Genomic DNA, 230686 nt, shown 5'->3' on the forward strand with positions numbered 1-230686 from the left:
TCGAGGTCCGCCCCGGCGTGCAGTGGCGCGTCGTGCGCGTCGGCCTGCCGGCATCCCTCGCCCCGCTCGTCGTCGACAAGGGCTCGATCGCGGTGGACGGCGTCTCGCTGACGGTCAGCGCCGTGAGCGCCGCCGACGCCGCCGGCCACTGGTTCGAGGTCTCGCTCATCCCCGAGACGCTCGAGGCCACCACCCTCGGCGCCCGCGCCGTCGGCGACCGCGTGAACCTCGAGACCGACATCCTGGCGCGCCACGTGCAGCGTCTGCTCGCCTTCCCCCCGACGGCCGTCGCCGTCCCGACCGAAGGAGGCTCGCGGTGAGCCTGTCCCCCATTCCCGAGGCCCTCGAGGCGCTGCGCGCCGGACGCCCCGTCATCGTCGCCGACGATGAGAACCGCGAGAACGAGGGCGACGTCGTCCTCTCGGCCGCCCTCGCGACCCCCGAGTGGGTGGCGTGGACCGTGCGCTGGTCGAGCGGCTTCATCTGCGCCCCCATGCCCGCCGAGTGGGCGGACCGCCTCGACCTTCCGCCGATGGTCGAGGTGAACGAGGACGCGCGCGGCACCGCCTACACCGTGAGCGTCGACGCCGCCGACCGCGTGAGCACCGGCATCAGCGCGTCCGATCGCGCCCACACCCTGAACGTGCTGGCCGACCCCGCGTCGGTGCCCACGAGCGTCATCCGCCCGGGGCACATCCTGCCGCTGCGGGCGGTCGACGGCGGCGTGCGCGAACGCGGTGGCCACACCGAGGCGGCCGTCGAGCTGATGCGTCTGGCGGGGCTCGAGCCCGTGGGCGCGATCGCCGAGGTGGTCGCCGAGGACGGCTCGATGATGCGCCTGCCCGGGCTCATGGAGCTGGGCGAGCGCGACGGCGTGCCCGTCATCACGATCGAGCAGCTCATCGCGTACCTGCAGGAGCACCATCCGATCGACGGCGACAGCGCGCGTCCCGCGCACCGCCGCCGCGTGAGCCTGCGCGCCGAGTCACTGGTCCCCACCTCGCACGGCGCCTTCCGCTTCCTGGCGTACAAGGACCGTGTGACCGGGACCGACCAGCTCGCCGTGGTCTCGGGCGATCTCTCGGATGCAGCCCCCCTGGTGCGCGTGCACTCCGAGTGCCTCACCGGAGAAGCCTTCGGCTCGCTCAAATGCGAGTGCGGGCCGCAGCTGGACGCCGCTCTCGACACGATCGCCCGCGAGGGCGGTGTGGTCATCTACATGCGCGGCCACGAGGGCCGCGGCATCGGCCTCATCAACAAGCTGCGCGCGTACAGCCTGCAGGAGCGCGGGCTCGACACGGTCGACGCCAACCTCGCCTTGGGGCTCCCCGCCGACGCGCGCGAGTACGCCGCCGCCGCCGGGATCCTCGCCGACCTCGGCATCGAGAAGGTGCGACTGCTCACCAACAACACCGACAAGGTCGTGCAGCTGACGGCGCTCGGCCTCGAGATCGTCGAGCAGGTGCCGCTCCTGGTGGGGGTCGGCCCGAACAACCACCAGTACCTGGCGACAAAGCGCGACCGCATGGGGCACGTCCTGCCCGACGCGGACTTCGCCGACGCGGTCGCCCAGATGCATGACAGCAGCGCCCATGACAGCACCGCGCACGGCGGCAGCGCGCACGACGACACCCCCGGCGAAGGAGCACACCGATGAGCGGCAAGGGCGTCCCCCAGTCCACCGAGACCGTCGACGGCACGGGCCTCGACGTCGTGGTGGTGGCCGGCACCTGGCACGAGGTCATCACCGACGGCCTCATCGAGGGTGCCCGCCGTGCGCTCGAGCAGTCGGGGGCGACGTGGCGCCTGGTGCGGGTGCCGGGCTCGTTCGAGCTGCCCGTCGTCGCGAAGGCGCTGCTGGAGGCCGGCGCGGACGCCGTCGTCGCACTCGGGGTCATCATCCGCGGCGGCACGCCCCACTTCGAGTTCGTGTCGTCGGCGGCCACCGACGGACTCACACGCGTGGCGCTCGACACCGGCAAGCCCGTCGGCTTCGGCGTGCTGACACTCGACGACGAGGCGCAGGGCATCGCGCGTGCGGGCCTTGAGGGCTCCGAGGAGGACAAGGGCTTCGAAGCCGCGGATGCCGCACTGCGCACCGCCGTGCTGCTGAGGTCCCTGCGTCCCTGAGTCGTGGCGGGTAGTCTCTGCACCATGGAGACCCTTCGCCACATCGTCGTGTTCATCCACCTCATCGGCTTCGCGCTGCTCTTCGGCGCGTGGGCGGTCGAGGCCGTCGCCCGCCGGGTGGAGATCACGCGGCTGATGAACTGGGGCCTGCTGATCGCGGGCATCGCCGGCCTGGCCCTCGCCGCCCCGTGGGGCATCGAGTACGACCTCAACTACGCCAAGATCGGCGTCAAGCTCGTGATCCTGCTCGTCATCGGCGCCCTGCTCGGGATCGGCGCGGCACGACAGCGTCGGAAGGCAGGCGTCCCTGCGGGGATGTTCTGGGGGATCGGCATCCTCACCGCCCTCAACGCCGCCCTCGCCGTCATCTGGCGCTGACCTCCCGCGTAAGATGGGCGGGTTCTCCGCCCGCCTCCTGCAAGGTCAGCCATGTCTTCCCCCACCACGGCACCCACTCCGGTCTCCGCACCGGCCGCGCCGGCCAATCCCCGCTCGCGCGTCATCACCGCGAGCCTGGTCGGCACCACGATCGAGTTCTACGACTTCTACGTCTACGCGACGGCCGCCGTCCTCGTCTTCCCGATCCTCTTCTTCCCGACCGGCAACGACACCACCGCCCTGCTGGCCTCGTTCGGGGTCTTCGGCGCGGCCATGATCGCCCGCCCGCTGGGAGCGATCATCTTCGGGCACTTCGGCGACCGCTTCGGCCGCAAGGCGACCCTCGTCGGCTCGCTCCTGACGATGGGCGTCGCGACGTTCCTCATCGGCTGCCTGCCCACCTACAACGACATCGGCTGGTGGGCGGCGCTGCTGCTCCTCGTGCTCCGGCTCGCGCAGGGCTTCGCCCTGGGCGGCGAGTGGTCGGGCGCCGCGCTGGTGGCGACCGAGAACGCCCCGGCCGGCAAGCGCGCCTGGTACGGCACGTTCCCGCAGCTGGGCGCACCGCTGGGGTTCATCATCGCGAACTCGGTGTTCCTCGCGATCAACTTCCTGCTCCCCCACCCGGACGGCGCCGGCCAGCGCTCGGCGGACTTCCTCGCGTGGGGGTGGCGCGTGCCGTTCCTCTTCTCGGCGGTCATGGTGATCATCGGCCTGTGGGTGCGACTGCGCCTGGTCGAGTCGGAGTCGTTCACCAAGGCCGAGCAGAAGGGCGCGATCCGCAGGTTCCCGCTCGGCACGGTCGTCCGCCGCCACTGGTGGCACCTGATCCTCGGCACGTTCATCATGCTGGCCACCTACGTGCTGTTCTACCTGATGACGAACTTCACGCTGTCGTACGGCACGAAGGCCGCCGACCTCGAGACCGCCTCCGCTGCCGCGCAGGCGGCCGCCGAGGCTGCCGGCAAGACCTTCGACGCCGCGGCATTCGCTGCCCAGTTCTATCCCGGACTCGGCTTCGCCTACACCGACTTCGTGCTGATGCAGATCATCGGCGTGGTCTTCTTCGGCATCTTCACGATGCTCTCGGGCCCCATCGCCGATGCGATCGGGCGCCGCCGGCTGCTGCTGTGGGTGACCGCCCTCATCATCGTCTTCGGCCTGACCTTCAACCTGTTCCTGCTGCCGCAGGCCGACCCGAGATTCACCGGGGCGCTGGCGCAGGCCTTCCTCATCTTCGGCTTCATGCTGATGGGAGCGACGTTCGGGCCGATGGGAGCCGTGCTTCCGGAGCTGTTCCCGACGAACGTCCGCTACACCGGCTCGGCGGTGGCCTACAACCTGTCGTCGATCCTCGGCGCCGCCCTCGCGCCGATCGTCGCGGTGGCCCTGTGGGCCGCGGCCGGCGGCAGCCCGTGGCTGGTCGGCGTGTACCTCTCGGCGATGGGCGTGCTGACCTTCATCGCGGTGATCCTGGCCCCCGAGACCAAGGACGTCGACTACGACGCCGACCTGGGCGTCGGGGTGACCGGCTCGCTCTGATCGGGGCCCGATCCCGCCCCGATCGTCTCAGTCGAGAAAGAGAGCCCGGAGGCGCTTGGTGGTGAACACCAGGCCCACGGCGATCATCACGACGTAGTAGAGGACGTGCCACAGCATGTCGGTGCTGAGGACGCCGGTGGTCAGTCCCCGGACGAGCTCGACCCCGTGCCACAGCGGGAAGGCCATGACGATCGACTGCACCCACTCCGGGTAGACGGTGATGGGGTACAGCGTCGCCGAGAAGAGGAACATCGGCAGCAGGACGAAGTTGATCCAGTCCATGTGCTGGAAGGTCTTCATGTAGCTGGTGATCGCCATGCCCACGCTGGCGAACCCGAACGCGATGAGCAGGACGGCGGGCAGGGCGAGGATCGCCGTCCAGGCGAGGTTCAGCCCGAGGATCTGCATGATCAGCATGAAGCCGGTCGCGTAGAGCAGACCTCGCAGCAGGGCGTAGAGGATCTCGCCGAGGGCCACGTCCAGCGGCCCGAGCGACGTCGCGAGCATGCCCTCGTAGAGCTTGCCGTAGTTGAGCTTGAAGAAGACGTTCCAGGTCGAGTCGTAGATCGCCCCGTTCATCGCCGACACCGCCAGGAGCGCCGGTGCGATGAAGGCCGCGTACGACACCTCGACGCCCTGCGAGGTCTGGACGGTGCCGATGAGGCTGCCGAGCCCGATGCCCATCGAGGCGAGGTAGAACACCGGCTCGAAGAAGCCCGACAGTACGACGATCCAGCTCGACGAGCGGGCCGCGAGAACGCCGCGCTGGACGACGGCCTGGGGGTTTCCGGCCCAGAGCGCGCGGACGCCTCCGGAGCGCACCGGCGCGGTCGCGGTGGTGGTGGTCACTTCGCCAGCCTCCTCGTGAACAGACGCCGGCCGATGACGAGCCCGCCGACCGCGAGCAGCAGCAGATAGCCGACGTGCACGGCGAGCATGGCCGGCTCGATCGGCTTGCCGTACGTCGCCCAGCGGCCGAGCTCGGTGGCGTGCCACAGCGGCGAGACCCAGCCGATCCACTGCAGCCACAGCGGCAGGTTGACCAGCGGGTAGAACGTGCCGGAGAACAGGAACATCGGCATGAACAGGAACCGCTGGACCAGGGCGAACTGCCCCTTGTCGTCCTCGATGGTCGCTGCGTAGGCCATGAGGGGGATGCCGAACGCGCAGCCGCCGGCGATGCCGATGAGGATCGACACCCATCCCGTCTCGGGGTTCGGCACCGCGCCGAACAGCCAGATGAACAGGTAGTAGAGCACGACGGTGACGAGCATGCGGGCGGTGGCGCCCGCGACCACGCCGTTCGCGATCTGCCCGGCCGACAGCGGCGAGGCGCTGAAGCCGTAGAAGTAGCGGCGCCACTTGAAGCCCGACATGACCGGGTAGGTGAACTCCTCGCTCGCGACCGAGATCGCCGAGGTCATGAGCAGGGCGGGAGCCACGAACACGAGGTAGGACACCTCGACGCCGCCGTCGACGACGTCCTGGTCGATGAGGGCGGCCAGGCCCACCGCGAGCCCCAGCAGGTAGAGGACCGGCTGCCCGAAGGCGCCGACGATGATCGTCCAGCCGTAGGCCCGCATGGCGCGGACCATGTGCTCGGTGACGTACCAGGTGCCGCTGCGGCGCGGCCGGCGCCCCCACTCCAGCGCTTCGGCGCGCAGTTCGTCGAGACCGGGCTGCGTCGTCGCGGTGGAGGTCGGGTGCGGCATCCGCTCGTCGTGGTCGCTCATTCGATCAGCGACCTTCCCGTGAGGCGCAGGAAGACGTCCTCGAGGCTCGATCGGCGCACGAGGCTCGTCACCGGGTGCAGGCCCCGCTCGGCGACCTGCTCGAGCGCGTGCTCGCCGTTGTGGGCGTAGACGAGCACACGGTCGGGGAGCACTTCGACGCGCTCGCCGATGCCCTCGAGCTGCGGGGCGACCTGCTCGTTGCGGTCGGACCCGAATCTCACCTCGAGCACCTCGCGGCTGGAGTGCTCGCGGATGAGCGACGCAGGCGTGCCCTCGGCCATGATGCGGCCCTTGTCGACGACGATGAGGCGGTCGCACAGCTGCTCGGCCTCGTCCATGTAGTGCGTGGTCAGGACGAGGGTCGTGCCGCGCTCCTTCAGCCGGAACAGACGGTCCCACAGCACGTGGCGCGCCTGGGGGTCGAGCCCGGTGGTCGGCTCGTCGAGCAGCAGGATGCGCGGGTCGTTGATGAGGCCGCGCGCGATGGTGAGGCGCCGCTTCATGCCGCCCGAGAGCGCGTCGACCTTGCTCTTGGCCTTCTCTTCCAGCTGCGCGAACGCCAGCAGCTCGTCGGCCTTCTCGTGGCAGACCTTCGCCGGCAGGCCGAAGTACCGGCCGTAGATGAAGAGGTTCTCGCGCGCGTTGAGCTCGCCGTCGAGATTGTCCTGCTGGGGCACGACGCCGAGCCGCGAGCGGATCTCGGGGCCGTGGCGGTCGGGATCGAGGCCGAGGATCGACAGCTCGCCGCCGGTGCGGGACGACACGGCGCCGATCATCTTCATCGTCGTGGACTTGCCGGCGCCGTTGGGGCCGAGGAGGCCGAACGACTCACCCGGCGCGACCTCGAACGACAGCCCGTCCACGGCGAGGAAGTCGGGCTTGCCCTTGACCTTGTAGGCCTTGACGAGATTGTGGGCGGCGATCACTGCTTCTGGCACCGGACAACTGTACTGGCCGTCGGCGACATCGCCCCCGTCTCCCGAAGGAGCACCGGGCGGGTCGGGTTAGGGTCGATTGTGACCGATCCGACCCCCGCCCGGCGCGGGCGCGGCCGCAGGCCCTCCGACGGGCCGCGCGCGAGCTTCCGCCAGCTGATCCCGTTCCTCCTCGAGCACACGCGCGTGCTTGTCGTCGTCGCCGTGCTCAGCATCGTCGGCGCGGTGCTGACCCTGGCCCAGCCGGTCGTCGTCGGCCAGGTGATCGCACGGGTGCAGGACGGCGACGGGCTCGGGCTGCTGGTGTGGGCGATCATCGGACTCGTCGTCGCGGCATCCGTCATCTCGGGCTATCAGCACTACCTGCTGCAGCGCACCGGCACAGCGGTCGTCTTCTCGAGCAGGCGCCAGCTGATCCGCCGCATCCTCCACCTGCCCATCAGCGAGTTCGACGCCCGCCGCACCGGCGACCTGGTCTCGCGCGTAGGGACCGACACGACCCTCCTGTACGCCGTGCTGACGCAGGGGCTCGCGGATGCCGTCGGCAACAGTCTCATCTTCCTCGGCGCGATCATCGCGATGGCCGTCATCGACCCGATCCTGCTGGTGTCGATCGTGGGGGTGCTCGGGGTGTCGATCGCGGTCGTGGCCGTGCTGAGCGGCCGGATCCGCAAGGCCACGACCGCCCAGCAGGAGAAGGTGGGAGAGCTGGCCTCGGGAGTCGAGCGGGCGGTGGGCTCGATCCGCACCATCCGCGCCGCCGGCGCCGGCGAGCGCGAGGAGCAGTCCGTGACCGCGATCGCGCGCGAGGCGTACGGGATCGGCGTGCGGATCGCGAAGGTCTCGGCCCTCGTCGTTCCGATCGCGGGCATCGCGCTGCAGGTGTCGCTGCTCGTGGTGCTCGGCTTCGGCGGCTACCGCGTCGCCTCGGGGGCGATCGGGATCGCGTCGCTGGTGACCTTCGTGATGTTCCTGTTCCTGCTCATCGGCCCCCTCACCACGTTCTTCGGCGCCATCACCTCGGTCAATCAGGCGCTCGGCGCGCTGGGGCGCATCCAGGAGGTCCTGGACCTGCCCACCGAGACCGCCACGGACCGGGTCCCGCCGGAGGCCGGGAGGCGTTTCGTCTCGGTCGCTGCGCTCCCTCGCTCAACGTCCGGTTCCTCGCTCCCCGCAACCCCGGACGCTGAGCGAGCGCAGCGAGACGAAGCGCGCCCCGCCGTCGAGTTCCGCGACGTCCGCTTCGCGTATCCCGAGAACGTCGTCGAAGCCCGTCGGCGGGCGGCCACCGAGGCCCGCGCCGTGCTCGAGAGCGCACACGTCGAGCGTCCCGGCGAGCCGGCCGAGGCGGCATCCGATCTCGACGGCGACGTCCTCCGGGGCGTCTCGTTCACGGTTCCGCGCGGCGCCCGGGTGGCCCTGGTCGGGCCGTCCGGGGCCGGCAAGAGCACCGCGCTGTCGCTCATCGAGCGCTTCTACGACCCCACCGGGGGCGCGATCCTGCTGGGCGGCGTCGACATCCGCGATCTCGACCGCACCGCTCTGCGCGCCCAGCTGGGCTACGTCGAGCAGGACGCGCCGACACTGGCCGGCACGCTCGGCGAGAACCTGCGGCTCGCCTCACCGGACGCCGACGACGCGGCGTGCGAGGCGGTGCTGCGCGCGGTCAACCTGGGAGAAGTGCTCGACCGCTCTCCGCTGGGCCTGGCCGCACCCGTCGGCGAGAGCGGCGTCATGCTCTCGGGCGGCGAGCGCCAGCGTCTCGCGATCGCCCGCGCACTCCTGGCGGCCCCGCCGATCCTGCTGATGGACGAGTCGACATCGTCGCTGGACGGGCTGAACGAGCAGCGGATGCGCGAGGCGATCGACGCCGTCGCCGAGGGACGCACGCTCATCGTGATCGCGCACCGGCTCTCGACGGTCGTCGACAGCGACCTCATCGTGGTGCTCGATCACGGTCACGTGGTCGGTCAGGGCACGCACTCCGAACTGGTCTCGTCGACGCCGCTGTACCGGGACCTGGCCAAGCACCAGCTGCTGGTGTGATCGGGCCGTCCGGCGAGGACGGGCCCGATCACGCGCGCTGCAGGCGGTAGCGCAGAGCGGCGAGCTCGGCCCACAGGGGCGCCGGCACGCGGCCGTCGAACGTGCGGTAGAACTCCTCGGTGAGCTCGGCCTCGCGCAGCCACGACGCGGGGTCGATGGCGAAGAGCGCGTCGAGGTCGGCTTCGGGGACCTCGATGCCGCCGAGGTCGAGGTCAGACGTGCGCGGCAGCCGGCCGATGGGACTGTCGACGGCGGGCACGGCTCCCTCGACGCGGCGGATGATCCAGTCGATGACACGGGAGTTGTCGCCGAAACCCGGCCACAGGAACCGGCCGTCCGCGCTCTTGCGGAACCAGTTGACCTGGAAGATCCGCGGCGCACGATCGAAGCGCAGCTTCTGACCGACCTTCAGCCAGTGCCCGAAGTAGTCGGCCATGTTGTAGCCGCAGAAGGGCAGCATCGCGAACGGGTCGCGGCGGAGTTCGCCCACCGTCCCCTCAGCGGCGGCGGTGCGCTCGGACGAGATGTTCGATCCCATGAAGACGCCGTGCGTCCAGTCCGTGGCCTCGACCACCAGCGGCACGTTGGTGGCGCGGCGGCCGCCGAAGAGGATGGCGTCCAGCGGCACCCCGTCGGGCGCGTCCCAGTCCTCGGCGATCTGGGGGCACTGAGCGGCGGCGACGGTGAAGCGCGAGTTCGGGTGGGCGGCGGGGCGACCGGATGCCGGGGTCCACGGCTTTCCCTCCCAGTCGGTGAGCTGCGGCGGGGCCTCGTCGGTGAGCCCCTCCCACCAGACGTCCCCGTCGGGTCGCAGCGCCACGTTGGTGAAGATCGTGTTGCCCCACAGCGTCTCGACCGCGGTGACGTTCGTCGACTCCCCGGTGCCCGGCGCGACGCCGAAGAATCCGGCCTCGGGGTTGATCGCCCAGAGGCGCCCGTCCTCGCCTGGACGCAGCCAGGCGATGTCGTCCCCGAGGGTCTCGACGCGCCACCCCGGGATCGTCGGGCGGAGCATGGCGAGGTTCGTCTTGCCGCACGCCGAGGGGAACGCCGCGGCGACGTGGTACGCCTTGCCCTCGGGCGAGATCACCCGGATGAGGAGCATGTGCTCTGCGAGCCAGCCCTCGTCGCGACCGATCACCGAGGCGATGCGCAGGGCGAAGCACTTCTTGGCGAGGATCGCGTTGCCGCCGTAGCCGGAGCCGAAGGACCACACCTCGAGGGTGTCGGGGAAGTGGACGATGTACTTCTCGTCGTTGCACGGCCACGCGTCGTCCTGCTGACCGGGCTCCAGCGGCGCGCCGACCGAGTGCACGGTCTTCACCCACGGCGCGCCACCGGCGATCTCGCGGAGCACCTCCGTGCCCACGCGGGTCATGATGCCGATCGACGTCACGGCGTAGGCGCTGTCGGTGACCTGGACGCCGATGTGCGACAGCGGCCCGCCCACCGCGCCCATCGAGAACGGCACGACGTACATGGTGCGCCCGCGCATCGACCCTTCGAACAGCGGAGTGATCGTCCGACGGATCTCGTCGGGGGCGACCCAGTTGTTCGTCGGGCCCGCATCGGACTCGCGCTCCGAGGCGATGAACGTGCGGGCCTCGGTGCGGGCGACGTCGCTCGGGTGCGACCGGGCCAGGTACGAGCCCGGACGCCACTCGGGGTTGAGCTTGATGAGCTTGCCCTCGTCCACCATCTCGTGCAGCAGCGCGTCGTTCTCGGCACGGGAGCCGTCGACCCAGTGGATGCGATCGGGCTGGGTGAGCGCCGCGATCTGGTCGACCCACGCGACGAGGGCGACCATGCCCTCGCCCGCGATCGCCGGTGCGGTACCGAAGGTGCGCACGCTCTTGGCGTTGGTGCGGGGATGCGCGCCGCCGCCGGCACCGGCGGAATCGGCGGGGCGGGTGAAGATGTCGGCAAGCGCCATGGCTCGTGCTCCTTGTCTGCGACGATCAGATCGAGGGTCTACAGCCACTTTCGCGCCATCTCACCCCGTCTTCCGGAGGAGAGTGTCGTCAAGAAGCAGGATTCTTTCGCTATGCTCAAGGAATGCCCCCCACCGCCCTCGAACTGTCGACCCTGGGCCATCGCATCCGCCACCAGCGCCTGGCCCACGGCTTCACCCTCGATGAGCTCGGAGAGCGGGTCGGCGTGGCCGGCAGCCAGCTGAGCCTCATCGAGAACGGCAAACGCGAGCCCAAGCTGTCGCTCCTGCAGGCGATCGCCGCGGCCACCGATGTCGAGGTGACCGACCTGCTGTCGACCGAGCCCCCCAACCGCCGTGCGGCGCTCGAGATCGAACTCGCCCGCGCGCAGTCGAGCTCGGTGTTCCGGCAGCTCGGGGTCGCCCCGATCAAGGTCACCAAGGGCATGTCGGACGACACGATCGAATCGATCCTCGGTCTGCACCGCGAGCTGCAGCGCCGCGAGCGCGAGGCGATCGCCACCCCCGAGGAGGCACGCCGGGCCAACACCGAGCTGCGCCTGAAGATGCGCGAGATCGACAACTACCTGCCCGATATCGAGAAGCTCGCCGAGAAGCAGCTGCGCGCGGCGGGACACGTCTCGGGAGCCCTGACGCACCGCACCGTGAGCATCATGGCCGAGCAGCTCGGCTTCGAGCTGCTGTACGTCAACGACCTGCCGCCGTCGACGAGGTCGATCACCGACCTCGAGCACGGCCGCATCTACCTTCCCCCGGCCTCGATCCCCGGCGGGCACGGACTCCGCTCGATGGCGCTGCAGGCGATGGCCCACCGGCTGCTCGGCCACCAGCGCCCCACCGACTACGCCGACTTCCTGCAGCAGCGGCTCGAGATCAACTACTACGCCGCGTGCTGCCTCATGCCCGAGACGGCATCCGTGGCGTTCCTCCAGCAGGCCAAGAAGGACCGCAACCTCGCCATCGAGGACTTCCGCGACGCCTTCGGCGTCACCCACGAGGCCGCGGCGATGCGGCTGACGAATCTCGCGACGCGGCATCTCGGCATCCGGGTGCACTTCCTGCGCGTCGACGGAGCGGGCGCCATCAACCGCGTGTACGAGAACGACGACCTGCCGCTGCCGATGGATGTCACCGGCGCCGTCGACGGCCAGATCGCCTGCAAGCGCTTCTCGGCGCGGGCGGCCTTCTCGGAGCACAACCGCACGACCGAGCACTACCAGTACACCGACACCCCCGCCGGCACGTTCTGGTGCTCCACGCAGACCGGCACCACGTCGGCCGGCGAGTTCTCGATCACCGTCGGCGTGCCCTTCGACGACGCGCGGTGGTTCCGAGGTCGCGAGACGCAGAAGCGCGCGGTCTCGACGTGCCCCGACGAGGCGTGCTGCCGTCGCGCCCCCGCCGAGGTCACGTCGCGCTGGCAGGGGAAGGCGTGGCCGAGCGCGCGCGTGCACATGCAGATGTTCTCGCCCCTCCCCCGCGGCGCATTCCCCGGCGTCGACGACAACGAGGTCTACGACTTCCTCGACAGGCACGTGTGATGGCCGGGACAACCGCGCGGGTGCGCGTCGTCACCACCGTCGCCGAGCTGCGCGCCGCGCTCGACCCGGTGCGTCGCGCCGGGGGTCGGATCGGGCTCGTCCCGACGATGGGCGCTCTGCACGACGGTCATCGCCGGCTCATCGCCTCGGCCGCGGCCGAGAGCGACGCGGTCGTGGTCTCGGTGTTCGTCAATCCCGCCCAGTTCGACGAGCCCGCAGACCTCGCCGCCTATCCGCGGACTCTCGAGTCCGACTCCGCGGCGGCGTCGGATGCCGGTGCGACGCTGCTGTTCGCGCCGACCCCGGACGAGGTCTACCCGGACGGGTTCGCCACCGCCGTCCACGTCGGCGGCGTGAGCGAGCGGTGGGAGGGGGCGTCGCGCGGAGCCGCGCACTTCGACGGGGTCGCGCTCGTGGTCGCCAAGCTCTTCGGCATGGTCGGCGCCGACACCGCCTGGTTCGGACGCAAGGACGCCCAGCAGCTCGCCGTCGTCCGGCGGCTGGCGAGGGATCTGAACCTCGCCACCGAGGTGCGGGCGGTCGACACGGTCAGGGACGCCGACGGCCTCGCGCTGTCGAGCCGCAACGCCCGGCTGTCGCCGGACGAGCGCACCCGCGCGCTGGCGCTGTCGAGCAGTCTGTTCGCCGCGCGCGAGGCCGTGCGCAGCGGCGAGCGATCCGCCGCGGCACTCGTCGCGCGTGCCCTCGATGCGCTCGCGGACGCCGACGTCGCGACGGAGTACTGGGCGGTGGTCGACCCGATCACCTTCGCCCCGGTCGAAACCCCCGCGGCGGGCTCGCTCGCCATCGTCGCGGCGCGGGTGGGCGCGGTGCGTCTCATCGACAACCTCCCGCTCGACGGGTGATCCACGGGTGATCGACGCGCTGCGGATGACGCTCAGAGCTTGCGCAGCAGCATCCGGCGCGCGGCATGATCGGCGCGCTTGTCGATGATCAGACGCGCGCGGTGCTGGGTGGGCAGGATGTTCTCGCGCAGGTTCGGCAGATTGATCCCCCGCCACAGCTCGCGCGCCCGCTCGACCGCCTGGGCGTCGGTGAGCCCGGCGTAGCGGTGGAAGTACGACGACGGATCCGCGAACGCGGTGTCGCGCAGCGTGAGCCAGCGCTCGATGTACCACCGCTCGAGGTCGTCGGGGTCCGCGTGGACGTAGATCGAGAAGTCGAAGAGGTCGCTGACCGCCCGCTCATCGGCCCGCGATGAGGGCTGCAGGACGTTCAGGCCCTCGACGATCACCATGTCGGGGCGGCGGATGATGCGCTCCTGGTCGGGCACGCGGTCGTAGACGAGGTGCGAGTACACGGGCGCCCGCACCTCGGGCGCCCCGGCTTTCAGATCGGAGACGAACTCGAGCAGCGCGCGCCGGTCGTACGACTCCGGGAAGCCCTTGCGGTGCATGATCCCCCGCCGCTCCAGCTCGGCGTTCGGCAGCAGGAACCCGTCGGTGGAGACCAGTTCGACCGACGGCAGGCCGGGCCAGCGGCGGACGAGCTCGGTCAGCACCCGCGCGACGGTGGACTTGCCCGCCGCCACCGAGCCGGCGATGCCGACGACGAACGGCGTCGGCGGCTCGGCCCGCTGCAGGAACGCGTTGGCACGGTCGCCCAGCGACCGTGCGGCGGCGGCATGGATGCTGAGCAGCCGGCTGAGGGGCAGGTACACCTCGGCCACCTCGCGCAGGTCGAGCCGGTCGCCGAGGCTGCGCACCCGCGCGATCTCGTCCGCCGTCAGCGGCATGGGGATCCGGGGGGCCCGCGCTGCCCAGTCCTCCCGCTCGAAGCAGGCGTACAGCGACGGCGCGAGTCCGGTCGGGACGGCGTCGGAGGTCACCGCCAGAGCGTAGCGCGCGCGTGCCGCCCTCACCGGCGCGGCGATAGGCTGGCCACCGTCCGACGCGCGACATGGAGGTGCCTGTGGCCGGAACGCACACCGTGGTCGTGGGGGTCAGCGGGGGGATCGCCGCCTACAAGGCGGTGCAGGTCGTGCGCTCGCTCGTGCTGGCCGGTCACGACGTCCATGTGCTGCCGACGGCGGCGGCGCTGCGCTTCGTCGGCCTCGCCACGTGGGAGGCGATCAGCCGCAATCCGGTGCGCACGGATGTGTGGGACGACGTCTCGACGGTGGCGCACGTCGATCTCGGCCGCCGCGCCGATGCGATCGTCGTCGCCCCCGCCACCGCCCACACGCTCTCGCGCCTGGCCGCCGGCGCCGCCGACGATCCGCTGACGGTCACCGCGCTGGCCTCGACCGCGCCGCTGGTGGTGGCGCCGGCGATGCACCCGGCCATGTGGCGGCATCCCGCCACGCAGCACAGCATGACGCTGCTGCGCGAGCGCGGCGCGACCGTCGTGGGCCCCGCCGACGGCCCCCTCACCGGCGACGACAGCGGCCCCGGGCGCATGAGCGAGCCGGCCGAGATCGTCGCCGCAGTCCTCGACGCGGCCGCTCCCCGTCCACACGACCTGGCGGGTCTGTCGGTGCTCGTGACCGCCGGGGGCACGCGCGAGCCGCTGGACCCGGTGCGCTTCCTGGGCAACCGGTCGAGCGGCCGCCAGGGCATCGCGATCGCCGAGGCCGCACGCGCGCGAGGTGCGGACGCCACCCTGGTGGCCGGCCACGTCGAGGTGCCGCTGCCGACGGGAGAGCGTCTCGAGGTCGTGCGGGTCTCCACGGCGGACGAGCTCGCCACGGCGGCCGTCGACGCAGCCGCGACCGCCGATGTCGCGGTGATGGCCGCCGCGGTGGCCGACTTCCGCCTGGCGCAGCCGCTCGAGCAGAAGATCAAGAAGGATGCCGCGGGCGACGGCCTCACGCTGCAGCTGGTCCCCGCCCGCGACACCCTCGCCGAGGTGCTGGCGGCGCCGGTCGCGGGGCGCGTGGTGGTCGGATTCGCCGCCGAGACCGCGACGGGCGAGGAGCTGCTCGCCGCCGGTCGCGCCAAGCTCGCCCGCAAGCCCGTGGACCTCCTCGCCGTGAACCGCGTGGGCTGGACCGAGACCTTCGGGGCGGCGACCAATGCCGTCTCTCTCCTCGCCGCCGACGGGACCCTCGCCGCGGAGCTCGCGGGCACCAAGCGCGAGGTGGCGGACGGTCTGTGGGACGCGGTGGTGCGGCTCCGAGACCACCGCGCCGTCTAGGCCGGCGGGCTCGAGAACAGCAGGCGTCAGAACAGCAGGCGTCAGAAGAGCGTGGACAGGCCGCCGTCGACCGCGATCGTCTGCCCCGTGATGTACGACGATTCGTCGGCGCACAGGAACGCCACGAGCGCGGCGACCTCGTCCGGTGTCCCCCACCGCCCGAGGGCCGTGCGGGTGCGGACGACCTCGGTCATGCGCTCGTCGCCACGCAGGTCCGCGTTGGAGTCGGTGTCGATCGTGCCCGGGGCGACGGAGTTGACCCGGTAGCCGTGCGGGCCGAGCTCCGCCGCGAGCGATCTCGTCATCCCGTCGACGCCGGCCTTGGCCGCCGGGTAGGCGACGTCGCCCGCGCGTCCGCGGAGCGAGGCGAGGGAGGACACGCTGACGATCACCCCGCCGCGCGCGCCCGTGGCGTCCGCCGCGGCGTGCCCGGCGAGGAATCCGCGGATGACGTCGTAGACGGCGACGAGGTCCGCCTGCACGAGGGCGCCGAAGGCCGCCGTGTCCATGTCGCGCACGCCGCGACGGTCGCGCACGCCGACATTGCCGACGAGGATGCGGGGTGTGAGCCCCGCGGCCGCCGCCGTCGCGAAGGCGGCCGCGACGGCATCCGGATCGGTCACATCCGCGACGAACGGATCGGCATCGTGGCCGCTCGAGCGGAACTCCGCGACCACCGGTGCGAGCGTCGCGGCATCACGGCCGCCGAGGAGGACGTGGGCGCCCTCCGCCGCGAGCCTCCGCGCGACGGCGAGGCCGATGCCGGTGCGGGCCCCGGTGATCAGCGCCGTGCGCCCGGCGAAGCGGGCGCCCGTCACGCCGGGTCTTCCAGTGCCCGGGCGAGGTCGTCGGCCGACATCGTCGCCGCGTGCTCGGCCGCGGGGAAAGAGCCGTCGCGGACGGCCGCGGCGTACTCGTCGAGAGCGCCGCGGACCTCGGCGCCGAGGTCGCGGAACCGGCGTGCGTGCCGGGGCCGGAAGTCCTCGTACAGCCCCAGCAGGTCGTGCCACACCTGCACCTGCCCGCTGCAGCCGGCGCCTGCGCCGATGCCGATCGTGGGGATGCGCAGGCGCGCGGTGACGGCGGCGGCGAGCTCGGCCGGGACGAGTTCGAGCACGACCGCCCACGCACCGGCGGCCTGCACGGCCAGCGCATCGTGGATCACGCGGCGCGCCTGCTCGACCGTGCGACCCTGCACGCGCGTGCCGGTCACGTGGACCGACTGGGGCGTGAACCCCACGTGGCCCATGACCGGGATGCCGGCATCGACGATGCGGCGGATGGTGGGCGCGACGGGCACGCCGCCCTCGATCTTGACCGACTGGCAGCCGCCCTCGGCCATGATGCGCACCGCCGCGCGCACGGTGTCGTCGGCCGTCGCGGTGGCCCCGAAGGGCACGTCGGCGACGATCAGCGGACGCGCGGCACCGCGGACGACGCTGCGGGTGTGCGAGACGATGTCGTCGACCGTGACGGGCAGGGTCGTGTCGTGACCCTGCATCACCATCCCCAGCGAGTCGCCCACGAGGATGAGGGGCACCTCGGTGCGCTCGATCAGGCGGGCACTGGTGTAGTCGTACGCGGTCACCATGGTGAACCGCTCCCCCGCCTCGCGCCAGGCCGCGACGGCGTCGATCGTGATGCGCACGGCTCTAGCCTGGCAGATGCCCGCCCGAGCCGGGTGTGCTCACGCGAAGGGGCTGGCGGTGAGGGTGTACTTCGTCTGCAGGTACTCGTGGATGCCCTCGGCTCCGCCCTCGCGGCCCAGGCCCGACATCTTCCACCCGCCGAACGGCGCCGCCGCGTTGGAGACCACACCGACGTTGAGGCCCATCATGCCGGTCTCGAGCCGCTCGATCATCCGCTGACCGCGCGAGAGACTCTCGGTGAAGACGTACGAGACCAGGCCGTACTCGGTGTCGTTGGCGATGCGGACGGCGTCCTCCTCGCCCTCGAAGGGCACGATCGCGAGCACCGGTCCGAAGATCTCCTCGCGCAGGATGTCGCTTCCCGGCTGCACGTCGGTCACCACGGTCGGCTCGTAGAAGGTCCCCGGTCCGTCGACGGCGCTTCCGCCGGTGCGGACGCTCGCGCCCCGCGAGACGGCGTCGCCCACGAGCGAGGCGGCCTTGTCGACGGCGGCGGCGTTGATGAGCGGTCCGATCGCGACCCCGTCCTCGGTGCCGCGGCCGATCTTCATGGCCTGCACGCGCTCGGTGACCCGCCGGGCGAACTCGTCGGCGACCGATCGCTGCACGATGAAGCGGTTGGCGGCAGTGCACGCCTGACCGATGTTGCGGAACTTCGCCAGCATCGCGCCGTCGACCGCCTTGTCGAGGTCGGCGTCCTCGAACACGACGAACGGGGCGTTGCCGCCGAGCTCCATCGAGGTGCGCAGCACCCCCTGAGCGGCCTGCTCGAGAAGGCGCTGCCCCACCCCGGTCGAGCCGGTGAACGACAGCTTCCGCAGGCGCGGGTCGCGGATGATCGGCTCCGACACGGCGCCCGAGGTCGAGGTGGTGAAGACGTTCACCACACCGGCCGGGAGCCCCGCATCCTCGAGGAGCTTTGCGAAGTAGAGGGTGGTCAGCGGCGTGAGCTCGGCCGGCTTGATCACGACGGTGCACCCGGCGGCGAGCGCCGGGGCGATCTTGCGGGTCGCCATGGCGAGGGGGAAGTTCCACGGCGTGATGAGGAAGCAGGGCCCGACCGGGTGCTGCGAGACGATCATGCGGCCGGTGCCCTCGGGGTTCGGGCCGTAGCGTCCATGGACGCGCGCGGTCTCTTCACTGAACCACCGCAGGAACTCGCCGCCGTAGGCGACCTCGCCGCGCGCTTCGGCGAGGGGCTTGCCCATCTCGATCGTCATCAGCAGCGCGAAGTCCTCTTTGCGCTCCTGCAGCAGGTCGAAGGCCCGGCGGAGGATCTCGGCGCGTTCGCGGGCCGGCGTCGCCGCCCACGCCGGGAACGCCTCGGTCGCCGCATCCAGCGCCGCGGTGCCGTCATCGGCGGACGCGTCGGCGATCGTCTTCACGACCGCGCCGGTGGCCGGGTCGGACACCGTCAGCGTTCTCCCCCCGGATGCCGGCCGCCACTGGCCGCCGATGTACAGTCCGTCGGGAACCCGTGCCAGCAGTTCGGTCTCACGGTTGTCGGTCACGGGGTTCTCCTCGTCCACCGGATGCCGCGGCATCCGCTCTCGATTGACTCTCGGGGCCATTGTGCCCCGCGGCCGCCGGGGCAGCCGCTATACGCGGTGTACATCGCGTGCGGCGGCATCGCCCGAACGGCGGACCTGTCGCAGGGCTCCCGCGAAGAAGTCCGCTAGCTCGTCGGTGGCCTCCAGCGGCAGCACCGCCGCGACGTACTGGTCGGGGCGGACCACCACCACAGCGCCGTCGCGCGATATGCCGCGCTCGGCGAAGATGTCCACGTCACGCCACCCGTCTGCGCCGGCGGCGAAGACCTTCTCCCAGTCGGTGAGTCCGAGAGGGCCCGATCGCGGGCGGAAGACGTCCGGGACGCGCGAGATGTCGACCTCGTCGAAGGTCTGCTGGTAGACGGCCTTCACGTCGAACACCGCGTCGGCGTCGGCGCCGGCCGGGGTGTGGCGCGCAAGGGGGGATGCTGAAGAAGCCCACCACTGCGCCCACGCGGTCAGAGCGGAATCCTCCCCCGCGGCGGGAGCGTCGGCGAAGGCGTAGATCCGCCAGCGGCCGTCGGCGCGCGCGTGATGGCCGAGGTGGATCACGTTGCCGTCGCACACGCGCGTGACCTCGACCGACGCGAACCGCTTGCCGAGCGGGAAGCCCGTCGCGCGTGCGGCGTGCTGGTCGCCCGAGACGATGGCCGAGGCACCGTATTCGGTCATGAAGCCCGAGGGGAACTCCGCGGTCCCCAGGTAGTAGTTGGCCAGCTCGGTGGGGTCGGAGATCTCCTCGGGCTTGCGCGCCATCAGAGACGACCACTCGCGGTCGAAGTCGATGAGCTGCTGCGCGACCGGCTGGCGCTCCGCCGAGTAGGTCTCCAGAAGCGCCTCGGGAGCGAGCCCCGTGAGGACGTGGCCGAGTTTCCAGCCGAGGTTGAAGCCGTCCTGCATCGAGACGTTCATCCCCTGCCCGGCCTTCGCGCTGTGCGTGTGGCAGGCATCGCCGGTGAGGAAGACGCGCGGCGTCCGGTCGACGCCCTCGGGGACGTCGTCGAACTTGTCGGTGACGCGGTGGCCGACCTCGTACACGCTGTGCCAGGCGACCTGCTTGACGTCGATCGAGTACGGGTGCAGGATCTCGTTCGCCTTCTCGATGATCCGCTCGATCGGCGTCTGCCGAACGCGATGATGGTCGTCCTCGGGCACCTCTCCGAGGTCGATGTACATGCGGCTGAGATAGCCGCCCTCGCGCGGGATGTGGAGGATGTTGCCGGCCACGGAGTTGATGGCGCACTTGGTCCGCCAGTCCGGGAAGTCGGTGTTGACGAGGACGTCCATGACGCCCCACGCGTGGGCGGCGAACGCGCCGACGTGGGTGCGACCGATCGCTTCTCGCACACCGCTGCGGGCGCCGTCGCAGCCGACGACGTACTTCGCGCGGATGGTGCGCTCCTGGCCTTCGCGCTCGCCGGCGGTGTGCCGCACCCGCACCTCCACCGGGTGCTCCCCCGAGTCCGCGACGGTGAGCCCGACGAACTCCACGCCGTAGTCGGGCACGATCCGGCCGGGGCCGTGCGCGGCCGCTTCGGCGAAGTAGTCCAGCACGCGCGCCTGGTTCACGATCAGGTGTGGGAACTCGCTGATCTTGAACGCGTAGTCCTCGGTGCGCGCCGTGCGGACGATGCCACGGGGGTCCTCGGGGTCGGGGCCCCAGAAGTTCATGTACGCGATGTTGTAGGCCTCGGCGATGATCCGCTCCGCGAACCCGAAGGCCTGGAACGTCTCGACGCTGCGCGGCTGGATGCCGTCGGCCTGCCCGAGCACCAGGCGTCCGTCCCGCTTCTCGATGACGCGGGTGGTGACGTCGGGGAACTGCGACATCTGCGCGGCCAGGAGCATGCCGGCCGGGCCCGACCCGACGATGAGCACGTCGGTGGTGTCCGGCAGGTCCTCGGGCCGGTCGACCCCTGTCCCCGCCGCGGGCAGGACCGTGGGATCGCCCGAGACGTAGCCGTGGTGATGGAACTGCATGGGGTTCCCCTCAGGCCTTCGACAGGCCGTAGACGGGGCTCTTCGCCTGCTCGGCCTCGTGGTCGGGCCCGAGCGGGATGCCGCTGCGGTCGCGCAGCAGCAGCGTTCCGATGAGTCCCAGCACCGTCATCCCGGCCAGGTACCACGTGACGGCGTCGGTCGATCCGGTCGCTTGCACGAGGGCCTGTGCGATCGTGGGGGCGAAGGCCCCGCCGAGGATGGCGCCGATCGCGTACGAGATCGAGACCCCCGAGAAGCGGATCGAAGCGGGGAAGAGCTCGGTGTACAGCGCGGCCTGGGGGCCGTAGGTGAATCCCAGACCGACGGTGAGGATCACCAGGCCGACGGTGAGCATACCGATGCTGCCGCTGTTGACCAGGGGGAAGAGCAGGAACACGCCCACCAGCTGCAGGCCCCACCCGATGAGGTAGGTGGTGCGACGGCCGATGCGGTCCGACAGCCATCCGGCGACCCAGGTGAAGACCAGCCACGACACCGCCGACAGAGTGACGGCACCCAGGACATCCGCGGTCGCGAAGCCGAGCGATCCGTTGGGATCGGTGGCGTAGCGCTGGATGTAGCCGCCGGTGGTCATGTAGCCGACGGCGTTGTTGCCCGCGAAGACGAGCGCGGCGACGACCACCAGCAGTGCGTGGCGGCGGAACAGCTGCACGATCGGCATCCGGGTCTTCTCCTTGCGCTCGCTCAGCTCGGCGAACACCGGGCTCTCCTCGACGCGTCGGCGGACGTAGTAGCCGACGAGGATCAGCACGACGCTCAGCAGGAACGGCACACGCCAGCCCCACTCGAGGAACGCTTCGCCCGGGGCGAGGAGGGCCATCAGCCCCATGACGCCCGAAGCGAGCAGGAGACCCAGCGGCACGCCGATCTGGGGCGAGGCGCCGAACAGCCCGCGCTTGGCGTTCGGGGCGTGCTCGACGGCCATGAGGACCGCGCCGCCCCACTCGCCGCCCGCGGAGATCCCCTGGAGGATCCGCAGCACGATCAGCAGGATGGGAGCCGCGATGCCGATGGCGGCGTAGGTCGGAAGCAGGCCGACGAGGGTCGTCGCGACGCCCATCAGGATCAGTGTCAGCATGAGGACGATGCGACGGCCGTAACGGTCGCCGAGGTGGCCCGCCAGGAAGGCGCCGAGCGGGCGGAACAGGAAGCTGAGGCCGACCGTGAGGAACGCGAGGATCTGCGCGAAGCCCTCGCCCGCCGGTGCGAAGAACAGCTGGCCGAACACGAGCCCGGCCGCCGAAGAGTAGATGAAGAAGTCGTACCACTCGACCGTGGTGCCCACCACCGTGGCGAAGACGACGCGACGCTGATCCTTGCTGGCGGCGATCGTGCCGGTGGGGGTGAAGCCCGCTTTCGCGGTGGGGGGTGTGCTCATCGTCGTGCTCCCGTATGTGTGACGTCGGTGTCTCGACAGCTCATCCGCCCCTGCTCGGAGCGGTGGTTGCCGTCTGGTGCACGATCATATACGATTTCGGATACGACGCAAGAGCGAGGGAGCTCATGACCACCGAATCCGCTTCGCAGGACGCCGCCGACCCGAGGTTCGCGATCCTCCCCTGCCGCCCGGGCAAGATCATCGCGGTCCATCTGAGCTACGCATCGCGCGCCGATCAGCGGGATCGCCGGCCGGCGAATCCGTCGTACTTCCTCAAGCCCTCCAGCTCCGTCGCACCCTCCGGTGCGACCATCGAGCGCCCGGCGGGCACCGAGCTGCTCGCGTTCGAGGGCGAGATCGCGCTCGTGATCGGCACACCCGCCCACCGAGTCGCGGCAGCGGCGGCGTGGGACCACGTCGGCTGGGTCACCGCCGCGAACGACTTCGGCGTGTACGACCTGCGGCAGAACGACAAGGGCTCGAACGTGCGGTCGAAGGGCCGCGACGGCTACACGCCGCTCGGCCCCGCACTCCTGGAGGCCGCGGGACTGGACCCCGCCGCACTGCGGGTGCGGACGTGGGTCAACGGTGAGCTCGCCCAGGACGCCTCCACCTCGGGTCTCATCTTCCCGCTCGCGCAGCTGGTCGCCGACCTGTCCCAGCACGCCACGCTCGAACGCGGCGACGTCATCCTCGCCGGCACGCCCGCGGGCTCATCCGTCGTCGTCCCCGGCGATGTCGTCGAGGTCGAAGTCGACGCCCCGGGCAAGGCATCGACCGGTCGCCTGATCACCCGCGTCGTCCAGGGGGATGCCGCCTTCGATCCGTCGCTGGGGTCGCTGCCCGCCGTCGACGACATCCAGCGCGCGGAGGCGTGGGGCTCCCGCGAGGCGGCGGGACTGCCCGCGCCGGGTCTGTCGGCGCAGCTGCGCGAGAAGCTCGAGCGCACGCCGGTCGCGGGGCTCTCGCAGCAGCTGCGCAAGCGCGGACTCGACAACGTCACCATCGACGGCGTGCGCCCGCTGCATCCCGAGCTCAAGCTCGTCGGAACCGCGCGCACACTGCGCTTCGTACCCAACCGCGAGGACCTCTTCGCCTCGCACGGCGGCGGCTACAACGCGCAGAAGCGCACCTTCGATGCCGTCGGCGAGGGCGAGGTCATCGTGATCGAAGCCCGCGGCGAGGCGGGTTCCGGCACCCTCGGCGACGTCCTCGCGATCCGCGCCCGCGCGCGCGGGGCCGCCGGCGTGGTCACCGACGGCGGCGTCCGCGATCACGACGCCGTCGCGGCCGTCGGGATGCCGGTCTACACCGTGGGCGCGCATCCCGCCGTCCTCGGTCGCAAGCACGTGCCGTGGGACGCCGACATCACCATCGCCTGCGGCGGAACGACGGTGCAGCCCGGCGATGTCATCGTCGGCGACGCGGACGGGGTCATCGTGATCCCGCCGGCGCTGGCCGAAGACGTCGCCGACGCCGCCCTGGCGCAGGAGGACGAGGACGCCTGGATCGCCGCCCGGGTGGCCGAGGGGCACCCGGTGGACGGGCTCTTCCCCCTGAACGCGGAGTGGCGCGCCCGGTACGAGGAGTCGAGGAGCGATCGATGACCGAGACGCAGAGCAAGTCGCAGGTCGCCTACCACTGGGTCAAGGAGCGCATCGCGGGGCAGCAGTTCACGCCCGGGTATCGCCTGGTGCTCGGCGCGATCGCCGGAGAACTGGACATGAGCGTCGTTCCCGTGCGCGAGGCGATCCGGCAGCTCGAGGCCGAGGGACTCGTCACGTTCGAACGCAACGTCGGCGCGCGGGTGTCGATGGTCGACGACTCGCAGTACCGGCACTCGATGCAGGCCCTGTCGATCCTCGAGGGCGCCGCCACGGCACTCTCGGCGCGGCGGCTCACGGCCGACGACATCCGCCGGGCACGGTCGATCAACGAGCTCATGATCGAGACGCTCCAGCACTTCGACCCGCCCTCGTTCACCAGGCTCAACCACGAGTTCCACGCCGCGCTGTTCGAGAAGTGCGCCAACCCGAGGATGCTCGAGCTCGTCGAGGCCGAGTGGGCGCGCCTGGGGAACCTGCGGGATTCGACGTTCAGCTTCGTTCCCGGCCGCGCTCAGGAGTCGGTGCACGAGCACGAGAACATCCTCGCGCTCATCGAGCGCGGCGCTCCTCTCGGCGAGATCGAGAAGGCCGCCCGCCGGCACCGCTCGGCCACTCTCGACGCCTACATGATCCACGAGCACCCCGACGAGGCCCTCGGCCTCCCGGCCTTCTGACGCCCTTTCGAAGGAGAGAAATGACCGACACGACCACGCTCGCGACGCAGCGGCACGTTCCCGCCGATCTTCCCGAGCACATCCAGCACTACATCGACGGCGCGTTCGTCGATTCCGTCGACGGCGACACCTTCGAGGTGCTCGACCCGGTGTCGAACGAGACCTACCTGCGCGCAGCCGCCGGCAAGAAGGCCGATGTCGACCGGGCCGTCGCCGCCGCCCGCCGCGCCTTCGTCGATGGGCCGTGGCCCCGGATGCTGCCGCGGGACCGTTCGCGCGTCCTGAACCGCATCGCCGACATCGTGGAGTCGCGGGACGCGCGTCTGGCGGAGCTGGAGTCGTTCGACTCGGGCCTGCCGATCACCCAGGCGCTCGGTCAGGCGCGACGCGCGGCCGAGAACTTCCGGTTCTTCGCCGACCTGATCGTCGCGCAGGCCGACGACACCTACAAGGTGCCCGGTCGCCAGATCAACTACGTCAACCGCAAGCCGATCGGGGTCGCCGGGCTCATCACCCCCTGGAACACCCCGTTCATGCTGGAGTCGTGGAAGCTCGCTCCAGCGCTGGCCACCGGCAACACCGTGGTCCTCAAGCCCGCGGAGTTCACTCCCCTGTCGGCGTCGCTGTGGGCGGGCATCTTCGAGGAGGCCGGGCTGCCGCAGGGTGTGTTCAACCTCGTCAACGGGCTCGGTGAGGATGCCGGCGACTCGCTCGTCAAGCATCCGGATGTGCCCTTGATCTCGTTCACCGGCGAGAGCCGCACGGGACAGATCATCTTCGGCAACGCCGCCCCGTTCCTCAAGGGCCTGTCGATGGAGCTCGGCGGCAAGAGCCCCGCCGTCGTCTTCGCCGACGCCGACCTGGAAGCCGCTATCGATGCGACCATCTTCGGCGTCTTCTCGCTCAACGGCGAGCGCTGCACCGCGGGCTCGCGGATCCTCGTGGAGCGCTCGGTGTACGACGAGTTCGTGGAGCGCTACGCCGCACAGGCCGAGCGCGTCGTGGTCGGCTACCCGCACGAGCCGGCGACCGAGGTGGGCGCGCTCGTGCACCCCGAGCACTACGACAAGGTGATGAGCTACATCGAGATCGGAAAGACCGAGGGGCGGCTGGTGGCCGGCGGCGGTCGTCCGGAGGGGTTCGAGACCGGCAACTTCGTGCGGCCCACCGTGTTCGCCGATGTGAAGCCGGACGCCCGGATCTTCCAGGAGGAGATCTTCGGCCCGGTGGTGGCGATCACGCCGTTCGACACCGACGACGAGGCCCTCGAGCTGGCCAACGGGGTCACCTACGGACTCGCCGCGTACATCTGGACGAACGACCTCACGCGCGCGCACAACTTCTCGCAGGCCGTCGAAGCCGGCATGGTCTGGCTGAACTCCAACAACGTCCGCGACCTGCGCACACCGTTCGGTGGCGTCAAGGCCTCGGGGCTCGGGCACGAGGGCGGCTACCGCTCGATCGACTTCTACACCGACCAGCAGGCCGTGCACATCACGCTCGGCGAGGTCCACAACCCCACGTTCGGCAAGGGAGCCTGACATGACCCACGACAAGACCCTCACCTCCTCCGGCTTCTTCGTCAGCCAGGAGGCGCCCATCCACACCGACAACCCGATCCCGACCCCCTCATCCCCCGCGCCCGACATCCTGCGCTGCGCGTACATGGAGCTCGTCGTCACGGACCTCGCCGCGTCGCGGGAGTTCTACGTCGACGTGCTGGGGCTGTACGTCACCGAGGAGGACGACCAGGCGGTGTACCTGCGCTCCACCGAGGAGTTCATCCACCACAACCTGGTGCTGCGCCAGGGTGAGGTGGCCGCCGTCGCCGCGTTCTCATATCGGGTGCGCACCCCCGACGACCTCGACAGGGCTGTGGCGTTCTACGACGAGCTCGGATGCCGCGTCGAGCGCCGCCCCGAAGGGTTCACGAAGGGCATCGGAGACTCGGTGCGGGTCGAGGATCCGCTCGGGTTCCCGTACGAGTTCTTCTTCCAGACCGAGCACGTCGAGCGCCTGTCGTGGCGCTACGACCTGCACACTCCGGGCGAACTGGTGCGGCTGGACCACTTCAACCAGGTGACCCCGGACGTCCCCCGCGCTGTGGCGTTCATGCAGGACCTGGGGTTCCGCGTCACCGAGGACATCCAGGACGACGCCGGCACGGTGTACGCCGCGTGGATGCGTCGCAAGCCCACCGTGCACGACACCGCCATGACCGGCGGCGACGGCCCGCGCATGCACCACGTCGCGTTCGCCACGCACGAGAAGCACAACATCCTCGCCATCTGCGACAAGCTCGGGGCGCTCCGACGCTCCGACGCCATCGAACGGGGCCCTGGACGCCACGGCGTGAGCAACGCGTTCTACCTCTATCTGCGCGACCCCGACGGTCACCGCGTCGAGATCTACACGCAGGACTACTACACCGGCGACCCCGACAACCCGGTCATCACGTGGGACGTCCACGACAATCAGCGCCGGGACTGGTGGGGGAACCCCGTCGTGCCGTCCTGGTACACCGAGGCCTCGCTCGTGCTGGACCTCGACGGCAACCCGAGGCCGGTCGTCGCCCGCACCGACGACTCCGAGATGGCGGTCACGATCGGCGCCGACGGCTTCTCGTACACCCGCCCCGGCGAGGACTCGATGCCCGAGTACAAGCAGGGCGAGTACAAGCTCGGCCATCAGCTGTGAGCGGACGTCTGACGCCCGGGCAGATCGAGCAGATCGCCGCCGAGCTCGCCGAGGCCGATCGCGCGCACGGCGTGATCGCGAGGATCACGGCCCGCTACCCCGACGCCACCGTCGAGGACTCGTATGCGATCCAGGGCGTGTGGCGCGACAAGAACCTGGCCGCCGGCCGACGCCTGGTCGGCCGCAAGATCGGGTTGACCTCCAAGGCGATGCAGCAGGCGACGGGGATCACCGAACCCGACTACGGGGTGATGTTCGACGACACCGTCTATCAGGACGGCGACGAGATCCCCGTGGATCACTTCTCGAACGTCCGGATCGAGGTCGAACTCGCCTTCGTGCTGAAGGAGCCGCTCGAGGGACCGGACTGCACGGTGGAGGACGCCCTCGCCGCGATCGACTACGCCGTCCCCGCACTCGAGGTGCTCAATTCGCACATCGAGCTCGAGGGCAGGACCATCGTCGACACCATCAGCGACAACGCCGCGTACGGCGCCATGGTCCTCGGGTCCGAGCGCCGTCGTCCCGACGAGATCGACCTGCGGTGGGTTCCCGGGGTGCTTTCGCGCAATGGCGAGATCGAGGAGACCGGCGTGGCCGCCGGAGTGCTCGGACACCCCGCGACCGGTGTGGCGTGGCTGGCGAACAAGATCTCGCAGCACGGTGCCAGACTCGAGGCGGGCGAGATCATCCTCGCCGGCTCGTTCACCCGGCCCATGTGGGTCGAGCGGGGCGACACCGTCCACTGCGATTACGGACCGATGGGGACCATCACATGCCGCTTCGTCTGACCCCGACCTTCCGCGACGCGCTCGCGTCGACGCGACGTCCCCTCGCGGGCATGTGGGTGTGCTCCGGCTCGGCTCTCGTCGCCGAGATCGCGGCCGGCGCGGGTCTGGACTGGGTGCTCATCGACATGGAGCACGCCCCCAACGGGCTGGAGTCGGTGCTCGCCCAGCTGCAGGCGGTCGCGGCCTACCCGGTGACTCCCGTGGTGCGCGTGCCGAGCCTCGATCAGGTGCTCATCAAGCAGGTTCTCGACCTCGGCGCCCAGAACGTCCTCGTTCCGATGGTCAACAGCGCAGCGGATGCCGCAACCGCCGTCGCCGCCGTCCGCTACCCGCCGCGCGGCAGACGCGGCGTCGGTTCGGCCCTCGGGCGTTCGGCCCGCTGGAATCGGGTCGACGACTACCTCGCTGAGGCGGACGGTCATGTGTCGCTGTTCGTCCAGGTCGAGACGGCCGAGGCTGTGGCCGCGGCATCCGCGATCGCCGCTGTCGACGGAGTCGACGGGGTGTTCGTCGGACCGAGCGACCTCGCCGCCTCGATGGGACTGCTCGGCGCCCAGACCCACCCCGATGTCGTGGCCGCCGTGCGGTCGACGTTCGAGGCGGTGCGCCAGGCGGGCAAGCCCGTCGGCGTGAACGCGTTCGATCCCGCGGTCGCGCAGGGTTACCTCGACGCGGGGGCGTCGTTCATCCTCGTCGGAGCGGACGTCGCCCTCCTCGCCCGCGGCTCCGAGGCTCTCGCCGCACGCTTCATCGGCGACGGCGGCACGGTCGCAGATATGGCCGCCGACAGGGCGGGCGGCACGGCGGGCGACGCGCCCCCGAGCGCGTCGTACTGAAACACGTCGCGAGACCGCGCGATCCCGCGTCTCGCGAGGTGTCAGGCGACGACGTCGCGCACGAAGCGGATGTTGTACTCCGCGACACGCTGCGGCACGCCCGCGAACGCCTCGGCGCGCGCGTCCGAGACCATGTACTCCTTCTCGCGGGCGAGGAAAGCGTCCTCGTCGCCCTCTGCCGAGACGGCCCAGACGAACTCGTTCGTCTCGGGCAGGCCGTAGGCGAACTCGATGGGGAACCCGGCGGCGGGCCGCACGCGCGGCATCCACTCGTTCCACCAGGCGACGAAGGCGTCGTATTCTCCCTCGACGAGCGTGTAGCGGCGCAGCTGAACGGTTCTCATGCCGCCATCATGCCGCTCCGCGGCCGGGCCGTATAATCGACGGGTCCGGTGCGACGAGTGCGCCGGTGCTCGAAAAATGGGCACGCAGCCGTGCGGCGAAGCACGCGCGAGACATATACGGCCTCTCTGTCGTCCCGTCTCGAAAGCTGTGCCATGCCCACCGTCTCCGCGCACGTCGCCCTCACCCTCGCTCACCACATCGACCACGTGTTCGGGGTGATGGGGAACGGCAACGCCTACGTCCTCGACGCCCTCGAGCGCTCCACGGCGGTGTCCTTCACCGCCGTCCGGCACGAAGCCGGAGGCGTGGTCGCCGCGGACGCCTATCACCGCGCCTCGGGTCGACTGGCCGCGGCCACCGCCACGTACGGCGCCGGTTTCACCAACACCCTCACGGCCCTCGCCGAAGCGGTGCAGGCGCACGTGCCGCTCGTGCTCGTGGTGGGCGATGAGCCCACGTCGGGCCCGCGGCCGTGGGACGTCGACCAGATCGCGCTGGCCTCGGCGGTCGGTGCCCGCACCTATACCGTCGGTCGCACGGATGCCGCCGCGACGACGATCATCGCCATCGAGCACGCTCTCACCTACCGGGTCCCCACCGTCCTCGCGGTGCCGTACGACGTGGCCGCCGTCGAGGCGGGCGAGGTTCCCCAAGCGCCGTCGCTGCGGCTGCCGGGACCGGTTCCGGTGCGCGGCGAGTTCGCCGCGGGAGCGCTCGAGCGCGTGGCCGCGACCCTCGCGAGCGCGACGCGGCCCTTCCTCCTGGCCGGTCGCGGAGCATGGATCGCCGGAGCGGGCGAGGCGCTCGGCGAGCTGGCCGACGCGACAGGCGCCGTCACCGCATCGACAGCGCTCGGCCGGGGTGTGTTCCCCCGCACGGAGTTCGATCTCGGGGTGACCGGCGGCTTCGGCGCGGCCGGCGCGATGGACCTCGTGCGCGAGGCGGACGTCGCCGTGGTCTTCGGCGCGTCCCTGAACCAGTTCACGATGCGCTTCGGCGAGCTCTTCGCCCCCGGAACGCAGGTCTTCCAGGTCGACGTCGCCGCGACGGCCACTCACCCGCATGTCGGCGGATACGTGCGGGGTGACGCCGCGGTCGTCGCGCGCGAGCTGGTGGAGCGCCTGCGCGCGGGCGGCGCGCGCCCGTCCGGCTGGCGCGAGCAGCTGGACCTGGCACCGCTGCGCCGCCACGACGCCGGCGACGTGGCGGCCCCCGACGGGCGGCTCGACCCCCGGTCGGTGGCCGCGCGCATCGGCGAGCTGCTGCCCGAGGACCGCGTGGTCGTCTCGGACGGCGGCCACTTCATCGGCTGGGCGAACATGTACTGGCCGGTCGCCTCACCCGACCGCATGCTGATGATCGGCACGGCCTTCCAGTCGATCGGCCTGGGCTGGCCGTCCGTGCCCGGCGCGGCGCTGGCCAAGCCCGACGCGACGGTGGTCCTCACCACCGGCGACGGCGGGGGGCTGATGGCCCTCGCCGACCTCGAGTCCGCCGTCCGCGTCGCGGGAGGCCGTGGCATGGCGGTGGTGTGGAACGACGCCGCCTACGGCGCCGAGGTCAACCTCTACGGCCTGAAGGGACTCGCCCGCGAGCCGATGCTCATCCCCGAGGTCGACTTCGCCTCGCTCGGCGAGGGCGTCGGCGCGGAGGGCGTCGTGGTGCGCAGTCTGGACGACCTCGACCGGCTGGCCGCGTGGACGTCCGAGCCTGCGGCATCCCGTCGCTTCCTCGTGCTCGACTGCCGTATCTCGGGGTCTGTGATCGCGCCGTACCAGCACGAGATCATCCGCGTGAACTCCTAGCCCCGCGGCGGGGGGCGCGTGCGCACGCGCCCCCGGGGGTGGCGCGTGAGGCGCCGCGGGAGCCTCACCAGCAACCGTGACACGTGCGCACGCGCCCCCGGCGTGCGGGATTCTCACGCACGCGCGTGACACGTGCGCACGCACCCCCGGGGGTTGGGCGCGTGAGGCACCGCGGGACGGGCGCGTTAGGCGCCGCGGGAGCCTCACCAGCGCCCGTGACACGTGCGCACGCGCCCCCGGCGTGCGGGATTCTCACGCACGCGCGTGACACGTGCGCACGCGTCCCCGGGGCGCACGCACCCAGGGGCGCGTCAGGCGCCGCGGAAGTCGGGTGCGCGCTTGGCGCGGAACGCCGCGAAACCGTCGCGGTAGTCGGCGGTGGCAGCCAGGTCCGCCTGGGCGGCCGTCTCGGCATCCACGGCGCGCCACAGCCGCTCGCCACGAAGGTCGGCGATGATCCGCTTCGACGCCGCGAACGCCAGCGTCGGGCCGGATGCCGCGCGCGCCGCTCTCTCGCGGGTGAACTCCACGAGCTCGTCCGCGGGCATCGCGCGGCTGAACAGTCCGGCGGCGACGGCCTCGCTGCCCGTGAGGAGGTCGCCCGTGAAGATGAGGTCCAGCGCCCGGTGGGCGCCGAGTCGCTCGTAGAACAGCGCGTGTCCGCCGGAGTCGAGCGTGGCGCCGAGATTCACGAACGGCGAGCCGACTTTGGCGTCGTCGGCGACGTAGACGACGTCGGCGGCGATCGCGAGTCCTAACCCGACGCCCAGGCACGCACCATGTACAGCGGCGAACGTGGGGACCGGGAACTCCGACATCCGCCGCATCAGCCGCTCGACGGCGGCGAGGTAGCCGTGGACGTCGTCGGTCGCGGGGTCGACATCGGCGATGTCGCGTCCGGCGCAGAACGCACGCCCCTCACCCCGCAGCACGAGCGCCCGCGCTCCGGCGCGCTCGGCGGCGAGGTAGGCGGCATCGAGTTCGGCGATGTCGCCGAGGTCGACGGCGTTCCGCTTGTGCGGGGCGTCGAGGACGACCTCGGCGACGCCGTCGGCAATGGTCCAGACGATCATGCCGTGCTCCTTCGGCTCCGGGGATGCCGCATCAGGCGTCCCAGTCGACCTCGACGGCGTCGCTCGTCGGCACCGCCTGACAGGTGAGGATCATCCCGCGCGCGAGCTCCTCGGGTTCGAGCGCGTAGTTCTGCGCCATCTCGACCGTCCCGCATCGCAGCACCGCCCGACACGTTCCGCACACGCCGTCGGCGCACGCGAACGGCACGTCGCCGCGCGTACGGAGCGTGGCCGCGAGCACCGTCTCTCCCGCACCCACCGGGGTGGTGACCGTTCCGGTCGTGCCGTCCAGGCGGAACGCGATCTTGCGCATCGGCTCATCGGGCGTGGATGCCGGGGGTGGGGCAGCCGCCGCGCCGTGCGGGCGACCGGTCGAGAAGAGCTCGACGCGGATCGCCGAGATGTCGACACCGAGACGCAGCAGCACCGCGCGCGCACGATCGACGAGCTCGAGGGGTCCGCACAGGAACCACTCGTCGATGTACTCGAACCCGATGACCCGGGTGAGCAGCGCCTCCAGACGCGCCTCGTCGAGGCGGCCGGACAGCAGCTCGGCGGGCCGGCTCTCGCGGGTCAGGACGTGGTGGAGCCCGAGCCGGGCCGGGAAGCGGTCTTTCAGGTCGGCGAGGTCGTCGAGGAACATCGCGTCGGCCGCGGTCCGGTTGGAGTAGACCAGGTCGAATGTGTCGCCCGGCCTCTCGCGCAGCCGGTGCTCGATGAGGGCCACCATCGGGGTGATGCCCGAGCCGGCCGCGATCGCGGCGAACCGCGCGGGGCGGTCGTAGGTGCCGTGCGGGGTGAAGTGCCCGTCGGGACTCATCACCTCGAGCACGTCACCGGGCGCCAGGTGCCGCACCGCCCAGGTCGAGAACGCCCCGCCCTCTTCGCGCTTGACGGCGACGGTCAGTCGCCCCGGCGCGGGTGCGCGGCAGATGGAGTAGCTGCGCCGCAACTCCTCCCCGTCGATGCGCGCGCGAATGGCGACGTGCTGACCGGGTTCGTACGCGAAGGCGTCCGCGAGCTCCGGCGGGACATCCAGGCCGATCTCGATCGCATCGGCGGTCAGCGGGCGGACGGCGGTCACGGTCAGCGCGTGGAAGGCAGCGCGGCGGCGGGGGGCGGCATCCGCTCGGGCGACGACATCGGGCGGAACCGGACCCGTCACCGGAGCGACCGATGCAGCGGAGGCGCGCGAGGCCATCACAGCTCCTTGAACCGGTCGAAGGGCTCGCCGCACGCCTGGCACTGCCACAGCGCCTTGCACGAGGTCGAGCCGAAGCGCGACAGCTCGCGCGTGTGCAGCGACCGGCAGCGGGGGCACCGCACCCCGAGCCCGAGGGCGACGGGACCGTCGCTCGCCCGTGGTCGCGGGGGCGCGATGCCGTAGGCCTCGAGTTTGGCGCGGCCGGCGTCGCTCATCCAGTCCGTGGTCCAGGCGGGCGCGAGGACGACCTCGACCCGGGCGGGGCGGCCGACCGCGGCGAGCGCCGCGACGATGTCGGCCCGCAGGGCCTCGACGGCCGGGCACCCCGAGTACGTCGGGGTGAGCTGGACGACCGCGGTGCCGTCGTCCTCGATCCGCACACCACGGAGCATCCCGAGGTCGGCGATCGTCAGGACGGGCAGCTCGGGGTCGGTGACGGCCGCGGCGGCATCCCACAGCGCGCCGAGCTCGGGCTCGGCAGGTCTCGGGCGCGCGACGCGGTCGGGCGAGGTCGTGGTCACCATGTCGCCCCCGGATGTGCGCGCGCGAGCACCTGCATCTCGCCGATCAGTCGCCCAAAGGATTCCGAGTGCACGCCCTCGCGACCGCCGCCGCGCAGGAACGGCGAGGCGGGCACCATGAGTCCCGCGTCCTCGATGACGGCGACGAGCGTGCTCATCACCTCGTCGCGGAGATCCTCGGGCCGCACCGCGACGCCCTCCGCCGCCGCGTCGGCGGCGGGATCGGGCGCGAAGAGCTCGCCGACGTACGGCCACAGGTCATCGACCGCGCCCGCGAGGCGCCGGTGCGACTCATCGGTGCCGAGACCGAGCCGCAGCATCCACAGCGTCGCATGCTCGGCGTGATACGCCACCTCTTTCACGGCCTTGGCCGCGATCGCCGCCAGCGTCTCGTCCCGCGACGTGGCGAGGCGACGGTACAGAGCGCCGAACCACACGGATGCGACAGTCAGCCGCGCGATGGTGAATGCGAAGTCGCGTCCGCCGGTGGCGGCGTTCGGAAGCTCGAACAGCCAGCGGCTTCGGAACTGCGGCTCGTCCCGGAAGAACGCCAGATCGTCCTCGCTCCTGCCCCACGCCGACCCGGCGTAGCTCAGCAGCGCGCGGGCGTGCCCGAGCAGATCGAGGCCGATGTTGCCGAGGGCGACGTCCTCTTCGAGCTCGGGGGCGTGGGCGATCCACTCCCCCAGTCGCTGGGCCAGCATGAGCGCGTCGTCGCCCAGCCCGAGCGCGTAGGCGGCCACCTCGGCGGATGCGACACCCGAGGCGGGGCCGGATGCCGCGGCATCCGGTCGCAGCATCGTCAGACGGTCGGTGGTCATCGCAGCCTCACAGGTGCGGCACGTCGGCGGACGCGCGGTAGGCGGTGGGATAGCGGTAGTCCTTGCCCTGCGGGGACTCGAACCACGCCCCCCGGGCGTCGGGATCGCTGGCCGCGATGGCCGCCGACGGGACGACCCACACCGAGACCCCCTCGCCGCGGCGCGTATAGAGGTCGCGGGCGTTGTGGAGGGCCAGCTGCGCGTCGGGAGCGTGGAGAGAGCCGGCATGGACGTGTGAGAGGCCGCGCGCCGAGCGCACGAACACCTCCCACAGGGGCCACGTCTCGCCGTTCCCGCTCGCCGCCTCGTCTCGCTGGGCTCGCTCGGGGTCCGGGGTGTTCGCCGCGCTCACGACGCCACCGCCTCGATCGTCTCGGCCGCGACGCGCTCAGCCGCGACGCGGTCGGCGTAGGCTCGGGCCGCCTCGCGCACCCAGGCGCCGTCGTCATGCGCCTGCCGACGCGTGGCCAGCCTCGTGGCGTTGGCCTGGCCGTTCCCTGCCAGCACCGCCCGGAACTCGTCCCAGTCGAGGTCTCCGTAGTCCCAGTGCCCGCGCTCGTCGTTCCAGCGCAGGTCGGGGTCGGGGAGCGTCACGCCGAGGATCTCGGCCTGCGGGACGATCATGTCGACGAACCGCTGCCGAAGCTCGTCGTTGCTGAAGCGCTTGATGTTCCACGCCATCGACTGCGCGGAGTTGGGCGAGGCGTCGTCGGGCGGGCCGAACATCATGAGGGCGGGGGCGTACCAGCGGTTCACCGACTCCTGCGCCATCTCGCGCTGCGCCTCGGTCCCGCGCATGAGGGTCAGCAGGATCTCGAAGCCCTGCCGCTGGTGGAACGACTCCTCTTTGCAGATGCGCACCATCGCGCGCGCGTACGGCCCGTACGACGCCCGGCACAGCGGCACCTGGTTGCAGATCGCGGCACCGTCGACGAGCCAGCCGATGGAGCCCATGTCGGCCCACGACGGGGTGAGGTAGTTGAAGATCGAGGAGTACTTCGCCCGCCCGGTCAGGAGCTGGTCGTACATCTCCTCGCGCGGGGTTCCGAGCGTCTGCGCCGCCGAGTACAGGTACAGACCGTGACCCGCCTCGTCCTGCACCTTCGCCATCAGAATGGCCTTCCGCTGCAGGCTCGGCGCGCGGGTGATCCAGTTGCCCTCGGGCTGCATGCCGATGATCTCGGAGTGCGCGTGCTGCGAGATCTGCCGCACCAGCGTGCGCCGGTAGGCCTCGGGCATCCAGTCAGCCGGCTCGATCTTGTCGTCGGCGGCGATGATCGCGTCGAAGCGGGCCTGGCCGGCCGCGACGGCATCCGCGTCGACGACGCGCTCGGCGTCGGTCTCGGTCAGCCGCTTCATCGGCGCCTCCTCGCGCTACTTACCGGTCGTTCAGTAATGATACTCTCTGGTGCCATGGGCGACAACCCGACGACATCAGACGTGCGGCCCGCGGCATCCTTCCGCCGGGGGAACGGACGCCTCGACCGACCCGCCTACGACCTCGACGCCGTCCTCGACGTTGCCGTCGCCCTCTTCAACGAGCGCGGATACGAGGCGACCTCGATCAGCGCGCTGGCCGAGCGCCTCGGCACCAGCAAGTCCGCGCTGTACTACCACGTCAGCGGCAAGGAGGAGCTGCTCGCCCGAGCGCTCGATCGCGCCCTCGACCGGCTGGAATCGGTGCTCGAGCAGGCGACGGATGCCGGAGGCACGGCCGCGGACCGGCTGGCGTTCGTGCTGCGCGGCGCCGTCGGCGTCCTCGTGGACGAGCTCCCCTCGGTGACGCTGCTGCTGCGGGTGCGGGGGAACACCGACATCGAGCGCACGGCGCTGCGCCGCCGGCACGACATCGACCGCGCGGTGACGGCGCTCGTCGAAGCCGCGCAGGCCGAGGGGTCGCTGCGGGCCGATCTCGATCCGGGGACCACGTCGCGCCTGCTGTTCGGCATGATCAACTCGATCGTGGAGTGGTATCGCCCGGGAGGCCCGCTCGACGCCCGCGCGCTCGCCGACGCGACGGTCTCGGTCGCGCTCGACGGCCTGCGCTCCCGCTGACCGCCCCCGCCGGCCGCCCCGCCGGCGCCGTCTCCGCCCCGCCGCGCCGCCTCCGCCCGCGAGAGTACGTCTGGCGGACGAGGGGTCGGGTGGCCCCCGCGCGCTCGGCCGTCAGTTGTACTCTCGCGGACCCACGCCGGCGGGGTCAGGACTTCGCGACCAGCGTCAGGACGTCGTAGGTCGCGACCGTCTCGTCGCGCTGGTTCAGCAGCACGGCGTCCCACCGCACTTCGCCGTACTCCTCGCTCTCGCGCGGCGAGATCGCCTTGGCCGTGAGGGTCACCCGCACCTCGTCGCCGGGCGAAACGGGCGTGACGAACCGCAGGTTCTCGAGGCCGTAGTTGGCCAGCACCGGACCCGGGTCGGGGTCGACGAACAGGCCCGCCGCGAACGACACCAGCAGGTATCCGTGCGCCACGCGCCCCGGGAAGAAGGGGTTGGCGGCCGCGGCGTCCTCGTCCATATGCGCATAGAAGGTGTCGCCGGTGAACGACGCGAAGTGCTCGATGTCGTCCAGCGTCACCTGCCGCGGCGCGGAAGCGAACCGGTCGCCGACCCGCAGCTGCGAGAGCGGCTTGCGGAAGGGGTGGACGCCGTCGGTCGCCGTCGCGCCGGCGTGCCACTCCCCCGTGGCGCGCGTGAGGGTGTCGGGCGATCCCTGCAGCGCCGTCCGCCTCATGAAGTGGAGGACCGATCGGATGCCGCCGAGCTCGGTGCCGCCGCCGGCGCGCCCGGGGCCGCCGTGCACGAGGTGCGGCACCGGCGAACCGTGACCGGTGGACGAACGGGCGACCGAGCCGTCGAGCACGAGGACCCGGCCGTGCCACGGGGAGATCCCCTTGACCGCCTCAGCCACGAAGGCCGGGTCGGCCGAGCACACCGTCGCTACGAGCGACCCGCCGCCCAGGTTGGCCAGGCGCACCGCGTCCGCGACGTCGCGGTACCCGAGGATCGAGGCGACCGGCCCGAACGCCTCCACCTCGTGGACAGCGGGCGTGTCGGCATCGGCGAAGCGCAGCAGCACCGGGGCCAGGAACGCCCCCTCCGCCTTCACACGGCGCACGCCGTCCACGCCCAGGACCTCCGGGTCGTCGAGCGAGCCGACGACGATCTCGCCGCCGGCGGCGACGAGCTCGCCGACGCGCGCGCGCACCTCGTCGCGCTGGGCGACCGAGACGAGCGGACCCATCGTGACCCCCTCGGCGCGCGGGTCGCCGAGGACGACCTTCGCCTCGATGCGCGCGCGCACCGCCTCGACGACGTCGTCCAGAACGGATGCCGGCACGATCACCCGCCGGATCGCGGTGCACTTCTGGCCCGCCTTGGCCGTCATCTCGGTCACGACGGACGCCACGAACGCGTCGAACTCGGCGGTGCCGCCGACCGCGTCGGGCCCGAGGACTGCGGCGTTGACCGAGTCCGCCTCGCAGGTCAGCTCCACGCCGCGCACGATGACGGCGTCGTCGCGTCGCAGCATCCGTCCCGTATCGGCCGAACCGGTGAAGCCGACGGCGTCTCGCAGGTCGAGGTGCTGGAGGAACCCCCGCGCCGATCCCACGATCAGCTGCAGCGCGCCATCGGGAAGGAGGCCGGAGCCGATCATGACCCGCACCGCGGCCTCGGTGAGCTCGGCGGTCGGGGTCGCGGGCTTGACGATCGAGGGCACGCCGGCGAGGAAGGCGGGGGCGAACTTCTCGAGCATGCCCCACACCGGGAAGTTGAAGGCGTTGACCTGGAACGCCACTCCCGGCAGCGACCGCCACAGGTGGCGCCCGCCGAAGGAGCCGTCCCGCGAGAGGTTCTCGTGGGCGCCGTCGATGAGGGTCGTCGTGTTCGGCAGCTCGCGTCGGCCCTTGGACCCGTAGGTGAACAGCACGCCGATGCCGCCGTCGATGTCGATCATCGAGTCGCGCGGGGTGGCGCCGGTCGCCGCGCTCAGGGAGTAGAGGTCGTCCTTGGCCGCTGTCAGCGCTTGCGCCAGTCCCTTGAGGATGAGCGCCCGGCGATGGAAGGGCAGGCCCGCAAGGGCGGCGTGGCCGGTCGATCGAGCGTGATCGACCGCGGCGGCGACGTCGGGCGCCGCGCCGACCCGGGCCACCGGCGCGCCGGTCGCAGCGTCGGCGAGCACCGTCCCGCCCCCGCGCCCGCTGCCATCGGTCGCGGCCTGGTCGTCCGGCGTCCACCATCGCCCCGCGACATAGCTCGCGACGAGGGGGGCGTCGGCTGTCTGCATGGGTCGATCGGTGTCCTGGAAGAGCGTCATCGCGGGGTTCCCTCCGGCGCGACGGCGACCGTGCCGGCGCACTTCGACTAACTGAACGTTGACTTACTGAACGTTCGTTCGGCACCATGTTCGCATAGCGCGACGCCGCACTCAACGCCGCGCTCGACGCCGCGCGATGCCGCCGAGGAGGGCCATGGACGACGCCTTCGCCACCGAGCACACCCGTCGGATGATCGCCGGCGACGCGGCCTCGAACGCCCTGGGCATGCGGGTGGTCAGCGCCGAGCCCGGCCGCGCGGTCGTGCGCATGCGCGTGCGGCCCGACATGCTCAACGGCTTCGCCGTCGCCCACGGCGGCATGGTGTTCGCCCTCGCCGACACCGCCTTCGCCCTGGCGTGCAACGAGACGGATGCCGTGACCCTGGCCGCCGGCGCCGACATCGCGTTCCTCTCCCCCGCCCGCGAGGGCGACGAGCTCGAAGCCGTCGCCGAGCGCCGGGCCCGGGGTGGCCGCTCGGGACTGTACGACGTGCGGGTGAGCGCCGAGGACGGACGCGTCGTGGCCGAGCTGCGCGGCCGCAGCCGTACGACCCGGGGGGTACTGCCCCCGGAGTGAACCGGGCGGTGACGGGGCGGTCACGACGCCGACACACGGGTCTGTCATGCTTGCCCGATGCACAGGGACGTCTCGAGCCGCATCGCACTGACCGTCACCGAGCCGGCCGACCTCGCGTTCGCCATCGCGGTGTCGTCGCACCACGCTCCGGCGTCGGAGTCGCTCACCGCGACGCTCGACGGGGCACCGGTCGAGGTGGTCGAGCTGCGCGACGCGCACGGCACCCGCGTGCACCGGATGCGCCCCGGCGTCGGCGAGTTCGTCGTCGAGTACTCCGCCGCGATCGCCGGAACGGGACAGGAGGCCACCGCCGACGACATCGAGCGGCTCGTCTACACCCGGCCCAGCCGATACGCGGAATCCGACGCACTGGCACCCACGGCATCCGCCGAGTTCGCCGGCATCGACGACCCGTCGCAGCTGCTGACCGCGGTCTCGAGCTGGGTCGGCACGCGGCTGGCCTACGTCCCCGGCTCATCCCTGCCCACCGACGGGGCCGCGCGCACGCTGCTGGCGCGACGGGGCGTGTGCCGGGACTACGCGCACCTGTGCGTCGCGCTGCTGCGGGGACTCAACGTCCCCGCGCGGCTCGTGTCGGTCTATGCGCCGGGCCTGCACCCGATGGACTTCCACGCCGTCGCCGAGGCGTGGGTCGACGGCGGCTGGCACGTCGTGGACGCCACCACGCTCGCCCCGCGCTCGACGCTCGTGCGCATCGCGACGGGACGGGATGCCGCGGACACGGCGTTCCTGACGATCTCGGCCGGCCGCGCCGATCTCGTCGACATGACCGTGTCGGCCACCGCGGACGTGCTGCCGGGCGACGACCTGGACCACCTCGTCCGCCTGCGGTGACCGTCGCACGGGCGTAACAGTCCGACTCCGGGCCGCCTTCCCGCCCCGCCGGGCAGGGAGAATGGAACGCGTGCCGCCGCCCGCACCCCGGGGCAGGGCACCCCACCCCAGGAGGATCACATGTCGCGCCGTCCCGCGCTCCGCGCCGCTCTCGTCGGCATCGCCGTCACCGCCCTCGCGCTCACCGGCTGCGCTTCGGGCGACACCGCCCCCGCCGACGGCGGCGAGGCCGACGACACCGAGATCTCCGAGGACGCCTACGTCACCCCCGGCAAGCTGACGATCGCCACCGGCGAGACCGCCTACTTCCCGTACGTGATCGACGACGACCCCGCCAGCGGCGAGGGGTTCGAAGCTGCCGTGGCCTACGCCGTCGCCGAGGAGCTCGGGTTCGCCGCCGAGGACGTCGAGTGGGTGCGCACCAGCTTCGAGGCCGCCATCGCGCCGGGCCCGAAGAACTTCGACATCAACATCCAGCAGTACACCATCACGGACGAGCGCAAGCAGGCGGTCGACTTCTCATCGCCGTACTACTCCGCCAGCCAGGCGGTCGTCGCGATCGAAGGCGGCGCGGCCGACGACGTCGACGACATCGCGGGGCTGAAGGATCTGGTCCTGGGCGCCATGGCCGGATCGACCAGCGCGACCACGATCGACGAGGCCGTGCAGCCGACCACCGCGCCGCAGCTGTACAACTCCAACGAGGATGCCGTCGCGGCCCTGATCGCCGACCAGATCGACGCGATCGTGCTCGACCTGCCGACCGCCTACTACGCCACCGGGGTCTACATCGAGGACTCCTTCATCGTCGGCGAGCTGCCCGCCGCGGGCGTGCCCGACGAGTGGGGCCTGCTGCTGCCGAAGGACTCCCCCCTCACCGAGGACGTCACCGCCGCCGTCGACGCGCTGCGCGAGGACGGCACGCTCGAGGAGATCACCGACGAGTGGCTCGGCTCCGGCCAGGGCGTGACGCTGCTTCAGTGAGCCGCGTCCGTGCCGATGGCGGCGCCGAGCTCGCGTAACGTCGTTCCGTGACCTCGCATCAGCCCAGCGCGCTCGAACTCGAGCGGCGCGCGTTCCGGCGCCGCCAGGAGCTGCGCTCGGTGCTCATCGCGGTCGCATCCACCCTCGCGTTCGCGGTGGTGGTGTGGGTGACGGTGCTCAGCACGCCCGGCTGGGCAGCGGTGCAGCAGTCCTTCTTCGACCCGCAGGTGGCGTGGGAATCCCTGCCGCGCGTGTGGGAGGGATTCCTGCTGAACCTCCAGGTGCTCGCCCTCTCCGTGATCACGGTGGGGGTGACGGCGACGGCCGTGGCACTGGCGCGAACCCTCCGCGGGCCGGTGTTCTTCCCCCTGCGGATGCTCGCCGCGGCATACACCGACCTGTTCCGCGGTGTGCCGTTCATCATCGTGCTCTTCCTCATCGGCTTCGGCCTGCCGACCATCCTCGGCGAGCGCATCCTGCCGATCGTGCTCGGCGTGATCGCGGTGACGCTGACCTACTCGGCGTACGTGGCGGAGGTGATCCGCGCGGGGATCGAGTCGGTGCACCCGTCGCAGCGTCTCGCCGCCCGGGCCCTGGGCCTCGGCTACGCGCAGTCGCTGCGCCGCGTCGTGCTACCCCAGGCGCTGCGCAAGATGACACCGCCCCTGATGAACGACTTCATCTCGATGCAGAAGGACGTCGGCCTCATCTCGATCCTCGGCGCGGTCGACGCCGTGCGGGGCGCCCAGATCGAGGCGTCGCAGTCCTACAACTTCACGCCGTACGTGGTCGCCGGCATCCTCTTCGTGCTGCTGGCCATCCCCACCATCCGCCTGACCGATTGGTACACCGCGCGGCTGCGAGAGCGCGAGCAGACGGGATCGGTGCTGTGACGACGCTGCTGCGGGCCACGGGACTGTGGAAGTCGTTCGGCGAGCGCGAAGTGCTGCGCGGCGTCGACGTCGACCTCGCGGCGCACGACGTGGTCGCCCTGATCGGTGCGAGCGGATCGGGCAAATCGACGCTGCTGCGCTGCCTGGGCCTGCTCGAGCCGATCGACGACGGCCTCATCGAGCTCGGCGGCGAAGACATCTCCGACCCGCGCGTGAACGCCAACCGCGTGCGGGCCCGCTTCGGCGCGGTGTTCCAGCATTTCAACCTGTTCCCGCACCTGTCGGTGCTCGACAACGTCACCCTCGCCTCGCGCGTGGTGCATCGCGTGCCGCGGGCCGCCGCCGAAGATCGCGGGCGGGAACTGCTGCAGCGCGTCGGCCTCGCCGACAAGGCACGGGAGCACCCCGACCGCCTCTCCGGGGGGCAGCAGCAGCGCGTCGCGATCGCCCGAGCCATCGCCACCGACCCCGAGGTGCTGCTGCTCGATGAGATCACCTCGGCCCTGGACCCCGAGCTGGTCACCGAGGTGCTCGAGCTCGTGCGTCAGCTGGCGGCGGACGGCACCACGATCCTCATGGCCACGCACGAGATGGCCTTCGCCCGTGACGTGGCCGATCGGGTGGTCTTCCTCGACGGCGGGCGCATCGTCGAGCAGGGACCCCCCGCGCAGATCTTCGGCGCCGCCCGCGAGGCGCGGACGCGCGAGTTCCTGGCGCGGTTCACCGCGTGAGCCGAGCGGATGCCGGACGGTGACGCCGCGGCATCCGCTCGCTCGCTGCGGGGCTCAGCCGGCCTGGCGCTCGGCGGCCTGGCGCTCGGCGGCCTCGACGACGTTGGTCATCAGCAGCGCCACCGTCATCGGTCCCACCCCGCCGGGGTTGGGCGACAGGTAGCCGGCCACTGCGGCGACGTCGGGATGGACGTCGCCGAAGACCCGCGAGACGCCCTCGGCGTCGGCCTCGCGGGTCACGCCGACATCCAGCACGGCGGCGCCGGGCTTGACGTCCTCGGCGCGCACGATGTGCTTGACGCCCGCGGCCGCGACGATCACGTCCGCCTGCCGCAGATGCTGCGACAGGTCGGCCGTGCCGGTGTGGGTCAGGGTCACGGTGGCGTTGTACTCGCGCCGCGTCAGCAGCAGCCCGATCGAGCGGCCGATCGTGACACCGCGGCCGACGACCACGACGTGCTTTCCGGCGAGGTCGTAGCCGTTGCGCAGCAGCAGCTCGATGACCCCCCGCGGGGTGCACGGCAGCGGCGTGGCGATCGGGGTGTTGACGTTCAGCACGAGACGGCCGAGGTTCGTCGGATGCAGTCCGTCGGCGTCCTTGGCCGGGTCGATGCGCTCGAGCACCGCGTCGGTGTCGATGTGCTTGGGCAGCGGCAGCTGGACGATGTACCCATGGCACGCGGGATCGGCGTTGAGCTCGTCGATCAGCGCGTCGACCTCGGCCTGCGTGGCATCGGCCGGGAGCTCGCGCTGGATCGAGTTCATCCCGATCGCCACCGACTGCTTGTGCTTCATGCCCACGTAGAGCTGCGAGGCCGGGTCGGCCCCCACGAGCACGGTCGCGATGCCGGGCGTGATCCCGCGCTCGGTCAGCGCGGCGACCCGCTCGCGCAGCTCGTCCTTGATCGCGGCGGCCGCCGCCTTGCCGTCGAGGACGGTGGCGGTCACTGCTGCAGGCCGGGGTAGAGCGGGAAGGCCTCGGTGAGCGCCTCGACGCGGGCGCGGAGCGCGGCCACGTCGGCGCCGGGCTGCAGCGCGAGGGCGATCACGTCGGCGACCTCGGTGAACTCGGCGTCGCCGAATCCGCGTGTGGCCAGCGCCGGGGTGCCGATGCGCAGGCCCGACGTCACCATCGGGGGACGGGGGTCGTTCGGGACGGCGTTGCGGTTCACCGTGATGCGGATCTCGTGCAGCAGATCCTCGGCCTGCTTGCCGTCGATCGCGGCATCCCGCAGGTCCACGAGCACGAGGTGCACATCGGTGCCGCCCGAGCGGACCGTGATCCCGGCATCCGTCACGTCCTGCTGCGACAGGCGCTCGGCGATGATCGACGCACCGCGCAGCACCCGCTCCTGACGCTCGCGGAACTCCGGCGTCGCGGCCAGCTTGAACGCGGTCGCCTTCGCGGCGATGACGTGCATGAGCGGGCCGCCCTGCTGGCCCGGGAACACCGCGGAGTTGATCTTCTTGGCGATGTCGGCGTCGTTGGTGAGGATGATGCCCGAGCGGGGTCCGCCGATGGTCTTGTGCACCGTGGACGACACGACGTGCGCGTGCGGGATCGGCGACGGGTGCAGGCCCGCGGCGACGAGCCCGGCGAAGTGGGCCATGTCGACCCACAGCAGTGCGCCGACCTCATCGGCGATCGCCCGGAAGGCGGCGAAGTCGAGCTGACGCGGGTAGGCCGACCAGCCGGCGATGATGACCTTCGGCTTGTGCTCGACGGCGAGACGGCGCACCTCGGCCATGTCGATGATGCTCGTCTCGGGGTCGACGCCGTAGGCGACGATGTTGTAGAGCCGGCCCGAGAAGTTGATCTTCATGCCGTGCGTGAGGTGGCCGCCCTGGTCGAGCGAGAGACCGAGCAGCGTGTCGCCGGGGCGGGCGATCGCGTGCAGCACGGCGGCGTTGGCCGACGCACCGGAGTGGGGCTGCACATTGGCGAACTCCGAGCCGAACAGCGCCTTGGCGCGACTGATCGCGAGCTCCTCGGCGACGTCGACCTCTTCGCAGCCGCCGTAGTAGCGGCGGCCGGGGTAGCCCTCGGCGTACTTGTTGGTGAGCACGGACCCCTGCGACTGCAGGATCGAGACCGGCACGAAGTTCTCGGAGGCGATCATCTCGAGGTAGCCGCGCTGGCGGTTCAGCTCGCGCTCGAGCACCTCGGCGATCTCGGGGTCGACCTCGCTGAGCGGGGCGTTGAAGTACGGGTCGGTCATGACGCTGCTTTCCTTCCGGTGGGTCGGGTGCCGTCGCGATGCGACGCTACCCGGTGGTCGAGTGCCGTTGCGAAGCAACGGTGTATCGAGACCCCGGCCCAGGCGTGCGGTCGATGCCGTATCGGTCGCTCCCCGGTGGTGGCCCACCTCAACGCCAGTCGCGACTCCGTCGAGCATAACGGATGCCGCCCCCACCGCTCCTCGTCGGGCACCCCTTGTACCCTCGACGGCGTGAGCCTCGTCATCCACTCGGTGCGTCTCGTCGATGACGGGCGCGAGACGGCGGATGCGTGGGTGCGCTTCGACGAGGGCCGGGTGTCCCACGTGGGTGCCGGCGATGCGTGGCCGCCGGCCGACGCCGTCGTCGACGGCGCCGTGCTGGCCGGCGACGGTGCCGTCCTCACGCCGGGCTTCGTCGACCTGCACGGGCACGGCGGCGGCGGCTTCTCGTACGACGACGGCCCGGCGGCGATACGCGCGGCCCGTGCCGTCCACCTCGCGCACGGCACGACGCGTGCCGTGCTGTCGCTCGTCACGGCGGGCCTTCCGGCGCTGGTCGAGCGGGTGGCGGCGGTGGCGGTTGCCGCGGCCGCCGACCCCGGCATCCTGGGCTCGCATCTGGAGGGGCCCTTCCTCGATCCCGGCCACCGCGGCGCGCACACCGCGTCCCTCCTCCGGGCCCCCGACGCGGCCGCCGTCGAGCAGCTGATTACCGCGGCGCGCGGGACGATGCGACAGGTCACCCTCGCGCCCGAGCTGCCCGGAGCGTTCGCCGCCATCGGCCGCTTCGCCGCCGCGGGGATCACGGTGGGCATCGGGCACACCGACGCCGATGCGGCCCTCACCCGCCGCGCCTTCGACGCGGGCGCGCGCCTGCTGACCCACTCCTTCAACGCGATGCGCGGCATCCATCACCGCGACCCCGGGCCGGTGGTCGCGGCCCTGCGGGACCGTCGCGTCGTCCTCGAGGTCATCGCCGACGGCACCCACGTGGACCTCGACCTGGTTGCCACGCTGTTCGCCGCCGCCCCGGGGCGCATCGCCCTGGTCACCGACGCGATGGCCGCCGCGGGAGTGGGCGACGGCGCGTACGAGCTCGGCGGAGTTCCGGTCACGGTCGCGTCCGGGGTCGCCCGGCTGGCCGACGGCGGTGCGATCGCCGGCTCGACGCTCACGCACGACGCCGCGCTTCGCGGCGTTGTCCGCGCCGGGGTTCCCCTCGCCGCCGCCGTCGCCGCCCTCACTCGCACGCCCGCCGAAGCGATCGGCCGCGCCGACATCGGCCGCCTCGAGGCGGGAGCGCCCGCCGACGCGGTGCTCCTGGATGCCGGGCTGCGCGTGGTGGGCGTGTGGCTGGCGGGGGCACGGGTCTCGGGCGCTCCGGCCGCGGGTGCACCGGCGGCAGCGGCACGGCGCGACGGCGCCGGGACCTGACTCCGGAGCCGATACGCGGATTCACTCTGGTGGAACCGGGTTCCAGGCCCCACAATGGGACGGTCGCACGATGGATGGGGACATCGCGCGACCGGAGTCGTCGGCACCGCTGTGGAGGCGCTGACTGCCACCCCGCACGGAGAAACGATGACGTATCAGACCGCGCCGACCGGGCGCGACGTCGCCGGGCTCGGCGATGCCGCGCTCGTGCTGCGCACCAGGTCCGGTGACACCGAGGCCTTCGGCGAACTGTGGCGCCGCCACTACCACGCGGGCGTCACCGTCGCCCGGTCGGTGTCGTCGAGCCTGGACCCCGACGAGCTGACGCAGGAGTCTTTCAGCCGCATCTACCAGTCCATCGCCAGCGGCGCGGGCCCGTCGGGCTCGTTCCGGGCGTTCCTGTTCACCAGCATCCGGAACTCGGCCGCGACATGGGGCCGCGCGCAGCGCGAGACCGCGATCGAGGTGACCGACGCCGAGGATCCCCTCACCGCCGAGCACGCGAGCGCCGAAGCGCTGGACCGCGGACTCACGACCCAGGCCTTCCGCCGCCTGCCGTCGCGCTGGCAGGAAGTGCTCTGGTACATCGAGATCGAGCAGATGACACCGGCCGAGGCCGCCCCGCTCCTGGGCATGAAGCCCACCGCGGTCGCGCAGCTGGCCGCGCGCGCCCAGGACGGTCTGCGCGAGGCATGGATCGACGCGCACGTCCACGCCGTTCCCGCGGGGTCGGCGTGCGAGTGGACCGTCGAGCGGCTCGGGGACTACGCCCGCTCCCGCATCCGCCGCCGCGATCGCGCGCGCGTCGAGTCCCACCTGGCGCACTGCACCCGCTGCACGATCGTCGCCGGCGAGGCCCACGAGGTGTCCCACCGGCTCGCGCTCGTGCTGCTCCCGCTCACGGTGGGGATCGCGGGCACAGCCGGCTACCTCGCGGCGCTCCAGGGGGGCGGTCTCGCGACAGCCGCCCCCGCCATGCCCGACGACGTGGCGCCGGCCGCGGGCGCGACGACCGCCACCGGTGTCGCGACGGCCCCGGCCGCCGTCCACACCGCGACGTGGAATCCGGATACCGCGGGCTCGGGCATCGGCGGGGTGATCAGCCTCGTGGCGGCCAGCGCCGTCGTGGTCGGGTCGATCTTCGCCGGCGCACTCCTCCTGCCGTGGTCGGGAGCGGGCGCGCCCGACTCCGAGACCGGCGCGGCGGCGATGGATGCCGGAATCGACGTGCGCGTCGACGCGCCCGGTCAGGACGCGCCCTCCAGCCCCGCACCCGACAGCCCGGCGCCCGACCGCCCGCTCGATCCGATCGCGCCCGACGACGACGCGGCGCCGGACGCGCGCGTACCGGTGACGGACGCGCCGCGACCGGCCGACGAGCCGGACCCCGCTCCCGCTGACGGCGGGGACGCCCAGCCGCTGCCGCCGGCCGGACCGACGGAGCCGACGCCCACCGATCCGACCCCGACGGATCCGAAACCGACCGACCCGAAGCCCACCGACCCGGAGCCGACCGATCCGGAACCTTCCGCACCGGGCGCGTCGGGCGAGACGCCCAAGGCCGCGCTGCCCGCGGGGGCTCCGGCGGTCTCCTCCAGCGCCGTGTCGACCGACGACACCGGCGCCGCGACACTGACACTGGGGCTGCGGGGCGAGCCCGGCGCGACCGTCCGGGCGCGCATCGCGGGCACCGATGTCGGCACGGTCGCTCTCGACGCATCCGGCGCCGGCACTCTCGTCGTGACCGTCACCGAGAAACAGGTCGCCACGGATGCCCGGATCGAGCTGCGGTACGTCGCGGGAAACCTCTCCGGCGCGCCGATCGCCGTGCGCGTCGGAACCCTGCTCTGACCTCCGATCGGACCCGCTCCTCGGAGGTGCCCCCGGGTCACGTCGGCAGCGCCGACCGTAGACTGGAGGCCATGTCCGACACGGCTCGTCCCTCTGCCGCCGCCACTCCTGCCGCCGCCACTTCGGCCGGCGCCACCCCGGCCGGCATGCGCACTCCCCTGACGGCGATCGACATCCTCGCCTTCGTGTGCGAGCTCTTCGCGTTCGTCACCCTCGCCATCTGGGGCTTCGCGATGTGGGCGTTCCCGTGGAACATCGTCGCCGGCATCGCCGCACCCGTGGCCGCCATCCTGGTGTGGGCGCTGTTCGTCTCGCCGCGCGCGGTCTTCGAGGTGCACCCGTTCGTGCGGGGCGTCATCGAGCTCCTGGTGTATCTGTCGGCCACCATGGCCTGGTGGAGCATGGGCGCGACCTGGGTGGGCGTCGTCTACGGTCTCGTCGCGGTCGTCGTGGGGGTCCTCGCCGGGCGGCGCCGGTTCGCGTGAGCACCCACGACGAGGTGATCGCCCGTCTGCGGGAGCACCTCGGCGACCGCGTCGACGTCTCGCCCGCCGCACTCGATGCGGCGCGCGCCGACAAGTCCGGGCACGCGGCATCCGGGCGTCCGCTCGCCGTCGTCCATGCGGCATCCGTCGACGACGTGCAGCACACCCTGCGCGTGGCCTCGGCCACCGGGACCCCCGTCGTCACCCGCGGCGCCGGCACGGGCCTGGCCGGCGGCGCGAACGCCGGCGCGGGCGAGATCGCGCTGTCGGTGCGTGACATGGACCGCATCCTCGAGGTCGCACCCGACGACCTCGTCGCCGTCGTCGAGCCGGGCATCATCAACGCCGAACTGAACGCCGCGCTGGCCGCGCACGGCCTGTGGTGGGCTCCCGACCCCGCCAGCCGGGCGATCTCGACCGTCGGGGGCAACATCGCCACCGGCGCCGGCGGGCTGCTGTGCGCGAAGTACGGCGTCGTCCGCGACGCCGTCCTGGGCGTGGACCTCGTGCGCGCCGACGGCCGCCTGCTGCGACTGGGACACCGCACCGTGAAGGGCGTCACCGGCCTGGACCTCACCTCTCTCGTCATCGGCTCCGAGGGGACGCTCGGCGTGATCGTCGCGGCCACGCTGAAGCTGCGGCGCCTCGTTCCTGGCGAGGTCCGCACCCTCGCCGCGACGTTCCCCGACGTCCGCGCCGCCGCGACCGCCGCCGCGGCGGTGACGGCCGCCGGCATCCAGCCGGCGATCATGGAGCTGATGGATGCCGCATCGCTGGCCGCGGCGCACGCGCTGCTCTCGCTCGCGCCCCCGGCTGCGGGCACGGCGCAGCTGACGATCCAGACCGACGGGCCTGCGGCATCCGTCGAAGCCGAGGCGATCAGCGCCGTCCTGGCCGACGCGGGCGGCACCGTCGTGCTCGCGCAGGATCGCGAGGAGGGCGAGCGCCTGCTCACGATCCGGCGTTCGATGCACCCCGCCATGGAGACGCTCGGCCACACCCTCATCGAGGACGTCGCGGTGCCGCGCAGCGCCCTGCCCGCCATGTTCGACGAGATCGCGCGCGTCGAGCGGGAGCACGGCGTGACGATCCCGACCGTGGCGCACGCCGGCGACGGCAACCTGCACCCGAACTTCGTCTTCCCCGCGACCCCCCTCGCCGACGGCACCGTGGAGGTGCCCGCGCACATCTGGGCGGCCGCCGACGATCTCTTCCGGTCAGCGCTGCGACTGGGCGGGACACTCACGGGCGAGCACGGCATCGGCGTGCTCAAGCGCCGGTGGCTGGCCGACGAGCTGGGCACCGATCAGTGGGAGCTGCAACGCGACATCACGCGGGTATTCGACCCTGCCGGCATCCTCAATCCCGGCAAGGTCTTCACGCCGTAGGGGGAGGTGCGCCCCGGGAACGGCTTTCGCAACGGAACCGCAACGATTCGACCGCAAAGCCCCTGTACGGCCCGATTCCCTGCCACCCGCACGGAGGAGTCCCCTACCATTGGTGAACGCTTATCGCAGGGGGTGGTGGCGTGACAGATCTGGCGACCAAGCCGGGCGCGGACGAGAAGCCGTCGGCGCAGTCCACGGCGACCGTGCCGCTCGGCGGCGATGCCGCGTTCGCGTGGGCGCCCGCCGAACCCGCCCCGCGCCGTCGGCGTGTGGGCCTGTGGGTCGGGGTCACCGCAGCGATCGCGGCGATCGCGCTCGTCGCGGCATCCCTGGTCCTCATCGCCCCGGGAACCTCGGTGGCGGGCGTGCAGGTGGGCGGCATGACCGCGGGGGCCGCGGCCGATGCCATCACCCAGCGCCTCGCCGGCACGGTCGTGGTGCTGGACGGCGAAGCCGGACAGGCCGAGTTCACGGGCGCCGACCTCGGTGCCTCGATCGACGGCCGCGGCCTCGCCGACGACGCCTTCGCCCAGCACCCCATGTGGAACCCGACACAGTGGTTCTCGGACCCGTCGACGGCGACCATCAGCCTCGACGCCGCCGCGGTCGAGAGCGCGGTCCGCGCGGCGCTCCCCGAGCTGTACGTGGCCCCGGTCGACGCCACGCTCGCCTATGACGCCGACAAGGTGCGCTACGTCGCCTCCGAGGCCGAGCAGGGTGTGGGCGTCGACGTCGACGCCCTGCGTGTCGCGCTCCAGGAAGCCTTCGACTCCGGTGCCGCGCGCGCCGAGATCGATGTCACGCCCGCTCCGATCGAGCCGACGGTGACCACCGAGGCCGCCGAGGCAGCGGCATCCGAGCTCAACGGCCTCCTCGAGACGGCGGGCTTCTACGTGGGCGACGAGCGCGTGGTGCGGGTCAAGCCGGCCGTCACCGCATCGTGGCTCACCGTGTCGCAGACGGCGGAGGGCGCGTTCGAGATCTCAGCCGACCCGGCCGCGATCCAGAAGGTCGTCGAGGGACTGCCCGAGGCCGTCGAGCGCCAGCCCGTGGATGCCCGCGTGATCACGGACTCGTCCGGCGGCGTGCTCCGCACCGACGTCGCGGGCGTGACCGGCCGCGAGCTCGGCTCGACCGAGGGCCTCGCCGAAGACGTCGCCGCGCAGCTGTCCGAGGGTGACGCGACCTTCGAGCTCACCGTCGCCGAGACGGAGTTCGCCACCGCGGCCGTCTCCCGCCGGATCGAGGTCGACCTGTCGGAGCAGACGACGTATCTGTACGAGAACGAGCAGGTCATCCGCACCTACGCGATATCGTCGGGCCTCGAGGACTCGCTGACGCAGACCGGCTCGTTCCGCGTCTTCGCGCACGTCAGCATGCAGGACATGGGCTGCTTCGAAGGGGCGCCGTACTGCACCGAAGACGTCCCGTGGGTGATGTACTTCAACGGCGACCAGGCCTTCCACGGCGCCTACTGGCACAACAACTTCGGCAACCCGATGAGCCACGGGTGCATCAACATGCCCGTCGATGTGGCCAAGTTCGTCTACGACTGGTCCCCCACCGGCACCGAGGTCTGGATCCACGACTGATTCGCTAGCCTGGCACGGTGCCGAGATTCGACCTGCCGCTGTCAGAGCTGACGACCTACCGCCCCGACGTCCGCGAACCCGCCGACTTCGACGAGTTCTGGACCGCCACCGTGCGCGACGCGCGCGCGGCCGGCGGTGAGGTGATCCTCGACCGGATCGACTCGCCGCTGCGCACCGTCGAGGTGTACGACGTGACTTTCCCCGGTTTCGCGGGAGAGCCGGTCAAGGCGTGGCTCCTCCTCCCAGCCGCGGACGCGGGTCCCCTGCCGGCCGTCGTCGAGTTCAACGGCTACGGCGGAGGCCGCGGCCTCCCGCACGAGCGTCTCGCGTGGTCGGCGGCCGGATTCGCCCACCTGTTCATGGACACGCGCGGCCAGGGCTCGATGTGGGGCGGCGGCGGAGCGACGCCGGACCCGCACGGCAGCGGCCCGGCCGCCTCGGGGTTCATGACCCGCGGCATCGACTCTCCCGAGTCCTACTACTATCGCCGCGTCTTCACCGACGCCGTCCGCGCCGTCGACGCCGTGCGCGGGCTCGACCGCGTCGATGCCACGAAGGTGGTCGTGGCCGGCGGCAGTCAGGGCGGCGGCATCGCGATCGCCGCCGGAGCACTGGCGGGCGACGTCGCCGCCGTGCTCGCGGACGTGCCGTTCCTCTGCCATTTCGAGCGCGCGGTCGGTCTGACCGACCGCGATCCGTACCAGGAGGTCGTGCGCTACCTGTCGGTGCACCGGCACGCCGGGGAGCGGGTGTTCGAGACGTTGTCGTACGTCGACGGGGTGAACTTCGCCGCCCGCATCTCGGCGTCGACGCTCTTCTCCGTCGCACTGCACGACCTCACCTGCCCGCCGTCCACCGTGTACGCCGCGTTCAACCGGATTCCGGCCAGCGACAAGGAGATCCGGGTGTACGAGGCGAACGACCACGAGGGCGGCGGCCCGTACCAATGGGACGAGCAGGTGCGCTTCGTCCGGGAGCGTCTCGGCTGAGTCACCCGCCCGCGGGCGGAACGAGACGAGGGGTGGATGCCGCGGCATCCACCCCTCGTCCTTCCGGCGTCGTCAGGCGATGCCGTCGATGATGCGGTTGAAGGTCGGGGACGGGCGCATGACGTCCTCGACCAGCTCGGCGTCGGGACGGTAGTAGCCGCCGATCTCGGCGGGCTTGCCCTGGACGGCGACGAGCTCGTCGACGATCTGCTGCTCGTTCTCGGCGAGCGCCTGCGCCACGGGCGCGAAGACCGCCGCCAGTTCGGGGTCGGCCTGCTGCGCGGCGAGCTCCTGCACCCAGTAGAGCGCGAGGTAGAAGTGGCTGCCCCGGTTGTCGATCGTGCCGAGTGCGCGCCCCGGCGACTTGTCGTTCTCGAGGAAGCTGCCGGTCGCGGCATCCAGCGTGTCGGCCAGCACCTGGGCCTTGACGTTGCCCGTGTACGTCGCGAGGTGCTCGAGGGAGGCGGCCAGGGCGAAGAACTCGCCGAGGGAGTCCCACCGCAGGTAGTTCTCGGCGACGAGTTGCTGCACGTGCTTGGGGGCCGAGCCGCCGGCGCCGGTCTCGAAGAGCCCGCCACCCGCCAGGAGCGGCACGATCGAGAGCATCTTGGCGCTCGTGCCGACCTCGAGGATCGGGAACAGGTCGGTGAGGTAGTCGCGGAGCACGTTGCCGGTGACCGAGATGGTGTCCTGGCCCTTGCGCAGCCGGTCCAGCGAGTACTGGGTCGCCTCGGCGGGCGCGAGGATCTCGATGGTGAGCCCGTCGGTGTCGTGCTCGGCGAGGTAGGTCTTGACCTTCTCGATGAGCGTGGCGTCGTGCGCGCGGCCCGCGTCGAGCCAGAACACGGCGGGGGCGCCGGTCGCACGCGCCCGGGTGACGGCGAGCTTCACCCAGTCGCGCACCGCGATGTCCTTGGTCTGCGTGGCACGCCAGATGTCACCGGCCTGGACGTCGTGCTCCAGGAGCACGTCACCGGCCTGGTTGCGCACCCGCACGACACCGGCCGCGGCGAGCTCGAAGGTCTTGTCGTGGCTGCCGTACTCTTCGGCGGCCTGCGCCATGAGACCGACGTTGGGGACGGTCCCGATCGTCGCGGGATCGAGCGGTCCGTGGGCGATGACGTCATCGATCACGGTCTGGTAGACCCCGGCGTAGGACGAGTCGGGGATGACCGCGAGCGTGTCGTCCTCTCCCCCGTCGACGCCCCAGAGCTTGCCGCCGTTGCGGACGAGCGCGGGCATCGAGGCGTCGATGATCACGTCGGAGGGGACGTGGAGGTTCGTGATCCCCTTGTCGGAGTTGACGTACGACACGCGCGGACCGGCGGCGAGGGCCCGGTCGAACGCCGCGGCGATCTCTGCCCCGCCCTCGACGCGGTCCAGGCTCGACAGAATCGAGCCGAGTCCGTCGTTCGGGGTGAGACCCGCTGCGGCGAGCGCGGCGCCGTGGGTGTCGAACACGTCGGCGAAGAAGGCCGTCACGACGTGGCCGAAGATGATGGGGTCGCTGACCTTCATCATCGTCGCCTTGAGGTGCACCGAGTACAGCACGTCCTCGGCCTTGGCCGTCTCGAGGGTCTCGGCGAGGAAGGCGTCCAGTGCCGCCGCCGACAGGAACGTGGCGTCGACGATCTCGTTCTCGAGCACCTTGATGCCCGACTTCAGGGTCGTGGTGGTGCCGTCCTCGGCGGTGTGCTCGATGGTGAGCACGTCGTCGGCCGGGATGACGACCGAGGTCTCGTTGGAGCGGAAGTCGTCGTGGCCCATCGTCGCCACGCGCGTCTTCGATCCCTCGGGGAACGGCTTGTTGCGGTGCGGGTGCTTGCGGGCGTAGTTCTTCACCGACAGCGGCGCGCGGCGGTCGCTGTTGCCCTCGCGCAGCACCGGGTTGACCGCGGAGCCCTTGATGCGGTCGTAGCGGGCGCGGACGTCCTTCTCTTCGAGCGTCTGAGGCTCGTCCGGGTAGTCGGGGATGTCGAAGCCCTGCGACTTCAGTTCAGCGATCGCCGCCTTGAGCTGCGGGATCGAGGCCGAGATGTTCGGCAGCTTGATGATGTTCGCCTCGGGGAGCGTCGCGAGTCCGCCGAGCTCGGCGAGGGCGTCGCCCACCTGCTGCTCCGGGGTCAGCCGCTGCGGGAACGCCGCGAGGATGCGGCCGCCGAGCGAGATGTCTCGCGTCTCGACGTCGACCCCCGCCTGGCGGGTCAGCGCCTGCACGATCGGCAGGAAAGACGCGGTCGCAAGCGCCGGCGCCTCGTCGGTATAGGTGTAGATGATGGTCGAATCAGTCACCGGTGTCGTCTTTCGTCGCGGGTCGGCGATCAGCCTATCGCACAGGGCGAAAGTATCTCGACGTCAAGATAAACCCGGTCGATGTGACGATGCGCGCGTGACCGGCACGGGTATTGCGGATACCCTGTGGTCCATGGCTGAACTGCGACTCGAGGAACTCTCCGCCGCAACCATCGTGGCGGTCAACAATCTGTCGCTCAAGCCCGGGCAGGAGCAGTTCCTCGCCCCGGTCAGCTACGGGATCGCCGCGACCGTGATCAACCCGAAGACGTCGTGGCAGCGCGTCGTCCTGGACGGCGACGAGGTCGTCGGCTTCGTCAGCGCCAACTTCGACGACGAGGCTCCCGAGGAGCACTTCAAGTCCGTGCTCTGGCGCATCAACGTCGACGCGGACGATCAGGGACGCGGCGTGGGTCGATTCGCCGTCCAGAAGCTGATCGACGAAGCCCGCGAGCGGGGCATGTCCCACGTCAACGTCATCTACGAGGCCGGCGAGGGCGGGCCCGAGGCGTTCTTCCGCCGGGTCGGGTTCACCCCCGTGGGAGAGACCGAGTACAGCGAGGTCATCGCCGAGATCCGGCTCTGACCGCCTGAGCCGGCTCGCCCGGCATCCGCTCGCCGGTCACGCGAATCCGGAATCCGGACGTTCCGGCGCGACTCACGAGACCGGTCCGGCCCCGGCCGACCCGACGATCTGCGACGAGGATCGGCTGGCGGCATGGGTGCGCGACGCGGGAGGCATCGCCCATCGCCTCGCCGTCGTCGAAGCGGGATTTCCGCTCCCAGCGCACCAGCGGGCTGTGAACGCGGGCGCCGTGAGCCGCATCCGACGCCATTGGCTGGCCACCTCCAACGCGCCCGAGGGACTGCGGACCGCGGCTGAGAACAGCGCGAGCCTGACGTGCGTGTCGGCCGCACGCCACCGCGGCTGGTGGATCCCCGAAGGCGTACCGGACGGAATCCACCTGCGCTTCGAGCCGCACGGAACCAAGCCGGCGTCCCAAAACCTCACCACCCACTGGACCCGGCGCATCGCACCGCCCCCGGGATACGGGCTGATCGAGTCGGTCGAAGACACGCTCGCGCATGTCGCGCTGTGCCTGCCTCCGGAGTCCGCGCAGGTGGTGTGGAACTCGGCCGCGGGGATCGAGGGCCTGTCGCCGCGGGCGCTGCAGCGTGTGAGATGGCGCACCGCTGCGGCCCGCCGGTGCGCCGGGCGGGTGTCGGCGCAGTCGGACTCGGGTCTGGAGACCATCGCCTTGGTGCGCCTCGCTCCCCTCGGCGTTCCCATCGCCCAGCAGGTCGTGCTGCTGGGCCGCCCCGTCGATCTGCTGGTCGGCGAACGGCTCGTCGTGCAGATCGACGGCTTCGAGCACCACTCGTCGTCAGCGCAGCGCACGAAGGACGTGCGCTTCGACGCGGAACTGGTCCTGGCCGGCTTCACCGTGCTGCGGTTCACCTATGCGCAGGTCGTACACGACTGGGACCACGTCGAGCGGACGGTCGCGCGGGCCATCGCCGCCGGGGCGCATCTGACACGTTGAGACCCTGATCGCAAGCCGGGCGGCCCCGGGTCAGTCTGCGGGCGCCCGCTCGCCGGTGCCGCGCTCGACCACCCACGTGGGCAGCTGCAGCTGCTTGGTGAAGCCCCCGGGGTCCTGCATGCGCTCGATCGCCAGGCTCGCCGCCGCGCGCCCGAGACCCAGCGGGTCGTAGCTGATCACCGAGACGCCGAGCACGTCCGCGGTGTCGAAGTCGTCGAACCCGATGAGGGCGACACCGTCTCCACCCACACGGTCGCGCAGGTGCCGGAGGGCGCCGATCGTCACGCGGTTGTTCCCCGTCACGAGCGCCGTCGGCGGGTCGTCGGTGTCGAACAGGTCGGCGACGAGGCGATCGGCGGGCAGTGCCGGATCGTCGGCCAGCCGCTCCCAGCGAGCCGAATCGTGGATGCCGTGAGCGGCGAGCGCGTCGCGATACCCCCGCAGGCGTTCGGACTGGGTGTAGACCGACGCGGGGTTGCAGACGTAGCCGATGCGGCGGTGTCCGCGCGCGAGCAGTCGGCTGACGGCCTCGAACACCCCGTCACGGTTCTCGAGGACGATCGAGTCGGCCACCAGGTTTCGCGCGGGACGGTCGATCGCGATCACCGGAGTGCCGAGGTGCCGCTCGCCTTCGAGGTAGGACTGGTCCTCGGCGACGGGGATGAGCAACAGCGCCCCCAGCCGCTGCCCCAGGAGCGCCTCGGCGACCCGCTCCTCCCCCTCGGGGGTGTCGTCGGTCGTCGCCACGACGAGCGAGAAGCCGCTGGCGGCGAGTTCGCGTTCGATCCCGGCGGCCACCTTGTAGTAGAAGGGGTTGTTCAGCTCGCCCATGATGAACCCGATCGTGTTCGTCGAGCCGCCGCGGCGCAGGCTCCGGGCGAGCGGGTTGGGACGGAACCGCAGGCGCTTGGCCGCGACGAGCACGCGCTCGACCGTGTCCGGAGCCACGAGGTCGCGATGGGTGAAGACGCGCGACACCGTCTTCGAGCTCACTCCGGCGAGCCGTGCGACGTCTTCGAGCGTCGCGCGCTGCTGAACGGTCATCGCGGCCTCCTCACCACCGCACACATTAGCACGGTGGAGCAAATGTCGACGTAGGACATTCTCGCGACATTGCTCCGCTCGTGAACCAATAGATCCGTGATAAATGCCAGGTCAGAGGTGTTTCTTACCTGACTGTTCGGAATCGGACACGGAAAGACAGCGCTGACATCGGATGCTTGCGCGACGCCGCTCGCACTGCTTACGCTGACCTCGCGACGACCCCACGCATCGATGCGGCGGCACCCGCGTCGGCAGTTTCAAGGGCGAACCTGACAAGGAGAAATCACATGGCGAAGAAGGCACTGGCGGGCATCGGCCTGCTGGCCACCGCGGCGGCGATCAGCGGCTGCGCAGGTGGAGGAGGCGCAGGCAGCACCGACAACACGATCGACGGCGAGGTCGCCGGCGACATCAAAGTCGTCACGTGGCGCACCGACCTCGTCGAGGACGGCACTTTCGAGAAGTACGCCGAGGCGTTCAATGAGGAGTACCCGGACGTCAACGTCACATTCGAGGGGATCACCGACTACGCCGGCGAGATGCAGACGCGCATGTCGACGACCAACTACGGCGACGTCATCGGAATCCCCGCCATCCAGCCCAGCCAGTTCGAGCAGTTCCTCGAGCCGCTCGGCGACACGTCCTCCTTCGAGGACACCTATCGGTTCCTGCCGGCGGCGAGCTACGACGGCACCCAGTACGGCATCGCCTTCGGCGGCAACGCCAACGGCGTGGTGTACAACAAGCGGGTCTTCGACGAGGCCGGCGTGACCGAGCTGCCGACGACCGAGGACGAATGGCTCGAGGCCCTGCAGCAGGTCAAGGACAACACCGACGCGATCCCGCTGTACACCAACTACAAGGACGGCTGGCCGCTGACGCAGAGCTTCGGCAACCTCGGCGTCGTCACCAACGACCCGGACGCGCCGATGACCATGGCGGAGGATCCGGCACCGTGGACCGAGGGCACGGACATGTACGCCATCGACTCGCTGCTGTACGAATCGGTCGCCGCCGGCCTCACCGAGGATGACCCGCTCACCACCAACTGGGAGCAGTCGAAGGTGGATCTCGGCACCGGCAAGATCGCCGCGATGACGCTCGGGTCCTGGGCCATCTCGCAGATGCAGGCGGCCGCCGAGGACAACGGCGCCTCCGCCGATGACATCGGCTTCATGGCCTTCCCGGCCAACGTCGACGGCACCCAGTACGCGGTCGTCGGCGGCGACTACAACCTCGCTGTCAGCAGGCACTCCGACGCGAAGGCCGCCGCATGGGCGTGGATCCAGTGGGTGGTCGAGGACTCGGGATACACCGAGGCACAGGGCATGATCTCACCGGTGCTGGCCAAGGACCTTCCCGAGAATCTGCAGGGCTTCGCCGAGGCGGGTGTGGAGCTCATGGAGATCAACCCGGCACCGGCCGGGAAAGAGGGTCTGATCAACGACATCGCGAACGACTCTCAGATCGACCTGTACGGACCTCTCTACCGGCAGAAGCTCGTCGACATCGCCCGCGGCGCCGCAGACGGCGACAAGGACGGGTACTTCGCAGAGCTCAACGAGCGCTGGGGCGCCTCGGTCGACAAGCTCGCCGGCAGCTGAGCGGGACGGACGGCAGAGATATGGCGATCGCAACACCTGGAGCAGCCCCCGCGGATGCCCCTGCCGTCCTGTCCGCTCCCGTGCGGGCGCGCCGGAGCCGCGGGATCCTCCCCCGCCGGCCCGGGCGCCCGCGTGGCGGCCGCGCACGGCGCGGCACGGCGCAGCGGCTCACCCCGTGGCTGTTCCTGTCGGCAGCGGTGGGACTGCTCCTCCTCTTCACCTACTGGCCGGCCCTGAACCTCTTCTACTACAGCGTCACCGACTGGGACGGCATAGACCTCACGAAGAACCTCGTGGGGCTCGACAACTACGTGCGCGTGTTCACGGACCCCCGCATCTTCAGCGTCTTCGGGGTGAGCCTGTACTACTTCGCCGCCTCGTTCGTGCAGATGGCGATCGCCCTCTACTTCGCCACGATCCTCAGTTTCTCGACGCGCTTCTCGAGCCTGTTCCGCGGCATCCTGTTCTTCCCGTACCTGATCAACGGGGTCGCCGTCGGGTTCGTCTTCCTCTACCTCTTCCAGCCCGGCGGCACGCTCGACACGGTGCTGGCGTGGTTCGGCCTCGCCGACCCGCCGCAGTGGCTGGGCGACCCCGACATCGTGAACTGGTCCCTCGCCGGCACATCCGTGTGGCGCTACACCGGATTGAACTTCGTCCTGTTCCTCGGCGCGATCCAGTCCATCCCCCACGAGCTGTACGAGGCCGCCGACCTCGACGGCGCCTCGAAGTGGCAGCAGTTCTGGGCAATCATCTTCCCCGGCATCCGGCGGATCATCGGGCTGTCGTTCATCCTGGCCATCGCCGGGAGCCTCAGCGTGTTCGAGGTTCCGTTCATCATGACTGGGGGCGCGAACGGCTCGGCGACCTTCGTGATCCAGACGCTGCAGACCGCGTTCAGCTTCCGCCAGGTGGGCCTGGCCTCCGCCATGGCGGTGGTCCTGCTGGTGATCGTCCTGGTGGTGACGGTCATCCAGCGCAGACTGTTCCCCGACGAGAAGGTGGATCTGACATGACCACGGAGCGCATCAGCATCCGCCAGCCCGTCAGGAGCGGGCTCACCCCGTTGAAACGACTGAAGGGGATAAGCGCGACGACGGCGAAGTACACGAGCCTCGTCCTCGCCGCCGTCGTGACCCTCCTCCCCCTCTCGGTGCTGCTCTTCGCGAGCCTGAAGACCTCGTCCGAGTACGCGACGACGGGTCCGTTCGACCCACCGGAGAACTGGCTCAACGTCGACAACTTCGTCACCGCCTTCACCAGCGGCAGGATGCTGGAGGGCTTCATCAACACCAGCGTGGTGCTGGCCGTCTCGCTGGTGGGCACGATCTTCATCGGAACGATGGCCGCCTACGCGCTCGACCGCTTCGCCTTCCGGGGCAAGACGCTCGTCGTGGGCCTCTTCCTCGTCGCCACGCTGATCCCGGGTGTGACGAGCCAGGTCGCCACGTTCCAGCTGGTCAACGGTCTCGGGCTCTACGACACCAAGGCCGCGCTCATCCTGCTCTTCATGGGCACCGACATCATCGCCATCTACCTGTTCATCCAGTTCATGCAGTCGATCCCCGTCTCGCTGGACGAGGCGGCGATGATCGACGGCGCGAACCGGTGGACCATCTACTGGCGGGTCGTGCTGCCGCTGCTCAAGCCCGCGATCGCCACGGTCGTGATCATCAAGGGCATCGCGATCTACAACGAGTTCTACACCCCCTTCCTCTACCTCCCGTCCGAGGGCCTCATCTCCACGTCGCTGTTCCGGTTCAAAGGACCTTTCGGCGCACAGTGGGAGGTGATCGCCGCCGGAACCGTCGTCGTCATCATCCCCACCCTGATCGCCTTCCTGCTGCTGCAGCGGTGGATCTACCGTGGCCTCACCTCAGGAGCCGTCAAATGACCGTCCCCGCAGCACCCGTCGCCACCGGAACCCAGCGAGCGGGCATCGTGCGGATCCCTCTCCACGACGGCTGGCGGATGCGCGCCGACGCAGGGCCGGCCCCGCACCCGATCACCGGCGCCGTCGTGGATGCCACCGTGCCCGGCTGCGTGCACACCGATCTGCTCGCCGCGGGGCTCATCCCCGATCCGTACCTCGACGACAACGAATCGGCGCTGGCCTGGATCGGCCTCGTGGACTGGACGTATTCGTCGTCGTTCCGGTGGAATGACGACGGCGCCGACCGCGTGGACCTCGTCTTCGACGGGCTCGACACCGTCGCCACCGTCTCGCTGAACGGCACCGACGTGGGCGCGACGTTCAACCAGCACCGGTCGTATCGGTTCGCGGTGCGCGAGCTGCTGACGGAAGGCGACAACGATCTCGTCGTGCGCTTCCGGTCGCCGATCAAGTACGCCAACGAGCAGAGCCTCCTCCTCGGCGCCCGCGAACGCCCCTATCCGCTGCCGTACGAGGCGATCCGCAAGTCCGCGTGCAATTTCGGGTGGGACTGGGGCATCGCCACCTACACCAGCGGCATCGTGGGTGCGGTCTCGCTCGAGAGCTGGTCGGTCGCCCGGCTCGCCGCGGTCCGGGTGACCGCTCGGCCGACGGGGCCGACCACCGGTGACGTCGCAGTGGCCGTCGACCTCGAGCGCTCCGGGGAACGCCCTCTGTCGCTGACCGTCCGTGCGGGCGAGGCGGCGGTCACCGTCGACATCGACGCGGGGGCGACCGCCGCCGCCGCCACCCTCGCCCTGGAAGGCGTCGAGCGATGGTGGCCGACGGGATACGGATCGGCGTCACTCACGGACGTGACGGTCGAGCTCGCCGACGCCGACGGCTCGGTCCTCGACGACGCCCGCCGCCGGGTCGGCTTCCGTGACGTGAGGTGGGAGACGACGCCGGACAGCGCGGGCACGCCGTTCACCCTGGTCGTCAACGATCAGCCCGTCTTCGTCAAGGGGGCGAACTGGATCCCCGATGACGCCCTCCCGGTGCGGGTCACGCGCGACCGGCTGCGCCGCCGGCTCGAGCAGGCCGTCGAGGCGAACCTCAACCTCATCCGCGTATGGGGCGGGGGGCTGTACGAATCCGACGACTTCTACGACCTGTGCGACGAGCTCGGGCTGCTCACCTGGCAGGACTTCCTGTTCGCGTGCGCGGCGTACCCCGAAGAGGAGCCGCTGCGCTCCGAGATCGAGGCCGAAGCCCGCGAGAACATCACCCGGCTGAGCCACCACGCGTCGCTGGTCCTGCTGACGGGGAACAACGAGAACCTGTGGGGGTTCGAGGACTGGGGGTGGAAGGAGCGGCTCGACGGGAAGACGTGGGGGGCGTACTACTACTACGACCTCTTCCCCGCCCTCCTCGACGAGCTCGCCCCGCACGTGCCGTACGCACCCGGCAGTCCCTTCAGTCCGGGTGGACAGCATCCCAACGACGAGGCGCACGGCTCGATGCACCTGTGGGAGCAGTGGAACCGCCGGGACTGGACGACCTACCGCGAACACCGCCCCCGCTTCCTTGCGGAGTTCGGCTGGCAGGGGCCGCCCGCGTGGAGCACGCTCACCCGGGCGATCTCGGACGATCCGCTGACCCCGGAGTCGCCCGGGATGATCGTGCACCAGAAGGCCATGGAGGGCAACGTCAAGCTGACGAACGGCCTGGTCCCGCACTTCCGCGTGCCGCAGACCATGGAGGACTGGCACTGGGCGATGCAGCTCAATCAGGCCCTCGCCGTCCGCACCGCGCTCGAGCACTTCCGCTCGTGGGCGCCGCACACGATGGGCGCCGTCGTCTGGCAGCTCAACGACTGCTGGCCGGTGACCTCGTGGGCGGCCATCGACGGCGACGAGCGCCCCAAGCCGCTGTTCTCCGCGCTTCGCTACGCCTTCGCCCCCCGCCTGGCCACGATCCAGCCTCGCCCGGACGGTCTCTCGCTGGTGCTGAGCAACGACACCTCCGAGCCGTGGTCGGGCGAGGCCGTCATCCGACGCGTGGGATTCGACGGACGCGAACGCGAGGGGTTCGCCCACCCGGTGACCCTCGCGCCGCGCGAGACCTCGACGGTGCCGCTCCCGGCCTCGATCACGACGCCGGACGATGCCGCCGGCGAGCTGGTCGTCGCGGACCTCGATGGCGCTCGGGCGCTGTGGTTCTTCGCCGAACCGCGCGACAGCGCCCTCCCTCCCGCCGATGTCGCGGTCCACGTGGTCGCCGACGCGGGCGGCTCCCGGGTGACGGTGACCGCGGCGAGCCTGGTGCGGGATCTGACGCTGCTGGTCGACAAGATCGATCCGGATGCCGTGGCCGACGCCGCACTGATCACCCTGCTCCCGGGTGAGAGCGCCGACATCTTCGTCCGCCACTCCGGCAGCGTGCCGGCCCCGGCCTTCGCGGATCCGCGCGTCCTCCGGACGGCGAACGAACTGGTGGGCCGATGAGCGGCGCGCTGACGGCGCCGATGTGCGGCATGACGTGGGGATGGGTCGGTGTCCGCGGCACCTGGGCGACCCCCGCGGCGGACCGGTCGATGGCGCTGATGCGAGAGCATGCGGTGACCTGGACGGCCCTGGCCTATTCGGCGCTGCAGGACACGCCTTTCAGCACCGAGATCCGCTTCGCGCAGGCTCCGACCGTGACCGACGGCGAGATCGTCCGGGCCATGCGCGAGGCCAAGCGCCTGGGCATGAAGGTGTGCCTGAAGCCGGTGGTCAACTGCGCGGACGGCACGTGGCGCGCCCACATCGGCTTCTTCGATCAGGACGTGCCGGGAGAGCCGACGTGGACGCAGTGGTTCGCGTCCTACCGCGCGTTCCTGCTGCATGCGGCTCGGCTCGCCGAGGCGGAGAATGCAGACATGCTCTGCATCGGGTGCGAGATGGTCCGCGCGGACGGCCAGGAGGCGCACTGGCGCGCACTCATCGCCGACATCCGCGAGGTGTACTCGGGACCGCTCACCTACAACTGCGACAAGTACCAGGAGGATCGCCTCACCTGGTGGGACGCGGTCGACGTCATCAGCTCGAGCGGCTACTACCCGATCGACAGCTGGCCGGCCCAGCTCGATCGGATCGAGCGGGTGGTCTCGGTCCACGACAAGCCGTTCGTCTTCATGGAGGCGGGATGCCCGAGCCGAGAGGGCTCGGCGCAGGCCCCCAACGACTGGACGCTCGCGGGGGCTCCCTCCGGGGAGGAGCAGGCGCGCTACTACCGCGCGATGTTCGACGCGTGCGCGCAGCGCCCGTGGGTCGAGGGTTTCATGCTGTGGGACTGGCCGGCCGATCTCTACGACGAGGCGGATGCGGCGCGGAACGACGACTACTGCCCCTACGGCAAGCCGGCCGGCGACCTCCTGCGGGAGCGGTACACCGGGATCCAGCGGAAGGCCCTGTCGTGAGCGAGACGAGAGGCGTGCTGGCCATCGACGCCGGCCAGACCGGCATCAAGGTGCGCGTGCAGGCGGGCGCAGCCGCCCGTGACGAGGTCTTCCCCGGAATCCGCACGCACGAGCCGCTGCTGGCGCAGCTCGCCGCCGTGGTGCGCACCGTCCTGGCGCGCAGTCCGCTGGACATCTCGGTGGTCGCCGCGGGCGTGTCGGGGCTGACGGCCCTCGAAGCCGACGCCGGGGGCCTGCTCGCGGCGATCGGCGATCCGCGCATCCGCGAGGTGGTGCTCACCCACGACTCCACCACCTCGTACCTCGGGGCGATGGGAGACGAGCGGGGCGCGGTCGTCGCGGCCGGCACGGGCGTGGTGACCCTCGCGGTCGGCGCGAGCACGACGGCGCGGGTCGACGGCTGGGGCTACCTCATGGGCGACGCCGGCAGCGGCTACTGGATCGGGCGCGAGGCCCTGGACGCCGTGATGCGGGCGTTCGACGGGCGCGGCGCACCCACCGCCCTCACCGACGTGGCGCGGTTGCACTGGCCCGACCTGACGCAGGCGTACATCGCCCTGCAGACCGGCGACGACAGGGTGCGCACCATCGCCTCGTTCGCCGAGGACGTCGCACGTCTGGCCGGCGAAGGCGACGCCGTATGCCGGTTCATCACCGTCCGCGCCGGCGGCGAACTCGCCCACAGCGTCGAGACGGCCCTCCGACGGGTGCGCGAGGCCGACGAGGCGTTCGACGTGTGCGCCATCGGAGGGGTGTTCCGCTCGCCCCAGCTGCGCGAGGCGTTCGCGTCCCACCTGGCCGCCAGCGAGTTCGACATCACCCTGGTCGAGCCGCTCGGCCACGGCATCGACGGCGCGGTGGCTCTGGCCCATCTGCCCTCCGGGCACCCTCTGGCCGGAACGGTCTCGTCCGCGCGGGCGGGCGACCACGCAACCCTCGGAATCCCTTCGAGCGGCGTGCGCGAAGCGGGTTGAGACGACGGATGCCGGGACCCCGCGAGATCGCGTGAGCCCCGGCATCCGCTCTCAGACGAGAGATTCGCGCCAGGCGGCGTGAAGCCTCGCGAACCGGCCGTCGCCGCCGATGAGGTTCTCGGGGGCGTCATCCTCGATGATCCGGCCGTGCTCCATGACGAGCACGCGGTCGGCGATCGCCACGGTCGACAGACGGTGAGCGATGATGATCGCCGTGCGGTCGGCCAGCAGCGTCTGCAGCGCATCCTGGATGAGCCGTTCGCTGGGGATGTCGAGAGACGCGGTCGCCTCGTCGAGGATCAGCACCGACGGGTCGGCGAGGAAGGCGCGGGCGAACGAGATCAGCTGACGCTGACCGGCCGAGACGCGGCCGCCGCGCTTGTTCACGTCGGTGGCATAGCCGTCCGGCAGCGCCTCGATGAACCCGTGAGCACCGACGGCGCGCGCCGCCGCCTGGATCTCCTCCAACGTCGCGTCGGGCTTGCCCAGCGCGATGTTGTCGGCGACGGTGCCGCTGAACAGGTACGCCTCCTGGGTGACCATGACGATCGCGCGACGGAGGTCCTTGGGGTGGAGCGACCGCAGGTCGACGCCGTCGAGGGTCACCCGGCCGGCGGTCGGGTCGTAGAACCGCGAGACCAGCTTGGCGAGGGTGGACTTGCCCGCTCCGGTGGTCCCGACCAGCGCGATCGTCTGCCCGGCCGGGATGTCGAGACTGAAATCCGGCAGGATGATGCGGTTTCGCGAGTACCCGAACTCGACGCCCTCGAAGCGGACGTGGCCACGGGCGCTCCACAGATCCACCGGGCGCGTGGGATCGGGCACGGTCGGCTCCTCCTCCAGCACGCCCGAGACCTTCTCGAGAGCGGCCGCGGCCGACTGGTAGGAGTTCAGGAAGAACGCGACCTCCTGCAGCGGCGAGAAGAAGTTCCGCACGTACAGCACGGCGGCCAGCAGCACGCCGACGGCGATCCCGCCGTCCACGACGCGGATGCCGCCCCACAGCAGCACGAGCGCGACGGACACCGAGGCGACGGCCATGAGTCCGGGCTCGAAGGTGCCGAACAGGCGGATCGAGCGCATGTTGACCTCGCGGTAGTCGCTCGCGAGCTCGCCGAAGTCGTCGTCGTTCCGCGGCTCCTTGCGGAACGCCTTGACGGCGCGGATGCCGGTCATCGTCTCGACGAACTTCACGATCACCTTCGCGCTGACCACCCGGGACTCGCGGTACACCAGCTGGGAGCGCAGGTAGAACCAGCGCATCAGCAGCATCAACGGGATGCCCATGACGGCCAGGATCACGCCCGACTGCCAGTCCAGCAGCAGCAGGGCGATCAGGGTGAAGCCGCCGTACAGCAGCCCCGAGACGAGCTCGTTGAGACCGCCGTCCAGCAGTTCGCGGATCGAGTCGAGGTCGCTGGTCTGACGCGAGATGATGCGCCCCGACGTGTACGACTCGTGGAACTCCAGGCTGAGCTTCTGGGTGTGCAGGAAGATGCGCTTGCGCAGGTCGAGCATGATCGCCTGGGTGAGCCGCGCCGTGACGACGACGTACCAGCCGATGAGGCCGGCGCCGCCCGCGGCGGTGACGAGGTAGACCACCACGACGCCGATCGTCGGCATCCAGTCCATGCGGTCGACGACGGCCGGCAGGGCGCGGTCGATGCCGAAGGCGATGAGCGCGGGCCCGGCCACGCGGAAGGCGGTCGAGACGATCAGCACGCTCGCGGCGAGGATCAGCTGACCCCGCAGCGGTGACACGAGCGACCCGAGCAGACGCAGCGAGCGACGGCGGATCGACCTGCTCTCGTCCTTGGTGTAGTCGGAGCGGTCTTCGCCGCTGGTTCCGGTGACGGTGGTGCTCACAGGTTCACCTCCCTCTCCCGCAGGCGGGCTTCTTCGACCTCGAGGCTCGAGATCACGTGTCGGTAGTGCTCGCTGGTGCGCAGCAGCTCGGAATGGGTGCCGACGGCGGAGACGCGTCCGGCTTCGAGGAGCGCCACGCGGTCGGCGAGGGTGACCGTCGAGGGACGGTGGGCGACGACCAGGGCGGTCGTGGCGTGGAGGACCTCCCGCAGGGCGTCTTCGACGAGCGCCTCGGTGTCGACGTCGAGCGCCGACAGCGGGTCGTCGAGCACGAGCACCGCGGGGCGGGCCGCCACCGCGCGGGCGAGCGCCAGGCGTTGACGCTGTCCGCCCGACAGGCTCATGCCCTCTTCGCCGATGATCGTGTCGACGCCGTGGGGCAGGTCGTCGACGAAGCTCGCCTGCGCGACCCCGAGCGCTTCGCGCAGCACCCGCTCGGCTTCCGCCGATCCCGGCTGCAGGTCCTCGCGGCCGAGCAGCACGTTCTCTCGCACGGTCTGCGAGAAGAGCGTCGCGTCCTCGAACGCCATGCCGATGTGCCGGCGCAGTTCGACCAGGTCGAGGTCCCGCACGTCGACGCCGTCCAGCGTCACGCGCCCGCCGGTCACGTCGTACAGGCGCGTCGGAAGAGTCGTCAGGGTCGTCTTGCCGGACCCGGTCAGCCCGACGAGGGCCATCGTCTCGCCCGGCCGGAGGGTCAGATCCACGCCGTCCAGGAGGTCGCGCTCGGTGGGCGCGGCATCCTGGTAGCGGAAGTGGACCCCCTCGAACGACAGCTCGCCGCGCGGCCGCTCGATCGAGACCGGTCGGTCCGGCGAGGTGATGGTGTTCTCCTCGTCGAAGACCTCGAAGATGCGGTCGGTGGCGGTGCGGGCATCGAGCATGAAGGAGAAGAGGAAGCCGATGGACTCCATGGGCCAGCGCAGCACCGTGCCCATCGCGAAGAACGCGATCAGCTCGGCGGTCTGCAGCTGCCCGAGCTGCACCAGGTAGATGCCGGCGCCCAGGCACAGCGCGAAGGCGATGTCGGGCAGGAGCACGAGCCAGAACCAGATGGCACCCACCGCGCGCGCCTTGCTCAGCTCGGTCTCGCGGAGCGTCTCCGCCTGCCGGGTGAACTTCTGCAGGGCGTGCTTGCCCCGGCCGAAGGCCTTGAGCACCCGGATGCCGTGCACGCTCTCCTCGACCGAGGTGGCGAGGTCGCCGGCCTGGTCCTGGCTCTGGCGGGCGAGGGTGCCGTACGCCTTCTCGAACCGGTACCCGGCGTACCACAGGGGCGCCGAGGTCACCAGGAAAATGGTGCCGAGCAGCCAGTGCCAGCGGAACAGCAGCACGGTTCCGACGAGGATCGTCAGCACGTTCACCACGAGCAGGACGACGCCGAACGCCATCCAGCGGCGGAGCATGCTCATGTCCTGCATCATGCGGCTGAGCAGCTGCCCCGACTGCCAACGGTCGTGGAAGGCGACGGGAAGCCGCTGCAGCCGCGCATAGAACGACTGTCGCAGCGAGTACTCGACCCCGGTGGCGGGGCCGAGCACGAACCAGCGGCGCAGCCACACCATGAGCGCCTCGGCGAGTCCCAGACCGAGGATCGCCGCAGCGCCCCACGCGATCTGGGCGAGATCGCCGGACGAGATCGGCCCGGCGACGACGCCTTCGAGCACGAGCGGGATCGACAGGGCCAGGAGCGACGCGATGAGCGCGCTCACGGCGCCCAGGACGAGGCGCGGCAGGACGGGCTTGGCGAACGGCAGGAGACGTGAGAGCGCGCGCAGGGTGGACAAATCGGACCGTGGCGTTTCGGCGGTGAGGGTCATGATCCTTGCAGAGAGGGTGGAGCGGATGGCCGGGTGGGGCCGGGAAGGCGCAGGGCGCAGTGGAGAGTGGAGTCCCGTCGGAGGGAACGCTCCCGGTGGCGGCGTTATGCCGGATCGGACCGGCGCCGAGGCAGGTGGAGGGCGACGCGGCGTCGCGCTCAGCGGGGAGCGATCACCCCTGGAGGCGAGGACGCCCGAGACCCGAGACGCCGCGGAGGGCGGCAGGGAGGACGACGCTCGCGACGACGGCGATCAGAGACATGGCATCCTCCTCGGGGTGGGCGGTGGTGTCGCGAGCGCGACAGCCCTCAAGCGTATGCCTGGGAGGATGCTGAACGCAAGCGCTTTCCGGAATCCGTTCGGCGCGGGGCTGCGAACGGATCAGTCCGCGGACTCGCGGGCGAGCAGACGCTCCTTGACCACGGTCCCCCACGCGAAGCCGCCGAGCGACCCGTCGGATCGCAGCACCCGGTGGCACGGCACGAAGAGGGCGGGCGCGTTCCGGGCGCAGATGGATGCCGCGGCCCGCACGGCGCGCGGCTGACCGAGCGCCGCCGCGAACGATGTGTAGGTCAGCGGCCGTCCGGGCTCGATGCGTCGCAATGCCGCCCAGCCCGCGCGCTGCAGCGCGGTGCCGGACTGCGACACCTCGACCTCGTCGAGCGCCACGAGATCGCCGGCGTAATACGCATCGACGGCCGCGGCGGCATCCGTCTCGCCGTCGCGCAGCGACGCGGGTCGACGCGCGGGATGCAGCCGGGCCAGGATCGCCTCGGGATCGTCGGTCCACCCCGACGCCAGAACCCGGCCGGCATCGTCGGAGAGGATGGTGAAGGGGCCGTCGGGGGTGGCGACGGTCTGCAGGGTGGCGGTCATGCGATGGACTCCTGGGTCTGCGCGGGCGGCGCCGAGCGCCATGCCCGGGTGACGGGGGCGGCGTACCAGAGGTGCGCCATGAGGTAGCTGCGCCACGGGGCCGCGCGCGGCGCCCAGGCGGTCAGCCCCGCGGCATCGGCGGGGATGCCGAGTTCGGCGGCTCCGGCGCGGGCGGCGACGTCACCGGGCAGCAGCACGTCGGGATCGCCGAGGACGCGCATTCGGACGTAGTCCGCCGTCCACGGCCCCACGCCGGGAAGCGCGAGCAGCGTGCGACGCAGCTCGAGCGGGTCGTCGCCCGGTCCGACCGCCAGCGTGCCGTCGGCGAGCGCGGCCGCCGCGGACAGGACCGCACGGACGCGCGCGGCGGGACCGCGCAGCACGTCGGCGCCGCGCTCGGCGATCGCCGCGGGTGTCGGGAACAGCGTCATCGGCCCGTCGGGCGTGTCGACGGTCTCGCCGAGAGCCGTCACCAGCCGTCCCTGCACGGTGCGCGCCGCCGCGACGCTGATCTGCTGACCGATCATGGCGCGGATGAGCATCTCGGCGGCGTCGACGGTGCCGGGCACCCTCACCCCTGGGACGCCCGCGACCGCAGCCGCGAGCTCGGGATGCCGCGCGAGCGACTCGTCGACCGCGAGCGGGTCGGCGTCGAGGTCGAAGAGCCTGCGGACACGCGCGATGAGCGTGCCCAGGTCGGAAAGCGCGGTCAGCTGTCCGCGCAGCCGCAGTCGGCCCGCCGCGTCCTGCCGCAGCTCGAACCACGCGGGGCCCCCCGGCAGGCGCACGACCCGCGCGAAGGCGTCCGCTGCCCCCGTCTCCATGCCCGGCACCGCGTGAGCGCGCATCCAGCCGAAGAGCCCGACCGTGTCGATCGGCCCCCGCACCGGGAGCACGAGATCGAGCGGCCCCGGCGACGGGGCACGGTGACGACGCGCGCGCAGTTCGGTGGGCGGCATCCCGAAGACCTCGCCGACCGTGTCGGTGAACTGCCTCACGCTCGAGAATCCCGCCGAGAAGGCGACGTCGGCGGCGGGCAGATCGGTTCCCACCAGGAGCATCCGCGCCGTGTGGGCCCGGTGCGCGCGGGCGAGCGCGAGAGGCCCCGCCCCGAGCTCGGCCGTGAGCAGGCGGGTCAGGTGACGGGGCGAGTATCCGAGCCGCCGCGCGAGCCCCGGAACGCCTTCCCGGTCCACGACGCCGTCCGCGATGAGGCGCATCGCCCGCGCTGCCGTGTCGCTGCGCAGATCCCACTCCGGCGAGCCGGGTGCCGCCTCGGGCAGGCACCGCTTGCACGCGCGGTATCCCGCCTCGTGAGCAGCCGCCGACGTGGCGTAGAACGTGACGTTGGCGGCCTTCGGCGTGCGTGCGGGGCAGCTCGGCCGGCAGTAGATGCCGGTGGAGCGCACCGCCGTGACGAACTGGCCGTCGAAGCGCGGATCGCGGGAGCTGATGACGCCGTAGCGCTCGTGGAAGGTCATCCCCCGCGCGCCGCCGGTCGTCGTGGGCGTTGTCATGCCCCTAGCCTGACACGCGTCCCCGACCTCGGCTGGCGGAAATCGGACACGGCAGCGCGCGGGCCTGCACAGCCCAGGGGTCCCCGCAAGCCCTCGGCGGCTGCGTCACCGGGCGCTACCGTGTGCACCATGAGTGCACGCGAATACGACCTGATCGTGATCGGCGCCGGTGCGGTGGGCGAGAACGTCGCCGACCGTGCGGTGCAGCGGGGGCTGACTGCCGTCATCGTCGAGGCCGAGCTGGTGGGGGGCGAGTGCTCGTACTGGGCGTGCATGCCGTCCAAGACACTGCTGCGCTCGGCCGCGGCCCTCCGCGCCGCGCGACGCGTCGGCGGGGCCCGCGAGGCCGTCACCGGCGACGTGGACGTCGCGGCCGTGCTCGCCCGGCGGGACGGCATGGTGCACGAGTGGAACGATACGTCGCAGGTGGAGTGGCTGAGCGGCGCGGGGATCGATCTGGTGCGCGGCCACGCGCGGTTCACCGGTGAGCGCGCGGTCACCGTGGTCGGCGCGGACGGCGCGTCGGTCGCCCTCGTCGCCCGCCATGCCGTGGCGGTGTGCACCGGCTCGGCCGCGCTCCTTCCCGACATCCCCGGGCTGCGCGACATCGAGCCGTGGACGAGCCGCGAGGCCACCAGCGTCCGCGACGTGCCGAAGAGCCTTGCGATCCTCGGGGCCGGTGTCGTCGGCGCCGAGATCGCCACGGCGTACGCCGGGTTCGGCACGACGGTGACCCTGCTCGCACGCTCCGGGGTCCTCGGCGGCATGGAGCCGTTCGCGGGCGAGCTCGTCACGACGTCTCTTCGCGAGATGGGCGTCGATGTACGGCTCGGCGCCGAGGTCGTGGCGGCACGCCGAGACGGCGGCAGCGCCGTCGTGACCCTCGACGACGGATCCGAGGTGACGGCCGATCAGGTGCTCGTCGCCACGGGCCGCACGCCGCGGACGAGCGACCTCGGCCTCGAGACCGTCGGGCTCGAGCCGGGCGCGTGGCTCGACGTCGACGACACGCTGCGGGTCCGCGGCAACGACTGGCTCTACGGCGTCGGGGACGTCACCCACCGCGCCCTGCTCACCCACCAGGGCAAGTATCAGGCCCGCGCCGCGGGCGACGTCATCGCCGCGCGCGCGAAGGGCGGCACGATCGATGACGGCCCGTGGGGGGCCCACGTCGCCACGGCCGACCACGACGCCGTGCCGCAGGTGGCCTTCACCGATCCGGAGGTCGCGTCGGTGGGGATGACGGCCGATGCGGCGCGGGATGCCGGGATCGACGTCCAGGTCATCGACTACGACCTGGCGAACATCGCCGGCGCCTCCACGCACGCCGACGACTACACCGGACGCGTGCGCGCCGTCGTCGACCGGGAGCGCGAGGTGCTCGTCGGTGTCACGTTCGTCGGCCCCGACGTCGCCGAGATGCTCCACGCCGCCACGATCGCCGTCGTCGGGGAGGTTCCGCTGTCGCGCCTGTGGCATGCGGTGCCGTCCTACCCGACGCTCAGCGAGGTGTGGCTGCGCATCCTCGAGGAGTACGGCCGCCCGACGCCCTGACGAGCGGCCGCCGACGGCTGCGGGAACCCGGCGTCAGTGGAAGAAGTGCCGCTCGCCGGTGAAGAACATCGTCACCCCGGCCGCGCGCGCGGCGTCGATGACCTCCTGATCGCGCACCGAGCCGCCGGGCTGGATGATGGCGCGGATGCCGGCGTCGATCAGCACCTGCGGTCCGTCGGCGAACGGGAAGAAGGCGTCGGATGCCGCGACCGATCCGGCGGCACGACCGCCGGCGCGCTCGACGGCGAGCTTGCAGGAGTCCACGCGGTTGACCTGGCCCATGCCGATCCCCACGGTCGCCGACGCCTGCGCCAGGACGATCGCGTTCGACTTCACCGCGCGGCACGCCTTCCACGCGAAGATCAGGTTCGTCATGTCGTCCGCCTCGGGGCGCTCGCCCGACACCAGCTCCCAGTCCTTCGCGACGGACTCGATGTCGTCGGGGAACCGGTCGGCGTCCTGCAGCAGCAGGCCGCCCGAGACCAGCCGGACGTCCATGCGCTCCTGCTGCCAGTCGGTGGGCAGCTGCAGCACGCGGAGGTTCTTCTTGAGGCGGAACAGCTCGAGGGCTTCGGGTTCGAAGTCGGGGGCGACGATCACCTCGGTGAAGATGTCGCGCAGGTTCTCGGCCATCTTGAGGGTGACCGTGCGGTTGGCCGCGATGACGCCGCCGAAGGCCGACACGGGGTCGCACTCGTGGGCGCGCAGGTGGGCGCTCGCGATCGGGTCGAGCGCCTGCGGCGCCGACACCGCGATGCCGCACGGGTTCGCGTGCTTGATGATGGCGACGGCGGGCTTGACCATGTCGAACGCCGCCCGAAGGGCCGCGTCGGCGTCGACGTAGTTGTTGTACGACATCTCCTTGCCCTGGAGCTGAGTCGCCTGAGCGATGCCGTGACCCCCCGTGCGCGTGTAGATGGCGGCGCGCTGGTGGGAGTTCTCGCCGTAGCGCAGGGTGGCCAGCCGCTCCGCCTTGATGGTGAGGTGCTGGGGCAGATCGCGCTCGTCCTCGAGCGTCTGGTCGGCGAACCAGGTCGCGACGGCGCGGTCGTAGGCGGCGGTGTGCGCGAACGCCCGCGCGGCCAGCTCCTTGCGCTGTGCGAGGGTCGTGCCGCCCGAGCGCAGCGAGTCGATGATCGCCGGATAGGACTCGGGCGAGACGACGATGGCGACGTTGGCGAAGTTCTTCGCCGACGCCCGCACCATGGCGGGGCCGCCGATGTCGATCTGCTCCACGACGTCGTCGCCCTGGGCGCCCGAGGCGACGGTCTCGACGAACGGGTAGAGGTTCACCACCACGAGTTCGAAGGCCTCGATGCCGAGCTCGCCGAGCTGCCGCTCGTGGTCTTCCAGACGCAGATCGGCCAGCAGTCCGGCGTGGACGCTCGGGTGCAGCGTCTTCACGCGGCCGCCGAGCGACTCGGGGAAGCCGGTGACCGTCGCCACGTCCGTGACCTCGTGGCCGGCCTCGCGGATCGTGGCTGCCGTCGACCCCGTCGAGACGATCTCGACGCCGGCCGCGGCGAGCGCCTGGGCCAGCACCAGCAGATCGGTCTTGTCGCTGACCGAGACGAGCGCCCGGCGGACGGGGACCTCGTCGCGGTGTCGATACAGAGCGGGATCGGTGGTCGGCGCGGCCATGCAGGCTCCTCGGGGTGGTGCGGTTCAGGGTTTAGGAGTCGCCGCGACCGCGTCGAGATCGAGGTCTCCGGTGGCGATGCGGTGGACGACGTCGATCAGCAGACGCCGCTCGACGGGCTTGATGCGTTCGTGCAGCGAGTGCTCGTCATCACCCGGCAGGACGGGGACGCGCTCCTGGGCGAGGATCGGACCCGAGTCGACGCCGTTGTCGACGATGATGACGCTGGCGCCGGTCTGGGAGACGCCGGCGGCGAGCGCGTCGCGCACGCCGTGCGCGCCCGGGAACTCCGGCAGGTACGCCGGGTGGGTGTTGATGATGTGCGGCGAGCGCGCGTCGACGAGCGATGCCGGCAGCAGTCGCATGAGCCCGCTCAGCACCACGAGGTCGGGGCGCCAGACGTCGAGCTGGGCACCGAGCTCCGCGCCCCACTCCTCACGCGAGTCGAAGCGCTCGTAGGGGACCAGGAACGTCGGGATCCCGTGGTGCTCGGCGTGCGCGAAGCCGTCCGCTTCGCGGTCGGCGCCGACGGCGACGACGTGGGCGGGGAAATCGGGGTCGGCCGCGGCATCCAGGAGGGCTCTCATGTTGGAGCCCGCGCCGGAGATCAGGACGGCGACGGTGAGCACCCGCACAGTCTACAAGCGCGTGCCCGCCGCCCCCGTCGGGTGCTCGTCCGGGGGACGCAGGGGCTCGATCGGCTCGGTGTCGAACCACGCCGGCCCCTGGGGGTCGCGCTCGGCGGCCTCGGGGACGCGATCCTCCCGGCGCCGGGGTGCCAGCAGCAGGATGCCGGCTCCGACGCAGACTTCGAGACCGACCGCGAGCGCCACGGCGCCCGGCTCCGGCCCGACGGCGGTCAGGCGGCCCGGTCCCATGCTCCCCGCGGCCAGCGAGGCCAGCACCGCTGTCGCGGCCGCGGCGACGACGGCGATGCCGCCGGTGACGGCGAGGCGGGCGGCGATGGGATCGTCGTCGTCCGGGCGGCGCAGCTGCGGCCCGATGCCGCGTGCGACGGCATCCTTCTCGAGCGCGATGAGCCGGGATCGGGCGATCCAGCCCGCCAGCGCACCGAGCGCGACCGGGAGCAGCGCGAGCAGAAGCAGCCATGGGGTGGTCGACTCGGGCACCGCGCCGAGAACGGGGATGCCGGGGATCACGCCCACCTGCGTCGCCGCCGGCGACACCGCCGTGCCGGCGCCGAGCGAGAATCCGGGTCCGGCGACGAACGCCAGACCCCAGATCGCGAGGGTGGGAAGGTAGGCCAGCTGGGCGAGGGTGATCACGGTCGCTCCGAGCAGATCGACGTTGCCGGCTTCGTACAGCCCGATGATCTCGGCGCCCCGTGTGAAGATCCCCACCGCCAGGACGAGGGCTCCCGCGCCCAGCAGCCCCATGACGGCGACAGCCGCGCCCCGCGCGACGAGCGCCGGGACAAGGCCCCAGCCGTGCGGGGCGGACTCGATGCGGTCGCGGAGACGGGCGATGGCGCCGGAGCCGGCTTCGCGCCATTCGGCGGCCACCGCAGCGATGACGCCGGGGATGAGGAAGAAGAGGGTCGGGTGCAGCACCGCCCGCCACGTGGCGGCGGTCACGACCGCCGACGTCGACGTGAGCGCGACGAGCGCAGACAGCGCCGCCACCACCACCGCACCGGTCACCACCCCGGTGACCCACGCCTCGGCGCGGGAGGCGCGGATACCCGACCGAGCGGCGAAGATCGCGGTGAAGGCCGCGAACGCGAGTGGCCCGAGCGAGAGGGCGAAGGACTCGGCGGACGGATCGACGCCCACCGCGGCGACGTACGCGCCGGCGAGCTCGACGTCGAGCGGCACGGCGTGGCCGAGCTGCCAGATGGAGGCGGCGGCGGGCCAGAGCGCCGCCCAGTCGGCGACGCCGCCGAAGGCCACGATCCACAGCAGGGTGAGCGGCGCGAGGGTCGCCGCGATGCCGACGGCCACCGCGATGGCGGCGTCGACGGCGGCGAGGAGGACGACGGTGAGGCGATGCATGCGCCATCGACCCTACCTGCGCCGGTGGCCGGTGCCCGGATGGCGGGCCGGGGTCCGCGAAGCGACTAACGTTCTCGTCGGAGGTCTCGAATGAGCAACACAATTCCGTCCACCGCGACCACGTCGACCGGCGCGCCCGAACCCCGCAGCCGGGTCGACCGGTTCTTCGAGATCACGCGACGCGGCTCGACCGTCGGCGCCGAGATCCGCGGCGGCGTGGTGACCTTCGTGACGATGGCCTACATCGTCATCCTGAACCCGATCATCCTCTCCAGCGGAGTCGACGTCGAAGGCGGCACCCTCGGGTTCCCGCAGGTCGCCGCGACGACCGCGCTGACGGCCGGCGTCATGACGGTGCTGTTCGGCCTGGTGACGCGCCTGCCGTTCGCCTTCGCCGCCGGCCTCGGCATCAACTCGTTCCTCGCCGTCTCGGTCGTCGGCCAGGTGACGTGGGCCGAGGCGATGGGGCTCGTGGTGATCAACGGGCTCATCATCGTGCTGCTGGCGGCGACCGGGCTTCGGCGCATGATCTTCGACGCCGTGCCCATCCAGCTGAAGCTCGCCATCACCGTCGGCATCGGGCTGTTCATCGCCTTCATCGGCTTCGTCGACGCTGGCTTGGTCACCGCCACCGGCGCGTCCTCTCCCCCGGTCGGGCTCGGCGTGGACGGCTCGGTCAGCACGGTGCCGACCCTCATCTTCGTCTTCACGCTGCTGCTGACCGGCGTGCTCGTCGCCCGGAAGGTGAAGGGCGGCATCCTCATCGGACTCGTCACCGGAACGCTCGTCGCGGTCGTGGTCGAGGCGATCTGGAACCTCGGGCCGAAGTTCGACGGCGATCAGGTCAACCCGGGCGGCTGGAGCCTGTCGGTGCCCGAGCTGCCGGGTTCGCTGGTCAGCGTGCCCGACCTGTCGCTGGTCGGCCAGATCTCGTTCGGCTCGTTCGAGCGCATCGGGATCCTGGCCGCCCTCATGCTCGTCTTCACGCTCGTGTTCACGAACTTCTTCGACGCCATGGGCACCATGACCGGGCTGTCGAAGGAGGCCGGACTCGCCGATGAGAAGGGCGATTTCCCCCGCATCCGCTCGGCGCTCATCGTCGAGGGAGTCGGCGCCGTCGCCGGCGGTCTCACCTCCAGCTCGTCGAACACCGTGTTCATCGAGTCGGGATCGGGCATCGGCGAGGGCGCGCGCACGGGACTCGCGAACGTCGTGACGGGTGGACTGTTCCTCGTGGCGATGTTCTTCACACCGCTGGTGTCGATCGTGCCGACCGAGGTCGCCGCCGCGGCGCTGGTCATCGTCGGGGCGCTCATGATGGCGCAGATCCGATTCATCGACTTCTCGGACTTCTCGGTGCTGCTGCCGGTGTTCCTCGCGGTGACCGTCATGCCGCTGACGTACTCGATCGCCAACGGCATCGGGGCCGGCTTCATCGCGTGGGTGATCGTGCGGGCGCTGTCGGGCAAGGCGCGGGGCATCAGCCCGCTGCTGTGGATCGTCGCGGCCGGCTTCGTGCTCTACTTCGCGCGGGGACCGCTCGAGGCGCTGCTGGGTTAGTCCGCGTCCACCGGCTCGAGCACGAAGACGGCGATGAGCCGGTCGGTCTTGGTCTGGTACTGGGCGTAGTCGGGCCAGACCTCGACCGAACGCCCCCACCATTCATCCCGCTCTGCGCCCTCGAGCTCGCGTGCGAGATAGTCGCGCTTGACGGCGCCATCCTGCAGCTCCACGAGCGGCTGGTGGCGCATGTTCGCCGCCCAGCGGGGCTCGTCGGGAGCACCGCCCTTCGAGGCGACCACGGCGTAGCGCCCGTCGTGCTCGACGCGCATCAGGGCGGTCTTGCGCAGCGCGCCGCTTCGCGCGCCGAGGGTCGTGAGCACGATGATCGGCACCCCGCGCAGGGTGTTCATCTCGGTTCCGCCCGAGGCTTCGAACACCTCGGCCTGCGTGCGCGCCCACTCCGAGGTGGACGGCTTGTACTCTCCGGTCAGCGGCATGGCTCCCACCATAACGTCGGCGGAACGACGAAGGGCGGATGCCGGGAGTTCGCACTCCGGCATCCGCCCTTCGTGGTGCGTTACAGCGACTCGATGATCTCGCGCATGAGCGTGGCGGTCTCGGACGGCGTCTTGCCGACCTTGACACCGGCGGCCTCGAGGGCCTCCTTCTTCGCCTGCGCGGTACCCGCCGAGCCCGAGACGATGGCGCCGGCGTGGCCCATGGTCTTGCCCTCGGGGGCGGTGAAGCCTGCCACGTAGCCGACGACGGGCTTGGTGACGTTCGCCTTGATGAAGTCCGCCGCGCGCTCCTCGGCGTCGCCGCCGATCTCGCCGATCATGACGATCGCCTTGGTCTCGGGGTCGGCTTCGAAGGCGGCGAGCGCGTCGATGTGCGTCGTGCCGATGATCGGGTCGCCGCCGATGCCGATGGCGGTCGAGAAGCCCAGATCGCGCAGCTCGAACATCATCTGGTAGGTCAGGGTGCCCGACTTCGACACCAGGCCGATGGGGCCCTTGCCGGTGATGTTGGCGGGGGTGATGCCCACCAGCGACTCTCCGGGGGTGATGATGCCGGGGCAGTTCGGACCGATGATGCGGGTCGCGTTGCCCTTGGACTGCGCGTAGGCCCAGGCCTCGGCGCTGTCGCCGACCGGTACGCCTTCGGTGATGACGACGAGCAGCGGGATCTCGGCGTCGATGGCCTCGATCATCGCGGCCTTGGTGAAGGCTGCGGGCACGAACGCGATCGACACGTCCGCCCCCGTCTTCTCCATCGCCTCGGCGACCGAGCCGAAGACGGGGAGTTCGACGCTGGCGCCGTCCTTGTCCTTGTGCAGCACCGTGGTGCCGGCCTTGCGCGCGTTCACGCCGCCGACGACGTTGGTACCCGCCTTCAGCATGAGCGCGGTGTGCTTGGTGCCCTCGCCGCCGGTGATGCCCTGGACGATGACCTTGGAGTCCTTGTTGAGGAAGATCGACATATCTGGAAGTCCTTATCCGGGATCAGGCGTTGGCGAGCTCGGCGGCCTTGTCGGCGCCTTCGTCCATGGTCGCAGCGAGGGTGACAAGCGGGTGGCCGGCGTCTTCGAGGATCTTGCGGCCCTCTTCGACGCGGTTGCCGTCCAGACGCACCACGAGGGGCTTGGATGCCGTCGAGCCGAGCTCGGCGAGCGCACCGACGATGCCCTTGGCGACGGCGTCGCACGCGGTGATGCCGCCGAAGACGTTGACGAACACCGACTTCACCTGCGGGTCGCCGAGGATGACGTCCAGGCCCGCGGCCATGACCTCGGCCGAGGCGCCGCCGCCGATGTCGAGGAAGTTGGCGGGCTTGACGCCGCCGTGGTTCTCGCCGGCGTAGGCGACCACGTCGAGGGTCGACATGACCAGGCCCGCGCCGTTGCCGATGATGCCGACCTGTCCGTCGAGCTTGACGTAGTTGAGGTCGTTCTCCTTGGCCTTGGCCTCGAGCGGGTCGGCCGCGTCCTTGTCCTCGAGCAGCGTGTGCGAGGCGTGACGGAACTCGGCGTTCTCGTCGAGCGAGACCTTGCCGTCGAGGGCGATGATGTCGCCGTCCTCGGTCCGGACGAGGGGGTTGACCTCGACCAGGGTGGCGTCCTCGCCCTTGTACACGGCGAAGAGCTTGACGAAGACGTCGGCGACCTTGGGCACGAGCTCGTCGGGGAAGTTCGCGGCGCGGGCGATCTCGAGCGCCTTGGCCTGGTCGATGCCGGTCAGCGGGTCGACCTCGATCCTCGCGAGGGCCTCGGGCTTCTCGACCGCGAGCTGCTCGATCTCCATGCCGCCCTCGACCGAGCACAGGCTCAGGTAGGAGCGGTTGGCGCGGTCCAGCAGCACGGAGAAGTAGTACTCCTCGGCGATGCGGGCGCCTGCGGCGACCATGACGCGCTTGACGACGTGGCCCTTGATGTCGAGGCCGAGGATGGCCTTGGCCGCCTCGTATGCCTCGTCGGGGTTCTTGGCGACCTTGACGCCGCCGGCCTTTCCTCGTCCGCCGGTCTTGACCTGGGCCTTGACGACGACGACGCCGCCGAGCTTCTCAGCGGCCGCCTTCACTTCTTCTGGGGTGTCCGCGACGATGCCGGCGAGCACCGGCACCTCGTACTTCTCGAACAGATCGCGTGCCTGGTACTCGTAGAGATCCACGTGCAGTCCTTCGCTGTGGCGAATGGGCGGCGCCGACATCAGCGCCGGATTGTCTTGACGTCGAGATATTCGACCGGTCACCCAGCCTACTACCGCCGCTCCTGCGCCCTCGACCGCGTGACGCCGGGGTCGCCCTCGACCGCGGGTGCGGACGAGTCGTCGAGGCGCGGCAGATCGTCGAGGGCGGGGCCTTCGATGCGTTCGCCGTCCGCGGTGAATCGCGACGCATGCAGCGGGCAGTCCCACGTGCACTCCGCGTCGTTCCACGACAGCACGCCGCCGAGGTGCGTGCACACGGCGCTCACCGCGCGTGTGACACCGTCCACGGTCGAAACCCCGACCGGCTGCCCACCACGGCTGGCCACGACCCCCTCGCCTTCGGCGGGCCGCGGGACCGGAACCGGCACGCGCTGGGCACCGAGCCACCCGGATGCCGCTTCCCACCCGACGCGGATGTTCTCGACACCGCCGCGACCGAGATCGGCCGGCACGGTCAGCCGGTGCGCGATCACCGACATCCACCGCGGGCGCTCCCTGCGGGGAACGCGGCGGATCTCGGCGCTCAGCCGCAGCGCGGCCGCCGGACCGTTCGACAGCCCCCACTTGCCGTAGCCGGTGGCGAAGCGCACCCGGCCGAGGCTGCGCGGCAGCGCGCCCACGAACGGGATGAGGTTGTGCGACTCGTAGTCCTGCGCACTCCAGTGGGCGACCGGTTCCGCACCGGGGAAGTGCTCCCGCGTCCACGCGACGATGTCGTCGACGCGCTCCTGCTCGGACTTGACGCGGCCCACGGGGTGGCCGTTCCCTCCGACGATCAGCTGGGCACGATCGCCCGGGCCGTCCTCGGGAGTCACCGAGCGGATCGAGCGCGTCGGACCGTCGACCGACAGGTACAGGCCGTCGGGCACGTCGCCGTCGTAGGCGAAGGCGACGCAGTACGAGCGCAGTCCCCGGGTCTTGGCGAAGTACAGCCCGCGGTCGAGGATGGCCGCGCCGGTCGCGAGCACGATGTGGTCGGCGCGCATCGACCCGGCATCCGTCTCGATGCAGGGGGACGGCACGGCGTGCACGCGGGTGACGCGCGCGCCGGTGTGCAGGGTCCCTCCCGCGGCCAGGAACGCCCGCGCGAGCGCGTGCAGCAGTCGCTGCGGGTCGAGGGCCGCCTGGTCGTCGAGCGCGACGGCGGCGGCGAACGGGAACGGGAGGTCTGCGTCCGCCCCGGCCGGCACGCGGCGCACCGGCAGCCCGGCTTCGGCCGCCGCGGCCGTCTCGTCGTCGATGGTCGAGGCGCCGGCATCCGATTGCGCATAGCTGAACGCGGTGCGGGACGAGAGCGGCACGCCCGCTTCCGCCGCGAAGTCCCGGAGCCACTGCGCCCCGTCGCGATTGGCCTCGACGTACGCCCGCGCGAGCGAGGCGGGGTGGTGCCGGCGGAGCGTGGAGAGCACGCTCCCCTGCAGCAGCGACAGCTTGCCGGTGTTCGCGCCACTGGCGAGCGCCCCGATCCGCTCGGCCTCGACGACCGCGACGTCGTACCCCTCTCTCACGAGCATGAGGGCGGTGGTGAGCCCGGTCACGCCCGCCCCGACGACGATCACGTCGTGCGTGGCTCCGGGAACGAGCGGGGTGTCGTCGGGGCCGTCGTCGGCCCGCCACAGGAGTTCCATCCACCCACCCAACGCCGTTTCCCCGTCGGACTCCACGGGGTTGACACCGCACCGGGCATGGTGCCACGCGGCACGCGCGTCGATAGGCTCGACGGGTGACAGACGAGGCCGCGCCCCCCGCCGCGAGAACCGCGGTCGTCGGAGCCGCCCTCGAGCTGTTCGCGCAGCAGGGCTTCGACCAGACCTCCGTCGAGCAGATCGCGCGGGCGGCGGGAGTGTCGCGGTCGACCTTCTTCCGCCAGTTCGGCGGCAAGGACGACGTCGTCTTCGCCGATCACGAGCTGCTGCTCGACGAGCTGCGGGGCTTCCTCGCCGAGGCCCACGAGAACCCGTGGGCGGCGGTGTGCGAGGCCTCCATCCGGGTCTTCACGCACTTCGCCGCCGACCCCGAGCTCGCCCGGCGCCGCTACGAGGTCGTCCGGCAGGTGCCGGCGCTCCGCGAGCGCGAGATCGTGACCGTGTTCCGGTACGAGCGCCTCTTCGACGAGTACCTCCGGCGCGCGCTGCCCGGCATCGACCCGATCGACGCCGTCGGGTTCGCCGCCCTCGTCACCGCCGTGCACAACCACGTGCTCCGCCAGCTGCTGCGCGGCCCGAAGCGGGTGCCGGTCTCGTCGCTGCGACACGCCCTCGACGACGCGATGCGCCGCTTCGGCGTCCTCGATGCCGCGGACGCCCGCGACGACGACGTCGTGGTCGCCGTCTTCCCCAAGCGGATGCCGCACGCCGAGGTCGCCCGACGCCTTCAGGATCAGCTTCGCGACCCAGACGCCTGAGACGCAGTTCCAGCTTCTCTGAGATCCGGTTCCGTTACACTCGCCACATGAGCGAGTTCCTGCCCGTGCCCGGCCAGCAGACGGAGTCCTACGACGTCTCGCGCGCCCTCGACACCGACTACTACGCCGTGTTCTCCGATCTGAGTCCCGCCGAGCGCGAGGCATGGCAGCGGGCGCGGACGTTCGTGGACGAGATCCTCCCCGACATCGACGGGTATTGGGACCGCGGCGAGTACAACCTCGGCTTCGCGCGCCGCATGGGAGAGCTCGACCTCTTCACCGACGGCATCGACCACGCGGGCCTGACCCGCCTGTCCCCCCTGGCGGCGGGCCTGGTCAACATGGAGGTCTCGCGCGGCGACGGCTCGATGGGCACGATCCTGGCCGTGCAGGGCGGCCTCGCGCTGCGGACGCTGGCGCTGTTCGGCAGCGACGCGCAGAAGAGCGCCCACCTCCAGCCGCTGGCACGAGGCGAGGTGCTGGGCTCGTTCGCCCTGACCGAGCCCGATCACGGCTCGGACTCGGTCTCGCTCGAGACGCGAGCGCGGCGCGAGCCCGACGGCTCGTACGTGATCGACGGGGCGAAGAAGTGGATCGGCAACGGCGCCTCCGGCGGCATCACCTTCGTGTGGGCGCGGGTCGCCGCACCCGGTGATGACGACGACGGCGCGGTGCGCTGCTTCCTCGTCCCGCAGGACGCCGCCGGCTACCGCGGCGAGCCGATCCTCGCCAAGGCCTCGCTGCGGGCGATCCACCAGGCCCACATCACCCTCTCCGGTGTGCACGTGCCCGCCGACGCGCTCCTGCCCGGTGCCCGCTCGTTCAAGGACGCCTCCACCGTCCTGTACTCCACGCGGTCGGGCGTGGCCTGGTCGGCGCTCGGGCACGCCACCGCCTGCTACGAGGCGGCACTTCAGTACGCCCAGCAGCGCCAGCAGTTCGGCAAGCCCCTGGCGAGGTTCCAGATGGTGCAGGAGCGCCTGGCCCAGATGCTCGAGGAGCTGACGGCGATGCAGCTGTACTGCCGTCATCTCGCCGACCTCGAGGCCTCGGGCGGTCTGCGCCCCACGCAGGCGTCGCTGGCGAAGTACCACAACACCCGTGCGGCGCGTCGGATCGCGGCGACCGCACGCGACCTCCTCGGCGGCAACGGCATCCTGCTGCAGTATCGCGTGATGCAGCACATGGCCGACATCGAGGCCATCCACACGTACGAGGGCACCGAGAGCGTGCAGGCGCTGCTCATCGGCCGTGACATCACCGGGATGAGCGCGTTCGCCTGATCCCCCGACCCGCCGCCGGCGGGCGACGGCGTAGTGGTTCCCTCGCGCACGCGCAAGGCTTCTGCGCCGGATCGCCGGACGGCTACTGTCGCTGTCATGGGATTGTTCCGACGCACCACCGACCGCGCTGGCGCGGCCGCTCCGATCGCCGCCGCGATTCCCCCCGTCAGACTGTGGAGCGACGGGTTCGGCAAGCTCGCCACCCGCGCCCTGCAGGTGCTCATCGTGGTCGCCCTCGCGACGCTGATGATCTTCGGCATCCGTCAGCTCACGCTCGTGACCATTCCGCTGGTCATCGCGCTCATCCTCGCGTGCGCCTTCCACCCCGTGATGGCGTTCATGCGGCGCAGGGGGGTGCCGTCCGCCCTGGCGACGGTGATCACGCTGCTGTCGATCGTGCTGCTGCTCACCGGCATCGGCTGGCTCATCGTGTGGGCGGTGCGCGACCAGTGGGACGAGCTGTACGCGCAGGCCGAGACGGGCCTGCAGTCGGTCGTCGAGTGGGCGCAGAACCTCCCCTTCGCGCCGACCCAGCAGCAGCTCGACGAGTGGCTGCAGGCGGTGACCGACTTCCTCACCAGCGCGCAGTTCGGCTCGGGCGCCCTGGCCGGCGTGAACGCCGTGTTCAACTTCGTGACCGGGTTCATCCTCATGGTCACGATCCTGTTCTTCTTCCTGAAGGACGGCCCCCGTATGTGGGAGTTCCTGCTGCGACCGTTCCGCGGTGAGGACTACGACCGCGCCCACCGGATCGGCTACAAGACGGTCTCGGTGCTCGGGTCGTACGTCCGCGGGACGGCCACCGTGGCCGCGGTCGACGCGATCGGCATCCTGATCGGCCTGCTGATCCTGCAGGTGCCGCTGGCGATCCCCCTGGCGGTGCTGGTCTTCCTCCTGGCCTTCATCCCGATCGTCGGAGCGACGCTCGCCGGCATCCTGGCCGCGCTCGTGGCCCTCGTCGCCAACGGCTGGGTCAACGCGCTCATCGTCGTCGGCGTCGTCGTGCTGGTCAACCAGCTCGAGGGCAACTTCCTGCAGCCCGTGCTGATGGGCCGCTCGATGAAGCTCCACGCGTTCGTGATCCTCGTCGCCTTGACCGTCGGCGCCGTACTCGGCGGCATCGTCGGGGCGGTCCTGGCCGTCCCGATCGCCGCGGCCGCGTGGGGCGTCGTGCAGGTGTGGGACGGGCCGAAGACTCCCGCGCGCTGGGCGCGACCGAAGCAGGCCGAGCTCGAGAAGGAGTAGCCGTGCCGTACGAGATCCCCGCGCCGATGCTGGCGAAGTCGGTTCCCGAGGTGCCCGAGCAGGATGCCGCGACCGGCGGCTTCAGCTACGAGCCCAAATGGGACGGCTTCCGCGGACTGGTGTCGTGGGACGGCGAGACGGTCGAGATCGGCTCGCGAGGCGCCAAGCCCCTCACGCGGTACTTCCCCGAGTTGGTCGAGGCGTTCTCACGGCTCCTGCCCGAACCCTGCCTGCTGGACGGCGAGGTCGTCGTTCCCCGCGGCGAGCCGGGGTCGCAGCGGCTGGACTGGGACTCGCTCACGCAGCGCATCCATCCGGCCGCCTCCCGCGTGACGATGCTGTCCGAGACCACCCCGGCGATGTTCATCGCCTTCGACCTCCTCGCCCGCGGCGACCGCGATCTGCAGAGCGAGCCGTTCGAAGAGCGCCGGGCGCAGCTGGTCGAGCTGGTCGCCGGGCTGCCGCATCCGATCCATGTCACCCGCACGACGAGGGATGCCGCGATCGCGCGCCGCTGGCTGAACGAGTTCGAGGGGGCCGGGCTCGACGGCGTCATCGCCAAGCCGCTCGCGCAGCCCTACGCCCCCAACAAGCGCACGATGTTCAAGATCAAGCACGCGCGCACCGCCGATGTCGTGGCGATCGGGTACCGCATCCACAAGTCCGGTCGCGGCGTCGGCTCGCTGCTGGTCGGCCTCTACGACGACGGCGGGACGCTGCGGAACGTGGGTGCGGTGTCGGCGTGGAGCGACAAGCGGCGTCTGGAACTCGTGGACGAGCTGGCTCCGCTCGTCGAGACCGACGAATCGGGGGCGGCGCTGACGGGCGAGGGCGAGAAGTCGCGATTCTCTGCGGCCGACCGCGACTCGTCGTTCGTCAGGCTGCGACCCGAGCGGGTGCTCGAGGTGCGCTACGACCAGCTCGAGAAGAACCGGTTCCGCCACACGGTCCAGTTCGCCCGCTGGCGTCCCGACCGCGATCCCGCATCGTGCCGGTTCGATCAGCTCGAGGCGGTGTCGGCGTACGACGTCGGTGCGGTGCTCGAGTAGCGCTAGTCCGGCTTCTTCGCGCGGCTCGGCTGGACGCGCGGGGGCTCGCCGGGCATCTTGGGGAACTCCGGCGGGAACGCCAGCTCTCCCAGACCGGCATCGAGATCGCGCTGCCACCACTCCAGCAGCGTGTCGATCCGTCCCGGCTCGGCGAGCACGTCTGCCCACGGGTCGCCGACATCGGCGAGCCGCTGCGGGACGGTGCGGACGGTGAAGTCCGCCGGGTCGATGTGGGCGAGCTCGTCCCACGTGATCGGCGTCGACACCGTCGCCGCAGGAAGCGCCCGGGGCGAGTACGCGCCGGCCATCGTGCGGTCGCGGTTGGCCTGGTTGAAGTCGATGAAGACGCGTTCGCCTCGCTCCTCCTTCCACCAGTTCATGGTGACCTTGTCGGGCAGGCGACGTTCCAGCTCGCGACCGGCGGCGATGACCGCGTGCCGCACGTCGAGGAACTCGTGGGTGGGCTCGATGGCGCAGAACACGTGGATGCCCCGGTTGCCGCTCGTCTTGAGGAAGGCGGTGAGTCCCGCTTCGGCCAGCACCTCTCGCAGCGCGGGAGCGACAGCGGCGGCATCCGAGAAACCCGTCCCGGGCTGCGGATCGAGGTCGATGCGCAGCTCCACCGGGTTGTCGGTGTTCGCCGTGAGCGAGGCCCATGGGTGGAAGACGACGGTGTTCATCTGCGCCGCCCACACCACCGTGGCAGTTTCGGTGAGCACGATCTGCGGGTGCCGCCGGCCGCTGTTGTAACGGACGGTGACCGTCTCGAGATAGGCAGGAGCCCCCCTGGGCGGGTTCTTGGAGTAGAACCGCTCACCGTCCACGCCCTCGGGGAACCGCTCGAGCGAGACCGGCCGATCGCCGTTGGCCGCGAGGAACGGTCCGGAAACCGCGATCAGGTATTCGGCGAGCTCGCGCTTGGTGATGCCGAGTTCGGGCCACAGCACGCGGTTCGGACTCGACAGTCCGACCTCGCGGTCGCCGTCGGGTCCGGGGACGGTGAGGGTGATCCGCTCGGAGGCCATGATGCCAAGGTAGCGGTGCGACGTCAGTCGGCGAGGGCGAGAACGGGTGCGAGATCGTCCCGCGTCAGACGGAGGAACGGTCCGCGCGGATCGACGATGACACCCGTGAGGTTCGCGTCGCCGCGCAGTGAACGGGCGAGCTGGTCGCCCGTGATGGGCGCGGCCTGGTCGCCGCGACCCCCGGCGACGACCTCGAGCGGGTGCGAGTACACCTCCAGGTAGCGGGAGCCGTCGCTCGAGCGGGACTCGGCGACGCCCACCGGGCCGTCCTCCTCGGCGCGGTTGACAGCGACCCAGAGCTTGGCGTGCGTGAGAGCCTGGGCCACGCGCGCCGCGGTGTCAGGGCCGCGTTCGCCGGCGAGGAGCGATTTGAGGGTGAGCTCCTCGTCGAAGTTCTCGACCATCTTCTCCAGCAGCGCCTTCGGCAGCACGGCGCGCGCCGGTGCGGAGGCGTGGTCGATGACCAGACCGTCGTAGTCGCCGCTGAGCACGTGGCGGATCACCGCGACGACGGGCTGACCCATGGCCGAGGTGGCGGTGTCGCCGTCGGCGCGGACGCTCGCCTGCAGCGCGGCGCCGCTGCTGTAGGCGAGGGCGAACTTCTTCTCGCCGAGGGTGGCCATGGCCAGCGGCAGGTTCTTGCCTTCGGCGATGAGAGCGCGCGCGTCTCCCTTGACCCGGAGGAAGAGGTGCCCCTGCAGCAGCTGACGCGCGACATTCATCAGATCCACGCCGTCGGGCTGTTCGGGCAGTGTCGCGAGAGTGGCCGCGACGAGCGTGTTGTCGCGCAGGCCCGGAAGCGTCTCGGTGGGCACCGGGGCGACCTCGGGGGCCTGCGACCGGGGCTTCGGAGGGCGCTTCGCCGCGGCAGCAGGCGCCGCGGGAGCGGGCTGCCCGAAGGTCGACAGCGAGATCCCGACGTGCGGCACCGGTTCGACCGGGGTCTCCCCCGCCGCCGCGCCTTCAGCCGCCCGCATGTCGTCGCCCGGCTCCGTCGCGGGGACGTCGGGAGTCTGCTCGGCTGCTCGATCGTTCGAACGCTTGCCTCGTGAGAAGATCGCCATCGTTCGAGCCTAGCCCGCCGGTCTCACCCCGCGACGGTCACAGCTTCGACTTCCGGTAACCGGCCGACACCGCGGCGGTCTCGGTCCGGAAGCACTCCTCGGGCTGGGTCGCGCTGTAATAGCGCCCACCGGGCATGTGGTAGATCATCGAGTCGGCGTTGCCTTTGATGGGCGCCCACGACGGACAGTTCCACGTGCTGATCGGGGCTGTCCGAGTCGGGTAGCCGACGGTCGCCGACGCGGCGGACGTCTTGGAGATGGTGGCATAGCCCGACAGCCGCCCCGTCACCTTCACGGTGATCCGCTTGCCGACGTGCGAGGTCGTGAGCTTCAGCGTGGAGCCGGTGGCGCCGCTGATCGCCGAGCCGTTGGCGTACCACTGGTACGAGAACGACGTCCCGCTCGTCCACGTGCCCCGATAGGCGGTCAGGGTCTTGGTGACCTGGGTCGTGCCGCCGATCGCGGGCGTGCCGGCCCGCAGGATCTGCGATGTCGCCGACGAGGTCAGCGACACCGTCGCGTACCCCGAGGCCCGACCTGTCACCTTCACCGTGATCCGCTTGCCCTCGGTGCCCGACGACAGCCGGTAGGTGGATCCGGTCGCGCCCGAGATGGCGTTGCCGTTCGCGTACCACTGGTAGCTGTACGTGGTGCCCGAGGTCCAGGTGCCCCGCTTGGCCGTCAGTGTCGCCCCGACCGCGCGGGTGCCCGAGATGGACGGGGTGATCGCGGTGCCGACTTTGCCCGAGACGGCCGACGTCCTCGACACCGTCGTGTGACCGGACTTCTTGCCGGTGACCTTCACCGAGATCCGCTTGCCCTTGAGCGTGCTCGGAATCTTGTACGACGAAGACGTCGCGCCCGAGATCGCCCGGCCGTCGGCGTACCACTGGTACGTGAACGCCGCCCCCGACGTCCACGTGCCCCGGTCCACGCGAACCGTGTGACCCGCCGCGATCGGACCGGCGATCTTGGGCGTGGCGAATCTCATGACCGCCGCTGTCTGACCCGACGTCTTGGTCACCGTCGTGTACCCGAGCTTGGTCCCGGTGACGGCGACGGAGATCCTCTTCCCGTCCTGCGCCGTCGTCACGGTGAACGACGAGCTCGTCGCCCCCGCGATGGCGATCCCATCAGCCAGCCATTGGTAGGTGAGCGTCGCTGCCGTGGTCCACGTGTTCGGCTTCGCCGTCATCAGCGCGCCGACGGCGGCAGTGCCCGAGATGCTCGGCGTCGCGGCCGCGAGGTGGACCAGCAGGTCCGCGCTGACCTCGCGCTCCTCCCCGCGTGCGAGGGTGAGCATGGTCGAGTCGTCGAAGGTCGTCGTGTCGTCCCACCACTCGCCGCGGAAGCTGACCGACGGCGGCGCGTACTCGACCAGATAGTCGCCGGCAGGCAGCTGCACGAAGACGAAGCCGTACTCGTTCGTGGACGCCTGCAGGATCGGCTGGAAGAAGGCGCTCCCGGTCTCGTCCGCACCGTCGGTCGCCCACAGCGTGACGGTGACGCCGGGCAGGGGATTACCCGTGCGGGCGTTCGTGACCACGCCGTAGGCGGCCCCCGCCTCGTACATCCTGCGCGGCTCGAGGTGGACGGAGCCGCCCTCGGTCACGGTGGCGGGGATCGCATACGAGGGCACGGCGAAGCCTGCGTACCAGCCCCAGGCCAGGTCGGTGCGCTCGGCGGGGTCGAAGAAGAAGTCGTACTCGCCGACCGGCAGCGTCGCGAAGGCGTACGCGCCGGCATCGTCGGTGGCCACCGTCTGGACGAACTCGTACTCCTCGCCGATCAGACGGAATGCGCTCACCTGAACGCCGGCGATGCCGGCGATGCCGTCTCCGTCCGTGACGGTGCCCGAGACACTCGGCGCGGCGACCTCCTCGGCCGATGTCTCGGCGGGCGCCGGCGGCGCGCCTTCGGCGAGCTGCAGCGCCTCCACCGTCGGACTCTCGGTCTCATCCAGTTCGATCGATTCCTCCGCGGCGGGCACCGACCCCGCGAGCGCATGCGCAGGGTCGACACCGATGAACAGCGCGCCCGCGAGGACGGAGCAGAGGAGGATCGCGAGCAGTATGCGCGCACGCGAGAAGAGAGCGTCGATCACAGTGGTGGCCTTCACATCACGCCGGGGCGCCGGCGGCGGCTCGCAGCACTGCGCTCGAACGATCCGACTCTAGGGGTGCGGTATGTTCCGACGCGAGCATGGTCCGCGCAGGGATCATAACGAACGGATAACGCTCTCCCGCCGGCGGCCCCGTCGATGCCGGAAGGCCGCTAGATGTACCCGGCAGTCAGGTTGGTGACACCCGGCTGAGTGGGGTGCCGCTGATGGCTGAGTGGTATCGCTGAGTGTTGTAGTGCTCGATCCAGGGCGCAAGTGCGGCGGCGCGTTGGTCGTTCGAGGTGAAGATCTGTCGGTATGCCCATTCGGTCTGCAGGGTGCGGTTGAGTCGTTCAACCTTGCCGTTCTGCCAGGGGCAGTGGGGGCGGATCAGCACGTGTTTGGCGCCGAGCGCGGTGAGCACGTCGCGGACATCGTTGGAGAGCCGGTAGCTGAAGTGGTTGTCGGTCATGACCCGCTCGATGCGAGTGATGCCACGATCTCGGAAGTATGCGGCGGCCCGCGCGAGGAACGCGGCGCAGGTCGCGCCCTTCTCGTCCGGGTGGATCTCGGAGTACGCCAGTCGGGAGTGATCATCGACGAGTGAGTGGACGTAGTCGAACCCGATCCGCGCCTTCTTGCGCGCGGCGGTGTCGCCGGCCGATCTGCCGTGCGCACGCCAGCCACCACCCTCAGGGATGCGGCCCAGCTTCTTCACGTCCATGTGGACCAACTCGCCCGGTCGGGCGCGTTCGTAGCGGACAGTGGTGGTCTTCGATGCGCGGATGACGACCCCGGTGAGCGGGTCGCACTCGACCAGACGCGGCACGTGATGCCGGCGCAAGATCGCGGTGATCGTGCGCGCAGGAACACCTGTCATCACGGCGAGGCGATCGGGGCCCTGCCGCAGCTGGCGACGCACCGTGACCACCCGCAACTCCACCTCGAGCGGCGTCCGGCGCGGCATGGAATGCGGACGCGAGGACCGGTCACCGAGGCCGGCGACACCCTCAGCCCGGAACCTGTTGACCCAGCGGTGCGCGCATTGACGCGACACCCCAAGCTCTTTGGCGACGTGAGAGACCGGACGATGCTGCACCAGCACCCGCTCGACGAGCAGAACTCGGCCACGGACATTCAGTCGGGCATTAGCGTGAGACACGAGACCTCCTGGCAGTGAAGAACTAGACAGCTCCACTAAGCCAGGAGGTCTCCTCATCTCACAAGAACGTCACCAACGTCCCTGCCGGGTACAGCTAGAGCTTCTGGATCGGCGCGATCTTGATCAGCAGCTTCTTGGCACCCGCACCGTCGAAACGCACGTGCGCCACCCGCTTCGCGCCCTCCCCCGTCACGGCGTCGATGCGTCCTTCGCCGAAGTCCTCATGACGGATGCGGTCTCCGGCGGCCAGCTCCATGTCGCCGTTGTCGCGTACCTTCGCGGGAATGCGGTTGGCGAACTTCTCGATGTCGGCGCGCGGCTCGCGGCGCGCCAGTGGCACGAGGTCGTCGCCGTACCGCTTCGCTCCGCCGCCGAATCCCCCGCCCGGCCCGCGCCGCGCGTTCAAGGCGCGGGACTGCGTGCCGCCCCGCGAATTCACGTCGCCGGGCGACTGGCGCCAGTGGAGCAGCTCGGCCGGGATCTCCTGCAGGAAGCGACTCGGCATGGCCACGGTGACCTCGCCGAACTGCGCGCGGGTCATCGCGAGCGACAGGTAGAGACGCTTCCGTGCCCGCGTGATGCCGACGTAGAAGAGGCGACGCTCCTCCTGCGGCCCGCCCGGCTCGCCCGCCGAGATCCGGTGCGGGATGAGGTCCTCTTCGACGCCGGTGAGGAAGACCGCGTCGTACTCCAGTCCCTTGGCGGTATGCAGTGTCATGAGCGAGACCGAACCGGTCGCGTCGTCGAGATCATCGGCATCCGAGACCAGCGCGACCTCGCCGAGGAAGTCGATGACGGTGCCCTCGGGGTTGTTGCGTGCGAACTCGCGCGCGACGGCCACGAGCTCGTCGAGGTTCTCGAGACGCGCTTCGTCCTGCGGGTCCTTGCTGGCGCGCAGTGCGTCGCTGTAGCCGCTCTTGTTCAGCAGCAGCTGCAGTCCTTCGGCCACGGCCGTCGGCGGGGCGAGTTCACCCGAAGCCGGGAGCATCACCGCGGTGGCCTCGGCCAGCACGGCGTCGAGGCGGGCGATGGCCGCCTGGATCTTCGGTCCGACCGCGAGCGCCGAGGAGTTGGCGAGCGCGTCGCGGAACGTGATCTGCTCGTCCTGCGCGTATCGCGAGATGGCCTCGATCGTGACGTCTCCGATGCCCCGGCGCGGCCGGTTGATGATGCGGCGCATGGCCATCTCGTCGGCGGGGTTGGACACAGCGACGAGGTATGCCAGGGCGTCCTTGATCTCGGCACGCTCGTAGAACTTGGTGCCGCCCATGATCTTGTACGGGACGGCCGAGCGGATGAAGATCTCCTCGAGCGCGCGCGACTGCGAGTTCGTGCGATAGAACACCGCCATCTGCGCGTAGTCGACCCCCGCGCGTCGCAGCTGCTCGATCTCGTCGGCGACGAACTGCGCCTCGTCGTGCTGCGAATAGCCGGTGAACCCGACGATCTGCTCCCCCGCGCCCACATCGGTCCACAGCTTCTTGTCTTTGCGGTCGAAGTTGTGGCTGATCACCGCGTTGGCCGCCGACAGGATGTTCTGCGTCGATCGGTAGTTCTGCTCGAGCAGCACGACCTTCGCGCCGGGATAGTCGCGTTCGAACTCGGTGATGTTGCGGATGTCCGCACCGCGGAAGGCGTAGATCGACTGATCCGAGTCACCGACCACGGTGAGGGATGCGGCATCCTCCGCGTCGGGCTCCGCCTCGAAGATCATCATTCCGCCGCCCGCGGCGAGTGGCGCGGCATCCGACCCGATCGGCTTGGTCAGCTCGTTGATGAGCGCGTACTGCGCGTGATTGGTGTCTTGATACTCGTCGACGAGGATGTGCCGGAAGCGGCGGCGATAGACGTCGGCGACCTTCGGGAAGGCGCGGAAGAGGTACACCGTCTGCGCGATGAGATCGTCGAAGTCGAACGCGTTCGCCCGCTGCAGGGCGCGCTGGTAGTCGGCGAACACATCGACGAAGACGCGCTCGGCGGGGTCGTTCATGTTGGCCTGGCGGGCGTAGGACTCGGCGTCGGCGAGCTCGTTCTTGAGTTTGGAGATGCGTCCCTGCGTGGCCGCCGGGGTGAGACCGTACGCGTCGGCCTCGTGCTCTTTCACGAGTCGTTTGATGAGCGCTCGCGAATCGCCGGAGTCGTAGATGGTGAACGCCTTCGTGAACCCGAACTGGTCGGCCTCACGGCGCAGGATCCGCACGCACGCCGAGTGGAACGTCGAGATCCACATCCCCTGGGCATGGTCGCCGATGAGCTGCCGAACCCGCTCGCGCATCTCGCCGGCGGCCTTGTTGGTGAAGGTGATCGCGAGGATCTGGCTCGGCCACGCGTCCTTCGTGCGCAGCAGCGAGGCGACCCTGCGGGTGAGCACGCTCGTCTTGCCCGATCCCGCACCCGCGACGATGAGCAGAGCGGGGCCGCGGTAGAGCACGGCTTCGCGCTGTTGGGGATTGAGTCCGGCGAGCAGGTCTTCGTCAGGGCGCACGGCACCGGGGCGAGGCCCGCGGTCACCGCCGACGATAAGGGGGATGGAGGCGTCGGTCATGGCCCGACAAGTCTAGGTCGAGGTGCCGACAGCCGCGCCGTGCGCGATGTGCGCCGCCGTCCCCACGCCGATCCGCCGAGCTCAGGACGGAAGCCGCCCGGCGGCGGCGCGCGCCCGGGCGACCGCGTCGTCGACCTCGTGGAGCGCGCGCTCGCCCCCGGCCTGGACATGGGAGATGAGCACGTCGTAGCCGGCGACCGGCTCACCGGCGCGACCGGCACGCGCCCGGGTCAGCTCGAGCGAGCGCCCGAGCACCAGGGCGTCGCGGTGGTCTCCCAGGGCGTCGTGGAGCGCATCGCCCGCTTCCGCCAGCTCCGACAGCTCGTCGCCGAACAGATCGGGAGCCGCGGCGAGCACGGCCTCCGCGTTGTACCTCAGCCGACGACCCGCCTTGCGCAGATCGTGCAGGGTCTCGATCGTCCCGTCCGCGCCCTTGGCCGCGCGGCGGACGCGCCGGGCCTCGCGTCGCAGAGTGCGCGCCAGTGCCGATCGAGCGGATGCCGCGGGCTCCACGATCGGCGGATCGTCGGCGAACACGGCGAGCAGACGCTCCCGCTCGTGTGCTCTCGGGTGGTCCGCGAGCACGAGCAGTCGCGCGTGTGCGCGCTGGTACTCCGCGCGCACGTCGGTCACGAGCCGCCGGGACATGTTCGCATCGTCGATGCCGCAGTCCTCGAGCGCCGACCGGGCGAGCTCGGCGAGGACCTCGAGGTCGCGCACCGTGCCGAGTTCGGCGCCCCATTCGTCGAAGCGCACGCGCAGCCGCCGGGCGGCGGCGGGATCGAGCACGTCGCGCAGCCCGGCGAGGATGCTGCGCAGCCGTCGCACGCGCACCCGGTGCTGGTGGACGCCGTCGGGCTCGTCGGCCTTCGCGGCATCCCACGTCTGGCGGACCTCGTCCGCCGCCGCGCGCACGATCCTCGCGGCGACATCGCCCAGGGCGCCGCCCGGGTCGTCGTCAGACCCGGTCACGGACCGCTCGCTCGCCCACGACCAGGGCGGTGACCGCACCTGCGACGGCCACCAGCGCGGCCACGACCGCGACCGCCCACGGCGAGGGCAGCGCCGTGGGCCCGGCCGGGTCCTCGAGGACGGCGAGGAGGGTGGCGGTCACCGCGACGCCGGCACCGACTCCCGCGAGCATCATGCCCGCCGCGCGGCGAGCACCGAACGTTCCGGCGAGCGCCCAGCCGCCCGCCACGAACGTCCACGCCATGGCGGCGAACGCGAGCGCCGCGCTGACGGTGAGCAGAATGCGCGACGACGCGAGGGCGCCCCACCACTGGTCGGGTCCGCCGATCGAGGTGACGGCCAGGGCCAGGATGCTGTGGATCACGACGCCGCCGCCGACCGCCGCGATGACCGGCCACGGCGAGCGCCGGCCGACCAGGAGCCTCACGACGCCGGCGAAGACGGCCCACCCCGCCAGGACGGCGATCAGGTGGCTCCAGGCGGTGAGCTCGGACTGCAGGACCCGTGTCCCGACCAGAAGCGCCGCCGGCACGCCGAGCATGAGCCACCGGTCGAGCGGGAGCAGCCCGAGCGAGGACTCGCGCGCGCGCCACGGCCGCGTCGACGAGATCCATGTCGCCCGGGCCGCAGCCGCACCGGGACGCCGGACGAGACGGGTGCGGGCGGCCAGCATCCCGATCACGAGCCACGCGAGCGCGAGGAAGAGGAGCCCGCGCGCAGCCCAGGTGAGCGCTGGTGCGTCGCCGGCCGCCCCGGGGCGCACGAGGAAGAGCGCGGCGGTGAGCGGAACGGCGATCCCGCCCAGCACCGCCAGGCCGGTGGCGAGGGCCACCGCGAGTGTGCCCTTGCGCGCCGCCGTCGCCATCGTTCCACCCTAGACCGCCCCGGGCGTGTCGCGAGACGTCGGGGCGAGGTCACGTCGCGTCCCACGTGCGGGTCGAAGGTCCCTCCCGGACGCGCGCAGCCGGCCCTACACTGTGGCCATGACGGCGCCCTCGCCCACCTCGCCCGCTGTCCCCGCATCCTCGGGCGCGCCTCCGGCGCGCCCGACACTGCGCGCGGAATCCGAAGCCGTCTACGCCGCACTCGGCACCGGTGTCGTCGGTGCACTGTGGGGCTTGATCGTCGCGCTGATCTGGCCCGCCCTGCCCCTCTCCGGCGAGGACTGGTCGTTCGGCACGGCTGCAGCGATCGGGGCCGCGATCGTCGCCGGAGCGGCATCCGGCACGGGCTACTGGCGCTCCCGGGGCCTGACCGGCCAGGAGTGGCGCCTGCGCCTGTCGTCATGGAAGTTCACGGTGAACACCACGTCGGTGGTCGTGGTCCACGTCGTCCTCGCGGCTCTGGCGACCCTGGTGGTCTACCTCGTGCTCAGCCGCGGCTTCATCGGGCTGGGCGTCAGCAGGTTCTGGTCGATCACCCTCATGGCGATCACCCTCGGGCTGACGGCCTACCTGGTCTACCTCTCGGTGTCGCGCATCGACACCCAGCGCATGTCGTCGCTGCTCATGGCGTTCATCGTCATCGGCACCCTGACCGCCATGGTCACCACGCCCGATCCGCAGTGGTGGATGATCCATTTCAGCCACCTCGGCAGCTTCTGGGCGCTATCGAGCCTGGTGTTCAACGGCACCCTCATCGCGGGCGGACTGCTCGTGACGACGTTCGCCGTCTACATCGCCGCCGACATGGAGTCGCTGGTCGCCGAGGGCAAGCTCGCACGCACGGGCTCGCCGCGGTTCGTGTCGGTGCTGTTCGTGGTGATGGGCATCATGCTGGCGTGCGTGGGGATCTTCCCCGTCAACGTCAATCTCCTGCTTCACAACCTCTCGGCCATGGGGATGGCGGTGATGTTCCTCGTACTGCTCGCCAGCGGGCCGCGCATGCTGCGAGGGATGCCGCGCACCTACTTCCTGTCGTCGTGGGCGTTCCTGGCTGCGCTGGTCGTCTCGCTCGTGCTGTTCGTCGCGCAGTACTTCTCCCTGACGGCCTTCGAGATCATCGTGTTCGCCCTCATCTTCGGGTGGATCGCGGTGTTCATCCGCTTCCTCGGAGTCACCGGACAGCCGGACTCAGCGTCGACGCGCCGCTCATCAGCACGGCCGCCTGCCGCCTGACGAACTCGGCATACCCGCCCGGCGTGCGGCCGACGAACCGGCCCGAGGTCAGCACCTCGGCGACATCGCTCGCGACGACCCGTGCGCCGGCGGCACGCGCCCGGGTGACGAGGTCGACGTCCTCGTGCTCCCTCAGCCCGCCGAAACCGCCGACCGCGTCGTACACCTCGGCCCGGATGCCGAGGCTCGCGCCGTGGACGTTCCCCGCCGGCCGGCCCCGCACATGCGTCGCCCTCCAATGACGCTCGTACACCGCCGGCAGTTCGGCGAAGTCGGGCCGCACCGTGCCGAGGTAGACGTCGGCGCCGGCCGCAGCGGCGTCGAGCTGCGCGGTGATCCAGTTCTCGGGAACCGCGGAATCCGCGTCGGTGTTCGCGATCCACACGCCCCGCGCATCCTCGACGGCCTCGAGGGCGTCGGCGATGCCGGCCGCCCGGGCATACCCGACCGCAGCGTGCGCGACACTCACCACCGGCGCCCTGTGGCGCGCGGCGACGAGCGCCGATCCGTCCGAGCAGTCATCCAGCACCACCCTCACGACGCAGCGCACTCCCCGCGCCTCGGCGCGCACCACCGCGCGGTCGAGAGCGGTGAGGCACCGCCCGAGCAGCAGCTCTTCGTCGTGCGCGGGCACGACGACGACGACGGTGCGCACCGGCATCCGGGTCATGCGAGCCCCTCCCGCTCGGCCACCGACGACACCGGCGACCTCTCGAAGACCTCGAGCACGAAGTCGCGCTCGAGATGCGACACCGACACCCCCCAGCCGGGGTGCGCGCGCAGGGCGCGGTGGACGCTGTCGCCGCTGCGCGGATAGTCGGCCACGGGATGCCGCCAATGGCACGCCACGAGCGCGCCGTCCGCGGCGAGCGCACCGTCCATGCGGGCGACGGCCGCGGCGAGGTCGTCGTCCGAGAGGTAGTACCCCACCTCCGACAGCACGATGGTGTCGAACGTGCCGGACGGCCACTGCCCGGGCACGTCCAGCCGGGTCACCGTGACCCGCTCGCCGTGCGGCTCGCCGGCCAGACGCGCGCGCGCCCGATCGACCGCGGCCTGAGCGACGTCCACGGCGAGCACGCTATCGGCGCGCAAGGCGAGCTCGGCGGTCAGCGCACCGGTGGCGCAGCCGATCTCGAGCACCCTGCCGAGCCCGCGGGTGGGCAGCGCTGCCAGCAGCACGCTGCGCTTGCGCTCCTCGTACCACCGGGAGTCGAAGCCCCACGGGTCGTCGTGCCGCCCGAAGAACTGCTCGAAGTACTCCCCCGTCAGCGTCGCATCGCCGGGACCGTTGCGCCCGGCTCCGTGCGCGTACTCGCCCTCCACGACGAAGACCTCGAGATCACGATCGAAGTGCTCGAGCGCGCGGTCGTGCAGGATCGGCTCGTCGCCCGGCGCGTCCGACAGCGGCTCCGTCTGCGAGACGTGCAGCGCGAGCGCCGCGGCCTTCGCACCCCGCGCGTCCGCGTCCAGGCGCACGCCGCGGGCCGACTCCCACGGCAGGTCATCGGGTGCACCCCAGTGCCACAGCCAGATGGGATACCCCAGGTGCAGCGCCGCCCGGCCCGCGCAGACGTCGGAGACCACCTCGGCCACGATGCGGTGGTCACGGTGCCCGTCACCGGACCACGGAGCGGCGACGACCGCCCGATCGCCGCCGTGGTCGCCCCGCACCTCGAGCTCCGCCGCGACGCGTGCGGCGAGGTCATCGCGGCGATCGTCCAGACCACCGTCGGGGAGCCCCGCGAAGACGAGCGTCGCACCCGGGGCGAGATGCTGCACCGCGGCGGTCACCTCGGCCCGGCGGAGGGCCGCGAGCCGTGCCGGCGTGTGCGTGGGCGAGTCGGGGTGCGAGCGGTCGCCGTCGGTCGCGACGACCACCGTGACGCGTCCTCCGGCCCGGTGCACGGTGCGCATGAGCCCGCCCGCGCCGATGGTCTCGTCATCGGGATGCGCGGCCACCACCACGAGATGGTCCACCGGCTCCGCCCACGACGGCAGTCGCAGCATCCGCTCATCTTCCCGCCAGACGCGCTCGGGCGTCCCGGCGTCGAGGTGGGAGAAGGCCGGCATCACGCATTCCTCAGCACGTCGCGGCCGATGCGGGCGACGTCTCTGGCCGCGTGGTCCTGCCGCAGATACAGGTGCAGGTCGGCGACGCGGGCGGCGTGGTGCTCGTCCGCCACGAGCGGGCCCGGTCCGAGCGCGGCATCGGCCTCGGCGAGCACGCGGGCGGCCGCCTGGGCGACGACGGTGCGGACGCGCTGGGCGAGCAGTCCGTGATCGACCGCGGTGGGGGCGTCGGGCTGAGCGCCGGCGCCCATGGGGTCGCTGTCGCGGGCCGGAGCGCCGGCGTCGGCGTCGATGAGGGTCGCCGCCTCGGCGAGGACGGCGCGCGCCGACCACAGGGCCGCGTCCGCGGTGCCGAGGTGCACGAGCGACAGCTGATCGGCCCGTTCGGACGACGCCGCCCGTTCGAGCGGTGACCGCAGGCCTTCGGCCGCTCCCCACCACACGGCGGCGACCGACATGCCGCCCCACGCGAAGCCCGGGCGCCGCAGGTACCACCCCGGTCCTCCGACCGGCACCGCCGGTGCGTCGGCGAAGTCGACGGGGGCGCTCACCACCTGACGGAGTCCGCGCGCGTGCCATGGGCCGGCGTGGGGTGCGACTCCGGCGTCGCGCAGGTCGACGGCGAAGAGCGCGCGCTCGGTGTCGTCGACGAACGCGGTGACGAGCGCGTGACTCAGGTGCTGAGCGAGCGAGCACCACGGCTTGGTGCCCGTGAGCGTCCAGCCGTCCGCCGTCTCGGTCGCGCGCACCCGGCCGTGCGGCCCCTCGGCGGCGAACACTCCCCACGTCGCGTCAGAGTCCGCGGCGATGCCCTCGAGATCGACGTCCCCGGCCTGCGCGAGGATCGTCAGCGCGTCCAGGTGCGGCTCGAGCATGCGACCGGCCGCGACGCTCAGCCGGGCGGTGCCCGCCAGCAGCTCCCACAGCTCGCGCGTGCGCCCTTCGCCCGCGCGCGGCGCCCACCGGCCGACCTCTCGGCACCAGTCCAGCGTCGCGCCGAGGTCGGTGCCGAAGCCCTCGATCGCCGCGGCGGTGTGGAGCGCGGTGGCGACGGTCTCGGGAGCGGGCTGCCCGGGCACGAGGCTGAGCGAGTGCGGGACGGCGTGGCTGTCGTGCGGCAAGGGGCACCTCCTGTCGCGAAGCTACCCGACGGCCCCGTTCCGCACGGCAGGGTTGACAGGGCGCCACCACGCCGCACCGCACACCACACCACCGCGCCACCTCACGGCATCCGCGCCACCACGCCGCACCGCACGCCACACCACCGCGCTACCTTGCGGCATCCGCGCCACCGATCGACACAGCGGATGCCGCAACCTGGCGCGCCGGCGTGAAAGCCGACCCCGAGCGCGGCCGACTCCGGCAGGTCAGGCGATGCGCGTCCCGGGTGGCAGCTGACGTGCGGGCGTGCGCGTGCGCGCCCACGCCCACCACAGCAGCCCGGCGGCGAGGACCACCTGCAGCGCGAGGCCGACGAACCAGCTCGGCGTGGACCCGTCGATCATCTCCTCGGGCGTGGGGTAGTCCTCCATCACCAGGGGTGCGCAGTCGTCCCAGCGCGTCTCGAGGTCCGGCGGCTGCTGAGCCTGCCTGACCCCGGTCTTGATCTGGCCGAACAGATCGACCGGGTACCCGGACTCGTCGAACCGCGACGGAGTCGCGTCGGCGAGGATCACGAACGGGTTGGGGGCCAGCATCCACCACACGCGGTCGAACCGCGGCACCTCGTAGGTGTCGGTCTGCCAGTCTCCGCACTCGATCTCGAGCTCCGGATCGCACGGGTAGTCCGCCGAGGGCTCCTCGCCCGGAAAGCACGGGAACGACCCCGACGCGCCGGTTCCCACGTCGTAGGACCGATAGGAGTTCGTCGCCTCGGAACGCACGGTGTAGCCGCTCAGGGCGAACGCGATGAGCGTCCCGATCACGAGCGCGGCCACGACGAGGTAGGTGCTGGCCACCGAGAACAGCGGGCGAGCGAGGATGCCGCTCAACGCCACTCCGACGGCCGAGATCACCCCGATCTCGATCACGAGGATCACCAGCGACACCAGCACCGTCAGCGGGTCCGCTCCGCCGCCGATCGTGGCGATGAGCAGGAACGGCACCGACACGGCGACGAAGGCCAGACCGGTGATCCATGCCGCCAGGAACTTGCCGGCGATGATCTCCCCCGTCGTGGCGAGGGTGACCTGCACCGGAGCGAGCGTCGCGGCATCCCGATCGCCGTTGACGGCGTTTCCGCTCAAGGTCGGCGAGACGAGCACGACCAGCAGCAGCGTGATGTACACGATGGTCGAGAAGATCGCCGATCCGGGCTCCTCGGCGAAGCCCCACGCGGCGAACGACAGCACGGTGACGATGATGAGCAGCACCGCGAACACGCCTAGCAGCACGAACCATGCCAGGCTCCGGGTGCGCTGGGTGAGCTCCAGGCGCACGATGGTGCCGATGCGCGAGGCGCTCATGCTCGTCCCTCCGGTGCGTCCGTCGACGGGGCCGGGTCGGCGGATGCCGGTGGCGCACCGGCTTCCAGGTCGAGGAAGGTGCGTTCCAGACTCCCCTGGGCCGCGGCGAATTCCACCACCGGCATACCCGCGGCGATCAGCTCCCGCAGGGCGGCCGCGGCATCGTCGTCCGAGGCGAACGACACGAGGAGGTCGCGACGATCCGTTCCGACCAGCGCGGCGTCGAGCCGAAGCGCGGCGGACACGGCTGCGGCCGCGTCGAGAGGCGCCATGCCGGCGAGACGCACGCGCCACGGCTGCGCGCGCCGGGATGCCGCTTCGACGCGCGCGGGATCGACGGTGCGGCCCTCGAGCAGGAACACCGCGTCGTCGACGACCTCTTCGAGCTCGGACAGCACGTGGCTCGAGACCAGGATCGTCCGGCCCTCGGCGGCGAGCCGGCGAAGCAGCAGCCGCAGGTCGATGCGCGCCTGCGGGTCGAGACCCGAGGCGGGTTCGTCCAGCAGCAGCACCCGCGGGTCGTGGACGAGAGCGCGCGCCAATCCCAACCGCTGCTTCTGTCCGCGGGACAGCACGCGCGCCGGCGCGTCGGCGAGGTCGGTCAGTCCGACGTCCGCCAGCAGCGCATCGGCGCGCTGCGAGGCCTCGGCCGCCGGCAGGTCGTAGAGCCGCCCGGTCACCCGCAGCGTCTCGCGCGAGGTCAGCGAGCCCCACGCGCCGAGCGCGTCGGGCATCCAGCCGAGCAGCGCCCGCGCCTTCTGCGGCTCGGCGACCGGGTCGATGCCCGCGATCCGGATCTCGCCCGCGTCGGGGGCCAGCAGCGACGACAGCATCAGCAGCAGCGTCGTCTTGCCCGAGCCGTTCGGGCCGACCAGACCCGTCACCCGTCCGGCGGGCACGTCGAGGGACACGTCGCGCACGGCGTGGACGGAACCGAAAGACCGCCGCACCCCTCTCGCATGAATTCCCGTCGCGGGAATGTCCGTCGCGGGAATGTCCGTCGCGGGAATGTCCGTCGCCGGGTCACCCGTCGAATCGCTTCCGGCGCTCGTCATGGCGTCAGCCTAGGGGGACGCCATGACGGGGCTCAGACCGACGAGCCGAAGAAGTCCACACCCAGATCGGGGTGGTCGACGAAGACGCCGTCGATGCCGGCATCCCGGATCACCGCCCACTCCGACTCGTACTCCCCGTAGCCGCCGGGGCCCCCGCCGCGGCGCAGGCTGCGCATCAGGAAGCGGTTCTCGGGCCGGCACGTCCACGTGAACACGCGCAGCCCGCGGGCGTGGGCATCGGCGATCACGGGCGACGGCCCGGTGATGCGCCCGAGCTTGTCGGGGGCGAGGATCATGCGCTTGTCGACGCTGATGCCGTCGACACGCCCCGCGAGGGCGTCCAGTCCCGCGGGTGCGGCCATGGCCCGATAGGTGGGTGCTGCCGCGCCCCGGGCCGCGACGAGGTCGAACGGGCTCCCCGACGCCTCGAGCAGATAGATGTACGAGCCCCGGATGCCGCGCTGCTTCACGTCGTGGAGCAGCGTCGACTCGAACGACTCCACGATCAGCGGCAGCTCGCCGTCCGCCCAGCCCGCCGCCCGCAGCTCGTCCTCGATGAGGGCGGCGACATCCCAGCCCACCGAGGCGAAATACGTCGGATGCTTCACCTCGAGCACCACGCCGATCTCACGTCCCTGCGCGAGTCCCCCGGCACGGACCAGATCGAGCACGTCCCGGAGCCGCAGCACCGGCTGCTGATCGTCGAACGTGGCGCTGTGGGGGCGGACGTCCGGCAGCCGCTCGCGGCAGCGGAGGGTCGAGAGCTCCTCCCACGTGAAGTCCTCGGTGAACCAGCCCGTGAGCTCGATGCCGTCGACGCGCTTGCGCGTACGGCGATCGGCGAACTCCGGCCGGTCGGCTACGTCGGTCGTCCCCGAGATCTCGTTCTCGTGCCGGACCACCAGCACCCCGTCGCGCGAGACGACGATGTCGGGCTCGACGGCGTCGACCCCCATCTCGAGGGCGAGGTCGTACGACGACCGCGAGTGCTCCGGGCGGTAGCCGGGAGCTCCGCGGTGGCCGATGACGAGCGGTCTGCGGCGCGGCACCGTCTCAGGCTACCCTCGCGCGGCTCCGAGTCCTCTCTCAGCGGACAACGGCGGAAAACCGCGGGTTCTCGGCTATCGTGGATCCACAGCACGGTGCTGTATACCCCGACTTTGGAGTGTGAGAGCAGTGGCCCTCAACAACCCCGCGTTCAACAACCCGGCGTTCCAGGACCCTCGAGCCGTTCAGACCTACCCGGGCGGCCCTCAGGCCGCAGGCATCGGCGGGCCCGGACAGTTCTCCTCCGCGCAGCGGATGGGTGCGGACGTCGCAGCCCAGGCGCAGATGGAGGGCATGTACGCCGCTCCCGCCGCCGGTGCCCGTGAGACCGACCGCATGACCGTCGAGGACACCGTCGTCAAGACCGTGAGCCTCTTCGCGATCCTCGTCGCCACCGCCGTCGTCGGCTGGGTGTGGACGATGTCCCCCGTCGCCGAGACCGGCGCCCCCACCATCCTCCCCTGGATCATCGGCGGCCTCGTCGGCTTCGTGCTGTCGATGGTCATCATCTTCACCTCGCGCAAGAAGGTCCGCCCGGCGCTCATCTTCGCCTACGCGGCCGCAGAGGGTCTGTTCGTCGGCGGCATCTCGGCCTTCTTCGAGATGCTCTTCCCCGGCATCGTCATGCAGGCCACGCTCGGCACTCTCGCGGTCGTCGGCGTGACCCTCGCCCTCTTCGCCAGCGGCAAGGTCCGCGCCTCGAAGCGCGCCACGAAGATCTTCATGATCGCGATGATCGGCTACCTGGTGTTCTCGCTGCTGAACGTGGGGCTCATGTTCTTCGGCGTGCTGCCCGAGGGCGCGATGTTCGGCCTCCACAGCTCGGTCGAGATCATGGGCATTCCGCTGGGCGTCATCATCGGCGTCCTGGTGGTGCTCATGGCCGCGTACTCGCTCGTGCTCGACTTCGACCAGATCCAGCAGGGTGTGCGCAACGGCGCTCCCCGCCAGTACGGCTGGCTCGGCGGCTTCGGCATCATGGTCACCGTCGTGTGGCTGTACGTCGAGATCCTGCGCATCATCGCGATCGTCCGCAGCAGCAACTGACGCGGCGCACGTCGCACCTGACGCATCACGACGAAGGGGGTCGCCCGAGGGCGGCCCCCTTCGTCGTGTCCGGCGCGGGTCGCGCGTGACCGTCCGTGAACCTCCGTATAGTGACGGCATGGTCGCCGCTCGCACGCCGTCTGCGCCGAGGGCACGAGTGGGGGCCATCACGGCGGCGGTGCTGACGTCGCTCGTGCTGGGACTCGCACCCGCTTCCGCCTCCGCCGCACCCACCGCTTCGCCGGCAGCCGCTTCGCCCGCCACCCCGCCCCCCCCGCCCCCGCCGGCATCGCCGCGTTCGAGGTGGAGCCCGAGCCCATCGAGCGCACGGAGTGCCCGGTCCCGGTGCCCGCCACGGCGGTCGATCGCGTGGAGTGCGGCGTGCTCATCGTGCCGGAGCGCCGCGGCGACGACAACGATCCCGAACGGGTCATCCGGATCCCCTACGCGGTCATCTCCGCGACGGGCGCCGAGCGCCGCGAAGACCCGCTCATCGTCCCGGTCGGGCGCCCCGCGACCGTCTCGGCCGAGGGCGCATTCGCCCACACGGTGCGCACCTTCGCCGCCGACGGCGCCTGGGCGAACGCGGACCGCGACGTCATCGTGATCGAGCAGCGCGGCGGAGGCCTGTCCGAGCCCACGCTCGACTGCCCCGAAGTCGCGATCGACCGGCTCGCGTCCGACGACGTCGTCGCCTCGGGAGACACCCGCGGCGATCGCCGGCTCGCGGGCCTGCAGGCGTGCCGCGACCGCCTCGTGGAGGACGGCGTCGACCTCGCCGCGTACACGACCCGCGCGTCCGCGGGAGACCTCGCCGACCTGCGAGCGGCTCTCGGCTACGAGACCTGGAACCTGTTCGCCGTCTCGTACGACACGCGTCTGGCGCTGACGGTGCTGCGCGACCAGGCGGCGGGTCTGCGCGCACTCATCCTCGACGGGCCCGCGCCGCTGCACGTCGACGTCTACCAGCGCACGCCCGTGGCGTTCGCCCAGGCGGTGGACCAGCTGGTCGCCTCGTGCGAGGCGGATGCCGCCTGCGCCGACCGGTACCCGGACCTCGACGACACCCTCGCGGGCGTGCTCGAGGATGCTGCGCGCTCACCGCTCGAAGTGGCGGTGGACAGCCCCGCGGACGGCTCACTGCTCACGGTCAAGCTGGACGACGCCGTCCTCGCGCAGGGCCTGTCCGACGCCCTGGCACGCGGCGACGCCACCCGCTCGCTGCCCTTCCTCATCGACCAGCTCGATCGCGGGAACGTCTCGTCGGCCCTGCCGCTCGTCCAGCGCAGCGTCGACCGCGCGGACGCGCGCGTGGAGGGCCTCGAACTCTCGCTCGAGTGCGCGGAGGAGGTGCCGTTCAACGACCCCGCCGCCGTCGTCGAGGTCGCGGCCGGCGACCCGATCTCAGCCCACCTCGTCCCGGTGCCGGACCGTTTCGCGGAGTGCGAGATCTGGCAGGTGCCGGCGCTCGGCGACCGTGAGAACAGCCCGGTCGCCGGCGAGGTGCCGACGCTCATCCTGACCGGCACGTTCGACCCGCTCACGCCCCACCGCTGGGGACTCGTGACGGCAGAGACGCTCTCGGCCGCAACGGTGGCGCTCGTCTCCGGGGCGGGACACGGCACGATCGGGGCCCGAGAGCCAGCGAATGCGGGAGCGTGCGCCCGCGCGCTCGCCCGCCAGTTCCTGGCCGATCCGGCGCAGGATCTCGAGGCGTCGTGCCTTGCGGCATCCGGACCGGCCGCCTTCCTCACCACGGCCGACATCGACCCGACCACGGCGATCTACCGCCTCGACCGCGACGTCCTCGAGCAGCGAGACCCTGTGCAGCTCGGCGTGCTCGGAGTCTCGCTCATCCTGCTGCTGGCGACCCTGGTCTACGGTGCCGTCGTGGCCCTGCGCAGTCGCCTGCGGCTGAGCGGAGACATCCCCGAGGGCGGCGTGCTCGCCGCCGTCACCTCCGCGGCCCTGCATCTCGGGTTCGCGGGGATCCTCGGCCTGATCCTGGTGAACGCCGATCGGCAGCTGCTCGCGTTCGGCCTGCCGCCGGCGGTGTGGCCCGCCCTTCTGCTGCCGCTCGGCGCCCTCGTCACGACGGTGCTGCTGATCGTGCTCCTCGTGCGCGCGTGGGTGCAGGACGACGGCACGCTGCTGCACCGCATCCTGCTGTCGGTGTCGGCGGCGGCATCGCTGACCTTCTTCCTGTGGCTGCTGCTGCGGGGCATGCTGGCGCTATGAGCCCGTCGAGATCGGATGCCGTCACCGTCGAGGCCGCCGGGCACGAGGTGCGGGTGTCGAGCCCCACGCGGGTGGTCTTCCCCGAACCGGGCCTGACCAAGCTCGACCTCGTGCGCTACTACCTGTCGGTCGCCGACGGCGCCCTGCGCGGAGCCGGCGGTCGCCCCATGGTGCTCAAGCGCTTCCCGAAAGGCATCGACGCCGAGCCGTTCTTCCAGAAGCGGGTGCCCGAGAACCACCCGTCCTTCGTCGACACCGCGACCTTGCACTACGCGCGGGGGACGTCGGCCGAAGAAGCCGTGATCCGGGATGCCGCAGGGCTGGCGTGGGTGGTCAATCTCGGCTGCCTCGACCTGAACCCGCACCCGGTCCGCGCCGAGGACCTCGATCATCCCGACGAGCTGCGCATCGACCTCGACCCCATGCCGGGCGTGGACTGGGCCCAGATCGTCGACGCGGCGTTCGTGGCGCGCGACGTGCTCGACGATGTCGGCCTCGTGGGGTGGCCGAAGACGAGTGGGTCGCGCGGCATCCACATCCTCGTGCGCATCGCACCGCGGTGGACGTACACCCAGGTACGCCTGGCGGCCGAGACCCTGGCACGCGAGGTCGAGAACCGGGCGCCGGGTCTGGCGACCGCCCGCTGGTGGAAGGAGGAGCGCGGCGAGAGCGTGTTCGTCGACTTCAACCAGAACGCCAAGGACCGCACCGTCGCCTCGGCGTACTCCATCCGGCCGCTCGCGGACGCACGCGTGTCGACACCGCTGGCATGGGACGAGGTGCGCGCCTGCCGACCCGAGCAGTTCACCGTGCTCACCGTGCCCGAGCGCTTCGCCGCGATCGGCGATCCGCACGCCGGGCTCGACGACGCGGTGGGCACCCTCGACGGCCTGCTCGCCCTCGCCGAGGAACTGGGTCCGGCCGAGAAACCGCCGCGCGGCTCGAGTGGCGACGGGCGGCGGCAGTCGGTGATGCCGCTCATCGAGGTCGCGCGCACCAAGACCAAGCCCGAGGCGCTGGAGGCGCTCGAGGAGTGGAAGGCGCGGCATCCGGGCCCCGTCTCGCACCTGCACCCCGCCGACGTGCTCGTCGACGGCATGCGGGGTTCGAGCTCGCTGTGGTACCGCGTGCGGGTGAACCTGCAGCACGTGCCCGAGGACGAGCGCCCGGCGCAGGAGGACCTCATCGCGGACTACGACCCGTGGGAGGGCCGGACCTGACGGGTCAGCAGACCTGACGGTCAGCCGCGGCGCGAGGGACGCGACAGCACGTCGCGCGCGGCCTGCGCGAGGGCCGTCATGGCGTGCTCCGGGTCGACCCGGCGCGCGGCGGTGATCGCCTCGCGGGCGAGGCGGGCGTGCTCGTCGGGATCGGATAGCACGCGGACGAGGGCGTCGGCGAGCGCGCCGATGTCCCCGTCGGGAACCAGCACCCCTCCCCCCTCGGCGAGCAGCTCTCGCGGCCCGTAGCGCACGTCGAAGGCCACCACCGGGGTGCCGTGCACGAGCGCCTCGGCCAGCGACAGCCCCTGGCCCTCGTAGGCCGACGTCGACACGAACACCGACGCGGCGTCGAGCACGCGTCCGGGGTCCTCCGTCGTGCCGTGGAGCACCACGTGGGCGCCGAGACCGAGCGCGTCCACGAGCTGCTGGAGCGCCTCCTGCTCGGCGCCGGCGCCGAAGATGTCGAGGGTCGCGTGCGGCACGCGCGCGATGACGTCGACGAACGCGTGGACGGCGAGGTCCACCCGCTTGCCGGGCGCCAGCCGGTTCAGCATCACGGCGCGGCCGGGCACGCGATCGGATGCCGGAATCACCGACGACCCGGCGGGCACCGCGTGCGGCACCACGACGTGGACGCCCGCGTCGCCGAAGCGCGCGGCGACGTCGGCGCGCTGCGCGCGCGTCGGCCACAGCACGGCGTCGAACTTCTCGGCCACGGTGAACCAGCGCGACCACAGCGGGTTGAGGTCGGCCTCGGGATCGAACGGGGGCTCGAGGTGGATGGTGTGGATGGCGTGCACGAGGCGGACGCCCGGATCGGCCCAGCCGGCCAGCAGCTCGCCGAGCTGCCGGGACTCGCACACCACGACCACCGGACGTGCCGGGTCGCCCGCGCGCAGTTCCGCCACGACGTGATCCAGCCACGCCCGGTAGAGCGCGCCGAAGCCGTCGACGATGCCCGCGACGCGTCCCCCGCTGCCGTAGACCACGACCGGCGCGTCGCTGATGTGCCAGTCCGGGTCGCCCGCGATCACGGGGAGCGCGACGGCGGGCGAGCCGTCGCGCCCGGCGACGACGCGGTACTGCAGCGCGGGGTCGGCTTCGCCGGGGTGGGATGCCGCGCGCAGCCAGTCCGCCGCGCCGCCGTGAGCGGCATCCGACTCATCGAACAGGTTGCGCATGCGCGACGGATCGACGACCAGGTCGCGTCCGTCGAAGGTCGCCCGGTGGCGGGCGTGGTCCTCGCGCGTTCCGGGATCGACCGTCAGCAGCAGCGGACCTGCGCCGCCGTGCACTCCCGCCGCCGCCATCTGACGGGCACGTGCGAGGGTCGCGAAGGTGTACCCGCCGTCGTGGTCCGGGATGAGCCGGCTCGACAGGATCAGGTACTCGGCGTCGGGGAAGGTCGTCACCGTCCCATCTTGCCGCGACTCACTCCCATTCGATGGTCCCCGGGGGCTTGCTCGTGACATCGAGCACGACGCGGTTGACATCGCGCACCTCGTTGGTGATGCGGTTCGAGATGCGGGCGAGCACGTCGTAGGGCAGGCGCGTCCAGTCGGCGGTCATGGCGTCCTCGGACGACACCGGCCGCAGCACGATGGGATGCCCGTACGTGCGACCGTCGCCCTGCACGCCGACGGAGCGGACGTCGGCGAGGAGCACCACCGGGCACTGCCAGATCTCGGCGTCGAGGCCGGCCTTCGTCAGCTCGGCGCGGGCGATGGCGTCGGCGTCCTGCAGAATCTCGAGGCGGTCAGCGGTGACCTCGCCCACGATCCGGATGCCGAGGCCGGGGCCCGGAAAGGGCTGGCGCGCGACGATGACCTCGGGCAGTCCCAGCTCGCGCCCGATCGCGCGGACCTCGTCCTTGAACAGGGTGCGCAACGGCTCCACCAGGTCGAACTGCAGGTCGTCGGGGAGACCGCCCACGTTGTGGTGGCTCTTGATGTTCGCGGTGCCCGATCCGCCGCCGGACTCGACGACGTCGGGATACAGGGTGCCCTGCACCAGGAAGCGCACCGGCTCGCCGTCGGCGGCCGCTTCGGCGACGAGCTCCTTCTCGGCCTGCTCGAACGTGCGGATGAACTCGCGGCCGATGATCTTGCGCTTCTGCTCGGGGTCGCTGACGCCGGCCAGCGCCGTGAGGAAGCGCTCGCGCGCGTCGACGGTCACCAGGCGCACGCCCGTCGAGGCGACGTAATCCTGCTCGACCTGCTCGCGCTCGCCCTTCCGCAGCAGCCCGTGGTCGACGAAGATGCAGACGAGCTGGTCGCCCACGGCCTTGTGGACGAGCGCCGCCGCGACGGCGGAATCGACGCCGCCCGACAGACCGCAGATGACCCGGGCCGAGCCGACCTGCTCGCGGATGCGGGCGACCTGCTCGGCGATGACGTTGCCGCTGTTCCAGTCGGCGGGCAGCCCCGCGGCCTTGTGCAGGAAGTTCTCGATGATGCGCTGGCCGTGGTCGCTGTGCTTGACCTCGGGGTGCCACTGCACGCCGTACATCCTGCGCTCGGCACTGCCGAACGCCGCGACCGGGGTGGCACCGGTCCGGGCGAGAACCTCGAAGCCGGCGGGGGCCTTCGAGACCTGGTCGCCGTGACTCATCCACACGTTCTGCTCGACCGGCTGCCCGTCGAAGAGGATGTCCTCCTCGTGGATGATGCTCGCGTCGGTGGCTCCGTACTCGCGCAGCCCGGAGTGGGCGACCTCGCCGCCGAGCGCCTGCGCCATCACCTGGAAGCCGTAGCAGATGCCGAGCGTGGGAACGTTCAGGTCGAACACGCCGCTGTCCAGCTGCGGCGCTCCCTCCTCGTACACCGACGACGGTCCCCCCGAGAGGATGATGCCGACCGGATTCTTCGCGGCGATGTCGTCGGCCGACGCGGTGTGCGGGACGATCTCGCTGTAGACGCCGGCCTCTCGCACGCGCCGCGCGATCAGCTGCGCGTACTGGGCGCCGAAGTCCACGACGAGGACGGGGCGCTGCTCGGTGGCCGAAGCCTGATCGGGCGACGTGTCGGTATCGGGCGACGTGTCGGTCTGTTCGGTCACCGGGTGCCTTCCGCTGTGGGGACGCTGTCAGGGGCGGATGCCGCAACGGCGGCCTCCCGCGAGTCGAGGTAAGTGCGGACCTCACGGGCCACGCGGGTCTCCATGAAGAACGACAGGAGCGGCACGATGCCGCCGAGCGCCAGCAGGATGAACCGCGGGAACGGCCAGCGCATGAGGCTCCAGATGCGGAAGCACGCGAACAGGTACACCACGTAGAACCAGCCGTGGGCGACCAGGATCGCCAGCGAGATGTTGATGCCGTCGCCGGTCGAGATCATCTCGCACCCCTGGCCGCCGGGGATGAAGAGGGAGTACCAGAGGCATTCCGGTCCGGCGATCGCGGGAGCGAACCAGAGGAAGCCGCCGGAGCCGCCGAGGAACAGCTCGACGTGCAGCGGCGTGTACTTCAGGATCATCTCGGCGACCAGCAGCAGCAGGCCCACACCGGTGATGATCGAGGCGATCTGGTAGAACCTGAGCGCTCCGCGGATCGCCGGAAAAGACGAGAGTCTGGGGGCGCGAGGCATGGCCACCAGTCTAACCGTCGCCCGGATCGCCCAGATCCTCGAGGTCCTCCAGCTCCTTCTCCCACGCGTCCTTGGCGAGGCGGTACCAGAGGTAGAAGGCGAAGCCGGCGAAGACGGCCCACTCCGCGGCGTAGAAGATGTTGAGCCAGTTGACGCTGGAGCCTTCGGCCGGCGCGGGCGACGAGATCGACTGCAGACCGCCGGCGGGCTCGTCGGCGATGAGGTGCGGGCGGTAGACGACGAGGTCCTCGGTCTCGGACCACTGCCCGAGAAGGGCGGCCGACGACATCCGGGTCATGACCTGCGGGTCGACGTCGCGCGGCGGGAGGGCGGGTCCTTCGTCCGACACCAGGCGCCCGGTGAGCTCGAGGGGTGCGTCCGCATCCCTCGAGGCGAAGTCGGCCTCGAGGGCGGATGCGGCATCCTGGGCCTGCTCGAAGGTCTCGGCCCAGCCGACGGCGACGGCAAGCGACACCGGCGGCGTCTGATCGAAGCCTCCCTCGCCGTCCCACAGCCGGAACTGCCCCGTGACCCAATAGCCCTCGACGCCGTCGTTGAAGCGCGAGTGGACGACGAGGAAGTCGGTGTCGATCCACCAGCCGGCGACCTGGACCTTCTGCCCGACGAGCGGCTCGGGAAGATAGGCGCCCGGCTCGACGACATCGCCGATCGGCTTCACCTGCTCGGTGGCGCCGGGGGGCAGAGGGTCGGTGTCGATGGCGCGGCCGAGCTGCCACTGGCCCAGCCATCCCAGGACGCCGGCGACGACGAGGCACAGCAGCAGCAGCGCGATCCACCGCGGACGCAGCATGACCTCGCGCAGCGTCGGCGGGAAGACTTCGACCTCGGGCTCGGGCCCGACGTCGGGCTCGGCCGGTGTCGGGGCGTCGGTCATCTCCTGCTGTACGGCGCGACCACGACCTCGACGCGCTGGAACTCCTTCAGGTCGGAGTACCCGGTCGTGGCCATGGACTTGCGGAGCGCCCCGATGAGGTTCGCGGTGCCGTCGGCGACGGGTGCCGGGCCGAAGAGCACCGACTCGAGTGTGGTGATCTGGTCGACGGCGACGCGGCGCCCACGGGGCAGCTTGGCGTGGTGGGCTTCGGGACCCCAGTGGAATCCCCGGCCGGGCGCGTCGGTGGCGCGGGCGAGGGCGACGCCCAGCATGACGGCGTCCGCACCCATGGCGAGCGCCTTGACGATGTCGCCGGAGGTGCCCACGCCGCCGTCCGCGATGACGTGGACGTAGCGTCCGCCCGACTCGTCGAGGTAGTCGCGGCGTGCGCCGGCGACGTCGGCGACGGCCGTCGCCATCGGAGCGTGCAGACCCAGGGTGGCGCGCGTCGTGGAGGCCGCTCCCCCGCCGAAGCCGACGAGGACGCCCGCGGCGCCGGTGCGCATGAGGTGGAGCGCCGCAGTGTAGGTCGCGGCGCCGCCGACGATCACGGGCACGTCGAGGTCGTAGATGAACTTCTTGAGGTTCAGCGGCTGATCGACGCTCGAGACGTGCTCCGCCGAGACGGTCGTGCCGCGGATGACGAACAGGTCGACGCCCGCGGCGACCACCGTCTCGTACAGCTCCTGCGTGCGCTGCGGGGTCAGGGCTCCGGCGACCGTGACACCGGCGGCGCGGATCTCGGCGAGACGGTCGCGCACGAGCTCGGGTTTGATGGGCTCGGAGTACAGCTCCTGCATGCGGCGCGTCGCCCCGGCATCCGGAAGCGAGGCGATCTCTTCGAGCAGTGGCGCCGGGTCGTCGTACCGGGTCCAGAGGCCCTCGAGGTCGAGGACGCCGAGGCCCCCGAGCCGTCCGAGCGCGATCGCGGTCTCGGGGCTGACGACCGAGTCCATCGGCGCCCCGAGCACGGGGATGTCGAACTGGAAGGCGTCGATGGTCCACGCCGTCGACACGTCCTCGGGGTTGCGGGTGCGGCGCGAGGGCACGACCGCGATGTCGTCGAACGTGTAGGCGCGACGGGCCCGCTTGGCGCGGCCGAGCTCGATCTCCATGGTCACGGGGTCAAGCCTACCCGCCGGGGCTCACGCCGCCGCGGGGGCGGGGGCGGGGCGGTGGGGCGGGCGGTCGGACGGCCCCCCGTCAGGCGGCGGAGTAGCGGCCGGAGGCGACGGCGCGGGCGCGCGCCTTGGCCGCCTCCTCCTCCCGGTTCTTGGGCGGGGTGGTGGCGACGAGGTCGGCGAGCAGGTGCTGGGTGGCGTGCGCGATGTCGTGGACCGCCCGGTCGAAGGCCTCCTGGTTGGCCTTGGGCGGCTTGGTCGTCCCGGCGATCTTGCGGACGTACTGCAGCGCGGCGGCGTTCACCTCGTCCGAGGTGGCGGCGGGCTCGAAGTTGTGGAGCGTGTGGATGTTCCGGCACATGCCCGCGAGGATACGCCGCGTCGCGGCATCCGTCACGGGGGTCCTCAGCGCGCGGGGCTCAGCGCTTGTAGTTGGGCGCCTCGACGACGATCTGCACGTCGTGGGGGTGCGACTCCTTCAGCCCCGCGGGCGTGATGCGGACGAACTTGCCCTTGGCCTTGAGCTCGTCGATCGTGCGGGCGCCGACGTAGAACATCGACTGACGCAGGCCACCGACGAGCTGGTACGCGACCGCCGACACCGGACCCCGGTACGCGACCTGGCCCTCGATGCCCTCGGGGATCAGCTTGTCGTCGCTGGGGACGTCGGCCTGGAAGTAGCGGTCCTTCGAGTACGAGGTCTTCTTGCCCCGCGTCTGCAGCGCGCCGAGCGAGCCCATGCCGCGGTACTGCTTGAACTGCTTGCCGCCCTGGAAGACGATCTCGCCGGGCGACTCGTCGGTGCCCGCCAGGAGCGAGCCGAGCATGACCGTGTCGGCGCCGGCGACCAGCGCCTTGGCGATATCTCCGGAGTACTGCAGGCCGCCGTCGGCGATCACCGGCACGCCGGCCTCGCGCGCGGCGAGGGACGCCTCGTAGATCGCGGTGACCTGCGGCACGCCGACGCCGGCCACGACGCGGGTGGTGCAGATCGAGCCGGGGCCGACGCCCACCTTCACCGCGTCGACACCTGCGTCGATGAGAGCCTGCGCACCCTCGCGGGTGGCGACGTTGCCGCCGATGACGTCGATGTGCGCGAAGGACGCGTCTGCCTTGAGGCGACGGACCATGTCGATGACACCGGCGGACTGGCCGTTGGCGGTGTCGACGACGATGACGTCGACACCCGCGTCGCGAAGCGCGCCGGCGCGCTCCCACGCGTCGCCGAAGAAGCCGATGGCCGCCCCGACGCGCAGACGTCCCTGTTCGTCCTTGGTCGCCAGCGGGTACTTCTCGCTCTTGTCGAAGTCCTTGATCGTGATGAGACCGGCCAGCTTGCCGTCCTCGTCGATGAGCGGCAGCTTCTCGACCCGGTGCTTGGCGAAGGTGGCGATGACGTCGCCGGCGCCGATGCCGACGGGCGCCGTGATGAGGTTCTCGGTCGTCATGACGTCGCGGACGAGCGTCGTCTGGCGCTCGAAGCCCGAGACGAAGCGCATGTCGCGGTTGGTGACGATGCCCACGAGGCGCCCCTCGTCGCCCACGACCGGCAGGCCCGAGATGCGATAGGTCGCGCACAGGGTGTCGACCTCTTCGATGGTGGCGTCAGGGGTGGTCGTGATCGGGTCCGTGATCATGCCCGACTCGCTCCGCTTCACACGGTCGACCATCGCCGCCTGATCCTCGATCGAGAGGTTGCGGTGGATGATGCCGATGCCGCCCTCGCGCGCGATCGCGATCGCCAGACGGGCCTCGGTGACGGTGTCCATCGCCGCCGACAGCAGCGGGGTCGCCACCGTGATGCGGCGGGTGACGCGGCTGGAGGTGTCGGCCTCGCTCGGGATCACGTCGGTGTGACCGGGCAGGAGGAGGACGTCGTCGTAGGTGAGTCCGACGAAGCCGAACGGGTCGTGCTGGTCCATGTGGTTCTCCTGCGCGCGTGCCTGGCCTGCATCGGGCGCGTTGCTCGAGGGGGGACGACGGCGGCCGGCGCGCGCTACCGCGCCACGCATGATTCTAAGCGATCCCGATTAGGTCACGTCTTGCGAGCGTGTCTCGCCCGAAACACCGCGGACACATTACGCTCGTACCGTCGTTCATCACGGCCGATGCGACCCGGTAATCGGCGCGCGGTGTGCCGTACTGGGAGGTTTCGTGAGTCCTGTGACTGAGGTCTCGATGCGCGCCGCGCGTCCGAGAACGGTCTTCGCACTCTTCGCCCTGTTCCTGGTGCTCCTCGGGATCTTCGCGACGTCGGCGCCCGCCTTCGCCGCCGAGGACGACCCGTACCGCATCAGCGGCAACGTGCAGCTCGACGGGGAGCCGCTCGAAGGAGTGAGGCTCACCATCGACGGTCCCGGCGGGCTGCAGGAGGTCGAGACCGACGAGAACGGGCAGTGGCGCGTGGGCGTCCCCGAACGGGGCGAGGAGTACGTCATCACGCTCGACGAGAACACGCTCCCCGAGGGCATCGCCGTGGTCGACGACGAGGACGACACCCCCAACGTCAAAGAGGTGGAGATGTCGCAGGGCGGTCGGGTGACCGTCAACTTCTTCATCGGCGAGGGCGAGCGCAACGTCACCGGCTTCTTCGACCAGCTTGTGCAGCGTCTCGTGCAGGGGATCAGCTTCGGCCTCATGCTGGCCCTGGCCGCCGTCGGCCTCACCCTGGTCTACGGCACGACCGGCATCTCGAACTTCGCGCATGGCGAGATGGTGACCTTCGGCGCCGTCGCCGCCCTGATCCTGGTGGGGCCGGCGAGCCTCGCCCTGCCGTGGTGGCTCGGCTTCCCCGTGGCGGTGATCCTCAGCGCCGTGCTGGGACTCGTCCTCGACATGATCATCTGGCGACCCCTGCGTCGTCGTCGTGTCGGGGTCGTCCAGCTGATGATCGTCTCGATCGGCCTTTCGCTGGCGATGCGCTACCTGTTCCAGTTCTTCATCGGCGGCGGCACGGCACAGCTGCCCTTCTCGTCGACGCCGAAGATCCCGCTGTTCGGGGTCGTGCAGATGAGCGTCATCGACATGGTGTCGATCGGCATCTCGATCGTCGTGATCGTCGCCTTCGCCCTGTGGCTGACCCGCTCCAAGCTCGGCAAGGCGACGCGGGCGATCTCGGACAATCCGTCGCTGGCCGCGGCGTCCGGCATCGACGTCGACGCCGTCGTGCGGGTGGTGTGGATCGTCGCGGGGGGTCTGGCCGGCCTCGCGGGCGTGCTCTACGCGTACTACCGTCCCGGCATCCGATGGGACATGGGTGCGCAGGTGCTGCTGCTCATGTTCGCCGCGGTCGTCCTCGGCGGTCTCGGCACGGCGTACGGCGCCCTCGTCGGAGCGCTGATCGTCGGCATCCTCGTCGAGGCGTCGAGCCTGTGGATCCCGGCGGACCTGAAGTTCGCCAGCGCGCTGTTCATCCTCATCGTGATCCTGCTGTTCCGGCCACAGGGCATCCTCGGCCGGCGCGAGAGAATAGGTTAGGCGAACCCATGGACTGGTTGCAGATTCTCTCCAACTCCGCCTCGTCGATCCTGAGCCCGGCGACGATGGGCTACGCCCTCGCCGCACTGGGTCTCGCGATGCACTTCGGCTACGCGGGCCTGATCAACATGGGCATCGCGGGCTTCATGGCCATCGGCGCCTACGGCTACGCGATCTCGATCCTCACCTTCGGGCTGCCGTGGTGGCTCGCGGCGATCCTCGGGCTCGTGGCTGCGGCGATCTTCGCGCTCATCCTCGGCATCCCGACGCTGCGACTGCGCGGCGACTACCTCGCGATCGTCACGATCGCCGCCGCCGAGGTGCTGCGCCTGCTGTTCCTCACGACGGCCTTCGACGACGTGACGGGTTCGGCTGACGGCCTGAGCGGGTACCACGCCAGCTTCCGCGCATCCAACCCGATCCCCGACGGCATCTACGGGTTCGGTCCGTGGACCTACAACGAGACGCAGTGGTGGGTGCGCATCATGGGCGTCATCACGATCGCGATCGCGGCGCTCGTGGTGTGGATGCTGACGCACAGCCCCTGGGGACGTGCGCTCAAGGGCATCCGCGAGGACGAGGACGCCGTGCGCTCGCTCGGCAAGAACGTCTACGCGTACAAGATGCAGTCCCTGGTCCTCGGCGGGGTGATCGCCGCGGCGGGAGGGATCGTCTACGCCTTGCCGGCGGCGATCAGCCCCGGCGTCTATGTGACCTCGCTGACGTTCTTCGTCTGGACGGCTCTGCTGCTGGGCGGCGCGGCGACGGTCTTCGGACCGCTGCTCGGATCGCTCATCTTCTGGGTGCTGCAGACGTTCCTCTCGAACGTGCTCCCCGCTCTGGCGTCGGCCGGCCTGCTGTTCGGCATGTCGTCGATCCAGGCGGCCACACTGCGGTTCATCCTCGTCGGCGTCGCGCTGATGCTGCTGGTGATCTTCATGCCGCAGGGGCTGCTCGGAAACAAGAAGGAGCTGACCTTTGTCAAGTGACTCCGCCTACGAGGCTCCGGCCGAGCCGCCGACGTCGACCGCGCCGGTCGCCCGGCCCAAGACCACGGGCCTGCACAAGGGCGACGCCGCACCCGGATGCGCCAAGATCGACCCGATCATCATCGCCCACGGCGTGCGTCGCTCGTTCGGCGGCGTGCACGCCGTCGACGTCGACCACCTCGAGGTCCCCCGCGGCGCCATCACCGCGCTCATCGGCCCGAACGGCGCCGGCAAGACCACCCTGTTCAACCTGCTGACCGGGTTCGACAAGCCCAACGAGGGCACGTGGAGCTACGACGGCAAGGACCTCTCGGGCGTCCCCGCGTACAAGGTCTCGCGGATGGGACTCGTGCGCACGTTCCAGCTCACCAAGGCGCTGGGACTGCTCACGGTGCTCGAGAACATGAAACTCGGCGCGAAGGACCAGCGCGGCGAGAAGTTCTTCGCCAGCCTCATCCCGGCGCTGTGGCGCAAGCAGGACCAGGCGCTCGAGACGCGGGCGATGCAGATCCTCAGGAAGTTCAAGCTCGACACGAAGGCGTCCGACTTCGCCGCCAGCCTCTCGGGCGGCCAGCGGAAGCTCCTCGAGATGGCGCGCTCCCTCATGACCGAGCCGACGCTGGTCATGCTCGACGAGCCGATGGCCGGGGTCAACCCGGCCCTCACGCAGTCGCTGCTGGACCACATCCTCGACCTCAAGGACGAGGGCATGACGGTGCTGTTCGTCGAGCACGACATGCACATGGTCCGCCACATCGCCGACTGGGTGGTCGTGATGGCCGAGGGCCGCATCGTCGCGGAGGGCGACCCGTACAGCGTCATGCGCGACCCCGCCGTGATCGACGCCTACCTCGGGGCCCACCAAGAGGTCGACCTCGGTGTCGTGACAGGACGCATCGACGTCGTCGATGCGGACCGGACGACGGATGCCGCGGCATCCGCTCGGGCCAGCGCAGACCAGATCGAGGCCGAAGCCGCCGCCGAACTCGAGTCCGAAGAGAAGCAGGGGGACGCGAAGTGACCAGCGCCACCGCCACCGGGACACCGGTCGTCGTCGTCGAGGACGTCCACGCGGGCTACCTCCCCGGTGTGAACATCCTCAACGGCTGCAACCTCGTCGCACACAAGGGCGAGCTCATCGGCATCATCGGCCCGAACGGCGCCGGCAAGTCGACGCTGTTGAAGGCGATCTTCGGGCAGGTCAACGTCCGCGGCGGCGTCGTGACCCTCGAAGGTGACGACATCACCGGGCTCAAGGCCAACCAGCTCGTCTCACGCGGAGTGGGGTTCATCCCGCAGACCAACAACGTCTTCCCGTCGCTGACGATCGAAGAGAACCTGCAGATGGGGCTGTACCAGCGCCCCTCCGCGTACGCCGAGCGGCTCGAGTTCGTCACCGGCATCTTCGGCGAGCTGAAGAAGCGCCTGAAGCAGCGCGCCGGCTCGCTCTCGGGCGGCGAGCGGCAGATGGTCGCGATGAGCCGCGCACTCATGATGGACCCGAAGGTGCTGCTGCTCGACGAGCCTTCGGCTGGTCTGTCGCCCGTCCGTCAGGACGAGGCGTTCATCCGCGTCTCCGAGATCAACAAGGCCGGCGTCACGTGCATCATGGTGGAGCAGAACGCCCGCCGGTGCCTGCAGATCTGCGACCGCGGCTACGTCCTCGACCAGGGGCGCGACGCGTACACCGGGTCGGGCCGCGACCTGCTGAACGACCCGAAGGTCACCGAGCTCTACCTCGGCACGCTCGGCACCTGACCACCCCGCCGCGCGGGGCGGGTGGTCGGGCACACGCCAGGCCAGGCCGGGGCGCCGAGCCGGGGCGCGTGCGCACGCGGCACACGCGTGCGTGATTCCCCCGCACGCCGGGGGCGCGTGCGCACGCGGCACCCCGGCGCCCACCGGCGAAACCAGCGCCGGCGGAGCACGGCCGCCGCATGAGTGAGGGCCCCGGATCCGAAGATCCGGGGCCCTCACGGTGTCAGCGCGAGAGGTGCTCAGCCCTCGTACGCGACGTAGTTGTTGTCCTCGCCGTACTCGTAGATCCCGATCGACGCCTCGGTCGGGTCGCCGACCTCGTCGAAGGTGATCGGACCCGAGATGCCGTCGTAGTCGGCGACGCCGCCTCCGACGATGATCTCGGCGCACGCGGCGTAGGTGTCGCACTTCTCACCCTCGCCCGAGCCGCCCGAGACCTCGATGAGCTTCTCGGCGATGGCCGCCGGGTCGTTCGAGGCTGCGGCCAGCGACGCGAGCGCCAGCAGCACGGTGGCGTCGAACGACTCCGCCGCGTAGCTGTACTCGGTCAGCGGGTCGTCGCCCTCTTCTTCGAGGAAGGCGTCGAGCTCCGACGTGAAGTCGGTCAGGGTGTCGATCGACAGACCGGGCAGGGTGCCCTTGGCGCCGGTCAGCGAGCCCTCGGGAAGGTCCTCCCCGAAGTTCGACAGGTTGCCGTCGACGAAGTAGAGCTTCTCGCCGGGGAACTCGCCGAGCAGGCTCGGAAGGATCGTGGCGACCTCTTCGAACGTGATCAGGGCGATCGCGTCGGGATCGGCCGCGACGACCTCGCTGATCTGCGCGTCGAACGTGGTGTCGCCGGTGTTGTACGTGGGCGCTGCCACGACCTCGCCGCCGGCTGCCTCGAACGCCTCGGTGACGTAACGGGCCAGGCCCGTGCCGTACGAGTCGTTCAGCACGATCATGCCGAGGGTCTGGTTGCCGTCCTCGGCGATCAGGTTGCCGAGCACGTCGCCCTGCAGCACGTCCGAGGGCGCGGTGCGGAAGTACAGCCCGTTGTCCTCGTAGGTGGTGAAGGCGTCCGAGGTGTTGGCCGGCGAGAACTGGATGACGCCGGCGCCGACGAGCTGGTCGATGAACTGCAGCGACGTGCCCGAGGATGCCGCGCCGATCACGGCCGAGACGTCCTCGCCCAGGAGGCGGGGGATCTCGGTCTCGTACGCCTTGTTGTCGGTGTCGCCGGAGTCGCCGTAGACGACCTCGATGTCGAGTCCGGTCTCTTCGGACACCTCGTTGATCTGCGCCGCAGCGAAGGCGACGCCGGCCTCTTCGGGCGGACCGAGGAAGGCCAGGTTTCCGGTCTGGGGCAGGGCCGTGCCGATCTTGAGACTGATCTCGTCCATCGGCTCCGCGGGACCGTCGGAGTCATCCGTGCCACCGCCGCCGTTGGTCGAGCTGCAGCCGGCCAGGATGAGTGCGCTGACGCCGACCGCGGCGATGCCGCCGAGGAACTTGCCGGCGCGAGAACGTGTGAAGACGCTCATTGTGCTCCTTGCTGTGTGTGAGTCGGGCAGGCCCGAGGGCCCCCAGTTCCCCTAAACCTAGCCCTGGGAGCGTCTCGCGAATGTTGCCATTCGTTAACGATGTGTAACGGACCCGAAAGCCTCACCGGCGGCCCCTGCATACCCCTGAGGCGTATACACTCGAGGAGCAGTACCCCCAAGGGGTATCCCCGAGCGAAAGGCGAAACGATGACCGAGAAGTACGAGTACCGCGTGACCGGCATGACCTGCGGCCACTGCGAGGCCAGCGTCCGCAGCGAGGTGTCGCAGCTCACCGGCGTGACCGGGGTCGACGTCAGCGCGAAGACCGGCACGCTCGTGGTCGAGTCCGAGGCGCCCCTGGCCGATGCCGACGTGCTCGCCGCTGTCGACGAGGCCGGCTACGCGGCGGTCCGGGCCTGATGACCTCTGCGTCCGCGACCGGCGGCGGCCTCGCGGGCGCGCGCGTCGAACTCCAGATCGGAGGCATGACGTGCGCGTCGTGTGCGGCGCGCATCGAGAAGAAGCTCAACCGGATGCCGGGGGTTGCGGCATCCGTCAATTACGCGACCGAGAAGGCACTCGTCTCGGTTCCCCCCGATGTCGACGCCGCCGCGCTCATCGCCGTGGTCGAGAAGACCGGATACACCGCCGCCGTCCCCGCTCCCCCGCGGAGCGAGCCCGCGGCGGACTCCGCGCCGGCCGAGGACGCCGATCTGACGAGGCTGCGCCAGCGCGTCATCGGGTCGGCGATCCTCTCGGTGCCGGTGATCCTCCTGGCGATGATCCCCGCACTTCAGTTCACGTACTGGCAGTGGGCGTCGCTGGCGCTGGCCGCCCCCGTCGTGGTGTGGGGGGCGTGGCCCTTCCACCGCGCCGCCGCGGTGAATCTGCGCCACGGCGCGGCCACCATGGACACCCTCGTGTCGATGGGGGTCTCGGCCGCCTTCCTGTGGTCGCTCTATGCACTGTTCCTCGGCCACGCCGGGATGCCGGGCATGACGCACGCGTTCGAGTGGACGATCCAGCGCTCCGACGGCGCCGGCGACATCTATCTGGAGGTCGCCGCCGGTGTGACGACGTTCGTCCTCGCCGGACGCTATTTCGAGCTGCGGTCGAAGCGCCGCGCGGGCGCCGCCCTGCGGGCGCTGCTGGACGTCGGCGCGAAAGACGCGGCGGTCCTGCGCGGCGGCGTCGAGCTGCGGGTTCCCGTGGCCCAGCTGCTCGTCGGCGACGAGTTCGTCGTGCGGCCCGGCGAGAAGATCGCCACCGACGGCGTCGTCGTCTCGGGATCGTCGGCGGTCGACGCCTCGACGGTCACCGGCGAGTCGGTGCCCGTCGAAGTGGAGCCCGGAGACCCCGTCGTCGGCGCGACGGTCAACGCCGGCGGCCGGCTGGTCGTCCGCGCGACCCGGGTGGGCGATGACACGCAGCTCGCCCAGATGGCACGGCTGGTCGAGCAGGCGCAGTCGGGCAAGGCCGACGTGCAGCGGCTGGCCGACCGGATCTCGGGCGTCTTCGTGCCCATCGTCCTGGTCATCGCCCTCGCGGCCCTCGCCGTGTGGCTGCTGCTGGGCTTCCCCGCCGCTTCGGCCGTGACCGCGGCCGTCACGGTCCTCATCATCGCGTGCCCGTGCGCCCTCGGACTCGCCACGCCGACGGCGCTGCTGGTCGGCACCGGACGGGGCGCGCAGCTGGGCATCCTCATCCGCGGCCCGGAGATCCTCGAGTCCACCCGCCGGGTCGACACCATCGTGCTCGACAAGACCGGAACCGTCACCACCGGGCGCATGGCGCTCGTCGACGTCGTCCCGGCCGCCGGTCAGGATCGCGCCGAGCTGCTGCGACGGGCCGGCGCGGTCGAGCACGCCTCGGAGCATCCGATCGCCCGCGCGATCGCCGACGCCGGCGGCGACCTGCCCGCGGTCGAGGACTTCCGCTCCCACGCCGGCCACGGCGTCACGGGCGTCGTCGAGGGCCATGCGGTCGTCGTGGGTCGCCGAGCCCTTCTCGCGGAGTGGGCCGTGGCGCTGCCCGCCGATCTCGAGCAGGCGATGACGGATGCCGAGGCGCACGGCCGCACGGCGGTGGCGGTCGCGTGGGACGGCACGGCTCGCGGTGTCCTCGTCGTGGCCGATCAGGTCAAGCCCACCAGCGCCGAAGCGGTCGCGCAGCTGCGCGCCCTCGGACTCGAGCCGGTGCTGCTGACCGGCGACAACGCCACGGCCGCCGCCGCGATCGCACGCCAGGTCGGTATCGACCGGGTCACCGCCGAGGTGCTCCCCGCCGACAAGGTCGCCGTGGTGCGGGCGCTGCAGGCCGAGGGACGGACCGTCGCGATGGTCGGGGACGGCGTCAACGACGCCGCCGCGCTCGCGCAGGCCGATCTCGGCATGGCGATGGGCACCGGCACCGACGCCGCCATCGAGGCCTCCGACATCACGCTCGTGCGGGGCGACCTGCGCAGCGCGGCCGATGCCGTCCGCCTTTCGCGCGCGACGCTCGGTACGATCAAGACCAATCTGTTCTGGGCTTTCGCCTACAACGTCGCCGCGATCCCGCTCGCGGCGCTCGGGATGCTCAACCCCATGATCGCCGGCGCGGCGATGGCGTTCTCGAGCGTGTTCGTCGTCGGCAACAGTCTGCGGCTGCGGCGCTTCCGCAGTCGGAACCTCCCCCGTCAGGAGCACTCATGACACTCGAAGCACCGGCATCCACCTCGGTCGAGGCATCCGGCCCCGTCGAGGCCGACGCCGAAGAGCACGCCCACCACGGCTACATCACCGACAAGGCGAAGTACCTCAATCGGCTCAAGCGCATCGAGGGTCAGGCGCGCGGGATCCACAAGATGGTCGAGGACGAGAAGTACTGCATCGACATCCTGACGCAGGTCTCAGCGCTGACCTCGGCCCTCGAGGCCGTCGCGCTGGGGCTGCTCGACGATCACCTGCGGCACTGCGTGGTCGACGCCGCGCGCACCGGCGGTGCGGATGCCGAGGCGAAGATCACCGAAGCTTCGCAGGCGATCGCGCGCCTCGTGCGCTGAGCGAGTCGATCGTCAGCACCGTCAGGGCGACCCACACGAGGGCGAAGCCGATCCAGCGCTCGAGGGGCATCGGCTCGCCCAGCAGCCACGCGCCGGTGATGAACTGCAGGATGGGCGCGACGAACTGCAGCAGCCCGATGAGGGTGAGCGGGGCGCGGCGGGCGCCGGCGGCGAAGAACAGCAGGGGCGTCGCGGTCATGACGCCCGCCAGCAGCAGCAGCGTCGTGTGCCACGGTCCGAGGGTTCCGAGGGTGATGCCCGCCGTCGCCGCGACCGCGATCAGCTGGGCGACGGCCACCGGCGCGAGCCACAGGGACTCCAGGGTCAGGCCGCTGACGGCGTCGACGGAGGGCCCGATCCGCTTCTTCACCAGCCCGTACAGGGCGAACGAGCAGGCCAGTGACAGCGCGATCCACGGGAACGTGCCGTAGCCGACGATGATCACCGCCACGGCGACACCGGCGATGCCGAGCGCCACCCACTGCGTGATCCGCAGCCGCTCGCGCAGGATGAGCACGCCCAGCAGCACCGTGAAGATCGGGTTGATGAAGTAGCCCAGGCTCGTCTCGATCACGTGCCCGGTGAGGGTGGCGATGAGGAAGACCTGCCAGTTGACGTAGATCAGCCCGCCGGCCAGCACCGTCCACAGCACGAGCCGGCGGTTGCGAAGGATCGCCCAGAGCTTCCGCCACGTGCGGGTGACCGTCAGCAGCACGGCGCAGAAGGCCAGCGACAGCAGGATGCGCCATGCGACGACCTCCCACGGACCGGTCGGTGCGAGCGCGAGGAAGTACAGCGGCAGGAAGCCCCACAGCAGGTACGCGGTGAAGGCGTACACACCGCCCAGCGCGCGTTCACGGGGGTCGTCGGCAGCGGGCTCCGCGGGCACGACCGTGTCGGCCGTGCGGGGATCTGGGTTCACCGGATCAGCCTACGGCCGGACGACGAAGAGGGCCGGATGCCGAAGCATCCGACCCTCTCTGTGCGCGTGGTGCGCGAAGCGTCAGCGAACGACGACGGCGAGGACGTCGCGAGCCGACAGGACGAGGAACTCGTCACCGCCGAACTTGACCTCGGTGCCGCCGTACTTGCTGTAGATCACACGGTCGCCGACGGCGACGTCGAGCGGGACGCGGTTGCCGTTGTCGTCGATACGGCCCGGTCCGACCGCCACGACCTCGCCCTCCTGGGGCTTCTCCTTGGCGGTGTCGGGAATGACCAGACCGCTGGACGTGGTCTGCTCGGCCTCGACCTGCTTGATGACGATGCGGTCCTCGAGCGGCTTGATGGAAACCGACACGGGTCTACCTCTGCTTTCCTTGAGAATCAAGACTCGTTAGCACCCACACGCTGAGAGTGCTAACGAGAGTCTAGGCAAGCACCTGGCACTCTCGCAACGTGAGTGCCAGATGATGACGGATGCCGCATCCGCCGCCCCCGCAGCGCCCACCGCGAGCGCGCCTAGGCTGGTGCGATGGACATGGCCGAGCTGACCGCCCTGCTCACTCCCGAGGGCCTGCGCCTGCTCGACGATCTGGGCACGGTGACGTCGACCGATGAGGTCGCCGCGGCCGTCTCGCGCCTGCGGAAGGCGGGCCACTCCCCCGACCTGGTGTCGGCCGTCGTCGGTCAGGCACGACTGCGGGCCAAGGGGGCCGCGAAGTTCGGCCCCTTCGCCGACCGCATGCTCTTCACCCGCGCGGGCCTCGAGCAGGCCACGCGCCTCGGCGTCGCCGCCCGCCATGCGGCGCGCTTCCGCGATGCCGGCTTCACGCGGGTCGCCGATCTCGGCTGCGGCATCGGCGGAGACGCCCTCGGACTCGCCGCGCTCGGCATCACGGTCGACGCCGTCGACGCCGACGAGGTGACCGCGGCGATCGCGGCGTACAACCTCGCTCCGTTCGGCGAGACCGCACGGGTGCGTCACGCGACGGCCGAGCAGGCGGCGGAAGACCTGTTCGCCGAAGACGCGAGCGAGGCTGCGCAGGCGGTGTGGCTGGACCCGGCCCGGCGGGCGGCGGGCCACGGCGAGACCTCGCGGACCGCGCCGGCGGACTGGTCGCCGTCGCTGGAGTGGTCGTTCGCTCTGGCCGATCGGGTGCCGGCGGGCATCAAGCTCGGGCCGGGGCTCGACCGCGACCTGCTGCCGGACGGCGTCGAGGCCCAGTGGGTGAGCGCGGACGGGTCGACGATCGAGCTCGTGATCTGGTCGGGGGCGCTGGCGCGCCCCGGCGTCGCGCGGGCGGCGCTGGTGATGCGCGGGGACGCGGCGTGGGAGCTGACGGCGGCCGCCGATGCCGAGGACGAGCCGGCCCGCGAGCTCGGCGCGTTCCTGCACGAACCCGATGGCGCGGTGATCCGCGCACGCCTCATCGGCGAGGTGGCGCGCTCGCTCGAGGCCGGCACGCTCGATCCCCGCATCGCATACCTCACCGGCGACACCGCGGTGACGAGCCCGTTCGTGCAGTCCTTCCGCGTCCGCGAGGTGCTGCCCAGCGACACCAAGGCGCTCGGCGCGGCGCTGCGGGCGCGCGGCATCGGGCGTCTGGAGATCAAGAAGCGCGGCGTCGACATCGATCCCGCGACGCTGCGCACGAAGCTGAAGCTGCGCGGCGACGAGGCCGCGACGCTGTTCGTCACCCGCATCGGGTCGAGGCGCACGACGATCCTCGCCGACCGCGTCGACGCCGCCTGACACCGGTTCGACAGCCGGCTCAGCCCAGGAAGTTCGTCGGGATCGCGCTCAGCAGGTTGGCCTGCGTGGCGGCGAACCACAGCCACCCCGCGCTGTAGAGGATCGACAGCACGGCCAGGACGATGGCCCAGATCGCCACCGAACGGCTCTCGGTGGGCCGGCGGAGGGCGAGGATGCCCGAGATCACCGCGACGAGCCCGATCGGGAAGCCCCAGCCGACGAAGAGCGAGGCGGCGAGCCCCATCACCGCGAAGGCGAGCGCCCACGCCGCCAGGCCCCGCTGTGGTCCGGCGGGCTGGATCGGCGCCCAGACCGCGTCGGTGTCGACGGTCGGGCCGGTGGGGACGGTGACGTCCACCGGACCGGTGGGCAGGCGCGAGAAGCCGCCGCGGTGCTGGCCGGGCAGCGTCGACGAGGCCGCGGACGACTCGACGTCCGACGACGGCGGCTCGACCCGCAGCTGCGGCTTCTCGGCGGCGGGATCGCTCATGCGGCGTCGCCGTCTCTATCGCGGCTGTCGTCCGGGTCGCCTGCGGTGCGCGCGGCGACCTGGATCTCGGTGACCGGCAGGGTCGAGTCGGCGCCGAACTCCAGCGTCGACGGCGGCCGACCGGATCGGATCAGCTCGGCGGCGAGCGCGGCAATCATGGCCCCATTGTCGGTGCACAGCGACAGCGGAGGGATGCGGACCGTGACGCCCGCGGCATCCGCTCTCTCGATCGCGGCGTCGCGAAGCCGCTTGTTGGCGATGACGCCGCCGCCCAGCAGGAGGCGCGGGACGCCGTGGTCGTGGCACGCCGCGAGCGCCTTGGTGACGAGCACGTCGACGACCGCTTCGCGGAAGGATGCCGCGACGTCCGCGACCGGGATGTCACCGCCCTCGGCGGTGCGCTGCTCGACCCACCGCGCGACGGCGGTCTTGAGCCCCGAGAACGAGAAGTCGTACCGGTGCCGCGCCATGTCGGAGGCGCGCGAGAGCCCGCGCGGGAAGCGGATCGCCGCGGGGTCGCCGCTCGCGGCCGCGCGGTCGATCTCAGGGCCGCCGGGATAAGGCAGGCCGAGCAGACGCGCGACCTTGTCGAACGCCTCGCCGGCGGCGTCGTCCATGGTCTCGCCCAGCATCTCGACGTCCGAGGTGAGGTCGCGCACGAGCAGCAGCGAGGTGTGGCCGCCCGAGACGAGCAGCGCGACCGTCGGGTACTCGATCGGGGGCGCCGAGGCGTCCAGGATGTCGGCGGCGATGTGTCCGACGAGGTGGTTGACGGCGTAGAGCGGCCGATCGAGCGAGACTGCCAGGGCCTTCGCGGCGCCGACGCCGACCATGAGCGCACCGGCGAGCCCGGGGCCGCTCGTCACCGCGACGGCGTCGAGGTCGCCGAGGGTGACTCCGGCTTCGGCGAGGGCGGCGCGGATCGCCGGTTGAAGCGCCTCGAGGTGGGCGCGTGCGGCCACCTCGGGCACGACGCCGCCGTAGCGGGCGTGCTCGTCCATGGAACTGGCGATGGTGTTGCTCAGCAGCGTCCGGCCGCGGACGATGCCGATGCCGGTCTCGTCGCAGCTGGTCTCGATGCCGAGCACCAGGGGTTCGTCGCGGTTCATGCCGCCGCCCATCCGGCGACCTTCAGTCGCATGACGACGGCGTCCACGCCGTCCGGCTGGTAGTAGTTCGCCCGGCGGCCGAGCTCCTGGAAGCCCTCCGAGGCGTACAGTGCCTGCGCGACCGGGTTGTCGGCGCGCACCTCGAGGAAGAGGTCGTGGGCACCCCGTCGCGCGGCCTCGGCGATGAGCGTGCGCAGCAGCGCGCGGCCGCGACCGCGGCCACGCGCGCCGTCGGCGATCGCGATGGTCTGGACGTCGGCATCCGCCGCCCCCTGCACAGCCCGCAGGCCCGCGTACCCGATGAGGCGCCCGGCCTCCTCGACCACCACGTACCAGCCGTGGGGCGAGGCGAGTTCTTCGCGCATCATCGACGGCGACCACGCGTCGGTCGGGAACGAGGCGCGCTCGAGCGCCATGATCGCGTCGAGGTCGTCGACGGTCGCGGGGCGCGTGGTCATGCCGTCACCCGCTTCGGGCCGGTCGGCGCGGTCACGTCGGGCGAGCGCAGGTACAGCGCGTCGGCGGGACCGATCGTGCGTCCGGCGGCGAGGGCGCGGGCACCGGCGAGCGCGAGCATGGCGGCGGGGATGCGCTCGGCATCCCGGCGCAGCGCCCCCCGGCCCTCGAGGACGCCGTCAAGCTCGTCGCGGGGCACGAGGGCGGCCTCGGAGAGGCGGACGGGCAGTCCGTCGTCGTCGAGGCCGCGGTAGACGGTGTAGGCGTACTCGCGCCGTCGCGCGTCGGTGGCCACCGCGAAGGGCTGGTCGATCGACTCCTCGTAGCCCCCGGTGAGGGCGTCGTGCAGCAGCAGCTCGAGGGCGACGGCGTCGTGGCTCGGCACCGGAATGACCGGCACGTCGCGGCCGAGGGCGAAGGTGCGCGCGGCGGCGATCCCGACGCGCAGACCGGTGAAGGGTCCGGGACCCATGCCCGCGGCGACGTGCGTGATGTCGGATGCCGCGACCTGCGCCTCGGCGAGCACCCTCTGCAGGAGCGTGCCGATGACTTCGGCGTGCCCGCGCGGATCGGCGCTCTCGAGCTGGGCCCGGACGACGCCGTCGTGCTCGACGACCGCCACCGCGGTGCCGAGGGACGTGTCTATGCCGAGGATCACGCGTACCAGGTTAGTCGCGCGCCCGGCGGGTGATCGTGACGAGGCGGGGGGCGTCGGCGTCGAGCTCTGCGGTGGCCTGGGGATTCACCGCGCACGCGTCGTCCATGCCGCGGCCGTGCCACTCCCGGTCGAGCTCGACCTCCCACCACGTGTCACGGAGGGCGTCGACCATCCCGCGTCCCCACTCCACGATGGTGACCGAGGCGTCGAGGTCGATGTCGAGATCGTCCAGTTCGACGGCGGAGCCGAGGCGGTAGGCGTCCACGTGGACGAGCGGGGCTCCGCCGACGAGCGACGGGTGCGTCCGCGCGATCACGAAGGTCGGGCTCTGCACGGGTCCGCGCACGCCCAGTCCCGCCGCGATGCCGCGCGTGAGGGTGGTCTTGCCTGCTCCGAGCGGACCGGTCAGGACGACCAGGTCGCCGGGGCGCAGCATCCGGCCCATCTCTTCACCGAGCGCCTCCATGTCGTCGGGCGAGGCGATCTCGCGGCGCCCGGCCAGCGCGTCGAGTCCGGTCATGGGCGTCCTCCCCCGCTCACTGCGACACCTGCCGCCGCGCCACGCGCGGCCCGATGCGGGTGACGATCTCGTAGTTGATGGTGCCGGCGGCGTCGCCCCAGTCGTCGGCCGACGGGACGCCGAGGGTGGCGTCGCCGAACAGCACGGCCTCGTCGCCGACGGTGACGGGGTGGTCGCCGACGTCGACGACGAACTGATCCATCGCGATGCGGCCGGCCACCGTGAAGCGGCGGCCGCCGATGGTCACCGGGCCCCACGTGGACGCCTGCCGGGGAACGCCGTCGGCGTACCCCAGCGGCACGAGCGCGAGGGTCGTGTCGCGGGTCGTGCGGTGGACGTAGCCGTACGACACGCCCTGACCTGCCGGCACCCGGCGGACGGCCGCGATCGCGCCGCGGAGGGTCATGGCCGGCCGCAGTCCGAGGTCGGCCGAGGTGCGGTCGGCGAAGGGCGAGAGCCCGTAGATGCCGATGCCCAGGCGCACGCACCCGAGGCGGGTCTCGGGCAGGTCAATGGCGGCGTGCGTGGCGGCGATGTGCCGCAGCGGCGGGGCCAGCCCGACGGATGCCGCGACGCCGAGCCCCTCGTGGAACGAGCGCAGCGCGGCGCGGTCGTCGTCGGCGGATGTGTTCGACAGGTGGCTGAAGATGCCGAGGACGCGGAGCTTGCCAATGCGCTCCAGCCGCGCGGCCTCGCTGAGCACGACACGCCAGTCGGACGGCGCGATGCCGTTGCGGCTGAGGCCGGTCTCGAGCTTGAGGTGCACCGAGACCGGACGGTCGACCGTCGCCGCGGCGGCGGCCTGGAGGAGCTGGTCGGAGCTCGAGACGCCGAGTTCGATGTTCAGGGCGGCCGCTTCGGCGAACGAAGCGCCGGGAGCATGCAGCCACGCCACGAGGGGCGCGTCGATCCCCGCGCGCCGGAGGGCGATCGCCTCGGCCACGTCGGCGACGCCCAGTCGTGCCGCACCGCCCTCGAGGGCGGCCGTCGCCGAGCGCACCGCGCCGTGGCCGTAGCCGTCGGCCTTCACCACCGCGATGACCTCGCTGTCGGTGAGGCGCCGCAGATGGCGCACGTTCGCGGTGATAGCCGAGACGTCGATGAGCGCCTCGCGCATGACGCCGGGAGGCATGCGGGTCATGCGGAGCCTCCCGTGGGCGACGTGGCGGCGAGCTCGTTCACAGACGCCGATGCGGACGCCGATGCGGACGCCGATGCGGGCTCCGACTCGGCGACGACGTAGGCGGTGGCCAGGCCCGCATCGTGCGACATCGACAGGTGCAGCGCCGTGATGCCGCGCTCGCGGATGACGGCGGCGGTCGATCCGGTGAGGGTGAACCAGGGCCGGCCCGAGGCCTCGGGGGTGATCTCGATCTCGGTCCAGTGCAGCCCGTCCGAGCCGCCGAGCGCCTTGATGAGGGCTTCTTTGGCGGCGTACCGCGCAGCGAGGGAGCGCGGTTTGAGGGCGCGTTCGGCGTCGGAGAACAGCCGCTCGAGGAGCCGCGGCGTGCGCTGGATCGTCCGCTCGAAGCGGGCGATGTCGACGAGATCGACCCCGATGCCGACGATCACCGGTCCTCCCCTCGCGCCGCACCCGCGGCTCCGCCACCCTATCGCGCCGTTCCCACGCCCTGCCGGGACCCCTGTTCGACGCGGGTGGATCACAACTCCTGCAGGTACACCACCGGCGCCGTCGGCATCGGCGTCCGACCTGCAGGATTCCGCGGTTGCCGCACGAGACGGCTCCGCCCGGTGCAGGAGTTGTGATCCTGCACCGGGCCGGGAGCCGGTGGTGCCCCGAGCCCTACCGCCCTACTCGACGGTGACGGACTTCGCGAGGTTGCGCGGCTGGTCGACGTCCAGGCCCTTGGCCGTGGCCAGGCCCATCGCGAAGATGTGCAGCGGCACGACGGCCAGGAGAGGCTCGAAGAGCGGGCCGGCCAGGGGGATGCGCAGCACCTCGTCGGCGAAGGGCAGCACGGCGGCGTCCCCCTCCTCGGCGATCACGATCACGCGCGCTCCACGGGCGCGGATCTCCTGGATGTTCGACACGACCTTCTTGTGCAGCTCGGCGGACTCGCGCGGCGACGGCACGATGACGAACACCGGCTGACCCGGCTCGATGAGCGCGATGGGGCCGTGCTTGAGCTCGCCGGCGGCGAAGCCCTCGGCGTGGATGTAGGCGAGCTCCTTGAGCTTGAGCGCGCCCTCGAGCGCGATCGGGTAGCCCACGTGCCGTCCGAGGAACAGCACCGACCGGGTGTCGGCCATCCAGTGCGCGAATTGCTCGATGCGACTCTGCTCGCGGTCGAGGATCTGCTGGATCTTCGCCGGCACGGCTTCGAGCTCGCGCACGTTGTCGGCGGCCTGTTCGGCCGTCAGCGCACCGCGCACGCGTCCGATGTGGAGGGCGAGCAGGTACAGGGCGGTGATCTGCGCGACGAATGCCTTCGTCGAGGCGACCGCGACCTCGGGACCGGCGTGGGTGTAGACGATCGCGTCGGACTCGCGCGGGATCGTCGCGCCCTGGGTGTTGCAGATCGACAGCGTCTTGGCCCCCGCCTCACGGGCGTACTTGACGGCCATGAGCGTGTCCATAGTCTCGCCCGACTGCGAGATCGAGACCACGAGCGTGTCGGGTCCGATCACCGGGTCGCGGTAGCGGAACTCGTGGGCCAGCTCGACGTCCACCGGCACCCGCGCCCACTGCTCCAGGGCGTACTTGCCGACGACGCCGGCGTAGGCGGCAGTGCCGCACGCGATGACGATGATGCGCGTGATGTCGGCGAACAGCCCGTCGAGGCCGTCGAGCTCGGGGATGGCCACCGCGCCGTCCTTCACTCGTCCGCGGACGGTGTTGGCGACGGCATCCGGCTCCTCCGAGACCTCCTTGGCCATGAACGACGACCATCCGCCCTTGTCGGCGGCTGCGGCATCCCACATCACCTCGAACGGCTCGACGTCGACCTCGTCGCCGCTGAAGTCGGTGACCTCGACGCCCTCGGGCGTGATCGCGACGATCTCGTCCTGTCCGATCGCGAGGGCGCGACGGGTGTGCTCGACGAAGGCGGCGACGTCCGAGGCGAGGAAGTTCTCGCCGTCGCCGAGGCCGATCACCAGCGGCGAATTGCGGCGCGCGCCGACGACGAGGCCGGGGTGGTCGCGGTGCATCGCCAGCAGTGTGAAGGCGCCCTCGAGGCGGGCGACGACCATGCGGAACGCCTCGACCAGGTTGCCGCCGGCCTCGCGGTACTCGCGGCCGAGGAGCACGGCGGCGACCTCGGTGTCGGTCTCGCTGCGGAAGGTGTAGCCCTCGGCCACGAGCTCGCTCTTGAGCTCGGAGAAGTTCTCGATGATGCCGTTGTGGATGACGGCGAGCTTGTCGTCGTCGGCCAGGTGCGGGTGCGCGTTGGCATCGGTCGGGCCGCCGTGGGTGGCCCAGCGGGTGTGGCCGATGCCGGTCGTGCCGTCGCTCAGGGGGTGCGCCGTGAGGTCGTCGCGCAGGATCTTCAGCTTGCCGGCGCGCTTGCGCATCCCCAGGTCGCCGCCGCCGTCGATGACGGCGATCCCCGCCGAGTCGTAGCCGCGGTACTCGAGCCGCGACAGGCCGGCGAGGAGGATGGGCTGGCTCTGACGCGGGCCCACGTATCCGACGATTCCACACATGCGCTCGATGCTATCCCGGCCCGGCATGCGAGATGGCTGAACGGACCGGATGCCGCGACAGCCGGGCGCGGCATCCCTGACGCTACGATGGGCGCGATGTCCGCCGACGACGCGACCGCGACCGCACCCGCCCTCTCGCTATACCGCGAGATCGACCGGGCGGAGTGGTCGCGGCTGGCGGCCGGGATGGCGCAGCCGCTCAGCGAGACCGAGGTCGTCCAAATCCGGGGCCTCGGCGACCGTCTCGACATCGCCGAGGTGGCGCAGGTCTACCTGCCGCTGTCGCGCCTGCTGTCGCTGTACGCGGAGGCGACGAAGCGCCTGGGCGACGACACGGCCGAGTTCCTCGGGGATGCCGCGGCCACGACCCCGTTCGTGGTGGGGGTGGCCGGTTCCGTCGCCGTGGGCAAGTCCACGATCGCGCGCCTGCTGCGCGAGCTCATGAGCCGCTGGCCCGGAACCCCCCGCGTGGAGCTGGTGACGACGGACGGCTTCCTCTACCCCAACGCCGAGCTCGAGCGGCGGGGACTGATGGACCGGAAGGGGTTCCCGGAGTCCTACGACCGCCGTGCGCTCGTGGCCTTCCTCACCGAGGTCAAGAGCGGCGCGGCCGAGGCGCGGGCGCCCTTCTACTCGCACATGCGGTACGACATCGTGCCGGACGCCCACGTGACCGTGCGCCGCCCCGACGTCGTCATCGTCGAGGGCCTGAACGTGCTGCAGCCGCCGCCCACGCCGAACGACGTGGCGGTGAGCGACCTGTTCGACTTCTCGATCTACGTCGACGCCGACACCGACGACATCACCCAGTGGTTCGTGAACCGCTTCCTGGCGCTGCGGCGCGGGGCGTTCGCCAACCCGAACTCGTTCTTCAACGTGTTCGCTCACCTCTCGGACGACGAGGCGGTCGAGACGGCGCTCGGCTACTGGAACGACATCAACCTGCCGAACCTGCGCGAGAACGTCCTCCCCACCAAGCATCGCGCCACGCTCGTGCTCGAGAAGGCCGTGGACCACACGGTCGAACGCGTGCTGCTGCGCAAGCTCTGAGACGAGACCCGCGGCAGGTTCCGGCATCCGCGCCACATCGCGGCAGCCGAGTCACACCGCCGCGGCAGGTTCCGGCATCCGCGCCACATCACGGCAGCCGAGTCACACCGCCGCGGCAGGTTCCGGCATCCGCGCCATCGATCGGTGTAGCGGATGCCGCGAACTGCCGCGGTGGGAGTCGCGCGCCCGTCGCGAGCGGAACCGACAGCCGGCCCCGCCGCGGATGCGGACTGACGGGATCTACCCGCGGGCGAAGAGCTTCGCGAAGAACCCGGACGAGGGCGCCTGGTCGTGGCCCTGGCAGCGCTGCGAGTTCGGGATGCCCCGCAGCACCTGGTCGACGTGCTGACCGCAACCGGCCCACGTGGTCTTTCCGCAGGTGCGGCAGCTGACGGCTCGGCACATGGGTGCTCTCCTGTTCTGCGCGACGACGATCGTCCGCGCTACGTGGAGATAATACCCCCGGGGGTATCTATCGGTGAAATCGGCGGGGGGACTCCGCACCACTACCCTTGGTCCGTGCGCTTGGGAGTCCTCGACATCGGGTCGAACACCGTCCATCTGCTCGTCGCCGACGTCCGGCCCGGCGGTCGGCCCCTCGCGGCGACCAGTCAGCGCACGGTGCTGCGCCTGATGCGCTATCTCGGACCCGACGGCGAGATCACCGACGAGGGTGTCGCCGCGCTCGTGTCCGCGGTGTCGGAGGCGCGCCGGGTCGCCGCCGCCGAGAACGTCCACGAGCTCCTCGCGACGGCGACCTCGGCCGTTCGCGAGGCCGCCAACGGCACCGAGGTCATCGCCCGGATCGAGGAGGCCCTCGGGCAGCCCCTCCAGGTGCTCGGCGGCGAGACCGAGGCGCGCTACACCTTCCTCGCCGTCCGCCGGTGGTTCGGCTGGTCGGCGGGGCAGATCCTGCTGTTCGACATCGGCGGCGGGTCGCTCGAACTGGCCGCGGGCGGCGACGAGCTGCCCGACGTGGCCGAGTCGGTGCCGCTGGGCGCCGGCCGCATGACCGTGCAGTTCCTGCCGGACGATCCGCCGGGCGCCGACGCGATCGACGCCCTGCGCGCGCACGCGGCAGGGGTGCTCGCGCCGGTCGCCGAACGCTTCTCCGCCCAGCCGCGGCCCGATCACGTCGTCGGCTCGTCCAAGGCGATCCGCTCGCTCGCCAAGCTCGCCGGCTACCCGGTGCCCGGCTGGTCGGGCATCGAGCGCATGGTGCTCCCCCGCAAAGAGCTCAAGGCGTGGATCCCGCGGCTCGCGCGCATCCCCGCCGACACGCGGCAGGAGCTGCCCGGCATCACCGCCGACCGGACGTTCCAGATCGTCGCGGGCGCGGTGGTGCTGCACCAGGCCATGAAGGCCATGGATGTCGAGGAGCTCGAAGTCTCGCCGTGGGCGCTTCGCGAAGGTGTGCTCCTGCGCTACATCGAGTCGCTCAGCTGGAACGCTCCGGGCGCGTAGCACCCTTCGCGACCAGTCGGTCTCCGTGCCAGGCCACCGGCATCGGGTCGGTGACTCCGCCCACGAATCGTCCCTCGTCGTCGGCGTGGCGGAATGCGAACAGCAGCCACTGCCCGTCCTCGCGCCGCCGCAGCAGACGCCCGACGTACAGCGAGTCGTCGGTGAGCGGGTAGGCGGCGCTGATGTCGAACGGACCGAGCACGCTGTCGGCCGTCACCGCCCACGTGCCGCCGCGGGACCCGCGCCGCGCTGGGGTGGCCTGGCCCTCCAGGCATGAGAACAGCAGCACCGGGCGCCCGTCGACCACCTCGACCTGGAACACCTCGAGCTGACCGAAGCCGTCGTCGCTCGGGACCGACAGCGGCTCGCGCAGCTCCCAGTCGCGCAGGTCGGCCGACCACGCGTGGCCGACGACGCCGCGACCGTCGACGGGACCCTCGGGCGCGCGTGCGGTGATGAGCATGTGCCAGCCGTTCCGCTCGGGATCGGCGAACACCCAGGGGTCGCGGAAGGCCTCGTCATGCCACGCGTCGCTGTCGAGCTTCTCGTACCAGGGCCCGGTGGCCTCGAGCACCGGCCCCCCGGACTTCGTCCACGTCAGCAGGTCGCGGGAGGTCGCATAGCCGATGCGCTGGATGTTCTTCCCGTTCTCGGCCAGCGACGAGCCCGTGTAGAAGAGGAACCACGTGCCGTCCGGGTGACGGATGACCGACCCCGTCCACGTGGCGAGGTCGTCGAACGCGGGGGCGTCGCTGCGCACGAGGGCGTCGGCGACCTGCGTCCACTCGACGAGGTCGGTCGAGACGGCGTGGCCGATCGAGGCGCGGTAATGGCGCGCGTCGGGGTCGTGCAGCGCGCGTGAGGCGTACAGGAAGAACAGGTGGTACGTCTCGCCGTCGTCGGCGAACCAGTAGTCCCACACCCAGGAGCCGGGGAGGTCGAACATGGTGAATCCTTCGGTCGTCAGCGCGCGCTGGGCGCGGGGGTATGGGGGTGCGTGTCGAGCGGGTCGAGCTCGTCGCGGCGGGGTGGGTCGGCTCCGGGCCGCGAGACGGTGATGGCCGCGGCGCGGGCTGCGCGTCGCAGCATCCGTTCGAGGTCGTCGGGCCGGATGCCGCCCCCCGGCGCCCGCAGGCGGCCGGCGGTCGCGTCGAGCGAGACCAGGCCGTCGACGATCGCGCCCATGAAGGTGTCGCCGGCGCCGACGGTGTCGACGACGGCGGTTCGGACGGCGGGGATGCGGTGCACGCCGTCGGCGGTCACCGCGAGGGCGCCCTCGCCGCCGAGGGTGAGGACGACGAGCGCGGGACCGCGCCGCTGCCACTCCTGCGCGACGTCTTCGACGGCACGGCCCGGGTGGAGCCACCGCACGTCCTCGTCGCTGGCCTTGACGACGTCCGCGAGCGAGATGAGCTCGTCCACCCGCGCACGCACGGCTGCGGGATCGTCGACGAGCGACGGGCGGATGTTGGGGTCGTACGTGACCGTCGCGGACGACCGCAGGCGTCGGACCAGCGCGACGACCTGGCCGGCGCCCGGCTCGATCACCGCGGCCACCGAGCCGATGTGCAGGATGCCCGCGGATGCCGCGGCCTCCCCCGCGGCATCCGCGGCCAGGTCCCACTCCAGGTCGAACTCGTAGCGCGCGGCGCCGGTGGTGTCGAGGCGGGCAATCGCGGTCGAGGTGCGGGGCGCCGGAGTCGCGGTGACCTCGACGCCCGACGCGGCGAGCCAGCCGCGGATGCGCCGGCCGTGGTCGTCATCGGCGAGGCGGGTGATCAGCAGCGGGTCGCGTCCGAGGCGCCCGAGGGTGAGTGCGACGTTGGCGGGGCTGCCGCCCGGAGCTTCGTCGACGGTGCCGTCGACGCGGTGGACCACGTCGACGAGCGCCTCGCCCACCACGACGATGCGCGATCCCCCGGTCATCCCTTCACCCCGCTCGCGGCGATGCTCGAGACGAACGCCCGCTGGAACACCAGGAAGACGATGAGCACCGGCAACGTGATGAGCGACGTGTAGGCCATGACCTCGCCCCACGCGGTGTTCAGCTGGAAGAAGTACTGCATGCCGACCATGACCGGGCGCAGCTCCTCCTTCTGCACGACCATGAGGGGCCACAGGTACTGGTTCCACGCCGGGAGGAAGGTGAGGATCGCCACGGTCGCGAACGCCGGTCCCGACAGGGGCACGAGGATGCGGCGATAGATCGTGAACCAGCTCGCACCGTCGATGCGCGCGGCCTCGTCGAGGGACTTCGGGATCGTGGAGAAGTACTGCGTGAACAGGAAGATCGAGAACGCGTTCGCGATGAACGGGACGATCTGGACCTCGTAGGTGTTCAGCCAGCCGAAGTCGTACTTGAGGATGCCGCCCTCCATCACGAGCGTCGGAAGCTGAGCGACCCAGTAGACCATCGGCACCGCGATCGTCTCGAACGGGACGATGAGGGTGGCGATGACGATCGCGAGGACGACGAAGCGGCCCTTCCACTCCAGGCGCGACAAAGCGAACCCGGCCATGGAATTCACGACCAGTCCGAGCCCCACGGTCAGCACGGTGACGAGCACCGAGTTGAACAGGAACTGCGCGACGGGCACGCGGTCGAACACCCCGAAGTAGTTGTCGAGGCTGATGTCGCCGACGGGCAGGAACGCCATGGGCGAGTCGATGTCCTGCAGGATCTGCGCGTCCGGCTTGAGGCTCGAGACGAACATGAACACCAGCGGGAACAGGAACAGGATGCCGAAGAGCGACATCGTGACGTAGAGCGCGATCTTGCCGCGGATGCGGTGGGACGACTCGCTCTGGGGCTTGGTGGCGGACATGTCAGTCCTTCTCTCGCGTCAGCCGGCGCTGGATGAGCGCGATGATGAGCACGGCCACGAAGAAGATCAGCGAGATCGCGGCGGCGTAGCCGATCTCCTGCTGCTCGTAGCCCTTGCGCACGGCGTGGAAGACGATGGTGGAGGTGGAGTTCACGGGACCGCCCTGGGTCATGACGTCGATCTGGACGAACAGGCCGAGGGCCGCGATGGTGATGGTGACCAGGACGAAGACCATGGTGGGGCGAAGGCCCGGCCAGGTGACGTTGGTGAACTGGCGCCAGGGGCTCGCGCCGTCCATCTTCGCGGCCTCGTAGAGCTCCTCGGGGATGGTCTGCAGCCCCGACAGCCAGATGATCATGTGGAACCCGACGGCCTGCCAGATCGACAGCACGATGATGGCACCGAGCGCGGTGTCGGGGTTGTTCAGCCAGTCGGTGCCCTGCCAGGCACCGAACGTGACGGCGTCGATGAGCGAGTTGATGAGCCCGTCGCGCTGGTACATGAACTTCCACAGGATGGACACCACGACGATCGAGGTGACGACCGGGATGAAGAAGATCACGCGGAACGCGGTGACCCCGCGCATCCGGCGGTTGACCAGCACCGCCAGCAGCAGTCCGATGCCGGCCTGAACGGGGACGACCACGAGGGCGAACAGCGCGGTGTTCCATGCCGACTGCACGAAGACGGGGTCGGCGGCGAAGGCGCGGATGAAGTTGTCGAAGCCGACGAACCGCGGCGGGTTCGGCGAGATGAGTCGAGCGTTGGTGAACGACAGGGTGAAGGCGAGGATCACCGGGATGATCAGGAACAGGACCAGCAGGATGCCCGCGGGGGCGATCATGCCGAATCCGGCCCAGGTCTCTCGGCCCCGGATGGAGCGGAAGCGACGGGAGGCGCGCCGAGGCTGCTCGGCTGCGACCGTCGGAGGTGTGACAGTCATGGTGTGCTCTTCTCGAGCGCGCCGGCGGGAGCGGGATCGCCCCCGCCGGCGCACCTGGATGATGGGCTAGAAGCCGTAGCCGTCGTTCGAGGCGATGTTCGCGTCGATCTCGGAGACGGCGCGGTCGAGCGTCTCTTGGACGTCGGCGCCGTTCATGATGTCCTTCGCGGCCGTCTCGAAGGTGGTGGAGATCACCGCGTAGGCGGGGGTCTCGGGGCGCAGCACCGCGTACTCCTGCGAGAACTCCACGAACGGGCGCAGCTCGCCGTCGTCACCGAAGTACTGCGACGCCTGGGCGGCGCCCTCGGTCGCGGGGATCACGAACTGCTTGTCGGCGAACTCGGTGATGTACTCGTCCTGGAAGCTGAACTCCAGGTAGGCGCGGGCACCCTCGGGGTCGTTGCACTCGGACGAGATCGCCCACTGCCACGAGCCGCCGCCGATCTTCGGGCCGGTGCCGAGGTCCGGCGGGGGCAGGATGAGCAGGTCGTCGCCGACCGATTCCAGCGCCGCCGGGGCGTTCCAGACGCCGGTGTAGCTGAGGGCCACCTCGTCGTCGACGAACTCCTGGTTGCCCACCGTGCCGCCGTTGCCGGCGTAGCCGTCGGCGAAGAGCCCGGCGAACCACTCGCCCCATGCGACGGCCTCGGGGCCGTTGAGCACGCCGTCGGCGCTGAGCATGGAGTCGCGGTCGATGAGATCGCCGCCGAAGCTCTGCACGAAGGGCGAGTACGCGTACGGCCACCACTCGCCGGTGTCTTCGGCGCCGATGTCGAGCGGGGTCTCGTATCCGGCATCCTGAAGCGTGGCCAGCACCTCGCCGAACTCGTCCTGGGTCCAGGGCTCGTCCATGGTGGGGATCCGGATGCCGTTCTCGGTCAGCACCGACTCGCGGGCGAAGATCGACAGTGCGGCGTCCCAGTAGCCGGCCGAGTAGATCTCGCCGTCCCACACGCCCACGGCGGTGGGCAGCAGCGAGTCGGTCAGCTCGGTGGGCAGGCCCAGCGGCTGGAGGTAGCCGGCCCACGCCCAGTTCGGCATGATCGGACCGTCGAGGTCGAGCAGGCAGGGCAGATCCCCGGATGCCGCGGCGGCGACGATCGCGTCGTTGTAGGCGCCCTGGGGGAAGGACTCCTGGACGACTTCGTAGTCGTCCTGCGAGTCGTTGAAGTCGGAGATGATCCGTTCGTAGACCTCGAGCTCGGCCGGGTTCCCGGCGGAGTGGGTCCACATCGTGAGCTGGGTGCGGCCGTCCTCGGTCGTGGCGTCGCCCTGACCCGCCTGCCCGCATCCGGTCAGGGCCAGAGCCCCGACGAGTCCTGCCGATACGAAGATCGGCGTCGTCCTGCGCATCATTGTGGTTTCCTTTTCTTGGTGCTCCACTCCCGCGTGGAGCACCGGTCGGGGGGCGCCGTCGGCGACCCTTCGGTGTGTCAAGCCCGTCGCCGGTTCTGTTTGCCGACATGCGCCGGCGGCGGGCCCACGGAGTCTCGTCGGATGACGGGGCACTCCATCAGGTGCGTGACGTCCTCGTCCCCCGCGCGGACGCCGAGCGCGACCTCCATCGCCCAGCGCCCCATGTCGTAATGGGGCAGCGCGATCGTGGTCAGTGGGGGGTCCTGCTCCGCGGCGATCAGCTGCTGGTCGTCGTACCCGACGACCGAGAGGTCTCGCGGAATCTCGAGGCCGCGGTGGTGCGCGGCGGTGTAGACGCCGACGGCCATGCGGTCGTTGAAGCAGAAGATGCCGGTGGGACGCTGGTCCTCGGGCAGCTCCAGCAGCCGGTCGGTGGCGATGCGGCCGCCGCGGGCCGTCGTCTCGGCGCGAACGTGGAGCGCCGGGTCCACCGCGATGCCCGCATCGGCGAGCACTTCGAGGTAGCCCTCATGGCGCAGCGCCGACGCGATCGGGGCGTCGTCGGTGTCGATGTAGGCGATGCGTCGGTGACCGGCGGCCACGAGTTCGCGCACGGCCGACACTCCCCCGGCGCGGTCGTCGGGGACCACCGAGCGGAATCCCCCGTTCTCGGGCCGGCAGTCGAGGAAGACCGTGCCCGCGGGCAGGCTGGCCGGCGCCGCGACCACCTGATGCCACATGCACGCATAGATGAGCGCGTCGACCTGCTGCGCAGTGAGGGCGCGGATCGCGTCCGCTTCGATCGCGCTGTCGCCGCCGGTGTCGATGAGGAAGACGAGGTGGCCGTTCTCGCGAGCGGCGTCCTGCGCGCCGGCGAGCATGTCACCGGCGAACGGGGTCGTCGCGATCTGGTCGGAGATGAGACCGACGGTGCGGGTCTGCTGCGTGCGCAGCCCCCGGGCCACCGAGCTCGGGGCGTACCCGATCGCCCGGGCGGCCTCGCGCACCCGCTGGCGCGTCTCGGCCGAGATGCGGGATTCGACGTCGTTCATGACGAGCGAAACGGTCGTCACCGACACGCCCGCCGCTGCCGCGACATCAGAGATCCGAGCCCGAACCACGTTTCCACATCCTTGTGATAAATCGATTTATCCGACAGGCATGATTATGAACCTCCTTCGCTGCCCGCGTCAAGTAACACGTCCATAACACCCGTCGGAACAGTCGTTCAGGATCACAATTCCTGCATCCGGGGCCCCTCGGCGGGGGCGGCGCGCGACCAGAATCCCGTGATTCCAAGGGAACGCGTCACTGACCGGCGGCGAGCTGCAGGAGTTATGATCCCCGGCGGCGCCTGGACTCGCCGTCTGAGGCGGTCTTCGGGAACGTGGCCCCGCTCCCGTCGCGCGGTCGCTACAGGGCGAGGCGCTCGCGGACGACGTCGGCGAGCGTGTCGGCGTGTCGACGGGCGTCCTCTTCTGATGCCGCTTCGACCATGACGCGCACGAGCGGCTCGGTTCCCGACGCCCGCAGCAGCACGCGTCCGGTGTCGCCGAGTTCGGCTTCGGCGGAGGCGACGGCCGCGGTCACCTCCGGGTCCGAGACGCCGTCGCGGTCGACGCCCTTCACGTTCACGAGCACCTGGGGGTAGACGGTCATGATCGATGCGAGCTCGGCGAGGGTGCGGCCCGTGCGGGCCATCTCGGCCACGAGGTGAAGGCCGGTGAGGAGGCCGTCGCCGGTCGTGGCGTAGTCGCTCATGATGACGTGACCCGACTGCTCGCCGCCCAGCGTGTACGCACCCTCGGTCATCGCCTCGAGCACGTAGCGGTCGCCCACGCCGGTCTGCAGCACGCGGATGCCGTGATCGGCCATCGCGCGGTGCAGGCCGAGGTTGCTCATGACGGTGGCGACGAGGGTGTCGTCCTTGAGCCGTCCGCGCGTCTTCATCGACAGCGCGAGGATGGCCATGATCTGGTCGCCGTCCACGACGCGCCCCTGCGCGTCGACGGCGAGGCAGCGGTCGGCGTCGCCGTCGTGTGCGATGCCGACATCGGCACCGGCTTCGACCACCGCGCGGGCGAGTCCGTCGAGGTGGGTGGAGCCCACACCGTCGTTGATGTTCCAGCCGTCGGGGTCGGCGCCGATGACGGTGACCTGAGCACCGGCATCCTTGAACGTCTCGGGCGACACGCCCGAGGCTGCACCGTGCGCGCAGTCGAGGACGACGTGGAGTCCATCGAGCCGGTGGGGCAGGGACGCGAGCAGGTGCACCACGTAGCGGTCCTCGGCGTCGGCGAAGCGCCGGATGCGGCCGACCTGGGCGCCCGTCGGCTGCAGCTTGGGCCCGGTCAGGGCGGCTTCGATGCGCTGCTCGACGATGTCGGGAAGCTTCACGCCACCGCGGGCGAAGATCTTGATGCCGTTGTCGGGTGCGGGGTTGTGCGACGCCGAGACCATGACGCCGAAGTCGGCGTCCATGTCGGCGATGAGGAACGCGGTCGCCGGGGTCGGCAGAACGCCCGCGTCGAGGACGTCCACACCAGACGAGGCGAGACCGGCTTCGACCGCGGCGGAGAGGAACTCCCCCGAGATGCGCGGGTCGCGTGCGACGACGGCGGTGAGGCGCTTGCCGGCGGCGCGGCGCGCCTCGGCCGTACGGCCCTGGCCCAGGACGACCGCGGTCGCCTGGGCCAGGGTGAGTGCGAGGTCGGCGGTGAGGGGGCCGTTGGCCAGCCCCCGCACCCCGTCCGTGCCAAAAAGCGGCATCGGAACCCGCGGGATCAGCGCTTCGAGTACTGAGGCGCCTTGCGGGCCTTCTTGAGACCGGCCTTCTTGCGCTCCTTGACGCGAGCGTCACGCGACAGGAAGCCGGCCTTCTTCAGCGTCGGGCGGTTGTGCTCGGCGTCGATCTCGTTGAGCGCGCGGGCGATGCCCAGACGCAGTGCGCCGGCCTGGCCGGAGGGGCCGCCACCCGAGATGCGGGCGATGACGTCGTACGCGTCGGTGAGGTTCAGCACCGTGAAGGGGTCGGTGACCAGCTGCTGGTGCAGCTTGTTCGGGAAGTAGTCCTCGAACGAGCGGCCGTTGATGGTGATGGTGCCCGAGCCCGGAACGAGGCGCACGCGAGCGATGGCCTCCTTGCGACGGCCGACAGCGGCGCCGGGAACCGAGAGCACGGGGCGCTCGGCCGCGACGGCGGCGGTGTCGACGGGGGTCTCGGTCGAGAAGTTCTGCGGGGTGTCGTTGTTCGCCACGAAAGTGTCCTTAGTCTGTCCGGCGCTTACTGGGCGACCTGGTCGAGGGTGTACGTCTTGGGCTGCTGCGCACCGTGGGGGTGCTCGGCGCCGCGGTAGACCTTGAGCTTGGTGAGCTGCTGGGCACCCAGGCTGTTCTTGGGGAGCATGCCGCGGACGGCCTTCTCGACAGCGCGCTCGGGGTTCTTCGTGAGGAGCTCTTCGTAGGTGACCGACTTGAGGCCGCCCGGGTAGCCCGAGTGACGGTAGGCCTTCTTCTTCTGGAGCTTCTGACCGGTCAGGGCGACCTTGTCGGCGTTGACGATGATGACGAAGTCACCGCTGTCGATGTGGTTGGCGAAGGTCGGCTTGTGCTTGCCGCGGAGGAGGGCGGCCGCGTGCGAGGCGAGGCGTCCGAGGACGACGTCGGTCGCGTCGATGACCAGCCACTCGCGCTGGGTCTGGCCAGCCTTGGGGGTGTAGGTGCGCGTCACTGTAGTGCTGCTTTCTTGATCGAACGGAGAAGTTCGTGAATCCCGCTCCGGGGTGGTTCTCCGGCCGAGGGCCGGCGGAACACGCCAGTGGAGGGCTCACGTTCGCAGTGCGCAGTCAGCAGGACGCACGCACCAACGAGTCAGTCTACGTCATCCGGATGCCGCGGCCAAACGGGCGGCATCGGGGCGCGACTACGGGGTCGGCGCCGGGATCGGAACGGTCGGCTCCGGTTCGGGCTCCGGCTCCGGTTCGGGCTCGGGTTCGGGTTCCGGTTGGGGCTCGGGGGCCGAACTCGGCTCGGGGGACGGTTCGGGAGCCGGGGCCGGGTTGGGAGCGGGCGGTGGCGGCGGCGCCGGGTTCACGGGAGTGAAGGGAACCAGCCACGGCGATTCGATCTCGATGCGCTCCTGCTCGTCGCGCAGCGCCGACACGGCCCGGGAGTAGTCCCACAGCTCGGCGTCGCCCGACCCGCCCGCCTCCTGCGCCTTGCCGACGGCCCTGGCGGCCGAGACGACGGCGTCGCGGAACTTCTGCTCGGGCAGGGTGAACTCGGCGACGAACTCCTCGGCGAAGCCGGGGAGGCTCGTTCCGACGGCCGACTGGGCGGCGCGGAGTCCGGCGAGTGCCTGCTCGAGCGCGGCGGTCGCGTCGGCGTATTCGGCGATGGCCGCTTCCACCGCGACGCGGTACTCGTCGGCACGGGCGGCGGCGTCGGAGTACGCCGAAGGGTCGGACTCGTCGAAGTTCTCGCGCGCGTACTCTTCGGGCATCGCAGGCGAGGCGAGGTCGAGCCGTTCCCGGAGAGCCTGAAGTGCGTCCTCTGCCGCCACGCGTGCGCCGCTGGGGCTGATGCCGGCGATCACCGCGAGGGCAGGCGCGGCACTGTCGGCGGCGGCACGGGCATCGGCGGCGAGTGCCGCGTAGGCCTCGGCCGCGGCATCCAACTGCGATCGGGGCTCGTCGATGCGGGCCTCGGTCTGCTCGAGGCCGGCGCGGGCCGACGCGACGCGGTCGCCTGCGGCGAGTGCGGGGAAGAGGAAGAGGGCCGCCAGCACGATGGCGATGACCAGCACGATTCCGGCGACCACAGACCACTGCCGCACACCCCACGCCGCGAGTCCGCGACGCTCGCGCGGAGGAACGGGATCCTCGTCCGAGCGCTCTTCGTCGAGATCTGCGACCGAGCGGGCGTAGGCCGGACGCGCGGCGTCTGCCGGCAGCAGTTCGGTCTCGGGCTCGGTCGCGCGGGCCGACGCGGCGGCGGGCATGAGGGCGGTGGCCGCTGCGGCGCCCCCGCCGGCCGCGAGCGGCTGGTGCAGCACCGTGGTGTCGTCGAGATCGTCGTCATCGCCGTCGTCGGCCGGAGGCACGAGGTCATCGGCAGGAGGCACGACGTCGTCTACGTCGTCATCGACGACCTCGTCGGCGGGCTCGTCGTCAACGGGAGCGTCGTCGTCCGCGGCATCGTCGACAGGGACCTCGTCGACCGGGACATCGTCGTTCGCGACATCGTCAGCGTTCGACGAGGCTTCGCCCGGCAGCGGCGGACGCGGGGGAACGGTGAAGAGCGCGGCGAGGCGGTCGTCCGAGACGTCTCGCGCGGGAGGGTCGACACGCTCGCCTGACCCGAAGAGGTCGGACAGTGTGAGGGCGCGCTCGTCCGCGCTCCCGCGTGCCGCGTCGTCTCCGCCGGCCTCTGGTGTGTCGCTGCCGGCGGCCCGATCGGGTTTCGGAGTGCCGCCTGAGCCTCGAGATCTTCTCATTCGCCCCTGTCCCCAGTCGTCTGCAGGGTGGGCGTCAGTGTATCGCGGTGTTTCTGGGCGATAGCCGGGGGTTGCCGTACGCGGGGGAACTGTGCAAGCGACCCCCCATCTCATACCCCACAGGGGTATCATTCAGGCATGACCTCCTCCCGCACGTCACGCACCGCTCGCTTCGCTGCCCTCCCCCTCGCCGTCGCGCTGTCACTGACCGGCTGCACGGTCGTCACCGCACCGGGCAACGGGATGCCGGGAATGGACCACGGCTCCAGTCAATCGCCGGGCGCGGGCGACATGGCCGACACGATGTTCGTGCAGATGATGATCCCCCACCACGAGCAGGCCATCGAGATGAGCGACATCCTCCTGGCGAAGGAGGGGATCGACGCCGATGTCGCGGCCCTCGCGCAGCAGATCAAGGACGCCCAGACGCCTGAGATCGAACTCATGGAGAGCCTGCTCGACGAGTGGGGCATGCCGTCCGCGGGCAACATGGGCGGAATGGACCACGGCGACGGCATGATGTCGGACGACGACATCGAGGAGCTCGAAGAGGCCACGGGCGACGAGGCGCAGCGCCTGTTCCTCGAGCAGATGATCGAGCACCACGAGGGCGCCATCGACATGGCCGAAGACGTCATCGACGACGGTTCCGACCCTCAGGTGCAGCAGCTCGCGCAGACGATCGTCGAATCGCAGACCGCCGAGATCGAGCAGATGGAGCAGATGCTCGCCGCGATGTGATCGCGTCATTCCCGAGCAACACTCGGTAACCGCCGCGAAACGCGCCCCTGCGAGAGTCCGGGTATCCCTCACGGACGCGCCGATGCGACACGCGGCGCGTGTGCGTCGGCAGTCCTCCACGAGAACCCGAAAGGACTCCTCGCGCATGCCCGCACCCTCCCTCCGTCTGCGACCCGGCTCACGCGTCCTCGCGTTCGCCGTCGCGACGCTCGCCGCCCTCGGCGGCACGATCGCGGTGGCGCCCGCCGCCGCGGCCGCCCCGCCCGAGACCGGCACCGTCACCGTCTCAGCCCCCGCGGGTGTGACCGCCGGCGAGACCTTCGCGGTCACCGTCGAGGCTCCGGCCGCGGCCGACCTGTACGCCTACGAACTCACCCTCACCTACGACCCCGCACTGCTGGCGCTCGTCGACGAGGGCGTGACATACCCGGCCGGAGGGTTCGACGAAACGGATGCCGCAACCGCGGGCACGGCCACTTTCACCCACACGCGACTGGGCTCCTCCCCCGGCCTCGCCGGCGCGCAGGCGCTGGTCACCGTCGAGTTCGCGGCGCTGTCGGCGGGCTCGGCGCAGGTCGCCGTGGCCGCCGCGACCTTCGTCGGCACGGCCGGCGAGACTGCCGCGCCCGACGGCACGGGGTCGGCGACGCCGGCGATCGCGGCCGCCCCGGCCACCCCGACGCCCCGGCCGACCGGAACCCCCTCCGACCCCGGGACCGACCCCCACCCCGGGACCGAGCCCCAGCCCGAGTCCGTCGACGGGTACCCCTGCGGGCGATGCGGACGACGCTGGCGGCGATCCGCTCGCGTCGACCGGCGTGGACGGCGGCCTGTGGGTAGGCGTGGCGCTCGCTGCCGCGATGGCCGTCGGCCTCGGCACCGTGTTCGTCCTCCGTCGCCGGGCGGTGACCGAATGACCGCTCTCGCACCCCGCCACGATCACTCCACGAGCAGAGGGACCCACCCCGTGAAGACCCGAACCACCCGCACCCTCGCGGCCGCGGCGATCCTCGGCACGGTCGCGGCGACCGCTGTGGCGGTCACCCCCGCGACGGCCGCGCCGGCATCCGCGCCGATTCTCTCGCCGTACTACACCGAGCTCGACCTGACCGGCGATGCACAGGTCACCACTGCTGACCTGGAGGCCGCGACCGACGCAGGGTTCACCGTCGCCGAGCTGGCCGAGCTCTCGCAGCGCATCATCTACGACGACGGCCCGTTCGAGCTGGTCGAAGCCTCGGTCATCGACATGCAGGCCGCCATGAACGCCGGGGTCACGACGTCGGTCGAGATCACCGAGGCGTACATGGAGCGGATCGCCGCGTACGACACCGTCAAGGTCGACCCGGCAGAGACCGGGCGCGCACTCAACTCGATCATCACCGTCGGCGACGCGACGGCCCTGGCCGCCGCCGCCGCAGCCGACGCCATGCGTGCCGAGCACGGCATGACGAGCATGCTGCTCGGCGTGCCGGTGGCGGTGAAGGACAACTACAACACCGTCGACATGGTCACCACCGGCGGCTGCGGATGCTGGGACGACAACCAGACGGCCACCGACGCGTTCATGGTGGAGGGCCTCCGCGACGCGGGGGCGGTGATCCTCGCCAAGGCGAGCCTCGACGAGTTCGCGTTCGGCTTCGCCTCGGAGTTCTCCTCGTTCCAGCCGGCCGGCGCCTCCACGCTCGTGGCGAGCCCGTACGTCACCTCCCGCACCGCCGGAGGATCGTCCGGCGGCACGGGCGCGGCGATCGCGGCCAACTTCGCCGGCATCGGGTTCGGCACCGACACCGGAGGATCGATCCGCGTGCCGTCGTCGTACAACCAGCTGGTGGGGGTGCGGCCGACGGTGGGCCTGGCGAGCCGTGACGGGATCATCCCGCTCGCGCTGTCGCAGGACACCGGCGGTCCCATGACCCGCACGGTGCTCGACGCCGCCGTGGCCCTGGACGCCGTGACAGGGGTCGACGACACCGACCCGGTGACCTCCCGCCAGGCGGGTCTGGTCCCCGAGTCGTACACCGCATATCTCGACGCCGACGCCCTCGACGGCGCCCGCATCGGCTATGTCGCGTCCATGATCGGCTCGAACCCCACGACGGTCCGGCTGTGGAACGAGGCGAAGGCGCAGATGGAGGCGCTGGGCGCGACCGTCGTCGAGGTCGCCGCACCCGAGGGATTCTCGGCAGTGCTGGGTGAGCCCAGCGGCAGCACGAACGAGTTCAAGCACGACCTCGACGCCTACATCACCACGCACCTCGACCCCGACGTCACCGCCCGCAGCCTCGAGCAGATCGTGGCCGAGGGCGTCCATGTGCCGTCGCGTCGCAACACCTACATCTCACGCAACGCGATCACCCCCGAGACGTATGAGGCGTGGGCGGGACCGACAGGGACGCACACGGTCGCCCTTGCGAACGGCAAGACCCTCGTGACCGGGATGCTCGACACGGGAGACCTCGACGCGCTGGTCTATCCCTCGGGAACGCCGTATGGGACCCAGGGCACGAACCTACGCCTGAGCCCCAACACGGGGATGCCGTCGGTGACGGTGCCCATGGGTCAGGCCCTCGAGAGCGAGTCGATCCCGGGCGCGGGGGTGAACCTGGAGTTCCTGGGCCGCGACTTCGCCGAGGGGCCGCTTCTCGGGCTCATCTACGCGTACGAGCAGGCGACGCACCACCGCACGGCGCCGGCGCTGTATCCGTCGCTCGACTGACCGACGACGCGCCCGGAGCGGGGCTCTCGGCATCCTTCACGGATGCCGGGGGTCCCGCTCTCCGCGTCTCAGTCGCCGTAGTGGAAGTAGACGGCGCGGCGGGTGCTCAGCACCGTGGTGGCGTAGGCCGCGAGGGCGAGGCCGATCACCGTGCACACGGCGACGGCGGACCACTTCAGGATCGCGAGGAGGAGTGAGAGCACAGGTGGAGAAGGTTTCGTCCGGGGGCAGACAACGGGCATCGCAGCACGAAGGACACCTTCGCGCCACCGACTCTAGGGTACCCGGGCGGAGTATCCGCTCCGGACCACGCCGACGCGACTTCTAGGATGGGAGCGTCCGTTCGCGCCCCCAGGAGTTCTCATGCGTTTGTCTGTTATCGGTTGTGGGTATCTGGGGGCTGTGCATGCGGCGGCGATGGCGTCGATCGGGCACGAGGTCGTGGGGATCGATGTGGACCAGGCGAAGGTGGAAGCACTCGCCAGTGGGCGGGCGCCGTTCTTCGAGCCCGGGTTGCAGGAGATCCTGACCGAGGGCATCAGCGCGGGCCGGTTGCGGTTCACCACCGACATGGCCGACGCGAAGGGCGCTGTGGTGCATTTCGTCGGTGTCGGAACCCCGCAGCAGAAAGGCGGCTACGCCGCCGACCTCACCTACGTCAACGCCGCCGTCGACGCGCTCCTGCCCCACCTGTCCCCCGGTGACCTCGTCGCAGGCAAGTCCACCGTCCCCGTCGGCACCGCCGCCGACCTCGCCCCGAGGGTGAGCGCGACCGGGGCGACATTGGTGTGGAACCCGGAGTTCCTCCGCGAAGGGTTCGCGGTGCAGGACACCGTCGACCCCGACCGTCTCGTCGCCGGCGTCCCCACCGGCCCCGAGGGGGAACGGGCAGCGGACATCCTCCGCGAGGTCTACCACCCCAGCGTCGGTAAGGGGACCCCGTTCATCGTCACCGACTACGCCACCGCGGAACTGGTCAAAGTCGCCGCCAACGCCTTCCTTGCCACGAAGATCAGCTTCATCAACGCGATGGCCGAGATCGCCGAAGTCACCGGCGCCGACGTCACCCAACTCGCCGACGCCATCGGCCACGACGCCCGCATCGGCCGCCGCTTCCTCGGCGCCGGCATCGGCTTCGGCGGCGGCTGCCTCCCCAAAGACATCCGCGCCTTCTCCGCCCGCGCCGAAGAACTCGGCCGCGGCGAATCCGTGGCGTTCCTGCGCGAAGTGGACGAGATCAACCTCCGCCGCCGCGACCACGCCGTCACCCTCACCGTCCAAGCCCTCGGCGGATCCGTGTTCGAGAAGAACGTCACCGTCCTCGGCGCCGCCTTCAAACCCCACTCCGATGACATCCGCGACTCCCCCGCCCTCGACGTCGCCGTCCGCCTCCACGGCCTCGGCGCCCACGTCACCGTCACCGACCCCGAAGCGATCACCAACGCCAAAACCATCCACCCCCAACTCACCTACATCCACGACCGCGACGAAGCCCTCACCGGCGCCGACGCCGTCATCGTCGTCACCGAATGGGACCAATACCGCCGCCACCTCGACCCCACCCACGCCAAAACCCTCACCCGCGGGCAGATCATCATCGACGGCCGCAACTGCCTCGACGCCACCGCCTGGCGCAACGCCGGCTGGACCTACCACGGCATGGGACGCCCCTGACCGCCGGTCGCGGCATCCATTCTCGGCGCGTTCTCAGCAAAACGCCCCTACTCTGATCACCAGCAAGGGGAGTACTCCCACGCGACGAATGCGTCATTACGGGTCCGAAGATGTGACCCCGCGTCGTCGGTCCGGTGATCCGGGTGGAAGAGACCTTGGGCCCATCTGTTCGGCCAGGTCTCAGGAGTACCCATGGATGTCACCCCGCTCGTCTGGCTCATCACCATCGCGGTCACGATCGCGTTCTTCGTCTACGAGTTCTACGCGCATGTGCGCAAGCCCCACGAGCCGAGCATCGGCGAAGCGGCTCGCTGGTCGGCCTTCTACATCGGGCTCGCGCTGCTGTTCGGCGTCGGCATCGGGGTCGTGTCGGGCTGGCGGTTCGGCGGCGAGTACTTCGCCGGCTACCTGACCGAGAAGGCCCTGTCGATCGACAACCTCTTCGTGTTCCTGCTCCTCATGACCAGCTTCGCGGTGCCGAGGATCTATCAGCAGAAGGTGCTGATGATCGGCATCGTGATCGCGCTCATCATGCGCGGCGCGTTCATCGCCGTCGGCGCGAGCCTGGTGGCCAACTTCTCGTGGATCTTCTACATCTTCGGTGCGCTGCTGCTGTTCCTGGCGTACCGTCAGGCCTTCGGCGACCACGACAGCAACCCCGCGGACGGGAAGTTCATGCGGTTCGTTCGCCGTCACCTCCCGGTGGCGGACGAGTACGACGGCGACAAGCTCTTCACGGTGCGAAACGGCAAGCGCCTCGTCACGCCGATGCTGCTGACGATCATCGCGATCGGCTTCATCGACCTGATCTTCGCGGTCGACTCGATCCCGGCCATCTACGGCCTGACCGAAGAGGCCTACATCGTCTTCACCGCGAACGCGTTCGCGCTGATGGGACTGCGTCAGCTGTACTTCCTCATCGGCGGTCTGCTGCAGCGTCTGGTGTACCTCGCGCAGGGACTCGCGGTCATCCTCGGCTTCATCGGCGTCAAGCTCGTGTTCCACGCGCTGCACGTCAACGAGCTGCCGTTCATCAACGGCGGCGAGCCGGTGCTGTGGGCGCCTGAGATCCCGATCTGGTTCTCGCTGCTGTTCATCGCGGCGACCGTGGCCGTGGCCACGTGGGCGAGCCTTGCGAAGACGCGTCGGGACGACCGCCGGACGGCGATCGTCGACGAGCGAGCGGATGCCGCGACGCCGGCCGCCGACGAGGTCGCACCTCCCCGTCACTGACCTCTTTCCCCGTTCTGTCAACCCCCGTGCGCGCGCGGAGGGGACGGGGCAGGGTCGGACGGGTCCATAACCCGACCCGTCGGAAGGAGCCGAGGATGACCACGGCACGAGAAGTCATGACCACGGACGTCACCTGCATCAAGGAGGGCGACACGCTGGTGGAGGCGGCGCGGCTGCTGCGGCAGCTGGACGTCGGAGCCCTGCCGATCTGCGGCAGCGACGACAAGCTGAAGGGGATGCTCACCGATCGCGACATCGTCGTCAAGTGCATCGCCGACGGCGGCGACCCGTCGACCGCGACCGCGGGCGACCTGGCCGAGGGCAAGCCGGTGACCATCGGCGCGGACGACGACATCCGCGACGCGCTCACGATGATGCAGCAGCACCAGGTGCGCCGGCTCCCTGTGATCGACGGGCACCGGCTGGTGGGCATCATCAGCCAGGCCGACGTGGCGCTGTCGATGTCGCCGACCGAGACGGGCGAGACAGTCGCCGAGATCTCGGAGGACTGACTCCGCCTTCCACCCGCTGACACCCCTGCGACGAGGCCGCCGACGAGCGATGTCGGCGGCCTCGTCGTACGCTGGAGGTGTCTCGGCCGGAGAAGGGAATCCGGCTCACCGTGTCGACGTCGAAGCGCTACGCGCAGCACTACGACCGCCTCGCTCACGACCGCCAGACACGCGAGGGCGTCGACGAGGTGCGGATCCCACCGTGCACGCTCCCCCATCAGGCGTACGGCCGTCAGGAGCTGCGCTGGGCGAAGCCGGGCGAGAAGCAGGCGGTGTGGGCCTGGATCTCGTGGCCGCACAAACCCGCCGAGCGCATCCCCGCTCGGGCGATCGGCTGGAACGACCGGGTCGTGGTGGTCGAGTGGGATGACCGCACGGGCACCCGCAACACCGTGGTGTGGCGCAGCGGCGTGACGCGGCGTACCGCCTGACGGGCGTGGGCTTACCGCGCGCCGTCCGATTCGGCAAGGGCCCCGTGCGCGCGCCGGCGCACGAGATAGTGAGCGCATGAGATGCATCACATACGCGGGCGAGACGGTCATCACGACCGATGATGTCGCCGAAGCGCTCGTGGAATTGACCGCCGCGATCGCGACCCTGGGGGCGGCCGAGGCGGTGAGCATCCCGATCGTGTTCCGAGAGAACGACGAGATCGGCGAGGCGGAGCTCGTCATCGGCGTCGGCAACGACGTGCTGTCGGTGCCCGTGGAGTGGGAGGGCGCCGAGCCCGACTTCTCGCGCGCCGCGCACGAACTGAAGTCGCACGACGCCTACCCGCACCGCGCGGTCGAGTCGGACGCCGACGGGGTGACGGAACCCGAGGGAGCACGCTACGACCCCGACCTCGAGGGCTTCACGCACGCCTGAACCGGTCGCGATCTGTCTGCACCCGGCGGTTAACGAACGAGCGGCCCGCGAGCTGGGGACTCGCGGGCCGCTGACCGCCGTAGAATTCGTGGGCCCTCGCACCCGAAGCGATGCCGACGATGGCGGATCAGAACAGAGAGCTGGGGACCCTCTGTGCTTCCACGGTAAGCGCCCCCGAAACGGATGTCTGTCGGAACTTTGGGGGACAAGAAACAGGCGTGCCCCCGGACGCGGGGGAGAAAGTGCGCCCGGGGGCAATGCCGTCGGCTGCCTGCGGCGATCAGTCTTCGCCCCGACGGGAGGAGGCGATCGCGCCTCCACGCCTCAGGCTAGGCGCGGCGCCCCGCGCTGTCTGTCGGCATTTCGGGGGACGACCCGCACCCACGCCGGACAAAGTGAAGCGGCCCGCAAGCTGGGGACTCGCGGGCCGCTGACCGCCGGAGCTCGTCTGCTCACGCACCCGAAGCGGAGTGGACGAAGGCGGTTGAAGAAGGGCACTGGGGATGCCCGTGGTACTAACGGTAGACGCTTCCCGCGCGGATGTATGTCGGTATTTTGGGGGACACGGGACGATATATCAGTATTCCTGGGGCGAGGGGCCGCTCAGCCGAAGAATGTGCCCGCGAGCGCGAGGAGCACGTACGTACCGTTGAAGACGACGTGGACGAGAACAGCGCCCCAGATGCGGCCGGTGAGAAGAACGAGTGCGGCGCAGATGACGCCCAGCAGCGTGAGCGAGAGGACGACGTCGGCGGCGAGCGGGGCGACGAGCACGTGGGCGAGGACGAAGAGTCCGACGCTCACGAGGCCGGCCACGATGCCCGCCGTCACTCCCCCGAAGCGGCGGCGCAGCAGGGTGTAGATCGTCACGAGGATGACGGCGCGGAAGAAGAACTCCTCGAGCACGGGGGCGATCGCGACCGTGGCGACGACGTCGGTGAACAGCCACCCCGACGGAAGCTGTCCGCCGATCGTGGGATACGACGGCAGCGCGCCCGACCCTCCCGTCCCGATCTCGAACCAGCCCTGGCACATCCGCACGAACACGCCCAGCCCGATCCCCCAGACGAGGTCCGTGAACCGGAAGTTCAGCAGGTACACGGGACGCCCGCGCAGGAACGCCCAGACGACGACTGCGAGCATCGCCGCCCACAGCAGCGCCGTGGCCGCGATGCCGGCGAGCCCCCCGGGAAGCACCTGAGAGAGGATGCCGCCGCCGAGCACTCCGACGCCGAGGGCGATGATCGCCGCCGCCAGGAGGGACTCGCGCCAGCGCGCCGTCGAGCGCCCGCCGAGACGCCAGTCGGTGCGGCGCGGACGCCGGCGGGGCGGGGTGTCGGTCGACTCGTCGAGAGCATCGGTAGAGTGGGTCGCCACGGGCCTACGCTATCGCGACGGGGAACAGGCCCCGCTTCAGCGTCGACGCACGCATCCCACCGGGCGCGTGCGTTCGCGCCGGATCCGCGACCCCGCACCAACAGAGCCCACCCCCACAAGCCCACGAGCACCGCCTCACGCTTCGGAGTCCGCCTTGGTCGAGATCCTCACCGTCTGCACGGGAAACATCTGCCGCTCCCCCCTCGCCGAGCTGCTGCTCGCGCAGCGCCTCGCCGACCTGAATCCCACCGTGTCGAGCGCCGGCACGCGCGGGATGGTCGACTCCCCCATGACCGCCGAGGCGGTGGCGCTGGCCGATCAGCTCGGCGTCCCGACGGCGACGTCGGCGGCGCACCGGGCACGCTTCTTGAACGAAGCGCACCTGGCCTCGCCCGACCTCATCCTCACGATGACGCGCGACCACCGTCGCAGCGTCGCAGAGCTGGCTCCGACGCGACTGCGTCACACGTTCACGGTGCGCGAGTTCGCCCGCCTCGCCGAAGGCGTCAGCGACGCCGACATCACCGCGGCCGCGAGGGCCGAGGGGACGGATGCCGCATCCCGCCTCCGCGCGGCGGCGACGTTCCTGGCCGGGAGGCGAGGGCTGGCCGTGCCGCCGCCCGCGCCCGACGACGACGACGTGGTGGACCCCTACCGCCGGTCGTGGCAGACCTACCTCCGCAGCGGCAAGCAGCTGGTGCCCGCACTGGACCAGGTGGAGCGGGTGGTACGCGCGGCGCTGGCGTAAACCGGCAGCCCGGATCCTCACCGGCGCGTGGCAGAATGCTTCGCACCCCCGCCGGAAGAGAGACCCCGTGATCTCGACCATCGCCGCGATCGTCGTGCTCGTCGCCGCTGCGATCCTGCTGATCGCCTCGCGCGGTCGTGCCGAGCGCGACATCACCGTCGCCGCGCGCGCGGCCGCCGTCACCGGCGCCGTGCCGGTGTCGCCCGACGAGAAGCCGGATGCCGCAGCCGCCCTCGCCGCCGCGGAATCGCTCGGGGCGATCATGACCCAGGCGGGGTACTCCGTCGACACCATCCAGGACGTCATCGCCGACGTCGCCAAGGTGAACAACCTGCCCGAGAGCGAAGCGCTCGTCTTCCCGAACGCCCTGCTCGTCTCGGCGCGCGGCGGCGGGCAGCAGCGCACCGGTGCGGTCTCGAGCGGCAGCGGCCAGCTGCTGCTGTCGCAGATCGACGAGGTGCATCGCACGGCGGACGGCGCACGTACCGGGGTGATCGACCCCCACTCGGTGGTCGTGAAGATCCAGCGCATCCGCGAGATGAAGCCGCTGTACGGCCGGGTGCTCCGCGTCGTGGGCTACATGTTCCTGAGCGGCGCCCTCTCGGTCCTGCTGGGCGCCACCTGGAACGGCGTCGCGCTGTCGGTCGCGCTCGGCCTCGTGGCCGGAACGGCGCTGCTGGTGAGCGAGCGGGTGCCCGCGCGGTACGGCGCCCTCATCACGGTGGCGATCGCGTTCGTCGTGGCGCTCACGGTGTTCCTGCTTCTTCGCACGGGGCTGGGGACCGGCATCCTTCCCGCCCTGCTCGCACCGCTGGTCGTCCTGCTTCCGGGTGCGCTGCTGACGACGGCCGTGCTCGAGCTCACGACCGGCCAGATGCTGTCGGGCGCCGGGCGCCTGGCCGCCGGTGCGATGCAGCTGGTGCTGCTGGGCGCCGGCATCATGACCGCGGGCGCGGTCGTGGGCGTCCCCGACCTCGACTTCAGCGAGCAGCCCAGCCCCCTCGGCGAGATCGCGCCGTGGATCGCGGTCGCCGTGTTCGCCGTGGGGATCTGCGTGCACCGCTCCGCTCCCCCGCGCGCGCTGCCGTGGATGCTGCTCGTGCTGTACGTCGCGTACTCCGCGCAGGTGCTCGGCGACCTCGCCGTCGGCGGCGTGCTGTCGGCCTTCATCGGTGCGCTCGTGGTGACGCCGGTGACGTCGCTGGTCGCGCGGCAGCCCACCGGCCCCGCCCCGATGGTGACCTTCACGCCGGCGTTCTGGCTGCTGGTGCCGGGAGCACTGGGCCTGGTCGGAGTGGCGGATGTGCTGGGCGGGGACGCCGCGGCATCCGATTCTCTGGTGACGACGCTCGCCACGATGGTGGCGATCGCCCTCGGCGTCCTGGCCGGATCGGCCCTGTCGAACCGGATGCGGCGACCGGCGCTCTGAGCCGCCCGCCCCGCGCTTCGCGCCGCCCGAGAACGCCGCGTTTACACGACTGTCACGCTGCGAGGGGGATCAGGAAACGCCGTTCATGTCAGGATGGAGTCCGCGTGGGACCCCCATCGCGCTCATGAAGCAGGAGCGCAACCCGCGAGCGAGAGGCGTCATGGAGCTCACCGACTACATCCGCATCCTCCGGAAGAACTGGCTGATCATCGTCTTGGCGACCCTTCTCGGAGTCGGGGCGGCGGCCGGGTACTCCCTCACCCGCACGCCGATGTACGAGTCGCAGTCGACCGTGTTCGTGTCGTCGCAGTCGGGCACCTCGATCGCCGAACTGCAGCAGGGGTCGAGCTTCACGCAGGGCCGGGTCACGACCTACACGAACCTCGTGACGACGCCGATCGTGATGAACCCGGTGATCGCGCGGCTCGATCTGGGCATCAGCCCCAACGACCTGGCGGGCATGATCACGGCCTCCAGCCCGCTGAACACCACGCTCATCACCATCGGCGTGACGGATGCCGATCCGATCCGCTCCGCCGACATCGCCAACGCGCTGGCAGCGAGCCTCACCGCAGCCGTCGAGGCGATCGAGACCCCGAACGGCGAAGAGACCTCGCCGGTGCGTCTCACCCGGGTGAAGGACGCCCAGGCGCCGCTCGAGCCCTCGAGCCCGAACGTGCCGCTGAACCTCGCGCTCGGCGCACTGGTGGGTCTGGCCATCGGCATCGGCATCGCGGTGCTGCGCGCCGTGCTCGACACGCGCGTGCGGACGCCGCAGGACGTGCAGGCGGTCACGGATTCGCCGCTCATCGGCGCGATCGCGTTCGACCCCAAGGCGAAGGAGCGTCCGCTCATCGTGCACGCGGATCCGCTGAGCCCGCGGGCGGAGTCGTTCCGCGCGCTGCGGACGAACCTGCAATTCCTCGACATGGACGGTCGCGCGAGCTTCGTGGTCACCTCGAGCGTGCCGAGCGAGGGCAAGTCGACGAGCACCATCAACCTCGCGATCGCGCTGGCGGATGCCGGCAAGAAGGTCGCGCTCATCGATGCGGATCTGCGCAAGCCCAAGGTGGCCGAGTACCTCGGCATCGAAGGCGGCGCGGGCCTCACCGACGTGCTCATCGGACGCACGCGCGTCGGCGACGTGATGCTGCCGTGGGGTGGACGCAGCCTCTACGTGCTGCCGGCCGGGAAGATCCCGCCGAACCCGAGCGAGCTGCTGGGGTCGCAGCACATGCGGACGCTGCTGGAAGCGCTCGAGCGCGACTTCGACGTCGTGCTGTGCGACGCACCTCCCCTGCTGCCGGTGACCGACGCCGCGATCCTTTCGAAGGAGACGTCGGGGGCCGTGCTGATCGTGTCGGCCGGCAAGACGACGCGTCACCAGCTGGGGCACGCGATCGACGCGCTCAGCACGGTGGGCGCGAAGGTCGCCGGTGTCGTGCTGTCGATGGTTCCCACGCGGGGTCCGGACGCGTACGCCTACGGCGGTGCGTACGGATACGGCGGCTACGGCGGGTACGGGTACAAGCTGAAGCCCGAACCCCAGTCGCGCGCCGACCGGCAGACGCGCGGTGCGCGTCGGCGCGGCAACGGCGCTCCGGTGCAGACGACGGCGCCGCAGCCTCCGGCTGACGACACCGCGTCCGTGCGCTGAGGCGGCTCGTGGCAGGACGATGGCGCTTCGGCGCGCGCGAGACGGCAGGGGTCGCCGCGGTGATCGCTGTCGCCGCGGTCGTCGCCGTGGTGACGGTCTTCGCGTGGCAGCACGGCAATCCGGGAGCGACGACGGGGACGCCGGCTCCGGTGCCGACGTTCACGCTGGGTGTGCAGACACCGAGTCCGACACCGACGCCCGAAGCGGCATCCGTGTCTTCGCCGGGGGCGGACGAGCGGTTCCTCTCCGTGGACACGGACGCGATGTGGCGGGCGACGGCCGGCCGATGCGACGACGGCGGCGGGTCGGTGGAGCGCTCGCTCGACGGCGGTGCGACGTGGACCGCGGTGACACCCGGCGACCGTGATGTGCGGCGCGTGCAGGCGGTGGATGCGTTCGGAGGCGACGACGCCGACGTCATCGTCGCGACGGGCGGCGACTGCGCCCCGCAGGGACTTCGCACCTACTCGGGCGGGGAGTTCTGGGAACAGCAGGACCAGGTGTTCGTGACGTCGCGGTTCGTGGAGCGCGGCGACGGTGCGGCGACGGTGGGGCCGATCGAGGCGCCGTGCGCGGCGCCGTGGAGTCTGCGCAACACGGGTGACACGCTCGCCCTCGTCTGCGACGGCACGGCGTCGGTGTACACCGGCGGCGGCTGGTCGCCGCTGCCGGTCGAGAGCGCCCTCGCGGTGGCGCTCGACGGCCAGTCGGCGATCGTCGCGTCTCGCACCGGGGACTGCGCCGGTGTCACGGTCTCACGGGTGGATTCTCCGGGGGCGGCGCCGTCGGCGATCGGCTGCGCCGAGACGGATGCGGCGGGGCCGGTCGCGGTCGACGACGCGCCCGGCGGCGGCGCGATGGTGTGGGTCGGCGACGCCGTCATTCCGGTCGGCTAGATTCCCAGCCGGACCAGTCCGCGGCGTCGATGACGCAGAAGCGGTTGCCCTCGGGGTCCTCCATGATGACGTAGTCGGCGTCGGCGGGACGCTTGTCCCAGATGACTTCGCGGGCACCGAGCCGTCGCAGCCGTTCCACCTCGGCGGGCTGGTCGTCGGCGTACAGGTCGAGGTGGATGCGCGGCGGGAGCACGCGCTCGGACGGCATGGCGTCGAGCGAGACGTTCGGTCCTCGTCCGGCACATGGCGTGAGGACGGCGAAGTCCGCCTCGACGGGTTCTCGCGGCACGTAGTCCAGGGCCGCGCACCAGAAGGCGAGCTGCGCGTCGAGATCCTGCACGCGGATGACGATCGAGCCGACGACCAGCATCAGGGGTGCACCGGCATCAGTGGTGGACCAGAACCGGGCAGTGCGCGTGCTCGGCGCACTGGGCGCTGACCGAGCCGAGGAGGAGACCCGAGAAGCCGCCGTGTCCGCGGCTGCCGACGACGAGCAGGTCGGCGTCCTTGCTCTCCTCGATGAGGGCGGCCGCGGCCGGACCGGGCACGGTCTTCTTGCTGATCTCCTCGGGGACGGCGCCGTCGAACCGGCCGGTGAGCGCCTGATCGAGCACGGCCCACGCGTCGGCCTCGGGATCGATCGAGTCGGTGTAGCCGGTGAAGACGGGCGGATACGTCCAGGCCGCGACGACGACGAGCTCCGCCCCCGTGGCCTCGGCGAGCTGCCAGGCGTGACCGAGAGCGGCCGCGGCCTGCGACGAGCCGTCGACGCCGACGACGATGCGGCGATACAGCGGGGCGCGCTCGGTTGCTTCGTTCATACCCCCAGCATGGGCCATGCGGCCGCGGACGGGAGGGTCGGAGGTCCCGCCCGGGTCTGAGCGGTTGACACATGGGGACCCCGTTACCTAACATGGCCTGAACCCGTGAGAGCGCTCCCACAACAAATTTGCCGCGGCGTGTGAGCGCTCCCGCATCCTTCGAGGACGAAGACAAGACGAGGAAGTCCATGCGAAAAACCCCTGCCCTGCGCCGCCCAGCGGCGGCTGCGATCGCCGTCGCGCTGACGGCGACCACCTTGAGCGCCACGGCCTCCGCAGCCGGCGCCGCCGAGACCGAGCTGACGCTCTACGACTTCGAAGACGGCACCTCCAGCCACATTCAGTGGGGTGACGCCGGGGCGGGAGTCCAGGCCTACGAGGGTTCCGGCATCCCGACCCCCGACGCCGAGCCGAACACGCACATGCTCTCGTACGGCTTCGACCTGGTCGCCGGGCCGAACTACTACGGCGGCATGGGCTTCGAGTTCGCCGGCGGTCAGCCCGCGCAGGACTGGTCGGCGTACGACGGCGTGCAGTTCTGGCTGTACGGCGACGGCCAGGGCGGCACGATGCAGGTCGAGCTGCTCGATGCCGTCAGCGCCGACCCCGGCGTGACCGACCGCTACGACGTCGTGGTTCCCGTCGGCGAGGTCGGCTGGCGCCTGGTGCAGGTTCCGTTCGCGGACTTCCAGCGCGCGACCGACTACCAGGACGGCGGCGCCCCCAACGACGGCAGCCTCGACCTGGACTTCGTGCGCGGCATCCTCTTCCCCGGCAACAGCGGCGCGGGCGTCGTGAAGATCGACGACATCGAGCTGTACGCCGGTGCGGTCGTGGCTCCTTCGGTCGGCGTGGGCGCGACCTCGCTGAACGTCACCGAGGGGTCGGATGCCGTCATCCCGGTGTCGCTGAACACCGCAGCCGACACGGATGTGACCGTCGAATACGCCACCGCCGACGGCACGGGTGTCGCCGGCACCGACTACACGGCGACCTCGGGGACGCTCACGATCCCCGCGGGCGAGACGAGCGCGAACATCACGGTTCCGACGACGGCGAACGACCTCGCCGACGGCAACCGCACGTTCACCGTCGCCCTGTCGAGCCCGGCCGGCGCCACGCTCGGTGCAGGCACCTCGACGGTGACCATCCGCGACGACGACGCGGGCGAGCCCACCGGTCCGAGCGAGCCCGGCTTCGTGATCGAGGACTTCGAGTCCGAACTGATCCTGGGCGACCCGGCCGCGGTTCCGCCGCTCGGCTGGTTCGCGGTCGCGGGTGCGGGCAACGTTCCGACGTTCGAGCGCACGCCCGACACCACGCGTCCTGACGCGGCCGAGGGCAACGACGCGCTGCAGATCGGCCTCGATACCGCCTCGTGGGCTGTCGTGATCGACAACTTCACGCCGGACGGGTCGACGTGGGCGCCGCAGGACTGGAGCACCTACAACTCGCTCGGGTTCTGGATGTACGGCACCAACTCGGGTGCGCCGATGTTCCTCGACGTGCTCGACAACCGCAACCCCGACTCCGAGGTCGATGACGCCGAGCGCTTCTCGGTGCGCTTCGCCGACGACTTCACCGGGTGGAAGTTCATCGAGGTCCCCTTCGACCAGTTCGCGCGCAAGAACATCGGCAACGGCGCTCCCGACGACGGGTTCACCCTGACCGAGGTGCACGGCTTCGGCATCGGCGTGGAGCAGACCTCCACGCGCGTGACGCCGACGATCCGCATCGACGACGTGCAGCTGATCGGCACGGCCGAGGTGCGTCCCGTCACGATCAACGTCGCGCGTTCGACGTTCCCCGTCACCGAGGGCGACACCGTCGACGTCGAGGTGCGGCTCACCCGCGTCGCCGACGAGGACGTCACCGTCTCGTACCGAACCGAAGAGGCGACCGAGCGCACGTCGACCGAGGACCTTCCGGCTACCGCGGAGCGGGACTACGTCTCGACCGAGGGCACCGTGACGATCCCGGCCGGTGAGCGCAGCGCCTTCATCCCGGTCGAGACGATCGACGACGCCAAGCCCGAGGTGGACGAGACCTTCCTCGTTCGCCTGAGCGACCCGCAGGGTGCCGAGCTCAACCCGCTCGCGCTGGCGCGCGTCAGCATCGCCGACAACGACGTGGCCGACGGCACGATGCTCGAGGACTTCGAGAACGGCATCGGCCTGCTGCGTCCCACCGGGGACGCCGAGCTGGACGACCGTGAGATCGCGGCATCCGACGCCGACGCCTACCCGACGCAGGACTCGTACGAGACCGTGCTCGACATGGTCGGCGACGGCGGCTTCGAGCGCACGCTGCAGCAGCCGCGGGACTTCTCGGGCGACGAGGGTCTCGGCATGTGGTTCTACGGACAGGGCGACGGTGCGCCGGTGACGGTGACGCTGCACGACAACGCCGCCGCAGACCCCGGCCCCGAGGCCTGGGAGCTTGCATGGTCGGACGAGTTCGAGGCCGCGGCGGGCACGCCTGCCGATCCGCGGTTCTGGACCTACGAGACCGGCGGCTGGGGTTGGGGCAACGACGAGCTGCAGTACTACAGCGACTCGACCGACAACGCCGCGCACGACGGCGACGGCAACATGGTGATCACGACCCGCAAGGTCGAGGATCCGGCTGCCGCGGGTCTGGACTGCTGGTACGGCGACTGCGAGTACACGTCGGCACGCCTCATCACCGAGGGCAAGGTCGAGGTCAAGCACGGGCGCATGGAAGCGCGGGCGAAGATGCCGGACGGCGAGCCGGGCATCTGGCCGGCGATCTGGACGCTCGGCAACGACTTCCGTGACGTCGGCTGGCCGCGCACCGGTGAGATCGACATCATGGAGTACGTCGGCAAGCTGCCGAACGAGATCTTCGGCACCATCCACGGCCCCGGCTACAGCGGCGGTCAGGCGTACGGCGACACGTACGACTTCGGCGAGAACCTCGGCGGCGAGTGGCTGACGTTCGCGGCGGAGTGGGAAGAGGGCGAGATCCGCTGGTACGTCCAGCGCGATGGCGGCGAGGAGATCCTCTTCCACACCGCTACGCCCGAGGACGTCGCGCCGAGCGACTGGGTGTTCGAGCACCCGTTCACGATGCTGATGAACATGGCCGTGGGCGGCAACTTCGGCGGCCCGCTGGGTGCTGACCTTCAGTTCCCGCAGGAGCTGCTCGTCGACTACGTGCGCGTCTACCAGGCGTCCGACACGGCGGAGCGCTTCGAGGCGTCGTTCGCGGACGACACCGAGGGGTGGCGTTTCGTCGAGGTGCCGTTCGACGCGTTCGAGCGGTCGGCGACGCAGCCCGAGGGTGCACCGAACGACGGTCTGACGCTCACCGCGGTGCGCGGCTACGGCGTGAGCGCCGGTGCGGTGGCGACCGATGACGAGCGGATGCCGGCGGCCGCGGCCGTGGGCGGCGTGTCGCTGGATCGCCTGCAACTGCTCGCCGAGGTCGTCGACCCCGTCGACCCGATCGACCCGGGCAACCCGGGCAACCCGGGCAACGGCGGCGGTGGCGACGGGAACGGCAACGGGAACGGCAACGGGAACGGGAACGGGAACGGAAACGGCAACGGAAACGGGAACGGTTCTGGCAACGGGAATGGCGACGGCAACGGCGGAGCTCTCGCGAGCACCGGCGGCGCGGACGGTGCCCTCGGCATCGCGCTCGGGCTGATCCTGACGATGCTCGGCGGCTTCGCCCTCCTGCGACGGAGGTTCGCAACCACCGGACGCTGAGCGCGCGAAGCGCCGGAGGCCCCCACCTCCGGACGCTGAGCGAGCGAAGCGAGACGAAGCGCCCCCGACCTGGAAATCTCAGGTCGGGGGCGCTTCCTCGTCGTCGGCGCCGTCGGTCAGTGCCCGGCGCCGAGGTTTCCGGTCAGGCGCGCCTGGAGGGCTGCGGCGGTCTCGTTCAGCCCTTCGAACTCGACGGACTTGCCGAGGTGGTCGTACTTGGTGATGACGGCATCCAGGGCAGCGACGGTCGAAGCATCCCAGATGTGCGAGCGCGTCATATCGATCACGACGCGGTCGGGGTCGTGGGTGTACTCGAACTGGGTGGTGAGGTCGTTGCTCGAGGCGAAGAACAGCTCGCCCTCGACCGTGTAGCGGGCGACGGTGCTCTCGTCGTCCACGGTGCGGGTGACGGTGACGAAGTGTGCGACGCGACGGGCGAACATGAGCATCGCGGCGATGACGCCGAGGATGACGCCGATCGCGAGGTTGTGAGTCCACACGGTGGCGACCACGGTGATGAGCATGACGGCGGTCTCGCTCTTCGGCATCCGCTTGAGGGTGCCGGGGCGGATGCTGTGCCAGTCGAATGTCGCGACCGAGACCACGATCATGACCGCGACCAGGGCGGCCATCGGGATGATGGCGACGATGTCGCCGAGCGCGAGCACGAGGATCAGCAGGAAGACGCCGGCGAGGAAGGTCGAGATGCGCGTGCGGGCGCCTGACGCCTTCACGTTGATCATGGTCTGGCCGATCATCGCGCAGCCGCCCATGCCACCGAACAGGCCCGAGAGGATGTTCGCGCCGCCCTGGCCGAAGGCCTCGCGGGTCTTGCGGGAGTGGGTGTCGGTGATGTCGTCGACGAGCTTGGCGGTCATGAGCGACTCGAGCAGGCCGACGACCGCGAGGCCCAGGGCGTAAGGAGCGATGATGCCGAGCGTCTCGAGCGTGAACGGCACGGCCGGGAAGAACAGTTCGGGCAGGCTCTGCGGCAGTTCGCCCTGGTCGCCGACGTTCGGCACGTTGATGGCGAGGGCGACGACGGCGATGGTGAGCAGCACGATCGCGACGAGCGGGGCGGGGACGACCTTCGTCCACAGCGGCATCAGGTACATGATGAGCAGGCCGATGGCCACGAGCGGGTACACCAGCCACGGCACGCCGATGAGCTGCGGGAACTGCGACGTGAAGATGAGGATGGCCAGCGCGTTGACGAAGCCGACCATGACGGAGCGCGGGATAAAGCGCATCAGCTTCGCGACGCCGAGGGCTGCGAGCACGAGCTGGATGAGTCCGCCGAGCAGCACGGTGGCGATCAGATAGTCGACGCCGTGATCGCGGACGACGGGTGCGACGACCAGGGCGATCGCCCCGGTGGCAGCGGTGATCATGGCGGGGCGTCCGCCGAGGAAGGCGATGGCGACGGCCATCACGAACGACGAGAAGAGTCCGAGACGCGGGTCGACGCCGGCGATGATCGAGAAGGCGATCGCCTCGGGAATCAGCGCCAGGGCGACGACGAGTCCTGCGAGCACTTCACGGGTCAGGATGCGGGGGCTCCGCAGCGCCTGCAGGACGGTCGGCTCGATGCGATACCGCGAGGCGGTGTCTCGTTGGGGTGTGACGGCTGTCATGGTGTGCCTTCCACTGAGGGTCCCGTGGCGGGAGCAATCGTCGAGGAACGCCCCGGAGGGCGCAGGCGTCGTTCAGATCGACGCGAAAGAATGGGGAATTGGGCACGAGAATCGCGCTCGGCCATGACTCTAACGTAACGTGAGGGTTGAGTGCGAATCGAAGGGCGACCGCACGTGGAAGGCGATGTGAACGACGAGAAGACGATGCGGATCGGCGAGGTCGCAGAGTTGACGTCGCTGTCGTTCCGGACACTGCGCCACTACGACGAGATCGGCTTGGTCACCCCGTCGGCTCGCACGGAGGGCGGGTTCCGGCTCTATACCGAGAGCGACGTCGCTCGGCTGATGGTGGTTCGTCGCATGAAGCCGCTCGGGTATTCGCTCGAGGAGATGAGCGAAGTGCTGGCGGTCGTGGCCGGCATCCGTGCGGCTGGTGGCGACGCTCGAGGCGGGCAAGCACCGGGCGCGCAAGCATCGGGCGGGCAAGCACCCGGCGCGGACGCACCAGGCGCGGACGCACCGGGCGCCGACGCACGAGGCACGGACGCACGAGGCGCGGACGCACGGAGCGCGGAGCTCGCCGAGCGCCTTGCCGAGATCCGCGCAGAGGCGTCGGCACGGCGCGACAAACTGGCCGCGCAGGTGCAGATGGCGGATGAGTTCCTCGCGCAGCTCGCAGCCCCGACCGAGGCGACCGAGAAGTAGGCAGAGTTCTCCCCTGCGTCGGAGGTGGGGCGTTAGAAGGGTGCGGGGGTGGTGTCGGGTTCGGGTCGGAAGGTGGGGACCCGGCGTTCGGGTTCGACGAGGTAGACCCGTCCGGTGGGTGATTCCCACTCCAGAACCCCACCGGGGCGTTGCCTGACGTCCCAGTCACCGTGGGTCTTCACGATGTGATGACCCTTGCACAGCGGTCCGAGGTTCCAGGCGGCGGTCTCACCCCCGGCGGACCAGGCCAGGGTGTGGTCGATCTCGCATCGGGACGCGGGCATGCTGCACCCCGGCGCGAGGCACCGGTCCGCTCGCCACTTCACCAACCTCCGCAACGCCACCGGCGGCTCATACGAATCCCGCCCGACCGACAGCACCATCCCCGTCTCCGGATGGGTCAGGACTCGCATCCACGAGCGGGCTGCACCACACAACTCCCTGGCCGTGGCGATCGGGATCGGCCCGACACCTTCCACGACCGCCGCATCCGCCCGCGCAGCGTGCTCGTCATCCAGCAGCGACAACACCGGAACGGTGACCACCACACTCGGACGGATCCCCCGCACCCCGGTGGGGTGCTCGGGCACGGTCCCGTCGATCATCAGATCCGCCAGCACATCCGCCCGCACCTGATCCAGACTCCGCGACTCCCCCTCCGCCTTCTTCCACTCCTTACCCATCCGGGTCGCCCGGTCGAAGATCGCATGAGCTTCCACCGCCGGGGCATACAGATGCACCCACGCCATCCCATCCCCGACCTGCTCCACCCACACCCGCCGCGCCTGCACAGCCCGCTCCTGCCGCTGCGCGAGCGTGTCCACCCGCGCCTGATCCACCAGCTTGCGCAGCAACCGCCGGAACACCCCCACCGGATGCGCCACCGCCAACCCCACCGCCTCACCCTCCAGCGACGCAGCCAGGTCGGGTTCGATCGCATCCATCACCGACACGAACACCCGCGCGTGCTGCTCCGTGACCTCGCCCCGCGACAGCACCTCGAACACCCCCCGATACCGGTGCACCAGAGCGTCCGTCATCGTCAGCAACTCCTGCGCGGCATGCTCGGTGATCCCCAAGCCCGCCACCAACTCCAACCGCAACGACCGATCCAACACATCCGACAACGCCCGCCCCGCAACTCCCGCCTCCGCGATCCGCACCGACCGCAACCGATCAATCGCCGCGACCTGCTCCGCGAACATCACCGCCCGCAAACCCGCAACCTCAACCACCCGGTCGAACTCATCCGGACCAAACGGACCATACGGACCCGCGCTCACATCACCATCCACCTCAGGCCAGTTCTCGCCGGCATCGGCCCAATCCAGCCCATCGGCCTCGGAATCTCCACCCGCGAACGCATCGTCGGGGGCAGCATCGCCAGCGGCACGGTCCGGTGCGAGACCATCCGGTTCGACGCCCTCTGGTCCGACACCCTCCGGTCCGGCATCGCCCTCTCCGGCATCGCCCGCTCCGGCATCGCCCGCTCCGGCATCGCCCGCTCCGGCATCGCCCGCCCCGGCATCGCCCGCTCCGGACCCGTTCAGTCCGGAACCGTCCAGTCCGGAACCGTCCGGCTTCGAGTCGTCCGGTTCGGCGCTCGCCGAAGTCCGCGCACCCGGATCACCAGGACCGATCGGACCCGGCTCCCGCGCGCCACCCTCCGGCGTATCGAACGCATAATCGAATGTCATACCAGAAACACTAGAACAGGGTTCCGACATCGAACCTCAGCGTCCCGCGCCACTCCCCTCGCCTGCGCGAGATCGCACACTCACCCAACAGCGGATCGCCCCCGGCGTCGCAACCGACCGACCCCGCCACCCGGGATAGAACGCCACCAGCTGAAGACACCGTCAAGGCTGTTCCCGGCCACCGACGTCCTCCGCCCATGACGTGTGCGTCGATGGCGTTCGCACCGAGGCAGTTCGCGAACTGCGTGACGCGAGGCGATCTGCGGCGCTACGCCCGTTGCGGAACGATCACGTCAGGAGCCCCAACTGAGACGGCCCCCTACCGGCGCCAGACCCTGACCCGCCGCCCAGTCGCCGACCCGACCCGCCACCCCGCCGGACGGCGCCTACCGGCCCGCGATGCGATCCGGCGTTCCCCACCCGCCGACATAGGCCTCGATATGGGGGTGGCCGTCAGGACGCGCAGATCCTCGACGACCAGACTCTCGACGTCGAAACCCGCGCCCGTCCCCCACCGCGCCGCGCGTCGGCGAGCGCGCCGCGAGACGACCGTCCCCGCCGGCCTGCCGTCGCCCGCCTGCAGTTCGAGGCTCCCCACCGAGCCGGTTCCGAGTGCGGAGAGTCGATCGGCCAGCATCCGCCCCGCCGAGGCGAGCACGCCGACGGGCTGATCGAGCGTCCAGGTCAGCGCGCGTCGGCGACCCCGTCAACAATCCCAGCCCGCCACCGCCGCCAGCCTCGAACCCGGCCCCGTCAACAACCCCGCCCCGCCGCCCACGGAACCCGCGCCGCCCCCGGCATCCGCCTGCACGACCCGCGGATCCCCGCGCAGCACGTCCATATCCGGCACCTCGTCGAGCACCACACGCGCGAGCGGGAACGCCGCCAGCACCGAATCGACGAAGACGAACACGGATGCCGCAGCGTGCACCCCTCGCAGATGCACCACCAGGTCGGGCGTACTCGGCAGGAGTCCGCGCCCCGCAGAGCCCGCGACCGGGATCGCCGCCGCCAACCGCAGCGTCTGGGTGTTGGCGGCGTCGCGTCGGTCGTCCTCGCGGCCGGCCCAGTCGGGACCGTCGTGCCACGCGACAGCCTCGGGAACGTGAGCGAGCACGGCTCCGGCCTGCCACGCCCGGTGCGTCCACTCCCAGTCCTCGCCGCCGTACTCGGTGAAGCTCTCGTCGAAGCCTCCAACCTCGTCGAAGAGCGCCCGCGAGCACGCCATCACCGCCCCGATCACGTAACGGTAGGAGCGGTCATCGGCCTCGAGCAGGTTCCCGGTGCGTGCGTACTCGTCGGCGAGCCACTCGGGTTCGCGCAGCGCGGTCTCGGCCGCACGGCTGATCGGCGCATCGGCCGGCAGCCGCGAAAGGTCGGCGTGCCGGCGTCGCCCCACAGTCACCGCGTCCGGCAGCAGAGCCGGCAGGCGGGTCAGCGTGCGCACGTATCCCGGCTCGGGCGCCGTGTCGGCATCGAGAAGACACAGCACCTCGCCCGTGCTCGCCCGCACGCCGAGGTTGCGCACCGCCGACAGCCGGAACCCGCGATCCTTCTGCCGCACCACCCGCACATCCTCGGGAACATCGATCGGATGCCGCGACCCGTCGTCCGCGACGATCACCTCGAGCAACTCGGGCGGATACTCCTGCCGAGCCAGCGCACGCAGCGTGCGGGCCAGGGCATCGCCCTGCTCGTAGTGGGCGACGATCACCGACACCCGGGGCAGCGGATCCGGGACCAGCCCGTCAACGAGATCCCAGCGGTTCCCCGGCACCCAGCGGTCCCCCGGCACCCAGCGGTCCCCCGAAACCCCGCGCTGACCGTCCGTCCGGCCCGGCTCCGCCGCCCGGCCCGGCTCCTCCACCCCGCGACCCGACGCCCCGGCATCCGGCACCGAACCCGGCTCGCTCACGCGGCGTCCCCGGCCCACCAGCGCAGATACGCCGCCGCCACATCGGCGCGGGCCATCGGCATCCGCTCGATGTCATGCCACGTGCTGCCGGGAACGTCGAGCGCCGTGCGCACGGCATCTGCCAGCCGGTCTTCGCGAACCGGCGTCAGCGTGCCGGGCCGAAGCCGCGCCATCTCGTCCACATATCGGTTCTCGACGCAGAGCGGCCGACGCCCCCAGCCGATCCACGACACCAGCGATCCGGATGCCGACACGTGCCGATGCGCGATGACCGGCACCGACACCGCCCGACACCGCGCGGCCATGGCGTCGTCGTCGAGCCATCCCGTCACCTCGACGTGGACTCCCGTCGACGCGGCGCGGCGCACGAAGGCGTCGAGCTCGTCGGCATGGCCGTCCGACGCGCGGCCCAGAACGGTCAGCCGCCCGGCGCCGGCCTCAACCGCTGCCTCGAGTGCTTCGTCGTGGCCTTTGCCGGGGTAGAAGTATCCGAGCACGCCGACCGACCCGTCGGGCACCGGCCGCTCCCCGCCGCCGAGACCGCCCTCACGATCTCCCCCGCCGCCGACCACAGCCGGCACGGGCAGCGCGATGACGGTCGCCTCGTCGTCCCAGACCTGCTCCTCGACCAGCAGCGCGCGCTCGTGCTCGCTGTTGACCGCGACCTTCGTCGCCGCCCGCGCCACCGCGGCGTACGCGGCCCGGCGCCGCGGCAGGTTGCGCGCGCCGTCCGAGGCCTGCGGCACGTCGTGCAGGGTGACCGAGAGCGGATGCCGCCGCGCCACGCCCGCGAGAACACGCGCCGCCCCTTCGGGCGAACTCCCCCACAGCCGGTCGGTGAACTGCACATGCACGGGGGTTCCGGGCGCGAGCTCGTCGAGGCGGGACAGGTCGCACGAACCGACCTCGGACGGAGATATGCCGCGAACGGCATCCGCCAGATCGCGCGCGTAGATCGCGACGCCGTGGGGTCCCTCGTGCGTCAGCAGCACCGGGTGGACGGCGTCGGTCATGCCGCCCGCCACACGGCCAGCAGGTCACCGAGCCGCTCCACGGCACCCGTCACGAACTGCGGATGACGTGCGTACCACTCCCGATGCGCGTCGCGCACCTCGCCGGGCTCGATCGGCTCCCCGCCCACGATCCAGTGCGCGCGCGGTTCCGTCTCGAGCTGCCACGCATCGACGACCCACGCCTCGAGCGGCGCCTGGACCGCGGCCAGCAGCGGCCGCCCGGGGTCGGTCGGCTCCCCGCCGCCGAGCTTGTCGAGTACGCGCGCCGCGAGGGGCAGGAACAGGTCGTTGCCGGGGTGGTTCACCGTCCGCATGAGGCCCTCGGCGACCGGCTGAAGGAGGTCCGACACCGGAACGTCGATGCTGTCCTCGCGCCGGCGGAGTTCGGCGACGGACGCCTCGGCGATCCGCCGCACACCCTGCGGATCGAGCCGGTCGGCCACCGGCAGCCCCGCGGCGACGGCCAGCGTGCGGACGTCGTGGTACGCCACGATCGGCGGGTCTTCCTCCACGCCCGGCACCCGCATCGCCACCTGGAACGGATGCAGTCCCGCGAACCGCACCGATGGCACGGTGATCACCGGGATGCCGCGCCGCGCGCTCTCGCCCAGCTGACGCGTGCCGAGCGGAAGACCGCGATAGTCGTCGCGAATCGGCTGGGCGACGACGAACTCCGCCCGCGCAACGAGGCCGTGGAGCAGTTCGGCGTCCTCCCCTGTCATCTCATGCACGGGCGGGACGCGTAGGGTGGGCCGCTCGGGCCCGTCGAGCACGATCCGCAGCGACTCGGCCTGGCAGTTGCCGACAACGAGTCCGAAGGCCTGGGGAAGCGGGTCGAGCCCGTAGAACGCGCCGTAGTGCCGGCGACGCGCTATCACCTCGGATGCCGGTGACGCAATGGTCTCACCGGTGTCAGAGGCTGTCTTCATACTGTGAACGTACATCGTCGGACTCCTCGCCCTTCTGTTCACCCGTTGCATTGCGCCGCCCCCGCGAATGCTTTATACGCGTGCGGCTCGCAACGCCACGCACGAGGGAGTTCCCATCAACACCACGCCCGTTCGCGTCGCCGCAGTCCCAGCCGACCACCCCTACGTGCGCGCCATCACCGACCCGCAGCACGTCGAGCTGCTGCCCGATCCCGTCCACCCCGGCGCTCCGGCTGGACAGTGGTGGCCGCCCCGCGTGCTCTCGCCGAGCTGGCTCGATGAGCACGCTCCCGAATTCGACGTGCTCCACATCCACTTCGGGCTGGAGTCCTTCACCCCCGAGCAACTGTCCCGCGCCCTCGGTCGCGCGCGCAGGCACGGTCGGCCCGTGATCTACACGGTGCACGACCTCGAGAATCCGCAGCTGACCGATCAGGCCGCGTACCTGCGACTGCTCGATGTCATCGTGCCGTCCGCCGACGAAGTCCTCACCCTCACGCCCACGGCCGCCGCCGAGGTGCGCCGACGCTGGAACCGCGCGTGCACCGTCATCGCGCACCCCTCCCTGCTCGAGACGTCCCCGGCGCCGGGGCCCCACGCAATCACCGACGCCTCCGACACCCTTCGGATCGGGTTGCACCTGCGCGACCTGCGCCCGAACATCGATGCCGAACGCGGCGTCGCCGTCCTCGCCGAGGCCGTCGCCGCCCTCGGGCTGCGCGGCATCTCGGCCGAGGTCGAGGTGCGACTGAACACGCGCGTGCGCGACGAAGACCTCGCCGACCGCCTCGCGCGCGCCGCCGCCACCGCCGAGAGCAGAGTGCGCATCCTCCGCGGCGAGCGCCTGTCCGACGACGAGCTCGCCGGCTGGCTCTCCACTCTCGACGCGTTTGTCCTCCCGTACCGACACGGGACCCACTCGGGCTGGGTGGAGCTCTGCTACGACCTCGCCGTCCCCGTGGTCGGCACGCGGGTCGGGCATGTGCGGTCGCAGCATCCGGCCGACTTCTTCGCTTTCGACCTCGACGATGCCTCGTCGCTCGTCGACGCGCTCGACGGCGTCGCATCGCGCACCCGCGCCGGCACCGATCGCGACGCCGAGGTCGCGCGGCGCCGCGCCCGTCGTCAGACCCAGCGCGACGAGGTGCGCGCACAGCACCTCGACGTCTACCTGCGAGCGCTGGCGAACCAGGCGCTCGGCGAACGGGCCGGCGCGTGACGGCGGGGCACCGGCGACTGCGCGTGCTCGTGGTCGCTCCCGAGCGCCACGCCCTGCGGCAGCCGCACGCGGGTGGGCTCGAGGCTGTCGTGTGGGACCGCGTCCGCAGACTTCGCAGGCGCGGGCACGACGTGACGCTGTGCGCGGCCGACGGGTCGGACTTCCTCGGCGACCGCCCCGAGCTCCGGCTGCCGAGTCCGCGTTGGATGCGCGCGCAGGATGCGTCCGACAGCGCCAACCCTCCCGGGCACCGGCGGGCGATGACGGCCGCGTTCGACCGGGTGCTCGAGAGCCTGCTGACCCCCGGCCGCGGCGTCGACGTCGTCGACAACCACAGCCTGCACGGCGACCCGATCCGCTGGAGCAGCACCGCCGGCATCCCCGTCGTGACCACCCTGCACACACCGCCGCTGCCCGAGATCGTCGAGGCCGCGGGCGACGTCGGCGATGCGCCGCATCGGTTCGTCGCCGTCAGCCAGCACACCGCGCGGGCCTGGTCGGCCGCGGGCGTCGACGCGTTCGTGTTCCCGAACGGCGTCGACACGGCCCGCTGGCGACTCGGCGACGGAGGCGGCATCAGCGGCGGCAGGACCCGCGGGGACTGGGTGTGGTTCGGGCGCATCGTTCCCGAGAAGGCGCCGCACCTCGCCATCCACGCCGCCCGGCTGGCCGGGGCGCGCATCGTGCTCGCCGGCCGCATCGGCGACCCCACGTACTTCGTGCGCGAGATCGCTCCGCTGCTCGGCGACGACGCGCACTACGCGGGCCCGCTGCACCAGCCGGCGCTGAGCCGGCTCGTAGGCTCGTCGGCCGTGGCGCTCGTGACCCCGGTCTGGTCCGAACCGTTCGGTCTCGTCCTGGCCGAGGCGCTCGCGACCGGCACCCCCGTGGCTGCGTTCGACGCCGGCGGAGTCGGCGAGGTGCTCGACGGGATGCCGGGGGCCGCGGTCGTCGCACCCGGCGACGTGCAGGCCTTGTCGGACGCCGCGACCATGCTGGCGACGCAGGCGCGGGGCATCGGCCAGCGCGCGGCGATCCGGCGGGCCGCGGTCGCGCGCTACTCGCTGGACCGACGCGACCGCGACGTCGAGCGCGTGCTCGCCCACACCGCGATGGGCAGCCCCGCGACCGTGGAACGCGCGGTGGTCGGGTGATCGGCTGGTACGTGCACCATCACGGGCACGGCCACCTGACGCGGTTCCTCGCCGTGCGCCCGCACCTGCGCGAGCCCGTCACCGTCTTCTCGAGCCTGGAGGCGCCCGCGGTGCTTCCGCCCGAGACGACCTGGGTCGCTCTCCCTGCGGATGCCGACGTCGCGGTCGCTCCGGACGGCACAACGCGGGATCCCCGCGACGCCGATCCCACCGCGAACGGCGCGCTGCACTGGGCGCCGATCGGACATGCGGGCCATCGCGCCCGGCTCGCGACGATCGCCGCGTGGATCGCCGAAACCCACCCGGACGCCTTCGTCGTCGACGTCAGCGCCGAAGTGTCCGTCTTCGTGCGACTGCTCGGCGCGCGCACCGTCGTCGTCACCCAGCCCGGCGAGCGCACCGACCCCGCGCACACCCTCGCCTACGACCTCGCCGACCGCATCCTCGCCCCGTGGGCGCCCGGAATGCATCGCACACCGTCGCTCGACGCCCGCGGCGAGCGCGTGGTGCGCGTCGGCGGCATCTCCCGTCACGACGGTCGAGACACCCTGACGCCCCGCGAGCCGCGCCGGGTGCTGTTCCTCGGTCGGATGCTGCCACCCGAGCACCTCGCGCACACGGTCGAGCTGCTGCGAACCGCCGGCTGGCAGGTCGAGTCGGCCGGCACCGCTGACGACCGCGTCGACGACGTCTGGCCGCTGCTGTGCCGCAGTGCCGTCGTGGTCACCGCGGCCGGGCAGAACAGCATCGCCGACGCCGCCGCGGCAGGGATTCCCGCCGTCGTCATCCCGCAGGACCGTCCCTTCGACGAGCAGCACCACACCGCGAGAGTGGTCGCCGCGCTGGGGTGCGCGACCGTTGCCGCAGGAGACCCGAGCCCCGACGAGCTCGTGAGCCTGATCGAGCAGGCGGCCGCCGAGCCCGCCGACTGGTCGATGTGGCAGGTGCGCGGGGCAGCCGCCCGCGCCGCCGCCGTCATCCACGAGGTCGCCGCGCGTGCGGACTCCCCCAGGGACTCCGCCCCCTCCGCCACCGCAACCGACACCGACCGTGACGAGGTCGCCGCATGACCCGGGTCGCTGTCCTGACGGTCGCCTCGGCGTCCCGCTTCGGCCACCTGCAGACCCAGCGCGGCGTGCTGCGCGATGTCACACCCGACGACCTCGACATCCTGCGCATCGAGGCGTGGCTCGACCCGGAGCCACCGCTGCGGGCGACGCACGGCCCGCGGTCCGGGATCGACGCCACCGTTCATGTTCCGCCCGGTGCGTCCGGCATGCGGGTCGGCGCGGCCCGCAACGCCGTGGCCGAGGTCGCGCTGCGCGAGGGTGCGGACGTGCTCGTGTTTCTCGACGTCGACTGCCTGCCCGGTCCCGACCTGCTCTCGCGCTACGTCGACGCCGCCCAGCGGCATCCCGACGCTCTGCTCGCGGGTCCGGTCACCTATCTGCCCAGCATTCAGCGCCCGACCCGTGCCGACGAGCTCGGCGCGATGACCCGGCCGCACCCCGCCCGCCCGTCTCCGTCCGACGGCACGACCGAGCAGGCCGATCCTGATGCGTACGACCTCTTCTGGTCACTCTCGTTCGCGGTGACCCCCGCGACCTGGCAGCGGCTCGACGGCTTCTCGGACGACTACGAAGGGTACGGCGCCGAAGACACCGACCTGGCGTGGCGGGCTCGGGGGCGCGGCATCCCCCTGCGATGGGTGGGCGGCGCCCACGCGTACCACCAGTGGCATCCGACGTCGTCGCCGCCGTGGGCGCATCTGGATGACATCCTGCGCAACGGCCGCATCTTCGCCGAGCGCTGGGGCACCTGGCCGATGCGGGGCTGGCTGGACGCCTTCGCCCGCGCCGGTGCGATCGTGGCGCACGACGGCGGCTGGGTTCGCGCAGGAGTGAGCTCGGCGGCCTAGGGTTCGGGCCACTCCTCGGGCACGTCGTCGTCGGGGCCCGGCTCGACCACGCCCTGGAACGGCGTCAGCGTCTCCCAGCCCTCGGGCGTCGAGCGGAGGAAGAGCACGACCGGCTCACCGCCGGCCGCGTCGGCCATCGAGTCTCCGGTGTCGCCGCAGCTGCGCGGAAGGGAGGCGACGACGATCTCGCTCTCGCCCGACCCCTTGATCCACTCGTCGACCTCGACGGTGAACGTCGTGGAGGTTAGCACTTCGTACGGCCGGGTGCCCGCTTCGTCGATGACGCGGGCTCGCACGACGGCGTCCGACTGCTCCACCGCATCGGCGGGGGTCTCGAGGTAGATCCAGCTGATGCACGCCTCGGCCTCGGTGCCGCTCTCCCCCGGGGCGCACCCCGTCGGCCACACCGCGCCGAAAGCGAGGGCGACGGCCGCGAGGCGCAGCATCCGCCGGTTCATGCTGCGATCGTCGCACACGCGACCTCGTGACGGACCGAATGCCCGGATCAGCTGCGCCCCGCACCCCTCCCCGCCGCGGAGCGAGCACACTCCCCCGTCTCGCTGAGCGAGCGCAGCAAGACGAAGCGCCCCTCCCGGTCGGCCGACCGAGCGCAGTCCCTCCTCGGCCGCTGAGCGAGCGCAGCGAGACGAAGCGCCCCGTTCAGCCGCCCCGGACCGCCTTCACGATCACCTCGGCGATATCCGTCGCCACCCGCGACACGTCCTCTTCCGACACAGTGTCGTCAAGCTGGTAGCGCACCCAATTGCCGCCAGCCACGACGTCGACCACGCACCGTACGTAGGGCGTCTGGCCGCAGGTGAGCGCAGCACGGTCCGAGCCCTCTGCCTCCTCGAGGCTCAACTCGGTTCCGGCGACCGCCTCGTCGTATGCCCACTCACCGCCTGTCAGCCACGACACCTCGCCGTAGAAGGGCCGGTTCATCCCGGCGCCGGCAACCACGTAGAGGCACGGGTCGACCTGCCACCGCGAGCCGAGCATCCACCACTCGACCGACCATCCGCCGTCCGGACGCAAGACTTCGAGTCCCGGGGCGTTTCGCACCGAGGCGAGCCCGTCGGACGGCAGGACGGTCTCGCAATCGCTCACCAGAGGGATGGTCCCGGCAGGCGGCGACCAAGACTGCTCGCGAACGGTCGAGTCCCGCACTCGCTCGCTCACGGCCTTAACTACCTCCTGGCGCCGGAGCTCGGCCTCGTCCGCGGCCACCTCAGGACCGGGCGTCCCGAACACCTGCAGGTAGGTGCCCTCGACGACTGACATCCCGTTGCACACCGCGCCCTCCGAGATCTGCTCGGCGCACGAATCGTTCAGCATCTCGTCGTGATGCTCTACGGCCCCGGCGCCATCGGCGACGATCACCACAGAAGCCGACGGCTGCTGGGCGTCGTTCGGGTCGACCGCGAAGTCGCAGTAGACGGCTCCGTCCTGCGCGAACGCGTACTGGCCCGGGCCGAGGCGCCAGGTCGGTCCCGGTTCCGCCTTCGGCATGGTCGCCGGCGTTGGCACTCCATCTGCGAACAACGGCGCGACGTCGTCGGCGATGTCATCGCAGTCGAAGTCGAACCGTGACGTCGGCTCCACGAACTCCGGACCCTGCATGTGCGTCGGCGTCGGAGACGAGGTCGGCCCGACGGTCTGGGTCGGCGCGGCGTCTGAGCCAGGCACGACGGATGCCGCACATCCCGCCAGCAGCAACGCCAGAACGGTCAGGGCTGAGGCCGTCGTGCGGCGGTTCGTCAACACCGCCTCATCGTATGGGCCTCGACCACCAACCGAGCACACCCCTCCCGGCCGCCGAGCGAGCACTCCCCCCGGTCGCTGAGCGAGCGCAGCGAGACGAAGCGCCCGCCCGCCCGCCCGCCCGGTCACTCCAGCCGGAAGCCGACCTTCATCGTCACCTGGAAGTGCAGCTGCCCGTCGGCGAGCGCACCACGCGTGCTGACGACCTCGAACCAGTCGAGGTGCCGCAGGGTCTCGGCGGCGCGGTCGAGTCCGTTGCGGATGGCGGCGTCGGTGCCGTCAGGAGACGTGCCGACGATCTCGGTCACGCGGTAGGTGTGCGCGGTCATGATGATCCCCTTCAGCCGGGGCTCCATCGCACCGGCGCTCACCGCGACCGTATCCCCGCGGAGCGTCCGCGACCAGGGGTCGCCCCCTCGCGTTTAGGTTGGGACCATGTCGACCGCACATCGTCGCGCTGCAGCGGCCGCCATCGCCCTTCTCGCCGTCGCACTCACGGGGTGCTCCCCCGACCTCCTCATCTGGGGGCCCGACGGCGCCCGCGTGATCGACACCACCGAGCAGACCATCGCGGCTGCCTCGGCCGATGACATGACCGCCTTCGCGTGCGAAGACTCGGCCGCCGACTTCGGCGAGCCGGAGGACTGGCGCGGCCTCTCCGCCGGCGAACCCGAAGGCTTCACGGCCGACTACTGGCCCGACCAGGCCGCGCTCGAGCCGGACTGGTCTATCAACCTCGAGATGGGCGGCTCGGCCGAGGACGGCCGGGTGTTTCCGGGCGACCTCTTCTTCCGCGACACCGATGACGGTCTGTGCATCGTCGACATCGCGTGGTGGACGGTCGAATCCACCGGCTGACCCGCCGTAGGGCGGATGCCGCAACGTCAGCCCTACGGTCCACACTGAAGGAACACCGCCAACGACCCGACGAAGGGACCCGCCATGTCTTTCCAGGCCTATCTCGACACCATCGAAGACAAGACCGGTCTCACGCCGCGTCAGCTGCTCGAGATCGCGAAGAGCAAGGGGTACGACGATCCGAACGTGAAGGCCGGCGAGATCCTCGAATGGTTGAAGGCCGACTACGACCTCGGGCGCGGCCACGGCATGGCTCTCGTGCACGTGATCAAGAAGGGTCCGCAGATCGACCGGAAGCATGTCGGCACGACCGGCACGCATCGCGACGACTCCGACACGCTCTGGCTCGACGGCAAGGCGACCAAGCCCGCCTGACCCCCGCCGCGGCTCCACCGGCCGCTGAGCGAGCGCAGCGAGACGAAGCGCCCCAACGCGCGTATCGTCGAGAGGTTCCCACCAGCAGGAGGCCCACCGATGACGGTGATCGACAACGGCGTGTACGTCGACGGGCGCCGCACGGCGAATCCAGTGAGCCTGGAGGAGACCTTCGAGACCATGCGCGACCGCGGCGGCATGAGCTGGATCGACCTCTACCGTCCCGACCTCGACGAGCTCCACCGTGTCGCGGCCGAGTTCAGCCTGCACCCGCTCGCGGTGGACGACGCCCTCGCCGGGCACCAGCGCTCCAAGCTCGAGCGCTACGGCGACACCCTCTTCATCGTGCTGCGTCCCGCCCGCTACATCGACGACAGCGAGACGGTGGAGTTCGGCGAGCTGCACGTCTTCATCGGCCCCGACTTCGTCGTCACGGTCCGCCACGCCGAGTCGTGCGACCTCGTCTCGGTGCGCGAGCGCCTCGAGGCGGATCCCGAACTGCTCGCCCGCGGTCCCGAAGCCGTGCTGTATGCGGTGCTCGACCAGGTGGTGGACGAGTACGCGCCGGTGATCGCCGGGCTCGAGAACGACATCGACGAGATCGAAGACCAGCTCTTCGACGACGGTGTCGACGTCTCGCGCCGCATCTACGCACTGTCGCGCGAGGTGCTCGACTTCCAGCGGGCGACGCAGCCGCTGGTCGGGATGCTGGAAGCCCTCCTCCGCGGATTCGACAAGTACCAGGTCGATGTCGAACTGCAGCACAACCTCCGAGACGTGCACGACCATGCCATCCGCGTCACCGAGCGGGCGGAGTCCTTCCGCGCGATCCTCGACAACGCCCTCACGGTCGAGGCGAACGTCGTCGCCCGTCGCCAGAACCTCGAGATGCACCGCATGTCGGAGATGAGCCTCGCTCAGACCGAGCAGGCCAAGAAGATCTCGTCATGGGCGGCGATCCTCTTCGCCCCGACCCTGATCGGCGCGGTCTACGGCATGAACTTCGACTACATGCCCGAGCTGTCGTGGGTCTTCGGCTACCCCTTCGCGCTGACCCTCATGCTCGCCTCCAGCGCGATCCTCTACGTCGTCTTCAAGCGCCGCAACTGGCTCTAGCCTCCATCGGATGCCGCAAAGCCACCCGACCGCGTCCGAAACACGGCATCGCTAGGCTCAGCTCCTATGGGCGAACGGTCTGCGGCGATCGACGCGGTACGCGTGGTGGGCATGGTCGCTGTCGTGGCAGGTCACGTCTGGATCACCCCGGAAACACGCCAGTGGCTCTACACATGGCATTTGCCGCTGTTCTTCATCCTCACGGGCTACCTGTGGAGCGGTCGGCGCGGAATCAAGGGCGAGGCCGCGGTACGCGCGCGGACGTTGCTCGTCCCCTACGCGTGCTGGTTCGCGATCATCGCCGCGATCACGTGGGGATTTCAGCTGATACAGGGGTCGTTCAATCCACGAGTTGCGGCAGGACAGGTGTGGGGTGGCCCCCTTCAGTCCGAACCGTTCTGGGCCTTCTGGTTCCCCACGGCACTGTTCGTGGCGACCATTCTGTACGTTCCCGTCTCTCGACTCGCGTTGCCCTGGCAGTGGTGCGTTGCGTTGGCTCTGCTGATCGTGACCGCCTATGTGCCGGGCACTCAGCTGGCGTTTCTCCCGCTCGCGATAGGGCAAGGCCTCGGCGCATTCGTCTTCGTCGTGGCGGGGCAGACGCTGCGCCGTGCTCAGGCGCGCATGAGTCGTGACGGCGTGGTGGGCCCGGCGATGCTGGCCGGCGGGGTGGCGCTCGTTCTGCTCTTCCCCGACAGCTTCGTAGACGTGAAAGGCCTGCACTTCGGAGTGCCCGTCGTGGGGATTCTCACAGCCGTCCTGATCGGTGGCGGGCTCATCGTGACCGCTCGCGCGTACCTCTCACGGACGCCGCGTCCGTTGTCGGTGACGGTGGTTTGGCTGTCGATGTCGTCACTCGTTGTGATGTTCGTTCACGTGCCTATCGCCAGCGCCCTTGACGCATTGGGCGACGGCTCGGTGGCCGGGTTCCTGATCACGATTGTCGCCTCGTGGGCGCTGGGGCTGGCGCTTGTCGCGCTCCCGGCGGCTTGGTTCCTGACGGGAGCTCGGGGTGCCGCCCCGCGCCTGAACGACACATCAAGCGCTGACAGCGCGGCTATTCGGCCGGAGCGTACGTAGCTGACTCTCGCCGGCTCGGCGCATGAGCCTCCACCAATCCCCCAGCCACCCCGTGAGAGCATCGCCGGATGCCCGCGCTCCTGAAACGCCACCCGGCGTGGACGATCGCCGCCGTTGCGGTGGCCGTCCTCGCGATCGCGGTCGCGTCCCTGCTCGCGGTGCGCGAGGCGAACGCGAACGCCCGCCTCGCCGAGATCTGCTCGCAGATCCACTCCGTCTCGGAGCACCTCGACGAGGCCCCGATCACCGAAGGCGACGAGACGGTCGCGGTCCTCGGCGACTCGTACTCTCAGGGCTGGTCGGTCGGCGGGCCCAGCGAGGCCTGGCCCGCAACCTTCGGCGAGCAAACCGACACAACGGTCTACGTCGACGGCTTCGCCGGCTCGGGAGTGACGGGCTCGACCTTCTGCCCCGAGGCGTCGTTCGCCGAGCGCGTGGACGAGATCAACCGCATCGAGCCGGATGCCGTCATCATCCAGGCCGGCCTCAATGACACCACTGCATCGAGTACGCGTCTGGGCGAAGCCCTCGCCGCAGTCCTCGACGAGATCGACGCCGACCGGGTGATGGTGGTCGGTCCCCCTTCTCCCCCGGCTCGCACGGTCGAGGCACTTCAGCGAGTGGAAGAAGCGTTCGCAGCGACCGCCGACGAGGTGGGCGTGCAGTACGTCTCGCTCCTGGACGTCAAACTCGAGTACCAGGACGACAAACTTCACACCAACCGCGACGGTCAGCGCGTCATCGGCGAGACTATCGCCGCCGCCTGGTGAATCCGATCCCGAAGCGTGGAAGAATGAGAGGGCATCGTCAGCGAGGAGCCTGACCGCGCTTGAGCAGACGAAGAAAGCCGGTCACCAGCGGCGATCGTTCGCTCCCAACCTGTCGGCGTGGTCTACGGCACGAAGTGATGCGTTCCAACGCCAAGAGTCAAACTGCGTCTGACCTCGAGAGACGTCTCTGCGAGCGGATCCGCGCCAACACGCGGACTCCTCAGACTCCGCGGGTCTGTGTCATCCGCCCAGGTGGTCGTCGCGAACCCAGGGGGACTTAGAGCCACGCGGTTACGGACACCCGGGCCGTACAGTAAGCACTATAAAGCTGCAGACGTCCGGCGAGCCGACTACGCAACCAATACCCGCATAGGAGACCGGGGACTGCTGCACGGATAGGTGACGGTGGGTTTGTCACGCAGCCAGCGCGGCTGGCGTTTTCATGATGACCTCGAACTCAACGGGCGTCAAACGGCCGAGGCGGGGCTGTCGTCTGCGTCGGTGGTAGGTCCGCTCGATTCAGGTCACGATCGCTATGTGCAGCTCGTCGCGGGTGGTCCAGTTGCGGCGGTTGAGGACATTTATCTGGAGCAGCGCGAAGAAGCTCTCCATGGCGGCGTTATCACCCGCGGCGCCGACCCGGCCCATGGATCCGACCATGCGGCGGTGGGGTAGAGCGCGCAGCAACTTCCGGCTGCGGAATTGCGACCCGCGGTCGCTATGGACCACACAGCCGGCGACGTCGCGGCGCCGGGCGACAGCGTGGTTCAGGGCGGTGACGGCCAGGCTCGACTTCATCCGGAGTCGTTCGAGCAGCCGACGATCCGGTTGGAGAACACGGCCTTGAACGCGTAGAGATAGAGCTTGCCTTCCGCAGTCCGGTGCTCCGTGACGTCACACAGTCACAACTGGTTCGGGTTCGTCAGCGGTGAAGTCGCGACCGACGAGATCGTCGTGGACGGGCGGGCCCGCTTTCTTCCCGCTGCCACGGCCCCGATTCTTGCCGAACGTGCTCCACCAGCCGTTCGCTGACGCGATCTTCCATGCGGTCCGGTCCGACATCGCCCGCCGGCGTCGCGGGCCTCGTCTGCGAGCAGCCGGCGCCCGAACTCGGGGTCGTCCTTATGCGCGTCGAACAGCGCGTTCGCGCGACACGCCTCCACCACCTCTCTAGCGGTGATTGGGGTCGCCAGCCACCGGTAGTAGGGCTGGCGGGAGAGCTTGAGCACCCGGCACGCAACCGTCACGGGGATCCCCGCGTCGGCGAGCTCAGTCAGCGGGGGGAGCCTCCCCCCGGCAGGCTCGCCTGCGACAGATACGCCGCCGCACGACGCAGGACCTCGTTCTCCTGCTCGAGCAGCCGGATCCGCTTGCGCCGCTCACGAGTTTCAGCCGCCTCGGTCCAGGTCTCGACCGGCGCGGTGCCCTCATCAACCTTGGCGCGGTGGAGCCAATTCTGCAGGGTCATCGGGTGAACGCCGAAGCCTTTCGCGATCTGCTCGACCGTGACTCCGTGCTCGCAGTTCCTCGCGACGCGCAACACGTCGTCACGGAACTCGCTCGGGTAGGGCTTGGGCACAGCAACATTTTTCCAGGCCGACCCCTCGGGCATGCCAGATCAGATGTCACCTACTCGTGCAGCAGTCTTGAGCCTGAGCATGCCGCCGTAGGATGCATCTCATGGGAAGACACCGGCGCCACGGCAACAACGCAGGCTCACGATGGCCGGTACTCGCTGGTGTCAGCGTCGCGGTCATCTTAACCGCAAGTCTCACGGCGCTCGCTCTACTTCCTTCAGCCAAGCCCCATGCTGCAGCCGTAGCCACGTACACACCGGAGCCGCTCACTGAAGCGGAACCCGAGCCCATCGCCCCGTTGGTAGCTTTCATCGGCGACAGTTACATCGGAGGCTCCGACGAAGGAGGGGTGGGCGATAAGAATTGGTCCGCGCTCGCAAGCGCGAACCTAGGGTGGAAGGATTGCGCGTTCGGCGTCGGCGGAAGTGGCTGGACTCGCGGGATTAATGAGTGGACGTTCAATGCACGTATCGATTGGGCGCTATCCCTCAATCCGTCTCTGGTTGTGTTCGCAAACGGAGTAAACGATCTGACGAGCGCTTCGGATCAAACGATCCCGCGAGCGACCGAGGCTATGGCGTATCTAAGATCTCTGGCCCCCAGCCTGCCCGTTGTCATCATCGGACAGATCAAGGTCAGAGACGGGCAGTCGCCAGGCATTGATCGCCAGAACCAAGGGCTAGCTTCGGTAGCACGTAAGTATGATGCCGTGTTCATCGATCCGATAGAAGCGGGGTGGTTTGACGGAGAAGCCCGCGATTGGCTTGGTGAAGACCGTTTCCACCCGACCGACGAGGGCAACGTTTACCTCGCGGACCAGTTCGTGGAGGCTGTTCAGGCTTCTAGTGTGAGTCCGGCGATCCGCATGTCCACCGACGCAAGGTGGGGATGCGGACTTCCGGATTGGCGTCGAACCCTGCCCAACGGATCACCCGCACCGGCTCCAAGCGACAAGGGAGCCCCCTGATGGACCCGCCCTGGACTCAGCCGGGCCGCGTCATCGACCCCATGGTGGCCGCTCTATGGACTGACCAGGCACACCCGAGACTGGTCGCTGCGGGCCGGACCCACCTCTGCCGCGGCGCTCGGCTGCGACCTGGCGAGCGCATAGCAAGATTCTTGGTGATCGGGACTACGCCGCCAGATCTCTACAGCTCGCTCAACTGGCGTGGCGCTCGCGATTACTCATTTACGGGCCCGGTGGTCCTCCACAGCAACGACGGCGATGCCGTATACGTGCTGTTGGGGGCTTCGCTATGCTCAGCACTAGCCAACAATCGGAAGGCGTCCGCATTTGGTGCTCCCAATCATCGTTCTCGCGGTCTTTTCCGGTGTCGGGTTTCTCATCGCGGCTTACGTGGCGCGTCGGGTCGGGCGGATCCTCAACGTCCGCACTCTACTCCTCGCCAACTATGTCCTGGTGAGTCTCATTTCGGGGATTGTCCACCTCTCAAAGGTAGAGGGGCAGCCGCGCGGATTCTTTGATGTCACGGTCGCAGGTACTCCAGCGATGGCAACAGCCGTGCTTGGGTCCGTCCTGGGTTTGATCGCAATGAGCATCGGTTGCGTGTGGAGGCTTCAGCGCGCGCCCGTGACCAACCGACCACGCCTCCGCCGTACTGACAAATGGATCATTATTGCGGTTCTCGCGGTGATATTCCCCTTCGTAATGAGCGGGCTCCTTCGAATGCAGGCGAACGCTGCTCTTTCCAGCACTGTTCGCATCTTGTCAGTGGAGCAAGGTGACGCTCGCTACGTATTCATGTCCCACTGGTCGGTCTGGATCATCAGCTTCTTGGCCCTTTGGGTCTTGTCGTTCAGGCACTTTGATGGCCCGACATGGGCCTGCATCATCGTTCTCGGATCAGTGGCTCTGATCGCAGTAGCACTTGAGTGGACCGGTGGACGGTCGATTATCTTCGTTATGGCCTTGCCACTTGTACTGGTCACCGCACACCGGCTTTATCCTGCGCGCATGCTGGTGGTGCCGAGTCTTGCAATTGCCGCCGCTGTTTTCGTGGCTAACGTCACCGGGGACCGCCTCGCGGGAACCCGCCAAACAAGCTCATTAGCTACATGGGCGGATTGGGAATGGGGAAGATTCTCCATGCTCGGATTCGCTGACACCTACACCACGCAGGGCGGATTTCTGCACGGCGAGACGTTCGTACAGGCCCTCATGAACGTAACCCTGGGCGTGGTGCGTCTACTCGGGTTGTATGTCCCCAACCCACCCCTTCGGTCCATGCCGGAGATCACGGGCCAAGCGATCCTGCAGTCCGACCAGACTCACGTCGTTGCTGGGCTGAACAGCGAATTGTTCATAAACTTCGGGTACGCGGGCATATTCGTCGGGATGCTCCTGCTCGGATTGTTCGCCGGTTGGGTCGATCGCCGATTCGCCAAGGCCGAGAACCTAATCGCTCAACTGGGGTGGGCCTACCTCGGCTCCTTGGTGATCTTCCGCACCCTCGCCGCGGACGCCAATGCCCTCGCATCCTTCCTGATCTACTCAGGCGCCCCGGTCCTCGTCATGGGTGTTCTCGCATATTTGCTACGCGATCGGTGCACCCTGGCCTCGGAGATCTGCGAAACGCAAGGCATGAGAGCTGTGCGCGCACCCGCGTTCCCATCAAGGCTCGCCCACCTTCCTCGCACGTACGAGGATCACGGCGTGCACGGCGACGATCAGAGACGTTGAAGACTTGGTCCGGCAACACCGAGAGCTCGCCGCCGACCAGAGAACATCGAAACAACCTGACCGTGGCCCTGCTGCGGGACTTCTGGTGTGGCCCGCGACGCTTTATTACGATGCGGTCACATCTCCCCACTTAACGGTCTCCCTCCCCTGCCCAGATACGCGACTCTCGAGGGTCTCCTGCTCCAGTCCGACGCGAACGCTTCACATTGCCGACACAATTCAACGCTACGCTCGCATGCGAAGCAGTTAGTCGAGACGCCGAGAGGACGATCGTGACGTCGAGCCTTGGGGAGGTCGACGCGACACCGACGTCGCATTCGAAAGTGCAGCACACCCTTAAGAACGGGGGCGAAGGCCGAGACACGGCACCATTGGCGCCCCCGTCACGCGCGAGCGTTCTAGAAGCGCGGCCGAGGAGCGGCTGGAGACAGAGCTACGCGCGAAAGATCTGGATCACAGACTTACTCGCGCTGATCTGGGTCGTGTACGGCACTCAGATCGTGTGGTTCGGCCTAGGCAACGCCGAGGTGGCTATGCGCGAGGACTCCCGAATCACGGAGCTGTCTTATTGGATCTTCTCAGGCCTTGTGGTCCTCGCGTGGATGCTGGCGCTCACGCTATCCGACTCGCGTAGCCATCGGGTGATGGGCGCCGGCAACAGTGAGTATGTGCGAATTGTTGACGCAAGCTTCCGTCTGTTCGGCGTTATAGCCATAGCCGCATTTCTCTTCCGCGTCGATGTCGCCCGCGGGTTCCTTCTGATCAGCTTGCCGGCTGGCGTCGTGGTCCTTGTATCCATCCGCTGGCTCTGGCGACAGTGGTTAATCTCCCAGCGCCAACGCGGCGCATACGCGGCCAGAGTTCTGCTGGTCGGCTCAGAACGCTCAGTCTCCGAGATTGCACGGGAGCTCGCACGTGCACCTCATGCTGGATATCGCGTCGTCGGAGCATGTATACCGTCTGGACGCGTTGCCGGGACGATTGAGAACACCGACATTCCGATCATGGGTAGCGTCAACGCGGTCGAGCGAGCGGTCTTAGCGACGAGCGCGGACACAGTCGCAGTGACCAGCACCGACGAGTTGCCACCACATAAGGTCAAGGAGATCTCGTGGCGCCTAGAGGCGGGCAAGCAGCATCTTGTGCTTGCTCCGAGCATTATCGACATAGCTGGCCCGAGAATTCACATGCGCCCGGTCGCGGGACTTCCGCTCATTCATGTCGAAACACCTCGTTTTAGTAAAGGTCAGCGCTTTGCCAAGCGGAGTCTCGACCTTAGTGTCGCTACGTTGGCGATCATCGCTATCAGCCCATTGCTTATCGCGCTGGCAATAGTCGTCCGGCTCAGCAGCGATGGCCCAGTGCTTTTCCGCCAAACCCGCGTCGGCCTCGGGGGGAAGGAGTTCACAATGTTGAAGTTCCGGTCGATGGTCCCCAACGCTGAGGATCTCTTGAGCACGCTCAATGCACCATTCGGTGGTGCGGGCAACGAGGTCCTATTCAAGATGAGAGATGATCCCCGAGTCACGAAGGCCGGAAAAACTTTGCGAAAGTACAGCCTTGACGAACTACCACAACTCTTCAATGTGCTGCGCGGTACCATGTCACTCGTGGGGCCACGACCATCGCTTCCTCGCGAGGTAGCAAAATACGCAGACCACGTTCATCGCCGCTTTCTCGTGAAACCTGGGATTACGGGATTGTGGCAGGTAAGCGGCCGCTCGACATTGACGTGGGAAGACACAGTTCGACTGGATCTATCGTATGTCGAAAATTGGTCCCTCATCGGCGACCTGAGCATCCTCGCTCGAACAGCTCGCGCCGCACTGGCGCCAGGTGAAACTTCGGCTTGAGGTGCGGGCGCGCTGGCATTAGTCGCTAGGACGGAAAGGACGATATGACTCGTGTATTAGTCACCGGCGACGCCGGATTCATCGGATTCCACATTGCTCGAAGTTTGTTGGAGGCAGGGCATTCTGTAGTCGGGCTCGACTCAATGAACGACTATTACGATCTACAGCTCAAGCGCGACCGCCTAAATCAACTCGCCGTTCATGATAAGTGGGAGCATCGCGACGGCCATCTCGAGGACGCTGTCCTCATGCGGGAGATAATCGCGGATTGGTCTCCCGAGATCGTAATTCATCTAGCCGCACAGGCGGGTGTTCGCTACAGCATGGAGAATCCTGCGGCGTACCTGAGTTCCAACCTGATTGGGACCCAAACGTTGCTCGAGGAGTTGAAGGGCTCGGGTGTTCGCCACATACTCATAGCGTCAACGTCATCCACCTATGGGGGAAATGCGTTCCTGCCGTTTCAAGAACTGCACCCAACCCACCAGCCGATGTCGCTCTATGCGGCGACCAAGATCGGCATGGAAGCGCTGGCGCATTCCTACTCGCACTTGTGGGATCTACCTACGACCTGCTTCCGATTCTTCACCGTATACGGACCTTGGGGTCGACCTGACATGGCCCTTTTCAAGTTCGTCAATGCCATCGAACGCGACGAGCCCATCGACGTTTACGGGTACGGGAGAATGATGCGAGACTTCACCTACATAGACGACTTAGTCCACGCCGTCGAGCGCCTCACAGAGACTGCGCCGGCTCGAGGTGAGCGGATCGGAGCGCATGACTCCCTGAGCACAATCGCTCCCTACCGAGTTGTCAATATCGGTGGGGGACAGCCTGTCCAACTCCTGGACTTTATTGATGCCGTCGAGCAAGCTCTCGGAAAGAACGCCCGGCGGAACATGCTTCCCATGCAGCCTGGCGATGTCGTGGCGACGTCGGCGGATGCACGTCTGCTGCGGGACTTGATCGGGATTATCCCGTCGACTCCAGTCGACCTCGGGGTCGCTAAGTTCGTCGAGTGGTTCCTTCCCTATCGGCACGCCAGATCAGGGGAGGCTCTCCTTGCTGGCTGATGCTGGATCGACCGGAGCGAGGTGTATGGCGGTGCGATGCCTAGACTGACAGTCACGATGCCCGCGTACAACGCGGAGCTGACAATCGCGAGGGCCGTTCGCTCAACACTTTCAGCACTCCCCGACGACAGCGAGCTGGTCGTCCTGGATGATTGCAGCACGGACGCCACTCTGAGCAGATTAGGGGAGGTCGAGGACAAGCGGCTGAGAGTTGTCGCCGGCGATACCAACGTAGGTGGTGCCCGTGCGCGCAACGAGCTGCTGCGCATTACCGACAGCGAGTTCATCGCCTCGATGGATGCCGACGACGTCGTGCTCCCTTGGAGGTTTCACCTTCAGTTGCGCGCGCTAACGCTAGCGGACGTCGTCTTCGGAGGCGCCTTGCGCGTTCGCCGGGGACGTGCACCGCAGCCCTCCTTTCCGAGCCGGCTCGGGCCGAAAGAATTACCGGTAGCCATGCTTTTCCACAACCCGGTGTTTCACCCGACCCTCGCGGCTAAACGTCTCGCAATCCACCAGGTTGGCGGGTACCGTGATTTGCGGGTCGCACAGGACTACGACCTATGGCTGCGACTCGCGACATCAGGCGCGGCCATGGTGCGGCTAGCCGAACCCATGATCGCTTACCGCTTGAGTGCCACCCAGGTGAGCGGGTCGGGTAGTTATCGCCTCAAGGTGGCGTCCTCCGTCGACTTGCGAGAGGCTTACGTGAACCATGTCAACAAAATGCGCACGGACGTCGGTCTTCGCGGCGAGGTGTTCACCGCAGATTCGCCACCGACTCCGAGTGATCTTGAAGAATCCGCCGCGAAGTCGATAGCAATGATGAGGCCGGTGAATCGATGGTATTACCGCCGCCTGCTCAGTTCCGAACGCATGCTACATCCATTGTCTGCGGGGGGTACATGATGACTGTTTCGGCGGCCAATGTCCTCCTCGCCGCTTGGCGCGGCGTGACGCAGGACCAGGACTTTCTCCGCGAGATCAGCACATCGTACGTGAAGCGCAACCGCCTCCTCGCCCTCTGGGCAGATGGAGGTCTGCACGCGGCATTTCTCATCCGTTTGATCACGGGACGGGGGCCCAAGTGGCTCTCAATCTTGGCGCGGAATCGTTTGATCAGTCGCTTTGCCTGCGACGTGAATAGTCGAGCGACCGTCCTCGGATCGCTTTACCTGCCGCACCCGATCGGGATCGTGATTGGGGCCGGTTCCGTGATTCATCCGCAAGTGCGCATTTACCACGGAGTCACTCTGGGCTCGAACGGCCAGGGCGGTTACCCGACGATCGAAAGCGGCGTCATCATTTTCCCGAACACGACGATAGTGGGACCCGTACGAGTGGGCTCGGAGGCACGCGTGGGAGCTAATAGGTTCCTAGATCATGACGTAGAAGCGGGCGCCACAGTCTTCGCGATTTCTCATCCACACAGATAACTATGCGTCGAATCTGGTCTGCGATTGAACGCATAGTGCCACGCCTGTCGCTCGCCCTAGTGGGGCTCGTTGTAGCATTTGCCACTGATCCCGCCGCAGTCGGGCTTTACTCATGGGGAATCCTAGCCCTCACCTTCTTCCAAAGCGCCACGGACCAACCCATCCGCCAGGTTGCCGTGTCGGCATTGACCACTCGTGGTGGCAGGAAGTTCCTACGGCGATACACAGTTTTCGCCGCCGCAGGCGGGCTTGTCTTCATGATCCTCGCCTGCTCGGCCGCTTCGACGCTCAACTCCGAAATGGTTTGGTCTGCGTTTGGATCCCTCGCCCCGTTGTGCCTAACGCCGATCTTCACGGCGATAGCCACTGTCCCGGCCGCTCGACTACAACTAGCGCAGCGATGGTCGGTGATAACGACTGGTCGAACGGCAGCCGCACTCGCAGGAACATCTGCGGGCGTAGCTGTCGCGTTGATGACAAGCTCAATCGTGGGGGCGACATTGGCACTGCTACTGTCCGAGGCAATCTTCGCTGCGCACACATACCTCGGGGCACGCGCGGTTCCGCCTGTGAGCAATCCCGAGATGGCGACCGGCGCTGTGAGAGCTTTTCTGCCGATGGTGTGCTACAGCATACTGGGGTGGGGGCAAGGGCAGATGGACCGTGTGCTTGTCGGAGCCTTCTCCGGTACCGCAAGCCTCGGAAACCTGACGGTCGCATCGTCGGTCGCGAGGAGCGCCGGCGATGCGGTGGCTGCATCACAAGCGAACGTGCTACGAGTCGATTTGAACCATACCCAGGGCGCGGACTCCGCCGTACGCGAAATAGTTGCGCGCAGCCTTCGCTCCAGTTATTGGCTGTGCGCCGCAACTATAATCGCGACCATCGGTGCGACGTACTTCATCGTCCGTCCGCTCTTAGGTGCCTCGTGGGAGCTCGCGCTTGCGATAGTACCAATTCTTGTGTTAACCACGATTCCGTCCGCGATATCTTGGTCCGCTGCTCCCGTACACGTTCACCGGGGAACCGCTAAACGAGCGATGATTGCGCCCTCCGTCGGGATTGTATTCGCGCCAGTGGTGGCGTATTTGTCCACGTCGGGTCTTGAGCTCGCCGCATGGGCCATCCTTGCTCGAGAGATGGTCCTCGCAATCACCCAAGTGACCCTGATGGGACGCGCGGCGCCGTGGGGACAGGTCATACCCGGGTTTGCCGCAACTCTCGCACTGAGCGCTGCGCTGTTGACGTTGCCGACATGAGATTACCGCGGGGCCACGACGTTGGCGGCTTTTCTCGGGATTCGGTCTAGACCGACCTTTTGTCCGCGACGGTTGAGATCCAGGCCAAGACGACTGGGGGGGTTCTAGCGACGGTTGCAACCGCTCCTAGATTCTGGGAGCTGTGTTGTCAACATCTTCTCGCGCGAAGGAGGGTCGGTGGCGTCGGCAGCTCTCGGATTAGCGCCGTGGGTTCATGGTGTTGCGTGAACGTGGGTGGAGCGTGCGGCGCGTCACAAGGCGGTGCGCGTCTGTGCGTGCCGGCGATCGCGGAACAGTTGGGAAGGTCGCCGTCGACGATCTCCCGCGACTAGCCGAAATGGAACGAGACGGGCGTAACGACTTCGACACTTCCGGCGCCCGACCGCGCGCCGTGCCCGAGCCCATGCCCGCCGGGTCGGCTTGAAACGAGTTACATGCGGTGATCGCGGAAAAGCTGTCACATCGGTGAACCCGCAGCAAATCAGCCGCCGCCTGCGGAAGCAGCTCTCTGATCATGCCCGGATGTGGTCGTGTCCCGAGCGTAACGATCAGGCGGTTTACCTTTCCAGGCATTCAGCGACTGTCGCCGCTGGCCCCGCTGTCGACGGCGGCTGAAAACTGGTCAGTTTCGACGGGGTGGATTCCATTCAACGTCGCAGCACTTGATGGTTCAGCGAGGCTATCAGCGACCAAAAGAGTTCGGCGGGAGCACGGTCGTGAAGCGTGATCCGCGGGCGTTCCGGAGCGATCGTCCGGCGGAAACGGGCGATGGTGGATCGTGAGCATCGGCTGCTCGAACCGTGGTCGGCGCCGGTCCGACCGCTGCTGCGCGCGCCGACGATAATGACCCGTCCGTAGCGGCGACCGGTGGTGCGGAGCCAGCGGCGACGGCCGGAGAAGGCCTGACGAAGGACGGTAGCCCGCCTGGTAGATGCTCTCGTGACACAACCACATCCGGCATCGCCAGGGAACTGCTTCCGCAGGTGCCGACTGATCTGGTGCGGGCTCCACCGATGCGACAGCTTCTCCGCGATCACCGCGCGCAACTCACCGGTCAGGTCGACACGGCGGGCATGGTCTCGGGCACGGCGCGCGGTCGCGCGCCGGTGAGCGTCGAACGGTGTCGACGACGCCCGAAAACTAGGCCATTGCGACGTCTTGTATTCCAGTAGTCATCGCAACGAGGGGTGACTCTGGGAGGCTAGCAGCGCGGCGAAGAGGTCGGCTGGGGTTCGGTCGCCGAGGGTGATCCGGGGCCGGCGGTTGAGTTCGTTCTCGACGCGGGCGAGTTCGCGGGCGCTGTGGACGGAGAGGTCCGTCGACTTCGGGAAGTACTGGCGGAGGAGCCCATTCGTGTTCTCGTTCGACCCGCGCTGCCACGGACTGCCCGAGTCGCAGAAGTAGATGCGCGTTCCCGTCGCCTGGGTGATCTCAAGATGTCGGGCCATCTCCGTGCCCTGGTCCCACGTCACCGTCCGCCGCAACGGTGGCGGTAGCTCGTTGAGCGTTCTCACGAGCGCCCGGAGTAGCTCGGTCGAGTTGTGCGCGGGGAGGTGCGGAGGAGCTTCACTAACCGGGTCTGCCGTTCGACGAGCGTGCCGATCGCGGAGCGGCTGTGCGGTCCGACGATGAGGTCACCCTCCCAATGACCTGCGATCGATCGGTCCGTTGGCTCGAAGCCGCGGTCATGGACGGAGAGCATCGGCTGCGCGAACCGCCGCCGGGTGCGGACCTGACGGCTCTGTCCGCGCCGATGATCACGCCCGGTGCGCAGCGGCGAGTGGTCCGGCTTGCGGACGATTCCTGAGCCGGGCCGGTAGATCTCCTGATAGATCGTCTCTGCCGCCACCCGCGCACTTGGGTCGGTTGGGTGCGCGAGCTTGAGTGCCCGGGCGATCTGCTGCAAACTCCACCGCTCGCGGAGTTTGGCGAGCACGAACGCGCGCAATGCGCCGTCCGTGGACAGCTTGAGCGGGCGGGTGCGACGCCGCCGCGTCGCCGCAGCGGAGTGGGCGTGGAACGGGCGGTACTGACCGGACGCGTGAAGGTTGCGGCGCAGCTCTCGGCTAATGGTCGACGGCGCTCTGCCCAGAGCGTGTCCGATGGCCGTCGGGCCGAGGCCTCGGCTGGCGAGATCTGCGATCTGGATGCGCTCAGTCTCGGAGAGGAACCGGGGCGAGATCGTGCGGGCGGCAAGCGGCTCGAGCGGTGGCACGAACTTGACCGTGCCATTCTTCTGACGCTCCAACGAGCCGTTCTTCCAACGGTTACCCGAGGACCGCGAGATCCCCAGCTTCTTGCACGCACCGCGGACGGACCAGCCCTCAGCGAGCAAATCCAGAAACTGCCGGCGCTTGTCGGTCATCGGACGACGACCGGGCCCCTTCGGGACACGACGAGACGACATACGAGAACCCCTTTCGAGCGGTCCTCGTTGCGATCGTCACTAGAAACCACCCCGTCGCTATGGCCTCGTTTTCAACCGTCGCCGACAAACGGTCGGTACGCCCGCCTCGTTCCGGTTCGGCGTAGTTCGCGGGCGATCGTCGACGGCGACCTCCCCAACTGTTCCGCGATCGCCCGCACGCCCATCTTCGCGTAACGCAGATGGGCAACAGGTGCGCTCGCGCATCATGCTTCATGCTCCACGCTTCACGCTTCACGCTTCACGCTTCACGACGATGCTCCCGCTGACGCTTCACGTCGCTGATAGCCGAGCTGAACCATGAAACGGTGTGACGCTAAAAGTAATCCACCGCGCCGTCCTGGACTGGTTCTGGAGCGTGGTCGACACTTTCTGAATGTGGAGCGTGATCGCGCGGGTCGGCCCGTCTAGGCGGGCGTGTGCCCATAAGCGTGCTCCAGATCTTTCACTACGGCTTCTATACTGAGCCAGCCGTCAATGGCTTGGTAACCCGCGCGAATCAGCGCTTCACGCAGTTGATGGTTCGACAACAGTAGGTCGATCGCGTTAGCGACTGCACGCTCCTCCGGCCTGCAAACGATTGCCGCCGACCGTGTTTCGAGCCCCTTGGCGATCCCACACTCATCCGAAAGCACAACCGGTGTCCCCACGGAGAGAGCCTCGAGCACTGTCATAGGAAAAACCTCCTGACGACTTGGGAGAACATACACCGTGGCTGTCCGGAGTTCGTCCAAGCTGTCGCCCGGCCCAATGGCCCCGCAGTAATGAAGGGCATCTAGAGAATGCCTCTGCTTGAATTGAACTAGGGCTTGAAGATCACCCTCGTCCGGTCCCACAACCCGGAAGTCGGCGTCGCAACCAGCCTCGACCAATATCTTCGATGCGGCAGCGAACGTCAGTGCGCCCTTCCTTGGATGTAGACGGGCGAGAAACAATACTACCGGCCTACCCCCGCCCCTACGCGTGACCTCCCTCGGGCGCACGGCAATACCATTCGCGATCAATTGAATGTGGGTCGCTGCGCTGCGAGCGACAGCACGGACGCCAACAGACTCGGCATCCGTGAGAACCAAGACACGTCTTGAATGCCGCAGGACGCTGCGAGTTGCAACCGCGTCCGAGATGCGCGCCTTCAAGCGCCGATCAGGCATCACCATGCCGTGAGTTTGAACGACTAGCGCAACTCCAAAAAGCGCGAGAAGTCGGGCAGCGACGAGCGACCCTATGTCACGGCCCATGTGCACATGTACCACGTCAAAACTGCGGCGACTCCGGACCAGCGCCATGATTAACCCCACCGATAGCAGCCCGCTCAGCGTGCGCCCGATCCGGACAACTGAATGAAGCCTTACGTTCACGCCAGGTACCGTTAGGTGCGCCTTCCCGTCCCAACCCGCAAAGAGGGTCACTCGATGGCCCTGACGCGATAGTTCAGTCGCCTGCGCCACTGCGACAGACACAGGCCCCCCGTATGCGCCGTCAGCGGAGACGAACGCAACTACATGCGCGATCCTCACGCGTCAAGCTCCGCTCGGTCGGATTCGAATCGATTGCCCACCACGGAGCAAAACGGCCCACCGACGATCGCGTTCGGCGGGATGGTCCCCCGGACAAGTGTCAGCGGCTGAGCGATGGCGGACCGCCCAACTCGCGCACCACCCAGCACGATGCACCTTGAAGTGATCCATGCTCCGGATCCGATCTCGATGGGTCGGGTGACGAGCGCCATATCGCGACGGTGCGCGTGCGAACCAGTTGTCAGGAAGGTCTCCTGTGAGATGACGACGTCGTTGGCGATGTAGATGTGGTCTTGGTTATGAAACCACACGCCTTCGCCGATCCATGAGCGGTCGCCGACATGCAGCTTCCACGGGAACTTCACTCTTGTACGTGGGCGGAATACGACGCCGTCGCCGATCTCGGCGCCGAAGAGGCGGAGAAATCGGATGCGGAGAGACGAGCTGATCTGCCAGGGGTTGGTCACAAAAATGAGCTCGCACACCGCCCACATGTAAACCTGCCACGCAGGGCGATCCCAAGCCGCTCGCTCCCCGGGCGCGTTGGATAGGTCGACCACTGGGACCTCTGACATAACGCTTCCTCTCCCCGTAACCAGACCGAAATGCCATTGACGATAGCCTCTTGACCATGTCTCGTCCGTCGCCCCGCGCGTTGATCCTCGGGTTGAACTACCCCCCGGAGACCACCGGTATCTCGCCGTACACGGGGGCGATGGCCCGAGGTCTGGTCCACCGAGGCGTCATCGCTTGCGTCTTGACGGCGCATCCTCATTATCCGGACTGGAAAATAAAGCCAGGTTACGGGCAGTGGTCACGGAACGAACATCTTGCTGGAGTGGATGTCACAAGGTTGCTTCACTACGTGCCGGTTTCGCCAAAGGGTCTTCGCCGCCTGTTCTCGGAGCTAAGTTTTGGGGCCCGACTTTTCGGACGTCGCTGGGGGCGGCCGGACGCCATCGTTGCCGTCTCGCCTGCGCTCATCTCCTCGGCCATGGCCGCTGTGCGCCATCAGCTTACGGCGCGCAAGACACCGTTCGTCGTCTGGGTTCAAGACCTTTACGCTCTCGGGCTCGCCGAAACCGGTCAGGCCCCAGGTCTCGTAATTCGGGCCATGTCAGCGATCGAAGGATGGTTGCTTCGCAGGGCTGACAAGGTCGTTGTCATTCACGATCGGTTTGCCGCTCGTGTGGCCCAGGACTTCGGGGTCAGCAGGGACCGCATCCAGGTAATCCGCAACTGGACTCACCTGCCGCCCGCGCCCGTCGTTGACGTCGCTGCAACCAGAGCCAGACACCAATGGGGTGACAGGGAGACTGTGGTCTTGCACGCAGGAAACATGGGCGTGAAGCAGGGTCTCAGCAACGTCATCGCTGCCGCCCGGGCCGCCAACACAGCTGGCGAGCCCGTCAAGTTTGTCCTCCTCGGAGCTGGGTCGGAGCTCAGCCGCCTGAAATCTGAAGGGGCGGACATCCCCAATCTGCAGTTCTTGGCGCCGCTCAACGACGCTGACTTCGTGTCAGCGCTCAGCAGCGCCGACTGTCTGCTGGTCAACGAGTTGTTTGGAGTCGCAGAAATGGCCGTTCCAAGCAAGCTCACGTCGTATTTCTCCGCTGGTCGCCCGGTAATCGCGGCCACAGATGTGGCTGGGATCACAGCCGACGAGATCCGGGCTGCTGACGCTGGAGTCGTCGTGCCCGCGGGCGATCCCGCGGCTCTCCTCGATGCGGCCGTTTCTCTGGGCGCTGATCCTGATCGCGCCAGTCAGCTCGGCGCAAATGGTCTCCTCTACTGCTCCACCGTGCTCGACGAAGACTCGGCGATCGACCAGTTCACTCAGTTGTTGGTGCAGCTCATCGACCGCGATGACCGCACCACCGAGAGCGTGCCTCGCACGCAGACCATCGAAGCACGATAGAACGGAGCCGCGGCCATGGCCAAGCGCGCACTCATCACTGGAATCACCGGGCAGGACGGTTCGTACCTCGCTGAGCTACTTCTGGCAAAGGGGTACGAGGTACACGGCCTGATTCGCCGGGCATCCACCTTTAACACCTCGCGAATCGATCACCTGTACGTCGATCCGCACGACCCGACCGCGAAGCTGTTCCTCCACTACGGCGACCTCAGCGACGGTGCCCGCCTTGTCACGCTGATGGCCGAGATCAAGCCGGACGAGGTTTACAACCTCGCCGCGCAGTCGCACGTCCGCGTTTCGTTCGATGAGCCGGAGCACACGGCCGATACCACGGGGACTGGCTCTATTCGGTTGCTCGAGGCTGTACGTCTTTCGGGTATCGAGACCCGTTTTTACCAGGCATCGTCTTCCGAGCTCTACGGCGCCACTCCCCCGCCGCAGAGCGAAACCACTCCTTTCTATCCGCGTTCTCCTTACGCGGCCGCCAAGCTTTACAGCTACTGGATCACGAAGAACTACCGCGAGGCTTACGACATGTTCGCGGTGAACGGCATCCTCTTCAATCACGAGTCACCCCGCCGCGGCGAGACCTTCGTAACCCGCAAAATCACTCGGGCGGTCGCTCGGATCAAGGCCGGCGTGCAGAAGGACCTCTACCTCGGCAATCTCGAGTCCATCCGCGACTGGGGATACGCTGCTGAATACGTTGAAGGCATGTGGCGCATGCTGCAGGCGAACTCTCCGGACGACTACGTCCTCGCCACCGGCGTGGGCTACACGATCAAGGACTTCCTGGAGACCTCGTTCGGCCACGTCGGGCTCGACTGGCAAGAGTTCGTGAAGTTCGACGAGCGCTACCTGCGCCCCACTGAGGTCGACGCCCTCATCGGGGATCCGAGCAAGGCCGCGGACGAGCTCGGATGGAAGGCGTCCGTCGACGGACTCGCCCTCGCGAAGCTCATGGTCGATGCAGATGTCGAGGCTCTGGAGCACGAAGGTCGCCATTGGATTGACCAGGTGAAGCTGGACTCGTGGAAGGAAGCCGCGTGAGCGCTGGGCTTCCTCACGTCGCGCTTCGCCTCGCTGCGCTCGCTCAGCGACCGGGAAGCGAGGTGATGTCATGACGGCGAGCGACGGAGTCGACTACACCCCCCGAGAGTTGGACCGCGGCGCAACCTTCTACGTTGCCGGACACCGCGGACTGGTCGGTTCGGCCATCGTTCGCAAGCTCGAGTCTTCGGGGTTCGAGAACGTTGTAGGCAAGGGCTCCTCCGAACTCGATTTGAAGAATCGTGACGCCGTCTTCGCGTACATGGCGGAGATCAAGCCGCGCTATATCGTCCTGGCCGCAGCAAAGGTCGGTGGCATCCTCGCCAACAGCACGTACCCGGTCGACTTCCTCAGCGACAACATGCGGATCCAGGTGAACGTGCTCGACGCGGCACTCGCTCACAACGTTGAACGCGTGGCGTTCCTGGGATCGTCGTGCATCTATCCGAAGTACGCCGAGCAGCCCATCAGCGAGGATTCGCTGCTGACCGGGCACCTCGAGCCGACCAACGATGCCTATGCCATCGCGAAGATCGCTGGAATCCTGCACACTCAGGCGGTACGACGCCAGTACGGCCTGCCCTGGATCTCGGCGATGCCCACGAACCTCTATGGGCCGAACGACAACTTCTCCCCGAAGGGGTCGCACGTCCTCCCCGCCCTTATCCGCCGGTATGACGAGGCCGCAGCCTCGGGTGCGGCGACCGTCACGAACTGGGGTACGGGGACACCGCGGCGCGAGTTCCTGCATGCGGACGACATGGCTGATGCCGTGCTGCACCTGATGGAGCACTACGACGGGCCCGAACAGGTCAACGTCGGAACCGGAACAGACGTCACCATCCGAGAGATCGCGGAGACCATCGGTAATGTCGTCGGATTCCACGGCGAGACGGAGTGGGACATCACCAAGCCCGACGGCACACCGCAGAAGCTGCTCGATGTCTCAAAGCTTGCCGAAGCCGGCTGGACCTCGAAGATCAGCCTGCAGGAAGGTCTAGAGCGCACGGTGGCCTGGTACCGGGATCACGTCGGCGCGCTCCGAGAGTGACGTTTCGCCACATCGTGTTGCTCCAGGTTCGGAGCGACACTCGCGGTGACGCCGTGGATGTCGCCATGGAGGCTCTGGAAGTGGCGTTGCGGAAGTCCACTGCGACGTCTTGGCATCTCACGACGTCGCTCGACCCGCGCAAGGGTCGCGTGATCGTCGAGGACGTCACCTTCGAGGATCGTGCGTCGTTCGAACTCTTCCGCGACAGCGACGAGCACCGCGTGGCCGTGGAGCTTTGGGCGGCCATCGCAGACTGGTGGGTGGGCGACTACGAGCCCGGTCTAGAGATTAGTCGCGCAAGCAGCTGACCAGCACCCGGCCACAGGGGCTTCGGAAGAGCGTCGACCGAAAAGTACGAGAAGTCGATGGCCTCGTTACGTGGGGACGGGGGCCCCGCGACCTTGACCACAAAGGACAGACCGATCGCGTGCTTCCGCGGATCGCGACCGTAATCGCCTCCGTCGTGTGGCCTCAGATCGTCGGGAAACCATTGATAAACGAACGCAGGCTGCGGGTCGGCAGGTAGGTCAAGAGCGACCGCGAGGGTTTCGGAAGCGTGGCGACGCAGAGCATCACTGACCGTCTCGCCGTAGAGGATGCGTCCGCCCAGATGGCACCACACCTCGCCGAACGGAGAAGCACGAAGAATCAGTCCAACCTCAAGACCGTCGGCTCCATCGCGGACGGGGACGAAGTCGACGCACGTGATCGGCATCGATCGCTCGATGGTTCGGTACAGCTCAGCGGGCAGGAACGACACCCCTCGATTGTGGCCGTGCAATCGCATCGAAATGTGTCTCTGATATGAAGATTCAGCACATTGCCGCCAGGGACGCCGGCGTCACTCGACTCGAGGAGTCTCTATGCGTTTGTCTGTTATCGGTTGTGGGTATCTGGGGGCTGTGCATGCGGCGGCGATGGCGTCGATCGGGCATGAGGTCGTGGGGATCGATGTGGACCAGGCGAAGGTGGAGGCCCTGGCCAGTGGGCGGGCGCCGTTCTTCGAACCCGGCCTGCAGGAGATCCTGACCGAGGGCATCAGCGCGGGCCGGTTGCGGTTCACCACCGACATGGCCGACGCGAAGGGCGCTGCGGTGCATTTCGTCGGCGTCGGGACCCCGCAGCAGAAAGGCGGGTACGCCGCCGACCTCACCTACGTCAACGCCGCCGTCGACGCGCTCCTGCCCCACCTGTCCCCCGGTGACCTCGTCGCAGGCAAGTCCACCGTCCCCGTCGGCACCGCCGCCGACCTCGCCCCCCGTGTCAGCGCGACGGGGGCGACGCTGGTGTGGAACCCGGAATTCCTCCGCGAAGGCTTCGCCGTGCAGGACACCGTCGACCCCGACCGTCTCGTCGCCGGCGTCCCCCACGGCCCCGAGGGGGAACGGGCCGCGGAGATCCTCCGCGAGGTCTACCACCCCAGCGTCGGCAAGGGGACCCCGTTCATCGTCACCGACTACGCCACCGCGGAACTGGTCAAAGTCGCCGCCAACGCGTTCCTTGCCACGAAGATCAGCTTCATCAACGCGATGGCCGAGATCGCCGAAGTCACCGGCGCCGACGTCACCCAACTCGCCGACGCCATCGGCCACGACGCCCGCATCGGACGCCGCTTCCTCGGCGCCGGCATCGGCTTCGGCGGCGGCTGCCTCCCCAAAGACATCCGCGCGTTCAGCGCACGAGCCGAAGAACTCGGCCGCGGCGAATCCGTGGCGTTCCTGCGCGAAGTGGACGAGATCAACCTCCGCCGCCGCGACCACGCCGTCACCCTCACCATCCAAGCCCTCGGCGGATCCGTGTTCGAAAAGAACGTCACCGTCCTCGGCGCCGCCTTCAAACCCCACTCCGACGACATCCGCGACTCCCCCGCCCTCGACGTCGCCGTCCGCCTCCACGGCCTCGGCGCCCACGTCACCGTCACCGACCCCGAAGCCATCACCAACGCCAAAAACATCCACCCCCAACTCACCTACATCCACGACCGCGACGAAGCACTCACCGGCGCCGACGCCGTCATCGTCGTCACCGAATGGGACCAATACCGCCGCGAACTCGACCCCACCCACGCCAAAACCCTCACCCGCGGCACCATCATCATCGACGGCCGCAACTGCCTCGACGCCACCGCCTGGCGCAACGCCGGCTGGACCTACCACGGCATGGGCCGCCCCTGAACACCGGTTCGTGCCGTACCCGGAGCCCCATTTAGGCTCGTGAGTATGACAGAGTCCGCGCTGGCGCGTCCGGCACGCGTCGCCGGAAGGATCGCCCTTTGGGCAGTCGTCGCCTGTGCAGTGCTTACGCTGATCGCCATCGGTTGGGTGGGAGCACGGGGCGCGATCGCCGCAGACCACCTGCGCAGCGCGCAATCCTCTGCAAGTGACGTCGTCGCGCAGATCGACGACCCCGCAGCCGTTGCGGCCGCGATCGCGTCCGTCGCTGACGATGCGAACGCAGCTCAAGCGCTCACCAGCGACCCCGTCTGGGAGCTTGTGGAGGGCACCCCGTGGCTGGGTCCGCAGCTTCGCGCTGTCTCGGCGGTTGCGGCATCCGTCGATCTCGTCGCTCGAGAAGCTCTCACTCCGTTGGCCGAGGTCGCCTCGTCTCTGTCGCCCACTGCCTTCCAGCCCATCGATGGTCGCATCAACCTCGATGCGTTCGTCGCCGTGCAGGATGTCTCTGCGGAAGCTGCGAGCTCGATGCGCGGCGCTTCGGACGCGGTGACCGACGCCAATTCGGCAGCAGTGATCGGTCCGCTGCGTGAAGTGGTGGACGAGGTCGAAGCACTGCTCGACACCACCGGTCGCGCGACCGACGCCCTCGCTAGGGCATCGGTCCTACTGCCAGAGATGCTCGGTCAAGACGGGCCTCGTGACTACTTAGTGATCTTCCAGAACAACGCGGAGTGGCGTTCGCTGGGCGGGATCGCCGGTGCGCTCGCGCAGATCCGCACGAACGACGGAGCCATGCGGCTCGGAACTCAGGACTACGCGGCTTCTTTCGGACGCTTCGACCCGGCGGTGATGGAACTTGAAGCCGACGTCGCGGCGATCTATGGCGAGTATCCAGTCCGATTCATGCACAACGTGACACAAGTGCCGGACTTCGCCGTCTCGGGGCAGATCGCGCGAACCATGTGGGTGGACAAGCACGGCACCGAGCTGGACGGAGTGATCTCGCTGGACCCGGTGGCGCTTTCGTACATTCTGGAAGCCACCGGCCCGATCGAGCTGCCCTCAGGCGATCAGCTGACGAGCGAGAACGCCGTATCCCTACTGCTCAACGAGGTCTACAAGCGGTATCCCGACCCCACCGAGCAGAACGCCTTCTTCTCTGAGACGACGTCCGCAGTGTTCGGCGCTTTAGCGGGTGGGCGATTCGACGCGAGCGCCCTTCTTGGCGCGCTCGCTCGCGCAGGGGAAGAGAACCGCGTGCTGCTATGGAGCGCGCACGAGGACGACCAAGCGGTTCTCGCCGACACGACTCTGGTCGGGGGGCTGCCCAAGACGGACGCGCGCGCGACCTCGTTCGGCGTTTATCTCAACGACGGCACCGGTTCGAAGATGGACTTCTATCAAGAAGTGACCACTGTCGCCGAATGGGAAACATGCGCCCCTCCTGTTGAAGGCACAACCAGTGGAACAGCAACGCTGGCTCTCACCATCGCTAATCGTGCCCCAGATTCAGGACTCCCCGAATACATCACCGGGGGCGGGATCTATGGCGTCGAGCCTGGGTCCGCAAAGACAGTGGGATACGTTTACTTGCCGACGGGCTTCGATCTCCTGGATGCGGCGATCTCGACCGAGGACGGCCTCGGAGGGGGTTCCCACGACGGTCATCGAGTCGTGAGTTTTGACGTTACGCTTGCCCCTGGGGATAGCGTCACTGTGAGCGTTTCCGCCCAGTCTGAGGGGCCAACCGGCGCTCAGCTCAAGGTGCGGCAGACTCCCACTGTTAACGCGGATGTAACGCCGACCGTTGGCACATGTCTGTGAATTTCCCTACACTCACTGATAGGGCGCCGTAGCTCGGAAATCCGAACCACGGCGCTTGCTATGTCAAACCGGTGGATTTCTGGGCAAGCAGAACTTCAAACGGAGTGACAGCAAGCTCTTCGCAAGAGGAGACCTGGCAGTTCCGGTGCACTACGCGGCAACAGCCGTGTCGCATTCTCCGCCAAGAGACAGGAAGACCATGAAGCAAACCCTTATCAAGGCAGCTGCGGCAGCGACTTTCGCCGCCGCGCTCGCCCTCGCACCCGTTGCCGCCCACGCCGAGGTTTACCCCCCGGCCGACTCGGCCAACGTTTCGTCCACGACGGTGACGCCTGGCGGCACCGTCACGTTCTCGGTCGACCCCGGCGTGTTCACGCCCGGCGAGCCCGTCACCATCACGCTCGAGGGCGAGAGCGCCAGCGGCGCATCGCTCGCGTTCGTCAAGTTCGCTGTCGAGTCCGCAACTCTCGGCACCGTCGAGGCCACCGCTGACGGCGGCGTCGCCCCCGTCGACATCGTGTTCCCGAGCAACGCCTCGGGTGTCTACACGATCTCGGCGTTCTCGGAGACCAGCCCCGGCGTTTCTGTCAGCGTTTCGGTTCCCGCTTCGGGCGCCGGTGCGGGTGGCGGCCTCCCCGCCACGGGTCTGGACAGCAACGCGCTGCTCGGCCTGTGGGTCGGTGGCGGCGCGCTCGTCCTCGCCGGTGGCGCACTTGCCGTCGCCACCACGGTTCGCCGTAACCGCCAGCACGCTGAGGTCTGATCCACAGCATTCCGCTTGGCAGCGATCCCCCGAGAGCTTCGGCTCCCGGGGGATCGCTCGTTCGTGCGGCCGGATACGGACAGCCGGACGCGCACGCTCGTGATCACGGGGCAGCCGTCATCGGCACCTCGACCATGCCCGGCTCGATGGCGTTGTCGGCGCACTCGTGCTCCACAGAGCAATACGGCTGCGCGGCATGCCAGATGGCATCGTGTGCCGGGATCCGACGTGCGCACTCAGCACACGTCACCGTGCGGGATCCCCAGAGGGTGCGGTCAAACAGCCCAGGGCTGTGAATCAGCGTCATTGCTTTCCCCAGTACCGCCCCACTTCGGGTGAGGAGCGATGGATGGACTGTACGCCTGAGGGTGAGTGAGGGTCAAGGATCGTGACGGGTGGGTCTCTGGCTCGGCCGTTCAGACGTTGTCGCGGGGCTCGCCCCACTTGCCGAGCTGGTACGCCGCGGCCGAGCCGCAGGCCACACCCAGTGCAGCACCGCCCCAGCCGTAGACGTGCGTGCCGGCGATCAGGTACGACGCGGCGATCGGCAGCCACACGTCCGACGACGCGACCCCGGGATAGAACACCCGGGGCTGCAGGCTCTGGAACCCCAGCCACAGCGCCAGCACGTTCGCGATGATCAGCGCGGCGAGCGCGAGCGGGATGACGACCCACCAGCGATGATCGCGCCTCGCGATCAGCACCGTCGCGGCCGTGGCCAGCGCGAGGATGACGACGGCGACCATCACCCCCGGCATCCCCCCGCGCTCGTCGAGCGCCGGCGCGAACAGGTCAGGCATCGCAGCGCCGAACATCATCGTCAGCGCGCCGGGCAGCGGAAGCAGCACCCACGGCGCGATCGCGTTGAACAGGCTCAGCGGTCGACGACGCTTCGGGTCGCGCGCGGACTCGATCCACTGTGTGTCCATGTCGCCCCCAAAGCGCATGTCCGTCGGACGAAGGCGGCGTTGCCCGTCCGTGACGCGAGCCTCTCCCCTGGTCGCGGCGATGTCAACCCTGCAGCTCCGGCCGACCCGTCCGCACACAGCCCGCCGGAGTACGCTGTGTGCGGAGCCACATGTCCCCCACTCTGACTCGACGTCACGCGCAGCCGCCCGTGTTCTGGCGCTGGGCTGCGTCTGCGTTGCTCGCAGCGCTCGTCGTTCTCGGACTCCTGGGGATGCACACCCTGTCGACCGCCCACGGCGACACCGGGCTCACCACGGTGGCTGCGGCGGAGCACTCGCACGCTCATGCCGTCACCGAATCGGGCGCCACCGACGCCGAGGTCGGATGCGCCGACTGCGGCGCCGGCCACGACCACAGCGCCATGATGCTGGCGTGCGCCCTGGCTCTGATGGTGGCGATGATCCTCATCGGTCGGGTCGGTCGCGCGATGCGGCACCACCGGCATCCGATTCTCGTCATCGGCGGCGACCGGCCCCCGGTCGAGCCGTCACCGCGCCCGCCCTCGCTCGTAGAACTGTCCATCAGCCGGACGTGACCGGCGGCCGCCGACTCGCCGAGTCGGCACGGCGCCGCGCCCCTCAGGGCGACCCTCACGAACGACTGGAACGGACACACACTGATGAAGAAGAACCGCACGGCCGCGCTCGCGGCCGCCCCGCTCGCCCTCGCGCTGCTGCTGGCCGGGTGCACGGATGCCGGAACAACGGCGACTCCGGGCTCGAACGACGCCGATGAGACGGCCATGTCGTCCACCCCGTCGGTCGAGGTGCAGGGCGAGTACAACGCCGCCGACACGATGTTCGCGTCGATGATGATCCCCCACCACGAGCAGGCGGTGGAGATGAGCGACATGCTGCTCGCCAAGGACGACGTCGACGAGCGCGTCGCCGAGCTCGCCGAACGCATCAAGGCCGCCCAGGCCCCCGAGATCGAGCAGATGGAAGGCTGGCTCGACGACTGGGGCATGCCGTCGGGCGCCGAGATGGGCGACATGCGGCACGGCGACGGCATGATGTCGGAGGACGACATGGCCGCACTCGAATCCGCCACAGGTGACGACGCATCGCGGCTGTTCCTCGAGCAGATGATCCAGCACCACGAAGGCGCCGTCGAGATGGCCGAAGCCGAGATCGCTGACGGCATCAACCCCGACGCGGTCGCACTCGCCGAGACGATCGTCGAAACCCAGGCGGCCGAGATCACCGAGATGCGCGACCTGCTCGCCGACTTCTGAGCCCGTGCGGGGGTGCCGAGAACCCGGCACCCCCGCACCCTCGACGAAAGGACACCCGATGCTCGCACATCGGCGCGTGGCCGCATCCGCTGCCGCGCTTTCGCTCCTCGCCCTCGCCGGCTGCGCGACGCCCGAGCCGCCGTCGACCGGCACCGAACACGCCGCACCCTCGGCGCACGTGCACGAGATCGTCGTCGACCCGTCAGGCGACGGCTTCCTGCTCGGCACGCACGACGGACTCTTCGCCGCCTCGGTGGACGGCGAGATCGGCGGACGGATCGGACAGCACGCCTTCGACGCGATGGGCCTGACGGTCGTCGGCGACGACCTGCTCGCCTCAGGACACCCCGGCCCGAACTCGCCGGCGGAGTGGGGATCACCGCACCTGGGGATCATCCGCAGCAGCGACGGCGCCCGGTCGTGGTCGCCGGTCACGTTCACCGGCGAGAAGGACTTCCACGTGCTCGCGCCCGGTGTCGACGGCGCGGTGTTCGGCATCTCGACCGACAGCTCACGCCTCTTGGTCAGCACCGACGTGGGGCAGACCTGGGCCGAAGCCGGCGCGAGCGTTCCGGCGCTCGACCTCGCCGTGGACGCCACCGGCCGCCTGATCGCGGCCACCCCGCAGGGACTGCAGGTCAGCCTCGACGACGGCGCATCCTTCACGGCGTGGGCAAGCTCCCCGTCCATGTACGCGCTGTCGTCGTCGCCCGATCAGCAGCGCGTCGTCGGCATCGACGCGCGCGAGCGCATCTGGGTGACGACAGCCGGGGCGGACGCGTGGGAGCAGGCCGGGCGCGCGCACGGCGGCGTGCAGGCCGTGACGATCACCGACGACGGCGACATCGTCGTGGTCGACGACAGCGGGCTCACGGTGCTGAACGCGACCTGACCCGGCGCTGAGCCACGAACGGATGCCCCCGCCACACGCGATGTGTGGCGGGGGCATCCGGTGTCTGAACTCAGACCTCGTCGGGACGACGCACGGGCGGCGGCGGGGGAACCGCACCCGGTGCGGCCGGCGGTGCCGACTGCGTGCGGGTCGCCGACTGCGGCGGTGCCGAGACCGGAGCGGTCGGAGCGGTGCGCGTGGGCTGCGACGACGGCGACTGCGACGAGGGAGCAGCGCGGCGCGCGGCATCCTTCAGCTGGTCACCGGCAGAGGGCGAAGACTTGGCCTCGGCCGCGATCTTCGGAGCCTCTTCTTCGGCCTTGTTGAGGAAGCCCTCCCAGCGAGCCTGCATCGGCTTGATGAGACCGCCACCGGCACCGACGATGATGACACCGGCGATGATCGCGAGGACCGTGATGAGGATCGGCGTGGTGACCGTGGTCGCCACCTCGACCTGGTTCAGCGCGGCGGTGATGCCGATGAACAGGATGAAGATGGCGGCGATGTTCGCCAGCACCTTGCCGTACGACAGGCCACCCAGGGTGTTCTCGATGAGCGTCTTCACCGCGGTCGCGATCGCCGCGGCGATGATCACGATGATGATCGCGACGATGATCTTCGGGATGAAGGCGATGATGCCCTCGAGAAGGTCGCTCACCGGGTTGGGTCCGAAGACACCGAACGCGAACTGCAGCACGAACAGAACGAGCGTGTAGTAGACGATCTTCGCGATGATGTCGGACGCATCGAGCTTCGACTTCGCGAGCGCCTTCTTGATGCCGCCGCGCTCGACCAAGCGGTCGAAGCCGACCTTCTCGAGCAGCTTCTCGAGGCCCTTGGAAATGAGCTTGGCCACGATCAGGCCGACGATGAGGATGACGAGGAACAACAAGAAGAGGGGGATGAATGTCAGAACGGCCGAAAGGGCGTTCTGGAATGCAACTGGGAAGTTCATGACCTTTGCTTCTTTCCATCAGGGGGATGCCGCGTGCTTGCGGGCCATGGTGCGTCTCAGTATGTGCGCAGGACGCTTTCGGGCTCGCCCCCCTTCCGGTCAGGTGGGGCCCTGTGCTATTTACGCGAGGCGGGGTGCGGATTCAGCCGGTTTCGGGCAGCCCGAGCAGGTCGCACAGGCGCGCGGCGCCGTCGGAGCTGCCCGCCGCCTCGGCGCAGGTTTCGAGGTCGGCTTCGGCGGCGAGCGCGTTGCGCATCGAGGTCGCGCTGTAGTCCGACAGCGCCCACCCGAGCGGCGGAACGACCGCCGGCCGCGTGCCCGCCGACACCACGACGAGCTGATTGCGGAGGATCTCTCGCACCGCGACGACGGTGTCGGCGCAGTCGGTGTCGGTGTCGGTGTCGGTGTCGGTGTCGGTGTCGGCGTCGGTGTCGCCGGCCGGGCACACGTCGCGCATGCCGGCCGACAGCCGCTGCAGCCACGCCCAGTCCGACAGCTGCGTCGCCTTCGCGCCGTAGCCGACGAGCGGCACGAACGGCTCGGCGGTGACGTCCTGCAGCGACTCGGTCACGTCGAACCCGGCCGAGTTGCGCAGGTAGACCACGATCGGCACGAGGGGCGGCTCGGCGGGCGAGGCCTCGTTCTCGGCACGGATCGCCGCGGTCACGTGCGGGGTCAGGTCGGCGAGGGTGCCGAGACCCGACCCCTCGGCGTACCCGCCGTCGATCAGCTGCGCGTTGCCGTCGCAGCCGTCGCCCGGAAGCCGTCCGCCCGGCGTCACGATCGGGAACCGCGCCGACAGCATCGCCGCCGTCGCCCGGTCGAGCTGCGCCAGACACTCCTGCTCGAGCCACCAGGTGACGGCAGGGTCCGTGCGCACGTTGTCGCAGCGCGGTGAGGCTGCTGGGGTCGGCGATGCGGATGCCGCCTCTGCCGGCGCGGTCGGTGACGGCGTCGGGAGGATCGACTCGTCGCCGACGATGACGCGGCACCCCGAGTCGACATCGGTGGAGTTGAGCATCGTCAGGCCCGTGCGCTCGTTCGCGGTGACGGTGTGCGGCCGACTGAAGTCGGAGACGTCGGCGATCCAGCCCGTCTCGATGAGGGCGGCCCGGTCGCGCCACTGCCACCCGAACGGGTCGGACCCGCCCTCGGGCCTCTCGAATCCCTCGGGCGTCGACACCAGCGACGGGAGCTTGATCCCGGTCGCTCCCGCGATCACGTCGCCGACGAAGAGACCCGACACGGCCATACCGAGGGTGTCTGGGCCGGCGAGCGCCGCGAGCTGCGACTCGGCCGGGGTCGGTTCGGGGTCTGCCTGGCCGGAGGCGGACGGCTCGTCGTCCTGGTCGTCGGCGGTGCCCGGCGCGGGCTCGGCCGGGTCGAGGCCGGTGAGGGCGAGCCCGACCGATCCCCCGCTGACGCCGCTCGAGGCGAGCACCGTCTCGTCGAGGCAGCTCGCGCCGAGGATCCGCTCCATCGCCGTCGCCGTCCAGTACGCCGCGCGGATGCCGCCGCCCTCCGCCGCCACGAGCAGCACCGGCCGGAAGGGCCGGCCGCCCGCCTCGAGGACGCAGCCGGAGTTGTCGTCGAGCCGCGCGGTGAGGGTCTCGGAGACGGCGGGTGCGGCATCCGCTTCGGTGGTGTCGGCGGGTTGCTCAGTGTCGGCGGGTTGCTCGAGGGTGCGGATGAGGTGAGGCTGGCCGTCCCACGAGAGGACGCCGAAGATCGAGGCGTAGACGAACGGCACGGCGATGCCGAGGGTGAGGACCGGCGTCGCGCTGAGGTGCAGCTTGCGGAAGATCGGCAGCGGCTCGTACGCCTGCAGGGCGACCGCGAAGCCGCCGAGCGCGCCCGTCCAGCAGGTGATCGCGAGCACGGTGGTGGCGGTGGGGCCGAGCGCTCCCCCGATCTGGGGGAAGACCGTCATCAGCACGAGCAGGACGACGGCGCCGACGATGATGATCAGGAGCGACAGCTGGTGCAGGCGCCACTGGCGACCCTGCTCGGCGGTCGCCACGGGAGTGGACCCAGGGGGCACTCGGGGCTCGGTCGGGTCGTTCTCGGCTACCAGACGCGCGAGCGACAGCGGTCGCGGATTCGGCGTCACGGTCGCGAGGCGGGTGAGCAGGCTCGGGACGGCGAGCGCCGCGACGACCGCGGTCACGCCGACGAGCGGAGCCGCCCACGGCAGCGGCACCTCTTCGCGCGCCAGCCACAGGAAGGTCGGCGAGGCGGCCGAGCGCACGAGTCCGAGGCCCGCCACGACGAAGACGCTGATCGCCAGGACGTCGCCGACTAGCTGCGCGTACCGCGCGCGGCCCGGGTCGGGTGGCCGGAGGCTCGACGGGGGCATCGGGCTGGACTCGACCAGCTTCGAGGTGATCAGCACGATCAGCGGGATGGCCACGAACGTGATCGCGGGGGCGGGGCCGAGCAGGGCGGAGCGCGGCTCCGGGGTGAGCTGGTGCAGTCCCCAGCCGAGGAGCAGGATGCCGGCGAAGGCCGCCAGGGGCAGCATCCACCAGCCGAACACGCGAGCCATCGGCACGTCGACCTTGGTGCGCTGCACCGCTCCGTAGCGCTCGTACATCAGGCGCGCGCGGGCGCGGCCGAGCGCGAACGCGGCGATGAAGGCGATGAAGACCGTCAGGAGGGCCGTGGCCGCTTGACCGACGTACGGGCCGAGCCATTGGCGCTGCACGTCGGGCAACTGGTCGAGGACTCCGTCGCTCGGCACGCACGACAGGATGCCGAGCGTCACGACTCCCACCACCGACAGCCGCTGCACCCAGACCGCCTGCCAGCCGCGACGCACCGCCGCGGCGAGCGTGTGCCGGGTGGGGGCGTGCCGGAGGACCAGCACGATCAGGACGACGACCGTCGCCCACTTGACGGTCGCGACGAGGGCGATCGGGATCGCGAGCCAGGGTGTCGCGATCTTCGCGCCGACGAAACCGGCGGCCACGACCAACAGCACCGCCTCGATCGCTTCGAGGACGATGAGCGTCTGCAGCGTGCGGCGCAGGGTGAGCGGGTTGAGGACGGTCTGTGGGAGGGCGGGGATGGGGGTCGCGATGGGTGTCGGGGTGGGGGCGGCGTGGCCCAGCGGGTGAGGAAGGCGAGTCCGGCGAGCCCGTAGACCCACACGAACAGCATGTCGAATCCGGTGTGCAGGGCGATCCAACCGGCGAGGTGGCCGTGCAGGTCGGTTGCGGCCCAGTCCGTCCACGCGCCGCGTCCGGTGAACGAGAGCGGCCCGATGACCGTCGCCAGCGAGTGGGTGCGACCCTCACCGCTGGCGACCGCCGAGATGAGCCGGTCGAGTTCTCCCATGCAGATCAGCACGATGGCCGCGGCGATGGCCAGCCGCATCCATCTGATGGTCGATCGGACGGGCGCCGCAAGGGCTGCGGGCATGCCCGGCGGGGGCGGCTCGTCGGGCGGGCCGGGCGCGACGGTGGGCGCTCGCCCTGCATCGTGCTGCACCATGTCGCCCCCAAGGCCATGGCGGGAGTCGTCGTCGACCCGCGATGGCGCGATGCTAGCGCACGCGCAGGGCCGCGGACAGAGGGGCGGTGGGGCCGAATGAATCAGTCACGGTGCCAGTGAAGGCGCAGCATGGACATGGCCTCCGACAGCTCATTCGTGTCCTCAGTCACACGATGGAATACAGGCTCGGGCGTGATGCGCTCACTCACCGGCTGATCCGCTCGCTCGAAGACCGCCCAGAGCAGAATGTCGTCGCCCATGCGGCTACGGAACGTGACCCCGTCGACCAGCGGTCGTCGGTCCTCGGCATGCAGGTCGTACAGGTACCGGCCACACCGGGCCTGGATCGCCTGCGACGGGGAGCGCGAGAGCCCTCATCCGACCAGAGCGAAAGCGCTCGCGGCGGCCATGACCTCTTTGGCGACGTCGACCGCGCGGTTCTGGCGGATGTATCGCGCAGGTGCTTCATGCTCGAGGGCGGGATTCGATCCCATCAGCCAACTCTGGATGGTCGTCGGCTCGTAGCGATCTCGCATCAGCAGAGCCGCCTGGAACGCAAGGCGCAATCGTTCTTCATCCTCAACCCCCGGGCGTCGTCGCCCCTCGGCCCAGTCAGCGACAGGCCGGGTGTTCTTGACGTTGCCGATGTACGCCACAATCCGCACGCCGACGATGTCACGCAGGCGCGAGACCAGCTCCGGCAAAGCCAGCGCGGTCGCCTCTTGCGCCGCCTGCAGACCAGGCCGTTGGGACGAAACTGTTGCGCGAGCGCTCATCCCCTCATCGTAGCCCTGCGAGCAGTAATCTGTCCCATTATCGCGTGGGTAATCGGCACCATTATCGAGATTCTCTGTTGGCCAACCGACAGTTATCCAATCCACGCGGACAGGAGCCGAGAGGTGTGGCGTGAGCCGGGGCCGTTGACGGGGCCGGGTGGCGGGTCCACCATGGTCGGCAACGGGGGTCGGCGATGCAGCCGGCTCAGGTCGGCGGTGGGGTCGGCCCGGGGAGGCCGGCGATGGCACAGGGGCATCGATCGCGCGACGGTCACGGCGGACTGCGCCGGACCGTCCTCGTGCTGGGAACCATCGCGCTGGTCGTCGGCGCGCTGCTGATCGCGATGATGCTCGGAGCTCTCGCCGTCGCCGCTGCGGGGGCGCCCGCCCCCTCGCCCGCGGCCACCAGTACAGGCACCGCGACCGACGACGATGCCGAGGAGGATGCTGCGCCGGATCCGGCGGTCGTCGACCGGGCCTGCGCGCTCGCCGACGCGCGTCTCGCCCGCGCCGACGCCGAAGGCGCCCACGCACTGCTGACCGCAGCCGGCATCACCGACGACAACGCCGAGGTCGAGCTCGACGCCGACTGCCTAACGACGTGGACGCTCGCCGCGCCGACGGCACCGGCATCCGATGCGAAGGGGATGCCGGAGCGCGTCGGATCCGGGTGGGACGCGTTCGTCAAGACCACCTTCACCCCGCTCGCCGCGGCCGCGGGGTTCGTTGTCGGCGGGTGGCTCGCCCTCTTCGTGCTCGCACGTCTGCTGGTGGAGCTGCCCCGCATGCGGGATCTGACCTCGGACCGCGCGTCGCGTCGCCGGACGGCGTGGCTCGGGTGGCTGCTGCTGGCCACGACACCGATCGCCGCGGTCCTGGTGGGCGCGAACGCCGTCGCGCTCGGAGCCCTCGCTCCCCTGATGCTCGGCGGGATCGCGATCCTCGCGGGAGTCACCGTCGTCGCGCTGTGCGCATGGCTGGCGACGGTGCGGGTGCTGCGGATCGAGGTCACCGCGCCCGACGCGGACGACGAGGGCAAGCGGGTGACCTCGGCGCTCGTCGCAGCGCGTCTGCGCCAGCTGACGGAGAAGTCCGGCCGCATCGACCTGCCCGCGGGGCCGACGATCTCAGGACTCGGCGACGCGCTCAAGGACTTCTCGAGCAACCGCGGGGTCGCTGCGGTGCAGAAGATCGTCCTCTTCCTCATCGGGGTCACACCGTGGGTCGCGACCGCGGTCGTCGCCTCCGGCACACGGGCGACCGTGACCATCGCCCGCAACAGCTCGGCCGGGTGGGTGCGCGCCGTCTCGACCACCGGGGACGGATGGGAGCCGCTGGCGAAACCTCCCGCGAAGTCGCCGGTCGCGGCATCCGATTTTCTCTCCGTCGTCGTCGCCACCGAGGTGCTGCTCGCGCTGGCCGAGCGGTACCCCGACGACTTCGAATCAGGGCTGTACGGGGCAACGAAGGGCCGCAGTGTGGGGCTGCAGTTCATCGCCATCGAGTGGTTCGCGACGCGGCTCGACACGTCGGCCGCCGAGACGCTGCTCGCCACCGCGCTGCGCATCGACCCGCGCAACGACCTCGCACGGTACTCGTTGGCCTACGTGCAGCACCGGCACGCGACCGACACCGACGAGCTCGTCGCCTTCGGCGAGACGCTCGACCGGTGGATCGCGGGACGGGCTGGGTCCGCGGGCGGGGCTGGGTCTGGCGCGGCTGCCGGGGCTGGGGCGGATGCCGGGTTCGGCGGGGCGGGCGGGTTTGGCGGCGGAGCCGGGGCGGGGCGGATGCCGGGTTCGGCGGGGCGGGCGACGAGCGTGCGGGCGACGAACTGCTGCGGGCGATGATGTTCGCGCGAGCGGCCGCGGCGCGGAACCTCGCCGCCAACGTCCTCGCGCGAAGGCTGGCGGGCACGCCCCCGGTGAAGCGCCCGACCGGCGTGTTCGACGCCGCCGACGCCGTCGCCCGTCGCTGGGATGCCGCATTCGCGGACCTCGAGGCGCGCGCGGACCGGGCGCGGGCCATCACAGCCCTCGACCGGTCGCGACGCAGCCTCACGCACCTGATCGCCAGGGTCGACGAAGACGACGCGCCCGTCGTCGAGCGACTGCGGTTCGGGCGCGCGGTGCTGACGCGGGCGCGGATGATTCTGCGCAACGATGAGCCGCTCCCCCGCACCGAGCCCGACGTCGACGGCGCCCTCGCCAGGGCCCGCGTTCGTGTCGAGGGACTGCGGACGCCGGCCGAGGCAGAGGTCCGGCGAGCTCGGCTGGCGCTCCGCGACGCCGACCGGGCGGTGACGCTCGTTGCCGCGTCCGGCGCCACTCAAGCGGACCGCGACGCCGCGCTCGCAGCGCGGGCGGGTGCGGCATCCGCTCTGGAACGTGCCGAGAGCGCACTCGAAGCCGTCGGCGACGACCTCGAGGCCCTCGATGTGGTGCAGGGCGCGCTGCGCGATGACCTGTACACCGCGGACGCGGCGCTCGCGTACAGCCTCACCACGGCGCTCGTGTGCTGGGAGCGGCAGCGGATGGACGCGCCGGTCGTGGCGCGGACGCTCGACGTGTCGGTGCGGGTTCCGGTGATCCGCGAGTTCGCGGTGACCGATCCGGAGCTCGCGACCGCGGAGGACTTCGCGCGGTGGAAGGCGCGGTTCCGGCGGAGGGGGTGAGTGGGTGACGGCGGGTGAGTGAGAGGCGGCGCGGGTGGGGACGGACGGGGCGGGGCGGGTGACGGGCGGCGTTATCGGGTCTTGCGAAAGATCGCATCTTTGTTCGACGTAAATCGAGTGACGGGGTTGGCCTGTGGATAGTCAGTTATCCACAGATCCGGCCCGTGAGCCGCCCTTATCGAAGTAATGTACGAGGGTCGGAGTAGGTTTGGCACATGACCAATCCGCTCGATCTTCTCGCCACTGCGGTGTCTTCCGCGCGTGGTCTGTGGTCGGGCGGGGACGGGCTCGAGGCGCTTTCGCAATCGGCACTGATCGCGCTGAACAACGAGCTCGCGCAGGCGCAGCGCGTGCTGGATTCCGCTCGAGCGCGGGTGGCGAGTGAGATCGCACGGCAGTCCTCCCCCGATCTCGGGCCCGAGGGCCTCGCGAAGAAGCAAGGGTACAGATCGCCGGTGACACTCATCGCGGGCACGGCCGGCACCTCGAACGGCGAGGCGGCGCGCCTGCTCCAGGTCGGCGAGGCGACCGCGCCGCGCAAGAGCTTCGGAGGCGACAAACCGGCCCGCCGACCCCACGTGGCGGCGGCGATCGAGGCCGGATGGATCGGAACGAACCCCGCCGCGGCGATCATCTCGATGCTCGACCGCATCGCCCTCCGCGTCGACCCCGACGTCCTCGACGAGAGCGAGCGAACCCTCGTCGAGAAGGCGCGCGGACTCTCGACGAACCAGCTGCACCGCCTGCTCACGCGCGCGGAAGCGTGGCTCGACCCAGGCGGCATCGTCCTGCGAGAAGACGAGATGCGCGCCAAGAGCGAGGCGCATTCGTTCGAAGACAAGCAGGGGATGCTGCACATCAACGCCGTGTTCGATCCGGAACGGGGAGCTCCGGTGAAGGCCGTGCTCGAGGCCTATGTACGCGCCGAGCTGAGTGCGCAGCGGGATGGGGATGCCGCGGGTGCGGGCGCGAGCGCGAGTGACGGTGTCGGGACGGATGCGAGTTCGGGTTCGGGTTCGGGGTCGGGTCTGGGGTCGGGTTCGCCGGGATTGCCGGGGGCGCCGCGGCGCAGCATCCCGCAGATGCAGGCCGACGCGCTCGTGAAGATGGCCGAGCACCTCCTCGGATGCGAGCACCGCGACATGCCGGTCGAAGGAGCCACCGTCGTCGTGCGCATCGACCTGACAGACCTGCAATCGGGCGAGGGATCGGCGACGATCGACGGTCTCGCCGCGCCCGTCTCGGTCGCGACCGCGCGGCGGATGGCGGCGAGCGGCGGCGTCATCCCGTGCGTGCTCGGTGCAGACAGCGAGATCCTCGACTGGGGACGCCGTCGGCGCCTCTTCTCCCCCGCCCAGCGACTCGCGCTCGTCGAACGTGACGGGGGCTGCGCCATGTGCGGGGCGCCACCGTCCCATACGAAGGCCCACCACATCCGATGGTGGGCCAGGGATGCCGGACCCACCGACCTCGCCAACGGCGTCCTGCTCTGCGAAAGCTGCCACCACCGCGTCCACGACAACGGGTGGGAGATACGCATCGACGGCCTCGGCACGCGTGGTCGCGTGTGGTTCCTCCCACCGCCCGACGTCGATCCGGCACGGACGCCGCGCCTCGGCGGACGAGCCCGGTACGACCTGGTGTCGTGACGGGTCGTGGAGGGGGTGCGGCGGGCGGCGCGTGTACGGCGCGTGCGCGGCTTGCGTGCGCGGGCTTGCGTGCGCGGGCCTGCGTGCGCGGGCATGCGTGCGGCGGCTACGCGGACGGGTCGGACCGGGCGGGCGAATGCACCGGCGAGCGCGCACAGCGCTCAGGCCGGCAGGCGCGCACCACAATCAGCGGGTGGAGCCTCGGAGAGTGAGGGTGAACGGAGCCGTCACGCGACGACTGGGGGTGTCGCGGTGATCGATGAGAGCCTGCAGCTGGTCGACGGCGGCCTCGGCCATGAAGTGATGGTCGGGACTCACCGACGACAGCGACGGATTGGCGAACCGCGACAGTGGAAGGTCGTCGAACCCCATGACCTCCACATCCTGCGGCACCCGCACACCCGCCGATACCAGGGCATGCAAAGCTCCGAGCGCGATCGAGTCGGTCATGCAGAACACCGCATCGAAGCGGATGCCGCGCGCCAGCATCCGCTCGATGGCGGCCGCGCCATCCGCACTCGTATAACCCGTCACCGCCCGCAGCCCCGGTTCGGGGGTCAGCCCGGCATCGGCGTGAGCCTGCTCGTACCCGGCGAGCCGGCTCGAGCCGATCCCCTCATCGGGGGTCTGGCCGCCGATCACCGCGATCGCGCGCGAACCCGTCGCAATGAGGTGGGCGACGGCTGCGCGGGCTCCCTCGACGTTGGGCATCGCGACCTGCGACAGATCGTCGTCGAGAGTCTTCTCGCCGATGAACACCAGAGGGTAGTCGAGGGCGCGCAGGTCGTCGGTGCTCACCGCCAGGGCCGACAGGATCAAGCCGTCGATCATGAGGCGCCGCGCCAGCGCGACCGCTTCGAGCTCCTGCTCGCGCGACGCGTTCGTCTGCTCGATCGCGACGTGGAGGCCACGCGCGGCCGCCGCTTCGATCACCTCGCCGGCGAGCACGCCGAAATAGGGCTGGCTGATGTCGGGCACGGCCAGACCGATCGTGCCGGTGCGGCCGCTGCGCAGGCGCCGTGCGGCCGGGCTCACGCGATAGTCCAGGGCGGCCATCGCAGCCAGCACCTTCTCGCGTGTCGCCGGCCGCACGTGCGCGTGGCCGTTGAGGACGTTCGACACCGTCATCGCCGAGACGCCCGCCTCGCGCGCCACATCACGGATCGTCGCCATGAGCCGCCTCTCCGTCCCGTGCCGTGCGTCGCCGCAGCCTGCCCAGCCTGCTCAGCCTGCCAGGTCGAGGGCCACCGTCACGTATGCGTGCGGCGGCACGTCCACGGTGAGCGTCGAACCCTCGAGCGTCACACCGTCGAAGGAACGGGGCGCGACGGCATCCGGGGTCTCGAACGTGTTGTGCGCGTCGACCGCGTCGGCGCCGAGCACCCGCCCGCGGACGGCCGTCACCTGCGCGCCGCGCAGGTCGAACTGCATGCGGCGAGCCGTGGACTCGTCGACGTTCGTGATCGACAGTAGGGCCGTGTCACCCTTCCGCGACGCAGACGTCGAGAGTGTGGCGACCGACGACGCATCCTCCAGCTCGCGGCGCGGTGCCTCGTCGAGCAGGCGCACGTCGAGCGACTGCGCGTCGTGGTGGCCGCGGTTCATCTCGAACACGTGATACGTCGGCGTGAGGACGAGCGCGCCGGTGGCGGCATCCGTGAACAGCATCGCCTGCAGCACGTTGATCGTCTGCGCGATGTTGGCCATGACGAGACGGTCGGCGTGACGGTGGAAGGCGTCGAAGTGGACGCTGGCGACCAGGGCGTCGCGCAGCGCGTTCTGCTGCTCGAGGAAGCCCGGGTTCGTGCCGGGGGTGGCGTCCCACCATGTTCCCCACTCGTCGAGGACGAGACCGATGCGCTTCTCAGGGTCGTAGACGTCCATGACCGCGGCGTGCCCGCGGATGAAGGTCTCGACCTTGGCGGCCTTCGAGATCGCGCGGTAGTACTCCTCGGTGGTGAACTCGGTGGCGCTGCCCTTGCGGTCCCAGGGTCCGGTCATCGTGTAGTAGTGGAACGAGACGCCCTGGAAGATGTCGCGCAGCGAGCCCGGGTCGGCCACGCTGCTGATCGCCTGCATGAGCGTCTCGGTCCAGCGGTAATCCCCGTCGGACGCCCCGGCCGCGATGCGGTAGAGGGCGTTGCCGCTGTGGTTGCGGGCGTACGTGGCGTACTGGCGCGCGAGGTCGGCATATGCCTGCGCCGACATGTTCCCGCCGCATCCCCACGGCTCGTTGCCGACACCCCAGAAGGGCACCTGCCAGGGCTCGTCCCGGCCGTTGCTGCGGCGCAGATCGGCCATCGGCGAGTCGTCGCCGCGGGTGAGGTACTCGACCCAGTCGCTCATCTCGTGCACGGTGCCCGAACCCACGTTCGCGCTGACGTAGGGCTCGGCGCCGAGCATCTCGCACAGCTGCATGAACTCGTGCGTTCCGAACGCGTTGTTCTCGACGATGTCGCCCCAGTGGCTGTTCACCGTGCGCGGGCGCTGGTCGCGCGGGCCGATGCCGTCGCGCCAGTGATACTCGTCGGCGAAGCAGCCCCCCGGCCACCGCAGGTTCGGGATGTCAAGCTTGCGAAGCGCGTCGACCACATCGAGCCGGATGCCGCCTTCGTTCGGGATCTCGGAATCCTCGCCCACCCAGAAGCCGCCGTAGATGCAGCGGCCGAGGTGCTCGGCGAAGTGGCCGTACAGGTGGCGGCTGATCGTCGCCCCCGGGAGGTCGAGGTTGATCACGGCACGGACGGCGGTGTCGGCGGCAGGCATGAAGCGGCTCCGGAGATAGTCGGGGAGGGTTTGCGATGGGGTTTGTACCGATACATTTACCGATACAAACGGAGATGTCAAGTCCTGTCGGCAGAGGAGGTGAGGGCCGAACGGCACTGACCCTTGCGGGCACCCCCGGTCGGGAGGATGATGTGCATCGCAACACGCATGGGGGAACCTGGACTGGCCCGCCGGCACACGATGCCATTGCAGCGGAGACGTATCAGCAGGGCATGCGCACACTCTTCATGAGTGACAACCGGGCCACGCTGTTGCGCGCGCCCGCCAGGTGAGACACACATGGCGGAAGGGGCGACATGAGCCTCTGGGATTCCCTCGCGGGTGCCGGCGGCGGTTCCGACCGACTGCGCCCCCTGCTCGAGCAGATGACCGACACGGTCACGACCTCCACCGAGACCGACGAGTTCGGCACGTGGGACGTCGCCACCGTCCAGCAGAGCATCGCCGGCCTCCCCGGCCTCGACCTCGCGACCGGCGCGACCGGAGCAACCGGCGCCGGCACAGGCAGCACCGGCTCGTTCCTGGAACTCCGCGACCCGAACATCACCGTCGCCGTCGGGATCCTGCAAGCCCCGGCATCCGGGTGGCGCGTCATCGTCACCGCACCGCTGGCCGCCCTCAGGATCCCGGGCCTCGTCGGCGCCAAGCTCGACCCGCAGGGCCAGCTCATCCCCGACCCCGCCTTCCCCGACGTCGCCTTCGTCGTACCCCAGCTACGGGTGCGCATCATGCAGCTCGGCACCCAGGCCGTCGGCGTGAAGCTCCTCTCGTCCGCCACGAGCGCCGGCGGCGGCACCGAGGACATCTACGAGTTCGTCCGCATGGAACCGCCCTACGCCCTCGTCGGCCCGGGCTCGACCGTCGGCTTCGCCTACCGCACCGCCGTCCTCGACCTCTCGGGCAACGCGGCTCCCAGCGGCGTCCCCGGCGACGCGCGCGTGCAGCCCGACGCCTGGCAGGGCCTGTTCCTGCCCGAAGTGCGCCTGTTCGTCGCCCCCGATGGGCTCGAGGGCATCGCCGTCAGCGCCGGTGTGCGCAACCTCTGGATCGGCGTCGGCGAGCACCGCGGCATCACCGGCATCTTCGAAGCCGAAGTCGTCAACCGTGGGCAGGCCCCCGCCATCCACGTGCGCTTCCGCGGCATCGGCGGACGCCACGTCGGCGACCCGGGCACGGGCACCGCGCTGCTGCCCGAGAACTCCGAGATCATCGTCGACACCGCCGGCGGCATCGCGCCGGTCTCGATCACGATCGCCGCCCCCGGCCATGCCACGGTCGAAGACGACCGCAGCCCCCTCGTCGTCCCCGCCACCGGCACCCTCACCATCACCGTCACCGCCGACGACGCCGGTCCCTCGTCCGCCACCGTCCGCACCATCACCGTCGCCCGCGACACGGCCACGCCCGCAGGCAGCGCGCCCGGCGGCTCGAGCACCGAGGTGCGCCCCACCCAGCGCGGCACCCATGTGATCGTGAAAGAGAGCGAGACCGCGACCCACGTCACCGTCCGCCTCGAACCGCGCCGCAGCGTCACCTGGACCCATGCCGGCGGCACGCACACCGGCGAGACCCTGACCGTCCCGGTGCCCGCGGGCGCACCCGTGCAGGTGAGCGCGACGATCCCGGCGGGCGTCGCCCAGACGGCCGGATGCTGGTTCCACTACGACCGGCCGACGGTGGCGCAGCTGCCTCCGGCACCCTCCCCCGCGCCGACACCACCCCTCTCGCCCGAGGAGCAGGCCCGCGAGAACGCACGCCTGGCGTGGGCCGACAGCAACGACGACATGCGCGACCGCGCCGCCACCGGACGCAGCACGAGCGCCACCGGCGGGCAGCGCTTCGAGACGGCCATGGCCGCCCGGCTCACCCAGATCGGCGCCGGGCAGCTCATCACCGTCGACGGCTACGCCTCGCACGAAGACCCCGGCTCCACCGCGCAGGACACCCACAACCTCGCCCTCTCGCGCCGCCGCATGGAAGCGGCGATGCGCGCCCTCCGCACGGCGGGGTTCACCAACGTGCAGGCCGGCACCCCGCACGGCTCGGGCTTCGCCGACAGCACCGCCACGATCCCCGGGCTCATGGACGGCCTCACCCCCCGCCCGGCGAAGAACGCCGCGTACTGGTGGCTCGCCGTCGCCCGCTGGACCCCGTCGCCCGCGACCGAAGAGATCACCCGCGCCGACATCGTCCGCATCGTGCTGCCGCCCGCGCCCCGCACCGATCCGCGGCCGCCGCAGGCGCAGCGCCCGAACTGCTTCCGCAAGATCGGCGTGCGGGTCGAGATCGTCCGCGACACCCTCGTCCGCGCCGAGATCTACGGTGAATTCGACATCGAGACGGCGGTCGAAGCATCCCTCGCCCGTCGCGGGGAAAGCGCGCTGCGCAGCGGCGGCCGCAACCCCAGCGACGGCATCTGCCTCTTCCTCGTGCGACTGCGCCTGAGCGAGGACCGTGCGGCGTGGGACGTCACCGCCGAGTTCCGCGCCGCCGAAGCCGACCGCGACGGACTGGCGCTCATGACCGACGACGAGGCCGACCCGAACGTCCTCAACATCCTCGGCGCCCTCGCCGTCATGGCGCCGCTCACCGCGAGCGCGACCGAGCTCTCGCCCGCCGCCGGCGCCATCGTCGCCCTCGGCAGCGTCGCCCTCGGCGCCAGCGACGTGCTGCACACCCACGCCCTCATGCTCCGCGGCGGCGAACTCGTCGTCTCGCGCGGCGTGCTCGGCCCCGACGGCATCACGGCCGCGTCGGACCGGGGCGTGCAGATCAGCATCCTGCTCGACCTCGAGATCGCCTTCAGCTTCGACCTCGAACTCGTCCGCGTCGATCCGGCGAACCCCATCACCGCGCGCTACAAGGCGATCGGCGTCCGGTCGCAATGGGGCACGGATGCCGCACCCGGCGGCGTGGAGTACGTGCCGCTCCCCGTCTTCGACCCGAGCCGCGGATACAGCCTCGACGTTCCCACCGGCGCGCTCACCGCCACACCGCCGCTCGACGAGATCCTGCGGATCCTCGGCTTCCGCGTGAGCCGCGACAACCCCACCTACCTCGAGGTGGAGGTCGGACTCGGAGTCGACCTCGGCATCGTCACGGTCGACGCCGTGCGCGTGCGGGTGCGTCTGGACGGGCCGCCGCTGGACCTGCAGCTGACGAAGCTGCGCGCCAGCATCGAGATCCCCGGCACGCTGCACGGCTCGGGGTCGCTGGAGTTCACCGAGTTCGGCTTCAAGGGCGCCTTCGACCTCACCGTCACGCCGGTAAACATCCGCGTCGCGGCGGTGCTCGCCGTCGAACGCGACCCCGCGCGAGGCGTCACCGGTGTCCTCGTCGGCGGCCGCGTCGAGTTCCCCGTGCCGATCCTGCTCGGCAACTCCGGCCTCGGCATCTACGGCTTCATGGGCGGCATCGGCGTCAACTACCGGCGCGACGAGTCGCCCTACGCCGGCTCGCTCACCCCGGCGCTGGACTGGGTCATGGACCAGTACCCCCGCACCGGGCAGGTCATGGCCCCCGAGGGCTGGACCCTCGAACCCGGCGCGTTCGCGTTCGCCGCGGGCATCGCCGTCGGGACCGTCGACGCCGGGTTCACCGTCCACCTCGACGGCATCGTCGTGATCGAGGTCCCCGGCCCGCGGCTGCTCCTCATCATGAAGGCCGACGTGCTGAGCCTGCCGCCGGTGTTCGGCAGCGACCAGACCGCCACCTTCTTCGCGGTGCTGGACATCGACTTCGGGCGGGGCAGCATCCTGATCGGCATCGTCGCCGCCTACGAGATCACGAACATCCTCAAGGTGCGCGTGCCGGTGACGGCCAGCTTCGAGACCGCGAACCCCGAGAACTGGTTCGTCGACCTCGGCCGCTTCCCGCAGGCCGAGCGGGTGAGCGTGAGCGTGCTCGATGTGATCAGCGGCAGCGGCTACCTCATGGTCCACGGCAACGGCATCACCCTCGCCACCGACCCGGTACTCACGGTGCCGTCGGGCTTCGCCGTCGCCACCGGCTTCCATCTGCAGGCCGTCCTCATGGGCAGCAAGTCCATCGGGCTCTACCTCGAGGTCGCGGCGGGGTTCGACGCGATCCTGGGGCTCGACCCCTTCTACCTCGGCGGCATCATCTACGTCCGCGGCGAGCTGCGGCTGTGGATCATCAGCATCTCGGCGAGCGCCACGCTCATCGTGCAGGTCGGCACCCGGCAGAACCCCGACGGCTCGACCACACAGGAACCGTACGTGCACGGCGAGGTCTGCGGCAGCGTCGACTTCTTCTTCTTCTCGGTCAAGGGCTGCGTGAGCCTCACGATCGGCGAACCGCCCACCCCGACGCCGAAGCCCCGCGCGCTCGTGGCCGGCGTCTCGCTCATCTCGCGCACCCCCGCCAAGGTCGAGGGCACCGGCGCCGGGGCGCCGATCGACGGCAAGCTCGGGGATGCCGCCACGGCGGGCACCGCCGAACCCGTACCCGTCGTGCCGATCGACGCGATCCCGATCATCGCCTTCCACACCGCGCCGCACATGGACGGCGCCGCCGGCGGGGCCGAGGTCGAGATCCTCGGGGCTGCACCGGTGAACCTGCCACCGGCAGGACCCAACTTCTGGACGCGCGTCGGCGACCGCTGGTGGCGCTACCGCGTCAACGCGATCGCCCTCACCGGCGGAATCGGCGCCGGCGACGCCCCCAGCACATGGCTGACGCCGCCGGCGACCGCCGGCCCGCACGCCGGACCCTCGCTCGCCCTTCTGGACTGGCAGCCCACCGCCACCCCGACCGCGGTGCCGTACGGCGAGAACCTCGTCGAGACCGTCCGCCACCAGTACGGCACGGTGTGCGCGCAGGGCGCCCCGCCGGCGCGCGTGCTGTGGACCTTCGACGACTGCCCGAACGGCCCGAGCGACACCGGGTGGCGCCTGACCGGCGTGCTGTGGCCCGACCCGCCCGGAGCCGTCCGCGGCCAGCCCGCCGACGCCCGCGTGCACGTGGTCGAACTGTGGCGCATCGATCCGGTGACGGACCTGACACAGGGCACGACCCCCGCGATCGTCATCGGCGATCAGGCCGCGTGCTTCGATCCGCACGCCGACCCCGTCGACCCGCACGACCCGTTCGCGCGGTGGGATCAGCTGGCCCCCGCGACCTTCAGCGCCGGCGCGCTCGAGGGCGGCGTCTCGCTCGCCGAGGCCACCGCGTACCTCGACGGCGGCGGCTCGCTGCACGACCTCGCCGCTGCCGCGCAGAGCGCCGGATGGGAGCCCGACCCGATCCCGCCCAAAGGCACGACGACGTCGAAGGCCCGCCGCGGTCTCTGCCACGGCGCGGTGCTGCGCTCCCCCGTCCGCGACGTCGACCAGCCGGCGCCCGCGGGCAGCCCCGACGACCAGGAGCGCGTGAAGATCGCGTGGGAGGCCTCGGGCTTCCGCCCGCACGAGCTCGGCGACGCGGTCGCCTTCATCCGCGAGGACGACACGTTCACCGCCTTCCACGTCCTGCTGCTCGTGGACGAGCGCGGCCTCAACGGGCGCGTCGTGATCCGGTGCGAGACCGCCGACGGCACCGTCCTGGACGAGCGCCCGGTCGACGGCGCCGACATGCTGGGCGGCGCGCACCGGCTTCCCGACGAGTGGGTCGATCCGGCGCAGCCCTGGGCCGACGAGGTGTGGCGCGCGGGCGTCATCGCCGGCCGGCTGCGCCGCGACGACCGCGGAGTGCTGCTGGCGGCGTTCGTGCCCTTCAAGCACGTTCCTGACGGCACCGCCCGCATCGTCATCGGCAACCGCCGCGAGGACCCGTTCAAGGACCCCGCCACCGCCTTCTACGTCGTCGCGGCCACGGGATCCTTCGCCAGCGAGACCCTCCGCTACGAGTGGGACGAGACCAGCATCCACCGCGGCCGCACCGCGCTGTCGAACGCGCTGTCGAAGGGCGCCGACGATGTCGCCCTGCTGCGACCGAACCAGGAGTACGCGCTGTCGGTCACGTGGGAGGCGACGTCGAAGGAAGGCGATGACCAACCGGATGCCGCCGACGACGGCGACGGCTGGACCACGGTCGCCACCCCGCAGACCTACCGGTTCCGCACGCAGGCGACCGCTCCGATCGACCTCGACCCGTGGATCACCAGCACCGCGCCCAGCATGGACGAGACGGGTGTCTTCACCCGCGAGCGGGTGCGGATCGTCTTCGCCACCCAGCGGGTCACCGGACTGTTCGACGCCTACGGTCGGGAGCTGCGCGTGACCGTGCGCGCGGCATCCGGTCATCACCCCGCTCCCCCCGGCGGCGGGGATCCGGCGACGGGGTTCGTGCTGCCGGTCGACCCCGACGGCGTGCTGACGACCCTCGAGTCGGCGGAGGGGGTGCTGAAGCCGTGGCACACCGCCGTGCTGGAGGTGATCGGCGAAGAGGGGCTGACGTGCGTCAACGTCGACGAGGACGGCAGCGAGGTCTACACGCTCACCGTCGCGTACGACTTCGAGCCGCTCACCGACTACCTCGTCGACGTCCACAGTGTCGTCAAGACCACCGGCGCCGACCCGATCCTCGTGCACCGCGTCGGGTTCACCACGTCGCGGTTCCGCGACGCCGCCGACCTCGCCGCCCTCACCGGCGGCGCGTCCGTCGAGCACCGGGCGGTCGCCGATCTGACGGCGATCCTGGCACTTGCCGACCAGCCCACCGGCGCCGCCGTCGACGACGCGCTGCAGCAGGCGGGACTCGGCGTCGAACCGGTGCCCCCGTGGCCGCGCACTCGGGTGCTGTGGAGCACCGCCGCCGTGCCGCAGCCGCTCGCGGTGGTCATCGAGTGCAGCGAGCCGATGTGGCGCACCCGCACCGTGCCGACCTGGATCACCGCGCCGCCCGACGCCCCCGACCCGAGCCACGGGTACTGGGCGGGTCGACCCGGCGAATGGCTGGTGCTCCGGGCGGATGCCGCACCCCCGGCATCCGGGGATCTGCCGCGGGCGACGGTGCAGCGCATCATCCGCGGACCCGGCGGCACGAGAGCCATCGCGATCCTCGGACCCGCCGCACGCGGCTGCGAGGCCCGGTTCGCCCTCGTGCACCGGGACGTCATGCCGACGAGCGTGGCCGAGACGCCGACGACCGCCCTGCGGGTGGATCTGCAGCGGGCGCCATGGGAGGTGGAGGACTGATGGTACGCATCGCCGATCCTTTCCGGCTGCGGGCCGAGGCGGTCGAGATCGACTGGACGTCGGTGGCTCGGGCGCGCGCGCAGCTGCTGGGCGAGAAGGTGGACTGGGAGCGGCTGAAGCGCCGTTCCATGGACGTGCGGCTGCTGTGGGCGTGCTCGGCCGAGCTGGGCGTGCCGCACGAGCCGTTCCTGGTGTGGCGGCGGGCGGTCGGGCGGTCGAAGGCCTCACCGGTCGACGCCGTCGACTCGCCGCATCCCGACGGCGTGCGCCTGGACTGGGGCGGCACCGTCGCGGGGCAGGTCGTGGTGGGCGCGACACCGCTGGACGCCGGACGCCCCGTGGGCCTGTTCGTCTACCGCGTGGGGCGCGACGGCGTGGTCGGCGCCGTCGGCGCGACCACCGCGCGCTCGACCGGCGGGCCGGTGCGCCTGGAGGTGCGCACGAGCGGAGCGACGTGGGCCGTGCTCGTCAACGCCCACTCGCCGCACGTGAGCATCACCACCCTGCACGACATCGTCAACGCCAAGGACTGGGAGCCGTTGGAGTACGTCGGCCTGCCGATCGACCAGCCGTGGGCGGGCGCCCACTACGACCCGCGCGAGCAGGGACCCGTCGACGCCCCGCGCCCCCCGTTCGACGCCGCCCTGCATCGCCTCACGCGCGGCGCCCCGCCCCTCGGCTGGGACGCCCTCACCCCCGGCGGGCTGCAGGCGCCGCCGTGGGAGGAG

198 protein-coding genes, 2 pseudogenes and 1 riboswitch (2 of these 201 cut by a window edge) are annotated in these 230686 nt (G+C 70.2%); of the genes and pseudogenes, 100 read left to right on the forward strand and 100 right to left on the reverse strand.

The features are described from left to right. The 5 genes in view from NFR93_RS11265 to NFR93_RS11285 are tightly spaced (at most 51 nt apart) and all read left to right on the forward strand, a layout consistent with a single transcriptional unit that may run on beyond the window. On the forward strand, nucleotides 1–320 hold the 3' portion of the coding sequence (locus tag NFR93_RS11265) for a riboflavin synthase (RefSeq protein ID WP_251453307.1). The gene continues 325 nt to the left of window position 1, outside the view; the window shows 320 of its 645 coding nt (coding positions 326–645); its start codon lies beyond the left edge, outside the window; the stop codon is at nucleotides 318–320. Then, nucleotides 317–1657 carry a GTP cyclohydrolase II gene (gene ribA / locus NFR93_RS11270; RefSeq protein WP_251453308.1) on the forward strand — a complete coding sequence of 447 codons (1341 nt, stop codon included), beginning with the start codon at nucleotides 317–319 and terminating at the stop codon, nucleotides 1655–1657. Before NFR93_RS11265 ends, ribA begins: the two co-directional genes overlap by 4 nt. Beyond that, on the forward strand, nucleotides 1654–2130 hold the full coding sequence (ribH, locus tag NFR93_RS11275) for a 6,7-dimethyl-8-ribityllumazine synthase (protein ID WP_251453309.1): 477 nt from the start codon (nucleotides 1654–1656) through the stop codon (nucleotides 2128–2130). The genes ribA and ribH overlap by 4 nt, the downstream gene beginning before the upstream one ends. Before the next feature lie 24 nt (nucleotides 2131–2154). Continuing rightward, the gene (locus NFR93_RS11280; RefSeq protein ID WP_251453310.1) at nucleotides 2155–2508 is read left to right on the forward strand and encodes a Fe-S protein; all 354 of its coding nucleotides are present in this window, start codon (nucleotides 2155–2157) and stop codon (nucleotides 2506–2508) included. A gap of 51 nt (nucleotides 2509–2559) precedes the next feature. Next, nucleotides 2560–4050, forward strand: a complete 1491-nt coding sequence (locus tag NFR93_RS11285) for an MFS transporter (protein ID WP_251453311.1) — start codon at nucleotides 2560–2562, stop codon at nucleotides 4048–4050. 27 nt (nucleotides 4051–4077) lie between these two features. Here the strand turns inward: NFR93_RS11285 and NFR93_RS11290 are convergent, their stop codons facing one another. From NFR93_RS11290 to NFR93_RS11300, 3 genes are read right to left on the reverse strand one after another with little or no spacing between them, the layout of a single operon-like run. Beyond that, entirely contained in the window at nucleotides 4078–4899 is an 822-nt protein-coding gene (locus NFR93_RS11290; RefSeq protein ID WP_251453312.1) for an ABC transporter permease, read from the reverse strand. Then, nucleotides 4896–5783, reverse strand: a complete 888-nt coding sequence (locus tag NFR93_RS11295; RefSeq protein WP_251453313.1) for an ABC transporter permease — start codon at nucleotides 5781–5783, stop codon at nucleotides 4896–4898. The genes NFR93_RS11290 and NFR93_RS11295 overlap by 4 nt, the downstream gene beginning before the upstream one ends. Next, the gene (locus NFR93_RS11300) at nucleotides 5780–6721 is read right to left on the reverse strand and encodes an ABC transporter ATP-binding protein (protein WP_251453314.1); all 942 of its coding nucleotides are present in this window, start codon (nucleotides 6719–6721) and stop codon (nucleotides 5780–5782) included. The genes NFR93_RS11295 and NFR93_RS11300 overlap by 4 nt, the downstream gene beginning before the upstream one ends. Nucleotides 6722–6799: 78 nt before the next feature. On the opposite strand from NFR93_RS11300, the gene NFR93_RS11305 reads away from it, so the two are divergent. Beyond that, the gene (locus NFR93_RS11305; RefSeq protein WP_251453315.1) at nucleotides 6800–8764 is read left to right on the forward strand and encodes an ABC transporter ATP-binding protein; all 1965 of its coding nucleotides are present in this window, start codon (nucleotides 6800–6802) and stop codon (nucleotides 8762–8764) included. A 28-nt stretch (nucleotides 8765–8792) separates the two neighbouring features. On the opposite strand, the gene NFR93_RS11310 is transcribed toward NFR93_RS11305, so the two are convergent. Further along, entirely contained in the window at nucleotides 8793–10697 is a 1905-nt protein-coding gene (locus NFR93_RS11310) for a phosphoenolpyruvate carboxykinase (GTP) (RefSeq protein ID WP_251453316.1), read from the reverse strand. A 122-nt stretch (nucleotides 10698–10819) separates the two neighbouring features. On the opposite strand from NFR93_RS11310, the gene NFR93_RS11315 reads away from it, so the two are divergent. Next, complete coding sequence (locus tag NFR93_RS11315) at nucleotides 10820–12256, forward strand: XRE family transcriptional regulator (RefSeq protein WP_251453317.1); 1437 nt, start codon at nucleotides 10820–10822, stop codon at nucleotides 12254–12256. Next, nucleotides 12256–13122 (forward strand): pantoate--beta-alanine ligase, encoded by an 867-nt coding sequence (gene panC, locus NFR93_RS11320; RefSeq protein ID WP_251453318.1) that lies wholly within the window; start codon nucleotides 12256–12258, stop codon nucleotides 13120–13122. Before NFR93_RS11315 ends, panC begins: the two co-directional genes overlap by 1 nt. 32 nt (nucleotides 13123–13154) lie before the next feature. Here panC and coaA (NFR93_RS11325) read toward each other — a convergent pair whose 3' ends face one another. Next, nucleotides 13155–14111 carry a type I pantothenate kinase gene (coaA, locus tag NFR93_RS11325; RefSeq protein ID WP_502846292.1) on the reverse strand — a complete coding sequence of 319 codons (957 nt, stop codon included), beginning with the start codon at nucleotides 14109–14111 and terminating at the stop codon, nucleotides 13155–13157. Nucleotides 14112–14176: 65 nt separating this feature from the next. Here coaA (NFR93_RS11325) and coaBC point away from each other — a divergent pair, with 65 nt between their 5' ends. Next, nucleotides 14177–15412, forward strand: coding sequence for a bifunctional phosphopantothenoylcysteine decarboxylase/phosphopantothenate--cysteine ligase CoaBC (coaBC, locus tag NFR93_RS11330; RefSeq protein ID WP_502846284.1), 1236 nt, complete (start codon nucleotides 14177–14179; stop codon nucleotides 15410–15412). Between the two features lie 41 nt (nucleotides 15413–15453). Here the strand turns inward: coaBC and NFR93_RS11335 are convergent, their stop codons facing one another. The 5 genes from NFR93_RS11335 to NFR93_RS11355 are packed head-to-tail and all read right to left on the reverse strand — an operon-like array spanning nucleotide 15454 to nucleotide 21990. Next, complete coding sequence (locus NFR93_RS11335; RefSeq protein WP_251453320.1) at nucleotides 15454–16230, reverse strand: SDR family NAD(P)-dependent oxidoreductase; 777 nt, start codon at nucleotides 16228–16230, stop codon at nucleotides 15454–15456. Then, nucleotides 16227–17060: a 3-methyl-2-oxobutanoate hydroxymethyltransferase gene (panB, locus tag NFR93_RS11340; RefSeq protein ID WP_285814592.1), complete on the reverse strand. Its 834-nt coding sequence runs from the start codon at nucleotides 17058–17060 to the stop codon at nucleotides 16227–16229. The genes NFR93_RS11335 and panB overlap by 4 nt, the downstream gene beginning before the upstream one ends. Before the next feature lie 39 nt (nucleotides 17061–17099). Next, entirely contained in the window at nucleotides 17100–18605 is a 1506-nt protein-coding gene (locus NFR93_RS11345) for an NAD-dependent succinate-semialdehyde dehydrogenase (RefSeq protein WP_251453321.1), read from the reverse strand. A 54-nt stretch (nucleotides 18606–18659) separates the two neighbouring features. Further along, nucleotides 18660–20591: an FAD-dependent monooxygenase gene (locus NFR93_RS11350; RefSeq protein ID WP_251453322.1), complete on the reverse strand. Its 1932-nt coding sequence runs from the start codon at nucleotides 20589–20591 to the stop codon at nucleotides 18660–18662. A 10-nt stretch (nucleotides 20592–20601) separates the two neighbouring features. Next, nucleotides 20602–21990, reverse strand: coding sequence for an MFS transporter (locus tag NFR93_RS11355; RefSeq protein ID WP_251453323.1), 1389 nt, complete (start codon nucleotides 21988–21990; stop codon nucleotides 20602–20604). A 125-nt stretch (nucleotides 21991–22115) separates the two neighbouring features. On the opposite strand from NFR93_RS11355, the gene NFR93_RS11360 reads away from it, so the two are divergent. The 6 genes from NFR93_RS11360 to NFR93_RS11385 are packed head-to-tail and all read left to right on the forward strand — an operon-like array spanning nucleotide 22116 to nucleotide 28595. Beyond that, the gene (locus NFR93_RS11360) at nucleotides 22116–23597 is read left to right on the forward strand and encodes a fumarylacetoacetate hydrolase family protein (RefSeq protein WP_251453324.1); all 1482 of its coding nucleotides are present in this window, start codon (nucleotides 22116–22118) and stop codon (nucleotides 23595–23597) included. Continuing rightward, complete coding sequence (locus NFR93_RS11365) at nucleotides 23594–24271, forward strand: GntR family transcriptional regulator (RefSeq protein WP_251453325.1); 678 nt, start codon at nucleotides 23594–23596, stop codon at nucleotides 24269–24271. Before NFR93_RS11360 ends, NFR93_RS11365 begins: the two co-directional genes overlap by 4 nt. Nucleotides 24272–24291: 20 nt before the next feature. Continuing rightward, the gene (hpaE, locus tag NFR93_RS11370) at nucleotides 24292–25812 is read left to right on the forward strand and encodes a 5-carboxymethyl-2-hydroxymuconate semialdehyde dehydrogenase (RefSeq protein WP_251453326.1); all 1521 of its coding nucleotides are present in this window, start codon (nucleotides 24292–24294) and stop codon (nucleotides 25810–25812) included. A 1-nt stretch (nucleotide 25813) separates the two neighbouring features. Next, nucleotides 25814–26968, forward strand: coding sequence for a 3,4-dihydroxyphenylacetate 2,3-dioxygenase (gene hpaD / locus NFR93_RS11375; RefSeq protein WP_251453327.1), 1155 nt, complete (start codon nucleotides 25814–25816; stop codon nucleotides 26966–26968). Then, complete coding sequence (locus NFR93_RS11380; protein WP_251453328.1) at nucleotides 26965–27759, forward strand: 2-keto-4-pentenoate hydratase; 795 nt, start codon at nucleotides 26965–26967, stop codon at nucleotides 27757–27759. Before hpaD ends, NFR93_RS11380 begins: the two co-directional genes overlap by 4 nt. Further along, nucleotides 27744–28595, forward strand: coding sequence for an HpcH/HpaI aldolase family protein (locus NFR93_RS11385; protein WP_251453329.1), 852 nt, complete (start codon nucleotides 27744–27746; stop codon nucleotides 28593–28595). The genes NFR93_RS11380 and NFR93_RS11385 overlap by 16 nt, the downstream gene beginning before the upstream one ends. 41 nt (nucleotides 28596–28636) lie before the next feature. Here NFR93_RS11385 and NFR93_RS11390 read toward each other — a convergent pair whose 3' ends face one another. Continuing rightward, complete coding sequence (locus tag NFR93_RS11390; protein WP_251453330.1) at nucleotides 28637–28939, reverse strand: hypothetical protein; 303 nt, start codon at nucleotides 28937–28939, stop codon at nucleotides 28637–28639. Nucleotides 28940–29092: 153 nt separating this feature from the next. Here NFR93_RS11390 and NFR93_RS11395 point away from each other — a divergent pair, with 153 nt between their 5' ends. After that, nucleotides 29093–30745 (forward strand): thiamine pyrophosphate-binding protein, encoded by a 1653-nt coding sequence (locus NFR93_RS11395; RefSeq protein WP_251453331.1) that lies wholly within the window; start codon nucleotides 29093–29095, stop codon nucleotides 30743–30745. A gap of 311 nt (nucleotides 30746–31056) precedes the next feature. On the opposite strand, the gene NFR93_RS11400 is transcribed toward NFR93_RS11395, so the two are convergent. From NFR93_RS11400 to paaA, 6 genes are all read right to left on the reverse strand, one after another. Beyond that, nucleotides 31057–31818, reverse strand: a complete 762-nt coding sequence (locus NFR93_RS11400) for an enoyl-CoA hydratase/isomerase family protein (protein WP_251453332.1) — start codon at nucleotides 31816–31818, stop codon at nucleotides 31057–31059. 31 nt (nucleotides 31819–31849) lie between these two features. After that, nucleotides 31850–33019 (reverse strand): 1,2-phenylacetyl-CoA epoxidase subunit PaaE, encoded by a 1170-nt coding sequence (paaE, locus tag NFR93_RS11405; protein ID WP_251453333.1) that lies wholly within the window; start codon nucleotides 33017–33019, stop codon nucleotides 31850–31852. Further along, nucleotides 33019–33546, reverse strand: coding sequence for a 1,2-phenylacetyl-CoA epoxidase subunit PaaD (gene paaD, locus NFR93_RS11410; RefSeq protein ID WP_251453334.1), 528 nt, complete (start codon nucleotides 33544–33546; stop codon nucleotides 33019–33021). Before paaD ends, paaE begins: the two co-directional genes overlap by 1 nt. Further along, a complete protein-coding gene (paaC, locus tag NFR93_RS11415; protein WP_502846285.1) occupies nucleotides 33540–34364 on the reverse strand; it encodes a 1,2-phenylacetyl-CoA epoxidase subunit PaaC in 825 nt (274 codons plus the stop codon). Before paaC ends, paaD begins: the two co-directional genes overlap by 7 nt. Nucleotides 34365–34371: 7 nt before the next feature. Further along, nucleotides 34372–34638 (reverse strand): 1,2-phenylacetyl-CoA epoxidase subunit PaaB, encoded by a 267-nt coding sequence (gene paaB, locus NFR93_RS11420; RefSeq protein ID WP_251453604.1) that lies wholly within the window; start codon nucleotides 34636–34638, stop codon nucleotides 34372–34374. Nucleotides 34639–34712: 74 nt separating this feature from the next. Then, the gene (paaA, locus tag NFR93_RS11425; protein ID WP_251453335.1) at nucleotides 34713–35723 is read right to left on the reverse strand and encodes a 1,2-phenylacetyl-CoA epoxidase subunit PaaA; all 1011 of its coding nucleotides are present in this window, start codon (nucleotides 35721–35723) and stop codon (nucleotides 34713–34715) included. Nucleotides 35724–35777: 54 nt separating this feature from the next. Between paaA and NFR93_RS11430 the strand changes: the two genes are divergently transcribed. Then, nucleotides 35778–36419, forward strand: coding sequence for a TetR/AcrR family transcriptional regulator (locus tag NFR93_RS11430; RefSeq protein ID WP_251453336.1), 642 nt, complete (start codon nucleotides 35778–35780; stop codon nucleotides 36417–36419). Between the two features lie 145 nt (nucleotides 36420–36564). On the opposite strand, the gene paaZ is transcribed toward NFR93_RS11430, so the two are convergent. Then, the gene (gene paaZ, locus NFR93_RS11435; RefSeq protein ID WP_251453337.1) at nucleotides 36565–38682 is read right to left on the reverse strand and encodes a phenylacetic acid degradation bifunctional protein PaaZ; all 2118 of its coding nucleotides are present in this window, start codon (nucleotides 38680–38682) and stop codon (nucleotides 36565–36567) included. A 154-nt stretch (nucleotides 38683–38836) separates the two neighbouring features. On the opposite strand from paaZ, the gene paaI reads away from it, so the two are divergent. The 5 genes from paaI (at nucleotide 38837) to NFR93_RS11460 (ending at nucleotide 42722) form a co-directional block, all read left to right on the forward strand. After that, the gene (gene paaI, locus NFR93_RS11440) at nucleotides 38837–39259 is read left to right on the forward strand and encodes a hydroxyphenylacetyl-CoA thioesterase PaaI (protein WP_251453338.1); all 423 of its coding nucleotides are present in this window, start codon (nucleotides 38837–38839) and stop codon (nucleotides 39257–39259) included. Nucleotides 39260–39316: 57 nt separating this feature from the next. Further along, entirely contained in the window at nucleotides 39317–40114 is a 798-nt protein-coding gene (locus tag NFR93_RS11445) for a transglutaminase-like domain-containing protein (RefSeq protein WP_251453339.1), read from the forward strand. 120 nt (nucleotides 40115–40234) lie between these two features. Then, nucleotides 40235–41098 carry an ABC transporter substrate-binding protein gene (locus tag NFR93_RS11450; RefSeq protein ID WP_251453340.1) on the forward strand — a complete coding sequence of 288 codons (864 nt, stop codon included), beginning with the start codon at nucleotides 40235–40237 and terminating at the stop codon, nucleotides 41096–41098. 47 nt (nucleotides 41099–41145) lie between these two features. Further along, complete coding sequence (locus NFR93_RS11455; protein ID WP_251453341.1) at nucleotides 41146–41991, forward strand: amino acid ABC transporter permease; 846 nt, start codon at nucleotides 41146–41148, stop codon at nucleotides 41989–41991. Then, a complete protein-coding gene (locus NFR93_RS11460; protein WP_285814593.1) occupies nucleotides 41988–42722 on the forward strand; it encodes an amino acid ABC transporter ATP-binding protein in 735 nt (244 codons plus the stop codon). The genes NFR93_RS11455 and NFR93_RS11460 overlap by 4 nt, the downstream gene beginning before the upstream one ends. A gap of 54 nt (nucleotides 42723–42776) precedes the next feature. Here NFR93_RS11460 and NFR93_RS11465 read toward each other — a convergent pair whose 3' ends face one another. Both NFR93_RS11465 and glyA read right to left on the reverse strand, forming a co-directional pair. Beyond that, nucleotides 42777–43670 (reverse strand): bifunctional methylenetetrahydrofolate dehydrogenase/methenyltetrahydrofolate cyclohydrolase, encoded by an 894-nt coding sequence (locus NFR93_RS11465; protein ID WP_251453345.1) that lies wholly within the window; start codon nucleotides 43668–43670, stop codon nucleotides 42777–42779. After that, the gene (gene glyA, locus NFR93_RS11470; RefSeq protein ID WP_251453351.1) at nucleotides 43667–44941 is read right to left on the reverse strand and encodes a serine hydroxymethyltransferase; all 1275 of its coding nucleotides are present in this window, start codon (nucleotides 44939–44941) and stop codon (nucleotides 43667–43669) included. Before glyA ends, NFR93_RS11465 begins: the two co-directional genes overlap by 4 nt. An 89-nt stretch (nucleotides 44942–45030) precedes the next feature. Next, nucleotides 45031–45113, reverse strand: a riboswitch (ZMP/ZTP riboswitch). 59 nt (nucleotides 45114–45172) lie between these two features. Between glyA and NFR93_RS11475 the strand changes: the two genes are divergently transcribed. From NFR93_RS11475 to NFR93_RS11500, 6 genes are all read left to right on the forward strand, one after another. After that, nucleotides 45173–46375 carry an N-acetylglucosamine-6-phosphate deacetylase gene (locus NFR93_RS11475; protein WP_251453357.1) on the forward strand — a complete coding sequence of 401 codons (1203 nt, stop codon included), beginning with the start codon at nucleotides 45173–45175 and terminating at the stop codon, nucleotides 46373–46375. Between the two features lie 147 nt (nucleotides 46376–46522). After that, nucleotides 46523–48226 (forward strand): sigma-70 family RNA polymerase sigma factor, encoded by a 1704-nt coding sequence (locus NFR93_RS11480; RefSeq protein WP_251453365.1) that lies wholly within the window; start codon nucleotides 46523–46525, stop codon nucleotides 48224–48226. A 71-nt stretch (nucleotides 48227–48297) separates the two neighbouring features. After that, a complete protein-coding gene (locus NFR93_RS11485; RefSeq protein ID WP_251453366.1) occupies nucleotides 48298–48711 on the forward strand; it encodes a YrdB family protein in 414 nt (137 codons plus the stop codon). Continuing rightward, the gene (locus NFR93_RS11490) at nucleotides 48708–50099 is read left to right on the forward strand and encodes an FAD-binding oxidoreductase (RefSeq protein ID WP_251453368.1); all 1392 of its coding nucleotides are present in this window, start codon (nucleotides 48708–48710) and stop codon (nucleotides 50097–50099) included. Before NFR93_RS11485 ends, NFR93_RS11490 begins: the two co-directional genes overlap by 4 nt. Before the next feature lie 140 nt (nucleotides 50100–50239). Then, complete coding sequence (locus NFR93_RS11495) at nucleotides 50240–51691, forward strand: L,D-transpeptidase family protein (protein ID WP_251453370.1); 1452 nt, start codon at nucleotides 50240–50242, stop codon at nucleotides 51689–51691. Nucleotides 51692–51708: 17 nt separating this feature from the next. Further along, nucleotides 51709–52680: an acetylxylan esterase gene (locus NFR93_RS11500; RefSeq protein ID WP_251453372.1), complete on the forward strand. Its 972-nt coding sequence runs from the start codon at nucleotides 51709–51711 to the stop codon at nucleotides 52678–52680. Nucleotides 52681–52752: 72 nt separating this feature from the next. Here NFR93_RS11500 and NFR93_RS11505 read toward each other — a convergent pair whose 3' ends face one another. Further along, complete coding sequence (locus NFR93_RS11505) at nucleotides 52753–54972, reverse strand: NADP-dependent isocitrate dehydrogenase (RefSeq protein WP_251453374.1); 2220 nt, start codon at nucleotides 54970–54972, stop codon at nucleotides 52753–52755. A 133-nt stretch (nucleotides 54973–55105) separates the two neighbouring features. On the opposite strand from NFR93_RS11505, the gene NFR93_RS11510 reads away from it, so the two are divergent. Together NFR93_RS11510 and NFR93_RS11515 are read left to right on the forward strand one after the other, a co-directional pair. Further along, nucleotides 55106–55558, forward strand: coding sequence for a GNAT family N-acetyltransferase (locus tag NFR93_RS11510; protein ID WP_251453375.1), 453 nt, complete (start codon nucleotides 55106–55108; stop codon nucleotides 55556–55558). 229 nt (nucleotides 55559–55787) lie between these two features. Next, nucleotides 55788–56516, forward strand: a complete 729-nt coding sequence (locus tag NFR93_RS11515) for an endonuclease domain-containing protein (protein ID WP_251453377.1) — start codon at nucleotides 55788–55790, stop codon at nucleotides 56514–56516. A gap of 30 nt (nucleotides 56517–56546) precedes the next feature. Here the strand turns inward: NFR93_RS11515 and NFR93_RS11520 are convergent, their stop codons facing one another. After that, nucleotides 56547–57560: a LacI family DNA-binding transcriptional regulator gene (locus NFR93_RS11520; protein ID WP_251453378.1), complete on the reverse strand. Its 1014-nt coding sequence runs from the start codon at nucleotides 57558–57560 to the stop codon at nucleotides 56547–56549. A 287-nt stretch (nucleotides 57561–57847) separates the two neighbouring features. Here NFR93_RS11520 and NFR93_RS11525 point away from each other — a divergent pair, with 287 nt between their 5' ends. Genes NFR93_RS11525 through NFR93_RS11550 form a run of 6 tightly spaced genes read left to right on the forward strand, consistent with a single transcriptional unit; the run spans nucleotide 57848 to nucleotide 65474 of the window. After that, on the forward strand, nucleotides 57848–59164 hold the full coding sequence (locus tag NFR93_RS11525) for an ABC transporter substrate-binding protein (protein ID WP_251453384.1): 1317 nt from the start codon (nucleotides 57848–57850) through the stop codon (nucleotides 59162–59164). 20 nt (nucleotides 59165–59184) lie between these two features. Then, on the forward strand, nucleotides 59185–60180 hold the full coding sequence (locus NFR93_RS11530) for a carbohydrate ABC transporter permease (protein WP_251453385.1): 996 nt from the start codon (nucleotides 59185–59187) through the stop codon (nucleotides 60178–60180). Further along, a complete protein-coding gene (locus NFR93_RS11535; protein ID WP_251453386.1) occupies nucleotides 60177–61058 on the forward strand; it encodes a carbohydrate ABC transporter permease in 882 nt (293 codons plus the stop codon). Before NFR93_RS11530 ends, NFR93_RS11535 begins: the two co-directional genes overlap by 4 nt. Continuing rightward, on the forward strand, nucleotides 61055–63544 hold the full coding sequence (locus NFR93_RS11540; RefSeq protein ID WP_251453388.1) for a glycoside hydrolase family 2 protein: 2490 nt from the start codon (nucleotides 61055–61057) through the stop codon (nucleotides 63542–63544). Before NFR93_RS11535 ends, NFR93_RS11540 begins: the two co-directional genes overlap by 4 nt. Then, nucleotides 63541–64500: a glycoside hydrolase family 113 gene (locus tag NFR93_RS11545; RefSeq protein ID WP_251453390.1), complete on the forward strand. Its 960-nt coding sequence runs from the start codon at nucleotides 63541–63543 to the stop codon at nucleotides 64498–64500. Before NFR93_RS11540 ends, NFR93_RS11545 begins: the two co-directional genes overlap by 4 nt. Next, on the forward strand, nucleotides 64497–65474 hold the full coding sequence (locus NFR93_RS11550) for an N-acetylglucosamine kinase (protein ID WP_251453392.1): 978 nt from the start codon (nucleotides 64497–64499) through the stop codon (nucleotides 65472–65474). Before NFR93_RS11545 ends, NFR93_RS11550 begins: the two co-directional genes overlap by 4 nt. A 51-nt stretch (nucleotides 65475–65525) precedes the next feature. Here NFR93_RS11550 and NFR93_RS11555 read toward each other — a convergent pair whose 3' ends face one another. The 4 genes from NFR93_RS11555 to NFR93_RS11570 form a co-directional block, all read right to left on the reverse strand. Further along, nucleotides 65526–67340 carry an ABC transporter ATP-binding protein gene (locus NFR93_RS11555; protein WP_251453394.1) on the reverse strand — a complete coding sequence of 605 codons (1815 nt, stop codon included), beginning with the start codon at nucleotides 67338–67340 and terminating at the stop codon, nucleotides 65526–65528. Further along, on the reverse strand, nucleotides 67337–69160 hold the full coding sequence (locus tag NFR93_RS11560; protein WP_251453396.1) for an ABC transporter ATP-binding protein: 1824 nt from the start codon (nucleotides 69158–69160) through the stop codon (nucleotides 67337–67339). Before NFR93_RS11560 ends, NFR93_RS11555 begins: the two co-directional genes overlap by 4 nt. A gap of 381 nt (nucleotides 69161–69541) precedes the next feature. Then, the gene (locus NFR93_RS11565) at nucleotides 69542–70036 is read right to left on the reverse strand and encodes a methylated-DNA--[protein]-cysteine S-methyltransferase (RefSeq protein ID WP_251453398.1); all 495 of its coding nucleotides are present in this window, start codon (nucleotides 70034–70036) and stop codon (nucleotides 69542–69544) included. Then, the gene (locus tag NFR93_RS11570) at nucleotides 70033–71553 is read right to left on the reverse strand and encodes an AlkA N-terminal domain-containing protein (protein WP_285814594.1); all 1521 of its coding nucleotides are present in this window, start codon (nucleotides 71551–71553) and stop codon (nucleotides 70033–70035) included. Before NFR93_RS11570 ends, NFR93_RS11565 begins: the two co-directional genes overlap by 4 nt. A gap of 129 nt (nucleotides 71554–71682) precedes the next feature. Here NFR93_RS11570 and NFR93_RS11575 point away from each other — a divergent pair, with 129 nt between their 5' ends. After that, complete coding sequence (locus NFR93_RS11575) at nucleotides 71683–73107, forward strand: dihydrolipoyl dehydrogenase family protein (RefSeq protein WP_251453399.1); 1425 nt, start codon at nucleotides 71683–71685, stop codon at nucleotides 73105–73107. Nucleotides 73108–73140: 33 nt separating this feature from the next. On the opposite strand, the gene purH is transcribed toward NFR93_RS11575, so the two are convergent. From purH to NFR93_RS11590, 3 genes are read right to left on the reverse strand one after another with little or no spacing between them, the layout of a single operon-like run. Beyond that, entirely contained in the window at nucleotides 73141–74748 is a 1608-nt protein-coding gene (gene purH / locus NFR93_RS11580; protein ID WP_251453401.1) for a bifunctional phosphoribosylaminoimidazolecarboxamide formyltransferase/IMP cyclohydrolase, read from the reverse strand. Nucleotides 74749–74772: 24 nt separating this feature from the next. Beyond that, nucleotides 74773–75375: a phosphoribosylglycinamide formyltransferase gene (purN, locus tag NFR93_RS11585; RefSeq protein ID WP_251453402.1), complete on the reverse strand. Its 603-nt coding sequence runs from the start codon at nucleotides 75373–75375 to the stop codon at nucleotides 74773–74775. 9 nt (nucleotides 75376–75384) lie between these two features. Continuing rightward, entirely contained in the window at nucleotides 75385–76758 is a 1374-nt protein-coding gene (locus NFR93_RS11590; protein WP_251453403.1) for a cell division protein PerM, read from the reverse strand. A gap of 90 nt (nucleotides 76759–76848) precedes the next feature. Between NFR93_RS11590 and NFR93_RS11595 the strand changes: the two genes are divergently transcribed. Then, complete coding sequence (locus tag NFR93_RS11595; RefSeq protein ID WP_251453405.1) at nucleotides 76849–78318, forward strand: NCS2 family permease; 1470 nt, start codon at nucleotides 76849–76851, stop codon at nucleotides 78316–78318. Here the strand turns inward: NFR93_RS11595 and NFR93_RS11600 are convergent. The 4 genes from NFR93_RS11600 to NFR93_RS11615 all read right to left on the reverse strand — a co-directional run bounded on the left by NFR93_RS11600 (nucleotide 78315) and on the right by NFR93_RS11615 (nucleotide 82594). Then, nucleotides 78315–78758, reverse strand: a complete 444-nt coding sequence (locus tag NFR93_RS11600) for a nitroreductase family deazaflavin-dependent oxidoreductase (protein ID WP_251453407.1) — start codon at nucleotides 78756–78758, stop codon at nucleotides 78315–78317. The two genes, NFR93_RS11595 and NFR93_RS11600, sit on opposite strands and share 4 nt — an antisense overlap. 80 nt (nucleotides 78759–78838) lie before the next feature. Then, on the reverse strand, nucleotides 78839–79741 hold the full coding sequence (sucD, locus tag NFR93_RS11605; protein ID WP_251453413.1) for a succinate--CoA ligase subunit alpha: 903 nt from the start codon (nucleotides 79739–79741) through the stop codon (nucleotides 78839–78841). A gap of 22 nt (nucleotides 79742–79763) precedes the next feature. Next, entirely contained in the window at nucleotides 79764–80927 is a 1164-nt protein-coding gene (sucC, locus tag NFR93_RS11610) for an ADP-forming succinate--CoA ligase subunit beta (protein ID WP_251453415.1), read from the reverse strand. Between the two features lie 89 nt (nucleotides 80928–81016). Further along, on the reverse strand, nucleotides 81017–82594 hold the full coding sequence (locus tag NFR93_RS11615; RefSeq protein WP_251453417.1) for an FAD-dependent oxidoreductase: 1578 nt from the start codon (nucleotides 82592–82594) through the stop codon (nucleotides 81017–81019). A 95-nt stretch (nucleotides 82595–82689) separates the two neighbouring features. Here NFR93_RS11615 and NFR93_RS11620 point away from each other — a divergent pair, with 95 nt between their 5' ends. From NFR93_RS11620 to NFR93_RS11635, 4 genes are all read left to right on the forward strand, one after another. Continuing rightward, nucleotides 82690–83370, forward strand: coding sequence for a TetR family transcriptional regulator (locus tag NFR93_RS11620; protein ID WP_251453419.1), 681 nt, complete (start codon nucleotides 82690–82692; stop codon nucleotides 83368–83370). A gap of 47 nt (nucleotides 83371–83417) precedes the next feature. Beyond that, nucleotides 83418–84653: an acyl-CoA dehydrogenase family protein gene (locus tag NFR93_RS11625; protein ID WP_251453423.1), complete on the forward strand. Its 1236-nt coding sequence runs from the start codon at nucleotides 83418–83420 to the stop codon at nucleotides 84651–84653. Nucleotides 84654–84749: 96 nt separating this feature from the next. Next, on the forward strand, nucleotides 84750–85898 hold the full coding sequence (locus NFR93_RS11630; protein ID WP_251453424.1) for an AI-2E family transporter: 1149 nt from the start codon (nucleotides 84750–84752) through the stop codon (nucleotides 85896–85898). Between the two features lie 2 nt (nucleotides 85899–85900). Beyond that, the gene (locus NFR93_RS11635; RefSeq protein WP_251453430.1) at nucleotides 85901–86947 is read left to right on the forward strand and encodes an ATP-dependent DNA ligase; all 1047 of its coding nucleotides are present in this window, start codon (nucleotides 85901–85903) and stop codon (nucleotides 86945–86947) included. A gap of 2 nt (nucleotides 86948–86949) precedes the next feature. On the opposite strand, the gene ligD (NFR93_RS11640) is transcribed toward NFR93_RS11635, so the two are convergent. From ligD (NFR93_RS11640) to NFR93_RS11670, 7 genes are all read right to left on the reverse strand, one after another. Beyond that, nucleotides 86950–87972, reverse strand: coding sequence for a non-homologous end-joining DNA ligase (gene ligD / locus NFR93_RS11640; RefSeq protein ID WP_251453432.1), 1023 nt, complete (start codon nucleotides 87970–87972; stop codon nucleotides 86950–86952). Between the two features lie 23 nt (nucleotides 87973–87995). Then, nucleotides 87996–89036 carry an SseB family protein gene (locus NFR93_RS11645; RefSeq protein ID WP_251453440.1) on the reverse strand — a complete coding sequence of 347 codons (1041 nt, stop codon included), beginning with the start codon at nucleotides 89034–89036 and terminating at the stop codon, nucleotides 87996–87998. 37 nt (nucleotides 89037–89073) lie between these two features. Further along, the gene (locus tag NFR93_RS11650; RefSeq protein WP_251453442.1) at nucleotides 89074–91140 is read right to left on the reverse strand and encodes a sunset domain-containing protein; all 2067 of its coding nucleotides are present in this window, start codon (nucleotides 91138–91140) and stop codon (nucleotides 89074–89076) included. Nucleotides 91141–91327: 187 nt separating this feature from the next. Next, complete coding sequence (locus tag NFR93_RS11655; RefSeq protein ID WP_251451445.1) at nucleotides 91328–92299, reverse strand: IS481 family transposase; 972 nt, start codon at nucleotides 92297–92299, stop codon at nucleotides 91328–91330. A gap of 94 nt (nucleotides 92300–92393) precedes the next feature. Next, nucleotides 92394–94844 (reverse strand): ATP-dependent helicase, encoded by a 2451-nt coding sequence (locus NFR93_RS11660; RefSeq protein ID WP_251453444.1) that lies wholly within the window; start codon nucleotides 94842–94844, stop codon nucleotides 92394–92396. 81 nt (nucleotides 94845–94925) lie between these two features. Beyond that, nucleotides 94926–95816 (reverse strand): CHAD domain-containing protein, encoded by an 891-nt coding sequence (locus NFR93_RS11665; protein WP_251453446.1) that lies wholly within the window; start codon nucleotides 95814–95816, stop codon nucleotides 94926–94928. Beyond that, the gene (locus NFR93_RS11670) at nucleotides 95803–96681 is read right to left on the reverse strand and encodes a hypothetical protein (RefSeq protein WP_251453448.1); all 879 of its coding nucleotides are present in this window, start codon (nucleotides 96679–96681) and stop codon (nucleotides 95803–95805) included. The genes NFR93_RS11665 and NFR93_RS11670 overlap by 14 nt, the downstream gene beginning before the upstream one ends. 118 nt (nucleotides 96682–96799) lie before the next feature. On the opposite strand from NFR93_RS11670, the gene NFR93_RS11675 reads away from it, so the two are divergent. Then, nucleotides 96800–97933: a DUF998 domain-containing protein gene (locus NFR93_RS11675; RefSeq protein WP_251453450.1), complete on the forward strand. Its 1134-nt coding sequence runs from the start codon at nucleotides 96800–96802 to the stop codon at nucleotides 97931–97933. Here the strand turns inward: NFR93_RS11675 and NFR93_RS11680 are convergent. The 6 genes from NFR93_RS11680 to NFR93_RS11705 all read right to left on the reverse strand — a co-directional run bounded on the left by NFR93_RS11680 (nucleotide 97872) and on the right by NFR93_RS11705 (nucleotide 104575). Further along, nucleotides 97872–98603: a glycosyltransferase family 2 protein gene (locus tag NFR93_RS11680; protein WP_251453452.1), complete on the reverse strand. Its 732-nt coding sequence runs from the start codon at nucleotides 98601–98603 to the stop codon at nucleotides 97872–97874. The genes NFR93_RS11675 and NFR93_RS11680 overlap by 62 nt on opposite strands. Next, nucleotides 98600–100006 carry a bifunctional PIG-L family deacetylase/class I SAM-dependent methyltransferase gene (locus NFR93_RS11685; protein WP_251453462.1) on the reverse strand — a complete coding sequence of 469 codons (1407 nt, stop codon included), beginning with the start codon at nucleotides 100004–100006 and terminating at the stop codon, nucleotides 98600–98602. Before NFR93_RS11685 ends, NFR93_RS11680 begins: the two co-directional genes overlap by 4 nt. After that, nucleotides 100006–101127 (reverse strand): acyl-CoA dehydrogenase family protein, encoded by a 1122-nt coding sequence (locus NFR93_RS11690; protein ID WP_251453464.1) that lies wholly within the window; start codon nucleotides 101125–101127, stop codon nucleotides 100006–100008. Before NFR93_RS11690 ends, NFR93_RS11685 begins: the two co-directional genes overlap by 1 nt. A gap of 246 nt (nucleotides 101128–101373) precedes the next feature. Beyond that, on the reverse strand, nucleotides 101374–102471 hold the full coding sequence (locus NFR93_RS11695) for an ABC transporter permease (protein WP_251453465.1): 1098 nt from the start codon (nucleotides 102469–102471) through the stop codon (nucleotides 101374–101376). Further along, entirely contained in the window at nucleotides 102468–103391 is a 924-nt protein-coding gene (locus NFR93_RS11700; protein ID WP_251453467.1) for an ABC transporter ATP-binding protein, read from the reverse strand. The genes NFR93_RS11695 and NFR93_RS11700 overlap by 4 nt, the downstream gene beginning before the upstream one ends. A 167-nt stretch (nucleotides 103392–103558) precedes the next feature. Then, nucleotides 103559–104575: a glycerophosphodiester phosphodiesterase family protein gene (locus NFR93_RS11705; RefSeq protein WP_251453468.1), complete on the reverse strand. Its 1017-nt coding sequence runs from the start codon at nucleotides 104573–104575 to the stop codon at nucleotides 103559–103561. A gap of 127 nt (nucleotides 104576–104702) precedes the next feature. Here NFR93_RS11705 and NFR93_RS11710 point away from each other — a divergent pair, with 127 nt between their 5' ends. The 3 genes from NFR93_RS11710 (at nucleotide 104703) to ligD (NFR93_RS11720) (ending at nucleotide 109078) form a co-directional block, all read left to right on the forward strand. After that, on the forward strand, nucleotides 104703–105620 hold the full coding sequence (locus NFR93_RS11710; RefSeq protein ID WP_251453607.1) for a Bax inhibitor-1/YccA family protein: 918 nt from the start codon (nucleotides 104703–104705) through the stop codon (nucleotides 105618–105620). Nucleotides 105621–105923: 303 nt separating this feature from the next. Then, nucleotides 105924–107858 (forward strand): alpha/beta hydrolase, encoded by a 1935-nt coding sequence (locus tag NFR93_RS11715; protein WP_251453469.1) that lies wholly within the window; start codon nucleotides 105924–105926, stop codon nucleotides 107856–107858. Continuing rightward, nucleotides 107855–109078 (forward strand): non-homologous end-joining DNA ligase, encoded by a 1224-nt coding sequence (ligD, locus tag NFR93_RS11720; protein ID WP_251453470.1) that lies wholly within the window; start codon nucleotides 107855–107857, stop codon nucleotides 109076–109078. Before NFR93_RS11715 ends, ligD (NFR93_RS11720) begins: the two co-directional genes overlap by 4 nt. A 20-nt stretch (nucleotides 109079–109098) precedes the next feature. On the opposite strand, the gene NFR93_RS11725 is transcribed toward ligD (NFR93_RS11720), so the two are convergent. The 7 genes from NFR93_RS11725 to guaB all read right to left on the reverse strand — a co-directional run bounded on the left by NFR93_RS11725 (nucleotide 109099) and on the right by guaB (nucleotide 116603). Continuing rightward, on the reverse strand, nucleotides 109099–110493 hold the full coding sequence (locus NFR93_RS11725; RefSeq protein ID WP_251453471.1) for a glycosyltransferase: 1395 nt from the start codon (nucleotides 110491–110493) through the stop codon (nucleotides 109099–109101). Nucleotides 110494–110512: 19 nt separating this feature from the next. Next, nucleotides 110513–112138, reverse strand: a complete 1626-nt coding sequence (gene guaA, locus NFR93_RS11730; protein WP_285814595.1) for a glutamine-hydrolyzing GMP synthase — start codon at nucleotides 112136–112138, stop codon at nucleotides 110513–110515. Continuing rightward, a complete protein-coding gene (locus NFR93_RS11735) occupies nucleotides 112135–112665 on the reverse strand; it encodes a DUF3817 domain-containing protein (RefSeq protein ID WP_251453472.1) in 531 nt (176 codons plus the stop codon). Before NFR93_RS11735 ends, guaA begins: the two co-directional genes overlap by 4 nt. 10 nt (nucleotides 112666–112675) lie before the next feature. Beyond that, the gene (locus tag NFR93_RS11740) at nucleotides 112676–113560 is read right to left on the reverse strand and encodes an SURF1 family cytochrome oxidase biogenesis protein (RefSeq protein WP_251453473.1); all 885 of its coding nucleotides are present in this window, start codon (nucleotides 113558–113560) and stop codon (nucleotides 112676–112678) included. Next, nucleotides 113557–114675: a GuaB3 family IMP dehydrogenase-related protein gene (locus tag NFR93_RS11745; RefSeq protein WP_251453609.1), complete on the reverse strand. Its 1119-nt coding sequence runs from the start codon at nucleotides 114673–114675 to the stop codon at nucleotides 113557–113559. The genes NFR93_RS11740 and NFR93_RS11745 overlap by 4 nt, the downstream gene beginning before the upstream one ends. Before the next feature lie 88 nt (nucleotides 114676–114763). Continuing rightward, nucleotides 114764–115042: a DUF2277 domain-containing protein gene (locus NFR93_RS11750; RefSeq protein ID WP_251453474.1), complete on the reverse strand. Its 279-nt coding sequence runs from the start codon at nucleotides 115040–115042 to the stop codon at nucleotides 114764–114766. A 58-nt stretch (nucleotides 115043–115100) separates the two neighbouring features. Further along, nucleotides 115101–116603, reverse strand: coding sequence for an IMP dehydrogenase (gene guaB, locus NFR93_RS11755; RefSeq protein ID WP_251453475.1), 1503 nt, complete (start codon nucleotides 116601–116603; stop codon nucleotides 115101–115103). 256 nt (nucleotides 116604–116859) lie between these two features. Between guaB and NFR93_RS11760 the strand changes: the two genes are divergently transcribed. From NFR93_RS11760 to NFR93_RS11775, 4 genes are all read left to right on the forward strand, one after another. Beyond that, entirely contained in the window at nucleotides 116860–118158 is a 1299-nt protein-coding gene (locus tag NFR93_RS11760; RefSeq protein WP_502846293.1) for a branched-chain amino acid ABC transporter permease, read from the forward strand. An 8-nt stretch (nucleotides 118159–118166) separates the two neighbouring features. Further along, nucleotides 118167–119147, forward strand: coding sequence for a branched-chain amino acid ABC transporter permease (locus NFR93_RS11765; RefSeq protein WP_251453477.1), 981 nt, complete (start codon nucleotides 118167–118169; stop codon nucleotides 119145–119147). Nucleotides 119148–119217: 70 nt separating this feature from the next. Beyond that, the gene (locus NFR93_RS11770; protein WP_251453610.1) at nucleotides 119218–120168 is read left to right on the forward strand and encodes an ABC transporter ATP-binding protein; all 951 of its coding nucleotides are present in this window, start codon (nucleotides 119218–119220) and stop codon (nucleotides 120166–120168) included. Next, a complete protein-coding gene (locus NFR93_RS11775; protein WP_251453478.1) occupies nucleotides 120165–120905 on the forward strand; it encodes an ABC transporter ATP-binding protein in 741 nt (246 codons plus the stop codon). The genes NFR93_RS11770 and NFR93_RS11775 overlap by 4 nt, the downstream gene beginning before the upstream one ends. A gap of 239 nt (nucleotides 120906–121144) precedes the next feature. Here the strand turns inward: NFR93_RS11775 and NFR93_RS11780 are convergent, their stop codons facing one another. Then, nucleotides 121145–122428, reverse strand: coding sequence for an ABC transporter substrate-binding protein (locus tag NFR93_RS11780; RefSeq protein WP_251453479.1), 1284 nt, complete (start codon nucleotides 122426–122428; stop codon nucleotides 121145–121147). A 207-nt stretch (nucleotides 122429–122635) separates the two neighbouring features. On the opposite strand from NFR93_RS11780, the gene NFR93_RS11785 reads away from it, so the two are divergent. From NFR93_RS11785 to NFR93_RS11795, 3 genes are read left to right on the forward strand one after another with little or no spacing between them, the layout of a single operon-like run. Further along, nucleotides 122636–122848, forward strand: a complete 213-nt coding sequence (locus NFR93_RS11785; RefSeq protein ID WP_251453480.1) for a heavy-metal-associated domain-containing protein — start codon at nucleotides 122636–122638, stop codon at nucleotides 122846–122848. After that, nucleotides 122848–125121: a heavy metal translocating P-type ATPase gene (locus NFR93_RS11790; RefSeq protein WP_251453481.1), complete on the forward strand. Its 2274-nt coding sequence runs from the start codon at nucleotides 122848–122850 to the stop codon at nucleotides 125119–125121. The genes NFR93_RS11785 and NFR93_RS11790 overlap by 1 nt, the downstream gene beginning before the upstream one ends. Further along, nucleotides 125118–125471, forward strand: a complete 354-nt coding sequence (locus NFR93_RS11795; protein WP_251453482.1) for a metal-sensitive transcriptional regulator — start codon at nucleotides 125118–125120, stop codon at nucleotides 125469–125471. Before NFR93_RS11790 ends, NFR93_RS11795 begins: the two co-directional genes overlap by 4 nt. Here NFR93_RS11795 and rarD read toward each other — a convergent pair. After that, a complete protein-coding gene (gene rarD / locus NFR93_RS11800; protein WP_502846286.1) occupies nucleotides 125431–126393 on the reverse strand; it encodes an EamA family transporter RarD in 963 nt (320 codons plus the stop codon). The genes NFR93_RS11795 and rarD overlap by 41 nt on opposite strands. Nucleotides 126394–126474: 81 nt before the next feature. Further along, nucleotides 126475–126771 carry a co-chaperone GroES gene (groES, locus tag NFR93_RS11805; RefSeq protein ID WP_251453483.1) on the reverse strand — a complete coding sequence of 99 codons (297 nt, stop codon included), beginning with the start codon at nucleotides 126769–126771 and terminating at the stop codon, nucleotides 126475–126477. Nucleotides 126772–126945: 174 nt separating this feature from the next. Between groES and NFR93_RS11810 the strand changes: the two genes are divergently transcribed. Beyond that, nucleotides 126946–128166 carry a class I SAM-dependent methyltransferase gene (locus NFR93_RS11810; RefSeq protein WP_251453484.1) on the forward strand — a complete coding sequence of 407 codons (1221 nt, stop codon included), beginning with the start codon at nucleotides 126946–126948 and terminating at the stop codon, nucleotides 128164–128166. Nucleotides 128167–128185: 19 nt separating this feature from the next. Here the strand turns inward: NFR93_RS11810 and NFR93_RS11815 are convergent, their stop codons facing one another. The 8 genes from NFR93_RS11815 to glmS form a co-directional block, all read right to left on the reverse strand. Continuing rightward, the gene (locus NFR93_RS11815) at nucleotides 128186–128656 is read right to left on the reverse strand and encodes a hypothetical protein (RefSeq protein WP_251453485.1); all 471 of its coding nucleotides are present in this window, start codon (nucleotides 128654–128656) and stop codon (nucleotides 128186–128188) included. Beyond that, the gene (gene tsaD / locus NFR93_RS11820) at nucleotides 128653–129765 is read right to left on the reverse strand and encodes a tRNA (adenosine(37)-N6)-threonylcarbamoyltransferase complex transferase subunit TsaD (RefSeq protein ID WP_251453486.1); all 1113 of its coding nucleotides are present in this window, start codon (nucleotides 129763–129765) and stop codon (nucleotides 128653–128655) included. Before tsaD ends, NFR93_RS11815 begins: the two co-directional genes overlap by 4 nt. After that, nucleotides 129762–130223, reverse strand: coding sequence for a ribosomal protein S18-alanine N-acetyltransferase (rimI, locus tag NFR93_RS11825; RefSeq protein WP_251453487.1), 462 nt, complete (start codon nucleotides 130221–130223; stop codon nucleotides 129762–129764). Before rimI ends, tsaD begins: the two co-directional genes overlap by 4 nt. Beyond that, complete coding sequence (tsaB, locus tag NFR93_RS11830) at nucleotides 130220–130879, reverse strand: tRNA (adenosine(37)-N6)-threonylcarbamoyltransferase complex dimerization subunit type 1 TsaB (protein ID WP_251453488.1); 660 nt, start codon at nucleotides 130877–130879, stop codon at nucleotides 130220–130222. The genes rimI and tsaB overlap by 4 nt, the downstream gene beginning before the upstream one ends. A 10-nt stretch (nucleotides 130880–130889) precedes the next feature. After that, nucleotides 130890–131399, reverse strand: a complete 510-nt coding sequence (tsaE, locus tag NFR93_RS11835) for a tRNA (adenosine(37)-N6)-threonylcarbamoyltransferase complex ATPase subunit type 1 TsaE (RefSeq protein WP_251453489.1) — start codon at nucleotides 131397–131399, stop codon at nucleotides 130890–130892. 16 nt (nucleotides 131400–131415) lie between these two features. Then, the gene (gene alr / locus NFR93_RS11840) at nucleotides 131416–132540 is read right to left on the reverse strand and encodes an alanine racemase (protein WP_251453490.1); all 1125 of its coding nucleotides are present in this window, start codon (nucleotides 132538–132540) and stop codon (nucleotides 131416–131418) included. Then, complete coding sequence (locus NFR93_RS11845) at nucleotides 132537–132971, reverse strand: holo-ACP synthase (RefSeq protein WP_251453491.1); 435 nt, start codon at nucleotides 132969–132971, stop codon at nucleotides 132537–132539. Before NFR93_RS11845 ends, alr begins: the two co-directional genes overlap by 4 nt. Before the next feature lie 240 nt (nucleotides 132972–133211). Next, nucleotides 133212–135065 carry a glutamine--fructose-6-phosphate transaminase (isomerizing) gene (gene glmS / locus NFR93_RS11850; RefSeq protein WP_251453492.1) on the reverse strand — a complete coding sequence of 618 codons (1854 nt, stop codon included), beginning with the start codon at nucleotides 135063–135065 and terminating at the stop codon, nucleotides 133212–133214. A gap of 96 nt (nucleotides 135066–135161) precedes the next feature. Here glmS and coaA (NFR93_RS11855) point away from each other — a divergent pair, with 96 nt between their 5' ends. Next, nucleotides 135162–136115, forward strand: a complete 954-nt coding sequence (gene coaA / locus NFR93_RS11855; RefSeq protein WP_502846287.1) for a type I pantothenate kinase — start codon at nucleotides 135162–135164, stop codon at nucleotides 136113–136115. A gap of 240 nt (nucleotides 136116–136355) precedes the next feature. On the opposite strand, the gene NFR93_RS11860 is transcribed toward coaA (NFR93_RS11855), so the two are convergent. Beyond that, complete coding sequence (locus NFR93_RS11860; protein ID WP_251453494.1) at nucleotides 136356–136520, reverse strand: DUF8730 family Cys-rich protein; 165 nt, start codon at nucleotides 136518–136520, stop codon at nucleotides 136356–136358. Nucleotides 136521–136634: 114 nt separating this feature from the next. Here NFR93_RS11860 and NFR93_RS11865 point away from each other — a divergent pair, with 114 nt between their 5' ends. Further along, nucleotides 136635–137579, forward strand: a complete 945-nt coding sequence (locus NFR93_RS11865) for a Ppx/GppA phosphatase family protein (RefSeq protein ID WP_251453495.1) — start codon at nucleotides 136635–136637, stop codon at nucleotides 137577–137579. Here NFR93_RS11865 and NFR93_RS11870 read toward each other — a convergent pair. The 10 genes from NFR93_RS11870 to NFR93_RS11915 form a co-directional block, all read right to left on the reverse strand. After that, on the reverse strand, nucleotides 137554–138525 hold the full coding sequence (locus tag NFR93_RS11870) for a glycoside hydrolase family protein (protein WP_251453496.1): 972 nt from the start codon (nucleotides 138523–138525) through the stop codon (nucleotides 137554–137556). The two genes, NFR93_RS11865 and NFR93_RS11870, sit on opposite strands and share 26 nt — an antisense overlap. Nucleotides 138526–138542: 17 nt before the next feature. Beyond that, entirely contained in the window at nucleotides 138543–139505 is a 963-nt protein-coding gene (locus tag NFR93_RS11875) for a carbohydrate kinase family protein (protein ID WP_251453497.1), read from the reverse strand. Next, nucleotides 139502–140404 carry a carbohydrate ABC transporter permease gene (locus NFR93_RS11880; RefSeq protein ID WP_251453498.1) on the reverse strand — a complete coding sequence of 301 codons (903 nt, stop codon included), beginning with the start codon at nucleotides 140402–140404 and terminating at the stop codon, nucleotides 139502–139504. The genes NFR93_RS11875 and NFR93_RS11880 overlap by 4 nt, the downstream gene beginning before the upstream one ends. 1 nt (nucleotide 140405) lies before the next feature. Then, complete coding sequence (locus tag NFR93_RS11885; protein ID WP_251453499.1) at nucleotides 140406–141347, reverse strand: carbohydrate ABC transporter permease; 942 nt, start codon at nucleotides 141345–141347, stop codon at nucleotides 140406–140408. 66 nt (nucleotides 141348–141413) lie between these two features. Next, a complete protein-coding gene (locus NFR93_RS11890) occupies nucleotides 141414–142703 on the reverse strand; it encodes a sugar ABC transporter substrate-binding protein (protein ID WP_251453500.1) in 1290 nt (429 codons plus the stop codon). A gap of 77 nt (nucleotides 142704–142780) precedes the next feature. After that, nucleotides 142781–143824, reverse strand: coding sequence for a LacI family DNA-binding transcriptional regulator (locus NFR93_RS11895; protein WP_251453501.1), 1044 nt, complete (start codon nucleotides 143822–143824; stop codon nucleotides 142781–142783). 292 nt (nucleotides 143825–144116) lie between these two features. Further along, the gene (glmM, locus tag NFR93_RS11900) at nucleotides 144117–145472 is read right to left on the reverse strand and encodes a phosphoglucosamine mutase (protein WP_251453502.1); all 1356 of its coding nucleotides are present in this window, start codon (nucleotides 145470–145472) and stop codon (nucleotides 144117–144119) included. Between the two features lie 14 nt (nucleotides 145473–145486). Further along, entirely contained in the window at nucleotides 145487–145960 is a 474-nt protein-coding gene (gene rpsI, locus NFR93_RS11905; RefSeq protein WP_285814596.1) for a 30S ribosomal protein S9, read from the reverse strand. 26 nt (nucleotides 145961–145986) lie between these two features. Continuing rightward, on the reverse strand, nucleotides 145987–146433 hold the full coding sequence (gene rplM / locus NFR93_RS11910) for a 50S ribosomal protein L13 (protein WP_251453503.1): 447 nt from the start codon (nucleotides 146431–146433) through the stop codon (nucleotides 145987–145989). Nucleotides 146434–146625: 192 nt separating this feature from the next. Next, the gene (locus NFR93_RS11915; protein WP_251453504.1) at nucleotides 146626–147756 is read right to left on the reverse strand and encodes a hypothetical protein; all 1131 of its coding nucleotides are present in this window, start codon (nucleotides 147754–147756) and stop codon (nucleotides 146626–146628) included. On the opposite strand from NFR93_RS11915, the gene NFR93_RS11920 reads away from it, so the two are divergent. The 3 genes from NFR93_RS11920 (at nucleotide 147748) to NFR93_RS11930 (ending at nucleotide 151657) form a co-directional block, all read left to right on the forward strand. After that, the gene (locus NFR93_RS11920) at nucleotides 147748–148059 is read left to right on the forward strand and encodes a hypothetical protein (RefSeq protein WP_251453505.1); all 312 of its coding nucleotides are present in this window, start codon (nucleotides 147748–147750) and stop codon (nucleotides 148057–148059) included. The genes NFR93_RS11915 and NFR93_RS11920 overlap by 9 nt on opposite strands. 276 nt (nucleotides 148060–148335) lie before the next feature. Next, nucleotides 148336–148938: a DUF305 domain-containing protein gene (locus NFR93_RS11925; RefSeq protein WP_251453506.1), complete on the forward strand. Its 603-nt coding sequence runs from the start codon at nucleotides 148336–148338 to the stop codon at nucleotides 148936–148938. 145 nt (nucleotides 148939–149083) lie between these two features. After that, nucleotides 149084–151657 (forward strand): amidase family protein, encoded by a 2574-nt coding sequence (locus NFR93_RS11930; RefSeq protein ID WP_251453507.1) that lies wholly within the window; start codon nucleotides 149084–149086, stop codon nucleotides 151655–151657. A gap of 68 nt (nucleotides 151658–151725) precedes the next feature. On the opposite strand, the gene NFR93_RS15990 is transcribed toward NFR93_RS11930, so the two are convergent. Next, a complete protein-coding gene (locus tag NFR93_RS15990) occupies nucleotides 151726–151860 on the reverse strand; it encodes a hypothetical protein (protein WP_285814597.1) in 135 nt (44 codons plus the stop codon). A 160-nt stretch (nucleotides 151861–152020) separates the two neighbouring features. On the opposite strand from NFR93_RS15990, the gene NFR93_RS11935 reads away from it, so the two are divergent. From NFR93_RS11935 to NFR93_RS11955, 5 genes are all read left to right on the forward strand, one after another. Then, a complete protein-coding gene (locus tag NFR93_RS11935; protein WP_251453508.1) occupies nucleotides 152021–153331 on the forward strand; it encodes a UDP-glucose dehydrogenase family protein in 1311 nt (436 codons plus the stop codon). A 192-nt stretch (nucleotides 153332–153523) separates the two neighbouring features. After that, a complete protein-coding gene (locus tag NFR93_RS11940) occupies nucleotides 153524–154564 on the forward strand; it encodes a TerC family protein (protein WP_251453509.1) in 1041 nt (346 codons plus the stop codon). 95 nt (nucleotides 154565–154659) lie between these two features. Continuing rightward, nucleotides 154660–155076 (forward strand): CBS domain-containing protein, encoded by a 417-nt coding sequence (locus NFR93_RS11945; protein ID WP_251453510.1) that lies wholly within the window; start codon nucleotides 154660–154662, stop codon nucleotides 155074–155076. A 77-nt stretch (nucleotides 155077–155153) separates the two neighbouring features. After that, nucleotides 155154–155507, forward strand: coding sequence for a hypothetical protein (locus NFR93_RS11950; RefSeq protein ID WP_251453511.1), 354 nt, complete (start codon nucleotides 155154–155156; stop codon nucleotides 155505–155507). Nucleotides 155508–155583: 76 nt separating this feature from the next. Then, nucleotides 155584–155943 carry a hypothetical protein gene (locus NFR93_RS11955; RefSeq protein ID WP_251453512.1) on the forward strand — a complete coding sequence of 120 codons (360 nt, stop codon included), beginning with the start codon at nucleotides 155584–155586 and terminating at the stop codon, nucleotides 155941–155943. Between the two features lie 603 nt (nucleotides 155944–156546). On the opposite strand, the gene NFR93_RS11960 is transcribed toward NFR93_RS11955, so the two are convergent. Then, nucleotides 156547–157320 (reverse strand): CPBP family intramembrane glutamic endopeptidase, encoded by a 774-nt coding sequence (locus NFR93_RS11960; RefSeq protein ID WP_251453513.1) that lies wholly within the window; start codon nucleotides 157318–157320, stop codon nucleotides 156547–156549. Between the two features lie 154 nt (nucleotides 157321–157474). On the opposite strand from NFR93_RS11960, the gene NFR93_RS11965 reads away from it, so the two are divergent. The 4 genes from NFR93_RS11965 (at nucleotide 157475) to NFR93_RS11980 (ending at nucleotide 162050) form a co-directional block, all read left to right on the forward strand. Further along, nucleotides 157475–158068, forward strand: coding sequence for an arsenate reductase/protein-tyrosine-phosphatase family protein (locus NFR93_RS11965; RefSeq protein WP_251453514.1), 594 nt, complete (start codon nucleotides 157475–157477; stop codon nucleotides 158066–158068). A gap of 67 nt (nucleotides 158069–158135) precedes the next feature. Beyond that, on the forward strand, nucleotides 158136–159497 hold the full coding sequence (locus NFR93_RS11970) for a threonine/serine exporter family protein (RefSeq protein ID WP_251453515.1): 1362 nt from the start codon (nucleotides 158136–158138) through the stop codon (nucleotides 159495–159497). Nucleotides 159498–159657: 160 nt separating this feature from the next. Continuing rightward, the gene (locus NFR93_RS11975; RefSeq protein ID WP_251453516.1) at nucleotides 159658–161154 is read left to right on the forward strand and encodes a tyrosine-protein kinase domain-containing protein; all 1497 of its coding nucleotides are present in this window, start codon (nucleotides 159658–159660) and stop codon (nucleotides 161152–161154) included. A gap of 8 nt (nucleotides 161155–161162) precedes the next feature. Further along, nucleotides 161163–162050: a hypothetical protein gene (locus NFR93_RS11980; protein WP_251453517.1), complete on the forward strand. Its 888-nt coding sequence runs from the start codon at nucleotides 161163–161165 to the stop codon at nucleotides 162048–162050. On the opposite strand, the gene NFR93_RS11985 is transcribed toward NFR93_RS11980, so the two are convergent. Further along, nucleotides 162034–162420 carry a VOC family protein gene (locus NFR93_RS11985; RefSeq protein ID WP_251453518.1) on the reverse strand — a complete coding sequence of 129 codons (387 nt, stop codon included), beginning with the start codon at nucleotides 162418–162420 and terminating at the stop codon, nucleotides 162034–162036. The two genes, NFR93_RS11980 and NFR93_RS11985, sit on opposite strands and share 17 nt — an antisense overlap. Nucleotides 162421–162436: 16 nt before the next feature. Continuing rightward, nucleotides 162437–162871: a universal stress protein gene (locus tag NFR93_RS11990; protein WP_251453519.1), complete on the reverse strand. Its 435-nt coding sequence runs from the start codon at nucleotides 162869–162871 to the stop codon at nucleotides 162437–162439. A 188-nt stretch (nucleotides 162872–163059) separates the two neighbouring features. Here NFR93_RS11990 and NFR93_RS11995 point away from each other — a divergent pair, with 188 nt between their 5' ends. Then, nucleotides 163060–166605 carry a carbohydrate binding domain-containing protein gene (locus NFR93_RS11995; protein WP_251453520.1) on the forward strand — a complete coding sequence of 1182 codons (3546 nt, stop codon included), beginning with the start codon at nucleotides 163060–163062 and terminating at the stop codon, nucleotides 166603–166605. 116 nt (nucleotides 166606–166721) lie between these two features. Here NFR93_RS11995 and NFR93_RS12000 read toward each other — a convergent pair whose 3' ends face one another. Further along, on the reverse strand, nucleotides 166722–168239 hold the full coding sequence (locus NFR93_RS12000) for a SulP family inorganic anion transporter (protein WP_251453521.1): 1518 nt from the start codon (nucleotides 168237–168239) through the stop codon (nucleotides 166722–166724). Between the two features lie 186 nt (nucleotides 168240–168425). Between NFR93_RS12000 and NFR93_RS16110 the strand changes: the two genes are divergently transcribed. Further along, nucleotides 168426–168944, forward strand: coding sequence for a MerR family transcriptional regulator (locus NFR93_RS16110; protein WP_502846288.1), 519 nt, complete (start codon nucleotides 168426–168428; stop codon nucleotides 168942–168944). A gap of 32 nt (nucleotides 168945–168976) precedes the next feature. Here the strand turns inward: NFR93_RS16110 and NFR93_RS12010 are convergent, their stop codons facing one another. From NFR93_RS12010 to NFR93_RS12025, 4 genes are all read right to left on the reverse strand, one after another. Then, nucleotides 168977–170641 carry an HNH endonuclease signature motif containing protein gene (locus tag NFR93_RS12010; RefSeq protein WP_285814598.1) on the reverse strand — a complete coding sequence of 555 codons (1665 nt, stop codon included), beginning with the start codon at nucleotides 170639–170641 and terminating at the stop codon, nucleotides 168977–168979. A 706-nt stretch (nucleotides 170642–171347) separates the two neighbouring features. Continuing rightward, nucleotides 171348–172556, reverse strand: a complete 1209-nt coding sequence (locus NFR93_RS12015; RefSeq protein WP_251453522.1) for a glycosyltransferase family 2 protein — start codon at nucleotides 172554–172556, stop codon at nucleotides 171348–171350. Next, nucleotides 172553–173569, reverse strand: a complete 1017-nt coding sequence (locus NFR93_RS12020; RefSeq protein ID WP_251453523.1) for a glycosyltransferase family protein — start codon at nucleotides 173567–173569, stop codon at nucleotides 172553–172555. Before NFR93_RS12020 ends, NFR93_RS12015 begins: the two co-directional genes overlap by 4 nt. After that, a complete protein-coding gene (locus NFR93_RS12025) occupies nucleotides 173566–174498 on the reverse strand; it encodes a WcbI family polysaccharide biosynthesis putative acetyltransferase (RefSeq protein ID WP_251453524.1) in 933 nt (310 codons plus the stop codon). Before NFR93_RS12025 ends, NFR93_RS12020 begins: the two co-directional genes overlap by 4 nt. A gap of 166 nt (nucleotides 174499–174664) precedes the next feature. Here NFR93_RS12025 and NFR93_RS12030 point away from each other — a divergent pair, with 166 nt between their 5' ends. The 4 genes from NFR93_RS12030 to NFR93_RS12045 are packed head-to-tail and all read left to right on the forward strand — an operon-like array spanning nucleotide 174665 to nucleotide 178789. Beyond that, a complete protein-coding gene (locus tag NFR93_RS12030; RefSeq protein ID WP_251453525.1) occupies nucleotides 174665–175717 on the forward strand; it encodes a glycosyltransferase in 1053 nt (350 codons plus the stop codon). Continuing rightward, nucleotides 175714–176871 carry a glycosyltransferase gene (locus NFR93_RS12035; RefSeq protein ID WP_251453526.1) on the forward strand — a complete coding sequence of 386 codons (1158 nt, stop codon included), beginning with the start codon at nucleotides 175714–175716 and terminating at the stop codon, nucleotides 176869–176871. Before NFR93_RS12030 ends, NFR93_RS12035 begins: the two co-directional genes overlap by 4 nt. Continuing rightward, nucleotides 176868–177941, forward strand: a complete 1074-nt coding sequence (locus NFR93_RS12040; protein ID WP_251453527.1) for a glycosyltransferase — start codon at nucleotides 176868–176870, stop codon at nucleotides 177939–177941. The genes NFR93_RS12035 and NFR93_RS12040 overlap by 4 nt, the downstream gene beginning before the upstream one ends. Beyond that, nucleotides 177938–178789 carry a galactosyltransferase-related protein gene (locus tag NFR93_RS12045; protein WP_251453528.1) on the forward strand — a complete coding sequence of 284 codons (852 nt, stop codon included), beginning with the start codon at nucleotides 177938–177940 and terminating at the stop codon, nucleotides 178787–178789. Before NFR93_RS12040 ends, NFR93_RS12045 begins: the two co-directional genes overlap by 4 nt. Here the strand turns inward: NFR93_RS12045 and NFR93_RS12050 are convergent. From NFR93_RS12050 to NFR93_RS12060, 3 genes are all read right to left on the reverse strand, one after another. Then, nucleotides 178786–179247 carry a hypothetical protein gene (locus NFR93_RS12050; RefSeq protein WP_251453529.1) on the reverse strand — a complete coding sequence of 154 codons (462 nt, stop codon included), beginning with the start codon at nucleotides 179245–179247 and terminating at the stop codon, nucleotides 178786–178788. The two genes, NFR93_RS12045 and NFR93_RS12050, sit on opposite strands and share 4 nt — an antisense overlap. A gap of 202 nt (nucleotides 179248–179449) precedes the next feature. Further along, nucleotides 179450–180553 carry a hypothetical protein gene (locus NFR93_RS12055; protein WP_251453530.1) on the reverse strand — a complete coding sequence of 368 codons (1104 nt, stop codon included), beginning with the start codon at nucleotides 180551–180553 and terminating at the stop codon, nucleotides 179450–179452. Between the two features lie 122 nt (nucleotides 180554–180675). Beyond that, nucleotides 180676–180879, reverse strand: a complete 204-nt coding sequence (locus NFR93_RS12060; protein WP_251453531.1) for a dodecin — start codon at nucleotides 180877–180879, stop codon at nucleotides 180676–180678. A 106-nt stretch (nucleotides 180880–180985) separates the two neighbouring features. Between NFR93_RS12060 and NFR93_RS12065 the strand changes: the two genes are divergently transcribed. From NFR93_RS12065 to NFR93_RS12085, 5 genes are all read left to right on the forward strand, one after another. After that, nucleotides 180986–181408, forward strand: coding sequence for a hypothetical protein (locus tag NFR93_RS12065; protein WP_251453532.1), 423 nt, complete (start codon nucleotides 180986–180988; stop codon nucleotides 181406–181408). Nucleotides 181409–181492: 84 nt separating this feature from the next. Further along, on the forward strand, nucleotides 181493–181783 hold the full coding sequence (locus NFR93_RS12070; protein ID WP_251453533.1) for a DUF4287 domain-containing protein: 291 nt from the start codon (nucleotides 181493–181495) through the stop codon (nucleotides 181781–181783). 99 nt (nucleotides 181784–181882) lie between these two features. Continuing rightward, nucleotides 181883–182899, forward strand: coding sequence for a magnesium and cobalt transport protein CorA (locus NFR93_RS12075; RefSeq protein WP_251453534.1), 1017 nt, complete (start codon nucleotides 181883–181885; stop codon nucleotides 182897–182899). Between the two features lie 66 nt (nucleotides 182900–182965). Then, nucleotides 182966–183979, forward strand: coding sequence for an acyltransferase family protein (locus NFR93_RS12080; protein ID WP_251453535.1), 1014 nt, complete (start codon nucleotides 182966–182968; stop codon nucleotides 183977–183979). Nucleotides 183980–184047: 68 nt separating this feature from the next. Continuing rightward, entirely contained in the window at nucleotides 184048–184749 is a 702-nt protein-coding gene (locus NFR93_RS12085; protein ID WP_251453536.1) for an SGNH/GDSL hydrolase family protein, read from the forward strand. Between the two features lie 414 nt (nucleotides 184750–185163). Here the strand turns inward: NFR93_RS12085 and NFR93_RS12090 are convergent. Continuing rightward, nucleotides 185164–186328 (reverse strand): annotated as a pseudogene (locus NFR93_RS12090) (IS3 family transposase). Nucleotides 186329–186429: 101 nt separating this feature from the next. Between NFR93_RS12090 and NFR93_RS12095 the strand changes: the two are divergent. The 6 genes from NFR93_RS12095 to NFR93_RS16065 all read left to right on the forward strand — a co-directional run bounded on the left by NFR93_RS12095 (nucleotide 186430) and on the right by NFR93_RS16065 (nucleotide 194651). Continuing rightward, complete coding sequence (locus NFR93_RS12095) at nucleotides 186430–187293, forward strand: SGNH/GDSL hydrolase family protein (RefSeq protein ID WP_251453537.1); 864 nt, start codon at nucleotides 186430–186432, stop codon at nucleotides 187291–187293. A 330-nt stretch (nucleotides 187294–187623) separates the two neighbouring features. Then, nucleotides 187624–189027, forward strand: coding sequence for an O-antigen polysaccharide polymerase Wzy family protein (locus tag NFR93_RS12100; protein ID WP_251453538.1), 1404 nt, complete (start codon nucleotides 187624–187626; stop codon nucleotides 189025–189027). Nucleotides 189028–189350: 323 nt separating this feature from the next. Beyond that, on the forward strand, nucleotides 189351–190880 hold the full coding sequence (locus NFR93_RS12105; protein ID WP_285814599.1) for a sugar transferase: 1530 nt from the start codon (nucleotides 189351–189353) through the stop codon (nucleotides 190878–190880). Between the two features lie 44 nt (nucleotides 190881–190924). Beyond that, nucleotides 190925–191956: an NAD-dependent epimerase/dehydratase family protein gene (locus tag NFR93_RS12110; RefSeq protein WP_251453540.1), complete on the forward strand. Its 1032-nt coding sequence runs from the start codon at nucleotides 190925–190927 to the stop codon at nucleotides 191954–191956. Between the two features lie 57 nt (nucleotides 191957–192013). Continuing rightward, entirely contained in the window at nucleotides 192014–192865 is an 852-nt protein-coding gene (locus NFR93_RS12115) for a glycosyltransferase (RefSeq protein ID WP_251453541.1), read from the forward strand. Between the two features lie 529 nt (nucleotides 192866–193394). After that, on the forward strand, nucleotides 193395–194651 hold the full coding sequence (locus NFR93_RS16065; RefSeq protein WP_353049912.1) for a lipopolysaccharide biosynthesis protein: 1257 nt from the start codon (nucleotides 193395–193397) through the stop codon (nucleotides 194649–194651). Nucleotides 194652–195823: 1172 nt separating this feature from the next. Here the strand turns inward: NFR93_RS16065 and NFR93_RS12120 are convergent. From NFR93_RS12120 to NFR93_RS12130, 4 genes and pseudogenes are all read right to left on the reverse strand, one after another. Further along, a pseudogene (locus tag NFR93_RS12120) lies at nucleotides 195824–197058 on the reverse strand (IS30 family transposase). A gap of 71 nt (nucleotides 197059–197129) precedes the next feature. Further along, nucleotides 197130–197258, reverse strand: coding sequence for a helix-turn-helix domain-containing protein (locus tag NFR93_RS16070; protein WP_353049914.1), 129 nt, complete (start codon nucleotides 197256–197258; stop codon nucleotides 197130–197132). Between the two features lie 225 nt (nucleotides 197259–197483). Continuing rightward, nucleotides 197484–198593, reverse strand: coding sequence for a glycosyltransferase (locus NFR93_RS12125; protein ID WP_353049913.1), 1110 nt, complete (start codon nucleotides 198591–198593; stop codon nucleotides 197484–197486). Then, nucleotides 198590–199087 (reverse strand): LbetaH domain-containing protein, encoded by a 498-nt coding sequence (locus NFR93_RS12130; RefSeq protein ID WP_353049915.1) that lies wholly within the window; start codon nucleotides 199085–199087, stop codon nucleotides 198590–198592. The genes NFR93_RS12125 and NFR93_RS12130 overlap by 4 nt, the downstream gene beginning before the upstream one ends. Nucleotides 199088–199224: 137 nt before the next feature. On the opposite strand from NFR93_RS12130, the gene NFR93_RS12135 reads away from it, so the two are divergent. The 4 genes from NFR93_RS12135 (at nucleotide 199225) to NFR93_RS12150 (ending at nucleotide 202920) form a co-directional block, all read left to right on the forward strand. Beyond that, the gene (locus NFR93_RS12135) at nucleotides 199225–200511 is read left to right on the forward strand and encodes a glycosyltransferase family 4 protein (RefSeq protein ID WP_251453543.1); all 1287 of its coding nucleotides are present in this window, start codon (nucleotides 199225–199227) and stop codon (nucleotides 200509–200511) included. Nucleotides 200512–200526: 15 nt separating this feature from the next. Next, a complete protein-coding gene (gene gmd, locus NFR93_RS12140; RefSeq protein ID WP_251453544.1) occupies nucleotides 200527–201561 on the forward strand; it encodes a GDP-mannose 4,6-dehydratase in 1035 nt (344 codons plus the stop codon). A 70-nt stretch (nucleotides 201562–201631) separates the two neighbouring features. Further along, on the forward strand, nucleotides 201632–202612 hold the full coding sequence (locus tag NFR93_RS12145; RefSeq protein WP_251453545.1) for a GDP-L-fucose synthase family protein: 981 nt from the start codon (nucleotides 201632–201634) through the stop codon (nucleotides 202610–202612). A 65-nt stretch (nucleotides 202613–202677) separates the two neighbouring features. Then, the gene (locus NFR93_RS12150) at nucleotides 202678–202920 is read left to right on the forward strand and encodes a hypothetical protein (RefSeq protein ID WP_251453546.1); all 243 of its coding nucleotides are present in this window, start codon (nucleotides 202678–202680) and stop codon (nucleotides 202918–202920) included. Here the strand turns inward: NFR93_RS12150 and NFR93_RS12155 are convergent. After that, nucleotides 202881–203372 (reverse strand): DUF4916 domain-containing protein, encoded by a 492-nt coding sequence (locus NFR93_RS12155; RefSeq protein ID WP_251453547.1) that lies wholly within the window; start codon nucleotides 203370–203372, stop codon nucleotides 202881–202883. The genes NFR93_RS12150 and NFR93_RS12155 overlap by 40 nt on opposite strands. Before the next feature lie 103 nt (nucleotides 203373–203475). On the opposite strand from NFR93_RS12155, the gene NFR93_RS12160 reads away from it, so the two are divergent. The 3 genes from NFR93_RS12160 to NFR93_RS12170 all read left to right on the forward strand — a co-directional run bounded on the left by NFR93_RS12160 (nucleotide 203476) and on the right by NFR93_RS12170 (nucleotide 207373). Continuing rightward, complete coding sequence (locus NFR93_RS12160) at nucleotides 203476–204786, forward strand: UDP-glucose dehydrogenase family protein (RefSeq protein ID WP_251453548.1); 1311 nt, start codon at nucleotides 203476–203478, stop codon at nucleotides 204784–204786. Between the two features lie 45 nt (nucleotides 204787–204831). After that, nucleotides 204832–206610 (forward strand): DUF4012 domain-containing protein, encoded by a 1779-nt coding sequence (locus tag NFR93_RS12165; RefSeq protein ID WP_251453549.1) that lies wholly within the window; start codon nucleotides 204832–204834, stop codon nucleotides 206608–206610. Between the two features lie 199 nt (nucleotides 206611–206809). Continuing rightward, nucleotides 206810–207373, forward strand: a complete 564-nt coding sequence (locus NFR93_RS12170) for an LPXTG cell wall anchor domain-containing protein (RefSeq protein ID WP_251453550.1) — start codon at nucleotides 206810–206812, stop codon at nucleotides 207371–207373. A 416-nt stretch (nucleotides 207374–207789) separates the two neighbouring features. Here the strand turns inward: NFR93_RS12170 and NFR93_RS12175 are convergent, their stop codons facing one another. Beyond that, complete coding sequence (locus NFR93_RS12175) at nucleotides 207790–208302, reverse strand: hypothetical protein (protein ID WP_251453551.1); 513 nt, start codon at nucleotides 208300–208302, stop codon at nucleotides 207790–207792. A 149-nt stretch (nucleotides 208303–208451) separates the two neighbouring features. Here NFR93_RS12175 and NFR93_RS12180 point away from each other — a divergent pair, with 149 nt between their 5' ends. The 3 genes from NFR93_RS12180 (at nucleotide 208452) to NFR93_RS12190 (ending at nucleotide 210468) form a co-directional block, all read left to right on the forward strand. Then, nucleotides 208452–208877 carry a DUF6153 family protein gene (locus NFR93_RS12180; RefSeq protein ID WP_251453552.1) on the forward strand — a complete coding sequence of 142 codons (426 nt, stop codon included), beginning with the start codon at nucleotides 208452–208454 and terminating at the stop codon, nucleotides 208875–208877. Nucleotides 208878–208961: 84 nt separating this feature from the next. Beyond that, nucleotides 208962–209576 (forward strand): DUF305 domain-containing protein, encoded by a 615-nt coding sequence (locus tag NFR93_RS12185; protein ID WP_251453553.1) that lies wholly within the window; start codon nucleotides 208962–208964, stop codon nucleotides 209574–209576. 58 nt (nucleotides 209577–209634) lie between these two features. Then, complete coding sequence (locus tag NFR93_RS12190; RefSeq protein ID WP_251453554.1) at nucleotides 209635–210468, forward strand: F510_1955 family glycosylhydrolase; 834 nt, start codon at nucleotides 209635–209637, stop codon at nucleotides 210466–210468. A gap of 70 nt (nucleotides 210469–210538) precedes the next feature. Here the strand turns inward: NFR93_RS12190 and NFR93_RS12195 are convergent, their stop codons facing one another. The 4 genes from NFR93_RS12195 to NFR93_RS12210 all read right to left on the reverse strand — a co-directional run bounded on the left by NFR93_RS12195 (nucleotide 210539) and on the right by NFR93_RS12210 (nucleotide 215691). Then, the gene (locus NFR93_RS12195) at nucleotides 210539–211423 is read right to left on the reverse strand and encodes a mechanosensitive ion channel family protein (RefSeq protein ID WP_251453555.1); all 885 of its coding nucleotides are present in this window, start codon (nucleotides 211421–211423) and stop codon (nucleotides 210539–210541) included. A 142-nt stretch (nucleotides 211424–211565) separates the two neighbouring features. Continuing rightward, nucleotides 211566–214571, reverse strand: coding sequence for a hypothetical protein (locus tag NFR93_RS12200; protein ID WP_251453556.1), 3006 nt, complete (start codon nucleotides 214569–214571; stop codon nucleotides 211566–211568). A 445-nt stretch (nucleotides 214572–215016) separates the two neighbouring features. Beyond that, a complete protein-coding gene (locus NFR93_RS12205; RefSeq protein ID WP_251453557.1) occupies nucleotides 215017–215175 on the reverse strand; it encodes a hypothetical protein in 159 nt (52 codons plus the stop codon). 114 nt (nucleotides 215176–215289) lie between these two features. Beyond that, nucleotides 215290–215691: a hypothetical protein gene (locus tag NFR93_RS12210; RefSeq protein ID WP_251453558.1), complete on the reverse strand. Its 402-nt coding sequence runs from the start codon at nucleotides 215689–215691 to the stop codon at nucleotides 215290–215292. A gap of 242 nt (nucleotides 215692–215933) precedes the next feature. Here NFR93_RS12210 and NFR93_RS12215 point away from each other — a divergent pair, with 242 nt between their 5' ends. The 3 genes from NFR93_RS12215 (at nucleotide 215934) to NFR93_RS12225 (ending at nucleotide 220014) form a co-directional block, all read left to right on the forward strand. Continuing rightward, nucleotides 215934–217541, forward strand: coding sequence for a hypothetical protein (locus NFR93_RS12215; RefSeq protein WP_251453559.1), 1608 nt, complete (start codon nucleotides 215934–215936; stop codon nucleotides 217539–217541). Beyond that, complete coding sequence (locus NFR93_RS12220) at nucleotides 217538–218365, forward strand: hypothetical protein (protein WP_251453560.1); 828 nt, start codon at nucleotides 217538–217540, stop codon at nucleotides 218363–218365. Before NFR93_RS12215 ends, NFR93_RS12220 begins: the two co-directional genes overlap by 4 nt. 215 nt (nucleotides 218366–218580) lie before the next feature. After that, nucleotides 218581–220014, forward strand: a complete 1434-nt coding sequence (locus NFR93_RS12225; protein ID WP_251453561.1) for an HNH endonuclease — start codon at nucleotides 218581–218583, stop codon at nucleotides 220012–220014. A 186-nt stretch (nucleotides 220015–220200) separates the two neighbouring features. On the opposite strand, the gene NFR93_RS12230 is transcribed toward NFR93_RS12225, so the two are convergent. Next, nucleotides 220201–221187: a LacI family DNA-binding transcriptional regulator gene (locus tag NFR93_RS12230; RefSeq protein WP_251453562.1), complete on the reverse strand. Its 987-nt coding sequence runs from the start codon at nucleotides 221185–221187 to the stop codon at nucleotides 220201–220203. A gap of 51 nt (nucleotides 221188–221238) precedes the next feature. Then, entirely contained in the window at nucleotides 221239–222780 is a 1542-nt protein-coding gene (locus NFR93_RS12235) for an alpha-N-arabinofuranosidase (protein ID WP_251453563.1), read from the reverse strand. Between the two features lie 317 nt (nucleotides 222781–223097). Here NFR93_RS12235 and NFR93_RS12240 point away from each other — a divergent pair, with 317 nt between their 5' ends. Then, a complete protein-coding gene (locus NFR93_RS12240) occupies nucleotides 223098–229958 on the forward strand; it encodes a hypothetical protein (protein WP_251453564.1) in 6861 nt (2286 codons plus the stop codon). Next, nucleotides 229958–230686: the start of a hypothetical protein gene (locus tag NFR93_RS12245; protein ID WP_251453565.1), read on the forward strand. 3153 nt of this gene lie beyond the right edge of the window; the window shows 729 of its 3882 coding nt (coding positions 1–729); the start codon lies at nucleotides 229958–229960; the stop codon falls past the right edge of the window. The genes NFR93_RS12240 and NFR93_RS12245 overlap by 1 nt, the downstream gene beginning before the upstream one ends.

This window comes from Microbacterium sp. Marseille-Q6648 (genome assembly GCF_943181415.1).
Classification (GTDB): domain Bacteria; phylum Actinomycetota; class Actinomycetes; order Actinomycetales; family Microbacteriaceae; genus Microbacterium.

Bases quoted from the DNA above. Each gene is read 5' to 3' on its own strand.
- ligD (WP_251453432.1), bottom strand. From the start codon at position 87,972: ATGGCCTCCGAGCGGATCACCCTCACCGTCCCCGGACCCGACGGCGAC.
- NFR93_RS12110 (WP_251453540.1), top strand. From the start codon at position 190,925: ATGACTCGTGTATTAGTCACCGGCGACGCCGGATTCATCGGATTCCAC.
- NFR93_RS11480 (WP_251453365.1), top strand. From the start codon at position 46,523: ATGACGTATCAGACCGCGCCGACCGGGCGCGACGTCGCCGGGCTCGGC.
- NFR93_RS11560 (WP_251453396.1), bottom strand. From the start codon at position 69,160: ATGACCCTCACCGCCGAAACGCCACGGTCCGATTTGTCCACCCTGCGC.
- NFR93_RS12210 (WP_251453558.1), bottom strand. From the start codon at position 215,691: ATGAGCGCTCGCGCAACAGTTTCGTCCCAACGGCCTGGTCTGCAGGCG.
- NFR93_RS11485 (WP_251453366.1), top strand. From the start codon at position 48,298: ATGTCCGACACGGCTCGTCCCTCTGCCGCCGCCACTCCTGCCGCCGCC.
- NFR93_RS12175 (WP_251453551.1), bottom strand. From the start codon at position 208,302: ATGGACACACAGTGGATCGAGTCCGCGCGCGACCCGAAGCGTCGTCGA.
- NFR93_RS12025 (WP_251453524.1), bottom strand. From the start codon at position 174,498: ATGAAGACAGCCTCTGACACCGGTGAGACCATTGCGTCACCGGCATCC.
- NFR93_RS11365 (WP_251453325.1), top strand. From the start codon at position 23,594: ATGACCGAGACGCAGAGCAAGTCGCAGGTCGCCTACCACTGGGTCAAG.
- NFR93_RS12215 (WP_251453559.1), top strand. From the start codon at position 215,934: ATGGCACAGGGGCATCGATCGCGCGACGGTCACGGCGGACTGCGCCGG.
- panC (WP_251453318.1), top strand. From the start codon at position 12,256: ATGGCCGGGACAACCGCGCGGGTGCGCGTCGTCACCACCGTCGCCGAG.
- NFR93_RS11350 (WP_251453322.1), bottom strand. From the start codon at position 20,591: ATGCAGTTCCATCACCACGGCTACGTCTCGGGCGATCCCACGGTCCTG.
- NFR93_RS12160 (WP_251453548.1), top strand. From the start codon at position 203,476: ATGCGTTTGTCTGTTATCGGTTGTGGGTATCTGGGGGCTGTGCATGCG.
- NFR93_RS11645 (WP_251453440.1), bottom strand. From the start codon at position 89,036: ATGGCGATCTTCTCACGAGGCAAGCGTTCGAACGATCGAGCAGCCGAG.
- paaA (WP_251453335.1), bottom strand. From the start codon at position 35,723: ATGAAGCGGCTGACCGAGACCGACGCCGAGCGCGTCGTCGACGCGGAT.
- NFR93_RS12230 (WP_251453562.1), bottom strand. From the start codon at position 221,187: ATGGCGACGATCCGTGATGTGGCGCGCGAGGCGGGCGTCTCGGCGATG.
- NFR93_RS11785 (WP_251453480.1), top strand. From the start codon at position 122,636: ATGACCGAGAAGTACGAGTACCGCGTGACCGGCATGACCTGCGGCCAC.
- NFR93_RS11795 (WP_251453482.1), top strand. From the start codon at position 125,118: ATGACACTCGAAGCACCGGCATCCACCTCGGTCGAGGCATCCGGCCCC.
- NFR93_RS11860 (WP_251453494.1), bottom strand. From the start codon at position 136,520: ATGTGCCGAGCCGTCAGCTGCCGCACCTGCGGAAAGACCACGTGGGCC.
- NFR93_RS12075 (WP_251453534.1), top strand. From the start codon at position 181,883: ATGACGGTGATCGACAACGGCGTGTACGTCGACGGGCGCCGCACGGCG.
- NFR93_RS11445 (WP_251453339.1), top strand. From the start codon at position 39,317: ATGCACAGGGACGTCTCGAGCCGCATCGCACTGACCGTCACCGAGCCG.
- NFR93_RS12050 (WP_251453529.1), bottom strand. From the start codon at position 179,247: ATGAACCGGCGGATGCTGCGCCTCGCGGCCGTCGCCCTCGCTTTCGGC.
- paaZ (WP_251453337.1), bottom strand. From the start codon at position 38,682: ATGACGCTCTTCCAGGACACCGATCGACCCATGCAGACAGCCGACGCC.
- ribH (WP_251453309.1), top strand. From the start codon at position 1,654: ATGAGCGGCAAGGGCGTCCCCCAGTCCACCGAGACCGTCGACGGCACG.
- NFR93_RS11765 (WP_251453477.1), top strand. From the start codon at position 118,167: ATGGACTGGTTGCAGATTCTCTCCAACTCCGCCTCGTCGATCCTGAGC.
- NFR93_RS11285 (WP_251453311.1), top strand. From the start codon at position 2,560: ATGTCTTCCCCCACCACGGCACCCACTCCGGTCTCCGCACCGGCCGCG.
- NFR93_RS12235 (WP_251453563.1), bottom strand. From the start codon at position 222,780: ATGCCTGCCGCCGACACCGCCGTCCGTGCCGTGATCAACCTCGACCTC.
- NFR93_RS11685 (WP_251453462.1), bottom strand. From the start codon at position 100,006: ATGCCGGCCTTCTCCCACCTCGACGCCGGGACGCCCGAGCGCGTCTGG.
- NFR93_RS12000 (WP_251453521.1), bottom strand. From the start codon at position 168,239: ATGACAGCCGTCACACCCCAACGAGACACCGCCTCGCGGTATCGCATC.
- NFR93_RS12115 (WP_251453541.1), top strand. From the start codon at position 192,014: ATGCCCGCGTACAACGCGGAGCTGACAATCGCGAGGGCCGTTCGCTCA.
- gmd (WP_251453544.1), top strand. From the start codon at position 200,527: ATGGCCAAGCGCGCACTCATCACTGGAATCACCGGGCAGGACGGTTCG.
- NFR93_RS11450 (WP_251453340.1), top strand. From the start codon at position 40,235: ATGTCGCGCCGTCCCGCGCTCCGCGCCGCTCTCGTCGGCATCGCCGTC.
- paaE (WP_251453333.1), bottom strand. From the start codon at position 33,019: ATGGCCTCGCGCGCCTCCGCTGCATCGGTCGCTCCGGTGACGGGTCCG.
- NFR93_RS11575 (WP_251453399.1), top strand. From the start codon at position 71,683: ATGAGTGCACGCGAATACGACCTGATCGTGATCGGCGCCGGTGCGGTG.
- NFR93_RS12135 (WP_251453543.1), top strand. From the start codon at position 199,225: ATGTCTCGTCCGTCGCCCCGCGCGTTGATCCTCGGGTTGAACTACCCC.
- NFR93_RS11630 (WP_251453424.1), top strand. From the start codon at position 84,750: ATGGGATTGTTCCGACGCACCACCGACCGCGCTGGCGCGGCCGCTCCG.
- paaC (WP_502846285.1), bottom strand. From the start codon at position 34,364: ATGACCACCGACCGTCTGACGATGCTGCGACCGGATGCCGCGGCATCC.
- NFR93_RS12220 (WP_251453560.1), top strand. From the start codon at position 217,538: ATGATGTTCGCGCGAGCGGCCGCGGCGCGGAACCTCGCCGCCAACGTC.
- NFR93_RS11680 (WP_251453452.1), bottom strand. From the start codon at position 98,603: ATGACCCGGATGCCGGTGCGCACCGTCGTCGTCGTCGTGCCCGCGCAC.
- NFR93_RS11660 (WP_251453444.1), bottom strand. From the start codon at position 94,844: ATGACCGACGCCTCCATCCCCCTTATCGTCGGCGGTGACCGCGGGCCT.
- NFR93_RS11885 (WP_251453499.1), bottom strand. From the start codon at position 141,347: ATGACTGTCACACCTCCGACGGTCGCAGCCGAGCAGCCTCGGCGCGCC.
- NFR93_RS11595 (WP_251453405.1), top strand. From the start codon at position 76,849: ATGAGCAACACAATTCCGTCCACCGCGACCACGTCGACCGGCGCGCCC.
- coaBC (WP_502846284.1), top strand. From the start codon at position 14,177: ATGGAGGTGCCTGTGGCCGGAACGCACACCGTGGTCGTGGGGGTCAGC.
- NFR93_RS11430 (WP_251453336.1), top strand. From the start codon at position 35,778: ATGGGCGACAACCCGACGACATCAGACGTGCGGCCCGCGGCATCCTTC.
- NFR93_RS11395 (WP_251453331.1), top strand. From the start codon at position 29,093: ATGCCCACCGTCTCCGCGCACGTCGCCCTCACCCTCGCTCACCACATC.
- NFR93_RS11750 (WP_251453474.1), bottom strand. From the start codon at position 115,042: ATGTGCCGGAACATCCACACGCTCCACAACTTCGAGCCCGCCGCCACC.
- glmM (WP_251453502.1), bottom strand. From the start codon at position 145,472: ATGCCGCTTTTTGGCACGGACGGGGTGCGGGGGCTGGCCAACGGCCCC.
- NFR93_RS11880 (WP_251453498.1), bottom strand. From the start codon at position 140,404: ATGTCCGCCACCAAGCCCCAGAGCGAGTCGTCCCACCGCATCCGCGGC.
- NFR93_RS12020 (WP_251453523.1), bottom strand. From the start codon at position 173,569: ATGACCGACGCCGTCCACCCGGTGCTGCTGACGCACGAGGGACCCCAC.
- purH (WP_251453401.1), bottom strand. From the start codon at position 74,748: ATGGCCGCGCCGACCACCGATCCCGCTCTGTATCGACACCGCGACGAG.
- NFR93_RS11510 (WP_251453375.1), top strand. From the start codon at position 55,106: ATGGCTGAACTGCGACTCGAGGAACTCTCCGCCGCAACCATCGTGGCG.
- paaI (WP_251453338.1), top strand. From the start codon at position 38,837: ATGGACGACGCCTTCGCCACCGAGCACACCCGTCGGATGATCGCCGGC.
- NFR93_RS11315 (WP_251453317.1), top strand. From the start codon at position 10,820: ATGCCCCCCACCGCCCTCGAACTGTCGACCCTGGGCCATCGCATCCGC.
- NFR93_RS11955 (WP_251453512.1), top strand. From the start codon at position 155,584: ATGAGATGCATCACATACGCGGGCGAGACGGTCATCACGACCGATGAT.
- NFR93_RS11345 (WP_251453321.1), bottom strand. From the start codon at position 18,605: ATGCCGCGGCATCCGGTGGACGAGGAGAACCCCGTGACCGACAACCGT.
- NFR93_RS12095 (WP_251453537.1), top strand. From the start codon at position 186,430: ATGGGAAGACACCGGCGCCACGGCAACAACGCAGGCTCACGATGGCCG.
- NFR93_RS11945 (WP_251453510.1), top strand. From the start codon at position 154,660: ATGACCACGGCACGAGAAGTCATGACCACGGACGTCACCTGCATCAAG.
- NFR93_RS12145 (WP_251453545.1), top strand. From the start codon at position 201,632: ATGACGGCGAGCGACGGAGTCGACTACACCCCCCGAGAGTTGGACCGC.
- NFR93_RS12195 (WP_251453555.1), bottom strand. From the start codon at position 211,423: ATGAACTTCCCAGTTGCATTCCAGAACGCCCTTTCGGCCGTTCTGACA.
- NFR93_RS12080 (WP_251453535.1), top strand. From the start codon at position 182,966: ATGGGCGAACGGTCTGCGGCGATCGACGCGGTACGCGTGGTGGGCATG.
- NFR93_RS11390 (WP_251453330.1), bottom strand. From the start codon at position 28,939: ATGAGAACCGTTCAGCTGCGCCGCTACACGCTCGTCGAGGGAGAATAC.
- NFR93_RS12060 (WP_251453531.1), bottom strand. From the start codon at position 180,879: ATGACCGCGCACACCTACCGCGTGACCGAGATCGTCGGCACGTCTCCT.
- NFR93_RS12185 (WP_251453553.1), top strand. From the start codon at position 208,962: ATGAAGAAGAACCGCACGGCCGCGCTCGCGGCCGCCCCGCTCGCCCTC.
- glmS (WP_251453492.1), bottom strand. From the start codon at position 135,065: ATGTGTGGAATCGTCGGATACGTGGGCCCGCGTCAGAGCCAGCCCATC.
- NFR93_RS11295 (WP_251453313.1), bottom strand. From the start codon at position 5,783: ATGAGCGACCACGACGAGCGGATGCCGCACCCGACCTCCACCGCGACG.
- ligD (WP_251453470.1), top strand. From the start codon at position 107,855: ATGAGCCCGTCGAGATCGGATGCCGTCACCGTCGAGGCCGCCGGGCAC.
- NFR93_RS11540 (WP_251453388.1), top strand. From the start codon at position 61,055: ATGACCGTCCCCGCAGCACCCGTCGCCACCGGAACCCAGCGAGCGGGC.
- NFR93_RS11985 (WP_251453518.1), bottom strand. From the start codon at position 162,420: ATGCTGGTCGTCGGCTCGATCGTCATCCGCGTGCAGGATCTCGACGCG.
- NFR93_RS11745 (WP_251453609.1), bottom strand. From the start codon at position 114,675: ATGGAGATCGAGCTCGGCCGCGCCAAGCGGGCCCGTCGCGCCTACACG.
- rimI (WP_251453487.1), bottom strand. From the start codon at position 130,223: ATGACCACGCGCCCCGCGACCGTCGACGACCTCGACGCGATCATGGCG.
- NFR93_RS11355 (WP_251453323.1), bottom strand. From the start codon at position 21,990: ATGAGCACACCCCCCACCGCGAAAGCGGGCTTCACCCCCACCGGCACG.
- NFR93_RS11935 (WP_251453508.1), top strand. From the start codon at position 152,021: ATGCGTTTGTCTGTTATCGGTTGTGGGTATCTGGGGGCTGTGCATGCG.
- NFR93_RS11520 (WP_251453378.1), bottom strand. From the start codon at position 57,560: ATGACCGTTCAGCAGCGCGCGACGCTCGAAGACGTCGCACGGCTCGCC.
- coaA (WP_502846287.1), top strand. From the start codon at position 135,162: ATGTCCGCCGACGACGCGACCGCGACCGCACCCGCCCTCTCGCTATAC.
- NFR93_RS11975 (WP_251453516.1), top strand. From the start codon at position 159,658: ATGGAGCTCACCGACTACATCCGCATCCTCCGGAAGAACTGGCTGATC.
- NFR93_RS12165 (WP_251453549.1), top strand. From the start codon at position 204,832: ATGACAGAGTCCGCGCTGGCGCGTCCGGCACGCGTCGCCGGAAGGATC.
- NFR93_RS12170 (WP_251453550.1), top strand. From the start codon at position 206,810: ATGAAGCAAACCCTTATCAAGGCAGCTGCGGCAGCGACTTTCGCCGCC.
- NFR93_RS11890 (WP_251453500.1), bottom strand. From the start codon at position 142,703: ATGATGCGCAGGACGACGCCGATCTTCGTATCGGCAGGACTCGTCGGG.
- NFR93_RS12085 (WP_251453536.1), top strand. From the start codon at position 184,048: ATGCCCGCGCTCCTGAAACGCCACCCGGCGTGGACGATCGCCGCCGTT.
- NFR93_RS12065 (WP_251453532.1), top strand. From the start codon at position 180,986: ATGTCGACCGCACATCGTCGCGCTGCAGCGGCCGCCATCGCCCTTCTC.
- NFR93_RS11740 (WP_251453473.1), bottom strand. From the start codon at position 113,560: ATGACCGACGCCCCGACACCGGCCGAGCCCGACGTCGGGCCCGAGCCC.
- NFR93_RS12180 (WP_251453552.1), top strand. From the start codon at position 208,452: ATGTCCCCCACTCTGACTCGACGTCACGCGCAGCCGCCCGTGTTCTGG.
- NFR93_RS11990 (WP_251453519.1), bottom strand. From the start codon at position 162,871: ATGAACGAAGCAACCGAGCGCGCCCCGCTGTATCGCCGCATCGTCGTC.
- NFR93_RS11925 (WP_251453506.1), top strand. From the start codon at position 148,336: ATGACCTCCTCCCGCACGTCACGCACCGCTCGCTTCGCTGCCCTCCCC.
- NFR93_RS11675 (WP_251453450.1), top strand. From the start codon at position 96,800: ATGACGGCGCCCTCGCCCACCTCGCCCGCTGTCCCCGCATCCTCGGGC.
- NFR93_RS11870 (WP_251453496.1), bottom strand. From the start codon at position 138,525: ATGTTCGACCTCCCCGGCTCCTGGGTGTGGGACTACTGGTTCGCCGAC.
- NFR93_RS11695 (WP_251453465.1), bottom strand. From the start codon at position 102,471: ATGAGCGCCTCGCGCATCGGCACCATCGTGCGCCTGGAGCTCACCCAG.
- NFR93_RS11525 (WP_251453384.1), top strand. From the start codon at position 57,848: ATGGCGAAGAAGGCACTGGCGGGCATCGGCCTGCTGGCCACCGCGGCG.
- NFR93_RS11930 (WP_251453507.1), top strand. From the start codon at position 149,084: ATGCCCGCACCCTCCCTCCGTCTGCGACCCGGCTCACGCGTCCTCGCG.
- NFR93_RS11600 (WP_251453407.1), bottom strand. From the start codon at position 78,758: ATGCCGCTGACCGGAGAGTACAAGCCGTCCACCTCGGAGTGGGCGCGC.
- NFR93_RS12190 (WP_251453554.1), top strand. From the start codon at position 209,635: ATGCTCGCACATCGGCGCGTGGCCGCATCCGCTGCCGCGCTTTCGCTC.
- NFR93_RS11780 (WP_251453479.1), bottom strand. From the start codon at position 122,428: ATGAGCGTCTTCACACGTTCTCGCGCCGGCAAGTTCCTCGGCGGCATC.
- tsaE (WP_251453489.1), bottom strand. From the start codon at position 131,399: ATGACCGGACTCGACGCGCTGGCCGGGCGCCGCGAGATCGCCTCGCCC.
- NFR93_RS12240 (WP_251453564.1), top strand. From the start codon at position 223,098: ATGAGCCTCTGGGATTCCCTCGCGGGTGCCGGCGGCGGTTCCGACCGA.
- NFR93_RS11565 (WP_251453398.1), bottom strand. From the start codon at position 70,036: ATGACCGCCACCCTGCAGACCGTCGCCACCCCCGACGGCCCCTTCACC.
- sucD (WP_251453413.1), bottom strand. From the start codon at position 79,741: ATGTCGATCTTCCTCAACAAGGACTCCAAGGTCATCGTCCAGGGCATC.
- NFR93_RS11385 (WP_251453329.1), top strand. From the start codon at position 27,744: ATGCCGCTTCGTCTGACCCCGACCTTCCGCGACGCGCTCGCGTCGACG.
- NFR93_RS11760 (WP_502846293.1), top strand. From the start codon at position 116,860: ATGCGCGCCGCGCGTCCGAGAACGGTCTTCGCACTCTTCGCCCTGTTC.
- NFR93_RS12130 (WP_353049915.1), bottom strand. From the start codon at position 199,087: ATGTGGGCGGTGTGCGAGCTCATTTTTGTGACCAACCCCTGGCAGATC.
- NFR93_RS11790 (WP_251453481.1), top strand. From the start codon at position 122,848: ATGACCTCTGCGTCCGCGACCGGCGGCGGCCTCGCGGGCGCGCGCGTC.
- NFR93_RS11940 (WP_251453509.1), top strand. From the start codon at position 153,524: ATGGATGTCACCCCGCTCGTCTGGCTCATCACCATCGCGGTCACGATC.
- glyA (WP_251453351.1), bottom strand. From the start codon at position 44,941: ATGACCGACCCGTACTTCAACGCCCCGCTCAGCGAGGTCGACCCCGAG.
- paaD (WP_251453334.1), bottom strand. From the start codon at position 33,546: ATGGTGACCACGACCTCGCCCGACCGCGTCGCGCGCCCGAGACCTGCC.
- NFR93_RS12205 (WP_251453557.1), bottom strand. From the start codon at position 215,175: ATGGGCGACGACATTCTGCTCTGGGCGGTCTTCGAGCGAGCGGATCAG.
- NFR93_RS11815 (WP_251453485.1), bottom strand. From the start codon at position 128,656: ATGAGCGATCCCGCCGCCGAGAAGCCGCAGCTGCGGGTCGAGCCGCCG.
- NFR93_RS16065 (WP_353049912.1), top strand. From the start codon at position 193,395: ATGCGTCGAATCTGGTCTGCGATTGAACGCATAGTGCCACGCCTGTCG.
- NFR93_RS11590 (WP_251453403.1), bottom strand. From the start codon at position 76,758: ATGCATCGCCTCACCGTCGTCCTCCTCGCCGCCGTCGACGCCGCCATC.
- NFR93_RS12010 (WP_285814598.1), bottom strand. From the start codon at position 170,641: ATGACATTCGATTATGCGTTCGATACGCCGGAGGGTGGCGCGCGGGAG.
- NFR93_RS11360 (WP_251453324.1), top strand. From the start codon at position 22,116: ATGACCACCGAATCCGCTTCGCAGGACGCCGCCGACCCGAGGTTCGCG.
- NFR93_RS11875 (WP_251453497.1), bottom strand. From the start codon at position 139,505: ATGACCGGGGGATCGCGCATCGTCGTGGTGGGCGAGGCGCTCGTCGAC.
- NFR93_RS11625 (WP_251453423.1), top strand. From the start codon at position 83,418: ATGAGCGAGTTCCTGCCCGTGCCCGGCCAGCAGACGGAGTCCTACGAC.
- NFR93_RS11570 (WP_285814594.1), bottom strand. From the start codon at position 71,553: ATGACAACGCCCACGACGACCGGCGGCGCGCGGGGGATGACCTTCCAC.
- NFR93_RS11735 (WP_251453472.1), bottom strand. From the start codon at position 112,665: ATGCCTCGCGCCCCCAGACTCTCGTCTTTTCCGGCGATCCGCGGAGCG.
- NFR93_RS11535 (WP_251453386.1), top strand. From the start codon at position 60,177: ATGACCACGGAGCGCATCAGCATCCGCCAGCCCGTCAGGAGCGGGCTC.
- tsaD (WP_251453486.1), bottom strand. From the start codon at position 129,765: ATGAACCGCGACGAACCCCTGGTGCTCGGCATCGAGACCAGCTGCGAC.
- NFR93_RS12045 (WP_251453528.1), top strand. From the start codon at position 177,938: ATGACCCGGGTCGCTGTCCTGACGGTCGCCTCGGCGTCCCGCTTCGGC.
- NFR93_RS12150 (WP_251453546.1), top strand. From the start codon at position 202,678: ATGGAGGCTCTGGAAGTGGCGTTGCGGAAGTCCACTGCGACGTCTTGG.
- NFR93_RS11995 (WP_251453520.1), top strand. From the start codon at position 163,060: ATGCGAAAAACCCCTGCCCTGCGCCGCCCAGCGGCGGCTGCGATCGCC.
- NFR93_RS11670 (WP_251453448.1), bottom strand. From the start codon at position 96,681: ATGGCGACGGCGGCGCGCAAGGGCACACTCGCGGTGGCCCTCGCCACC.
- NFR93_RS11545 (WP_251453390.1), top strand. From the start codon at position 63,541: ATGAGCGGCGCGCTGACGGCGCCGATGTGCGGCATGACGTGGGGATGG.
- NFR93_RS11400 (WP_251453332.1), bottom strand. From the start codon at position 31,818: ATGATCGTCTGGACCATTGCCGACGGCGTCGCCGAGGTCGTCCTCGAC.
- hpaD (WP_251453327.1), top strand. From the start codon at position 25,814: ATGACCCACGACAAGACCCTCACCTCCTCCGGCTTCTTCGTCAGCCAG.
- hpaE (WP_251453326.1), top strand. From the start codon at position 24,292: ATGACCGACACGACCACGCTCGCGACGCAGCGGCACGTTCCCGCCGAT.
- NFR93_RS11810 (WP_251453484.1), top strand. From the start codon at position 126,946: ATGGACATGGCCGAGCTGACCGCCCTGCTCACTCCCGAGGGCCTGCGC.
- NFR93_RS11615 (WP_251453417.1), bottom strand. From the start codon at position 82,594: ATGGAACTCCTGTGGCGGGCCGACGACGGCCCCGACGACACCCCGCTC.
- NFR93_RS11280 (WP_251453310.1), top strand. From the start codon at position 2,155: ATGGAGACCCTTCGCCACATCGTCGTGTTCATCCACCTCATCGGCTTC.
- alr (WP_251453490.1), bottom strand. From the start codon at position 132,540: ATGACCCGCATGCCTCCCGGCGTCATGCGCGAGGCGCTCATCGACGTC.
- NFR93_RS12070 (WP_251453533.1), top strand. From the start codon at position 181,493: ATGTCTTTCCAGGCCTATCTCGACACCATCGAAGACAAGACCGGTCTC.
- NFR93_RS11310 (WP_251453316.1), bottom strand. From the start codon at position 10,697: ATGGCGCTTGCCGACATCTTCACCCGCCCCGCCGATTCCGCCGGTGCC.
- guaB (WP_251453475.1), bottom strand. From the start codon at position 116,603: ATGGACCAGCACGACCCGTTCGGCTTCGTCGGACTCACCTACGACGAC.
- NFR93_RS11530 (WP_251453385.1), top strand. From the start codon at position 59,185: ATGGCGATCGCAACACCTGGAGCAGCCCCCGCGGATGCCCCTGCCGTC.
- NFR93_RS12225 (WP_251453561.1), top strand. From the start codon at position 218,581: ATGACCAATCCGCTCGATCTTCTCGCCACTGCGGTGTCTTCCGCGCGT.